This is a genomic window from Amycolatopsis sp. lyj-23 (assembly GCF_046549135.1).
GTDB lineage: Bacteria > Actinomycetota > Actinomycetes > Mycobacteriales > Pseudonocardiaceae > Amycolatopsis.
The window spans coordinates 389,430-617,555 of sequence record NZ_JAJPWN010000003.1 but is presented as its reverse complement, the minus strand read 5'-3'; the positions used below and the strand labels follow the sequence as shown (position 1 = coordinate 617,555).

The window sequence follows — 228,126 nt, the reverse complement described above, 5'->3', positions numbered from 1 at the left end:
CTCGGCGTGTCCAGCGTCGCCGCACTGGCGATGAGCATCTATTCGGTCGTCGTCTACGCGGGGCGGCGGCAGGGGCTGGTGTACGTCGGCGCCGTCGTCGCCGGGTCGGCCGTGCAGCTGGCGCTGGGCCCGGCGGACGAACTCGTCGTCTCGGCGCTGTTCCTGGCGTTCGGGATCGCCCTGTGCTGGACCCTCGGCGAGTTCGTCGGAGCCCGGCGCGCCTACGACGTGGAAGTGGAGGCCAGGTTGCACCTGCTCGAGACCGAACGGGACCAGGCCACCCGGATCGCGGTGGCCGAGGAGCGCGGGCGGATCGCGCGCGAGCTGCACGACGTCGTCGCGCACGCGGTGAGCGTCATGGTCGTGCAGGCCGACGGCGCGTCGTACGCGATCCAGAGCAACCCCGAGCTCGCTCAGCGGGCCCTGCAAACGATTTCCGAGACCGGCCGCGGCGCGCTCGGCGAGCTGCGGCGCCTGCTGGACGTGCTGCGCAGCGACGACGCCGACGGCGAGCCACGGGTGCCGCAGCCGGACGCGCACGCCGTCGCGGAGCTGGCCGACCGGATGCGCACCGCCGGGGTGCCGGTGGACCTGGAGCTCGGCGAGCTCGGCGACCTGCCCGCCGGCGTCTCGCTGGGCATCTACCGGATCGTGCAGGAGTCGCTGACCAACACGCTCAAGCACGCCGGGCGCGGCGCGACCGCGTCGGTGCGGGTGCACCGCACCGGCGACCTCGTGGAGGTGCTGGTGTCGGACGACGGCGCCGGCCGCGTCCCGCAGCTGGTCCCGGCCGGGCGCGAACCGCGGCTGCCGGGCGGCAACGGCCTGATCGGCATGCGCGAGCGCGCGCACGTGTACGGCGGAACGCTGGACGTCGGCCCGGCTCCGGGCGGTGGGTGGCAGGTCCGCGCGGCCCTGCCGGTTAGGTTGGACAAGTGATCCGGGTGGTGGTCGTCGACGACCAGGAACTGATGCGCGTCGGGTTCCGCATGGTGCTGGGCGCGCAGGCCGACATCGACGTCGTCGGCGAGGCGGGCGACGGCGCGCAGGCCATCGAGCTGGCGTCGCAACTGCGGCCGGACGTCGTGCTGATGGACGTCCGCATGCCGGTGCTGGACGGCGTCGAGGCGACGAAGCGGATCGTCGCCGCGGGCACCGCGCGGGTGCTGGTGATGACGACGTTCGACCTCGACGAGTACGTCTACGCGGCCCTGCAGGGCGGGGCGAGCGGGTTCCTGCTGAAGGACACCCAGCCCGACCACCTCGTGTCGGCGTTGCGCGCGGTGGCTTCGGGCGACGCGGTGGTGTCGCCGTCGGTGACGCGCCGCCTCCTGGACCGGTTCGTCGGCACCGGCGGCTCGCCGATGCGCGACACCGCCGAGCTGGACGTGCTCACCGACCGCGAGCGCGAGGTGCTCGTGCTGATCGCCAAGGGCATGTCGAACCTGGAGATCGCCGAGACGCTGTTCCTGTCCGAGGCGACGGTGAAGACGCACGTCGGGCGGATCCTGGCGAAGCTGGAGCTGCGGGACCGGGTGCAGGCGGTGGTGCTGGCCTACGAAACCGGTCTCGCCCGCCCCGGCCTCGCTTAGCGGTAGGCGTCCGGCGGGGTCGTCGCCGGGTCCTTGCCCGCGTTGCGGACTTCGGTGAGCCAGCGGCCGAAGTCCGGGCGGTCGCCGTCGATGTCCGTGTAGCCGTACTCCTTCATCAGCGTCCAGGACGCCAGCGTCCGGCCGGCGAAGCGGGCCACCTCGGGGTCCTGCGCCAGGGCCGCCACCCCGCGGGCCAGCAGGTACGGCGTCTCGGAGATCTTGAAGTCGACCGGGGCCAGCTTGCCGACCGCGTCGCGCCAGTTGGCTTCGGTGACCTCGAAGTGGTCGAGCATCGACTCCGAGCGCAGGAAGCCCGGCGTCACCGCGAGGCCGACGCAGTCGTTCTTCTGCAGCTCGACGCCGAGAGCGCGGCCGAGGGCGCGGATGCCGCACTTCGCCAGGTAGTAGGGGAGGCCCGCGCCGACGTAGTCGTCGTTGTCGCCGTCGGTCACCTCCAGCACCAGGCCGCGGCGGGCGACCACCAGCGGCAGCAGCCGGTGCAACGCGATCAGGTGCGTGTCGAGGGCGTTGTGCGTCAGGTTGAGCGCGTCTTCGAGGGGTGTCTCCCAGAACGGCGCGTCGAAGTGGAAGTACATGTCACCGCCCCAGACGTCGTCGACCAGGATGTCGATTCCGTCCACTTCGGACTCGATGCGCGCCCGCAGCGCGTCCACGTCGGACACCGACGTGAAGTCGCAGCGGACGGCGACGGCCTTGCCGCCCGCCGCCTCGACCAGTTCGCCCGTCTCCTCGATCGTCTCCGGGCGCTGCATCGGTGACACCGTTTCGCGCGTGGTGCGGCCGGTGACGTACACCGTCGCGCCCGCGCGGCCCAGCTCCACCGCGATCGCGCGCCCGCACCCGCGCGTCGCCCCCGTGACCACGGCGACCTTGCCCTGCAAACTCATGGATCCTCCCGTCCCCGCCACGCGGACAGCACCGCGTCGACGTCCTCCGCCAGCCGGTCGGCCAGCCGCCCGTGCGGCCGGATCGACCAGTCGATCGACACCCCGTTGATCACGCCGAGCACCGCGCGGGCCGCCCGCGGCGCGCTCGGTGCGTGCGGCAGCGACGAAGCCGCCGCCCGCACGAGCCGCCGCAGCTCTTCTTCCACCGCCGTGAAGTGCTCGCCCAGCAGCGACCGCAGCACCGGGTCGCCGATGTCCACGCCGAGCTGGCCCAGGTGGTTGGCCGCTTCTTCGGCGTCGCCGAGCACCGCGTAGACCGACACCGCCGCGGCGCGCAGGCCGTCGACCGGGTCGTCCGCCCGCTCGGCGCACGCTCGCATCTGCTCGACCGCCCGGTGCGTGGCCCGCCGGCTCATCGCCTGCAGCAGGCCGCTCTTGGAGCCGAACCGCTGCGCGACCGTGCCGACCGAGACACCGGCTTCGGCCGCCACCTGCGCGAGCGTGAACCCGGGGCCGCAGCGGCCGATCACCGTCTCGGCCGCACTCAGCAGCCGTTCGTCGGTGATGCTCCTCGGCCGGGCCACCGCATTATTGAACCACAGTTCATTAATTCGGTCGAATCAGGGTCGACTCAGGGTCATCACGGATCGCGCATCGGCCGAAGAGCCAGCAAGGTACTACTCAGGTAGGGGGACCGGTTCGGCCTCCAGGGTGACGCGCGAACCGCCTCCGACCCGCGACGATGAACGCGTCGTAAGCGAGGGGCGGAAGAGGAGCAGTCATGATCGAGGCAACCGGCCTCACCAAACGGTACGGAAAGACGCTGGCGGTGAACAACCTGTCGTTCTCCGTGGCCGCGGGCCAGGTCACCGGCTTCCTCGGCCCGAACGGCGCGGGCAAGTCCACCACCATGCGGATGATCCTGGGCCTGGACAACCCGACCGGCGGTCAGGTCACCATCGGGGGCAAGAAGTACCACGACCTGAAGGAGCCACTGCGCACCGTCGGGGCGCTGCTCGACGCGAAGTGGGTGCACCCGAACCGCTCGGCGCGGGCCCACCTGCTGTGGATGGCCAAGTCGAACCGCATCCCGGCCGGCCGCGTCGACGAGGTCCTCGAGACGGTCGGCCTGACCAGCGTCGCGGGCAAGCGCGCCGGCGGGTTCTCGCTCGGCATGTCGCAGCGGCTCGGCATCGCCGCCGCCCTGCTCGGCGACCCCGAGGTGCTGCTCTTCGACGAACCGGTGAACGGCCTCGACCCCGAGGGCATCCTGTGGATCCGGAAGTTCATGCACCGGCTGGCCGAGGAAGGCCGCACGGTCTTCGTGTCGAGCCACCTGCTTTCGGAGATGGCGCTGACCGCGAGCAACCTCGTGGTGATCGGCCGGGGGCAGCTGATTTCGCAGTCGTCGACCGAGGAATTCGTCTCCCGGGCCGCCGAGAACACGGTCAAGGTGCGCTCGCCGCAGCTGGCCGAGCTCCGCGACGCCCTGCAGCGCGCCAGCGCCGGGGTCACCGGCGACGAGAAGGCGCTCGTGGTGTCCGGGATGGACAGCGACAAGATCGGCGAACTCGCCGCCGCCAACCGGATCGTGCTGCACGAGCTGAGCCCGCAGACCGGCTCGCTCGAGCAGGCCTTCATGCAGATCACCGGCGACTCCGTCGAGTACCACACCGGCCTCGACGCCGAGGCGCAGCACGTGCTCGAGTCCGCCAAGTAACCGGGGAAACCAAGACCATGAACCTGCTCGCCGTGGAACGCATCAAGCTGTTCTCGACCCGCTCGCCGTGGTGGTGCGCGCTCATCACCCTGGCACTGGCCATCGGCTTCGCCGCCATCTTCTCCGGCGCGTCGCCCGCCGACGAACCGGTCACCGTGGGCGCCACCCAGTTCGGCGGCTCCCAGTTCGGCATCGCCGTCGTCATGGTGCTCGCCGCGCTCGCGGTGACCACCGAATACCGCTTCAACACCATCCGGACGACCTTCCAGGCGGTGCCGCACCGCTCGCCGGCGCTGGTCGCCAAGACGATCGTCGTCGCGCTCGTCGCACTGGTGATCGGGGAGATCGCCGCGTTCGGCGCCCTCGGCCTCAGCATGCTGATGCGGCCGAACGACGGCATCGGCCTGCACACCACGCAGGACTGGCTGAACGTCGCCGGGCTCGGGCCGGTGTTCGCGGTCGCCGCCGTGCTCGCCGTCGCGCTCGGGATCCTCGTCCGGCACAGCGCCGGCGCGATCGCCCTGCTGCTCATCTACTACTTGGCCGTCGAAGAGCTGGTGCAGCTCATCCCGAAGGTCGGGCACCACATCCACGAGTGGCTGCCGTTCAACGTGGCGAACAAGTTCCTGCGCGGCGCCGCCGGGGGCGACGGCCCGCCGCCGTCGGATTCGCCGCTCAGCCCGGGCTGGGCGCTGGCGTACTTCGCCGGCATCGCGCTCGTGTTCCTGCTCGTCGCGCTCGGGGTCGCGAAGAAGCGGGACGCCTAGGGGGTAACAGGGGAAAAGGGGAGAACACCGGATCCGGGTCGCGCTGTCGGGGGGGCGACCCGGATCCGGTGTTCCGCAGTAGGCTCGCCGGTGACGGACGGGGGAGCCCATGATCGAAGCGACGGCACTGACCAAGCGGTACGGCACCACCACCGCGGTGGACGCGCTGACCTTCACCGCCCGTTCGGGGCGCGTCACCGGTTTCCTCGGCCCGAACGGGGCCGGCAAGTCCACGACGATGCGGCTGATCCTCGGCCTCGACACCCCGGACGCGGGCCGGGTGCTCGTCGACGGCGTCCCGTACCGGGAGCTGAAAGATCCACTGAGGACGGTCGGCGCGATGCTGGACGCCACCTGGCGCCACCCCGGCCGCAGCGGGCGTGACCACCTGCGCTGGCTGGCCGCGACCAACGGCATCCCGGACAAGCGCGTCGAAGAGGTGCTCGGGCTGGTCGGGCTGACCAGCGTCGGCAAGACGCGCGTCCTGCAGTACTCCCTCGGCATGCAGCAGCGGCTCGGGATCGCCGCCGCCATGCTCGGCGACCCGCGCGTGCTGTTGTTCGACGAGCCGGTCAACGGCCTCGACCCCGAGGGCATGGCCTGGATCCGGCAGCTGCTGCACGCGCTGGCCGCCGAAGGCCGGACCGTGTTCGTGTCCAGCCACCTGCTGCCCGAGATGGCGCAGACCGCGCAGGACCTCGTGGTGATCGGCCGCGGTCGGCTGATCTACCAGGGCACCATGGACGAGTTCATCGCTCGGACGAGTGAACACGGCGTGCGCGTCCGCACCCCGCACGCCGACCGGCTGCGGACGGCGCTGACCGGGCAGGCCCAGTTCACCGAAGCCGACGGCGCCTTCGTGGTGTCCGGGTTGGACAGTGACCGGATCGGGCAGCTCGCCTTCGACGCCGGCGCGACGCTGCACGAGCTGAGCCCGGTCACCGGCTCGCTGGAGCAGGCGTACCTCGACCTCACCCGTGACGCCGTCGAGTTCGCGGTGTCGTCCCCGGAGGCCTCCCGATGATCACCAACCTCCTGCGCGCCGAGCGCATCAAGCTGTTCAGCACCCGGGCGCCCTGGTGGTGCCTGGCCATCGCGCTCGTCGCGCCGCTCGGCTTCACCGCGCTGTTCTTCGCGCTGGCCGGCCCGGAGATCCCGCCGACCGTCGGCAACACCCAGCTGGCCAGCGGCAACGGCCGCACGGTGCTGCTCGTCCTCGCGGTGCTCGCGACCGCGTCGGAGTTCAACTGGGGCACCATGCGGCTGACGTTCCAGGCGGTGCCGAGCCGGGTGCCCGCGCTGGTGGCGAAGGTCGCGGTCGTCGGCGTGCTCGGCGCGGTGCTCGGGCTGGTCGTCGGCTTCGGCTCCTGGGGACTGGCGTCGCTGGTGCAGCCGGACGCCGACCTCGCGCTGCATTCGGCCGCCGCCTGGCGGTCGGTGCTGGGCCAGAGCGTGGTCTTCCTGTTCACCGCGGTCGCCGGCGTCGGTGTCGCGCTCCTGCTGCGCAGCGTCGCCTTCGGGCTGACGGTCGTCCTCGTGTGGACGCAGGTGCTGGAAGGTGTCCTCGTCTTCGTCCCCGGCATCGGCAAGCACGTCTACCAGTGGATGCCGTTCCACGCCGCCGACGAGTTCGTCGGAGCGGCGGGCTTCGCCACGGGGCCGCTGCAGCTGCCCTCCGCGCCGCTCGGCCCGTGGGGGTACCTCGGTTACTTCGCCGCGATCGCCGTGGCCCTGTTCGTGGCCGGCGTACTCGTGACGGCACGGCGCGACGCCTGAGCGTGACCGCGGTCTCATTACCGCACAAATCCTTGTTAACAAAAGGTGAAACAGCTGTGGCTTCTCTCACAGCGGCCGGACATACTGCTACGACCAGGCAATATTCGAAGTGAGCACCGGAACCGTCTGAGCTCCCCTGGAGGTGAATCTTGACGGTGGACACCGGGCAAGAATTGGGCGGCACGATTCCCCGAGCCCGCGTCGAAGGCGACGCTACCCGGCTCGAACCCATGCTGGACCTCGAATGGTCGCGGGCGATCGAACTCCCGCAGGCCGCCATGACGGCGGCGACACCCGCCGAGCTCCGCCGGGCGTGGGTGCACCGCGCGCCCGAAGACAGCGTCCTGGCCCTGTTCCGCGCCTCCTCCGGGATGGCGGGGCCCATCCCCGCGCCGTGGTGGCTGCGCGCGGTCGCCGACGGCAAGCTCGATTCGCGGGAACAGGGTTTCCGCGTCGAGGACCGGATCGCGCAGTTGCTCGGCCCGCGCCCGGGCTGGGAATTCGTCCCGTGGGCCGCGGACGGCGAATCCGGCTACTGGGAGTTCATGCCGTCCGAACGCGGGAAATCGGGGCACGCGATTCCCACGACGGTGATGAACACCGACCGGCACACCGGCTGGATCGACGTCCTGCCCGCGCACACGGGCCGCACGCCGGACCCGATCCCGGTCGCCGGACTGGCCGGGCTGCGATCTCGTCTCGGGGTGTTCGAAGCCGTTCGTTAACCTCTCCCGTTGTGGAAAAGGAAGACGGACGTCGGCTGCGCAGCGTGGTCAGTTACGTCAAGCGCGGTGGCCGGATGACCGTCGGGCAGCAACGGGCGTGGGACGACCACTGGCCGCGGCTGGGCCGCACGGTGAGCGAGCTGCCGGACGGGCCGCTCGACTTCGCCGGGTGGTTCGGCCGCGAAGCGCCGGTGATGCTGGAGATCGGCTCGGGCATGGGCGAGACGACCTCGCAGCTGGCCGCCGCGGCACCGGAGCTGAACTACGTCGCCGTCGAGGTCTACGACCCGGGCCTCGGCCAGCTGATGCTGCGCGCCGAAAACCTGGGTGTGGAGAACCTCCGGCTGCTGCACGGTGACGCCGTCGTGCTGCTGACCGAGCACGTCGAGCCGGACTCGCTGCACGGCGTCCGGCTGTTCTTCCCGGACCCGTGGCCGAAGAAGAAGCACCACAAGCGGCGGATCGTGTCGCCGTCCTTCGCCGCGCTCGTCGCGTCGCGGCTCGCGCCCGGCGGCACCTTCCACATGGCGACCGACTGGGAGCACTACGCCGAGCAGATGCTCGAGGTCTGCTCCGCGGAGCCGGCGTTGAAGAACCGGTACGAAGGCTGGGCACCGCGGCCGGAGTGGCGGCCGGTGACCAAGTTCGAGCAGCGCGCCGAGGTCGAGGGCCGCGTCTCGCACGACCTGATCTTCGAGAAGCGCTGAAATCGCTGAAGGGGACTCTCTCCGGATCCCCTGCGGAGAAAGTCCCCTTCAGCTCACCACCCCCGGTGTCCGCCCCTCCCCCGACAGGAGGGCGAACGCCTATTCCTCGGCCAGCGGCTCCGCCTGGACCCGCTTGAGGGCGGGCGTGCAGACCGACGCGCCGAGCAGGGCCACCCCGACCCCGAGCACCACCGGCGCCAGCAGCCACGGGCTGAGCACGATGCCGCGCTCGTCGACCATGCTGTAGAGCCCAACGCCGACCAGTACCCCGACGATTCCCGCGCCGATGGTGGCGACCAGCGCGGGCAGCGCGGCCTCCATCCGCAACGCCCTCGCCAGCACCCGCACCGGGGTGCCCGCGGCCATCAGCGCCCCGAACGTGCGGCGGCGGTCCATCACCGAGCCCGCGGTCGCGACGGCGGCACTGCAGCCGGCCAGTACCCCGGCCGCGAGCAGCCCGATCACCGTCACCCGGCGCAGATCGCCGAGCTCGGTCTGCTGGTTGAACAGGTACTGGTCGCGGCTGCCGATCTCCACGCCCGCGGCCGGCGCGGCGAGCGCCGTCCGGACGACCTCCCGGTTCGCGTCGGTGGTCGGCGCGACGACCGTGACGTACTTCGGCGTGAAGCCGTCCGGCAGCGCGGCCGGGTCGACGATCGACGTGGTCGACAGGTCCGCGTCGGCGGGGTGGAAGACTTCCGCCCGCGTCCCCGATTTGACGGCCACCGCCGGGCCTTCCCAGTTGTCCGCGAGCCGGTACTGCGCCAGGTCGAGCGCCGAATCGCCGAAGACGGCCGGGCCGCCCGAGCAGTTCTCCGGCGTGAGGCCGAACCGGGTCAGCTTGACGGCGTCGGCGCAGGTCATCACCAGCGCGCGGTGGCCGTAGCGGTTGTTGCCCGTGCCCTTGACGAGGTAGACCTCGCCGACCGCGACCGCCTTCTCGCTCTGGCCGTACTTCTGCAGCGAGGCGTTGGCCTGGTCGACGATGGCGCCCGCGTGCCGGCTGTCGGTGTCGACGTAGAGGACCGAATCCTGGAACGACCGGCCGCCGCCTGCCATCGATTCGAACGTCGGCAGCAGCGTCAACGCCATCGACCCGGCGAACACCGCGAGCACGATCCCGGCGGACGAGCGGTAGGCGCCTTTCGGGTCGTCACGCAGGCGGCGGCCGGCGAGCAGCGCGGACGGCCGCCGCCAGACCCGGACGAACGTGCCGCCGACCGCCGACGTCACCCACGGCCCGACGATCGCGGCCGAGCCGACCAGGAAGAACAGGCCGGCCATGACGAACCCGATGCCGCCGTACTCCTTCGCCGTCGTGACCGCGACCAGGAAGAACGCCCCGGCCGCGGGCAGGGCCAGCAGCCGCCACCAGTGCAGCGGCTTCTTCGTGTGGCCGCCGGTGGCGAACAGCGGGTTCTTGAGGACGCGGCGCAGGCCGAGGACACCGGCCAGCACCACGAGCACCGGGATGGCCACGACGACGGCCACCGTCAAGCCCACCGGCAGCGCGAAGTCGGACGCGAGCCAGGTGCCGCCCGCCCACGGCACGAACGACGCGAGGCCGTGCAGCGCCGGGCTGATCAGCAGGCCGAGCAGCGCCCCGATGCCCGCCGACAACGTCGTCTCGGCGGCCACCATGTTCGTGACCTGCCCGGGGGTCGCGCCGGCCAGCCGGATCGCGGCGAGCCGCCGTTCCCGCCGGGCCGCGGTCAGCCGCGCCGACGACGCGACCAGCACCAGGCTCGGCACCAGCAGCACGATGATCCCGACCCAGGACAGCAGCATGAGCAGCGGGTCCGGGCTCGCCTTGCCGATGGGGAAAGCCGTCAGCGGGTAGGCGTTCTCCGGCATCGCGTCCGGCGTGTGCCCGACGAGCGCGACGAGCTGTTCCGGGAAGCGGAGGGCACCCTCGCCGAGGGCACCGACGGGCTTGCCGAACCGGTCCCCGAGCCGCGCGGCCGGGTTGGCCTGCAGGAGCCGGCCGAGCGCGGGGGACACGACGGTCTCGCCCGGCCCCGGCAGTTGCGGCACGCCCGGCGGCAGGGCGACCGACCCCGCACCGGCGACCGGCGCGATGTCGACGCGGACGATCTGCTGCCCGTCGAAATAGTCCGTGGCGGAGTTGAACAGCAGCTTCTGCGGGCCGTCGAGCTGGTAGCCGACGTGGTGTTCGCCCTGCCAGATGGCGCGCTGTTCGCGGTTCTGGGTGGCGAACGGCAGCGTCGCCAGCAGCAGCACCAGCCCGGTCGCGACGGCCACCCCGATCGCGGTGAGGATCGCCGACGTCCGGGTCCGCCGGTCCACCCGCAGCACCCGCAGGGCGATCTGGAGGGAGTTCACGCCGCCAGCCTCGTCGCGATCAGGCCGTCGCGGATGGCGACGGTCTTCGGCATCGACTCGGCCAGCTCGCGGTCGTGGGTCACCACGATCACCGCGGCGCCGGTTTCGTGGGCCGCGCCGAGGAGCGCGTCCATCGTCTCGCGGCCGGTGCGCGTGTCGAGCGCGCCGGTCGGCTCGTCGGCGAAGATCACCTTCGGCCGGTGGGTCAGCGCCCGCGCGATCGCGACGCGCTGGGCCTCGCCGCCGGAGAGCTCACCGGGACGGCGCTTTTCCTTGCCGGCCAAGCCGAGGCGCGAGAGCCAGACGCGGCCGGCGTCGATGGCCTCCTTGCGCCCGAGCCCGGCCAGCAGCGACGGCAGCGCCACGTTTTCTTCGGCCGACAGCTCCGCGACCAGCATCCCCGACTGGAAGACGAACCCGAACTCGGTGCGGCGCAGCTCGCTGCGCTTCTTCTCGCCGAGGTGGTCGATCCGCTGCCCGGCCAGGAAGATCTGCCCGTCGTCGGCCCGCAGGATGCCGGCCAGGACGTGCAGCAGCGACGTCTTGCCCGAGCCGGACGGCCCGACGATGGCGACGGCGTCCCGCGGCTGGATGTCGATGTCGATGCCGGCCAGGGCGAACTGGCTGCCGTAGCGCTTCACCAGCCCGCGGCCGGAAAGCACCGGGCCGTTCGTCGCGTGTGGAGTGTTCGGGTCCACGAGGTTCTCCCTCTCGGTTCGGATCTTGCTGCCGACGAGCTTCGCCGAGATCGGGGCCGGCCACTTCGGGCAGACGGCCAGTCACACGCCGGCCGGCCTCGGCCGATCGGCCGAGGGAGCGCGGGCCACTCGGCCAAGGTGCGGGTGCGGGGGAATCACGTAACGTCACATCGTGCCTGCCGCGCCCCTGCCGAAAACGCTCTACACCCGCACCAGTGCCCTGGTGCGGCGCATCGGCGTGCCCTCGGCCGTCCTGTTCGCCGCGCTGCTGTTCGACGTCGTCTTCACGACGCAGGCGGCGCTCGACGAGCACGGCCCGCGCTTCGTCGACTTCGGCCTGCTGCCCGGCATCTTCGCGATGACCGCCTGCGCGGTGTGGGCCCAGAAGCGGGCGGCGGTCGCCGGGGTAGCGGGCGGCGGGGTGCTGATCTTCTCCACCCTCTTCATCCACGCGTTCCACATCCCGCCGTACTCCAGCGTGCTGCCGAAGGTGACGATCACCGAGGTCGTGGCCGGGGTGCTGATGGTCTACTACGTGGCCCGCCGGGCGCGGGCGGGCGTGGCGTTCTGCGTGGTCGGGTTCCTGGTCATCGCCGGGCTCATCGCCGTCTTCGGCCGGTACGCGGGGGTCGGCGAAATCGACGGCGGCACCGGCACCCAGGCGCTGCTGTTCGGGCTCGTGCTGCTCGTCGGCCCGCTGCTGCCGGCCATCACGCTGCGGGACCGCCGCCCGCGGGCCGACCCGCGGACGCGGAAGCTGCAGCGGGTGAACGAGCTCGCCATGGGGCAGTGGCCGCTGGTCGGGCTGCTCGGGTTCGCGCTGCTGTTCGAGTTCGGCTACACGTACTCCAGCAACGCCCGCGGCTTCCCGATCCTGTTCTGCTCGATCGTCGCCGGCGTGATCGCGGTGCTCTCCCCGCGGCGGCCGGCCGACGCGCTCCTCGGCGTCGCCGGGATCATGCTGGTGTCCGCGGCCGTGACGCCGTTCCTGCAGCTGCGCTACGACTACCCGATGCCCGGTGGCATCCCGGCGGTGCAGGTCATCGCCGGGATGGGCGTGGTGGTGAACGTGACCCGGGCCCGCGGGCTGAGCCAGTCGTGGTCGCGGATCGGCGTCCTGTCGGCCGTCGTGGCGCTCGGCGCGATCGTCAACTCGAACAAGCCCACCGGCTTGACGACCGATCCGCAGATCCTCTCGATCCTGGCGTTCACCGCGGCGCTGCTGCTGGGCGTCTCGATCGCGATCGGCATGATGCTGCGGTCGCGCGATTCCGAGCGCACGACGGTCGTCCAGTCGGCGGTGGCCGACGCGCAGACCGCCGAGCGGATGGCGCTGGCCCGCGAGCTGCACGACGTCGTCGCCCACCACGTCACCGGGATCGTCGTGCAGGCGCAGGCCGCGCGGATGATGGCGGAGCAGAAGCCGGAGATCGCGGTCGAGGCGATGGCGCGGATCGAGAACGCCGGTGTCGAGGCGCTCGCGGCGATGCGGCGGCTGGTCCGCTCGATGCGCGGCGACGCACCGGCCGGGATGAGCGAGTTCAGCGAGCAGGCCACCACCGACCTCGGCGCCGACCTGCGGAAACTGGTCGAAATGGCCAACCACGGCGTGCCGACGTCGATGCACCTCGACCTGCCGCCGGACCTGCCGCACGAGGTCGGCCGCTCGGCCCTGCGGCTGGTCCAGGAGTCGCTGACGAACGTCGGCAAGCACGCCTCCGGCGCGACCGAGGCCTTCGTCGTCGCCGAGGTGGCGGGCGGCGAGCTGCACCTGCGGGTGACGGACAACGGACGCGACACGGCGCACCGGCCGGCCGGCGGCTCGGGCGGCTACGGTCTGGTCGGCATGCGCGAACGCGTCGCGCTGCTCAAGGGCCGGTTGTCGGCCGGGCGCGGCCCGGACGGCGGCTGGCGCGTCGAAGCTTGGCTGCCGCTGGCCGCCGGAGAAGGGGACGAGTGATCCGGGTACTGATCGCCGACGACCAGGAGATGGTGCGGATGGGCTTCCGCATGATCCTGGACGCCCAGGACGACATCGAGGTCGTCGCCGACGTCGCGGACGGCGTCTCGGCGGTCTCGAAGGCCCGCGAGCTGCGCCCGGACGTCTGCCTGCTCGACATCCGCATGCCCGGCCTCGACGGCCTGGAGGTCACCCGGCAGCTGGCCGGGCCGGACGTGACCGACCCGCTGAAGGTGGTCGTCGTCACGACGTTCGACCTCGACGAGTACGTCCACACGGCGCTGCGCAACGGCGCGTCCGGGTTCCTGCTGAAGGACGCCGGCCCGGCACTGCTGATCGAGGCGGTCCGCGCGGCCGACCGCGGCGACGCGCTGGTGTCGCCGCAGATCACCGTGCGGCTGCTCAAGCACTTCGACGGCTCGGGCGCACCGAAGGCGAAGGTCCCGCCGCCGTCCGAGCCGCTGACCGCCCGCGAGCTGGACGTCGTCAAGGCGGCCGCCCGCGGGCTGACGAACACCGAGATCGGCGCGGAGCTGTTCATGTCGCTGTCGACGGTGAAGACGCACCTGGCGTCGGTGCAGAGCAAGATCGGCGCGCGGAACCGGGTGGAGACCGCCGCGTGGGCGTGGCGGAGCGGAGTCGTTTCGTGATTCCGGGTGCGTAGTATCCAGAGATGCAACGCCGTTTCCACGCCCCTGTCGTTCTCCCCGCCGACCCGTCCTGTTCGCTTCTCCGTGACGCGGTCGTCGACGTCGACGCCGATGGGCGCATTTCGCACTGCGGACCGGCGGCCACCGCCCCCGAATCCGCCGCACCGGTCACCACCCTGACCGGCATCCTGCTCCCCGGCCTGGTCAACACGCACGCGCACAGCCCGATGACGCTGCTGCGCGGCATGGGCGGCGACCTGCCGCTGCTGCCGTGGCTGAACGAGATCATCTGGCCCGCCGAGGCGAAGCTGCGCCCGGAGGACATCCGCACCGGCATGCTGCTGGGCTCGGTCGAGATGCTCCGCCACGGCGTCACGACCAGCGCCGAGATGTACTTCGAAGGCGAGCAGCTGGTCGACGCGGTCCTCACGACGGGCGGCCGCGTGCTGGTCGCACCGCCGGTGATGGAGCTGCCGGGCCTGGACTGGCGGGCCCAGCTGGCGTCGATCGAGCGCTGGATCGACACGGACGGCCTCCGCTTCGGCCACGGCGACCGCATCGAGCTGGGCTACGGCCCGCACTCGGCGTACATGCTCTCGGCCGCCGGTCTGCGCGCCACGGCGGAGTCGGCGGCCGCGCGCGGTGCACTGGTGCAGATCCACGTGGCCGAGGCGGCCGCGGAAGACACTGCGGTGCGCGCTTCGCACGGTTCGGTGCCCGCGCTGCTTCACGAGCTGGGCATGCTGGACGGCCGCGTGCTGGCGGCGCACGCGATCCACCTGTCGGATGCGGACATCGCGCTGTTCGCGGCCCACGGCGTCGGCATGGCGCACTGCCCGGGCTCGAACGCGAAGCTGGCCTCGGGCATCGCGCGGATCGCGGACCTGCGCGCCGCGGGGGTCGCCGTCGGACTGGGCACCGACGGCCCGGCGTCCAACGACGACATCGACCTGTGGGAGGAACTCCAGCTGGCGGCGATGTTCGCCCGCCTGGCCACGGGCGACTCGACGGTGCTCAAGGCAGCGGACGTCTTCCTGCTGGCCACCCGGGGCGGCGCCGCCGCGCTCGGCCGGCCGGACATCGGAGCGCTGGAGCCGGGCCGGTGGGCCGACCTGGTGCACATCGACCTGGACGACCCGGCGTTCGCGTGCGGCCTGGACGTGCCGGACGTGCAGCTGCTGTCGAACCTGGTGTGGGCGGCCGGGTCCCGGCGGGTGCGGGACGTGTGGGTCGCCGGCGAGCAGGTGGTGGCGGACGGCGAGTCGACGAAGGTGGACCGAGCGAAGGTGCAGGCCGGCGTGGCCGAGACGGCGACCCGGCTGCGGGCTTGAGGTTCGGCTGCGGGCCTGGTTCCGGGACCTGCCAGCGGCCCCCGGAACCAGGGTTCCGTCACGCGGCGGTGACGGAAGGAACGCCCGCCGGGGTAACCGCGGGGACGCGGCCGAGCAGAACTCCGAAGAGGAGCACCGCGGACCCGGCGGCGAGTTCCACGGAGACGCCCTGCCTGACCATCACCGTCACGAAGGACATCAAGACCACGAGCGTGAGCACGTGCATCCCACTGATCGACCTGCACTGGCGACGCGGCTGCGTCATGAGGATCGAGGCGAGCGGGTAGGACATTCAAGACCTGCTTTCACGGGGAACTGATCGGACAAGCGCGAAGGAAGAGCGGCGGTCACGGCTTCAAACGATCCTGGTGAGCACCGCGCCCATCCTTCGCTTCACCACCATGTCGCAGGTATCACCGCTGGTCAAAGCGCTGTAGTTGCGCTCTTGCGGTAGCATCAATTCTTTGGTGCTGTGGTCGAATGTGCTTATTGCGGTTGAATGAGAACGGTCCTGCTGCTTGATTATCCCCCTTGCGCAGGAGCGGGAAGGGAACCCCCGCTACCCCCCGTACCCCCGCTACCCCCGTACGGCCTGTCTCTCCAGCACAAAGGTAGAAAACCTTGGATGATCCGCCGCTCCGGGCCGAAGCCATGAGACTCCTGACCGAGGCCGTGAAGGCGTCGAAGCGAAGCAGCAGCGTGATGTTTCCGCTCACGTTCGTCACCACGCACGACCTCCCCGCCGAGAAGCAGCCGCCCAGCACGCCGCTCGCCCGGTTGATCCAGGGAGGCCGAGGCGGGGCCGTCCGGCTGAAGCTCTACCTGTTGCTGACAATGGCGGCCACCAGCCATCCGTACGACATCCGGAATCCGAAGACACCGCACACGTACGCCCGGACACTGGGTGTCCGACCGGACCCCGCCGGAGTCCGACGAATCAGCGACAACCTGCGCTGGCTGGCCGAGCACCGGTTCATCGAACTCACCAAACGGCCCGGAGCGCCGTCAGCCATCCAGTTGCTCAACCCTCTGGGAACCGGGAAGAAGCTGCAGGATCCGCGTCCCGACGGCCGCTATCTGACGATGCCGCTGAACTTCTGGTCGAACGGCTGGCTCATCGACCTGTCGCCGACGGCGATCGCGGTCCTGTTCGCGCTTCGCGAGCGCCTCGGCAAGTCGCCGACGCCTCTGTACCTGGTCCGAGATCGCCGGGAGAGCTACACGCTGTCCCATGACACCTGGACACGCGGTACGGCGGAACTGAAGGACCACGGCTTGCTCGAAGTCAGCCGGGTTCCGCAGGGAAGCGACTATGACTACCACCGGCTCCGCAACACCTATTGGCTCGATCTCGACCGGATGCGTGGTCTGTCCACCGACGAGCCCGGTGCAACCGGGATGATCAACTTCACCTCAGCGGGGGCGGAGGATGATCTCCGTCGGGTGGGCGTCCGGGGTGGCTGACACCGCCGTCACCACCGCGGTGGCCACCGAGTCCGCCCTCAGCAGGTGCGAAGTGTCGTACTCGCGGCCCTCGCCCGCGAAGATCTCCTGCTGCATCTCCGTGTCCGTGCGGCCCGGGTAGACCGACGTCACGCGGATCTCCGGCTCCTCTTCGCGGAGGGCGTCGGCGAACGCGCGGACCGCGAACTTGCTCGCCGCGTACGGGGACCAGCCCGGGCGGGCGTTGCGGCCGGCTCCGGAGTTGATCACCACCACGTGGCCGCGGGCCGCGCGCAGGGCGGGGAGGAGCAGGCGGGTCAGCTCGACCACCGCCAGGGTGTTGACCTCGAAATTGTCGCGCCACGCCTCGGCCGAGACGTCTTCGATGCGGCCCAGGCGCGCCACTCCCGCCGAGTGGACCAGGACGTCCAGGGACGAGATGTCCGCGACCGCCGAAGCGAGCGACGCCGGGTTCGTCACGTCCACCGGCCACGGTTTCGCGCCCGGCAGCTCCTTCGCCAGCGCGGCCAACGCGTCGGCGTCGCGGCCGCCGAGGAGGAGGCGGTGCGTCGGGGCGAGCTGGTGGGCGATCGCCGCACCGATTCCGCGGGAGGCGCCGGTCACCAGGGCGAGGGGGAGATCCGTCATGGTCACACCGTAACTACGCGAAGCCCACGTCCACCGTGCGGTCTTCGCGCTTGCCGGGGCCGAGGGTGCGCGGGTCGGCGCAGCCGGACGCCGGGTCCGCGTCGGAGTCGCGGGTGTCTTCGCCGGCGTGCCGGGCCGTCGGGTGGTGGTCGTCCAGGGTGAAGCAGACCTGGTACGTGCCGTCCTCGAGGCCGTCGAAGAGGTACGACCCGTCGGGGCCCGTGACGACGCTCGCCACCTGCTTGCCGCCGGCGTCCTTCAGCACCGCCTTGACGCCGGCGAGGCCCGGTTCGCCCGCGTCCTGCAGGCCGTTGCCGTCGGTGTCGGCCCAGACGAAGTCGCCGATCCGGTTCGCCGGGGACAGCAGCCCGAGGTCCACCGCCAGATCCTCGTGGGACGGGCCGCCCACCGTGCGCGGCGCGGTGCAGCCGTCCGCGCCGGCGTCCGAGTCGCGGTCGTCGGTGTCGGCGTTCCGGCGGGTCGCGGTGAAGTCCGCCGGGACGGCGAAGCAGACCTGGTACGTGCCGTCCTTCAGCTTCTCGAAGCCGTACTTGCCCTTGTCGTCGGTCGTCGTGGTGCCGACCGTGCCGCCCGCGCCGTCCTTCAGCGTCACCTTGACGCCCGGGACGCCCGGCTCGTCCGGGTCCTGCAGGCCGTCGCGGTTGCGGTCCGCCCAGACGAAGTCGCCGATCTTCGCGATCGCGGGCGGCGGGTCGACGGTGATCGTCGCCGACGCCGTCTTGTCGCCCAGCGTGCCGCCCGGGTAGTGCACGCCGGTCACCTGCGCGGTGTTGACGTGCCCGCTGTCGGCCACCGTGAGGTCCGGGTGGTCGCACGTCAGCTGCCGGTTCGCGCCCGCGGCCAGCGCGAACGGCTCGAACGACCCGGCGCACCACGGGTCGGTCACCGTGATCCCGGTGAGGTCCTGCGTGCCTTCGTTGGTCACGGTGACGCGGTAGTGCGCGGTCTCGCCGGCGGTGACCGTCGCGAACGACGCCCACGCGCCGGTCGCCGGGTTCTGCACTTCCTTTTTCACCGAGTACGCCGCGAGCTGGAGGTCGACGCAGTCCCAGTGCAGCCGGTCGAGGGTGGTCGTGGCGAAGAACTTCACCGCGGCCGCCTTCGCCGGCGCCGTCGCCGCCGGGAAGTCTTGCTCGACGAGGGTGCCGTCGCCGGCGTAGTGGTCGGCGACGAGCTTCGTCTCCTGGATCTGCGTGCCGGTGACGTCGTAGAACCGCAGGCCGGTGGCCGGTTCGTAACGCGGCGCGCGCGACGCGGTCCAGACGCTGAGGGTGTAGACGCCGCCGGGGACGAACCGCTCGGTCTGGTAGGCGGTGCTGGTCTTGCCGTCCGGCGTCTGGATGACCGCCGCCCGCTGCCCGTCGACGGCGTACTCCTGCTCGGTCAGCAGCTTGGGCACCTTAGCGGCCGGTGTCCCGGGCGGGACCGGGGCGGCCGGGGCGAACAGGTACCCGTCCGGGGCGCCGTTGCGCGCGGTGAGCTCGACGCTCGGGTTCGCCGCCAGCCCACCGCAGACCGGCGCCGCGTGCGCGGCCGTGGACGCGGGCACCACGGCCGCGGCGATCACCGCCACCACCACCGCCGTCGCCCGCCGCGAGAAGGTCACCCTTCGACTATGGCGCGCGGCACGGGCCCGCACCGGCCGAAGACCGTCCACTTAAGAGTGAATCTCGGCTGGTATCGGCTGGTGCGGGCCGGTGCGTCAGCGTTCGCCGATGCGGCCGGGTCGTCCGAAGCGGCCCGTCTTCCACACCGAGACGATCGACGGCCGCGGCTGCGCGGTGCCGCCGTCCGGCCAGTGGGACGTCGGGTTCGCCGAGCTCGCCGCGTTCTCGCCCGGGTGCTGGACCGCGACGAGCACCAGGTCGTCGGTCACGACCGGGCCGCACGTCTCGGCGCCGACCGGCACCGAGAGGAACTGCTTGACGTGCCCCCGTTCCGGTCCGCTGACCGGCACCGAGAACAGGCCGTCGTTCGCGCCGAGCGCGTTGCCGTCGGTGGAAATCCACAGGTTGCCGTGCCGGTCGAAGGCCACGTTGTCCGGGCAGGAGATCGGGCTGACCTGGTCCTTCGGGAAGCCGCCGAAGTAGGTGTCCGCCGCCTTGGGGTCGCCGCAGACCAGCAGCAGCCGCCAGGAGAACCGGGTCGAGGCCGCGTCGCCGCGGTCCTCCTCCCACTCGAGGATGTGGCCGTTCTTGTTGCCCACCCGCGGGTTGACCTCGTCGGCACCCGCCTTGCCCGCGGCGCCGCGATCGCTGTTGTTGGTCAGTGCCGCGTAGATCCGGCCGTTGACCGGGTTCGGCTCGATGTCCTCCGGGCGGTCCATCTTCGTGGCAGCGACCTTGTCCGCGGCCTGGCGCGTGAAGACGTAGACCTCTTCGGCGGTGAATCCGTCCACAAAGGACTTTTCGCCGCTCGCCAGCGGGATCCACTCGCCGCGGCCGTCGAACTCGCCGTCGGCGGGCAGCTCGCCGGTGCCGTCGATCTCCGCGGCCGGGCTGTCGCCGGTGAAGCGGCCGACGTACAGCGTGCCCTCGTCGAGCAGCGCCGAGTTGTGGCGCCGGGCGTGCGCGCTGTGGCCGGGCTTGTACTTGCCCTTCGAGACGAACTTGTAGATGTACTCGAAGCGGCTGTCGTCACCGGAGTAGACGGCGACCCGGCCGTCGGCGGTGATCTTGACGTTCGCGGCCTCGTGCTTGAACCGGCCGAGCGCGGTGTGCTTGACCGGCGTCGAGTCCGGGTCGTGGGGGTCGATCTCGACGACCCAGCCGAACCGGTTCGGCTCGTTCGGCTCCTTGGCGACGTCCCAGCGCTTGTCGAACCGCTCCCACTTGCGGGTGCTCGGGCCGGCCCCGACGGAGTAGCGCTTCAGCCGCGCCGCCGCGACCGGGTCGGTGACCTTGTCGGAGTTCGCGAAGTACTGGTCGAAGTTCTCCTCGCCGGAGAGCACCGTGCCCCACGGCGTCACGCCGCCGGAGCAGTTGTTCTGCGTGCCGCGGACCTTGCGCCCGCTCGGGTCGGCCGACGTCTTGAGGAACTCCGAGCCGGCGGCCGGGCCGCGGACCTCGAAGACCGTGTCGAGGGTGATCCGGCGGCCGTACCGGCTCGGGACGACCTCGAGCCCGCCGCGGACCGGGTCGCGGCGCGCCTGCAGCACCGAGAGACCGTGGGCCGCCCAGGCGATCTTCGCCTGCTCTTCGGTCGGGTCGGCCGGGTCGTACTGGCCGGCCGGGAACATGTGGACCTCGGTCGTGTACTCGTGGTTGACCACGAGCAGGTTCGACCACCCCAGCGGGTCCTGCGGGATCAGGCCCACGAAGTCGTTGTTGTAGCCGAACTGCTTGGCCTGGGCGGCCGCGGTCTGCTCGGCGAAGTCGAACTCCGGCGCGCCCGCGACGACCGGGTCGCCCCAGCGGACGACGATCCGCTGGGCGTAGCCGTCCGGGATGCTGACGGCATCGAGCTTGCTCGGCGGGACCGGCGTGAAGTCGGTGCCCGGGACCGGGCGGGGGCGCGGCTTCCGCAGCGGCTCGGCGGCCGCGGTCCCGGACAGAGCGGCGAACCCGCCCGCGGCGGCAGCCAGCACGGCGCCCGCCTGGAAGACCCGGCGGCGGGAGATGTCCTTGACGACGTCGCCGAAGTACGCGTTGCCGGACTCGTTGGCCTCGGGGTGGGCGCACGCGTTGCCGCAGCGGTACTCGCACGTCACCGGGGAGCGGCCGCCCGGGTGGGCGGGGAACAGCGGGAGCAGACGGTCGGGCACGAAGCCTCCATGGTGGGAGTTCGGGAACGAACCGACCGTAAGCTCCCAAAACCAGACTTACCGGACATCCAGGTGAACGTCCGGTGTACTGGCGCCGGTCAGAACTCTTCGCCGACGAGGGCCGCTTCCTCCGGCACCGTGTGCGGGTCGGCCTTCTTCTCGCGCAGCGAGAGCAGCCCACCGGCGATCACGCACAGCACGGCCGAGGCCATGAACGGCGCCTGCGGCGAGCCGAACCACTCGGCGACGTGCCCGACCAGCGTCGCGGCGACGGCGCCACCGAGCCAGCGGCAGAAGTTGTACCCCGCGCTGGCGACCGGGCGCGGCGCGTCGCTGATCGACATCGCGGTACCGGTGAACAGCGTGTTCAGCAGGCCGGACACCAGCCCGGAGACGATGATCCCGGCGACCAGCACCGGCTTGCTCGGCACGGCGAGGACCAGCATCAGCACGGCGTACCCGAAGACGGCGGCCGCGGCGGCGTGCCGTTCACCGAGCTTGGCGGCCAGCCGCGGCGCGAGGGCGACCCCGGCGACGGCGACGCACAGGCCCCACCCGCAGAACACGAGCCCGACGGCGATGGCGCTCCAGCCGAGGACGAACGGCGACCAGGCGAGCACCGCGAAGAACGCGGCGGTGTACAGCGCCGAGGCGACGGACGTGCGCAGCAGGCCCTTGTGCTTGAGCGCGCGCAGCGGGTCGAGCAGCTTGATCGGCGCCCGCTGCTCGTGCTTGTCGCTCTTGAGGAACACCGCGCACAGCACGAGCGCGCCGGCCATCAGGATCGCCGTGCCGAGGAACGGGCCCCGCCACGAGATGCTGCCGAGCAGCGCGCCCAGCAGCGGGCCGACCGACAGGCCGACGCCGAGGGCGGCCTCGTAGAGCAGGATCGCGCCGGACTGCCCGCCGGTCGCGGCGCCGACGATGACCGAGAGCGCCGTCGCGATGAAGAACGCGTTGCCGAGGCCCCAGACCGCACGCAGCCCGACGAGCTGCTCGATCGACCCGGCCGCGGCGCAGAGGGCGGTGGCCGCGACGATCAGCGTCAGCCCGACCAGCACGGTGCGCTTCGCGCCGAAGCGGGCGCTCGCGGCGCCGGTGACGAGCATCGCGATGACCTGGACGCCGAGGTAGGACGAGAAGAGCAGGGTGACCTGGGACGGCGTCGCGTCGAGGCCCTTGGCGATGGACAGCAGGATGGGGTCGACCAGGCCGATCCCCATGAAGGCGATGACCGCGGCGAACGCGGTGATCCACACCTGCTTGGGCTGGCCCTTGACGGCGTCCAGCAGGCTCGAGTGGTGTTCAGCGCTCATCGCTGATCAGTTCCTCCTTCTTGGCATCCACGAGCAGTTTGGCGAGGGCGGGCAGGGCGGCTTCGATCGCGGCGCGGTCGGTTTCGTCCATGGCGATGAGCCGCTCGCGGAGGAACTCCTCGCGAGCCGTCACCAGTTCGGCGTAAAAACGCAGGCCCTCATCGGTGACTTCGACCAGCACGGCCCGGCCGTCGGCGGGATCCGGACGGCGCGTGGCGAGCCCGAGGCGTTCGAGCCGCCCGACGACGTCGGTCATCGACGGCAGCTTGACGCCTTCGAGCTCGGCCAGCGCGCTCATCCGCCGCGGACCGCCGTTGACCAGCTCACTCAGCACCGAACCCTGGGTGAGGGTCAGCGTCAGCTGCGGGGTCTGGCGGCGCACCTGGTGGTAGAGCCGGAAGACCAGCGGTCGCAGCCGGTGGGCGAGATCGGTGATCGCGGAAGTCACTTAGCTAGGCTAACAGAATTTAGTAAGGGTAGCTAAGTAAGTCCGCTCACAGGCTAGGCTCGGAGCATGGAAGCGGTGATCTTCGACCTCGACGGCGTACTGGTGGACTCCGAGCGCATCTGGGACGAAGTGCGGCGCGCGGTCGTCGCCGAGCACGGCGGCACGTGGCGCGAGGAGGCGACCCGGGCGCTGCAGGGGATGAGCACCCCGGAGTGGGCCCGCTACCTGGCGGAGGAGCTGGGGGCGCGGCTCTCGCCGCCGGAGATCGCGACGCTCGTGGTCAAGCGCATGGCGGCCCGGTACGCGGCGGAGCCGCCGCTGATCCCGGGCGCGGTGGAGGTCGTGCGGCAGGTGTCGGCGCGGTGGCCGGTCGCGATCGCGAGCTCGTCGCCGGTGATCCTGATCAAGGGCTTCTTGGACGTGACGGGCCTACCGGTGGGCGCGGCGGTGTCATCGGAGCAGGTCGGGGCGGGGAAACCGGCGCCGGACGTCTACCTGAGGGCGGCCGAGCTGCTGGGCGTGGCGCCGGCGGAGTGCGGAGCGGTCGAGGACACGACGAACGGGCTGCGGTCGGCTCTGGCGGCGGGGATGGCGGTGTATGCGGTGCCGAACCCGCACTTCCCGCCGGACGAAGCGGTGCTGAAGCAGGCGACGGCGGTGGTGGAGAAGATCACCGACCTGCCGGGAGCGTTGGGCCTCAGCTGATCTGGAACCGCACCGGCGGCGAGCCAGGTGTCACATCGGCCACGTAGACCAGGAAGTCCGAGAGCCTCCCCACCGGCCGAGCCTGGGTCAAGTCGCCGTTCGAGGCGAAGAGCCGCAGGGTCCGCAGGGTGGGATCCGTGAGGAAGACGGCTTTGTCCGGCGGCAGCGGCCCGAGTGGATCACCGATGTACGCGGCACGCACCCCATGGGGAGGCAGGTCCTCGGTGGGGATGCATCGCGGCCCATCACCGTAGAGCGGGATGCCGATGGCGAGCGGCCGGCCGGTCGGCACCGAAGCAACGCAAAGGAGCTCGGTGAGCCCGCCGCGCCCCTCGGTTCGGAAGGCGTAGGCGGTCCAGGTGTTCGTCTGACCGACGAAGTCGGTCAGACGAACACTGTCGTACTGCCCGAACAGGGAAGGCATGGGTTCGGGCGTGAACTTGCTGTAGACCAAGGGCGCGCCCGGCTGCGCCGGCGGGGCCGTGTGCAGCTGGGTCGCCAGCAGCACGCTCGTCAACACCACCAGGACCGCGGCCAGTGGCGCGACCCACACCGCGGCCCGGCGTCGGCTCGGCGGCCGCTGCTGCCTGCGCTGCTGTTCCGCCCAGGCCGCGTCGAGGTCGGGCGTGACCTCTTCCGCCTGCCCGCGCAGTGCTTCGGCCAGCTCGCGTTCGAAGTCGGTCATCGCTCACCTCCCAGGTCGTCCCCCAGGTGCTTGCGCAGGTTCTCCATCGCGTGGTGCGTCGTCGCCTTCACCGTGCCCGGCGAGATCCCCAGCGTTTCCGCGATGGCCGCCGTGCTCAGGTCGAGCCAGTACCGCAGCACCAGGACCTCGCGCTGGCGCCGGGACAGCCTCGCCAGCACCGCGCGCAGCCGCTGGTGCTCCCAGTTGGCCACCGCCTTGACCTCGGCCGACAGCTCGTCGGGCGGCCGGTCCTGCGGGGTCCGCCGGACCACGCGCAGGTGCCGCGTGCGCGACCGGGACATGTTCACCACGGTCGTGCGCAGGTAGCCGGCCACCCGGGTGCGGTCGGTCAGGGTGTCCCAGCGCTGGTGGAGCTTGACGAAGGCCTCCTGGGCGACGTTCTCCGCGTCGTCCGCGCCGAGCAGGTGGGCCAGCCGGGTCATCTGGCCGAAGTACTCGCGGAAGAGGTCGTGGAAGGTCGGCGCGCCCAGGTCCCCCGGCGCGCTTTCGCCGACACTCGCACTCACGCCCCACCAACGCCCACCCCGCGCCACCGGTTTAGTCGAGCACGCGAGAAAGGCCGCCACCAGGGGTGACGGCCTCCTCGAAAGGCTGGTTACCGCTCGACTTCGCCGCGGATGAACTTCTCGACGGCGTCACGGGCGGTCGCGTCGTCGTACTGCTCCGGCGGCGACTTCATGAAGTACGACGAGGCCGACAGGATCGGGCCGCCGATGCCGCGGTCCTTCGCGATCTTCGCGGCGCGCACGGCGTCGATGATGATGCCCGCCGAGTTCGGCGAGTCCCACACCTCGAGCTTGTACTCCAGGTTCAGCGGCACGTCGCCGAACGCGCGGCCCTCGAGCCGGACGTAGGCCCACTTGCGGTCGTCGAGCCACTGGACGTAGTCGGACGGCCCGATGTGGACGTTGCCCTTGCCGAGGTCGCGGTCGACCTGCGACGTCACCGACTGGGTCTTCGAGATCTTCTTCGACTCGAGCCGCTCGAGCTCCTTCATGTTCAGGAAGTCCATGTTCCCGCCCACGTTGAGCTGCATCGTCCGGTCGAGCTGGACGCCGCGGTCCTCGAACAGCTTCGCCAGCACGCGGTGCGTGATGGTGGCGCCGACCTGGGACTTGATGTCGTCACCGACGATCGGGACGCCCGCGTCTTCGAACTTCTTCGCCCACTCGGGGTCGGAGGCGATGAACACCGGCAGCGCGTTGACGAACGCCACGCCGGCGTCGATCGCGGCCTGGGCGTAGAACTTGTCGGCCACCTCGGAACCCACCGGCAGGTAGGACACGAGCACGTCGGCCTGCGCCTCGCGGAGCGCGGCGACGATGTCGACCGGGGTCTCGTCGGACTCCTCGATCGTCTCGCGGTAGAAGCGGCCGAGCCCGTCGTGGGTGTGGCCGCGCTGCACGGTGACGCCGAGCGGCGGCACGTCGGCGATCTTGATCGTGTTGTTCTCGGAGGCGAAGATCGCCTCGGACAGGTCGCGGCTGACCTTCTTGGCGTCCACGTCGAACGCGGCGACGAACTCGATGTCGCGGACGTGGTACCCGCCGAAGTCGACGTGCATCAGACCGGGGACGCGGGTGGCCGGGTCCGCGTCGCGGTAGTACTGGACACCCTGGACCAGCGACGCCGCACAGTTGCCGACGCCCACGATGGCCACCCGTACGCGGCGGTTCTCGCCCATGGGGGTTTCTCCTTCATCCGTGTCTGTTCAGTAGGTCTGGTGCCGCCACGCTGCGGCCCGGGCCGGCCGGCTCAGGTCTCCGGACCCTGCCGTTCGGCTTGTTCGTGCGCGATCAGCTCGTTGAGCCACCGCACCTCCCGCTCGCTGGTCTCCAGCCCCAGCCGGTGCAGCTCGCGGGTGTAGCGATCGATCTTCTCTTCGGCCCTGGCCAGTGCCGCCCGCATGCCCTCACGGCGTTCTTCGACGCGACGGCGGCGACCCTCGAGGATCCGCAGCCGCACGTCGGCCGGGGTCCGCGAGAAGAAGGCCAGGTGGACGCCGAAACCTTCGTCGTTCCAGGTCTGCGGCCCGGCGTCGCCGAGCAGCTCCCCGAAGCGCTCCTTGCCCTCCGCGGTGAGCTTGTAGACCCGCCGTCCGCGCCGGGACCACGCCCGGTCGTCGGCCTCGTCCAGCTCCTCGACCAGGTACCCGGCCCGCAGCAGCTTCCGCAGGGTCGGGTACAGCGAGCCGTACGAGAACGTCCGGAACGTGCCGAGCGTCTCGTGCAGCCGCTTGCGCAGCACGTACCCGTGCATGGGCGCTTCGTGCAGAAGACCGAGGATCGCGAACTCCAGCACACCGCACCCCCTTCCGGGAACAAACCGAGACGACCCGCGTTGCTCCGAACGAGCGCCTCGTCCAACCTACTCAGCCACTATATCGCCCCGATACATCGAAGTGGCGAAGCTAACCTCCACCGAATACCCACCGCGGGCGAAATTCACCGGAGAGTTATCGAACACCCGGCGTGTCCGCGCCGGTCCGGGACTTGTGGGCGCTAGGGGGCGTTGAAGCCACAGGAAGAGCCCGTACTCTGTCCTCGTGATTAACCAGCGGCAGGTCGTGGACTACGCCTTGCAGCGCCGTGCGCTGCTGGCCGAAGTCCGCTCCGGGCGCGTCGGCAGCTACGAAGCCTGCGACGCGAGCCCGTACCTGCTGCGGGCGGCGAAGTTCCACGGCCGGGACGGTGATCTGCCCTGCCCGATCTGCCGCCAGGAGCCGCTGACCCTGGTGTCCTGGGTCTACGGCGACGAACTCAAGCACGTCGCGGGCTCGGCGAGGACCCCCGAGGAACTGGCCAGGATGGCCGGCTCCTTCGCCGAGTTCACCGTGTACGACGTCGAAGTGTGCCGGGCGTGCCACTGGAACCACCTGGTCCGGTCATACGTCCTGGGCACAGGGGAACCGGCGGGTCCACGAAGGACCGCTGGCCGGTGAGCCACCGTACGACCATCGCAACACGCAGGTCAGCACCCCTGCGGGCGCCGACCCGGGAGGCCCATCCGTGACCGACGACAACCGCTCCTGGCCGAACCAGGAGCCAGACGCACCTCGCCGTGCCCAGTGGCCGGGTGAAGAGGCGGGCCCGGCGTGGCCCGGTGAGTCGCCCCGGCGCGCCAACCCGGCCCAGCAGGGCGGCCCGGCCTGGCCCAGCGGCGACGAAGGTGGCCGGCAATGGCCCGGTGACCAGCCACGACGCCCGCAGGGCAACGGCGCGGGCGCTCGTCGCCAGCCGCCGCCTCCCGGCCGCCGCCCCGGCGGACCGCCCGGTTCGCCGCCGCAGGGGTTCCGGCAGCCGCCGCCCGGCGGGCGCCGTCCGGAGCCGGAGCCCGCGCGTGAGCCTGATCTCATCACCCACCACGCGCACAACGGGACCGAGGACTCCTACGAGCCGTACGACGACGACCGCTTCGACGAGTTCGCCGACGACGTCGAGCCCCAGCCGGAGCTCGACGAGAAGGGCCGCAAGGTCCTCACGCCGGCGCAGCGGAAGAAGCGCCGCTGGAAGATCATCCGGCGGGTCGCGTACGCGTGCGTCGGCGTCTTCTTCATCGTCCCGGCGATCGCGTTCGTGATCACGTACTTCCTGGTCGACGTGCCGACGCCGGAGAGCGTCGCGGCCCTGCAGAGCCAGCCGGTCACGTACTACTACGCCGACGGCAAGACGGTGATGGGCCGGTCGCTCCCGAAGGGCGGCGACCGCCAGCTGCTCAAGCCGGGCGAGATCCCCGACGTCGTCAAGCACGCCGTGTACTCGGCCGAGGACGCGACCTTCGAGACGAACTCCGGCTTCGACGTCACCGGCATCCTGCGCGCGGTCTTCAACCAGGCCACCGGTGGCCAGGGCGGTGGTTCGACCATCTCCCAGCAGTACATCAAGAAGGCCACCGAAAACGACGCCCCGACGCTGACCCGCAAGTGGACCGAGCTGGCCAAGTCGTTCAAGATGAACAACCAGGAGTCCAAGGAAGAGATCATCACGGGCTACCTGAACATCGTCTACTTCGGCCGCAGCGCGAACGGCATCCAGGCGGCCGCGAAGGCCTACTTCAACAAGGACGCCAAGGACCTCAGCGCCTCCGAAGCCGCGCTGCTCGCCGGTTTGATCCAGGGGCCGAGCCGCTCGGAGAACCAGAAGTACGTCCAGCAGCGCTGGACGTACGTGATGGACCAGATGGTGGCCAACAAGTGGCTCCGGGCCGACGAACGCGCCACCGCGCAGTTCCCGACGCCGGTCCCGAAGGCGGCCAGGGACACCGGCCAGTCCATGCCGTACCACATCCAGCAGCGGATCGACGACGAGCTGGCGGCCGAGGGGTACGACAGCACCAAGCTGCACACCACCGGCGCCAAGGTCTACACCACGATCGACCCCAAGGCCCAGAAGGCGGCCGAGGACGCGGTCACGAACAAGCTGAAGGGCCAGAGCGACGACCGGCTGAAGGGCGCACTCGTCGCGATCAACCCGAAGACCGGCGGTGTCCTCGCCTACTACGGCGGCCCGGACACGGTGAAGGACGCCAACGGCAAGGACAAGACCGCCGAGGACTGGGCCAACATCCCGCAGAACCCGGGCTCGTCGTTCAAGGCGTTCGACCTCACCGCGTTCCTCAAGATGGGCAAGGGACTCGGCGAAGTCTTCGACGGGTCCAACAACCGGAAGATCGGCAACCCGCCGAAGACGATCCGCAACGCGGGTGAGAGTTCCAGCTGCGGCACCGAGTGCACCGTCGCCAAGGCGATGGAGATTTCGGCGAACACCGTGTTCTACGACATGGTCTACAACGTGACGAAGCCGGCGCGGGTGGCCGAGGCGGCCAACCAGGCGGGCGTTCCGACGTCGCCGAACATGAGCCAGGACATCAACATCGCGCTCGGCGGTGGCGCCACCGTGGCGACGCCGGAGTCCATGGCCGCGGGGTACGCCACCTTCGCCGGTGACGGCATGCAGCGTCAGGCCCACTTCGTCGCCAAGCTGACCAACGCCCAGGACGAGGTCGAGTTCGACGAGAGCAAGTACCAGGCCAAGCCCGCGTTCGACAGCGACGCGCAGAAGACCGCGCAGATCGCCGGCAACGTGACCACCGCGCTCGGCCCGGTCATCACCCACTCCAAGCTGGACTGCCCGCCCGGTCACCAGTGCGCCGGCAAGACCGGTACGCAGCAGTACGACCCGCGCGACGGCGACCCCGCCGCGTACAAGGACCGCAACGCCCAGACCTGGATGGTCGGCTACACCCCGTCGGTCTCGGCCGCGGCCTGGATCGGCGGCGACGGCAACATCCCGCTGCACGACAACTCGAACAAGCCGATCTTCGGTAGCACCTACCCCGGGCCGGTCTGGGAACAGTTCATGAAGGATTACCTGGACGGGACCGCGCCGGAGAAGTTCGACAAGGTCGACCCGATCGGCAAGGACGTCAACGAGGTCACCACGACGCCGCCGAAGCCTTCGGACACGCCGACGCCGTCGGAGCCCCCGAGCACGACGCCGCCGGAGACGACGACCTCGACGCCCACCGAAACGGAGTCGTCGCCGACCAAGACGAAGCCGTCCCGGCCGGGTCCGGGCGGGTCCACGCCGCCGCTGCCCGGCGGCGACGGGTTCGCCAGGCCACCCGGCTCGGAAGAAGGCTGACCGAAGGCCCCGCACTGTTCCCGGTGCGGGGCCTTCGCCGTTTTCGTGAACCACAGCCGTCCGTGGTCCGTGTGGAGTGTCGAGGGGTCTGCGCCCGCAGCCCACCGGCGTACCGGAGGACGGCCCGTGTACACCGACCGAAATCGCTCGAGGTCCGGCCGGCGGCCGGTGCCGCGTGGTCGCTACCAGCCACGCCGGCCCCTCCCGCGGCCGGCCGAACCGGACGGTCCCGCCACCGGTCCCGTCACGGCCACCGAGGTCGTCCCGGACTCCCGCGCCGAACTCCGCCGACGTCGCTGGAAGACGGTCCGCCGGGTGCTGTACGTGCTGTCCGGCCTGTTCTTCCTCGTCCCCGCGGTCGCCTTCGTGATCACGTACTTCGCCGTCGACGTGCCTTCGCCGGACAAGGTCGCGCAGTCGCAGGGCCAGGCGGTCACCTACCTCTACGCCGACGGCACCGAGATGGGCAAGGACGTGCCCGCCGGCGGGAACCGGCAGCTCCTCGGCCCGGCGCAGATCCCGGACGTGGTCAAGAAGGCCGTGATCGCCACCGAGGACGCGTCCTTCGAGACCAACTCCGGCTTCGACCTCTCCGGCATCGCGCGGGCCGCCTACAACCAGGTCACCGGCGGGTCCGGCGGCGGGTCGACCATTTCGCAGCAGTACGTCAAGGTCTCCTCCGGCGACGACGCGCCGACGTTGACCCGCAAATGGGTCGAGCTCGCGAAGTCGTTCAAGATGAACCAGACCTACGAGAAGGCGGACATCATCACCGCCTACCTCAACATCATCTACTTCGGCCGCGGCGCGTACGGCGTCCAGGCGGCGGCGCAGGCGTACTTCGGCAAGGACGCCGCCCAGCTGGACTACTCCGAGGCCGCGTTGCTGGCCGGGCTGATCCAGCAGCCGGGCCGGTCGGAGAACGCGGCGGTGGCCCGCGACCGGTGGAGCACGGCCCTGGACCGCATGCAGCGCAACGGTTACCTCACCGCCGCCGACCGGCGGGCGGCGAAGTTCCCGACGCCGGTCCCGCTCGTCGAATCGCGGCAGGCCACCAAGATCAACTCGTTCGTCAAGAAGCAGGTGAAGGCCGAGCTCGCCGCGGCGGGGATTCCCGAGGAGAAGTACTACTCGGGCGGGTTCCAGGTGTTCACGACGATCGATTCCAGAGCGCAGGAAGCCGCCGAGAAGGCCGAGGCCGAAGGCATGGCCGGGCAGACCGACGACCGCATCCTCGACGCGCTGGTCGCCGTCGACCCGAACTCCGGCGGGGTGCTCGCCTACTACGGCGGCGCACCGATCGTGAAGGGCCCGAAAGGCGAAGACCAGGCCGGGCGCGACTGGGCGGACGAACCGCACAACCCCGGGTCGTCGATGAAGCCCTTCGACCTCACCGCGTTCCTCAAGGGCGGCCGCGGGCTGAACGCGGTCTTCGACGGCCGTTCGCCGAGGACGTTCCCCGACGTGCCGCTGCCGGTGCGCAACGCCGGGGCCAGCAGCAGCTGCTCCGAGCAGTGCACGGTGGCCGAGGCGATGCAGCGGTCCACCAACACCGTCTTCTACGACATGGTGCTCAACGTGACCAAGCCGGGCGGAGTGGCCGAAGCCGCGCAGGAAGCGGGCATCCGCACGAAGGACAACGGCGGCCGCAGCGTGCTGTTCACCGGGGACAACAACATCTCGATCGGCGGCGGGCAGACCGCGGTGACACCGGCGGACATGGCCGCGGCGTACGCGACCTTCGCCGCCGGCGGCGTCCAGCACGGCCGCCACTTCGTGCAGAAGGTGACCAACTCACAGGGCGAAACCGCCTACGAGGCCGACACCCGCCCGACGGACGCGTTCGCCGACAACGACCGCGGCAAGAGCAGGCAGATCGCCGGGAACGTGACCGCCGCACTGGCGCCGGTGATCCCGTTCTCCCGGCTGACCTGCCCGCCGGGGCACGAGTGCGCCGGCAAGACCGGCACCCAGCAGCACACGCCCGGCGACGGCGAACCCGCGTCCGCGGCCAACACGAACTCGCAGACGTGGATGGTGGGCTACACGCGCTCGGTGTCCGCCGCGGTCTGGGTGGGCAGCGACGGCGATAAGGCGTTGCGCGGCCCGACCGGCGCGCCGCTGACCCCGTCGGTCGTGGCCGGTCCGGTGTGGCAGCGGTTCATGCAGCTCTACCTGGCCGGGAAACCGGCCGAGCGCTTCGACCGGGTGCAGGCGATCACTTCGCCGCAGGACGACCAGCTCCAGCTGCAGCTCCAGCAGGAACAGCAACAGCAGCAGTTCCAGCAGCAACAGCAGGATCAGCAGCAGCAAGAACAGCGCTTCACCATCGGCCGCGGCAACCAGAACCAGAACCAGCAACAGCAGCAACAGAACCGCGTGCGGCGCGACGGCCGGGGTCCCGGCCGCGGCAACGGGAACGGGAACGACACCGGCCAGGCGAACTTCGGGCCGTGACGGCGCCGGTCCGGCGGGAGGAGGTGGCCGTGACCTCGGAGCTGGGGGTCACCGAGGTCACGGCCGGTTCAGGGGGTCAGAGCTCGACCACGGTTCCTTCGACGCCGGAGCGGTGGGCGGCCTCGATCACGCGCAGGGCCTCGACCGAGGACGCCGGGTCGACCGGGAACTCGCCTTCGCCGCGCAGTGCGTCGCGCACCTGGGCGTAGAACTGCTCGTAGCGGCCGGCCTCGGTCGGCACGGTCTCGATTTCCGGGCCGACGCCGAGCTTGCCGGCGTCGGCGGCGGGCTCGGTGCCCCAGCCCGCGTCACCGGGCCGCAGCCCCGCCTTGATCTGCGGTTCCTGCACGTCGAGGCCGTACTTGGTGAACGTCGCCCGGTCGCCGAGGACGCGGAACCGGGGGTTGAGGGTGGCCGCCAGCGCGGTCGCCCACAGGTGCGAGCGGACGCCGTTCGCGTGGTGCAGGGCGACGAAGACGTCGTCGTCCACCTGGACGCCGGCCCGGCGGCGGTCCGTCTCCGCGTAGACGCGCGTGACCGGGCCGAACAGCTGCAGCGCCTGGTCGACGATGTGCGCGCCGAGGTCGTAGAGCAGACCACCGGCCTCGGCCGGGTCGCCGAATTCGCGCCAGTTGTCCTTGAGCTTCGGCACCCAGCGGTCGTAGCGGGACTCGAAGCGGAACACCTCGCCGAGCCGCCCGGACTCGAGGACCTTCCGCACGGTGAGGAAGTCGGAGTCGAGCCGCCGGTTCTGGAAGACCGTCAGGCCGACGCCCGCGGCTTTCGCCGCGTCGACGACCTGCTGGGCTTCGGCGGCGGTCGGCGCGAACGGCTTGTCGACGACCACCGGCAGGCCGGCTTCGATCGCCCGCAGCGCGAGCGGCACGTGCGTGCGGTTCGGCGTGCTGACCACGACGAGGTCGAGGTCGCCCGCCCGCTCGAAGAACGCGTCGGCGTCGGGCACGATCTCCGCGCCCGGGTGGTCGGTGCGCGCTTGCGCGGCGCTGCCCGACGTCGTGATCACCGCGGGGGTGAGCCCGGGCGTCGCCGCCACCAGTGGCGCGTGGAAGACGCGGCCCCCGATGCCGTACCCGAGGATGCCCACGCGCAAGTCGTCCGCCATACCGCTATTAAACAACAGCGTTGCCTAACTGGCCAGACGTGCGAAGATCCTTTCATGGCGGACACCGGGGTGAACCTGCGCGACGTGCGCGCGCACAACCGCGCCCTGCTGCTTTCGCACATCCTGCGCGCCGGCGGCCTCAGCCGGGTGGAGCTGGCCGAACGCACCGGGCTGACCCAGCAGGCCGTCTCGAAGATCGTGCCCGAACTCCTCGACACGGGCCTGCTCGACGAGCAGCGGCAGCCGTCGGCCGGCGTGGGCAAGCCCCGCACGTCGCTGCGCATCCGGGCGGGCGCCAAGCACGCGCTCGGCGCGCGCCTCGACCGCGACGAGTACCACGTGCTGCGCACCAACCTCCTCGGCGAGGTCGAGGAGACGGCGGGCGGACCGCTGCCGCGCGGCTTCACGCCCGAGCAGGCCGTCGCCGCGATCGGGGCGACCGCGCTCGAACTCGCCGACGGCTTCGACGTCCTGGGCCTCGGCCTCGGCGCGGTCGGCCCGCTGGACCACCGCGCCGGCCTGGTCCGCGACGCGACGAACATGCCCGGCTGGCACGACGTGCCCCTGCGCGACCTGCTGCAGGAGCGCACCGGGCTGCCGGTGACGCTCGACAAGAACACCAACGCCGCCGCGTTCGCCCGGCTCTGGCCGCACGGCGAGCCGACGGCGACCGCGGTGGTGCTGGTCGGGACCGGCATCGGCGTCGGCCTGGTCATCGACGGGCGCCTCTACCGCGGCCCGCGGACCAACGCCGGCGAGTTCGGGCACACGACGATCGCCTACGACGGGCCGCGCTGCGCCTGCGGGCGGCGCGGCTGCGTCGAGATCATGGCCAAGCAGGCGCCCGGCACGCGGGCCGCCGCCGGCTTCCTCGGCATCGGGCTGGCCGACCTCGTGCAGGTGCTCGACCTGGAGCGGATCGTGCTGGCCGGGCGGGCGGTGCAGGACGAGCCGGACGTCCACCGCGAAGCCGTCTCGGAACGGCTCGAAGACCTGCTCCCGCTGCCGCACTGGCAGCGCATCGAAGTCGTCGAAGACGCCTCCGGCGAGGAGCTCGTCACCCGCGGCGCGGCCGCGGAAGTACTGGCCGCGTACTACGCGAATCCGGCATGATCACCGGCTTCACCGCCACGGACGCCGATCACCGATACGATCCGCCTCGTGCCAGAGGAGACCACGCGGGAGGCGGAACCGGGCCCCGTGACGCTGACCCGGGCGGAACGGGTCGTCCCGAGCTGGAACGAGCCCCTCGCGGCGGCGGTCACCAGACCCCTCGGCGGCCCGCTCGGTGAACACGCGGCGGTCGGCAGGCACTGGTTCTGGTCGCCGCAGCGCGTCGGGCTGCTGCTGGCCACGCTGGCGCTGATGCTCTGCTGGTTCGGCAAGGGCTCGTGCATCCAGCAGTACCAGGACTCCAGCGGCGCCACCCAGCTCGACTGGCGGGCGGGCCGCCCGTTCGTCGCCATGTGCTACTCCGACATCGTGCCGCTCTACGGCGCCGAACGGCTCGACCGGCCGGGCACCTTCCCGTACTACACGTCGTGGCAGGAAAGCTCGCAGACCGCCGAGGACAACACCCGGTACATGGAGTACCCGGTGCTCACCGGCCTCTTCCAGTGGGTCAACGCCAAGCTGGCGGCGGGCTGGCTGAACGTCGCCGAGTCCGGCTGGCTGCCCGGCGCGCTGCCCGTGGCGGTCTACTTCGACATCACGGCGTTCTTCCTCTCGGCCGCGTGGCTGGTCACCGTGTGGGCGACCGGCCGGACGATCCGGCGCCGCCCGTGGGACATGGTCCTGGTGGCCGTCTCGCCGCTGGTGCTGGTGCACGCCTTCACCAACTTCGACGCGATCGCGACCGCGTTCACCGCCACCGGCCTGCTGGCCTGGGCGCGCAAACGCCCGGTGCTCGCCGGCGTCCTGCTCGGGCTGGGTGCGACGGCGAAGCTGTACCCGCTCTTCCTGCTCGGCGTGCTGTTCGTCCTGTGCCTGCGCGCGGGCAAGCTGACACCGTTCGGGAAGACCGCGGCCGCGACCGTCGTGACGTGGCTGGCGGTCAACGCGCCGTTCATGCTCACCGCGACCCGCGGGTGGTGGGAGTTCTTCCGGATGAGCGCTCTGCGGCCGATGGACCCGGACTCGCTGTACAACGTCTTCTCGTACACCACCGGCTGGGCCGGGTTCGACGGCGTGCTGCAGAAGAACCAGACGCCGACGTACCTGAACGTCACGGTGGCCGTGCTGTTCCTGGCCTGCTGCGCCGGCATCGCCTACATCGCGCTGGCCGCGCCGCGCCGGCCGCGCGTCGGCCAGCTCGCGTTCCTCGTCGTGGCCGCGTTCCTGCTGACGAACAAGGTGTGGAGCCCGCAGTACTCGCTGTGGCTGGTCCCGCTGGCGGTGCTGGCGATCCCGCGGTGGCGGCTGCTGCTCGGCTGGATGCTGATCGACGCCGTCGTCTGGGTGCCGCGGATGTTCTACTACCTCGGCGTCGACCACAAGGGCCTGCCCGAGGGCTGGTTCCTCGGCACGGTCGTGGTCCGCGACCTCGCCGTGGCCGGACTGTGCGTGCTGGTGGTCCGGGAGATCTACCGCCCCGCGGCCGACCTGGTGCGGGCGGACGGCGACGACGACCCCGCCGGCGGCTTCCTCGACGGCGCCCGTGACGTGATCATCCCGAACGCCACCCGGCGCCGCCGGAAGGCCGTCGCCGCCGACCCGGTCGGCTAACCCAGCTGTTCCCGCAGGTAGGCGATGTCGGCGGCCTGCCCGTCGGCCGGCGTCTCGACGACGACCGGGGCGCCCGCCTCGCGGGCGACGGCGACCAGCACCTCGGGGTCGATCGTCCCCTCGCCCTGCACGACGTTGGCGTGCCGGTCGCGCGTCGAGCCGAACTCGTCGCGGGAGTTGTTGAGGTGCACCAGGTCGATCCGGCCGGTGATGGCCTTGACCTTTTCGACGGCGGTCGCCAGGTCCCAGCCCGCGGCGAACGCGTGGCAGGTGTCCAGGCAGAACCCGGCGCCGAACTCGCCGACCTTGTCCCACAGCCGGGCGATCACCTCGAGGTCGCGGGTCATCGCGTTCTCGCCGCCGGCGGTGTTCTCGATCAGGACCGGGACCTTGAAGCCGCCCTTCTCCTGCTCGCGCTCGAAGAGCTTGCGCCAGTTGTCGAGGCCGGCCTCGACGTCGTCGTTGTCGCCGACGTGCCCGCCGTGCACGATCAGGCCCTTCGCGCCGATCGCGGCGGCGCCGTCCGCGTGCTGCGTGACGTTCTTCCGGGACGGGATCCGGATCCGGTTGTTCAGCGAAGCCACGTTGATCAGGTACGGCGAGTGGATGAACACCTCGACCGGGTCGGCCGCGATGGCGTCGCCGTGCGGGTGCGGCTTCGGGGCCTTCCAGCCCTGCGGGTCGGAGAGGAAGAACTGGACGACGTCGGCTTTGCGCTCGGCGACCGCGGTCAACGGGTCGTCGTCACGGACATGGGCGCCAATCAGCATGCCGAGCACGCTACTCCGGGTGCTTCTTTCCCCTTTGGGACCGGTTGGTGACGCTCGTGGAGTACCGTGAGCGCGTTCCGTGATCCAATTGGTCCGACTGCCGGAGGGCATCGATGGGGAAGCACGTCGCGCGGGGCACCGCACTGGCCTTCACCTTCGCGGCGTCGGCGGCGCTGGCCACGCCGGGGGTGGCGAGCGCCGGCACCAATCCCACGCTCGGCGGGAGCTGCCAGGCCACGCTGCAGCAGGGGAGCGCGTCCGGCCTGGTGCTCGACGCCGGCGCCCCGCTGAACGCCCCGAACCGGCTCACGGTGGGCCTCGACTCGGGTTCGCGGAACACGGACGGCTCGGCGCCCCTGCTCACGCTGCCCGTCGGCGACACGGTCAAGGCGCTCGGCCTCGGCCGCGTGCCGCTGGTTGGCGACGCGGCGGCCAAGGGCGTGTGCCCGGCCGCGCAGAACACGGTCAACGCGGTCGGCAACCTGACCCAGGGCGTGGCCGCCGGCCTGCCGCCACTGCCCCTGCCGCCCCTGCCGCCCCTGCCCGTGCCGCCGGGACCCAACCCGCCGCAGCCCACGCCGCCCGGGCCGACCCCGCCGAGCCCCGGTCCGGGTCCGGCGCCGGTGCCGAACCCGCCCGGCTCGAGCGTCGGCCCGATCGTCACCGGCCAGGGGAACGCCGGCCTGCCGGGCGACGCGATCTCGGGCATCTTCACCAACGCCGCCCTGCTGCCGGGCACCCTGGTGCAGGCGCCGGTCATCGCGCAGATCATCCCCGGCCAGCAGGTCCCGCCGCCGACCGTGGACGCCCAGCGGTCCGGCACCGCGGAGGCGCTGCCCGGCGTCACCCCGCCGGCGAAGCTGCCGATGCTGCTCGCCGTGCTCGCGCTGGCGATGGTCGCGGCCGCGCTCGTCCGGGCCTGGATCCGCCGCAACCCCGCCTGACCCACGGTGACGTCCGCTTCCACCCGAATGCCGGACATTTCTGAGCGGGCGGGCGTCACCCGGCTGCCTTAGCGTCGTTGTACTGGTAAGTAGGCGACGACAGCAGGGGTGGCGAGCATGCACGAACGGACACGGAGGGCTACAGCGGTCGGTGCGGCGGCGGTCGCTCTCGCGGGTTCGGCCGTGCTCGGCATGCCCGGCACCGCGTCGGCGGACACCATCACGGCCAAGTGCGGCGACACGATCAGCGCCAAGCCCGGCGACACGGTGAAGGCCACGACACCGCTGCTCGGCCTCCCGCTCAACCTGGGGATCGTCACCGAAGGCACCAAGGTGCTGACCGGGACGATCAACGCGGTCCTCGGCACGCTCTGCCAGGTCACGGTCAAGGTGGTGGACACCGTCGTCGCGCCGGTCCCGGTGGTCGGCGCGCCCGCCGCGAGCGCGATCAACCAGGGCGTCCAGGGCGTGACCGGCGGCACCCAGCAGGGCCTCCGCTCGCTCAGCGGCGGCGGCCAGCCCGCCCCGCAGCAGCCCGGCGGCACGGGCGGCAGCCCGCAGCAGCCACCGGCCCAGGGCGGGACCGGGGGCACGCCGCAGCAGGGCGGCACCCCGGCGGGCACCACGCCGATCCCGGACGCGAACAGCCCGCTCCTGCCCGGTTTCTCGAGCACGCCCGTGTTCGGCGGCTTCCCGTTCACCCTCGGCACGGGGTACGCCCCGATGCGCGACTACAGCGGCATCCCGTTCGCGACGGCCGGGCTCTTCACGCCCTCGCCGGCGATCCGCTACGGCAGCCAGATCCCGGGTTACGCCCCGCAGTACGGCCTCACCGGTCCGGCTGGCCCGGCGGACGGCAATCCCGGCATCCAGACCGCGGGCCAGGCCGAAGCGCTGCCCTCCGCGTCGGACGGCTTCACGAACGGGTCGAATCTGCCGCTGCTCATCGCGGTACTCGCACTCTCCGGAGTCAGCGCGGGGCTCGTCCGCACCTGGGTGCTCCGCCGGATGGCCGCTGCGAATTGATCCAACTGCCGAGTATCTTTCGCGTATCTCCGTCGTTCATCCTGGTGTTGCCTCGAACGACGCCCCGGTAATCCCTGGAGGACAGTGCTCGTGCGGAAGATCATGACCGTCACCGCCATTGCCGCGTTCATGGCCGGGGGCGCGTTCCTCTCCGCGGGCACCGCCTCCGCCACGACGACCCTGGTCAGCAACAGCTGCACGGGCTCGGTCAGCGGGCAGATGGGTGACCAGGTCGCAATCGACGGCGCCTCGGTGAAGACCCTCGTCACCAACGGCGCGAACAACGCCGGCACCCTCGCGGTCGGCGGCTGGGCGGGCGACTCCATCGACAAGATCCACTCGATCCCGGTCGGCCAGGTGCCGAACGCCGCGGGCGGGGAGGCGACCGGCGCCGCGATCGGCAAGGCGGTGCGGACCGCGCTGGCCAACTCCGGCACGTGGGGCCTCGGCCTCGACTGGAACAAGACGCTGAACAGCGTGGAGAGCACCGTCGCCAAGGGCTGCGGCCTGACCCTGCTCGCGAGCAACTACGTGGCGCCGAGCTCCCCGGGTCAGCCGGGCGCGGGCGGCACGGGCACCCAGCAGGGCGGCACCGGCACCGCACCCGGCGCGTCGGGCAACCTCTCGAACCTGAACCCGGGCACCGCGGGCGGCACGGGCGGCAGCGCCCCGATGCGCGACTACAGCGGCATCCCGACGGCGACCGCGGGCACCGCCGTCGCCCCGGGCGTGCGCTACCCGGCCAACGGCACCCTCCCCGGTGACGCCTCCGCCCCGCAGGCGGGTGCGGGCGACCAGAGCGGCCAGAGCGCGGACGTCCGCGACGCCGGCAACGCGCAGTCGCTGGCCTCGAGCAGCTCGTCGAGCGACGTGCAGCTGCCCATGCTCCTCGCGGTGATCGTGCTCGCCGGGGTGACCGCCGGGCTGGTCCGCACCTGGGTGCTGCGCCGGGCTGCCTGACCCCCGGGAAGAGACCCGCTGTCCGGTCTCCTCGGTACCCCCAGGTAGCCTTACCTGGACAAACCCTCCTGCCACGGACAGCCCGTGGCCGCGAGCCCATAGGAGGTGAGTGGTTGTGTCACGCCATTACGAGGTAATGGTCATCCTGGACCCCACGCTCGACGAGCGCACGGTCGCCCCCACGCTGGACAACTTCCTCAACGTGATCCGCACTTCGGGCGGTTCCGTGGAGAAGGTCGACGTCTGGGGCCGCCGCCGCCTTTCGTACGAGATCAAGAAGCACGCCGAGGGCATCTACGCGCTGCTCGACCTGAACTCCTCGGCCGACGCGGTCAAGGAGCTCGACCGGCAGCTGTCGCTGCAGGAGACCGTGCTCCGCACCAAGGTCATGCGTCGCGAGGTCAAGCGCGCCGCGGCCAAGCCCGCTGCCGCCAAGGCCTGAGCCCGAGGGGAACCCCGATGGCTGGAGACACCGTCATCACGGTGGTCGGCAACCTGACGTCCGACCCGGAACTGCGCTTCACCCCGTCCGGTGCGGCGGTCGCGAACTTCACCGTCGCGTCCACCCCGCGCACGCTCGACAAGCAGTCGGGCGAGTGGAAGGACGGCGAGGCGCTCTTCCTGCGCTGCAACATCTGGCGCCAGGCGGCGGAGAACGTCGCCGAGTCCCTAACCCGCGGCGCCCGCGTCGTCGTGCAGGGCCGCCTGAAGCAGCGGTCGTTCGAGACCAAGGAAGGCGAGAAGCGGACCGTCGTCGAGCTCGAGGTCGACGAGATCGGCCCCTCGCTGCGCTACGCCACGGCCAAGGTCAACAAGGTCAGCCGCGGTGGCGGCGGTGACTTCGGCGGCGGCGGTGGCGGCGGTGGGAACCGCGGCGGCGGCGGTGGCGGCATGCCGGCCGACGACCCGTGGGGTTCCGCCCCGGCCGCGAGCAGCGGTGGCGGCGGCTTCTCGGACGAGCCCCCGTTCTGATCTCGTACACATCCACAAGATTTGAAATTCCAGGAGTAGACCAGTGGCCAAGCCACCCATCCGCAAGCCCAAGAAGAAGGTCTGCGTGTTCTGCAAGGCCGAGAAGAAGGGCCGCCCGGAACTGATCGACTACAAGGACACCAACCTGCTGCGGAAGTACATCTCCGACCGCGGCAAGATCCGTGCCCGTCGCGTCACCGGCAACTGCAGCCAGCACCAGCGTGACATCGCCATCGCGGTCAAGAACTCCCGCGAGATGGCGCTGCTGCCCTACACCTCGACCGCGCGCTAAGGGAGGGCAGGAGACATGGCGAAGATCATCCTCACCACGGACGTGGCCAACCTCGGCGGCCCCGGCGACATCGTCGAGGTCAAGGACGGCTACGCGCGCAACTACCTGCTCCCGCGGGGCTACGCGATCGCGGCCTCCAAGGGCGCGGAGAAGAACGTGCGCACGATCCAGCGCGCGCAGGAGAGCCGTCGCATCCGCGACCTCGACCACGCCAAGGAGATCAAGGCGACGCTGGAGGGCCTCGGCGCCATCCAGCTCACCGGCAAGGCGGCCGAGGGCTCGAAGAAGCTCTTCGGCTCGATCACCGCGGCCGAGATCGTGGACGCGATCAAGGCGGCCGGTGGCCCGCTGCTCGACAAGCGCGTCATCGAGCTGCGCGACCACATCAAGACCGTGGGCAAGCACTCGGTCGGCGCCCGGCTGCACCCGGACGTCAAGGTCGACGTGCGGCTCGAGGTCAAGGCCGTCGCGCCGTAAGGCAGCAACACCTCAAGGCAGCAACACCGTGAGAAGGCGGGCCGTCCCTGGTGGGCGGCCCGCCTTCACGCTTTCCGGGGAACCCCGGACAGCGCGGCGGCGTCGGAGGAGAATGGGCGCCGGATGCGAAGGGGTGGATCAGGATGGGTAACGAGGTCAACATGTCCGCGCCGGCCGGCGGTGGCGGCTTCACCTTCGACGCCGACAAGATCGACGGCGTCATCAAGAAGTGGCAGGACCTGCAGGCCGACCTGAAGCGCGACTACGACGACGCCAACCTGATGGCGAACGTGAAGGCGCCCGGCAAGGAGTTCGCGAGCGGCGACTGGGAGAAGCTCGCGAACCCGTCCGGCAAGGCGTTCCTCGAGCAGAACCAGAAGATGCAGGACTACGTCAAGAACTACATCGACGCCCTCACCGCCGCGAAGCAGAAGATCACCACCAAGGAGTCGGAGGCCTACTCCGACCTTTCGAAGACGGGGAACCAGGCCACGTGAACCGACGCTTCATCGCCGTCCCCGCGCTGGCCTTCGCCGCGCTCGCGCTCGCCGGCTGCGCCGCCCAGACCCGCGGCACCGCGAACCCGGCGCCGTCCACGGCCGAATCGAGCAGCGCGGCCGCCGGTGGCGGCTCCGCGCCGAAGGTGCCGAGCCCCCTGAACACCGCGTCGATCACCTCGGACGCCTGCGCGACGCTGTCTTCGTCCGCGCGCTCCTCGCTCAGCCTCGGCGACGGCGCTTCGCGCAGCACGGGCAACGGCCCGAGCTGCACCTTCCAGGAAGCCGCCGACCCGGGCAACCAGATCGATGTGACGACGGTGACGGCGAACAAGAACGGCCTCAGCGACGTCTACGACACGAAGGCCAACGACGCGTACTGGGAAGAGACGCAGATCAGCGGCTACCCGGGCGTGTACGCGGCGGCGGTGGACGGGCGCAAGAACGGCAAGTGCGGCCTGTTCGTCGGGGTGACCGACGAGCTGGCGGTCAACATCCTCGTGCAGTACGACCACGGCGCCGGCGCGTCGGACCCCTGCCCGGTGGCGCAGAAGTTCGGCGAAGCGATGGTGCAGACGCTGAAGGAGGGCTGACGTGCTCGAACTGGTGCTCCTGGGCGGCTTCGCCGCCTACAACATGGCGACCACGCATTCCGACGACCACACGTCGGTGCAGGGCGACCGCAAGATCGACTGCTACGACATCTGGGAGAAGATCACCACCGGTCCCGGCGCCGGTTCGATCGAAAACGGGCAGGCGGCGGCGAGCCGGCTGAAGGGCGCCTACCAAGAACGCCTCGGCACGATCGACGAGCTGGCCAGGGAGATGGACGCGGCCTGGACGGGCGGCGGGGCCGACGCGGCGCAGAACGCCGGCGCCCACCCGCTGCGGGTGTGGATGGAGGACTCCGGCACCAAGCTCACCGACTCCGACAAGTACCTCGGCGAGCAGCACAACGCCTTCACCACGGTGCACGCGCAGGTCCAGCAGGTGCCGAAGGACCCCCCGAAGAACAACCTGCTCAACGCGGTGACGCCGTGGACGACCGACACCGACCGGGCGATCCGCGACTACAACGCCAAGGGCCAGGCCAACGTCGACGCGTTCAACACCTACTACAAGGCGAGCAACGACAACGGCCAGAAGATGCCGACGTACTCCGCGCTCAAGGGCCAGCAGGAGAACGTCAACGTCGACGGCGGCAAGGACGGCAAGAAGAAGTCGGGCGACCAGGACGGCTCGGGGAACGGCAACGGCAACGGCACGGGAACCGGCACCGGGACCGGCTCGGTGCCCGGGGTGAACCTGCCCGGGCCGGGCAGTGTGCCGTCCGTCCCCGGTCAGCCGCACATCCCCGGCGGGAGCTTCGACCCGGGCAAGGTGCCGGGCTTCGACCCGTCGAGGCCGCCGAACTTCGACCCTTCGAAGGTCCCCAGCGGCAGCTACGACCCGTCGAAGATCCCCGGCCCGGGCAGCTTCACCCCGCCGAACTTCGGCGACGGCACCCACTCGTCCGGGTTCACCCCGCCGAAGCTCCCCGGGGCCGGCGGCTTCGGTCCCGGCGGCTCGGGCGGCGTCGGCGACTTCTCGATCCCGGGCGGCGGCTTCGGGCCCGGCGGCTCGGGCGGGATCGGCGACCCGTCGGGGAGCTTCGGGCCGGGCGGCGTGGGCTTCGGGCCCGGCGGCTCGACCGGTACGGGCGTGCCCGGCGCCGGGGACGCGGCCGGAGCCGGCTCCGGTCGTGGCGGCGCGGGTGCCGGCGGAGCGATGGGCGGCGCGGCGGCGGGCCGCGGCGGCTCCACCGGGATGGGTGGCATGGGCGGCATGGGGCACGGCGCCAAGGGTCAGGGCGGCGGCGACGAGGAGCGCTCGTCGAAGTACCTGCTCGGTGACGACCCGAACGACATCTTCGGTACCGACGAGCTGACCGCGCCGCCGGTCATCGGCGAGTAGCGCACGCGGGACGGCCGGGCGCGTGCCAAGATGGGCGCGCCCGGCTCGTGCCGGGTTCACCCGAAATCCGAGCTTCGGTTTTCGATCTCCACGTTCGATCTTCACTGGGGGAAGAGCGGTGCTGGACAGGCAGGTCACCATCACGACCGGCACCCTGGTCAACCTGGTCCGGCGCCGGGGCGGCGAGCCGCACACGGTGTTGTCCGAGACGCCGACCTGGTACAGCGACGAGGCCCAGCGCGCCGAGGACGAGCGGACCAACGCCGAGCTCGCCAAGGCCGGGCTGTTCGGCCCGCGCGGCATGCACCCGGGGTTCGTCGCGACGATCGAGGCGATCGCCCGGCCGCAGCTGGAGTACTACGGCTGGATCGACGGCGGGTTCCAGGGCAAGCCGGTGAGCTACCGGCTGCTCGCCGGCAGTGCCGGTGGCGAGGCGTTCGTGCTGGCCAAGCACGAGGAGCTCGACGTCGTCGTGCTGGGGTCGTCGCGGCCCGGCGAGCTGCTCGACGACTTCCTCGGCCAGATCCCGAAGCTCGCGCCCGGGCGCGGGACACCGCTCGCGGTGCCGAAGAGCCAGCTGGAGGGGACCGCCCGCGGCGACGACGGCGGCGGGTTCGCGGTGCTCCGCAGCGATCGCCCGGCCGAAGGTTCGCAGGAGGTCGAAGAGCTCCGCCGGATCCTCGCGTTGCGCCGGATCGGGAGCGGCAGCCTCTACGTCGCGGCGCGCGGCCGCACCGGGGCGCGGCACCGGATCGAACGCCCGGTGAACTACATCGATACGGCGGAAGGCCGGTGGCTGACCGAGGAGGTTCCGGGGCGGGGCGAGAACCGGATCGCCTTCACCCCGGCCGACCAGCGCGTTCTCGCCGAGCGGTTACGCAGCGCACAGGGCCGGCTCACCGCGGCCTGATCCCGGACCGTTCAGCCCACCGGGTAACCGCGTCTACCCTCCGTGATATTCATCCACAGGCCACGCGGTCCAATGGGCTTCAGCTGGTCCACGACACGCCGAAGAACGGACTTCCCGCGACACGCCGCACGAGTTTTCCGCAAGTTCTCCACACCTTGTACACAGCCTTTGACCTGCGAATTCAGCAAACCCGATCCCGCTTGTCCCCAACTTGTCCACAGCTCTCGCGGCACCTGTGATTGGTTACCCCCGTTCATCCCCAGGTTGTCCACAGAAGGGTCCCCACCCTGAATTGCCATCGGCCTTCCGGGGGATCTAGCGTGCCCGCTCGGGCCTGTACTCACGGTGGCGCTCCGCGTGTCTGCGGCAGCCGATCGGCGTTGTCGCCGATCATCGGGGGACGAGGTCCGGGGGTGGCCGGGTGCACGAGCACCGGCCACGTGCTTCGAGAGCGAAGATCCGGCATAATCGAACGGGTGTTCGACACGATGAGGAGGTGGCCGGGGCGGTGGCGCTGACCGACGACCGCAGTCCGATGTACGCGGAGTCCGACCCGGGTCCGAGCGACCCCGGCCCTGGGGGCGGCGGCGGGTTCGACCGCCAGCCGCCGCAGGACATCGCGGCCGAGCAGTCCGTGCTCGGCGGCATGCTGCTGTCCAAGGACGCGGTCGCCGACGTCATCGAGGCGCTCGGCCCCGACGACTTCTACCGGCCCGCGCACCAGGCGATCTACGACTGCATCCTCGACCTCTACGGCCGCGGCGAGCCCGCCGACCCGATCACGGTCTCGGCCGAGCTCGAGCGGCGCGGGGAGCTCGGCCGCGTCGGCGGCGCCCCGTACCTGCACACGCTGATCGCGACGGTGCCGACGGCGGCGAACGCCGGCTACTACGCGGAGATCGTCTCGGAGAAGGCGGTGCTGCGCCGGCTCGTCGAGGCCGGCACCCGGATCGTCCAGTACGGCTACGGCGCGGCGGCCGGCGACGGCGCGAACATCGACGAGGTCGTCGACCGCGCGCAGGCCGCCATCTACGACGTCACCGAGCGGCGGACCAGCGAGGACTACGTCGCGCTGGAAGAACTGCTGCAGCCGACGATGGACGAGATCGACGCCATCGCCTCGCGCGGCGGCCAGTCCCAGGGCATCCCGACCGGGTTCGCCGACTTCGACGAGCTGACCAACGGGCTGCACCCCGGGCAGATGATCATCGTCGCGGCCCGCCCCGGTGTCGGCAAGTCGACGCTCGGCCTCGACTTCGCCCGCTCGGCGTCCATCCGGCACGGCATGACCAGCGTCATCTTCTCGCTGGAAATGAGCCGCACCGAGATCGTCATGCGCATGCTGTCGGCGGAGGCCAAGATCCGCCTCGCCGACATGCGCGGCGGCAAGATGTCCGACGACGACTGGACGCGCCTGGCCCGCCGGATGAGCGAGGTCTCCGAGGCGCCGCTGTTCGTCGACGACTCGCCGAACATGACGATGATGGAGATCCGCGCGAAGGCGAGGCGGCTGAAGCAGCGGCACGACCTCAAGCTCGTCGTCCTCGACTACCTCCAGCTGATGACGTCCGGCAAGCGCGTCGAGTCGCGGCAGCAGGAAGTCTCGGAGTTCTCGCGGCAGATGAAGCTGCTGGCGAAGGAGATCGAGGTCCCCGTGATCGCGATCAGCCAGCTGAACCGTGGCCCGGAACAGCGCACGGACAAGCGCCCGATGCTGTCCGACCTGCGTGAGTCCGGCTCCCTGGAGCAGGACGCCGACCTCGTCATCCTGGTCAACCGCCCGGACGCCTGGGAGCGGGACGACCCGCGCGCGGGCGAGGCCGACCTGATCATCGCGAAGCACCGCGCCGGGCCGACGGCGACCATCACCGTCGCCCACCAGCTGCACTACAGCCGCTTCGTCGACCTCTCGCACGACTAGCCGAGGGCGCTGTACCCGCGGACGAACGCCGTGAGGAGCCTGCCGAACGTCTCGCGGTCCTCCTCCGGCCAGTCCGCCATGACCTCCGCGAACACGCCGCGGCGGAAGGCGTGCAGCTCGTCGAGGTGCGCCTCGCCGGCCGGAGTCGGCACGAGCACCGCACGCCGTCCGTCGCGCTGATCGGCTTCGCGCCGCAGCAGCCCCTGCTCGACCGCGCGCGCCACGAGCCGGCTGGCGCGTGGCTGGTCGACGCCCAGCGCCGCGCTCAAGGCCGTCACCGTGCTGGGCTCGCCGCGCTCGGCGAGTTCCTCGACGACGTCGAGCAGCTCGAACACCGGGTCGTGCGCACCGCGGCCCCTCGCCTTGCCGATCCGGCTGAGGGCCCGCCGCTGCTGGCCGCGGCGGATTGCGATCATGGCGCGCTCGACGTCGGCCACGGCGTCGGTCATGGTTGCTCCACCTCCGAACTACATGTACTTTTACATGCAGTTGTCCACTGGCATGTCGGAGTACTCATGAAACCCCTGGGCTGGTGGCTTCGCCACCTCCACGAGCTCCTCGAATCCTCCATGGCCCGCGCCCTCGACGCGCAGTCGCTGACCCGCCGGCACTGGCAGGTACTCAACACGATCGCCCTCGGCGCCCACACGCCGGAGGAGGTCGACGCGGCGATGGCCCCGTTCGTCACCGGCGAGGGCTCGATGGCCCCGAAGGTGGCCGATCTGCGCGCCCGTGGCTGGGTCGCCGCGGACGGCACCCTGACCGCCGACGGCCGCGAAGCCCACACCCGCGTGGAAGCGCAGATCAAGCAGTTCCGCGCGAAGGCCGTTGAAGGCATCAGCGACGACGACTACCGCACGACGATCCGGACACTGGAACGCTGCGCCGCGAACCTCGAAGCCACCTGAGGAATATCCCGGAGCAAGCCGGCGTCACGTACTCTAGTTGTTGAACTTTCAATCACTGGAGCCGTCGATGACCCGCACCCCGGTCCTCTACCTCAGCCACGGAGCGCCGCCGCTCGCCGACGACACCACGTGGACCCGCCAGCTCGCCGCCTGGTCGGCCGACCTGCCGAAGCCCCGCGCGATCCTGGTCGTGTCGGCGCACTGGGAGGAAGCGCCGCTGACCATCGGGGCGACGACGACCGTGCCGCTCGTGTACGACTTCTGGGGCTTCCCCGAGCGCTACTACCAGGTGGAGTACGCGGCGCCCGGTGCTCCGGAGCTGGCGGCGAAGGTCCGGAAGCTGCTTCGCTCGACGCAGACGCCGGTGCACGACGCCCCGGAGCGCGGCCTCGACCACGGCGCCTACGTGCCGCTGGTCGAGATGTTCCCGGCGGCCGACATCCCGGTCCTGCAGGTTTCGATGCCGTCGCTCGACCCGCAGGAGCTGTTCGACCTCGGCCGCAAGCTCGCGCCGTTGCGCGACGAAGGCGTGCTGATCATCGGCAGCGGCTTCTTCACCCACAACCTGAGCGGCATGGCCCGCGCCACCGACGGGACACCGCCGTCGTGGTCGGCCGAGTTCGACCACTGGGGTGCCGAGGTCCTGCGCAGCGGCGACGTCGACACGCTGCTCGACTTCCGCCACAAGGCGCCGGCGGCGACGCTCGCCCACCCGCGCATCGAGCACTTCGCACCGCTGTTCGTGTCCCTGGGCGCCACCTCGGACGAGGGATCCGGCCGCACGGTGATCGACGGCTTCTGGCACGGCCTGGCGAAGCGTTCCCTCCAGTTCTCCTGACCCTGGACGCGAACGAGCCCCAGGAGCCGAGTGGCTCCTGGGGCTCGTCGTCTCCAGGGAAGGAGGCCTATCCGGTGTTGCGGGGAGTCCCGCAGCCGCGGTCACGCCGGTGGTGCGTTCCGTGCGAGGTCACCCTCGCGGCGCGGTGGAACGCGGCCGCCGTGACAGCGGGGTTCGTGGGCCGGCGGGTTCCGGGGAACCCGCCGGCTTCACCGCACTACTTGCGCTTGAGCAGGCCCACCAGCTTCCCGATGAAGCTGGTGGAGTCCAGGCCCGACAGCGCCGGCACCTGCGGGACGCCGTCCAGCATCGGCAGCTTGGCGTTCACCGGCAGACCCGCGGCCGGCACGTCCGCACGCTCGGTGCCGTGGCCGAGGGAGCCCAGCGAACCCAGCGTGCCGAGCGCCGACAGGGCGTTCACCGCGGGCAGCGCCGACGGCAGGGCCGGCAGGGCCGGCTTCGGCAGCGCCGGGACGCCACCCTGGGCCGGAACCGCGGCGGGCAGGCCGGCAGCCGGCACGTCCGCACGCTCGGTGCCCTGGCCCAGCGCGCCCAGCGAACCCAGCGCCGACAGGCCGTTCACCGCGGGCAGGCCCGACTTCGGCAGGGCCGGCAGCGCCGGGACGGCGACGGGCAGGCCGGCGGCCGGCACGTCCGCACGCTCGGTGCCCTGGCCGAGGGCGCCCAGCGCCGACAGGCCGCTCACCGCGGGCAGGTCTGCCTTCGGCAGCGCCGGCACGGCGACGGGCAGGCCGGCAGCCGGCACGTCCGCACGCTCGGTGCCGTGGCCCAGAGCGCCCAGCGAGCTGAGCACCGACAGGCCGTTCACGGCGGGCAGGCCGGCCGTCGGCGCGTCCGCACGCTGGGTCGCCAGCGTGGCCGCGACCGGCAGCACCGGCAGGACCTCGGTGGGCAGGTCAGCGGCAGGCAGGGTGCCGGCCACGCTGTCCACCGACGGCGTCCCGGTGTCCACCTGGGTGCCCTTCAGCGCGTTGGTCAGGCCGTCCAGCGACGGCAACCCGCCGAGCAGCCCGGCGATCGGCAGGTTGCCGGTCAGGCCGTCCAGCGACGGCACGCCGGCCCGGGCGGGCAGGGCGGCGCGGAGCGCGGCCAGGGACGGCACCTCGTCGGCCGCCAGCTCCGAACCCTCCTCCGGGAAGGCGATCGGGTCCAGGGCGTCGTCGTCGATCCTCGTCGCGTCGGTCGCGTAGGCGGAGGCCGCCCCGAGCAGCTCGAGGGGCACGCCGAAGATCTGCACCGGCAGCGCGAACGCGTGGTAGCCGTTGAGGCCCGACAGCGCGGACTGGTCGCCCTTGGTGAGGGCGTTGCCGCCGTTCTCCGTGGTCAGCGTGTTCTCGCCGACGGCGTGCGCCACGCCGCCCACGGTCACCCCGTCGCCGAACATCTGCGCGATCGCGGTCACCGGCAGGTCCAGGATGTTGCCCGAGATCGCGCCCTCGACACCGGAGGTGGTGTCGTTGCCCGAGTTCGTCACGTCGGTCGTGTTGATGCCGCCGCCCTTGGCGACACCCACCGCGCTGACGGCGTCGCCGAAGACCTGCGCCACCGGCAGCGCGTCCAGGCCGACGATGTTGCCGGCCACGCTGCCGCGGTCACCGCTGGTCGTGGCGTCGCCGCCCGCGACGGACTGGACGTCGTTGGTGCCGAGACCGCTGCCCAGCGCCGCCCCGGCGATCCCGTCGCCGAAGACCGAGCCGGCGCCCGCGATCGGGGCCTTCACGATGTTGCCGGTCACCGCACCGTCGCGGCCGTCGGTCACGGCGTTGCCGCCCGCCGTCGCGTCGGTGATGTTGTCGTTCTGACCGGTGCCGATGCCGGCGAGCGCGCCGCCGGCGCCCATCGCCTGCAGCGGCAGCGCGACCGGGGCCTCGACGATGTTGCCCGCGCCGGCTCCGCCGGGACCCTGGGCCTTGACGGGGCCGCCCGCGTTGGACGTCGTGTCGGTCGAGCCCTTGCCGTGGCCCTGGCCGACGAGCGCGCCACCGATGTTGGCCGCCTGCACCGGCACGGACGCCGGCACGGTGCCCAGGTTGGAGCTCAGGAAGCCGCCGTCGTCCACGGTGCTGCCACCGCCGCCGCCGGAGACGACCTTGGTCTCGTCGGCCGCGCCGGAGCCCTGGCCGATGAACGAGCCACCGATGCCGAAGATCTCGGCGGGCAGGCCGACCGGGACCTGGATCAGGTTGCCCGAGCCGGACGAGTCAGCGCCCTGGGTGCCGTCGTACGCCCCGGCGGTGACCGTCTTGTCCTCGGTCGCCTTGCCGGTGGCGTTGCCGATGTGGCTGCCGCCGATGCCGAAGACCTCCGGCGCGCCCGCGGCCTGGGTGTTGGCGATGTTGCCGCCGAGGAAGGCGTCGTTGCCCTTGGTGTAGCTGCCGTTGCCCGCGTTGGCGTCGGTCGTGTTGTCGTGGACCGCGTTGGCCTGGCCGAGGTAGGTGCCACCGATGCCGAAGGCCTCGACCGGCAGCGCGAGCGACGGGTTGAGCACGTTGCCCGACCCGCTCGAGTGGTCACCGGTCGTCTTGACGAAGCCACCCGAGTCGGCAGTGCTGGAGGAACTGCCGGCGAAGGGGATGCCCGCCGAGGCGTTGCCGATCCACGAGCCCGCGACACCCGCGACGTTCGCGATCGGGGACAGCGCGGCGGACCCGCCGTTGCCCGACAGGAACGAGTTGTCGCCGCTGGTCTCGAGGTAGGTCGGGATGCCGCCGAGGCTGCCGCGGCGGGTGTCCCCGGCCTTGGCGTCCGCAGCCGTGTGGCAGCCGTCGGAGTTCGACAGCGAGCCCCACACGGCACCGGAGTTGCAGTTGAACTTGACCGGCACGGCGATCGGCACGCCGATCACGTTGCCCGCCTCGGCGGCCTGGTCGCCGGAGCTCAGCAGCGAGCCGCCGGAGGTGGCGACGGTGTCGGCCGAGTAGCCGTGGCTCTGCCCGTTGCCGAGCAGGTAGGAAGCGGCGTTGCCGGTCACCTGCACCGGGGTGGCGAACTGGCCCGCCACCACGTTGCCGGAGAGCGGGGAGCCGTCACCGCTGGTGTCGACGTCGCCGGTCTCGGTGGTGCTCTGGCTGGCCGACCCACCGGTCACGCGGCCGGTGCCGCCGGCGACGCCGCCGCCGTTGCCGGCGATCTGGACCGGGAGCGCCCAGTCGAGGACGACGGCGTTGCCGGCGAGGCTGGAGTCCTTGCCGGTCGTCTTGATGTCCTGGTCGTGCGTCCAGTTCTGCGAGTGGTTGCCGCCGACGACGTGGGCGTCACCCGCGGCGCCGATCGCGTTGTCGACGATCTGGATCGGGATGACGACGTCGCCCGCGACCTTGTTGTGCTTGAGGTTGTCGTGGCTCGGGGTGAAGCCGCCCGCGCCGTCGGCCTTGTTGCCGCCGAGGGTGCTCTCGTTGACCGGGCTCGCGTTGTCGAACTGCTTGGCGGCTTCGTTCACGGCCTGGGTGGCCGGCTTGGTGCTCAGCTCCGTCTGCCCGGCGGGCAGGTCCAGCTGGCCGAAGGGGGTGCCGACCGCGTTGTTGGCTTCCTGGAACGGAACCGTGGCGTTCAGGTCGAGCGGTGAGGCAGGGGTGTCGGGGTTGACGTTTTCGTCAGCCGAGGCGATGCCGGTGCCCAGCATCAGCAACCCACCCGTGACAAATGCGGTCTGGAGTCCGCGCTTTGCCCACGTCTGCATGGGGTTTTTCTCCTTTATTTCGGGTTCCCTTGCGGGTTCATGGGGGTGCGCCCGTCGAAGAGGGGATGGGTCCGCGCGCACCGGGAAGGGGTGGACTTCTTGCGGGCGCGACAAAGCGCACCGCCGGGTCACGGGAGTTGAGCGGACGCGAAGCCGTCAGCGAACGACGGACGTGGACGCGTCAGCGACCCGTGACGGGAGGTGTTCAGTCAGGAGTGACGCCGGGCTGTTCGCCCGGGGTGCGCAGCGAGTGGCGCAGGCCGGCGCGGCTCATCGCCGCGACGGCGGTGTCGACGGCTTCGGTCGTCCAAAGCGGAACGCCGAAGTTGAACCCGTCGAGGTGCCCACCGGGGGCCGTGGTGCCGCCCGGGGCAGTGGGAACGGCCGGCGCGATCGGGAGCTGCGCCGGGGTCAGCGGCAACGGCAGGTCGCGGTGCCCGTCGCGGGAGTGACCCGCGGCACCGGTGCCGTCGTCGTGCCGACCGCCCGCCGTGGTCGCGAGCTCAGCCTGCGACGCGGCGGGGAGTTCGACGGCCGGACCGGCGGGCGTGCCCGCCGCTTGGCCGGCACCGGAGGTCACCGGCTCGGTTCCGGCCGGGGCGAGGCCCGGGAGGCCGGGGAGCGGGACCAGGTCGCCGTGCCCGGCCGGGTCGAGCAGCTGCCACACGTGGCGGCCGAAGTCCGCGTCCGGTGCGGGGGTCATGGTCTGCTCGATGACCTGGCGGGTGTCCTGCGGCTTGCGCGCGATGTGCTCGAACGCGCCGAGGGTGCGCTGGGCCGGGCTCAGCACCGCGTCGTCGGCGAGGCCCGTCACCGAGTCGCTGACGCGCTCGGAAACCTCTTGCCCGACGGTGCGGGTGTCGGTGTGGTCGCACGGCCGCGGGACCTGCGGCTCGCTCCACGTCGTCGCGTCCTGGTGGCAGACCGCGTCGACCGCTCCGCCGGCGACCGTGCCCGCGAAGTGGCCGGTGCCGTGGTTCACGTCGCCGATCCCCGCCGCCGTGGCGTCGGTGACCGGGGTGACGGAAGCGGTGCCCACCTGGACGGTGGGGGTGTCGGCGGACGCCGCGGACGCCGCGGCCCCGGAGACGAGCCACGCGGCGGCGGTACCCGCCACCGCGCCGCCGAGCACGAGCAGCGCACGCGACACGAGACGGCCGGCGCGCTTGACGCCCTGCCCCTCGTTCGCCGCGGTGTTCGCCACTCGTCGTCTCCTGGTTCATGATCCGGTCGTTGCGGAAGCGACCTAATCAAATCGACACATCGCCGCGCACCCTCGACACGACTTGATGCCCCCATCGTGTGAAAGACACCGCGTGCAGCCCGGTTTGACGGTCGGTGATCGTGGCTGGCCGCCACGCGTGTCGGACTCGACGGCCCCAAAACGGCCGAATCGGGTGTTCCAGCGCTACGGTGAGCCGGTGACCCACGCGCGACGCGAAGACCCGTTCCTGCCGGAGCACGAGGACGTCACCGGGCTGATCCCCCGGGGTCTGCGCATCAGCGCGGCGCTGGCGTGGCGGTTCATCGTGGTGGTCGCCGCGTTGTACGCGGTGGTCTGGGTGATCGGCTACCTCTCCGTGGTCGTCATCCCGCTGTCCATCGCCCTGCTGCTGTCCGCGCTGCTCGCGCCGGCGGTGCAGAAGCTGGTGGCGGTGAGGTTCCCGCGGGGGCTGGCGACGGCGCTGGTGCTGATCGCCGGGCTGGCCGTGCTGGGCGGGCTGCTGACGTTCGTCATCACGCAGTTCTCCTCCGGCCTGCCGCAGCTGCAGCAGCAGGTGAACGCGAGCCTCGACCAGATCAAGAACTGGCTGCTCAACGGCCCGCCGCACCTGCGCCAGGAGCAGATCCAGGACTTCATCAACCAGGCGATCGGGTTCATCCAGAACAACCAGGCGTCCCTGACGACGACCGCGCTGACCACGGCGAGCACCGTCGGCGAGATCCTCACCGGCTTCCTGCTGACGCTGTTCATCACGATCTTCTTCCTCAGCGGCGGCGACGGCATCTGGTCGTTCCTCGTGCGCGCGGTGCCGAAGCGGGTCCGCAACCGCGTCGACGTGGCCGGGCGCCGCGGCTTCGCGTCGCTGGTCAGCTACGTGCGGGCGACGGCCGCGGTCGCCGTGGTCGACGCCGTCGGCATCGGCGTCGGCCTCTGGATCATGGGCGTGCCGCTGGTGATCCCGCTGGCGACGCTCGTGTTCATCGGCGCGTTCATCCCGATCATCGGCGCGGTCATCACCGGCGGCGTCGCCGTGCTGATCGCGCTGGTGACGAACGGGTTCATCGGCGCGGTGATCGTGCTGGCCATCGTGATCGGCGTGATGCAGCTGGAAAGCCACATCCTGCAGCCGCTGCTGCTCGGGCGGGCGGTGAAGCTGCACCCCCTCGCCGTCGTCCTGGCCATCACCGCCGGCCTGGTCGCGGGCGGGATCGCCGGCGCGCTGCTGGCCGTGCCGCTGCTGGCCGTGCTGAACGCCGGGGTCCGGTCGCTGCTGCACGAGACCAACCCGGACCCGGCTGAGGTGGACGTCCTCAAGGACCAGGCCGCGCAGCCCAACGACGCCGAACCCGGCTCGCCGAAGGCCGAGATCGCGACGGTGGGTGAAGCCGAGGCCGACTCCTCCACCGCGGAGCCGCCGAAGCGCGCCGAAAAGCCGTGACCGTCCGGAGGACGCCGGACCCCGTCACGCCGATGTGGCGGGGCGTGCTGGCGTTCCGCGTCCTCACCTGGGCGTTCGCCTGCAGCACGGTGATCGTGCAGAGCGGGCAGTACCGGCGCGAGTGGCTGGCCTGGACGGTCCTCGGCGTGATGGCCGCGTGGTCGGTCGTGAGCAGCTTCCTCTACCTGCGCGAGCGGACGCGGCCGCCGTCGCTGGTCGTCTTCGACGTCGTGCTGAGCACCGGGCTGCTGCTGACCTCGCCCTGGGTGCTCAGCGACGCGCAGTTCGCGCTGGACGTCCCGCTGATCACCACCGTGTGGGCGGCCGTGGCGCCGGTCGCCGCGGGCGCGCGGTTCGGCGCGGTGGGCGGGGTGCTCGCCGGGCTGGTCGTCGGCGTGGCGACCGGGCTGGCGCGGGAGAAGTTCGACCTCGACGTCGCCCGCGACGGCGTCCTGCTCGCCGCCGCCGGCCTGCTCGTCGGCATGGCCTCGACGATGGCGCGGCGGTCCGTGGCGCGGCTGGAGCAGGCGCTGCGGAAGGAAGCGGCGACGGCCGAGCGGGAGCGGCTGGCGCGGTCGATCCACGACAGCGTGCTGCAGGTACTCGCGCGGGTCCGCAAGCGCGGCAACGAAGTCGGCGGCGAAGCGGCGGAGCTGGCCCGGCTGGCCGGCGAGCAGGAGATCGCGCTGCGGTCGCTGGTGACGACCGAGCCGGTACAGCCCTCCGACAGCGGCACGATGAGCCTGCGCGCCGCGTTGCAGGTCCTCGCGACGCCGTCGGTGCAGGTCTCGGCCCCGGCGGACGACGTCGAGCTGCCGGCGCACGTCACCGGCGAACTGGTCGCCGTGACCCGCGAAGCCCTGTCCAACGTCGAGAAGCACGCAGGCCCCGACGCGCGCGCGTGGGTGCTGCTGGAGGACCTCGGCGACGAGGTCGTGGTCAGCATCCGCGACGACGGACCGGGCATACCGGACGGCGTTCTCGAGCAAGCCGCCGCGGAAGGGCACCTCGGCGTGGTGGAATCCATCCGGGGGCGGGTCCGCGACCTCGGGGGGAGCGCGACCCTCGACACCGGGCCCGGCCGGGGCACGGAGTGGGAGGTCAGGGTGCCGAGCACGAGGGGTGCGAGATGAGCCGCGAGATGAGCGGGGAAGCGCGGATTTCGGTGATGGTGGTCGACGACCACCCGATCTGGCGCGACGGGGTGGCCCGCGACCTCACCGAACACGGCTTCGACGTGCGGGCGACGGCGCCGGACGCCGACGCGGCGGTGCGGATCGCCCGGACCGTGCTGCCGGACGTCGTCCTCATGGACCTCAACCTCGGCAGCACCTCGGGCGTCGACGCCACCCGCGAGATCACCACGGCGCTGCCGTCGACGAAGGTCCTGGTGCTGTCGGCGAGCGGAGAGCACAAGGACGTCCTCGAGGCGGTGAAGGCCGGCGCGTCCGGCTACCTGGTCAAGTCAGCGTCCGCGGTGGAGCTGGTCGACGCCGTCCACCGGACCGCCGCCGGCGACCCGGTGTTCACCGCCGGCCTGGCCGGGCTGGTGCTCGGCGAATACCGGCGGATGGCCGACGCGTCCGCTGGGGACGCCGCGGGCGCCGAGCCGCCGCGGCTGACCGAGCGCGAAACCGACGTGCTGCGCCTGGTCGCGAAGGGGCTGACCGCGCGGCAGATCGCCGAGCGGCTCGTGCTGTCGCACCGCACGGTGGAGAACCACGTGCAGTCGACGCTGCGGAAGCTGCAGCTGCACAACCGCGTCGAGCTGGCCCGGTACGCGATCGAGCACGGCCTCGACGGGGAGTGACGCTCAGGGCAGGACGGCGAAGCCCGACCAGTTGCCGCCGGGCAAGGCGGCCTGGCTCAGCCGCCACTGCGGTTCGCCGGGGTGCCAGGCGGCGAGGACGCGGTCGGCGAGCACCAGGTCCCCGGCCGTCGACCAGCCCAAGCCGCCACCGCGTTTGAGGTGCTCGGTGACGAACGGCATCCCCGGCGCGTGGTCCCAGGTCGGCCCGTCCGGGCGCAGCAGCCAGATGTCGCGCGTCTGCGTGGCGGTGTTGCGGTAGGCGGGGTTCGCGAAGTCGACGGCCCAGACGGCGCCGTCGGCCGAGGGCACCACGGTGGGCGCCGCGCCGATCGAGGGCCGGCTGAGCTTCTTGCTGCTGTTGTCCCGCAGGTCGACCAGGGTGAGGTCGGTCAGGCCGTCGAGCAGCACCCAGTCGCCGGCGGCGCCGAGGATGCGCGGCGCCTGCCGGATCGTGCGACCGGTCGCCGGTTCGATCAGGGCGTCTGTCGATTCGGCGGCGTCGGCGTTGATCGTGATCAGCAGGCCGTGCGCGGTCTCGGTCCGCACCTGGGTGCGGCAGCTGGCGGGCTGGCCGTGGCCGAGCTCGCCGGCGGCCAGCGAGACGTGCTGGAGCCGGCAGTCGTCCGGCCCGTCCTGCCGGATCAGCCAGACGCCTTCGCCGGCGGTGTCCGAACCCACGGACCAGGCGCGGCCGAGGGACCGCGGCGGGCTCGACGGCCCGGTGTACTCGAGGATTTCGAAGGGCTCGGCGTTCCGGGAGTCCGGCGGGACGACCGTCAGGACCACGTGCTTCCCGACCGGCACGACCGCCAGCTGGGCGTCACCGCCCGGGTAGCCGGGTGGGCTCGCCGCGGGGCCGTGGTCGGCGTCGAACAGGGTGGGGCCCGCGGTCGGCAGCAGCGCGGTGACGCCGATGCCCCCGGTCGCCTGGATGCCGGAGAGTTCCGTCAGCGGCCCCGGAGGTGGTGGGGCCGGTGGGGGTGGGGCGTTGGTGCACCCGGCGAGCAGGACGGCAGCCGCGACGGCGACGGCGGCGCGGGTTACGGGTCCGTTCAGGGTTTTCCCCCGATCTCCCTGGTCGGATCCAGTTCTACCATCATGGACATGGGCGAGGAAGAGACCGCGACGGCGGAACCGGTGACCGAAACCAAGCCGTTGAGCGAGCGCGATCTCCGGGTGTCGGACGACGAGCGCGAGCACGTCGTCGGCGTGCTGCAGAAGGCGATCGGCCGCGGGATGATCGATCTCGACGAGTTCACCGAGCGCACCGACCGCGCGCTCGCGTCGAGGACGCGCGGCGAGCTGAACGCGGTGCTGGCCGACCTCGCCGGCCTCTACCACCCGGCCGCGGCCTTGGCCGCCGCTCCGGCGTACGCGCCGCCGGCGGGCTACGGCGGCGGTTACCCGACCGGGCAGCGCTTCGAGCTCAACGCGAAGTACTCGTCGCTGCACCGCGGCGGGCCGTGGGTGGTGCCGTCCGAGCTGGTCGTGCGCAACAAGTACGGCTCGACGAAGCTGGACTTCACCGAGGCCCAGGTGCAGTCGCCGGTGGTGCACATCGAGCTGGACGCCAAGTGGGGTTCGGTCGAGATCATCATCCCGGAGCACGCCTCGGTGGACCTGAACGCGATCAGCGACGTCAAGTTCGGCGCGATGGAGGACAAGACGCGCAGCAACGGCCGGCTGGGCAACCCCCGGTACGTGCTGAGCGGCCGCGTGCACGGCGGGTCGCTGGTCATCCGGCACCCGCGGCGCGGGCTCTTCGGCTAGCCGGGGCCCCTCTGCCCCCGGCGTCAAGAAGGCCTCCCCACCCAGGCATCGGGTGGGGAGGCCTTCGCTCGTCAGGCCGTCGGCCGGATCGACCGCAGGTTCCGCCCGGCGAACCAGACCAGGACGGCGAACGCGACGGCGGCGAGCCCGGCGACGACGTGCAGCCCGGCGGGGAGGCCGGCGGAGCGCGCGACGGCGTTGCCCAGCGTGCCGACGGTGGCGAGGCCGAAGGAGTAGCCGAACTCGTTCACGGTCTGGGCCAGCGAAGCGGCGGCGCCCGCCTTGCGCACCGGCACCGAGCCGACGACGAGGTCGGTGCCCAGCGCAACCATCGGGCCGACCCCCGACGACGTCACGGCCAGCGCGATCGCCGGCCACACCGGCCCGGCCGCGGGATCGGCGAAGGCGAGGAGCGCCATGCCGGTCGCGGCGAGCACGACCCCACCGGTGATCAGCGCACCGGGCCGGAAGCGCCGGGCGAGCACGGGCGCGGCGAGGAAGCTGACGGTGGAGGTGGCCATCCCCGGCAGCAGCCCCAGCGCGGCCCCGACCGGGGTCAGGTGCTGCGCGAGCTGGAAGAACTGCGCGGTGAACAGCATGGTCGTGCCGCCGAGCATGCTGAACAGCAGCATCCCGCCGAGGGTGGTCCGCAGCGCCTTCACGGCGAACAGGCTGAGGTCGACGAGCGGATCGGCGAGCGTGCGCTGCCGCTTCACGAAGACGTAGCCGACGAGCAGGCCGGCCCCGGCGGCGAGCACCGGAACGGTCCGGAAGCCATCGCGGGCGAGTTCCTTGACGCCGTAGACGACGGGCAGGATCGCGCCGAGCGAGAGGGCGACGCTGGGCAGGTCGAGGCGTCCGGCGGTCTCGTCGCGGTACTCGGGCAGCAGCTTCGGGCCGATGATCAGCAGCAGGACCATGGCCGGGACGCCGAGCAGGAAGACCGAGCCCCACCAGAAGTGCTCGAGCATGAACCCGCCGACCATCGGCCCGACGATGGCGCCGACGGTGAAGCAGCCGGCCCAGATCCCGATCGCTTCGGCCCGCTGCCGCGGGTTCTCGAACATGGTGCCGATGAGCGAGAGCGTGGACGGACCGAGCGTGGCCCCGGCGATGCCGAGCGCGGCCCGCGCGGCGATGAGCATGCCGGCACTGGTGGAGAAGGCGGCGACCACGGAGGCACCCCCGAAGGCGGCGGCCCCGATGAGCAGCAGCTTCCGCCGTCCGATGCGGTCGCCGAGGGTGCCCATGGTGACCATGAACCCGGCGACCATGAAGCCGTAGATGTCCATGATCCAGAGCTGCTCGGTGCCGTCGGCGTGCAGGCTGACGGCGAGCTTCGGCAGGGCGAGCACGAGGACGAAGACGTCCAGCGAGACGAGCAGGGTGGGCAGCGCGAGCACGGCGAGCCCGATCCACGCCCGGCGCTCGGCGCGGACGCTCTCGGTCCCACCGGCTTGAACCCCACCGACTTGGGTGCCGCCGACTTGGGTCCCGCCGGCTTCGGTGCCACCGGGTTCGGCCGGGGCGGAGATGGTGGCGGTCATGGCGAGGTCCTCTCGACGGGGTGTTTCCGTTCTCACCTCTTCGTCGAGCGGCCGACGCCCGGATCGACAACGGCCCGGGAAGTTTCCCCGAACGCCGTGAAGGCCACCCCGGGATAACCGGGGACGGCCTTCACGGACGTGGGGCGGGTTGCCCACACCCCTCGATCAATGTGGACAACCACGCCGATTCAGGTTCGCACGGGGAAGAACTGTCGGTGATGACCGATAGACTGAAAGTGGGGGGGCGCCCCTGCGGCGGCGGAGATGATTCGCGCTGGGGCGAATCTTGTATCCCCATGTCCCGCGGCGTAACTCCCGCTATGGCAGACCAGAACGCCGGCGTCGGCCGGTTTGGCGACGCCGGCGTCCGGGGTCAGGGGCGGGCTGCCGCGCGGGCGGCCGTGGGGTCTGCCGTGGCCAGGGTGGCTTCCGCCAGGGCTTCGCACTCCGTCAGCGTGGCCGCCGCCAGGCTGGCGCCCACCGCGCGGATCGCCGGGGCGTTCATCGACAGGCTCGTCAGGCCCAGGCCGGCCAGGACCAGTGCCAGGCGCGGGTCCGCCGCTGCTTCGCCGCAGACCCCTGCCGGTTTGCCCGTGGCCTTCGCTGCGTCGCCGATCAGCTTCAGCAAGCGCAGGAGGCCCGGCTGCCACGGGTCATTGAGCTTCGCCACCGCGCCGAGCTGGCGGTCCGCCGCGAACGTGTACTGGGCCAGGTCGTTCGTGCCCACCGAGACGAAGTCGACGGCGTCGAGGATCTCGCGGGCGCTCAGCGCCGCCGCCGGGATCTCGATCATCACGCCCGCGCGGGCGATGCCCGCCGCGCGGACGCGGTCCGCGAACCAGGCGGCTTCCTCGACCGTGGCGACCATCGGAGCCATCACCGACACCTCGGCGCCCGAATCCTCCGCGGCGCCCGCGATGGCCTCGAGCTGGCGGTCCAGCACCTCCGGGCGGTCGAACGCCACGCGCAGCCCGCGCACGCCGAGCGCCGGGTTCGGCTCGGCCTCGGGGGACAGGAAGGCCAGGGGTTTGTCGGCGCCCGCGTCGAGCGTCCGGACGATCACCGGCTTGCCGCGGAAGGGCGCGAGCACCGCCGTGTACGCGGCGCGCTGGTCGGCCACCGACGGCTCGTCCGAGGCGTCCAGGTAGCAGAACTCCGTGCGGAACAGGCCGACCCCTTCGGCGCCCGCCTCGGCCGCGGCCTGCGCGTCGGCCGGGGAACCGACGTTGCCGTAGACCTTCACGCGGTGGCCGTCGGCCGTCGCGCCCGTGCCGTTCCACTCGGCGAGCTGGGCCACCGTTGCCGTGACCACCGGGGCGGCCGGGTCCGCGACCTCGACCGTGCCCGTGTCGCCGTCGACCGCAAGCGCTTGCGCGTCCAGGGCCAGCAGGCCGCGCACCGCGACGACGGCCGGGATGCCGAGCGCGCGCGCGAGGATCGCGGTGTGGCTGGTGGGCCCGCCCTCCTCGGTGACCAGGGCGAGGACCTTCGCCGGGTCGAGGCCCGCGGTGTCGGCGGGGGCGAGGTCGCGGGCGACGAGCACGCTCGGCGACGCCAGCTCAGGCACCCCCGGCGGCGCGATGCCGAGCAGCTCGGCGATCAGCCTGTCCCGCACGTCGCGGACGTCGCGGACGCGCTCGGCCATGTACCCGCCGGCCGCGGCCAGCGCTTCGGCGAAGCCTTCCGCGGCCTGGTAGACGGCCCGTGCGGCAGGCAGGCCCTTCGTCTTGACCAGCGCTTCGGCCTGCGACGCGAGCGCCGGGTCGGCCGCCATCGCCGCGGTCGTGATGAGGATCGTCGCCGCCTCGCCGGTGGCGGTCTCGGCCTGTTCCTCCAGCCGGCCGGCGACGGCCGCGGCCGCGGGCGCGATCCGGGCGGCTTCGGCGGCCGGATCGGCCGGAGCGGGGGTGGCGGCGGGCTCGCCGAGCGGCTCCGCGACACGGACGACGGGACCACTCGCGCGACCGGGGCTGACGGCGACCCCGGACAGGGACAACGCGCCGGCGGCATCAAACTCAGGCATGGTCTAGACCATAGCTCAGGTACGCCTGGATATCTCGTGGTGGCGGGCACAAACCGCGCTGCCGTACCTGTTCGAGCACCGGCCGGACCTTCTCGTGCCACCAGGAGCCGGCCAATTCGCCGCGGCTGCGGACGGGCCGTCCGGCCAGCATACGGCGGAAACCCCAGGCCTCGGCCGAATCGGCGAGCCGGAACCAGTCCGCTGGGTCGTCGAGCCACAGCCCGAGGCGCACGTCGTCCGGCAGCGGCACGCGCTCGAGGAACATCCGCTCGGCGGTCTTGGACGGCAGGTCGGCGAGCGTCAGGCACCGCAACGCGCAGGCGACCGTGCTGATCCAGCGGACCCGTGCGCGGATGGTCCGGTCGCCGCGGGCGCGGGCGATGCCGACGCGGTGGTGGCCGTCCTCGACGAAGAACATGTCGGACAGCCGCACGAGCCGCACCGGCGGCAGGTCCGCCGACGTCCGCGTCAGGTACTCCCAGCGCTCGCGCAGCGCGCGGTTGCGCGGCCGGAACTCGCGGTCGAAGTCCCCGGCGCGGGCCACCGTGCCGACGACGCCGTCCAGCGGCACGTCGTAGACGCCTTCGTCCAGCTCGGTCTGCTTGCCGAGCGCCTTGAGGGTCTCGTCGAGCGGCATGATCGCGAGCCGGTCGGGACGCCGGGCGTCCGCGATCGCCCGCAGCTGCGCCGCGTAGCCGCGCCACCAGGCCGAGCCGAACGAATCGCCCATGTGACCTGCAACACGGACGGCCAGATGATCATTCCCCCAGGTCGGCCGCGGTCGGGTAGGACGGCTGGGCGCCCGGCCGCGTCACGCTGAACGCCGCGACGCGCACCGCCCGCTCCGCCGCGGAGACCAGGTCGGCACCGTCGGCGAGCGACGCGGCGAGCGCACCCGCGAAGGCGTCACCGGCGCCGGTGGTGTCGACGGCCTCGACCTTCGGCGACTCGATCCGGCGCACCGAACCGGCTTCGACGACGACGGCCCCGGCCGCACCGAGGGTGACGACGGCCGCCCGCGGTCCGAGGTCGAGCAGCTTCCGGAAGTCCTCGCCGGGCCCGGTGAGCCACGCGGCCTCGTGCTCGTTGACCAGCAGGACGTCGAGCCGGCCCAGGGTGCCGGGCGAGAGCTCCGCCGCCGGCGACAGGTTCAGCAGCACCTTCACGCCCTTTTCCGCGGCCCGCGCGACGGCGTGCTCGACGGTCGGCAGCGGCACCTCCAGCGAGGCGACCATGACCTCGACCCCGTCGAAGACGGCGTCGACGTCGGCGGGCTCCAGGCTGGAGTTGGCGCCGGGGGAGACGAGGATCGAGTTCTCGCCGTCCGGGGTGACGGTGATGTAAGCGATGCCGGTCGGCCGGTCGCTGGTGCGCACGAGCCCGGTGTCGACACCGGCGGCGCGCAGCGAGTCGAGCAGCAGCCGGCCGTAGGGGTCGTCGCCGACCGCGCCGAGCAGCGCGACGTCGGCCCCGAGCCGCCCCGCCGCGACCGCGGTGTTGGCGCCCTTCCCGCCCGGCGAGAGCACGGTGTCGCCACCCAGCACCGTCTCCCCGCCGCCCGGGCGGCGGTCCACCGCGACGACGAGGTCGGCGTTGGCGGATCCCACGACGAGCACGTCAGAGTTCATGCCCGCACTTTGTCACGAATGCGGTCCGGAGCAGGTCAGCACCGGCAAGGAGAGGAAAGTGAAGGTTTTTGTAACTTATCCGGGGCGGGGTGCGACAATCATGCGAGCAGCGGAAGCCCGTCACTCGATCGGGGGATGTCCGTCCCCCGGCCGTCACTTCGTGGCCCCGGTCCCGCTCTCCTGGTGCGTCATCACGCTCGACGTGGTGGCGTTGCCCCAACCGGCGCGAGCCGGGCAGGGCATCGGGTCGCCGGCGTCGATCACGTAGCCCCCCGAGTGATCGGCGTCGGCGGCGCCCCTTTTCACCCGTGGCCGAGCGCCAGGGGCACTCCGGCCGGCAGGACGCTCCGGATGTGCGCTTCGAACTCCTTCGCCGCCGTCGGCGTCATCGCCCGCGGCATCCGGTACCAGCCGTCCGGTAGCCGCAGGTGGTCGAGGTCGGGCCGGTCGAGCGGGAAGTCCGCGCGGGCGGGCCGGAACTCGAGGACGCGCGACGGCGTCCTCAGCTCCGCGATCTCCGGCCAGGTGACCGCGTACTTCCGGTAGTAGGTGCGCCAGCGCAGACCGGCGGCCGAGAGCTCCAGCAGGACCCGCGTCTTCCGGGACCGGCTCTGCTGTTCGGCGACCGCCCACCAGGACATGCCCACGAAGACGGCGATGAACAGGACGAGGCACGTGGTGCGGAACCCGCCCCGCGGGCCGAACTCGATCACGACACCGAGGCCCGCCTCGATCAAGAGAGCGAAGAACCGCACCCAACGGAGCAGCACCCGGTTCCAGCCGTTGACGTGGATCGTGACGGAACCCGACGGCTCGACCGGCGGCGGCACCCACTCCGGCACCGCCGCCCGGCTCGGCGGCGGTGGCACCGGAACCGGCGGGGCGACGACCCGGCCGGGGGTGACTTCGACGTGCTTCGCCAGCAGCTCCCGCACGCGCGGAACTTCCGTCTCGTACAACTCGAGCCCGGCCACCAGGAAGCCGTCGCCGATGGCGACCAGACTCGGGCTCCGGCTCTCGTACCGTTCGTCAGCCGGAGTGAGGACGACCTGGTAACGCTCCGAAGCCCCCTCGACGACCGAAGCCGACCGGAGCTCGTCCCAGCGCAACGCCCAAGCGACGCCGCCGATCACCCGGGAGATCCCGGCGGGCTCGATGATGAGCTCGTTCCGGACCGGCTTCTTCAGCGAGCGGACGACCAGGATCAGCCCGAGCAGCGCGAAACTCCCGCCGAAGACGCAGGCGGGTGCCCGCGCGCCGTGCTGCGACGCCGACAAGCCCAGCCAGACGATCCCGCCGCCGATGGCGAGGAACACCCCGGCCTGGATCCAGTGCGGCCCGTCCGTCCGCGACACGACGAACCGGTCGTTCTCCGGCGCGGTCACTCGATCGAACCCGAAATCCGCTGCGAGCCCGGCTGTTCGAACACCGGTGGCCGGTCGGCCGGTTCGTCGTCGTCCCCGCCCGCCCGGTCGTCGATCCCTTCGGCCCGCTTCTTCCGGGACTCCTTGCGCCACTCCTTCTTGGCGTCGTCCCACAGTTCCTTGCCGAAGTCCTCCCCGAACTTCTCGCCGAACTCCGTCCGAGCGTCCTTCCGGATTTCCGCGCCGACATCCTTGAGGTTCTCGCCGAGCGACTTGTCCGACGAGACGGTGTCCCTCAGCTTCTTCCGCACCGGGCGTTCGTCGCGGACCTTCTCGAGGAACGTCCGCGTGTCGCGCGGTTCGTCCTTGATCAGTTTGCCGACCTTCTTCAGCGGGCCCGGCAGGCTTTCCGCGCCACGCTTCAGCGCGCCCTTGACCCGCCCGAAGATGTCACTGATGCGGTGGAACAGCTCCTGCGCCTTCTTGAACGCCCGGACCAGTTTCTTGATCCACTCCATGCACTTGCTGCCGGTCTTCACCGCCTCCGCGGTGCCCTCGGTGGCCATGCCCACCGGCAGCGCCGGACCCACGTAACGGCAGGCGATGCTGATCAGCTTGCCGACGCACTCGGAGATCAGGTCACGCACGATCGAGCGCACGACGCTCAGGATCGTCTTGCAGATGTCGACCAGCTTCGCGATCGCATTGGCGCCGGTCGCGACACCCGCATACGTGGCCGCGCGATCTTCGGCGAAGGCGCGGTAGGCGTCCGCGGACGCACCTTCCCAGGCGGCACTGTCCTTCTTGACGGTGTCCTGGAGGTCGGTGCTGATCTTCGCCAGTTCCTCGCCGACGTTCTCCCAGGTCCCGACCATGTTCTCCAGGGCTGTCTGGTCGCCCGTGAGCCAGTCGAGCGGCTCGCGGAGCCACGGGAAGAACTCCATCGCCCAGCCGACGGCGGCCGAAGCGAGGGTGCCGATCGGGTCCGCGACGAGTTCCGCGAGGCCGCCGGCGCCGAACGCGGCGTTCAGCAGGCCTTCGGTCCAGTTGCCGTCGGCGACGGCGGTGCCCGCGTCCCAGAAGTCCTGGAAGAGGCCGGCGCCTTCGAGCGTGCTGCGGTCGTCCGCCGCGTCCGTCTTGATCAACGGGTTTTCGGCCACGGCTCAGTCCTCCACCTTGAACAGGTCCGCGAACCCGGCCTCGTCGGCTTCCTTCAGCTGCTGCCAGAGCTGGATGCGGGCCGAGTGGTCGTACGACGACGTCGAGGCCGATTCGATCGCGATCTCCGCCACCTGCTGGGCGACGCCGCAGATCGCCGCGAGCGGGACGCCGAGCAGCCCGAACGCCTCGGGGTGTTCGGTCGCGCGGGCGGCTTCCTTGCACTTGTCGATCCGGTCGGTGAGCGCCTCGATGTGCTCGCGGTGCCGCTGCAGCTCCTGCGGGTCGACCGCGAAGCCCGGGCCGCCTGGTCCGGCCATGGTTCCCCTCCCTCGCCCGCGCTTCAGCGCAGGTAGTCGCCGTCGCTGAAGTAGTCGTCGTCGTGGCCGTCGTCGGACGACGGCCGCGGCGGGCGCGGCGGCTCCGGGGGTTTTGGTGCTGGGGGCGGCTGCCGCTCTTCTTCCGGGACGAACCGGTCACCCTCGTTGCGAGGTGCCGCCGGCGGGGCGAACCCCGCCGGTTCGGGCGCCGGAAACGCCTGCGCGAGCCGGCTGACCAGCTGGTTCATCACCTCGGGCCCGACCGGGTCGGTGACCCCGGCCCGCATCGCCCCGGCGAGCTTGCTCTGGGCGGACTTGACGGTGCGGAGGATCTCCTCGGCGAGGTCCGGCTTCTCCCGCACGTTCAGGCCGATCTCCAAGCCGACGAGGTTGCCGGCGTGGTCGACCCGCACGCCGATCTGGCCGTCCTTGCTGCGCTCGGTCACCGAAACCGCTTCGATCTCGCTGACCATCCGATCGGCTTTGCGCTGCGACTCGGCCATCCTGGCCTCGAAGCCCGCGATGAGCTGCTCGGGATTCGACACGCGAACCTCCCCTGTTCACGTCGGTAACCGTACGACGACCGAGTGTGGCACACCGGTCCGACAGTTTCGGGGGAGTTCCGGTTTTCCCACGTCAGGGGATTCGCGTTGCGGCAAGATCCGTCGTACCAAGCACTTAGACTGTTCGGATGAGCCACCCCACGCGAAGGGGTCGCGCGCGTGCGGCTACCGAACAGGACATCCGGCGGACCGCCCGGAGACTGCTCGTCGAGCAGGGGCCGGAGGCGGTCACGCTGCGGGCCATCGCGCGGGAGCTGGGGATCACCGCGCCCGCGCTGTACCGGTATTACGAGTCGCGGGACGACCTCGTCGAGAACCTGCGGCTGGACGTCTGCGCCGACCTGGCCGACGAGCTCGCCGAGGAGATCGCCGAGCTGCCCGAGGACGGCGTGCTGCAGCTGTTCGCCATCTGCAAGGGTTTCCGGCGGTGGGCGCTCACCCACACGAAGGAGTTCACGCTGGTCTTCGCGTCGCCGACCGGTGGCGTCGGGTCGACGTCGGGGAGCGCGCTGAGCCGGGTCGACGAGCCGTTCGGGCGGATCTTCCTGGCCGCGGCCGGGCGGGTGCTCGCGCGGCACGACATCGTGCTGCCGTCGGCCAGCGGCGTGCCCGACGAGCTGCGGGACGACCTGAAGACCTTCCAGGAGTCGCTGGTCGCCGTGCTCGTCGAGTCCGACCAGGGTGTCCCGGTGGAGAAGATCGACCTCGGCGTGACGTACCTGATGATCCAGTTCTGGGCCCGGCTCTACGGGCACGTCACGCTCGAGGTCTTCGGCAACTACCCGATCCCGATGTCCAAACCGGACGTCCTCTTCGAGGCGATGCTCCTCGACCTGGCCAGGGAGATCGGGCTCTACTCCGGCTAGGCCGCGTGGCCGCCGTCGACCGACAGCGTCGCCGCGGTGACGTACGCGCCGGCCGGGGAAGCCAGGTAGGACACCGCCGCCGCGACTTCGGACGGCTTGCCGTAGCGGTCGAACGCCGTCATGGCGGCCTGGTCGGCCGCGTACGGGCCGTCGGCCGGGTTCATGTCCGTGTCGGTCGGGCCGGGGTGGACGAGGTTGACCGTGATGCCGCGCGGGCCCAGTTCGCGCGCCAGCGCCTTGGTCAGGCCGACCATCGCCGCCTTGCTGGTCGCGTACAGCGCCATCCCCGGGCCGGGCACGCGATCGGTGATGCAGCTGCCGATCGTGATCACGCGGCCGCCGTCGGCCAGCACGCCGGCCGCGGCCTGGGTCGCCGCGAACACGCCGCGGACGTTCACCGCCAGCACGCGGTCGACGTCCTCGATCGCCGTCTCGGTGAACGCGCCGACGAACCCGACGCCCGCGTTGTTCACCAGGACGTCGAGCCGGCCGAACTCGCCGACCGCCGCCCGGACCGCCGCCGACACCGCGGAAGCGTCCGCCGAATCCGCCTGGATCGCCAGCGCGCGACGGCCGAGGCTCTTGATCTGCTCGACCACCTCGGCCGCCAGCACGGCGTTGTGCTGGTACGTCAGTGCGACGTCCGCGCCGTCCTCGGCGAGCCGCACTGCGGTGGCCGCGCCGATGCCGCGGCTGCCGCCCGTCACCAGCGCCACTTTGCCGTCGAGGTCATCCCGGGTTCTCCTTCGATCGAGCCGTTTTTGTTGACAGCTCAATCAAATCGAGAACCCGGGGAAACCACCGGCGGCTTTCGGCCGTGGCGTTAGAGGACGATGTTCACCAGCCGCCCGGGCACCACGATCACCTTGCGGGGCGAGCCGCCGCCGACCAGCGCCGCGACCTTCTCGTCCGCCAGCGCCGCCGCCTGCACCTCGTCCTGCGAAGCCGAAGCCGCGACCGTCACCCGGGACCGGACCTTGCCGTTGACCTGGATCGGGTACTCGACCGAGTCCTCCACCAGGTACTTCTCGTCCACCACCGGGAACGGGCCCTGCACCAGCGAATCCACGTGACCCAGCCGGTGCCACAGCTCCTCGGCCATGTGCGGGGCCAGCGGCGCCAGCATCAGCACCAGCGGCTCGGCCAGCTCACGCGGCGTCGACGCGGCCCCGCCGTACACCTTGGTGACGTGGTTGTTCAGCTCGATCAGCTTCGCGCCGGCCGTGTTGAACCGCATCTCCGCGTAGTCCTCGCGGACGCCCGCGACGGTCTTGTGCAGCACCTTGCGATCCGCCTCGGAAGCGTCCTCATTGGACACCCGCAGCTCACCGGTCGTCTCGTCGACGACCAGGCGCCACAGCCGCTGCAGGAACCGGTGCGCGCCCACGACGTCCTTCGTCGCCCAGGGGCGCGACATGGCCAGCGGGCCCATCGCCATCTCGTAGAACCGGAACGTGTCGGCGCCGTAGTTTTCGGCCATCTCGTCCGGCGTGACGACGTTCTTCAGGCTCTTGCCCATCTTGCCGTACTCCTGGGTGACCTCTTCGCCTTCGAAGAAGTACTTCCCCTCGCGCTCCTCGACCTGCTCGGCCGGGACGTAGACGCCGCGCGCGTCCGTGTACGCGTACGCCTCGATGTAGCCCTGGTTGAACAGCTTCCGGTACGGCTCCTTCGACGTCACGTGACCCAGGTCGAACAGCACCTTGTGCCAGAACCGCGAGTACAGCAGGTGCAGCACCGCGTGCTCGACGCCGCCGACGTACAGGTCGACGCCGCCGGTGTCGTCGGCGCCGTACTCGCCCGGGCGCGGGCCCATCCAGTACTGCTCGTTCTCCGGCGCGCAGAACGTCTCGGTGTTCGTCGGGTCCAGGTAGCGCAGCTGGTACCAGCACGACCCCGCCCAGTTCGGCATCGTGTTGATGTCGCGGCGGTACTTCTTGATGCCGTCGCCCAGGTCCAGCTCGACCTCGACCCAGTCGGTTGCGCGCGCCAGCGGCGACGACGGCATCGAGTCGCGGTCCTCCGGGTCGAACGTCACCGGCGAGTAGTCGGCGACCTCGGGCAGCTCGATCGGCAGCATCGACTCGGGGACGGCGTGGACTTCGCCGTTCTCGTCGTAGACCACCGGGAACGGCTCGCCCCAGTAGCGCTGCCGCGAGAACAGCCAGTCGCGCAGCTTGTACTGCACGGTCCCGGTGCCGGCACCCTTCTCCGACAGCCAGTCGATGATCGTCTTCTTGGCCTCGGCGACGTCCATGCCGTCCAGGAAGCCGCTGTTGATCGCCGGTCCGTCACCGGTGAACGCCTTGCCGTCGAAGCCCTCCGACGGCTGCACGGTCCGGATGATCTCCAGCCCGAACTTCTCGGCGAACTCCCAGTCGCGGACGTCCTGGCCGGGCACGGCCATGATCGCGCCGGTGCCGTAGCCCATCAGCACGTAGTCGGCGACGAAGACCGGGATCTGCTTGTCGTTGACCGGGTTCGTCGCGTACGCGCCGGTGAAGACGCCGGTCTTCTCCTTGTTCTCCTGCCGGTCCAGCTCGGACTTCCGCGACGCGGCGACGCGGTACTCCTTGATGGCGTCGGCGGGCGTCGCCGCACCACCCGTCCAGCGCTCGTCCACCTCCGAAGGCCACTCCGGCGTGACCAGCTTGTCGACCAGCGGGTGTTCCGGCGCCAGCACCATGTAGGTGGCGCCGAACAGCGTGTCCGGGCGGGTCGTGAAGACCTCGATGCCGTGGTCACCGGAGGCGAACGTGACGCGGGCGCCGTGCGAGCGGCCGATCCAGTTCCGCTGCATGGACTTGACCTTCTCCGGCCAGTCCAGCAGGTCCAGGTCGTCGACCAGGCGATCGGCGTACGCGGTGATCCGCATCATCCACTGGCGCAGGTTGCGGCGGAAGACCGGGAAGTTGCCGCGCTCGCTGCGGCCGTCGGCGGTGACCTCTTCGTTCGACAGGACCGTGCCCAGGCCCGGGCACCAGTTGACCGGCGCTTCGGAGATGTACACCAGCCGGTGGTCGTCGATGATCTGTTTGCGCTCGGACGCGCTCAGCGACGCCCAGTCACGGCCGTCCGGCGTCGGGCGGGAGCCGTCCGCGAACGCGGCCTCCAGATCGGCGATCGGGCGCGCCTTGCCCGCCTCCGTGTCATACCAGGAGTTGAAGATCTGCAGGAAGATCCACTGCGTCCAGCGGTAGTACTCCGGGTCGATCGTGGAGATGCGACGGCGTTCGTCGTGGCCCAGGCCCAGGCGCCGGATCTGGCGCAGGTAGGTCCGGATGTTCTCCTCGGTCGTCTTGCGCGGGTGCTGCCCGGTCTGGACCGCGTACTGCTCGGCCGGCAGGCCGAAGGCGTCGAAGCCCATCGTGTGCAGCACGTTGCGCCCGATCATCCGGTGGTAGCGGGCGAAGACGTCGGTGCTGATGAAGCCCAGCGGGTGCCCGACGTGCAGGCCGGAGCCCGACGGGTACGGGAACATGTCCTGGACGAACAGCTTGTCGCTGGGCACGGACTGCCCCTCGACGGCGAGCGGCCCGACGGGGTTGGGCGCGTGGAAGGTCCCCTGGTCGGCCCAGTGGTCCTGCCAGCGCTGCTCGATCTGACCCGCCAGCGCGGCCGTGTAGCGGTGCGCCGGGACGTCGGTCCCTGTCGCCTCAGTCATGACGTCTTCCTTCGTTTCAAGCTCGAGGCACTCTTTCCCGCCGAGAGCTCATCGATACAGCCGCTCCAGAAACAACTCGACCCCTCAGCCACCAGGGCATGAGGGGTCGCCGCGCCGGCCGGGCCGGGCCCGGTCAGCGCGGCAGGCCAAGGAGCAGCCGAGCCGTGTTCATGTGCACATCGTAACTTGCTGGTCAAAGCCGTTCGGAGGGGACCGCCAGTGCGACGAACTGCGTGACCTGGGTCGCGGAGAAGTTGTTGTCGCTTACCAAGATCAAACTGCGCTCACCGTCCGGCAGCCTCGGCCCCCAGGTCATGCCCTCGAGGTTGTCTACTGTGGACAGGCCGAGGTCGGCCGCGTCGAAGAGGAACCGCTTCTTCACCGGCTTGACGTGCTTGGCCTCGCTCAGGGACTTGACGTTCAGGACGTTCGTCGCGCCCTTCGTGTCGATCTCGTAGACGCGCACCTTGTTGCCGACGCCGGTGCTGAACGAGCGCTCCATCATGAGGAACTTCGTCGGGTCGGCCTGGTCGACGGCCAGCATCGAGGAGACGCCGGTGGTGGCGAACGCCGTCGGCGGCACCGGCGCGGCGAACAGCGGCTCCTGCGGGTAGGCGTACTGGGCCAGGACCGGCCCGAAGCGCGACTGCAGCGTGATCCGGGAGAGCGCACCGGAGGTCGTGGTCGCCTCGGGGCCGTCCTGCAGCAGCGGGCCCTCGACCTCGCTGGCCACCAGCGAGCCGAAGCCGGCGAACGTGATGCCCTCGAGCACCAGGTTCTGCCGCGGACCGGCCGTCGGCGTCATCTTCTCGTTCGCGGGGATCGGCAGGTCACGGACGTATTCGCCGGTGCGGCGCGCCTCGCGGATCGAGGGGTCGATCAACGTCGTCGCCATCCGCTCGCCCTCCTGCGACCAGTAGTAGCCGCCGGTCCACGGGTCGACGCGCAGCTCTTCGGGGTCGATCGTCTGCTCGTTCTGCGGCTTCGACGGGTCGTTCCGCGCGAGCGGCGGGTACGGCGTGCCGTCCGGGCGCAGGAGCGGCTTCGTGCCGGTGAAGGTGACGTCGCCGACGCGGTGGGCGGTGACCGGGAAGGTCGCCGTGTAGAACCGGGCGGGGTTGATCGCCGAGCGGTCGTCGCAGATCAGCGCGTACCCGCCGGTCCGGGGGTCGTAGTCGATGCTGGACAGGCCGCCGACCGTCGTGCCCTGGAACGGCAGGGAGTTCGGGACGATCTTTTCGCCGAGCAGCCGGATCGGCCGCTGGTGACTCTCGGTGGCGCTCGCCGGCGCGGCGGCGAGGATTCCCCCGATCAGGGCGGCGGTCAGGACGGTGGGCAGTACACGCGGTGACATGGCCTGTAGCACAGTCGATCAGGGTATCCGGCAGGTTGCCGGGACGTCACGCTTATCCTGGACCTCGTGTTCGCTATCGCGCTGGTTCCGGTCGTGCTGGGTCTGCTCGTCGGTTTTGGTGGGTTCCTCGGGTTCCGCGAGCGCTTGACGCGCGAGGGCGGCACCGGGGTGCGCACGGAAGCGGCGTTGCGCAGTGAAGAAGCCTTCAAGCTGGCCAACCGCGTCGCGGGCCTGCCGACCATGGCCGGGGGCGCGATCGCCGTGCTGACCGGGCTGGCCGGACTGGCCATGCCGACGACCGGTGGTCTCGTCTCCGCCGCGATCGCCGGTGTGCTCGCCATGCTCGTGCTGGTCATGGGCGGCGGCGTGCTCGGCAACCGGGCCGCGCTGACCGTGCCCGCCCCGGCTCCGGCGGCGCCGGCCGGCTGCAGCGGCTGCGCGTGCGGCGCCGGTGGCTGCGGCGTCTTCAAGAAGGACGAAGCCTAATTCCGCTGGAGGTCGCCCGGGTGGGTGGCCAGTAGCGCGAGCGGGATGCCCTGGCGGCGCAGGACCTGGCTCCACAGGTCGCCGTCCGGCGAGGCCAGGATGTCGCTCGGCAGCGCGGGCACGATGACCCAGTCGTCCCGCTCGATCTCGCCGGCCAGCTGCCCCGAGTCCCAGCCCGCGTACCCGGCGAACACGCGCACCCCGCGGACCTTCGGCACGAGCGCTTCGGGATCGGTGTCCAGGTCGACCAGCGCGACCGGCCCGCGGACCGCGATCACGCCCGGCACGCTCGCCGCCGTCTCGCCGGTGCGCAGCGCGGCCAGGCACAACGCGGTCTTCTTCTCGACCGGCCCGCCGACGAACACCGCCTGCGGCTCGGCGACGTGGCCACCCCAGTTGGGCAGCACGTCGTGCACGGCGACGTCACTCGGCCGGTTGAGGACCACGCCGAGCGTGCCCTCTTCCCGGTGATCGATGACGAACACCACGGTCCGGCGGAAGTTGGGGTCGACCATGGTGGGGGCGGCGACCAGGAGCGTTCCCGGTTCAACCTCGGCGTCCGCTGGCACGCGACCCATGATCCCACCCTTGACCCGGCGAATGACTTCGGCTCGGGAACAATCGCCCCAACAGCCTCGTTTGAAACATGTGGCCGGCGCACTCCGTGTCCCCCGGGCTCACTGAAGAACCGCCTTTGTGGAATACCGTCCGGCTGGAGCCACACTGCGCATAGCCGCCGAGAGGCGACCTCAGTGCGTCGGCCACCCTCTACTCGGTGGCTGCGCCACCTTCGCGCGCTCGCACTACGCTGACGTCGTGATCAGCTCCCAATCGACCGCGCGTAGAGGCCCTCGGGAGCTTCTCAAAGACCCGGACTTCCGGCGTCTCCTTTTCACGCGCTTCGCCGCCAGCTGGGGCGACGGCGTCTTCCGCGCCGGACTCGCCGGAGCGGTCCTCTTCAACCCCGAGCGCGCCGCCGATCCGCTGGCCATCGCCGGCGGGTTCGCCGCGCTCCTGCTGCCGTACTCCGTCGTCGGCCCCTTCGCGGGCGCCCTGCTGGACCGGTGGGACCGTCGTCGCGTCCTCATCTTCGCGAACCTCCTGCGCGGGCTGGCGATCCTCGCGGCGTCCGTCGCCGTCGGGCTCGGGTTCGGCGGGTTCGGCCTGTTTTCGCTGGCCCTGGCCGCCGAGGGCATCTCACGCTTCATCGGCTCCGGGCTCTCGGCGTCGCTGCCGCACGTCGTCGAGGAAGAGAGCGTCGTGACCGCGAACGCCTTCGCCACGACGCTCGGTTCGGTGGTCGCCGTCATCGGCGGTGGCTGCGCGATCGGGTTGCGCGCGCTGTTCGGCAGCAACGACGTCGGCTCGGCCGAGACCACGGCGTTCGCGGTGCTCGGCACCCTGGTCTCGGCCTTGATCGCGCGGGGCTTCGCCCGCGGCGTGCTCGGGCCGACGGTGGTCGACGAGCCGCCGAACCCGGTGCTGGCCGTCGCGCGCGGGCTGGCGGACGGCGCCCGCCACGCCTGGCGTGCGCCCAGCGTCACCGCCGGGTTCATCGCGCTGTTCGCGCACCGGGCGTCGTTCGGGGTGTCGCTGCTGGTCACCGTGCTGCTGATGCGCAACTACTTCACCGACCACGGCGTCTTCCGCGCCGGCCTACCCGGGCTGGGGCAGATGGCGGTGCTCGCGGGGGCCGGGCTGCTGCTGGCCGGGCTGCTGACCGCGCGGATCATCCGCAGGTTCGGGCGGCTGCGCGCGGTACTCGGGTCGCTGCTGCTGGCGGCGATCGCGCAGTCGGCGTTCGGCCTGCCGATGGTACTGCCGCTCGCGTTGCTCGCCTCGTTCGTCATCACCGGGGCGGGGCAGGTGCTGAAGCTGTGCGTCGATTCGTCGATCCAGCTGGACGTCGCCGACGAGGCCCGCGGCCGGGTGTTCGCGCTGTACGACACGCTGTTCAACATCACGCAGGTGGCGGCGGTTTCGCTGGGCGCGCTGGTCGTCCCGGACGACGGCCGGTCGCCGGGGCTGCTCATCGCGGCGACGGTCTGCTACCTCGTCGGCGGAGCGGGGTACGCGGTCGCCCGGCGCCGGGCGCTTCGCTGACGCAAACACTCGAACCGGTCACGGTGACTGCTCCATTGGCATTAGGGTGACCGGAAAGCATTAGTAGGTTCGAGGGACACCGGGGGCACCTGTGACCACCGCGGGCGACGACCGTGCACGGCTCGAAGCACGGAATGCCGCGATGAAGGACCAGATGGACACCCTCCTGGAGAACTTCGAGCGGCAGACGGCGCAGCTGCGCGACGCCCAGGCCGCGGCCGCTGAGACGACGGCCCAGGTCAGCTCGCCCGACGGGCTGGTGCGCGCGACCATCGACGCGGGCGGCAGCCTCGCGAAGCTCGAATTCGCCTCGAACACCTTCGAACGCACGACGCCGGCGCAGCTCGCGAACACCGTCCAGTCGCTGGTGCGCCAGGGATCGTTGCAGGTCAAGCAGCAGATCGCCGACCTGATGGCGCCGATCACCGAAGGCCTGCCCGACCTTGCCGACCTGGTCGAAGGCGCGCCTTCGCTGGCCGGGCTGGTGCCGCCGATCCCCACGTTCGACGAATCGGTCGAGGTGGCGCCGCGGCCCGAGTCGTTCGAAGAGAGCGGTTCCATCCTGCGCAACGAGCAGGCGCCGCTGCCCGCACCCAAGCCGACCCCCAAGCGCGTCCGCCCGCCGCGTGAGGAGGACGAAGAGCCGCCGTCGTCCTGGATGACGAGGGGCGACTGATGCCGGACGGGGGTTCCGGGTTCACCGCGGAGCCGGACGCGGTCCTGCGCGCGTCGAACGGCCTGGTGACGGCGGCCGACGCGCTCGACAACGCGGCGAAGGCCCTTTCGGCGGCCCTCGCCGCGCAGGGTGAGTGCTGGGGCGGCGACGACTCCGGCAAGGAGTTCGCCAAGGACTACGTCCCGGGCGCGCAGGGCGCGGTCGACGGCTTCACCAACCTCGTCGAGGGGTTGCGGGGGATGCAGCAGAACGTCGCCAAGTCGATGAAGGCGCTGACGGGCGCCGACGAAGACGTGACGTCCCAGCTCGGCAAGGGGCAATGACGCGTGGGTATGGAGATGCCCGACGCGGTCAAGTGGCTGCTCCCGATCGTGGTCGGCGAGAGCTGGCCCGAGGGCGACGAGACCAAGCTGCGCGCCCTGCGCGACGCGTGGCACACGGCGTCTTCGGCGATCGGACCGGTCTCGGAGACGGGCAACCAGGCGGCGTCCGGAATCCGCGACAACTGGACGGGTGACGGCGCCGACGCGTTCGCGGAGCAGTGGAAGAAGTTCGTCGAGGGCGAAGAGGCGTACTTCAAGCAGCTGGCCGACGCGGCTCAGGCACTGGGCGATTCGTGTGACCAGACGGCGTTGGACGTCGAGTACACGAAGTACATGATCATCATCTCGCTGATCATCCTGGCGGCCCAGATCGCGGCGATGATCGCGGCGGCAGCGGTGACGTTCGGCGGCTCGACGGCGGGGATCGCACCGGCCCAGATCGCGACCCGGATGACCGTGCAGATGCTGTTCCGGCAGCTGCTCGAGAAGCTGGCTCAGCAGGGGTTCAAGCAGGTCGCGAAGGAGCTGCTGGAGAGGCTGCTCAAGCAGGGCCTCAAGAAGATCGGCATGGAGGTCCTCAAGAACGAGGCGATCAACCTCGGCATGGACGCGGGCATCCAGGGCCTGCAGATGGCGAAGGGTGACCGCAAGGACTGGGACTGGTCGAAGACGTCGGACGCAGCGATCTCGGGCGCGGTCGGCGGCGTGGTGGGGGCGGCGTCGGGGTCGATCGGCCGAGGGGCAACCGAGGGACTTTCGCACAGCGCGGGCGGCCAGATCGCGGACGCGGCCATGCGAGCCGGGACGAGGGGGGCGGTCGAGGGGGTCGCGCAGACGGTCGGCCAGGCGGCGGTGACCGGGGATCTGGGGTCGTTGACGCCGGAGCAGCTGCTGATGGGGGCGTCCAGCGGGGCGGTCGGGGGTGCTGTCGGGGGCGCGAAGGAGCAGCTGTACTCGGTTCATGAGGTGAACGTTCCGCGGGCTGAGGGGGAGTCCGGTGGGGTGGGGGCGGCGCGGTCGGAGGCTGAGTCTTCGTCGGAGCGGGAGTCGCGGGTTGAGTCTTCGCCGGAGTCGGCGTCTCGGGCTGAGCCGGAGTCCCGGGGTGAGTCATCTTCGGAAACGGAGACTCGTCGAGAGTCGCCTTCGGAGCGGGGCGAGTCTTCGTCGGAGCCGGAGGCTCGTCGTGCGCCTTCGTCGGAATCCGAGGCTCGGACTGAGTCGCCTTCGGAATCGGAGTCTCGTCGAGAGTCGTCCTCGGAGGCGCGGGGCGAGTCTCCGTCGGAGGCCGAGGCTCGTCGTGCGCCTTCGTCGGAATCCGAGGCTCCGACTGAGTCGCCTTCGGAGCCGGAGTCTCGCCGCGAGTCCTCGCCGGGGCCCGAGGCTCGTCGCGAGTTCTCTTCGGAGTCGGCGTCGCGGGGTGAAGAGCCACGTCACGAGCCCGCGTCCGTACCCGAGTCACGCGGCGAAGCGTCTGTCGCGGGGGAACAGCCTGGTCATGAGGCCTCCTCGGCGCCCGAGCAGCGACGCGAAGCCTTGTCCGAGCCGGAGCCGCGTCGCGAGCCGGCGTCCGACTCACGCGGCGAAGCCTCCTCCGCACCGGAGGCTCGGCGGGAGCCCGCGACGCAGCAGCGTCCGCAGCCGGTCGCCGAGGCCCCACGGCTGGGCGCGGACCAGGTCCCGCAGCCGGCCGGCGCACCCCAGGGCGGCTACGGCATGGCCCCGCCCCCGGGATTCGCCCCGGAACCGGGCCGCCCGAGCGGCGGCGGACGCCCCCAGGACAACGTCGGAGCAGCGGGCTTCACGGGCGGTCCGAGCCAGGCGTTCGCGGCGGATGCGGGGTTCCAGAACGGACCGTCAACGCAGACGCCAGCCCCGGGTGGGTTCACACCCCCACCCCAGAGCGGCCTACCGACGGCCAGCCCAGGCCCACGCCCGGGTGGCCAGCCTCCGACGCCGGAGCAACCGCGACGAGCCCCCGCGCAGGACCCCCGCCGAATGCTGCAGGGCGGTCAGCCACCCCTGCCGCCGAGCGGCTATCGCCCGGGAGGCCACCCTCAGCACGATGCACCGCCGGGCGGCCAACCGCACGCCGGGAGGCCGGCTCAACCCGGTCGGCAACCACTGCACGGTGGACAGCCAGGCGCCCAGCCCACCGGACAGCTGCCCCACAACGGGCACCCGCCCCAAGCCAGCGGGCAACCTCTCCCAGGGGCGCCAGCCGCGCATCTGAGCGGCCACCCACCGCACGGCACCCAACCAGGACAGCCAGCCGGCCGGCAGTTCGGCGGCCAGCTGCCCCACAACGGTCACCCGCCCCAGACCGGCGGCCAAGCGCCATCCACGCAGCCAGGCGGCCAGCCACCGCATGGCGCCCGACCAGGTCAACCAGGCTTCTCACAGCTCGGCGGCCAGCCGCCGCAGGATGGTGGGAGGTCGCCTCAGTCCGGTCAGTCGCCGGTAGGGGGATCGCCGATTCAGCCTGGTGGGTTGCCTCTGCAGGGCGGGCATCCTGGCCAGGTCGGCGGGCCGCCTCCACACGGCGGGCAGCCAACGCAGGCTGGGTTGCCGCCGCAAGGCGGGCACCCTGGGCAAATCGGCGCGCCGCCTCCACACGGCGGTCTGGCCGGAGGACAGCCGACACAGAGCGGGTTACCGCCGCAGGGCGGCCATCCTGGCCAAATGAGCGGGCCGCCTCCACACGGCGGCCCGGCCGGAGGTCAGTCGACGCAGGGCGGGTTGCCGCCGCAGGGCGGGCATCCTGGCCAAGTGAGCGGGCCGCCTCCACACGGCGGTCCGGCCGGCGAGCGACCGGCACAGGGTGAGTTGTCACCGCAAGATTCGCGGCGGATGGCGCCTCATTCGGGGGTGCCTCCGCAGGGTCCGCCGCGGCCGCCGATGGCTGGTGGGCAGCGTCCGGCAGGGTATCCGAACCAGCCTCGTGGCCCGCAGGGTTCCGGCCCCGGTGGACGGCCGCCGATGCCGCCTCCGCCGGGTGGACGGCCGCCCGTGCCGCCGCACGATCCGCGGCTGGGACCGCCTCGGCCGGCCGGGCCGGCGCAGGTTCCGCCGCCGCGGTTCGGGCCGCCGCAGGAGCAGCTGCCGCCGCGGGGACTGTTCGAGCCGCCGCGGCCGGTGGAGCGTGCGCCGGAGCCGCCGCGGCCGTTCGAGCAGCCCACGCCGGCCGCCGAATCTCCGCGGCAGCCGCCGGTGGGCGAGCCCAGTGCAGAGCAATTGCCTACGTTCGGGGAGCAGGGTGCGCCTGGCGACCACCAGCGAACGCCCGCCGAAGAGCACTCACTCACGGCCGGGCGCGAGCCTGCCGGGGACCGCCCAGTCGAGCAGGCAACGCCCGCGGACGGCCGCCTGGCAGACGAAAACTCAGCTGAGCGCGCCCAAGAACGCCTAAGCGAGCCCAGCGACGACAACCGGGCCGCCGCCGAGGGCTCGACTGCTCAAGACCCTTCGGCTGAGCAGCCCACTCACGGACACGACCACCCGAGCGAGCAGCGGGCGGACGACCGCCGCGACGGCGACGCCGGCGCAGCGCAGGACTACGGGCAGCCCGGCCACGACGAGCCCTACCTCGCCGATCCGCACTTCCGCACCGAGGATCCTCTCGGCATCCGGCGGATCGAGGACACCTTCATGGACTCCGGGCACCACAGCCCGGTCGACGGCGAATGGCGCCACGAACAGGTCCGGCGGGAGGCGCTCGAGAAGCGGGACCAGGCGCACCCCGGCATGTCCGACGCCGGGGCGGTCGCCGTGCACGCCTACACCCGCTATGAGATGGTCGGGCCGCTCAACCACGCCCTTCGGCTCGGTGGCCCCGAACTCCCTCACCTCGCTCCGCAGGCCGCGGCGCTCGTCTCCGGGCTGAATGAGCTGCCGCCGCACGAGGGCGTTGTCTCGCGGCGGGTGGACTTCAAGGGGGATGGCGGGCGGCTGCAGGCCTTCCTCGCTCGGTTCCACGACGGTGCGCACATCACCGAACCGTCGTTCCTCAGCTCGTCCAAGGTGGACGCGCAGCACCCGCGCAGCAACTTCCCCGGCGAAGTCGAGATGCGGATCCGGTCCAAGACCGGGCGGGACGTCGAGGCGCTGGCCAGCATCGGGCACGAACGCGAGGTCCTCTTCAAGGCCGGGACGCAGTTCAAGATCACCGGTGTCGAGGAAGGGCCCGGGCATCCGAACGCCAACCCGCGCCGCCCCGGTGAGCCGCACTACGTCGTGCACGCCGAAGAGGTCGCTCCCGGGGAGCCGGGGTACCTCCGCGGGTCCGATGCCCGTGACGCCGTCGAGCAGCGCCGGGCCGGTGAGCGGGCCGATGAGGACCGGTTCCAGCGCGAAGCCGATGCAGAGCTCGAGCAGTTCTACGCCGAGCACCCGCAGTACAAGCCGTCCAACAACCTGGCGTCGCTGCTCAACGCCTTCGACGATCCCGACGCGCCACCCGCGCCCGCACAGCGGCCGCCTGCCACCGGGGAGCCGGCGGGTGGCTGGGCTCAGCTCGCCGAGCCGCTCACACCGGGCGGGCAGCCGGTGCTGCACGCCGGGTCCGTCGAGACGCCGCAGCAGCACGCACGTCTGGTGCGGGACGCGCTGCCCGAGCTCGGCGGGGTCAACACCCGCAACCACTACCGCCCGGACGCTCTCGAGACCGGCTACCGGACCAACGCCGCCGAGTCGATGGCCGCCTTCGAGCGGCGGATGAACGGTGAGGACGTCGTTGCCGGGCCGGCTCGGCAGGAGAGCGTCCGCGAGCAGCTCGGCGGGACGTGGAGCAGCCGGGACAGCTTCGACGGCGTCGCCCGTGACCTCGGCGAACGGCCCGTCGGCGCGCGGGCGGCCGTCGCCTTCGAGACGCCCGCCGGCGAGTCGCGGCTCGTCGCCGCCGTGCACACCGAACACGGGGTCCTGTTCGCCGATCCCGTCACCGGGCGGCTCGCCGAGCTGCCGCACGAGGCCACCGGCATCCACACCCTGCCGCTCGGCGGCGGGGACGCGCCGCACGTCGAACACCCGCCCATCAGCGATCGGCTCAACCCGCCGGTCGAGCACGTCGTGCACGACGAGGGTTACCTCTTCGACGGCGAGCACCGCGGCACCCCGGCCGACCACGAGAGCATCCGCCACGCGGTCGGGAACGAGGAGATCTACCAGCAGATCCACGACCGCGCGCTGGCTCGCCGGGACGCCGCCGGGCTGCCGATCAGTGACGAAGGCGCCGTCGCGCTGCACGGCTACACCCGCGGCGAGTACGCCTACGACGTCAACGAGGCCCTGCGCCGTGGCCCCGGCCACCCCGGGTTCGACCTCGCGGAGCACAACACCCGCGCGATCGTGGACGGCCTCAACCAGGTCCCGCGCCAGTCCGGCGAGACCATCCGCGCCTACGACGTCGGCGGCGACCCGCGGCTGGCCGAGCTGGTTGCCGGGCCGTACGAGCCGGGTGCGGTGGTCGTCGAGCCCGCCTTCTCCAGTGCGTCGATCAAGACCGGGGAGTTCTCGACGTCGAAGTTCGGCGACGACGTCGAGCTGCACGTCCGGTCGGACAACGTCCGCGACATCTCGAAGCTCGCCGAGAACCCGGGCGAGCGGGAATCCCTGTCACCGCCGGGCACCCAGCTCCTGGTGCACGAGAAGCGGCTGGAGCTCACGCCCGAAGGCCGCCGCAAGTGGGTCATCGAGGCCGAGGAGATCGGGCCCGGCCACCCGCGCCACCTCGAGCCCGGCGCCGCGCGGGAGAAGATGGCCGAGCGCCGCGCCGAAAACGAGCACAACGCGGCCGAGTTCGAACGGCGCAGGCAGGCCGCGATCACGGAACGGCTCGGCGGCCTCGGCGAGCCCGAGCACATCGCGCCGCAAGAGCCGTCGGTCCACGACGTGCGCGAGACCCCGGTGGAACCGCCGCCGGCGCCTGTTTCGGTGCACGACTACTCCCGGCTGGCCCGTGCGACGAACCCGCCCGCCGAACCGGCCATCCACGCCGGTGGGACGACGCCGTCCGAGCGCGCGGCCTACGTGCACGACCGGCACCCGCACCTGCGCGAGGTCAACCCGGGCTTCCACCAGCCGGGTGCGTTCGAAAACGGGTACGTGACGAACTGCACGCGCGGCCCCGAGGCGTACCTGGACCGGCTGCGCGGCGGTGACATGACGGCCGAGCCGATCCTGCCGCACGAGATGGGCAGCCGCGGCACGCTCGAACACCTCGAGGGCCGGTTCGGGGAGACGTTCTCCGCACGCGGCAGCTACGACGACGTCATCCGCGAGGTGCGGGAGCAGCCGCTCGACCACCACGCCGTGGTCGCGGTGAAGTACACCGGCCCGAACGGCGTCGAGTACGGGCACGTGGCGATGGTCGTGCACACCCGCGAGGGCGTCGCGTTCATCGACCCGCAGTCCGGCGACCTCATGCACCTGCCGCAGCCGCCGAAGAGCATCAAGCTGATGCACGTCGGCACGCCGGACGAGGTGCACATCGGCACCGGGCACGGCACCGGGGAGCACGGCGGCTACGGCACGGCGGCACCGCACGACGCCTTCCTGGCCAGGGACGACGTCGCCGCGGCGCTCGACGGGCACGCGGACGCCGGCTACATCCGCGCGCACCTCGGCGAACACCCCGGCTTGGTGCAAGTGCTGTCCGACCCGGGCAACGACTACCTGACGCGCTCGCTGCTGGACAACCCGAAGACGCTGGCGAGCCTGCTCAAGCACCCCGAGGCGATCCCGATCCTCGAGGACGCCGTCCACGAGGTGAACGAGCGCGGCTACCGCGTGATCGACGATGTGGAGCACCAGGGCGTCGAGCCGTTCGACCCGACTCCGGAGCAGGCGGAGATCTCCGCGGACGTGGCGGCAATCGTCAGGGAAATCGATGGCGACCTGCAGCTGCACGCGAGCTTTGACCTGAACCGGACCGGCGATCCGGAGTACTGCAAGCAATGGGTCGCCGAGGAACGCGAGCGCTGGCCCGAGACCCAAGGCACGTTGAACCGCATCACCGAGCGGATCGCCGGTGAGACGGACGGCCACCCGGGGTTCCGGCCGGAGCCGAAGGACGATGTCCGGGCGCTGGCGAAGATCGCCAAGTACGGCTGGGACGGTTCGCGGCTGACCGACCTGGTCGGTGCCAAGATTCAGTTCGAGCGGGTGGCGGATATGTACCGGGCGCTCGATGCGGTGCGCGGCGATCCCGAGCTCACGATCGTCAAGTTCTCGGATCGGCTCGCCGACCCGCAGGACAGCGGTTACCGGGACCTGCAAATGAACGTCCGGCTGCCGAACGGGCACGTGGCCGAACTGCGGCTGCACCTGACGCACATCGATGACGTCGCGTCTTACGAGCACGCGCTCTACGAAGTCCGCCGCGACTTCGAGACGTTGAGCAGGAAGGAAGGACGCGGGGGCTTCTTCTCGCCGGAGGAGGCTGCTCTCGTCGCCGCGTTGACCGAGCAGGTCCGAGGCCGGTTCGGCGAGGCGTTCCGGCGAGGACTGACATCCGAGGAGAGCGGCTGATGGCCTTTCAGACCCCCTTGTTCTACAAGTACTACGCCCAGACCTATCGGATCGACTCGACGCCCGACGGCGGGTTGAAAGGCACCATCCTCAATCTTCAAACGGGGTTCTTCGAACAGGACCAGGACGGCCGCAGCCACATCCTCGAGCTCGTCCGGTCGACCACCGAGTCGAACATCGACGGCCCGTTCAAAGAAGAAAAGTTCGTCCAGGAGACCGAGTTCGAGCGAAGCCACTACCTGAGCGGGGACGGCCCGATCTTCGCGCTCTACGACACCATCAAGGGCATCGACGCCCTCGTGAGGCGGGAAGAACGCCGCCGGACGCCGCAAGAGGTTGCGCTGATCCAAGCCCTCCGCAAGCGCACCTTCAAGATGTGGGAAGACGAAGCTGCCCGGATCGCCGCCGGTGAGCCGCCTTCGTTCACGGTGACGAGCCGGTTCAACGCGGGGCAATGATTCACGTGGAACATCGACTTTCGCCCGACGAGCAGCGCACTCTCCTGGTGCGGCTGGGAAAGCTCGTGCGCGAACACCGCGTCAACGCTCGAGTGCCCGCCGTCGCCGACTTCCGGCAGATCGGGAAGCACACCGAGACCGCGGGCCACAACACGGCCGTGCCGGACGAGGTGGCCGACCTGTTCTCCGAGCTGCGCGCCGGCATGTACGCCGAAGGCCGCGGCACCTGGCTGCAGGCCCGGTTCGCCCTGAACCCGGACGGCAGCTTCGACTTCGACTTCGCGCTCGACGACGATCCGCTGTGGACCGAAGCTCCCGAGCCGGCCGCCTACCCGGAAGAACTCGCCGCCTTCCCGCGGGCCGACGAGCACATCCCGGACTGGTGGCGGCTGCGCGCGCAGCTGCCGCTGGGCGTGGTGTTCCGGCACGCGGACGTCGGCGGCCCGGACGTCGAACGGCCGCCGCTGACCGACACCGAGGTGCCGCTCGTGCTGCAGTACCTCGAGCGGGAGGCCGTCGTACACGAAGACGGCGACGAGCGCTTCCACACCGACGGCACGTGGATCTGGTCCGACGCCGTTGCGCTGCTGCTCGCGAAGCACGGCGTGCCGCCGGAGCCGGACCTGGTCGCGCACATCCGCCGCCACCACTTCCAGCCGCCGTACGTCGAGCCGCTCGTCCGGCGGACCGCGGAGGCCGACCTGCTGGGCAAGCCGCGGCCGAAGCCGGGCCGCGCCGACGTCAAGAAGACGTCCGGGGACGTCGCCGCCGAGCTGGAGACCACGCCCGACCCGCGGCTCGGTGACGAAGAGCTGCTGATCGTGCTGGTGCAGCGGCTCGGCGAGCACGGGGTGTGGCCCGAGGCGTACCGGGTCGGCGACCGCGCGGACGGCGCCTGGTGCCTCAACTACACGCCCGACGGCTGGGAAGTCGCCGCGTACGCCGGCGGGAAGCCCCGCGCGCCGAAGCACTTCGCCCGGCTCGAGGACGCCGCGCAGCACCTGCTGGGCGCGTTGCTGCTGCACCCAGCCCGGATGACCGCCGGCCACGAAACACCGCGGGAAACCGCGAAGGAGCTCGACGACTGGCCGGTGCACCCGGCGGCGGGTGAGCCTCCCCTCACCCTGCTCCGCAACAAGCGCATCACCAGGCTGGTGGCGGGTACGGTCGTGCTGCGCTTCGGCGAGGAACCCGGCAACCTCGTTCACCACGGCGAGGTACGGTTCGCCACGACGTCGCTGCCGCTCGAACGGGAGCGGGTGCGGCGGAGCTACCGGCTCAGACGTCCCCTGCACGTGATCACCGGCATCACGGTTCCGTGGGCGAACCTGCCGGGTGGCGCGGTGGCCTTCGTGCTGCCGAAGACGATCGCCGAGCACGAGTCCGACGGAAGCCTGGAGAGGATCGAGTAGGTGGAAGCGGCGGAAGCGATTGCCAAGGTCGGCCAGTGGCTGCGCGCGGTGCACGGCCCGGACGTCTCGGGTCCCGCGGGCCTGCGGGTGGACACCGAGAAGGTGCTGCGCATCCCCGAGGGCTGGTCGGTGCCCTACAACACCATCGCGTTCCTCGACGAGGGCCGGCCGGAGAAGGAGATCTTCCCGCCGCCGTCGGTCGTCGTCCGCGAGCCGGACGGCGAGCTGCGGCAGGCGCACCCGCACCCCGGCGGCCTCTCGGTGCCGGTGGCGTTCCCCGGCCAGGAGAACTGGCGCGAGGTCGTCGACCCCGAGTACGTCAAGGCCGGGCTCGGTGAGCTCGGCGTGCCGCTGCAGGCGGTCGCGGGCTGGGTGAAGGTCGACGCCGAGGGCAACCAGACCGGCGAAGAGCGGGAGAACCCCGAGTACAAGGCCGGTCCGATCCGCCGCGGCTACCCGAAGCCGGAGAACACGCTGGAGACGCTGCTGTCGTTCGGCAGCGTCGGCTGGCTGACCCGGGAGCTGCTGCTCATCGGGCTGATCCGGTGCGAGGTGTACATCCCGCTCGACCTGGAGACCGGCAAGACCGACCGCTTCTACTTCGCCGAGGAGCGCAACGAGCTCAAGGTGTTCAGCTCGACCCGGCACCTGCCCGCGCGCGAGCACGGCTGGTGGAAGGTCGACGTCGCCACGCTCGCCGAGTTCGAGCACCCGCCGAACCTGGTCATCAACGGCGGCCCGACGACCATCGAGGACGTCTCCAGCGGGGAGCTCGCCGAGATCGTCCAGCGCTTCCCGCGGCACGAGCCGCGCATCGACGTGCACGGCCGCTGCCCGGAGGCGGAGGAGGACCTGATCCGGGTCGCCACCGAGACCGCGGCCCGGATGGGCCTGCCGGATCCGGTGAAGCCGCCGCTGCTGGCGGCCGAGAAGGCCCGGCGGCGCGGCTTCGAGCTGACGGCCGAGGAGTGCGCGAAAACCGTGCTCGGCGAGTCCTGGGTGAAGCGGCTGAGCATGCCGGAGCCGCCGCGCAGCAAGCCCAACGACCTGCGCGCGAACGGCCTCGCCCCGGCGTACGACAACGCCGGCCGCACGGTGCCGCGGCTCGATACGTTCGGCAAGTACTTCGAGCGGGACCTCGACGGCTTCCGCTACGGCTGGCAGCGCGTCACGGGCGCGTACGTCGGCTTCGCGCTCGGCGAGGCGCTCGGTGCCGCCGTCGACCGGATGATGCTGCACGACATCCACGCGAAGTTCGGCATCGAAGGCGTCACCGACCTCGTCCCGGCGTTCGACCAGCCCGGCCGGATCGGTTCGCTGACGCAGCGGCTGCTCTTCTACACCGAGGCCGTGATCCGCAGCCCGCACCGCGAGCAGCCGGAGTCGCGCGAAGCCGAGCAGCTCTTCCCCGACGTCGTCCGCGGAGCGCTGCAGCGCTGGCTGCGCACGCAGGGCGCGCCGATGGACGCCGTGGACGGCTGGCTCGTGCAGGTTCCGGACCTGCACGCCCGGCGCGACGCCGACGACGCCGAGCTCAACGCCTACCACCAGCTCGCGACCGGGGTCGCCGGTGCGCCGCCGATGTCCGGCCCGGCCGCGTTGATCCCCGCGTTGCCCGCCGCGCTCACCATGGCCGGGCCCGGCAGCGGGTTGAGCGGCGGGGCGCGGCAGGCGGTGCGCGAACTGGCCGGCGTGACGCACCCGGACGAGTCCGACCTGGCCGCCGCGACCTACCTGACCTGGCTGTTCGAGCACGCGCTGACCAAGGAGGCGTTCAGCTTCCCGGTCTGGAACACCAGCCGCGAGGTGCTCAACCCGGACAACCGGTTCCAGCAGGGCCCGGAGTGGACGGCGATCGCGGACGTGGTCGCCGAGTCGGTGCCGTTCTTCGGCGAGCACGGGCTGCCCGACCTGCGGATGCCCGAGCTGATCGGCGACGGCAAGACGACGCTGTCGGTGCTCGGACGCGCCTTCGCCGCGTTGTCGGGTTTCGAGAACTACCCGGAGCAGGCGCTGCTGCGCGCCGTCAACCACTCCGGCCGCAGCGCGCTCACCGGGGCGATCGCCGGCGCCCTGCTGGGCGCGCGCACCGGGATCCCCGGGCTGCCACAGAAGTGGGTCGACCAGCTGGAACTGCGGTACCTGGTCGAGCAGGTCGCTTCGGACGCGTACTGGCACTTCGACCGGCACTCGGCGCTGAGCGCGCTCGGCGACGTCTGGATCGAGCGGTACCCGCGGCATTAGCGCGAGGATGGGGAGAATGGACGAAGAGGAAGCCGTCGCCCGCGCGCGGGAGTGGTTGCGCACGCGGCCCGGCGGCGACCGGCTGCGGGTCCGGCCGGAGTTCGCCGCGCGCCGCCCGGACGGCTGGCGCTTCCCGGTCAACACCGCCGCCTACCTCGACGGCACCGACATCGGCGCCGGCCTGTTCCCGAGCCCGGTGGTCTTCGTGCCGGACGACGGCGAGATCGGGTACGACCAGGCCGCGATGGCGAGCCCGCCCGCCGAGGCCGAGTGGCGGCCGGACGTCGACCCCGAGTTCGACGAGAAGGCGTTCCCCGAGCTGGACCTCCCGGTGCGCGCGATCCGCGGCTGGAGCCGGGCGGACGGCGAGTACCGCGTCAACGAGCAGTACTCCGCCGGCCCGGTCTGGCGCGGCTTCCCGGTGCCGTCGACCGACGTCGAAAAGCTGCTGAACTACCTGGCCGCGAACTGGATCGGCCGCCCCGAGTTCGTCCGCGCCCTGCTGAACTGCGAAGTGCTGGTTCCGCTGCTCGACACGGGTCAGCCGCTGCTGCGGCCGCTGCCCGGCACGGGCGGGCGGGAAGTCATCGCCTACAGCGCGTCGGCGAAGGTGCCCGGGCGGTACCCGCGCCGGTGGCGCGTGCCGGTGCGGGAGCTGCCGCCGTCGGCGGGGCTGACGCTCGACCCCGGCACCGGGCTGGTCCGCAGCCTCACCGCGGCGGAGCTGGCCGCGGTCCGCGGCACCGAGACCACTCCGCGCGCCCCCGTCGAGGAGCCCGCGCCGGAAGCCGGTCCCGAAGTCGCCGCGGCGCTGCCCGCGCTGGTCGCGGAGTTCGGCATCGAGCCGCCCGACCTGCTGGAACGGCACCTGCGGTACGCCGTCGGCCAGGCCCGCGACCACCACTTCGAGCTGACGGCGGACGAGTGCGTCCGGTACCTGCGCGGGTTTGCCTGGCAGTACCGCAACGGTGTCCGCCGCCGGGTGGGCCAGGCGCCGGAATGGCCCGCCGACCTGGCCGCGAACGGCCTGATCGCGCACGTCGACGAGGACGCCCGGCCGCGGCCGGTGCCGTGGGCGTTCGGGAAGTTCTCCGTGACACCGGCCGACCGCTTCGCCTGGCAGCGGATCGTCGGTGCGTACGCCGGCTTCGCGATCGGTGACGCCGTGGGTGGCGGCGCGGATCCCGCGGGGCCGCTGCCGCTGGGCGGCCTGACGCGGCAGCTGCTCTTCCAGACCGGCACCGTGGTGCGCGGCCTGCCGCCGGTGCCCACGGGCGAAGTCCCGGCGACGCTGCCCGAGCCCGACCCGGCCGGCTGGCTCGCCGTCGCGACGCGGCACGCGGGCCCGGCGCCCGCCGAGTTCTCCGCGCTGCTGGCCACGGCACTGGCCGCCACACCCGCGAGCGCGGTGGCGCTGGCGGACGTCGACGGCGAGCAGTACGCCAAGGACATCGCCCGGGAGCTGACCGGCAGCGCGGCCGGCGCCGAGGTCACCGAGGGCGTCGAGCTGCTCGTTTCCCTGTTCCAGGCCCTGCTGACGCGGGAGCCGTTCGCGCTGCCGGTGCACGTCCGCCTGCACGAGATCGGTGGCGAGCTGGCGGCGTCGACGCTGGCGCTGCGCGCGGACCGCGACGCCGACGACGTCACGCAGCTGGAATCGATCGGCGACGGCCGGAGCGTCCGGTCGGTGCTCGGCCGCGCGTTGTTCGCCGCGGCCAAGCGGGGCTACGACCCGGCAGCGGCGATCCGGCTGGCCGCCCGGTCCGGTCCGGTGGCGGGCGCGATCGCCGGCGCGCTGGTCGGCGCCCGCGTCGGCCTCCCCGGCCTGCCCTGGGTCGTGTCGCTGCCCGACCTCGGCCTGGTCGAGGACGTCGCCGGTGACGTCTTCCGGTACTTCAACCGCAACGGTGTCCAGGTGGAGACCGCGGAACACGCCCGATGGGAGCGCCGGTACCCGAGTGGCCGGTTCGCCCCGCAACCGAAGGGACCCGACTTGCGATCGCGACTGCGCGGCAGCCTCCTGGCCGGGGCGATCGGCGACGCACTGGGCGCGAAGACGGAGTTCGACCCGATCGACCGGATCCGCGAGCTCGCCGGGCCGGACGGCATCACCGACTTCATCCCCGCGTACGGCGGCGTCGGCCGGATCACCGACGACACGCAGATGACGCTCTTCACGCTCGAAGCGCTGATCCGAGCGCACGCCCAGCAGCGCCGGACCGGCGCCGCGGACGTCGTCCACTCGCTGCAGATGGCCTACCAGCGCTGGCTGCACACCCAGGGCGTCAGGTGGGACCGGGCCCGTGGTCCGCAGTCGGCGGTCGAGGCGCCCGACGGCTGGCTGATCACCCATCCGGAGCTGTTCAGCCGCCGCGCACCGGGCCTGACGTGCTTCGGCGAGCTGGAGGCGTACGGCCGGTCGGGCGTCCGGGGGACCGTCGAGCGGCCGGTGAACAACTCCAAGGGCTGCGGCGGGGTCATGCGCGCGGCGCCGATCGCGCTGTGGTCTGACGACCTCGCCGAGGTGTTCCGGCTCGGGGCCGAAAGCGCGGCGCTGACCCACGGCCACCCGAGCGGGTACCTCTCGTCGGGCTGCTTCGCGGTGATCGTGCACGAGCTGCTGCACGGAAAGCCGCTGCCCGACGCGGTCGCGTCCGCGCGGGCCGAGCTCGTGCAGCACCCCGGGCACGAAGAGCAGAGCGCGGCCCTCGACGCGGCACTGGCGCTGGACGGCCCGCCGACGCCGGAGAAGCTGGAGTCGCTGGGCCAGGGCAACGTCGGCGAGACGGCGTTGTCGATGTCGGTGTACGTCGCGCTGACCACCACGGACGCCGACTCGGCGTTGCTCGCGGCGGTCAACCACAGCGGCGACAGCGACTCGACGGGCTCGGTCTGCGGCAACCTCGTCGGCGCGATGTACGGCGAGGAGGCCCTGCGGCGAAGCTGGCTGGAGCGGCTGGAGCTCCGCGACGTGATCGTCGGCCTCGCGGACGACGCGCTGACCGAGTTCGGCCCGGATGCGCCGGGCGACGACCGGTGGTTCGCTCGGTACCCGGTCGACTAGGTTTTCTCGGGGTACTGGGGACGGGGAGGACAAACGTGCGTTACCGGGTAGAGGTGGCCGAACGCCCGGACGGCCTGTACGCGTCATGGGGCGAGGGGACTTTCCGCGCGCAGCGGTCGACCACGGACGGCACGGTGCTGCTGTCCGTGCTGCCGGAGGAAGAGGCGCCGGAGGGGTTCGACAAGGAGTTCGAGGGGCGGCCGGCGCGCGTGGTGCCGGCGAGCGAGGTGCCGTCGACGTTCACGTTGCGCACCTTCGCCGAGTACGACGGCGAGGTCTTCGAGGTCGCGCCGGGCGACCGGCCGGAGCTGACCCTGCGCTGGGTCCGCGACGACGCCGCCCGCGCGGCGCAGCTCGGGCTGACCGACTTTTCGGTCACCGTGCCGGCCAAGCAGGTCACCGCGCTGTGGCAGACGCGGCTGGACTTCACCGAGACGCCGGAACCGCGGCCGCAGCCGGGCACCGGCGACCAGAACGCGCTGCTGCGCGCGATCGGCCGGACGCTGCTGCACACCGTGCCCGGCGGCTGGACCCGCGTCGGCGCGCAGTTCCGGCAGGTCGGGGACTACGCCGAGATCGAGGTCCGCGCGGTCGGCGACGAGGACGGCCCGGTCTCGGTGTCGCTGCCGGCCGTGCCCCGGCTCGGCGGGCTCTTCGCCCGGCTGCGGGCGGCGATGTACCAGGCCGAGGCCGGGACGTGGTTCCAGGGCACCTTCACCCTCGACGCCGAGTCGAAGTTCGACTTCGACTTCGACGCCGACCGGGAGCCGGACTGGCGGGTGCCACCGAACGAGGGCGGCCGCCCGTCGACCGCCGCTTACGAGCTGGAGCTGGCGAACTTCCCGCGCACGCCGAAGCACCTGCCGGCCTGGCTGACGGCGAAGACGGGACTGCCGCTGGACGTCGTGTTCCGGCAGGCCCGGGTCGTCGACTCGCACGTCGAGGGCGAGCGGCCGGTGGTCAACCGGCCGCCGGTGCCGCCGGAGCAGGTCCGCGGCCTGCTCGACTACCTGTTCCGGGCGCCGGTGGCGCTGCACCGGCCCGCGCCGCTGCCGGACATCTTCGGCGCGCCGGGGGCCAAGCCGGACGTGCCGAACGCGTTCCACACCGACGGCACCTGGCTCTGGCCCGCCGCCGTGCCGCACTACCTGCGCAAGTACGGGGTGCCGCCGGAGCCGGAGCTGGTCGAGCACATCCGGGCGGCCGGCTTCCGGCTGCCGTTCGTCGGCGAGCTGGTCCGCGCGACGGCGGAGGCGGAGGTCCTCGGGCAGCCGCGGCCGCCGCAGACGACCGCCGACCTGCCGGACGAGCGCGCGCTCACCCGGGTCGCCCGCGGCGAGCCGGTGCGGAACCTGCGCGGCGCGGAGACGCTGGAGCTGCTCCAGCAGCGGCTCGCCGAGCACGGCGTGCCCGCAGCGGCCTACCGGATCGGCGCCAACGAGATCCCGGCCGAGGGCGTGTGGACGCTGCGCCGCGCGGAGAACGGCTGGGAGGTCTCGCGGCCGCCGTCCGACGAGCCGGTCGCGTTCGGCTCGCTCGGCGACGCGGCGCGGTTCCTGCTCGGTGTGCTGCTGATGCTGCCGCCGCGGCCCGCGGAGGAGTCCGACCAGCCCGCCGACTGGCCGATCCTGCCGATGCGCGGCGAACCGCCGTTGAACTTCTACCGCGGCAAGCGCCTGGTCGTGCTGCCGCCGGGCACGACGGTCGTCCGGTTCGGCAACGAGACCGGCAACCTGGTGCACGCCGGCGGCTCCCGGTTCGTCGAGACGGCGCTGGCGTTCGAACGCGAACGCGAGAAGCGGCTCTACCGGGTGCAGCGCGCTGTGCGGGTGCTGACCGGCGTGACGGCGCCGTGGGGCGGCCTGCCGGGTGGTGCGGTCGCCTACCTGCTGCCCCGGCCGCTCGCCCAGCACCTCGAGACGGGCTCGCTCAGCAGGCAGTGATCAGGACGGCGGGCGACCACCAGTAGTCGGCGAGCGGCGTGACGTCGACCTCGGTGAAGCCCGCTGTCTTGAGCTGGTCCGCCCAGACCGCGGCCGGGTGCTCCCAGTTGGTCCGCTGCTGCCCGGAGACGATCCCGAGCAGCACCGGCAGCAGGAAACCCTGCGCGACCAGGGTGGCGTCTTCGCCGTACTCGGCCACCCCGCGCTCGTAGCGCTCGACGAGCGACCGGAGGTGCTCCGGCGAGCCTTCGTCGAACTCGGGGACGTCGAACTCGGCGAGCACCAGCGTCCCGGTGCGCGGCTGCAGCGTCCGCAGCACTTCGGCGCGCTGCTCCGGCTCGATGGACTGCAGCGCGAAGGTCGACTGGACGAAGTCCCAGCCGAGGTCGTCGCGGGCCAGGAAGTCCTGGGCCGTCGACTGCCAGCACTGGGCCGACGGCACCCGCTCGTGGACGCCCTCCAGGAGCGCGGCCGACGGCTCGACCAGGTCGATCCGCGGCGGCAGGTGGGACGCCTGCTCCAGCGCGGGCACGACGGCGAGGCCGTCACCGCAGCCGAGGTCGAGCAGGGATTCCGGCTTGGCGGAGTCGTAGCGGGCGGCCAGCTCGGCGCTCAGCGCCCGGTACAGCTCGACGTTGCCGCCGCCGCGGATGAACGCCGTGAACGCGCTCGGCTGGTCGTACACCGGCGCCGAGCCGTCGCCGGCCAGGTAGGCCCGCAGTTCGTCGGCCAGTGTGGAGCCGGCGCGCCCGGCTTGCGCGGCGAGTTCGGCGGCCTGGTCGCGGTCACCGGAGCGGTAGGCGGCGAGAGCGTCGGCGAGCAGCTCGATCGAGGTCATAGCACCGGGGATATCAGAACGGGACCCACAACGTCACCCGAGTCCCCCCACCGGCGAGCCCCGACTCGACCAGCGACGTCCCGCCCACCTCGGCCAGCCGGGCGGTGATGGACTCGCTGATGCCGAACCCGGCGGGCCGCTGCGCCTTGTCGAACCCGCTGCCGTGGTCGCGGGTGATCACCGCGATGCCGCCGTCGCGCTCCTCGACGCGGACCACGACCCGGTCGGTGCCGGAGTGCTTCATCGTGTTCCGCATCGCCTCCCGGACGGCGTCGCGGATGGCGATCTGGCGGACCTCCGACAGCGTGTCGTCGTCCAGCTCGGCCACCACGAGCTGGGCGCGCAGGCCGTCGCGGGCCATCTCCGCGGCGAGCGCGGCGAGCTTCTCGCCCAGCGGCCGCGCGCCGGCCTCGGCCCGCTCGGACGCCGCCGACTCGATCGTCTGCCGGATCTCCATCGCCTGCGCCCGCGCCAGCCGCTGGATCTCCACCAGCCGTTCCCCGGGGTCGCCGGGCCCGGACAGCGCGATCGCCTCCAGCGTCTGCAGCACGGTGTCGTGCAGCCTCCGGTGCTGCTGGGCGCGCTCGGCCAGCCGTCCGTTGCGGGTGCCGTAGGCCAGCGCCAGGCGCGTGCCGAGGCCGGTCAGCACCAGCGCGGCGGTGGCCAGGAACAGCTCCGCGAGCAGCACGGAGTACGTCGAGAACGCGGCCCCGACGCGGAACTCGCCTGTGTTCAGCCAGTTCGCCAGCATCCGGAGCGGGAAGCCGATCAGCCCGAACACCACGCCGCTCGGCAGGCCCAGCGCGAGCGTCAGCAGCCCGATCTCGCCGTAGAGGTGGACGCTGGTGACCGCGAGCGCGTCGAAGTACGCCGTAGTCGGCACGGTCAGCGCGATGAGCAGCGGCGAAAGCACCGTGAAGGCCAGGTCGACGGCCAGCAGCTTCCCGGCGTCCCGGCCGCGGAACGGCGCCGAGCGGAACATCCAGCGCAGGCCGATGACGTTCAGCGCGACCGACAGGAGCGCGAACACCCCGACCGGCAGCAGCCCGGTCGTGCCGTGCTGGAGGAGGTAGACGCCGAACTGGCCGGGGACCGCGAACAGCCGGTACGCCAGCGGGATGAGCACGACGTACCGGGTCGCGCGCAGCAGGAGGCTGTCGCGCTCGGTCGGGTCGATCGGGCCGGACATGCGCGAGATGCGCCGCAGCGCGTGCATCGGCGCCGGGTCGGCGATCTCGGCGGGCAGCTCACTCGTGGCGGTGGCGATCGCGGGGGCGCCGCGCCTCAGCAGCGCCACCAGGAAGCTGCCCCCGCCCGCCACGCCTCACACGTCCCCGACGCCGTTTTCCGCGGCCCACTTCTTCAGCTCGGCGACCGCTTCGTCGTGCTCCAGCGGCCCGCGGTCCAGGCGCAGCTCCTTGAGGAACTTCCACGCCTTCCCGACGTCCGGCCCCGGCTTGAGGCCGAGCAGCGCCATGATCTGCTCGCCGTTGAGGTCCGGCCGGACGCGGTCGAGGTCCTCCTTGGCCTTGAGCGCGGTGATCCGGGCTTCGAGGTCGTCGTAGGTGGCCTGCAGCGCGGCGGCCTTCCGGCGGTTGCGGGTGGTGCAGTCGGCGCGGACCAGCTTGTGCAGCCGGGCCAGCAGCGGGCCGGCGTCGGTGACGTACCGGCGGACCGCCGAGTCGGTCCACTCGCCCTTGCCGTAGCCGTGGAACCGCAGGTGGAGGAACACGAGCTGGGAGACGTCGTCGACGATCTCCTTCGAGAACTTCAGCGCCCGCAAACGTTTGCGGGCCATCCGCGCGCCGACCACCTCGTGGTGGTGGAAGCTCACCCCGCCGCCCGGCTGGAACTCCCGGGTCGCCGGCTTGCCGGCGTCGTGCAGCAGCGCCGCCAGCCGCAGGATCAGGTCCGGCTCCGACGTCGGCTCGTGCGTCTTCTCCAGGTCGATCGCCTGGGCCAGCACGGTGAGGGAGTGCTGGTAGACGTCCTTGTGCTGGTGGTGCTCGTCGATCGCCAGCCGCATGCCGGGCACCTCCGGCAGCACGCGGTCGGCCAGCCCGGTGTCGACCAGCAGTTCCAGGCCCGGCCGCGGGTCGTCCGCCAGCAGCAGCTTCGACAGCTCGGCCTGCACCCGCTCGGCGGTGATCCGGTCGATCTCCTCGGCCATCGACGTCATCGCGTCGACCACCCGCGGCGCGGCGGCGAAGCCCAGCTGCGCGGCGAACCGGGCGGCGCGCAGCATCCGCAGCGGGTCGTCGGCGAAGGACTCCTGCGGGGTCGCCGGCGTGTCCAGGACCTTCTCGCGCAGGGCGCCCAACCCGTCGTGCGGGTCGATGAACGTCTTCGACGCCAGCTCGACGGCCATCGCGTTGACCGTGAAGTCGCGGCGCAGCAGGTCGCCCTCGATGCTGTCGCCGAAGGTGACTTCGGGGTTGCGGCCGACGCGGTCGTAGCTGTCGGCGCGGAACGTCGTGATCTCGAGCTGCATGCCCTTCTTCGTCACGCCGACCGTGCCGAAGGCGATCCCGACGTCCCAGACCGCGTCGCCCCAGCCGCTGACGATCTTCAGCACCCGGTCGGGCCGGGCGTCGGTGGTGAAGTCGAGGTCACCGGAGCGGCGGCCGAGCAGCATGTCGCGGACACTGCCGCCCACGAGGTACAGGCGGTGCCCCGCCCTGGCGAACCGTTCCGCCAGCTCCTCCGCCAGTGGGGAGACCTGCATGAGCTCCACCACCTGCTTGTCGACCACGTCGTTCACGAAAATCCCACTACGTTCCAGGTGCGGTTGCTCCAGGCACCGCCGGACACGGACCCGGAGAGCCAGCCTACCGGGGCAACCGTTTGCTCTAGCATCGCAGCATGTCCGGATCAGCCGGCCGCCCCGGCGCCTCCAAGCCGCGCAGGCGGCGCAGGCGCCAGCGCGGCAGGCGCCTGACCACGGTCGACGAGACGTCGGCCGGTGGCCTCGTCGTGGACGCCGAGCGCGAACAGGCGGTGCTGATCGGCCGGCTCGACCGGCACGGCAGACTGCTGTGGTCGCTGCCCAAGGGCCACATCGAGGACGGTGAAACGGTGGAACAGACCGCCGTGCGCGAGGTGAAGGAGGAAACCGGCATCTCCGCGCGCGTCCTTCGGCCTCTGGGCACCATCGACTACTGGTTCGTGGCCGAGAAGCGGCGCATCCACAAGACCGTGCACCACTTCCTGCTCGAAGCGCTCGGCGGTGAGCTGTCCGACGAGGACGTCGAGGTCACCGAGGTGGCCTGGGTCCCGCTGGCCGAGCTGGAGACCAAACTCGCCTACTCCGACGAGCGCAAGCTCGTCCGGAAGGCCAGTCAGATGCTCAAGGAACTTTTCGCGCGCCCGGACGTCCACGGACGAGACGAGCACGCCCCTGAGGGAGCCCCCGAGTGAAGCGGTTCGCCGCAGCCTTCCTGTCCATCCTCTTCCTGGCCGTCCCCGCCCTGGCCGGCGCTTCGGTGGCGCAGGCGCAAGAAGGCGCGCGCCTGCGCATCGACCTGGCCGGGCTGAGCCCGCGGGTGATCACGACCTCGACGACGACGCTGACTGTCACCGGCACGGTGACCAACACCGGCGACCGCCGGATCACCAAGCCGCAAGTCCGGCTGCAGGTCGGAGAGCGGGCGACGACCGAGCGCGGGGTCGGCGACGTGCTGTCCGGCGCGGTCGTCAAGGACACCCCGCTGACCGAGTTCACGTCGATAGCCGACGTGCTCGAGCCGGGCCGCAGCGCTCCGCTGAACATCACCGTGCCGCTGACCGGGACGCGGGGCGACCGCTTCTTCGGCCGTCCCGGCGTCTACCCGCTGCTGGTCAACGTCAACGGCACGCCGGAGTTCGGCGGCCCCGCGCGGCTGGGCGCGGTCAGCATGCTGATGCCGGTGCTGGCCGCGCCGGGCAAGCCGGTCTCCAGCCGGGGCGGCGCGCCGAGCATGACCCTGCTCTGGCCGCTGACCGGCAACGTCCCGCACGTCTACGCGGCGCCGTACGGCAGCCCGGTGGTGCTGGCCGACGACCGGCTGGCCGCCGAGATCAGCGGGGACGGGCGGCTGAACGCGCTGGTCACGTCGGCGGCCTCGGCCGTGCGGGACAACCCGAACGTGGGGAAGTCGATGTGCTTCGCGCTCGACCCGGACCTGCTCGCCACGGTCGACGCGATGACCCGCGGCTACCTCGTGCACACCGACGCCGGGAACGCCGACGGCAAGGGCGTCGACGCCGCGAAGGCGTGGCTGACCGAGGTGCGCGCGCTGGTCGGCGGCCGCTGCGTGGTGACGCTGCCGTTCGCCGACGCCGACCTCGACGCGCTCACCCGGATCCGGCCGGGCGACACCAGCCTGCTCACCCGCGCGGCCGACGGCGCCGCGACCGTCCAGCAGCTGACCGACGTCCCCCCGCAGACCGGCGTCCTCTGGCCGGACGGCACGCCCAGCGCGGCGGTGCTCGCGGCGCTGTCCGACGCCGGCGTGCGGACCGTGCTCACCGACGCGGGCAAGCTCGCGCCCGCCGCGGCCGGCGGGGGCGTCACCGTGCAGGGCAGCTCGGTCCGCCTGCAGCCGACGGACTCGCTGATCGCCGCCGCGATGACCGGCGTCCCGACCGTGCCGGGCTCGGTCACCGTGCCCGCGACGACCGAGCGGGCGGTGGCGAGCCAGAACGGGCTCGGCGCGCTCGCCTTCCGCGCCGGGCTGGGCGCGACCGCGGGGCAGCAGCGGCCGGACCACCTGCTGGTCGCGCCGCCGCGGCGCTGGGACGCCCCGGCCGAGGAGTACCGCACCTACCTGCAGCAGGTCGGCGAGTTCCTGGGCGCGGGCGTGGTCACCGCGACCGGCCTCCCGGCGCTGCTCGCCGCCACGCCGGAGACCGCGGGCTCGGTCGGCGACGGCGGCCAGGACCCGGCCCGGAGCATCGACGCCGACGTCGTCTCGACGCTGGCCGGGCTCGACGTCACGGCCACCGGGCTGGCGTCCGCGATGCAGCTCGACCCCGCCAAACGGGTGAAACCGGACGACGTCGTCGCCCCGGTCCGGCTGGCCGAGCTGCGGGGTGCGTCCACGGCGTGGCGGGGGCTGCCCGCGGACGCGGCGACCGCGAACGCCCAGGCCGAGCTGGCGTCGATCAGCGGGCGGGTGACCGTCTCGCAGCCGAAGCAGACCATCGCGCTGGCGTCCGGCAATTCGCCGCTGCCGGTGTACGTCAGCAACGACCTGCCGGTCGGGATCAACGCCCGGTTCACCCTGAACAACAACACGGGCCTGCGCCCGGAGGACGCGACGGACCGGTACTTCCCGGCCAGCGGCGGCAAGAACTACTTCCTGCCGGTGGAGGCGCTGCGGGCCGGCCGGTTCAGCGTTGATGTGTCGTTGAGCACGCCGACCGGTACCCCGCTCGGGTCATCCGCGCGGTTCGAACTGACGTCGACGGAGTACGGCGCGATCACCATCATCGCGACCGTCGCCGCAGGTGTGGCGCTGCTTCTGCTCGCTTCCCGGCGGATCTACCGCCGGGTGAAGGACGCCCGCGCGGGCCGCGACGTCGTGGCCTGATCCCGCGGCCTTCGAGTGTTCCGGGCCGTTCGCTATTACCCTTGGTCCGCACGTGCGCGGCACCCGGCCGCGGCACCGGACGAGCACCGAGGATTGGGCACGCGTTGGAGAGAGAGCCGGGCTTACCACCCGAGCGTGCGGGTCGTCCTCGGCGCGAAGGCCCCCCGCCCCCGCAACGGGCGGACGGGCCCCCGAGGGCAGCACAGCCGGCGCAGCCGGGCCGCCAGCAGCCGCCGCCTCCGCCCCCGGAGCGCGGCCGCCGCCAGCCGCCCCGCAACGGTCACACGCGCCAGCTGCCACCCCCGGACGACGCAACGGTCCGCGACCGGCGCCCGGTCCGCGAGGACGGCCCGTCCCGCCCCCGCCGCGGCGACCAGGCCCCCCAGGACGGCCGCGCCCCCCGCCCGGCCCGCGACGACCACCCACCGGCCGACGACCGCCCGGCCCGCGACAAACGCGCCTCCCGCGCCGGCCGGCCCGCCCGCGCGGACCTCCCGCCCCACGCCGACCGCCCGGTCCGCGGTGGTTCCCGCGGCGAACGGCCTGGTCCGGACGACCACGCACCCCGCCCCCCGCGCGGCGACCGCCCGGCCGCGGAGGACTACCCGGCCCGCGATGGCGGCCCGCGTGGCGAACGGCCACGCGACGACCGCGCACCCGGCGACGACCGCCCGGCCCGCGACCAACGCACCCCACGCGGCGACCGCCCAGCCGCGGAGGACTACCCCGCCCACGGCGACCGAGCACCCGGCGACGACCGCCCCACCCGCGGTGCCCCCCGCAGCGAACGGCCTGGTCCGGACGACATCCCGCCACGGTCTCCGCGCGGCGACCGCCCGGCCGGGGAGGACTACCCGGCCCGCGAGAGCGGCCCGCGTGGCGAACGGCCGCGCGACGACTGGCCCCGGGACGACCGCGGCCCGCACGACGACCGCGCCCTGCGCGAAGACCAGCGCCGGGTTCCGCCGCCGCAGGGTGGCCGGGCGCGCAACGCCGGTCCGGCGCCGACCCGGGTCCAGCCCGTGCCAACGGGTGGTCCCCCGCCGCACGGCGGGGGGCAGCCGGTCGTGCCGCCGCCGGGCCTGCCGCTGAGCGGCGCTCAGCCGGTCATCTCGCCGGGCAACGCCCAGCCGGGTCCGCCGCCGCACACCGGGGCACAGCCGGGCAACGTGCCGCCGCAGAGCGGCGCCCAGCCCGTCGTGCCGCCAGGCAACCCGCAGCCGGCCGTGCCGCCGCCGGGGCTGCCTCTGAGCGGTGCACAGCCGGTCATCTCGCCAGGCAACCCGCAGCCAGGGCCGCCGCCTCAAGGCGGTGCGCAGCCGGGCAACCCGCAGCAGGCCGTGCCACCGCCCGGCCTACCGCTGAGCGGTGCACAGCCCGTCGTCTCGCCAGGCAACCCGCAGCCGGGCAACCCGCAGCCAGGCGGGCCGCCGCCGCAAGGCGGTGGCCAGCCGGGCGGGGCTCCGCTCCAGGGGCGGCTGCCGCAACCCGCCAGCCCGCCGCTGACGCCACCACCCGGCAGTCCGGCGCTCGGTCCCGGCACTCCGCCGCCGGGCACGCCCGTGCCGTCGCGCGGCCGCGCTGCTCGGCGTCCGGCGCCCGTCCGGCCGTGGCAGGAGGAGGCCACTCAGGTCCAGCGGCCGCCGGACCCGGAGGCGACGCGGTTCATCCCGCGCACCGCCGGCGTCCCGATGAACTCGCGCTGGCCGGTCGCCGACCCCGATGTCATGCGGCCGTACGACGCGCTGGCCACGCAGGTCATGCCGGCCTTCAAGGGGCCGCTGGTCAAGCCGCGGCCGGAGGGGGAAGCGCCGGAGGAGGCGCCGGCCAAGGCGCCGTCGCTGGCGAAGGCGTCCGGGCGGATGGCCATCGCGTCGCTGATCAGCCGGATCACCGGCTTCCTGTGGAAGCTGCTGCTGGTCGGTGCGATCGGCCAGGGCATCGCGAACGACTCGTTCAACGTCGCCAACACGATGCCTAACATCATCTTCGAGCTGCTGATGGGTGGCGTGCTCGCCAGCGTGGTGGTGCCGCTGCTGGTGCGCTCGCAGGACGAGCCCGACGGCGGCGCGGCCTACACGCAACGGCTCATCACGGTGGCGTTCACGCTGCTGCTGGTCGGCACGGTGGCCGCGGTCATCGCGGCACCGGCGTTCACGAGCCTCTACGTCGATTCGTCCGGCCGGGCCAGTCCCGCGCTGACCACGGCGTTCGCCTACCTGCTGCTCCCCGAGATCTTCTTCTACGGCGTGTTCGCGCTGCTCTCGGCCGTGCTCAACGCCAAGCAGATCTTCGGCCCGACGGCGTGGGCACCGGTGATCAACAACCTCGTCGTCATCTTCACGATCCTGGTCGTCTGGATCATGCCGGGCGACATCGACACCGGGCACGTCTCGATCACCGACCCCAAGGTGCTGACGCTGGGCATCGGCGTCACCGGCGGCATCGTCGCCCAGGCGCTGCTGCTGGTCCCGCCGCTGCTGCGCTCCGGCTTCCGGTTCAAGTGGCGCTGGGGCATCGACAAGCAGATGAAGGAGTTCGGCGGCCTCGCGCTGTGGATCCTCGGCTACGTCGCGGTCAGCCAGATCGGTTACACGATCAACACGCGCGTGCTGACCAGCGGTTCACCCGGCGGTGTGACGGCCTACAGCAACGCCTGGCTGCTCTTCCAGCTGCCGTACGGCGTCATCGGCGTCTCGCTGCTGACGGCGATCATGCCGCGGATGAGCCGCGCGGCCGCCGACGGCGACCACAAGAAGCTGATCGGCGACCTCTCCTACGCGTCCCGGATCTCCACCGTGATGCTCGTGCCGATCTCCGCGGTGATGACCGTGGTCGGCGGCTCGATCGGCATCGCGCTGTTCACCTTCGGCAAGGGCACGGTCGAAACGGCCGAACGGCTCGGGGACGCGCTCGCGATCTCGGCGTTCGCGCTGCTGCCGTACGCGCTGGTCATGCTGCAGATGCGGGTGTTCTACGCGATGAAGGACGCGCGCACGCCGACGCTGATCATGATCGTGATGACCCTGGTCAAGGTGCCGTTGCTGTACCTCTGCCCGGTCGTGCTGTCGCCGGACAACATCGTGCTCGGCGTGATGATGGTCAACGCGCTGACGTTCGTGGTCGGCGCGATCCTCGGCCAGGTCTGGCTGTGGGTGACGCTGGGCAACCTGCGCAGCAAGCGGGTGATCGGCGTGATCCTGTTCACGGTCGTCGCGAGTGTCTTGGGAGTCGCTGCCGCGTGGGTGGCGGGCAAGCTCGTGCCGGACTTCTTCGGGCCCCGGCTGGGTGCCTGGGCGAAACTTCTGTTGCAGAGCATCGTCGGCATCGTCGTCTCGTTCGGCGTGCTGATGGCGCTCAAGGTGGAGGAGCTGCAGCCGGCCAGGTCGAGGTTCACCCGGTTGATCAAGCGCGGGTAACGATTGCGGTACGGAAGGCGACGACTCCCGCGTCGTATTCTGGGTACCCTCGGTGCCGGGAGCTAGCGGGAGAGGGCGCGTGGACACGAGGCGGAGCGAACAGGCGGGGGGTGCGAACCACGTGGGCAAGGCCCAGGTCGGATCGCTGGCCCCCGGGCGTGTGGTCGGCGACGGCCGCTACCGCCTCCTCGCGCAGTTCGGCGTGGACGAGCGGGGCGACGCGCACCTTTGGCGTGCCCGTGACGGGCAGCTGAAGCGGGACGTCGCGCTGACCCTGCTCGTCGGCGACCCGGCGGATCCCGAAGCCGCCCGGCTGGCCCGGCGGACGCTCGAGCGCGCGACGCACGCGTCGAAATTCGGCCACGGCGGCGTCGCCCGCGTGCTGGACGTGCTCGCCCTCGGCAGCGGCATCACCTCGGGCGAAGGCCTGCTCGGCGTCGTCGTCGCGGAGTGGACCAAGGGCAGCGACCTGGTCGACCTCGTCGCGCAGCGGCCGGTGGCCCCCGCCGCGGCCGCGCGGATGGTCCAGGCGCTGGCCGAAGCCGTCGAGCAGGCGCACCAGAACGGGCTCGTCCTCGGCCTCGACCACCCCCAGCGCCTGCGGCTGACGCCGAACGGCGCGCTCAAGCTCGCGTTCCCCGGCCCGCTGCCGGAGGCGACGCTGCGCGACGACGTCAAGGCGCTCGGCGCGGTCCTGTACCTGCTGCTGACCGGCCGCTGGGCGCTGCCCGGCGGCCCGCCCGCGATCCCGGCGGCGCCGATGACGCCGCAGGGCCGGATCGTCCCGCCGCGCCAGCTGGTGCCGGCCGTCCCGGCGGACCTGTCTTCGCTGGCCGTGCGCACGATCGAGGACGGCGGCAACGGCGGCATCCGCACCAGCGCGGCCATCCTGCGCGTCCTCGACCAGGTGGCCGAGGAAGAGGAGCGCACCCAGCTGATCAAGGCCGTCGGCGGCGAGGTCGCCGAGCCCGACGGCACGATCTGGACGACGAAGAAGCCGGTCAAGGACGTCGCCCGGCGGCGCAAGCTCGCCCTCGGCGTCACGGTGCTGGTGGTCGCGACCGTCGTCATCCTCGCCTGGGGCGGCCTGATGCTGATCAACGTCTTCCAGGGCGACTCCAAGGCGAGCGGGCCGTCGATCAACGTCGCCGCGCCGCCGGCGTCGAGCCAGCCCGCGAGCCAGCCGCCCGCCTCGTCGTCGGCTCCGGCCCCGCCGCCGTCGCCCGCCGTGGGCGCGCCGGTGCAGCCGAAGGCGGTCTCGGTGTATAACCCCGAGGGCAAGGGCGACAACCCCGGCCGCGCGAGGAACGCGATCGACGGCGACCCCGGCACGGTGTGGAAGACCGAGCAGTACAAGCAGCAGTTCCCCACCATCAAGCCGGGTGTCGGGCTGGTCGCGAGCTTCGACGACCCGATCAACCTGAGCCAGGTCAAGGTCAGCGGCGGCACCGCGGGCACGAAGGTCGAGATCCGGTCGGCGACGGAGAAGGACCCCGACCTCGCGGACACGAAGGTCGTCGGCAACGGCGACCTCCAGGACGGCGACACGACGATCCAGCTGGCGCAGCCGACCCAGGGCCAGTACTTCATCGTCTGGATCACCCAGCTGGGCGGCGAAGACGGTGCCTACGTCACCCAGATCGGTGAACTGAGCTTCCTGCCTGCGGGGTGACGCACCCGAGGAGGTCAGTAGGCTCTGCCGCGTGACAGCTGCAGCTCCCACGGATGCGGATCTGATAGCGGCTCACGCCGCGGGGGACCCCCATGCGTTCAGCGAACTCGTCCAGCGACATCGCGACCGCATGTGGGCGGTGGCGCTGCGCACGGTTCGCGACCCGGAAGAGGCCGCCGACGCCCTGCAGGACGCGTTCATTTCGGCGTTCCGCGCGGCCGGGAACTTCCGGGCGGAGTCGCAGGTCACGACCTGGCTGCACCGGATCGTGGTGAACGCCTGCCTCGACCGGATCCGCCGCCGGCAAGCGCGCCCGACCGTGCCGCTGCCGGAGACCGGGTTCAACGAGCCCGCCACTCCCCGCGATTCGATGGCGGAGCGGGAGACCAGCCTGCTGGTGCGCGAAGCGCTCGACCAGCTGCCCGAAGAGCAGCGTGCCCCGATCGTGCTGGTCGACGTCGAGGGATACTCCGTCGCCGAGACGGCCAAGATGCTGGGCATCGCCGAGGGCACGGTCAAGAGCCGGTGCGCGCGGGGCCGCGGGAAACTCGCGAAGGTTCTCGGGCACCTGCGGAACCCCGATGCGATTGCGAACGTCCCAACTCACGAAAGCAAACGGGCCGGGCGTCAGCCGGGTAGCGGGGAGGGACGATGACGGACGAAAGCCGGGGGATCGGGGGGACCATCGGTCCGCCCTGGTCTGTCGACGTGCTCGCCGACCTCCACGCCGGTGTCCTGGACGACACGCGGGCGGCCGAGCTGTGGCCGCTGGTCAACGCCGACCCGGAAGCCCGGGAGATCCTGGCCGCCCTCGACGCCACGCAGGCCGACCTGGCCTCGCTCGCCCACGCACCGGCCCCGCGGATGCCCGCGGAGTTCGCCGCCCGGCTGGACGCGGCGCTGGCCGCCGAAGCAGCGGCCCGCTTTCCTGCACAAGCACAGCCTGAACGAGCACAGCCCGAACGAGCTCAGCCGGCACGACCAGGGCTTGCAGCCCCACAGCCGAGCGCACCGCAGGGCGCCCAGGTGGTGGACCTCGCGGCGGCGCGGCGGAAGCGGAACAAGCGGCTCGGCTGGGCCGCCGGCGTCCTGACCGCGGCCGCGGCGGCGGTCGTCGCCGTGACCCTCGTCGTCCCGGACACCTCGCAGCAGACCGGCACCCCGAACGTCGCCGCCCCCGCCCCGACGGGCCCCTCGGTCGGCAACGACGGCGCCGGCGCTCAAGCGCTGGTCGGGAAGGCGATCGGCGTCCGCGACTTCGGCCCGCTGCAGAACGAGGACCGCCTCGACGCGTGCATCGCGGCCTCCGGGCTCGACCCGAAGGTGCGCCCGGAAGGCATCCGCCCGGTGAACGTCGGCGGCAAGGCCGGGGTCATGATCATCCTGACCACCGGCAAGCTGGCCCAGTTCCGGCTGGTGGCCTTCGGCGCGGACTGCGGGCCGGGCCGTCCGGCGGTCCTGTTCGACAAGGTCGTGGGGGAGAAGTAGCGCCTGTCACCCCGGGAACACCGCCACCTACGATCGTGTTGAGCCTGGTACACGGGTCACTACGAGCGGAGGTCACGGGTGGCTGCCGAGGAAATCAGGAACCTGATCGTCGTCGGGTCGGGTCCTGCCGGATACACCGCTGCCGTTTACGCGGCGCGGGCCCAGCTCGAACCGCTGGTGTTCGAGGGCACGCAGTTCGGCGGCGCGCTGATGACGACGACCGAGGTCGAGAACTTCCCCGGGTTCCGCGACGGCATCATGGGTCCGGACCTGATGGAGGAGATGCGCAAACAGGCCGAGCGCTTCGGCGCCGAGCTGCGCGCGGAGGACGTCGAGTCGCTGGAGCTGACCGGCGACGTCAAGTACGTCGTCGCGAACGGCAAGCGCTACGCCGCTCGCGCGGTCATCCTCGCCATGGGTGCCGCGGCGCGGTACCTGAACGTGCCGGGCGAGCAGGAGCTGCTCGGCCGCGGTGTCTCGGCCTGTGCGACCTGTGACGGCTTCTTCTTCCGCGACCACGACATCGTGGTCGCCGGCGGCGGCGACTCGGCGATGGAGGAGGCGACCTTCCTGACGAAGTTCGCGAAGTCCGTCACGATCGTCCACCGGCGCGAGGAGTTCCGCGCGTCCAAGATCATGGTCGAGCGCGCCCGCGCCAACGACAAGATCAAGTGGAAGCTGAACTCGCAGATCACCGGCGTCCTGGGCACCGGCAAGGTCGAGGGCCTGCAGCTGAAGGACACCAGGGACGGCTCCGAGTCGACGCTGGACGTGTCGGGCTTCTTCGTCGCCATCGGCCACGACCCCCGCAGCCAGCTGGTGAAGGGGCAGGTCGACCTGGACGAGGACGGCTACGTCGTGACGAAGGGCAAGACGTCCTTCACCAACCTCGACGGCGTCTTCGCGGCCGGTGACCTGGTGGACCGCACCTACCGGCAGGCGATCACCGCGGCCGGTTCCGGGTGCAGTGCCGCGATCGACGCGGAACGATGGCTCGCGGAGCACGGCGACGCGGACGCGCACGAGGCGGCCGAGCTCGTCGGCGGCGGCTACGGCGCGGGCACCAACTGACTTTCCGGCTTCCAACCACCTGAAGGAGAAACCATGGCCAACACCGTCAAGGTGACCGACGCGACGTTCGTCGACGAGGTCCTGACCAGCGAAAAGCCCGTTCTGGTCGACTTCTGGGCCACCTGGTGCGGCCCGTGCAAGATGGTCGCCCCGGTGCTCGAGGAGATCGCGGCCGAGAAGGGCGACAAGCTGACGATCGCCAAGATCGACATCGACGAGAACCCGAACACGCCGCGTGACTACCAGGTGATGTCCATCCCGACGCTGATCCTGTTCCAGGGCGGCAAGCCGGTGAAGCAGATCGTGGGCGCGAAGCCGAAGGCCGCGCTGCTGTCGGACCTCGCCGACGTCCTCTGAATCGAACCACCTCGCCGAACCCGGGGCCTGCGGGAATCCGCCCGCGACCCCGGGTTCGTCCTCGTTCGGGCGAATCTGCCCGAACCGTCGAAATCGTGCGTGATCGCCAGCCCGCCGGGTACTCCACGAACGGGTTCTTGACTGACCTACCGGGCCTACGCTGTCACCCAGAGTTGGCAAGGCACAATAGAGGACCTGGGCTCGTCCCAGCGAAGGTTTTCTTGCCACGCACCGAGGTCCCCATCGGTGCCTTAGGAAGAGCGAGGAGTGCATGCGGGTACTCCGCCGCGGTGACGCCGGTCCGGACGTCGCCGAGATCAGGTCCATCCTGGCCGGGATGGACCTGCTCCCGCCGGTCACCGGTACCGACGAGGAGTACGGCACGTTCGACGTCGCCGTCGAGCACGCCGTTCGTGCCTTCCAGCAGCGTCGTGGGCTGATGACCGACGGCATCGTGGGTCCGGCGACGTTCCAGGCGCTCAAGGGCGCCAGCTACCACCTGGGCAGCCGCCCGCTGTCGTACATGATCGCCTCGCCGGTCCACGGCGACGACGTCTTCACGCTGCAGGAGCGGCTGACCGAGCTCGGCTTCGACGCCGGCCGCCCCGACGGCTACTTCGGCCCCCAGACCGAGCGCGCGCTCAAGACGTTCCAGCGCGACATGCGCCTGACGCCGGACGGCATGTGCGGCCCGGCGACCATCCGCGAGCTGCACCGCCTGTCCTCGCCGCGGGCCCGGGGCGGCCGCCCGGTCTTCCTGCGCGAGCAGGAGCAGGTGCGCCAGGCCGGTCCGCGCCTGCGCGGCAAGCGCATCGTGATCGACCCCGGCCACGGCGGCGACGACCTCGGCGTGGTCGCCGGCGGCCTGCGCGAAGCCGACATCGCCTGGGACCTCGCCCGCCGCCTCGAAGGCCGGATGAAGGCCACGGGTATGGAGGCGCTGATCTCGCGCGGCCCGAACCACAGCCCCACCGAGCTGGAGCGCGCCAAGTTCGCCAACGACGCGGGCGCGGACCTGTTCCTCTCGCTGCACAGCGACAAGAACCCCTCGCCGCGCGCGCAGGGCGTCGCGAGCTTCCACTTCGGCAACGGCAACGGCACCACGTCGACCGTGGGCGAGCTGCTGGCCGGCTTCATCCAACGCGAGGTCGCGGCCCGCACCGGCATGCTCGACTGCCGCACGCACTACAAGTCGTGGGACATCTTCACCCGCACCCGCTGCCCCGCGGTCCGGGTCGAGATCGGCTACCTGACGAACCCGGACGACGCCCGCAAGCTCGGTGACCCGGCGTTCCGCGACGTCGTCGCGGAGGGCATCCTGATCGCCGTCAAGCGCCTGTACCTGCTCGGCGAAGGCGACCAGCCGACGGGGACGTTCACGTTCGCCGACGTCCTGGCGCACGAGCTCGCCAAGGCCGAATAGGGCCGACCACAACCCCTAGCGGCTCTCCTCCACCTGCCCCACCACCCCTGGGGACGCGGACCGCGCGTCCCCAGGTTTCCGGGCAGTTCTCCACAGCTTGTCCACCGCTCCTAGCAGGGCTCTGTGGATAACTCGGCAGTTCTTCCACAGCTGTGCACATCCGTGGTCGAGGCGTGCCCGACCACGGGCGCAAACGTTTGCGGGGGGATCAGGCGCGGCCGAGGCTCGGCTCGGCGGTGGTGATGGTCACCTGGCCGAGCAGCCGTTCCAGCGCCGCCTCGACGTCTTCCTTCCAGGTGATCGCCGACCGCAGCTCGAGGCGCAGGCGGGGCCACTTCTGGTGCGGACGGACGGTCTTGAAGCCGACGCTCTGCAGGAAGGCGGCGGGCAGCACGCAGCTGTGCCCGCCGTCCGGGTCGGCCTCGTCCGGGCGGGCGTCGCCGAACGCTTCGATCGCGCGGACGCCGCGCTTGGTCAGGTCCTTGGCGACCGACTGGACGAGCATCCGGCCGAGGCCGCCGCCGCGGAACTCGGGGAGCACCTGGAACGCGGTCAGCAGGACGGCGTCCGCGCTCGGCGGCGACGTCGGGAAGGCCAGTGCGCGCGGGACGGCGTTCGGCGGGGCGTACAGCACGAACCCGACCGGCAGCGTGTCGCTGTAGACGATGCGGCCGCAGGACCCCCACTCGAGCAGCACGCTCGAGACCCAGGCTTCCTTCTCGACCTCGGTCGCGCCGAACTCCTCGGCCTGGTGCTTGAGGTGGGGGGCCAGCTCCCAGTACACGCACCGGCGGCAGCTCTTCGGCAGGTGCTCGAGGTTGTCCAGTGTGACGCCCACGACGCGACGCGACACCCGTGACCTCCCTGACCTGCGCTCCCGACGGGCCGCCCGGTCGTCGAGCCGCGCGAGAGCCACGGCACGAACACGGGAGCCAGGATCGAGGATAGGCCGATGTGACGAGCACCGGAAGGTCAGGGGGTCCGGATGGGTGCCCGGTTACACTCGATGGGATCTACCAGCTCCCGCGGGAGTGACCGTGTCCACCGAGCCCCGGGTGAATCGTCGATGACCGAGAACCGCCCCAGCAAGCCGCAGAGTGGCCGACCAACCAGCGGCCGCCAGAACCTCGACCCGCACCTCGAGCGGTACGCCGCGCGCACCGCGGGGATGACCGCCTCGGAGATCCGGGCGCTGTTCGCGGTGGCCAGCCGGCCCGAGGTGGTCTCCCTCGCCGGCGGCATGCCCAACCTGGCCGCGCTCCCGCTCGACACGCTGTCGGCCCAGGTGGCCGAGATCATCGCCGAAGACGGCCTCGTCGCGCTGCAGTACGGCTCGGCGCACGGCATCCCGGTGCTGCGCGAGCAGATCTGCGAGATCATGGCCCTGGAGGGCATCAAGGCGCACCCGGACGACGTCGTGGTGACCGTCGGCTCGCAGATGGGCCTGGACATGGTCACGCGGCTGTTCTGCGACCCGGGTGACGTCGTCATCGCCGAGGGTCCCTCGTACGTCGGTGCGCTGGGCTCGTTCGCCGCCTACCAGGCGCAGGTCGTGCACGTCGAGATGGACGACCGCGGCCTGGTGCCGGAGCTGCTGCGCGAAGCGCTGGACCGGACGGAGAAGGCCGGCCGCCGGGTCAAGTTCCTCTACACGATCCCGAACTTCCACAACCCCGCCGGCGTCACGCTGGCCGTCGAGCGCCGTGCCGAGATCCTGGAGATCTGCCGCGAGCACGGCGTCCTGGTCGTCGAAGACAACCCGTACGGGTTGCTCGGCTTCGACGGGCAGACGTACCCGGCGCTGCGGTCGACCGACCCCGACAACGTCGTGTACCTCGGATCGTTCTCCAAGACGTTCGCCTCCGGCCTGCGCGTCGGCTGGGTGCTCGCGCCGCACGCCGTGCGCGAGAAGCTCGTGCTGGCCGCGGAGTCGGCGACGCTGTGCCCGCCGACGTTCAACCAGATGATCGTGTCGCGGTACCTGGCCACGCACGACTGGAAGGGCCAGATCAAGAAGTTCCGCGAGAACTACCGCGAGCGGCGTGACGCGATCCTGTCCGCCCTCGACCAGTACCTGCCCCCGGGCTGCTCGTGGACCAAGCCCGACGGCGGCTTCTACGTCTGGGTGACGGTGCCGGAAGGCGTCGACACCAAGGCGATGCTGCCGCGCGCGGTGACCGCTCGCGTTGCGTACGCGTCCGGCACCGGCTTCTACGCCGACGGCTTCGGCAGCCGCCAGATGCGGCTGTCCTACTGCTACCCGACGCCGGAGCGGATCCGCGAGGGCGTGCGGCGGCTGGCGGCCGTGCTGGAGTCCGAAATGGACCTCGCGCGCACCTTCGGTAGCGTGACCTCGCGCCAGATCCAGGGACCGCAGAACCCGTCCCCGGACACGGTCTAATCCTGTTTCCAGCTAAGGAGTTCCCACGGTGGTCGACCGTACCGTTGCCGTGCTCGCCGGCGGGCTTTCGCACGAGCGCGACGTCTCCCTCAGGTCCGGGCGGCGGCTCTCCGCGGCGCTGAAGTCCGAGGGCTTCGGCATCGAAGAGTGGGACACCGACGCGGGCCTGCTGGAGCGGCTGCGCACGCAGCGCCCGGACGCGGTGGTCGTCGCGCTGCACGGCGGCGAGGGCGAGAACGGCTCGGTGCAGACGGTGCTGGAGATGCTCGGCGTGCCGTTCGTCGGCACCGGGTCGCAGGGCTGCCGCCGCGCGTGGGACAAGCCGACCGCGAAGGCGCTCATCGAGAACGCCGGGTTCGTGACGCCGGGCTGGGCCGTCCTGCCGCACAGCACGTTCCGCGAGCTCGGCGCCCAGGCGGTGCTCGACGCGATGGTGGAGCGCCTCGGGCTGCCGCTGATCCTCAAGCCGGACCAGGGCGGCTCCGCGCTCGGCACGCAGGTGGTGCGCGAGGCGGCGGAACTGCCGGCGGCGATGGTCGGCTGCTTCGCCTACGGGGACACGGTCCTCGCGGAGCGGTTCGTGGACGGCGTCGAGGTGGCCGTGACGGTCATCGAGGGCGAGGACGGACCCGAGGCCCTCCCCGCGGTCGAGATCGTCCCGGAGAGCGGCGTGTACGACTACACGGCCCGCTACACGGCCGGCCTGACCGACTTCTTCACCCCGGCCCGGCTCGACGACGCCGCGGCGAAGGCGGTGGCCGAGCTGGCCGTCGCCGCGCACCGCGTGCTCGGCCTCCGCGACATCTCCCGCACCGACGCGGTCGTCGCGGCCGACGGCACGGTGCACTTCCTCGAAGTGAACCCGTCGCCGGGGCTCACCGAGACGTCGACGGTCCCGATGGCGATCGAGGCGGCGGGCAAGTCGCTCGGCGCGGTGTTCGCCGAACTGATCGCGCGAGCCGTCACTCGCTGACTCCTACGCACGCGAAAGGCCGCCTCGGAACTCCCGTGGCGGCCTTTTTCGTGTGATCACTAACTGTGCTCGTCACGGCTCCGAGGAGCAATCATCACCGTGACGAAACACCCTGGGGTGATCCCTAATCGGTTTTCGGTGTCTGATTCGTCCCGTTCGGGTCGATGAGCGCGACGATCCGCTCGAGGTCGTCGACGGACCCGAACTCAAGCGTGATCCGGCCCTTGCGGCGGCCGAGGTCGACCTTCACCCGGGTGTCGAAGCGGTCCGAGAGCCGGTTCGCGAGTTCCTGCAACCCCGGCGCCTGGATCGGCTTGCGCGGTGCGGGCTTCGGCTTGGCCGGCTTCTCGCTCTTCTTGAGCGTCACGGCTTCCTCGGTCGCCCGGACCGACATGCCCTCTGCGACGATGCGCGCAGCGAGCTCCTCCTGGCTCTCGGCGTCCTCCAGCGACAGCAGCGCCCGCGCGTGGCCGGCGGACAGGACGCCCGCGGCCACCCGGCGCTGCACCGGCAGGGGGAGCTTGAGGAGCCGGATGGTGTTGGTGATGACCGGGCGGCTGCGGCCGATCCGGCTCGCCAGCTCCTCGTGCGTGACGGCGAATTCGTCGAGCAGCTGCTGGTACGCCGCCGCCTCTTCGAGCGGGTTCAGCTGGACGCGGTGGATGTTCTCCAGGAGCGCGTCGCGCAGCATCGACTCGTCGGCGGTCTGCCGGACGATCGCCGGGATCGCGTCGAGCTCGGCTTGCTGCGACGCACGCAGCCGCCGCTCGCCCATGACGAGCTCGTACTCGTCGTTGCCGAGCTCGCGGACGACGATGGGCTGCATGAGCCCGAACTCGCGGATCGAGTGCTCGAGTTCGGCGAGCGCGTCTTCGTCGAAGACCTGGCGCGGCTGCTTCGGGTTCGGCTTGATCGAGCCGACGGGGATCTCGCGGTAGACCGCGCCGGCCACCTCGCCGCCGTGCTGCTGCGCCTGCCCGTTCGCCGCGAACCAGCCCTTGTCCTCGGCCGCCTTCTTGTCCGCCGCCGCCCCCTCGGTGGGGGCGGGCAGCGGACCACCGCCGGTGGGTCCGGTCGGGATCAGGGCGGCGAGGCCGCGCCCCAGCCCTCCTCGACGCTCGGTCATGTCGAACTACCCTTCTCCATCTGCGCGCCGCGCTCGGCGATCTCCTTGGCCGCGTCGACGTAGCTCATCGCGCCGCGGGAACCGGGGTCGTAGGCGAGCACGGTCTGGCCGTACCCGGGCGCCTCGGAAACCTTCACGCTGCGGGGGATGACCGTCTTGAGGACGGTGTCGCCGAAGTGGTTGCGCACCTCGTTCGTCACCTGGTCGGCCAGCTTGGTGCGGCCGTCGTACATGGTGAGGAGGATCGTCGAGACGCGGAGCTCGCGGTTCAGGTGCTGCTGCACGAGTTCGATGTTGCTCAGCAGCTGCCCGAGACCTTCGAGCGCGTAGTACTCGCACTGGATCGGGATGAGCACCTCCTGCGCGGCGACCATCGCGTTGACCGTCAGCAGGCCCAGCGACGGCGGGCAGTCGATGAGGACGTAGTCGACGCCGATCTCGTCGAGGATCTCCGAGGAGATGGCCTCCTTGAGCCGGGACTCGCGGGACGCCATCGAGACGAGCTCGATTTCGGCGCCGGCGAGGTCGATCGTCGCGGGGACGCAGAAGAGGTTGGGGGACTGCTCGGTCGGCTGGGCCGCCTCGGCGAGCGTCACCTCGCCGATGAGCACCTCGTAGATGGAGGGCGTCCCGGACCGGTGGTCGACGTCGAGCGCGGTGCTCGCGTTGCCCTGGGGGTCGAGGTCGACGACGAGCGTCTTGAGCCCGTGGAGCGCGAGGGCGGCGGCGAGGTTGACCGTGCTGGTCGTCTTGCCGACGCCGCCCTTCTGGTTGGCGACGGTCATCACGCGACGGCGTCCAGGCCGGGGGAGTTCACCCTCCTTGGGGTGCAGCAGACGCGCGGCGCGGGCAGCTTCTTCGGCGATCGGCGTCCAGCCCACGTCGTGGCTGGTCTCCGTGGAGTCGGACGGCGGGGGATTCACCGGTCTCGACACCTCCTCCATCTAGACGTCTGGTCGGTGGTCGAGTCGCTACGTTTCACGTGGAACATGGCGGCCCGTTAACGCTTCCTGCTCCGCGCCTTCGGCTTGCCGGCCGTCGGTAGGCGACGGATCTTCACGACCGTGCTGGGCACCTCGAGGACCGCCGCACCGCACTCGACGATCAGCGGATCGGCCCCGCCGGCCTTGCGGATGGCAGCACCGTCCCGGTCGATCTCGTCCGCCGCGCTGGCGCCCTTGAGGGCGACCAGGAAGCCATCGGGACGGACCAGCGGCAGGCACCAGTCCGCGAGACGAGCGAGCGGGGCGACCGCGCGAGCGGTGACGATGTCGGCGCCACCGAGCTGCTCACGCACAGGCCGCTCCTCCGCGCGTCCACGGACGACGGTGATCGGGAGTTCCAGCTTGTCGGCCACCTCGGCCAGCCAGTCCACCCGGCGGGCCATCGGTTCGAGCAAGACGATATCGAGGTCCGGTCGCGCGATCGCCAGCGGTACACCCGGAAGCCCGGCGCCCGACCCGACGTCGACGACCCGGGCCCCTTCGGACATCTGCTCGCCGATCACCGCCGAGTTGAGCACGTGCCGCTCCCACAGCCGCTCGACTTCGCGGGGGCCGATCAGCCCGCGCTCCACGCCGTGGCGCTCCAGGAGTTCGACGTACCCTGCGGCTTGGTCGACGCGCGCACCGAACACCCGCTCCGCCGCGGCCCGCACCGTCTCCGCGGCTTGCTCCAAGCTCACTCCGTCTACTCCTCGTCCGCCGGTTTCACGTGAAACCGCGCTCGCTCGATTGTCCCCGATGAACCGGAGAAGACGAGCCGACAGTCCGAAGATGTGGACAACTCCACTCGCGCGGCGGCCGCCATGACCGGTTCCACGTGAAACATCAAGCGTGTAATTCGTTCCGCCGCGTTCCCCCGTCCCGCCTCACGCCAGACACAAAGAAGCGGCCCCACCCGAACCAGCCGGGTGGGGCCGCTCTCGAAGCAACCGGGTCTCAGGACTCCGGGAAGATCACCACGCGGCGCTTCGGGTCTTCGCCTTCGCTCTCGCTCGTGACACCCGAGACGGTCGCCACCGCGTCGTGGACCACCTTGCGCTCGAACGGGCTCATCGGCTGCAGCCGCACGCGCTCGCTGCTCTTGAGGACCGACTCCGCCGTCGAGCGGCCGAGCTCCTTGAGCTCCTCGCGGCGGTCCGCGCGCCAGCCCGCGATGTCCAGCATCAGGCGGCTGCGGGAGCCCGTCTCCTGCTGGACCGCCAGCCGGGTCAGCTCCTGCAGGGCCTCGAGCACCGTGCCGCGCGGACCCACGAGCTTCTCGAGGTCCTCGCCGCCGTCGATGCTCACGATCGCGCGGCCCGCTTCGACGTCCAGGTCGATGTCGCCGTCGTAGTCGAGCAGGTCGAGCAGACGCTCGAGGTAGTCGCCGGCGATGTCACCCTCCTGCACGAGGATGTCGTCGCCACCGCCCGCCTTCTGCTCGCCCGCCTCGGCGGCCGGCTCCGGGGTCACGTCGTCCTGATCGGCGTCGATCGTGTCGATCGTCTCCGACATCATTCGTCTCCTCTCCGAACCGGTCGCGCTCAGCGGCGCTTCCGGCCCGACTTCCTGGTCGAGTCTTTGAGAAGGCCCGGCACGCCGGTGCCGTTGTCCTTCGAACCGTTCTGGCCGTTCGTGTCGGCCGGGGTCTGGTCACCGTCAGCGGAAGCGGCGGACGCGGAAGCGGCGGCGGTAGCACCGGACGCGTTCGGGGTCGTCGTCTGGGCGAAGCCGTGGGCCGAGCCCGCCTTCGTCACCTTCTTCGCCGCGCCGGTCTGAGCGGGCTGGTTCTTCTTCTGCTGAACCGGCTTCTGGCCGACCTTCGGGGCGGTCGGCTTCTGCCCCGGCTTCGGGCCGAGCGTGGCGCGCTTCTCCGCGGCCTCCGCCTTGCGGGCCGCCTCTTCCTTGTCGATCTTCGTGTAGACGAGGCGCTGCTGCATCAGGGTCCAGCCGTTGTTCGCCAGCCAGTAGAAGAGGAGGCCGAGCGGGAACAGCGCACCGAAGACGAGGACACCGAGCGGGAAGATGTACATCGTCAGCTTGTTCATGATCGCGGTCTGCGGGGTGGCCGACGCGGCGTTCTGCCGGGCCACCGAGTGCCGCGCGGTCAGGTGCGTGGCGATCGACGCGACGATCATCAGGGGCAGCGCGACCGGGAGCACGCTCCAGTGGAAGCCGACGTTCGTGGCCCCGCCGCTGACGACACCGACACCGTTGTAGACGGCCTCGCCGAGGTTGACGCCGAACAGCTTCGCGTTGACGTAGGACTGGACGTCGTGCTGGGTGAAGAAGTAGTTCTCGGTCTTCGGGCCACCACCGGGCGGCGGCATGGTGAACGCGCGCAGGACGTGGTTCAGGCCGATGAAGACCGGGATCTGCAGCAGCATCGGCAGGCAGCTGCCGAGCGGGTTGACGCCGTGCTCCTTCTGGAGCTTCTGCATCTCCGCGGCCTGGCGCTGCCGGTCGTTCGCGTACTTCTTCTGGAGCTTCTTCATCTCCGGCGCGAAGTCCTGCATCTTCTTCATCGACCGGACCTGGTTCACGAACGGCTTGAACATGATGCCGCGGACGGTGAACGTCAGGAAGATGATGCCGAGGATCCAGGAGATCGCCGCGGATTCACCGAAGACGAGCCCGAAGACCTTGTGCCAACACCAGAGGATGAAGGACACGGGGTAGTAGATGAAATCGAGCACTGCTGCTACTCCTCGATCGGTGTTTCAGGTCGTCGGTGGCGCCACGAGAACTGCTCGGGCACGGGGTCGCGGCCGGGCGGTGTCCACGGGCCGCAGCGCAGCAGCCGGCGCAGCGCGAGGTAGGAGCCCCGGCCGGCACCGTGCCGGGTGAGGGCTTCGACTGCGTACGCGCTGCAGCTCGGGTAGAACCGGCAAGCCGGCGGGAGGAAAGGCGAGATCGCCTTGCGGTAGAGCTTGATGGGGAGCAGGAGGACCCAGGCGACGGGGCCGGGCCTCGGCGGCTCGGGCGCTACGTCGTGGTCGTGCTCGGGGGTGGCTCGCATGCCGGTCACACCGCTGATCCGTTGTCGGGGGCCGCGTCCGCGGGACGCGTCTGGCGGGGGACATCCCCGGCCGGACGGCGCGACGACAGAAGCCCCAGCCGACGCAACGCGGCGTCGAGATCGGACCCGAGCTCGGCGCTGGAAGCGGTCGACGACGGCGGCAATGCCCGTACGACCAACGCAGTGCCGGCGGGCAGTGTTCCGAGCCTGGCCGAAACGAGGTGACGCAACCGGCGGCTGACGCGGTGGCGGACCACCGAATTGCCGACGGCCTTGCTCACCACAAAACCCGCCCTGGCCGCCGACACGGTGGTGGACTGCACAGTGCTGGACTGCGCAGTGTCGGCGGCCTCGGACGGGTCCGTGGTCAGCGCGTGGACGACGAGGCGGCGCCTGCCTGCTCGGGACCCGCGACGGAGAACCACGCGGAAATCCTCACTCCGCCGCAGACGGGCGGCAGCCGGCAGCACGGCGCGCCTCGATCGGCGCGATCAGGCGGACAGCGCTTCGCGGCCCTTGCGACGGCGGGCCGCCAGGATGGCCCGGCCGGCGCGGGTCCGCATGCGCAGGCGGAACCCGTGGGTCTTCGCCCGGCGGCGGTTGTTCGGCTGGAAGGTGCGCTTACCCTTGCTCACTGCTTCTCCTGTGTGTCGCTGTGTCGTCTGCCCTTACCCGCCCGGGGAGGAAAGGTTCCCTCCGCCTGGCGTGTCGTGCGGGCGCACGGCAGTCTCTGGTGTCTCCTACCAACGTGTGGCCTCGTCACGACGAGCGACGACATACGTGGGCACGCGAAACGCACCCGTCGCATACGGGAGACCTTACGAGGGTACGCACCCCCGTCGGGCGGCCGGTAAGCACCCCCTCGGCCACGGTACGCGACCGGCCGGTGCTCCCGCGGAGTTCGACGCCGCGGCACCGAATGGCCACCCGCCGTGCACCGTGAAATGCTGGCGCCCAGGATGCCTTGTGGCCGCGAGCGGGGCTTGTTAGCGTGCCTCTCTCGGGTCACCGGTTCAGGTGCACGAGTATCCGGGTGGTGGAGTGCCCACCGGCGTACGACGAGCCCGCAGGTGGCGACCCCGCGGGCCGCCGTACATTAGTGCACAGCTGTGGACAACTATGTGGATATTCGCTGTGCCGGTGCGCGGACAGGTCTCCTGTGATCGCCGGGTGGAGTGACCGGGTGTTCCCGGGGCCGGCTCGGCCGTCCACGCCGACGAGGGGAGGGGAGCCAGACAGGTGTCGGATCACCAGCACAATCTGGGTGTCATCTGGGAACAGGTGGTACGCGAACTGTCCGACGGGACCCTCTCTCCACAGCAGCGCGCCTGGATGCGCGTGACCCGTCCGATCGGCCTGCTCGACGGCACGGCGCTGCTCGCCGCGCCCAGCGACTTCGCGAAGGAAGCCATCGAGCGCGGGCTTCGCGGCGCGATCACCGACGCGCTTTCCCGCCGGCTCGGCCGGGCCATCTCGCTCGCGGTGAAGGTCGACAGCGCCGAAGCCGTCGTCCCGGCGCCCGCGCCCCGCTACGTTCCGTCACCCGGCCGGGTGGAAAACGGCGCGAGCCCCGAACCCGCTCCGCCGATGCCGGCCAACGGCGCGCCGATGATGCCGCCCCCGCGGCCCGAACCCGCGCAGCCGATGCCGCCGATGCCGATGCCGTCGCACCAGGCCGCCGCCCCGAAGCCGGACGACGGCGACGACACCGACGAGGAAGTCGACGAAGAGGGCGAAGCGCTCGCCGCGGTCCACGAGATCTGGCCGACCTTCTCCGGCCAGCCGATCGCCGGCCAGCCGTACACCGCACCGGCGCAGCCGCAGACGTCGAAGACGAAGCTGAACGAGAAGTACACCTTCGACACGTTCGTCATCGGCGCGTCCAACCGCTTCGCGCACGCGGCCGCGGTCGCCGTCGCCGAAGCCCCCGCCCGCGCGTACAACCCGCTCTTCATCTGGGGTGAGTCCGGGCTCGGCAAGACGCACCTGCTGCACGCGGTCGGTCACTACGCGCAACGGCTCTTCCCGGGCATGCGCGTCCGGTACGTCTCGACCGAAGAGTTCACGAACGACTTCATCAACTCGCTGCGCGACGACCGCAAGGTCGCCTTCCAGCGGCGCTACCGCGACATCGACATCCTGCTCGTCGACGACATCCAGTTCCTGGAGGGCAAGGAAGGCACGCAGGAAGAGTTCTTCCACACCTTCAACACCCTCCACAACGCGAACAAGCAGATCGTCGTCAGCTCCGACCGCCCGCCGAAGCGCCTCGAAACGCTGGAGGACCGGCTGCGCACGCGGTTCGAGTGGGGCCTGATCACCGACATCCAGCCGCCCGAGCTCGAGACGCGCATCGCGATCCTCCGCAAGAAGGCGGCGCAGGACAGGCTGGCGGTGCCGGGCGAGGTCCTCGAGTTCATCGCTTCGCGCGTCGAAGCGAACATCCGGGAACTCGAAGGCGCACTGATCCGCGTCACGGCGTTCGCGTCGCTGAACCAGCAGCCGGTCGACAGCGCGCTCGCCGAGATCGTGCTGCGCGACCTGATCCCGGACTCGCACGCGCCGGAGATCACCGCGCCGACCATCATGGGCGTCACGTCCGAGTTCTTCGACGTCACGCTCGACGACCTGTGCGGCCCCGGCAAGACGAAGGCGCTCGCCACGGCCCGCCAGATCGCGATGTACCTCTGCCGCGAGCTGACCGACATGTCGCTGCCGAAGATCGGGCAGACGTTCGGCGGCCGCGACCACACGACCGTCATGCACGCGGACAAGAAGATCCGCAAGGAGATGGCCGAGCGCCGGCGCATCTACGACCAGGTGCAGGAGCTGACCTCGCGCATCAAGCAGCGCGCCCGCCAGTAGCACATCCCTTATCTCCCAACGACTTCGGGGCGTCCACTCAATGTGGACGCCCCTTCGTCGTCTTTGGACACCGCTTTGGACACCGCGAAGCACGCGTACGCCCGCGAAGCAGCGAAGGCGCGTACGCGTGCTTCGCCAAAGTCGCGAAAATTGTTTGTACACAAGGAAGTTTCCCCATGGTGTGGGCGGATTGCCCACAGTGCCAACGGATCTCCCACCAGCGACGACCCGGATTTGCTCCACACCCCGCCCACAGCCGGTCCACAGGGAACCACACCCTTGTCCACGCTGATTCCACAGGTTGCCCACATGCTGTGCACAGGGGCGGCCGGTCACTCGGAAGAGGGGTTCGGACCCCGTCCGGCACCCCCAGACCCTGGGTACAAATCGCCGCACACCTGGGGACAACCATGGGGACAACCGGGGCCGACTGTGGATGGATCCGGGGACGGCCGAAACCATCCACCGATCGCCCGATCCACCCACAGGTTCACCACCACGGTTACCCACACGCCCGCGAGCCGTCCGACCTGCGCGAACGAGCTCGATCCACACAATCCACAACACCTACTACTGCTACTGCCTTTAGATCTCTTCTAAGAGAGAAAAAGATAAAAACAGGCGGCGGACGAAGTTGGGGACAGCCGCGAGATCGAGTCGTCATGTCGACAAAGGCAAGGGGAGGCCGAGGTGACGGCAGCGCCCGCGACGGCCTAACGTGGACGCCTGCACCTGGTCCGCGCTCCGGCCGCTCACGCGGAGGGCGGACCGGCCGGAGGGGGCAGCCGGTCACTGCCCCGCGAGAACGAGGCCTGGCCCGAGCCCGCACGGGGCTCGATCGTCGAAAGGATGCGCGCATGAAGATCCGCGTCGAGCGTGACGGGCTCGCCGACGCCGTCGCGTGGGTGGCCAGAAGCCTCCCCTCCCGGCCCCCCGTGCCGGTGCTGGGCGGTGTCCTCCTCGACGCCGGTTCGGACGGCGAAACCGACGCGCTGACGGTCTCCGGCTTCGACTACGAGGTCTCCGCCACGGTCGGGGTCCCCGCGACGATCGCCGACGGCGGCCGCCTCCTCGTGTCCGGGCGCCTGCTCGCCGACATCACCAAGGCGCTGCCCGCGCAGCCGGTCGAGATCTCCGTCGACGGCGCGCGCGCCACCATCACGTGCGGCACCGCGCGGTTCTCCCTGCCGACCATGCCGGTCGAGGACTACCCGCAGCTGCCGTCCCAGCCCGCCTTCGCGGGCGAGCTCGCCGGCGACGCGTTCGGCCAGGCCGTCACCCAGGTCGTCGTCGCCGCGGGCAAGGACGACACGCTGCCGATGCTCACCGGCATGCGGCTCGAGATCTCCGGCAGCTCGCTGACCCTGGTCGCGACCGACCGGTTCCGGCTCGCCATGCGCGAGTTCACCTGGCAGCCGGCCGAGGGGCTGGCCGACGCGGCCGTGCTCGTCCCGGCGCGCACGCTCGCCGAAGCGGCCAAGACGCTCGGCGCGAGCGGCGCCACGATCCGCCTCGCCCTCGCCAGCGGCGAAGGCCTGCTCGGCCTGTCCGGCTCCGGGCGCTACACGACGACCCGCCTGCTCGACGCGGAATTCCCGCCGTACCGGCAGCTGCTGCCCGCGTCGCACACCTCGCGTGCGGTGATCGACGTGTCCGCGCTCACCGAGTCCATCAAGCGCGTTTCGCTGGTGGCCGAGCGGGGGACTCAGGTACGACTGGAATTCGGGGACAACACGCTGCGGTTGTCCGCGGGTGGCGACGACGAGGGCAGCGCCGAAGAGGAGCTGCAGGTCGAGTACGAAGGTGAGCCGGTGACGATCGCGTTCAACCCGGGTTACCTCGTCGACGGCCTGGGCGCTCTGCACAGCGACCGCGCGGAGCTCACGTTCACCACGCCGAACCGGCCCGCGCTCATCAAGCCCGCCGACGCCGAGGGCAACGTCGTCCCCGGCTACCTCTACCTCCTGATGCCGGTCCGCCTGCCGGGCTGAGTCTCAACTTCGTTAGCACGTAAGGGGATCTCGATGGTTCAGCTCGGTCTGATCGGCCTGGGCAAGATGGGCTTCAACATGCGTGAACGGCTGCGCGCGGCCGGTCACGAGGTGGTCGGCTACGACCGCAACCCGGACGTCAGCGACACGACGTCGCTCGAAGACCTGGTGTCCAAACTGGACGCGCCGCGGATCGTCTGGATCATGGTCCCGGCCGGCGAGCCGACCCGGCAGACCGTGACCGAGCTGAGCAACCTGCTCGCCGGCGGCGACATGGTGATCGACGGTGGCAACTCGAAGTACACCGACGACAAGCTGAACGCCGATCTGCTCGCGGCGAAGAGCATCGGCTACGTCGACTGCGGTGTGTCCGGTGGCGTGTGGGGCAAGGACAACGGCTACGGCCTGATGGTGGGCGGCGCGGCCGCCGACGTCGAGAAGGCGATGCCGATCTTCGACGCGCTGCGTCCGGAAGGCCCCCGCGAGGAAGGCTTCTCGCACGCGGGTGACGTCGGCGCCGGCCACTACGCGAAGATGATCCACAACGGCATCGAGTACGGCATGATGCAGGCCTTCGCCGAAGGCTTCGAGCTGCTCGAGGCGGCGAAGGTCGTCAAGGACGTCCCCGCGGTGATCAAGGGCTGGCAGCGCGGCACGGTCGTCCGCTCCTGGCTGCTCGACCTGCTGGTGCGCGCGCTCGACGAGGACCCGGAGCTGGACGACCTCGAGGGCTACGTCGAGGACTCCGGCGAAGGCCGCTGGACGCTGGAAGAGGCGATCAACAACGCGGTGCCGGCGCCGGTCATCTCGGCCGCGCTGTTCGCGCGGTTCGCCTCGCGGCAGGAGCACTCGGCCGCCATGCGCGCGGTCGCGGCGCTGCGCAACCAGTTCGGCGGGCACGCCGTGAAGAAGGTCGGCGGGTAAGGGCCGGCCCCCGAAAGTAGACACAGTGCATCTGCGACACCTGCAGGTCACCGACTTCCGCTCCTGGCCACAGGCCGATCTCGCCCTCGAACCGGGGCCGGCCGTGCTGGTCGGCCAGAACGGCCGCGGCAAGACCAACCTGCTGGAGGCGATCGGGTACGTCGCGACGCTGGGCTCGCACCGCGTCGCGACGGACGCGCCGCTGATCCGGCACGGTTGCGAGCGCGCGCTGGTGCGGGTCGCGGTGGTCAACGACGACCGCGAGCTGACCGTCGAGCTCGAGATCACCGCCGGCCGGGCGAACCGCGCCCGGGTCAACCGCGGTGCGGTCGGCCGGCCGCGTGACGTGCTCGGGATCCTGCGCACGGTGCTGTTCTCCCCGGAGGACCTCGCCCTCGTGCGGGGTGACCCGGGTGAGCGAAGACGGTTCCTCGACGAGCTCCTGGTGCTGCGCGCGCCGCGGTACGCGGGGGTCCGGGCCGACTACGAGAAGGTGCTGAAGCAACGGAACGCCCTGCTCAAGACGGCCGGGAAGCGGCGTACGGGCCGCGAAGACCCGTACGCGCTGTCGACGCTCGAGGTCTGGGACGACCACCTGGCGGTGACGGGTGCGGAGCTGCTGGCCGCGCGCTTGAACCTCGTCGCCGACCTCGCGCCGTACGCGGCTGCGGCGTACATGGGGGTCGCGCCCGACTCACGGCAGGCGAAGATCGCCTACCGGTCGTCGCTGGGTGCGGCCCTGCCGGAAACGTACGGCGTACCGGATGGTGAGCGGGCGCAACCGGACGTCCTCAAGGACGTCCTGCTGAAGGCGCTGGGTGAAGCCCGCAAGGCGGAGCTCGAGCGCGGGATCAGCCTCGTCGGCCCGCACCGGGACGAGCTGGAGCTGATCCTGGGCGAGGCGCCGGCCAAGGGGTACGCGAGCCACGGCGAGTCGTGGTCGTTCGCGCTGGCCCTCCGGCTCGGCAGCTACGAGCTGCTGCGCGGGGAGGCGGGCGAGCCGGTGCTGCTGCTCGACGACGTGTTCGCCGAGCTCGACCGCAAGCGCCGGGCCCGGCTGGCCGAGGTGGCCGCGAGCGCCGAACAGGTGCTGGTGACTGCCGCGGTGGAGGAAGACGTGCCCGAAGAGCTGGCCGGCCGCCGGTTCGTGGTGGCGGACGGTGAGATCACGCGTGGCTGAGCAGAGCGACCGGACACCCCGGGTGACGGGTGCCACAAACCGCACCCGATCTGGGGACAAACCTGTGGACAGTGTGGATAACACGGTGAATGAGTTATCGCTGCCCGTGACCCTGCGGCCGGATGGGTGGCACAAAGCGCCCAAAAACCGAGCCCAACCGTCGGCGGACACCGAACGTAATGGCGACGCTGGGCCGAACGAGGCTCCGCCGACCGGGCGCGACCTGGCGCACGCCGCCCTCGAGGCCGCCAAGGCCAAGGCGAAGGAGCGAGGCGTCCCGCCCGGACGACGTCGTCCCGCGGTCGGCGGGGGACAGAACCCCCGGCGTCGCCGCTGGTCGGGACCGGGAGCCGACGCGCGCGACCCGCAGCCGCTCGGGCAGCTCGTCTCCCGGCTGATGCGGGACCGCGGCTGGAACGAGAGCGTCACCAGCGCCCGCGTCTTCGCGCAGTGGGCGCGGCTGGTCGGCGAAGACGTCGCCGAACACGCGCAGCCGGTCGCGCTGAAGGACGGCGAGCTCACCGTGCGCGCCAGCTCGACGGCGTGGGCCACCCAGCTCCGGTTGCTGCAGGGAAAGCTGCTGGCCAAGATCGCGGCGGGGGTCGGCAACGGCGTCGTCAAGCGGATGCGGATCCAGGGCCCGACCGCCCCGAGCTGGCGGAAAGGCCCCCGCCACGTGCCCGGCCGCGGCCCGCGTGACACGTACGGCTGAACCGGGTTGCGCGATGCTCGGTTGAATGCGCCGAGAACGCACCCAGACCTCCCGAGCTACGTCAAGACTCGGCTCGAACCGATTTCGTGCGTCTGTGACGCATTCAGGGGTGTCCTTGCCGCATGTCAGCGGACGCGGCCAAGTACACTGGAGGGGAGCGAGCGTCCGCTCGGGCGAGACGAGGAGAAACAACGCCTGTGACCGAGAACCAGCACGAGTACAACGCGTCATCGATCACGGTGCTCGAAGGCCTCGAAGCGGTCCGCAAGCGCCCCGGCATGTACATCGGTTCCACCGGTGAACGCGGCCTGCACCACCTCGTCCAGGAGGTCGTCGACAACTCCGTCGACGAGGCGATGGCCGGGTACGCCACCAAGGTCGAGGTTACCCTCCTCGCCGACGGCGGGGTCCGGGTCGTCGACGACGGCCGCGGCATCCCCGTCGACATGCACCCCAAGGAGCAGAAGCCGACCCTCGAGGTCGTGCTCACCGTGCTCCACGCGGGCGGCAAGTTCGACAGCGACTCCTACGCGGTGTCCGGCGGCCTGCACGGCGTCGGCGTCTCCGTGGTGAACGCGCTGTCGAAGAAGCTGCTCGCCGAAGTCAAGTACGGCGGCCGCAGCTGGCGCCAGGAGTACACCGACCAGGTGCCGGGCCCGCTCGAGGACCTCGGCCCGGCGTCGGAGACCGGCACCACGATCACCTTCTGGGCCGACGGCGACATCTTCGAGACCACGACGTACAACTTCGAGACCATCTCGCGCCGGCTGCAGGAGATGGCGTTCCTCAACAAGGGACTGACGCTGTCCCTGCGTGACGAGCGCGTCGCCGACGAAGAGACCGAAGCGGACGCCGAGGGCAAGGTGGCGCGGGTCAAGGAGAAGACCTACTGCTACCCGGGCGGGCTCGAAGACTTCGTCAAGCACATCAACGGCAGCAAGGACCCGATCCACCCCAGCGTGATCTCCTTCGACGCCAAGGGCACCGGTCTCGAGGTCGAGGTCGCGATGCAGTGGAACACCGGGTTCACGCCGTCGGTGTACACCTTCGCCAACACGATCAACACGCACGAGGGCGGCACCCACGAAGAGGGCTTCCGGGCCGCGCTGACCCGGGTCGTCAACTCGTACGCGCGCGACAAGAAGCTGCTCAAGGAGAAGGACGCCAACCTGACCGGCGACGACGTGCGCGAGGGCCTCGCCGCGATCGTCTCGATCAAGCTGTCCGAGCCGCAGTTCGAGGGCCAGACCAAGACCAAGCTGGGCAACAGCGAGGCCAAGACGTTCGTGCAGCAGACGTCGAACGAGTGGCTGGCCGACTGGTTCGAGCGCAACCCGACCGAGGCGAAGACGATCATCAACAAGTCGATCTCCTCGGCCCAGGCCCGGATGGCCGCGCGCAAGGCGCGTGACCTGGTCCGCCGCAAGGGCGCGCTGGAGATCGGCGGTCTGCCCGGCAAGCTGAAGGACTGCCGCTCGACCAACCCGTCGGAGTGCGAGCTCTACATCGTCGAGGGTGACTCGGCGGGCGGCTCGGCCAAGGAGGGCCGGGACTCGATGTACCAGGCGATCCTGCCGATCCGCGGCAAGATCATCAACGTCGAGAAGGCCCGCATCGACCGCGTCCTCAAGAACACCGAGGTCCAGTCGCTGATCACCGCGCTGGGCACCGGCATCCACGACGAGTTCGACCTCTCGAAGCTGCGCTACCACAAGATCGTGCTGATGGCCGACGCCGACGTCGACGGCCAGCACATCACCACGCTGCTGCTCACCCTGCTGTTCCGGTTCATGACGCCGCTGATCGAGCACGGCCACGTCTTCCTGTCGCGGCCGCCGCTGTACAAGATCAAGTGGCCGCGGTCCGAGCCGGAGTACGCGTACTCCGACCGCGAGCGCGACGCCGTCATCCAGGCGGGGGTCGAGGCCGGCAAGAAGCTCCCGAAGGACGACGCGATCCAGCGCTACAAGGGTCTCGGCGAGATGAACGCCGAAGAGCTGTGGGAGACGACGATGGACCCGGCCAACCGGCTGCTGGGCCAGGTCACCCTCGACGACGCCGCCCAGGCCGACGAGCTGTTCTCGGTCCTGATGGGCGAGGACGTCGAGGCCCGCCGCTCGTTCATCACGCGCAACGCCAAGGACGTCCGCTTCCTCGACGTCTAGGCGTCTCCCTCGTTCTTCGCCCCCGCTAGGCCCCTGCACCCGAGAAGGACCTCATGACGGAAACCTTGCCGCCGGCTCCGGACCACGACCGGATCGAGCCGGTCGACATCCAGCAGGAGATGCAGCGCTCCTACATCGACTACGCGATGAGCGTCATCGTGTCGCGCGCGCTGCCGGACGTCCGGGACGGGCTCAAGCCGGTGCACCGGCGGGTCCTGTACTCGATGTTCGACTCCGGCTTCCGGCCGGACCGCGGGTACAACAAGTGCTCGCGCGTCGTCGGCGACGTCATGGGCAACTACCACCCGCACGGTGACTCGGCGATCTACGACGCGCTGGTGCGGCTGGCCCAGCCGTGGTCGATGCGGTACCCGCTGATCGACGGCCAGGGCAACTTCGGCTCGCCGGGCAACGACCCCGCGGCCGCCATGCGGTACACCGAGTCCCGGCTCGCGCCGCTGGCCATGCAGATGCTGGCCGACATCGAAGAAGACACCGTCGACTTCTCGGACAACTACGACGGCCGCACGCAGGAGCCCGACGTCCTGCCGTCGCGGTTTCCGAACCTGCTGGTCAACGGCGGTTCCGGGATCGCGGTCGGGATGGCGACGAACATCCCGCCGCACAACCTGCGCGAGGTCTCCGAGGGCGTCGTCTGGGCGCTGGAGAACCCGGAGGCCACCGACGACGAGTTGCTGGCCGCGCTGCTGGTGCGGATCAAGGGCCCGGACTTCCCGACCAAGGCGATGATCCTCGGCACGTCCGGCATCGAGGACGCCTACCGCACCGGCCGCGGCTCGGTCCGGATGCGCGCGGTCGTCGAGGTCGAGGAGGACGCGAAGGGCCGCACGATCCTGGTCGTGTCCGAGCTGCCGTACCAGGTCAACCCGGACAACCTGGTCGAGAACATTGCGAACCTGGTCCGTGACGGCAAGCTCACCGGCATCGCGGACATCGCGGACGAGTCCAACAGCCGCTCGGGCATGCGGATCGTCGTCACGATCAAGCGGGACGCGGTCGCGAAGGTCGTGCTGAACAACCTGTTCAAGCACACCCAGCTGCAGCAGAACTTCGGCGTCAACATGCTGGCGCTGGTCGACGGCGTGCCGCGCACGCTGCGGCTCGACCAAATCATCCGCCACTACGTGAAGCACCAGGTCGAGGTCATCGTCCGGCGGACCAAGTTCCGCCTGAAGAAAGCCGAAGAGCGGGCCCACATCCTGCGTGGGTACGTGAAGGCGCTCGACATGCTCGACGAGGTCATCGCCTTGATCCGGCGGTCGCCCTCGGCGGACGAAGCCCGGCCGGCCCTGATGGAGCTGCTGGACGTCGACGAGATCCAGGCCACCGCGATCCTCGACATGCAGCTGCGCCGGCTCGCCGCCCTGGAGCGTCAGCGGATCATCGACCAGCTGGCCGAGATCGAGCTCGAGATCGCCGACCTGAAGGACATCCTCGAGAAGCCGGAGCGGCAGCGCGCGCTGATCCGCGACGAGCTGATGGCGATCGTCGACAAGTACGGCGACGACCGGCGCACGAAGATCATCGGCTTCAGCGGCGACGTGACCGACGAGGAACTCATCGCGGTCGAGGACGTCGTCGTCACCATCACCCGCACGGGGTACGCCAAGCGGACGAAAACCGACCTGTACCGCTCGCAGAAGCGCGGTGGCAAGGGCGTGCAGGGCGCGACGCTGAAGCAGGACGACATCGTCCAGCACTTCTTCGTCTGCTCGACGCACGACTGGATCCTGTTCTTCACGAACAAGGGCCGCGTCTACCGGACCAAGGCGTACGAGCTGCCCGAGGCGAACCGCAACGCGCGCGGCCAGCACGTGGCGAACCTGATGGCGTTCCAGCCGGACGAGCAGATCGCCCAGGTCATCGAGATCAAGAACTACGAGGTCGCGCCGTACCTGGTGCTCGCCACCAAGCGCGGCCTGGTGAAGAAGACCAAGCTCACCGACTTCGACTCCAACCGCTCCGGCGGCCTGATCGCGATCAACCTGCGTGAAGGCGACGAGCTGGTCGGCGCGGTGCTGGCGGCGGCCGAGGACGACCTGCTCCTGGTGTCGGCGGAAGGCCAGTCGATCCGCTTCCACGCGACGGACGAGGCACTCCGGCCGATGGGCCGCCCGACGTCCGGCGTGATGGGCATGCGCTTCAACGACGGCGACGAGCTGCTCGGCATCAGCGTGGTCAAGGAGGGCAAGTTCCTGCTGGTGGCCACCGACGGCGGGTACGCCAAGCGCACGGCGATCGAGGACTACCCGGTCCAGGGCCGCGGCGGCAAGGGCGTGCTCACCATTCAGCACGACCGCAAACGTGGCAGGCTGGTGGGTGCACTCATCGTCGACGCCGAGGACGAGCTGTACGCGATCACCTCGAGCGGCGGCGTGATCCGCACACCGGCGGGCGACGTGCGCAAGGCAGGGCGGCAGACGAAGGGGGTCCGGCTGATGAATCTCGGCGAAGGCACCACTCTTCTCGCGGTCGCACGCAACGCGGACGAGCCCTCGGACGTCGCCAATGGTGACGCCCCGGACGTCGCCGACGGTGATGCTCCGGACGTCGCCCCCGGCGAGACTCCGGAAGCGCCGGAAGCGACCGACGACACGACGGCGCAGTGACCTCAGCAACTACGGACAGCGCCCCACGGCACGGGTAAGGACTGACTCTTCGTGACACCGACCGAGAACCCCGAGGCAGCGGGGTCGAACGGAACGCCGGCGAGCCCGCCCTGGCAGCGGGTCGACAAGGAAGGCGACACCGAAGCGACGGTCAAGCTGGCCACGGAGGAGGTGCAGCCCGCCGCCGCCGCCGAACGTCCGGTGGTGACGGGCAGCGCCGCCCCCCGCCTGTTCGGCGGAAGCGGCGACACCCCACCGAGCGGCGAGGCAGTGCCCCCGGCGTCGACGCAGCGCGCTCGCCCGAGCGCCCTGCGCCGCCCGGGCCGCGGCCCGCGCCGGGCATCGCTGCAGGTCAAGCGGTTCGACCCGTGGTCGGTCCTCAAGTTGTCCCTGGTCCTGGGCGTGGCGATGTTCTTCGTCTGGCTCGTGGCGGTCGGCGTCCTGTACACGGTCCTCGACGGCATGGGCGTCTGGGACAAGCTGAACGGAACGTACTCGTCCCTGGTCGGCGGCGAGGGCGCGAACGCGTCGTCCGAACCCCTGATCAGCGCGGGCCGCGTGTTCGGCATCGCGGCGATCCTGGGCGCGATCAACATCGTCCTGGTCTCGGCCCTGGCCACGGTGAGCGCGTTCATCTACAACGTCTCGGCCGACCTGGCCGGCGGCCTGGAGGTCACCCTGTCCGAACGAGAGTGACCCGGTTGCAGGGCCCCTTCGGGGGTCCTGTAAAGTTCTCCTCGTTCGAGGGCCTATAGCTCAGGCGGTTAGAGCGCTTCGCTGATAACGAAGAGGTCCCAGGTTCAAGTCCTGGTAGGCCCACGCAGGTCAAAGCCCGGTTCGCGTCTCGCGAGCCGGGCTTTTGCGTCACCTGAGTGACAAATCCAGTGACGTCACCGCATCAGCTTTTCCTGACTGGCCGCCCACGAAGCCAACAGGGCCAGGCCGTCCGCGGTTGGTGTGCCGGCGGGTGCCGTGTAGATGTTCAGCAGCAGGCCGGGTTCGGCGGGTAGCTCCAGTGACTCGACGTCCAGGTCGAGGCGGCCCACTACCGGGTGGTGCAGGCGCTTGCGGCCGGATCGGTGGAGCCGGACGTCCTGGGAGGCCCACCGCTGCCTGAACAGTTCGCTGCGGGTCGACAATTCGCCGACCAGGGCGATCAGTTCCTCGTCGTGCGGGTTGCGGACGGCTTCCATACGCAGTTTTGCGGCCACGTCGCCGGCTATTCGGGCGTAGTCCACGAAAAATGCTTCTGCCGCTTCTGCGTCCAGGTACACGAACCGGGCGGTGTTCGCCGGTCGGTGGGGGTCGGCCAGGACCGGTGCGTACAGCGCGCGGGCCAGCTGGTTCGTGGCCAGGACGTCGTAACGGCCGTTGCACAGCCAGGCCGGCGCATCGGTGATCGCGTCGAGCACCTGCTGGAGGGCCGGGCGCACCGTCGCGGCCGGGCGCCGGCGGTGTGGGCCGCTCGGCGCCCGGGACTGCCTCGCCAGCTGGAACAGGTGGTCGCGCTCGGCCTCGTCGAGTTGCAAGGCCGCGGCGAGCGCGTCGAGCACTCCGTCGGACGTGCCGGCGAGGCTGCCGCGCTCCATGCGCACGTAGTAGTCGACCGAGACGCCGGCCAGGAGCGCTACCTCTTCGCGGCGCAGGCCTTTGACCCGGCGGTTGCCGCCGTAGGCGGGCAGTCCGGCTCGTCCGGGTGTGATCCGTGCGCGACGGGAGCTCAGGAACTCCTTGATCTCGGTGCGCAGGTCGATCGTGGCCACCTCGTCACCGTAGGCCCGGTCCGCGCGCGGAGGGAGGTACTGCGACTACCCCCGGCGGCTAGGTACCCGTTGCCGTCGTGGCGATGCCGCCGTCGACCGGGATGATCGTGCCCGTGACGTAGGAAGCGGCCTGGCTGGCGAGGAACACGGCGACTCCCGCCATGTCGTCGTCGCGGCCGAGGCGGCGCAGCGGGGCCTTTGCCGCGATCGTGTCGCCGATGGTGTCGAGCGTGGACGCCATCATCTGCGACGGGAACGGCCCGGGCGCCACCGCGTTCACCGTGACGTGCTGGGGCCCCAGCTCCCTGGCCAGGACCCGGGTGAGCTGGTGGAGTCCGGCCTTACTGCTGGCGTACGAGTAGTTGGGCGACTCGGCGACGTGGATGGCGGCGATGCTGCCGACGTTGATGATCCGCGCGGGAGCATCGGCGGTCGCCGCCTTGCGAAGGGCGGGGAGCAGCGTCTGCACCAGCCAGAACGGCGCCTTGAGGTTGAGGTCGAGCACGGTGTCCCACGCCTCGTCCGGGAACGTCTCCAACGGCTCGCGCCACATCGCTCCCGCGTTGTTGATCAGGATGTCCAGGCGCTCGGAATGGGCCATGACGAGATCAGCGAGGCGCTGACACTCGTCCTGCCTGGACAGGTCGGCGGGAACGGCTCGGACGTCGCCGAATTCGGAAAGCAGCCGCTGTGCCTCCGCGCATTTTTCCGCATTGCGTGAGCTGATGACGACGCGCGCGCCTGCCTGCAGAAGGCCGCGCGCCATCATCATCCCGATTCCGCTGGTGCCGCCCGTGACGAGTGCGTGTTTCCCGCTCAGGTCGAAAAGGTCCGTGTGAGTTGTGAACTGGTTTTCCGCCATTTGTTCAGGCTGGCAGGCGTCCCGGACGTCGGGGAGATCCTGGTGGAACAGGTACTGTCAGAGCCTCCCTTCAACTGCCGTTTCGCGCGGCGGGCGGCGGAGCCACCGGGCAGACCCCGCCGGCGAGCCATTTCTCCCGCAGGTCCGAGGGAATGGTCAACGCGGTCGGCTGGCCGTTCGTCAGCGTTCGGACGCTGCCGCCCAGCAAGAGGCTGCCTGCCTTGTCGAGGACCGCGGTGGCCAGGCGGCTCCGGTCCTCCGAGCGCTCGAGCAGGCGCATCGCGCGAACGCCGGCGTCCACCGCGCGGGTCCAGCCGCGGGAACGCGGTACCTCCAGCCAGTCGGCGACCTGCGGGGTCACCACCTGGCGGACCATTGCCGCCACCACGCCGTCGAACGCCTTGCCCGGGACCAGGTCCTCGTACAGGCGCAGCAGGTTGCGGGTGAGCTCGATCCCCTCGGCGGACGGGCCGTAACTCGCCTCCACCAGCCGCGCGTTGAGCGCCTGGGCCTCGCCGAGCGTCTCGGGCATGGCCTCGGCCGGGATGCCGAGCAGGGCACCCGTCACTCGCCAGACGTAGTAGTAGTCCTCGGCTTCGCGGTCGGTCACCGAAATGCCGATCCGGCGCATTCCGTCGATCACCTGGACCGAAAAGATCAGCAACGCGCCCAGCATGTCCTGCTGGCACAACGGCACGCCGTCCGCGGCCTCGTCCCATTCGCCGGAGCGGGTGATGAAATACCGGACGGCCGCGTGGATCAGCCGGGTTTTCTGGATCGTGGGCACGAAACTGCCGCCGGAGCCGAACGGGTTGCGGCCCATCAAGTGCATCACGAACTGCGCCGTTTCCGACAGGCGGCGGTGGGGCTGGTTGAGCCGGTGCGTGAGCGAAAGCACTCGGGACGGCCGTGGCTGGGCGTAGCAGTTGACCATCGCGCCGAACGACAGGACTGAGGCCACGTGCACGCCGTCGTCCACGAAGAACTCGTACGCGTCGGCGATCCGGTCGAGGTCCGCCCAGGCCGGTGGGGCGTCGGTCTCGATGAGGTAGCGGCGCACGGGCTCGGGCAGGTCATCGGGAATGTCCTGGTCGTTTTCCCGGAACCGGGCCAGCACCTCGTTGACCGCGCGGGTCGTTCCGCTCGACACCAGATCGGCGATGACGGCGTCGGCGAGTGGGTCACCCTGGTACTTCAGCGCTTCGATCGCGGACTGCGTCTGCTGCATTTCTGACACACGCTCAGCCTCAGCCGGAGCGCGAACTCCGCGCTAGCGCTGTTCGTGCACGTCAGCGCCACTACGGGATGATCTCCTCGGGCACAGCGCGTGACGAACGCCCGATACAGGTCAGCCCTGCCGGGAAGAGAAGGCCGGCAGGGCTGAGCAGTTACGGTCGGCGCGCCGCACGGTCGCCTCTCGGCGAGGTGGCTCATCGCGGCTCCAGCCGAACGGTATTCCGCGAAGGCGGTGGTTGAGGCCCGGGGGACACGGTGGGCGAACCGACCACTCAGTACAACAGGACGACCCGGTGCGGTATTTCCCCGTGGCTGTGACGTGCGTTACCGGTGGTTCCACGTGGAACCACGAGCACCCGCCACCCGCGTCCCGGCGGTGCAGTAACATCGCGGAGTAAGGGAAGCAAGCTGAGAAGGGGGCTTCGGTGAAGAAGCTGCTGGCACTCGCCGTCATCGCGGGCGGCGTCCTGTTCGTCGTCAAGCGCAACAAGGCGGCCAAGGCCGAAGCCGACCTCTGGCGCGAGGCGACCGCGCCGGTGCCCTCCACCAACGGCACCACCCCGGCCAAGCCGGCGGGCGCTTCCCACAACTGATTTCCACGCGGGCGGCACCACCGCCCGCGTCCGGGGCTGTAGCTCAATTGGTAGAGCACCGCCTTTGCAAGGCGGGGGTCAGGGGTTCGATTCCCCTCAGCTCCACAACGCCGAACGGCCCGCACCCGCGCAGGGTGCGGGCCGTTTTTGCCGAGTCAGGTCCGTGTCAGACCGGTGTCAGGCCGTCCCTCGACAGTCGTTCCCATGACAGACCTGGCGATCACGGCCTCCGGGCTCCGGAAGGCCTACCAAGACAAGACCGTCCTCGACGGCGTCGACCTCGAAGTCCGCGCCGGCACCATCTTCGCCCTGCTCGGACCCAACGGCGCCGGCAAGACCACCACCGTCAACGTTCTCACCACGCTCACCAAGGCCGACGCCGGCAGCGTCCGCGTGGCCGGGCACGACGTCGGCACCGAAGCCAAGGCCGTGCGGGCCGCGATCGGGGTCACCGGGCAGTTCGCCGCCGTCGACGAGCTGCTCACCGGGCGGGAAAACCTGCAGCTGATGGTCGACCTCAACCGGCGTGCCGGGAAGCACGCCGTTGCCGAGCTGCTGGCGCGGTTCGAGCTCACGGACGCCGCGCACAAACCCGCCTCCACGTACTCCGGGGGCATGCGCCGGAAGCTCGACCTCGCCATGACGCTCGTCGGCCGCCCGCGCATCATCTTCCTCGACGAGCCGACGACCGGGCTGGACCCGCGCAGCCGCCGCACCATGTGGGCCATCATCCGCGACCTCGTCGCCGACGGCGTGACCATCTTCCTCACCACCCAGTACCTCGAAGAGGCCGACCAGCTCGCCGACCGCATCGCCGTGCTCGACCAGGGGCGCCTGGTCGCCGAGGGCACCGCCGATGAGCTCAAGCGCCGGATCCCCGGGACCCACGTACGGCTCCGGTTCACCACCGGTGCCGAGCTCGACGCCGCCGCGCGGGTGCTCCCCGACGCCACGCGGGACGACGAAGCCCTGGCCCTGCGGGTTCCCAGTGACGGCGGCACGCGGTCCCTGCGGTCCCTTTTGGACAGACTCGACGAATACGCGCTCGGCGCCGAAGAGCTCTCCGTCCACACCCCCGATCTCGACGACGTCTTCCTCGCCCTGACGGGCCACGCCACGGAGGTTCCCGCGAAATGAACGCCCACTCGATCGTGATGCTGCGCCGCAACTTCAAGCACATCGCGCGGAACCCGATGTCGGTGTTCAACGCGGTCCTGATGCCGGTCGTGGTCATGCTGATGTTCGTCTACATGTTCGGCGACGCCTTCAGCGTCGGCGTGAACTACGTCGACTACGCGACGCCGGGCCTGATGCTGCTGGCCGTCTGCTACGGGCTGGGAGCCACCGCGACCGCGGTGAACTCCGACATGACGAAGGGCATCATCAACCGCTTCAAGGTCATGGATGTCAGCCGCGGCGCGGTGCTGACCGGGCACGTCGTCGCGAGCGTGCTGACCAACCTGGTCGCCATCGCCGCCCTCCTCGGTGTGGCCTTCCTGCTGGGGTTCGACCCGGCGGCGAACTTCGGCCAGTGGCTCGGCGCGTTCGGCGTCGTCGTGCTGCTCGGGTTCGCGACCGGCTGGCTCACGATCGCGCTGGGCCTGGCGGCGAAAACGCCGGAAACCGCGGGCCTGGCTTCGGTTCCGCTGGTCATGCTCCCGTTCTTCAGCAGCGCGATCGTGCCGGCGGACAAGATGGGACCGGGTCTCAAGCAGTTCGCGGAGTACCAGCCCTTCACGCCGATCATCGAAACCCTGCGCGGGCTGCTCAACGGGACGCCGGCCACCGGCACCCTGCTCACCGCCCTCGCGTGGTGCACCGGGATCGCCGTCGTCGGCTACCTGTGGGCGTCGGCCACCTTCAAGAAGCGAGCGTGACGGCGGCCAGCTCGGGCCAGCTCGCCTCCGCACCGGCCCGCGTCGCCTCGGTGAACCCGTCGTCACCGAGGCGGCGTCGTGCGGTCTCCTCGATCCGGACCGCGTCCGGGTGCGCCCGGTCCGGCAGGCCCCGCAGCCCCGCGCCCGCCCCGAGCAGCCGCGCGGCCTGCTCGGGGTTTTCCTTGCGCAGCGCCAGATCCGCGAGTCCGATGAGGACCTGCGCGATCGTCAACGGGTGCCCAGCCTCGGTCGCCGCCTCGAACGCCGCCGCGCGGTGGCCGTGGGACTCCGCGAGGTCGTCGGTGAGGTAACCGAGCAGGTCGCGGACGACCGCTTGGACATTCGCGCGCCGGGCGTCGTCGCCCATCGTCGTCGTCACGACTTCGAGCTGGCGGCGCGCTTCGGCGGTGTCGCCGCTCCACCGCGCGAGTTCCGCCTTCGCCAGCGCCAGCTCGGCCAGCGCGTTCGGCCAGGCCACGCGCTCCGCGGCCCGCTGGGCTTCGGCCAAGGAGGCCGCGCTCGCCTTTTCGTCGGCCAGCAGCCAGTACAGCTGGGCCTGCCGCGACCGCATCCGGACGACGTCCTCGATGGCGCCGACCTCGGTCACGACTTCGATCGCCTGCTCGTAGGACTCGCACGCTTCGGCGAACCGGCCACGCACGGCGATGCGATCGGCCAGCTCGGTCAGGGCGAACGAAGTGCCCCACCGTTCGCCGAGCGCGCGGAACTCGGCGACGGCCGTCTCGAGGAGCGCGTCCGCGGCCTGGTCGCCGTGACCGGTCTGGACGCGCATCTTGCCCAGCTGCAGCCGGGCCACCGCCCGCACCCACGGGTCTTCGTCGGCGAGCAGCGGTTCGAACGCCGACAGCGCCGCGTCCGGTCCGTGCAGCAGGCGCTCCAGCGCGGCGGCGAACCGCAACGCCAGCCGCGGGTGTTCGACCCGCAGGCTGATCTCGTGCGCCTTGCGGATCCACTCCTCCGCCCGGTATTCGTCGCTCTGCTGGCCGGCCGCCACGAACTGGACGACGAAGGTGTAGACCACGCCACGGATCTCGTCCGGCACTTCGCCGGGCAGGGCCGTGGCCGCCATGACGAGCTCGTTGCCCTCCGCCCGGTGCCCGCCGAGCCACCAGTACCAGCCCGCGGTCGCCGCGAGCCGCATCGCCTCGGCCGCTTCGCCCGCCGCGAGGGCCCCGCGCATCGCCGCGGTGATGTTGTCGTGCTCCGCCTCGAGCGCAGCGAGCCACGTCAGCTGCTCGGCGCGGCGCAGGTGCGGCTCCGCGGTCTCGGCGAGCTCGGTGAAGTACGCGAGGTGGGCGCGCCGGGCGAGGTCCGTTTCGCCCGCTTCCGCGAGCCGCTGCCCGGCGTACTCCTTGATGGTCCCGAGCATGCGGTAGCGCTCACCGACGACGACCACCAGCGACTTCTCGGTCAACGCCGTCAGCAGGTCCAGCACGTCGTCACCGCCGCACACGTGCTCGGCCGCTTCGAGGCTCGCCCCGCCGGAGAACACGGAAAGCCGGCGCAGCACGACGCGCTCGGCGTCGGACAGCAGTTCCCAGCTCCAGTCGATCACCGCGCGCAGGGTCCGGTGCCGCGGGAGCGCGGTCCGGCTGCCGCCGGTCAGCAGGCGGAACCGGTCGTCGAGCCGGTGCGCGAGCTGGTCCAGCGACATCGTGCGCAGGCGCGCGGCGGCGAGCTCGATGGCCAGCGGCATCCCGTCCAGCGCCCGGCAGACGCGGGCCAGTTTGCGGGCGTCCGCCGCGAGGTCCGTGCGGACCGCACCGGCCCGGTCCCGCAGCAGCCGGACCGCCGGGGCAGCCTCGATTTCGGCGGGATCCGCGTCCTCGGCCGGCAGGACCAGGGGCGCGACCTGCCAGAGCGCCTCGCCGGTGATGCCGAGCGGTTCCCGGCTCGTCGCGAGGATCCGCAGCCGGCGGCATTCGCCGAGCACCCGGTGCGCGAAGGCCGCCGCGGCCTCGATGACGTGCTCGCAGTTGTCCAGCACCAGCAGCATCGACCGCTCGCGCAGAGCGGCGACGACCCGGTCCACCGGCTCGGCGTCCGGTGCCTCGCCGACGAGCGCGTCCCGCAGCTTGAGCGCACCCAGCGTCGCCTGGGCGACGTCGTCGCCGGTGCCGATCCCGGCCAGCTCGACCAGCCACGCGCCGTCCGGGAAGTCGCCGAGCAGCGTGCGCGCGGTTTCCGTGGCCTGCCGGGTCTTCCCCGAACCGCCCGGCCCGATCAGCGTGGTGAGCCGGTGGCCGGCGACGAGCTCCCGGACCGCGGCGACGTCGGCGTCCTTGCCGACGAAGCTGGTCAGCTCCTCCCGCAGGTTGGTCTTCCGCGTCTCTTCCCGCCGCCCCAGCTCGCCGCGCAGCAGCGCCACGTGCACTTCGGACAGCTCCGGTGACGGGTCGACGCCGAGGGTGTCGGCCAGGATTTCGCGCGTGCGTTCGTACGCGAGCAGCGCTTCGGTGTCGCGACCCGTGGCGACGAGGGCGCGCATCAACGCGGCGACCAGCCGTTCCCGCATCGGGTTGGCCGCGACGAGGTCGGTCAGCTCGGTGACCAGCTCCGCGCCGTGGCCGAGCCGGGCTTCCGCGTCGAACCGGTCCTCCAACGCGGCCAGGCGCAGTCCTTCGAGCCGGGTGACCGCGGCCGCGAACGCCGCGCTTTCCGGCAGCTCGACGTCCTGCATCGCCGAACCGCGCCAGAGGGCGAGCGCCTCGCGCAGCCGCCGCGGGTCCTCGTCCGTGCGGGCCTGCCCGACGAGGCGTTCGAACCGCACGGCGTCGACGTCGTCGGGCGCCACCACCAGCCGGTAGCCGGTCGGCCGTCCGTCGACCGATCCCTCGGGCAGCGCCTTGCGCAGCCGGGAAACCAGGCGCTGCAACGCGTTCGGCGCTTCGGCGGGCGGGTGCTCACCCCAGATCCAGTCGACGAGCGTGTTCTTCGGGACGACCTGGCCCGGCTCGAGCGCGAGGGCGACCAGCAGTCCCCGCAGGCGGGCGCCCGGCACATCAGCGAGCGCGCCGTCGTCCGTGCGCACTTCGAAGGGCCCCAGGATCCCGATCTGCACCCGGCCGATCTTGCCACGGCCGGCGGTGTCCGAGGCGTGTCAGGCCCGTGTCAGCCCGCCCGGCGATCGTCGTCGGTACCCACCACGAAAGGAAAGCCGATGACCCAGACGGCCGACGTCCCGCACGGACTCCCGATGGACCGCGACGCGGGCCCCTTCGACCCGCCGAGCGCGCTCACCCGGCTGCGCGACGCCCGCCCGGTCAGCCCGCTGGTGTTCCCCGACGGGCACGAGGGCTGGCTCGTCACCGGCTACGACGAGGTCCGGCAGCTGATGGCCGACACGCGGTTCAGCTCGCGCCTCGACCTCGACGTCATCCACGTGCCGTACGAGACCGGCATGCCCGCCGCCACAGAGCCGTCCCCGCAGCTGCCGGGCATGTTCATCGCGATGGACCCGCCGGACCACAGCCGGCTGCGCCGCAAGCTCACCGGCGCCTTCACCGTCAAGCGGATGAAGCAGCTGGAGGAGCACATCGCCGACGTCGTCGAGCGGCAGCTGGACCACCTCGCGCGGCTGGCCCCGCCGGTCGACCTGGTCAACGAGTTCGCGCTCCCGGTGCCGTCGCTGGTGATCTGCGAGCTGCTCGGCGTGCCGTACGCCGACCGCGAGAGCTTCCAGGCGAATTCGGCGCAGTTCATGGTCCGGGAGCAGACCATCGAGGAGAAGATGGGCGCGTACATCGCGCTCAACACCTTCCTGACCGAGCTGGTCACGAAGAAGCGCGCCGAGCCGGGCGAAGACATCCTCTCCGACCTCGCCCGCCACGACGACCTGACGATCGAAGAGCTGACCGGCGCGGCGTTCCTGCTGCTGCTCGCGGGCCACGAGACCACGGCGAACATGCTGTCGCTGGGCACGTTCGCGCTGCTGGCGCACCCCGGGCAGGCGGCCGAACTCCGCGCCGACGCGGAACTGCTGCCCGGCGCCGTGGAAGAGCTGCTGCGCTACCTGTCCGTGGCGGACATCTTCTTCCGCTACGCCACCGAAGACCTCGAGCTCGGCGGCGAAACGATCGCCAAGGGCTCGACGGTCGTCGTCTCCCTGCTGGCCGCCAACCACGACCCCCGGCGCTTCGAAAACCCGGACACGCTCGACATCCGCCGCAACGCCCGCGGCCTGCTGTCCTTCGGCCACGGCGTGCACCAGTGCCTCGGCCAGCAGCTGGCCCGCATCGAGATGCGCGCCGGGTTCGAAGGCCTGCTGCGCCGCTTCCCGGCCCTGGCGCTGGCGGTGCCGGCCGAGGAGGTCAAGCTGCGCACGGACATGAACATCTACGGCGTCCACGAGCTCCCGGTCACGTGGCCGACAGGAAGCTGAGCACCGCGTCCCGCCCCGCGTGGCCGCGCTCGCGGTTCTGGATCGAGTGCGACTCGCCCGGCACGACCACCAGCTTGCCGCGCGGCGCACGGGCCGCTTCCTCGCGGGCCCACTCCAACGGCGTCGACAGGTCCCGGTCGCCGTTGAGCAGCAGGACCGGGACCTCCGGCAGCGAACCGGCGGGGTTCGAAGCGGGGCGTTCCGCCGGCCACGGCAGGCAGCTCTGGATGAACCCCTGCTGCGTGGCCACGCCCGTCGTGTACGGCCACGTCGCGGACTCCGGCAGCGTGTGGGCCGTCAACGAGAGCAACGGCTGCCGGAGCGGGAGGGGCGTGGCCGCCGAACCCCACGGGAAACGCTGGTCCGCGCACAGCGCCGCCGCGTGCAGGCCGGCGCTGAACGACGCCGGGTCGTCGCCGCCGGACTTGTACGCCGCCAGCAGCGCGTCGAGCCGGGCCGGGGCGCCGGTGCGGGCTTCGTGGAGGGCGCCGATGACGTCGCCCGCTTCCGGGTTGCGGTACGTCGGGTCCGAGAATTCGTACGACACCACCGTGTCGAAGATCCGCACGCCGTCGTCCGTACCGCGGTGGCGGACCACCCACGCCAGGTCCTCGGCCGGGTCGTAGCCACAGGCCGGGGCCACCGCGCAGGCCGCGCGGAGCACGCGGGCTTCGGCCGTCATGCCCGTCAGGTACAGCGATGCCGACGCCGTCGCGTGGTGCGGGAGCACCGAATCGAGGATGACCTTGCTGACGTTGTGCGGGTGCGCGATCGCGTACCGGGCTGCCGTGAAGGAGCCGTACGACACGCCGTCGACGACCAGCTTGGGCACGCCCAGCGCCTGGCGGAGCTGGTCGAAGTCCGCCACCGTCTGGTCGGTCGAGTACAGCGGTGCCGTGTCGCCGAGGATGCGCGCGCACTCCCGCACCGCGGCGGCCGACGGCGTCGCGATGTCCGAACTGCCCATCTCCGCCTGCAGGCCGGGACACTGCAGCGCCCCCGACGGGCCGGTGCCGCGCTGGTCGAGCATGACGATCCGGTAGTCCTTCGCGACCTCCGGCAGCCGCTGCGTCGCGATCCGCGTGATCGTCCGGACGCCGCCTTGGCCGGGCCCGCCGGTCAGGAACAGCAGCACGCCCTTGGGCGCGGTCACGTTGTCCGCGGTCGCCACCGGCAGGGCGAGCGTGCCCGGCACGCGGCCGGTGTGGTCGAGCGGAACGGTCAGCGTCGAGCACGTGAACCCCGGCTGGCCGGGGCACGGGTGCGGGTCGGCCAGCTGCGGACGGCCGGGACGCGCGTCGGCCACGCCCCCGAGGGCGGCGGTCAGCGCCAGGACCAGCCCGGCGGTCAGGATCTTCGAGCGCATGCCTGCATCATGCGCACACGCGGGCCGGGCGCGCATACCCCCGAACGGCTCGTCACGGCCAGAGGCGCTCGCGGACCCAGCCTTCGCTCGACTTCCGGTACCGCAGCCGGACGTGCCGCCGGTCGTGGCTGGCCTGCCAGAACTCGGCTTCGTCCGGGTCGACGAGGTACCGCGTCCAGGTTTCCGGGGCCGCTTCGGGGTTCTCCGCGACCCAGCGCTCCGCCTGCGCGGCCGCCGCGTCGAGGTCGGCCGGGTCGTGCAGCACCTGCGACTGGTGCCCGATGAACGCTTCGACGCGCGACGCCGGCGGCCGGGCGAGGAAGTCCGCCGCGGACACCTCGGGCGCGGCGGGGGACACCGGGCCGCGCAGCCGGACCTGGCGGCCGCGGCCGGGCCAGAAGAACGTCAACGCGGCACGCGGGTCCTTGCGCAGCTGCATGCCCTTCGGGCTCTCCGAGCTGGTCGCGACGGCCCAGCCGGCCGGGCCGACGTCCTTGAGGATCACCACCCGCGCGTCCGGCGCCCCATCGGCGTCCACTGTGGACAGCGTGACGGCGTGCGGCGCCAGCACGTGCTCGCCGGCCTCGGTCAGCCACTCGATGAAGAGCGCCTGCGGGTCCGCCGGCGCCGATTCCGGCGTGAAGACGGGAAGTTCTTCGGGGAACGACGGCCAGCCGCGCAACTGCACCATGTCAGTAACCGTACGGGCCCTGGTGCGGCTGGTGCCCGGGCGGTGGGTACACCGGCGGCTGCGGGCCGCCCGGGCCGACGACCGGCGGCGGCGGGACCTGCGGCATCGGCGGGTGCTGCTGCGCCTGCTGCCACTGCACCTGCTGGTAGACCTCGGCGGGCTGCGGGAAGCAGTAGGTCAGCTTGGCGTTGATCGAACCGTGCATCGCGGCGCCCCAGAACTTGCCGCCGACGAACGCGTGCAGCTGCCCGGCGGAGAGGTCCACCGCGACCATCCGCGTCTCGCCGCCGAACTGGTTGCCCGACTTGGCCGACGCCGCCTGCGCGGCGTCCGGGTGCACGCGGCCGCCGACGAGCCCGGCGATGACCACGGACGTCGCCGTCAAGCCCATGGTGCCGACGAGGTTCGCCCGGGCGTGCTGCGTGGCGCGGCCGGTGAAGTCGTACAGCGCGGCCGCGCTGACCTCCGGCACGGCCGCCGCGACCACGCAGTAGTTCAGCGTCGAGAGCAGCACCGACTCGGTGAACAGCCCGACGACGGCCGTGGCGGGGCCGATCGGCACGGTGTTCAGCCGGCCGCCGGCCCGCTGGATGCGCTCGGCCATCGCGCCGAGGTACTGCTCGGGGGTGAGCACGCGGCCATCGTCTCACGCGGCCGTCAGCCAGCGGTTTCCACACATGCTTCGTGGTTGACTGTCCGCGCTATGCGACGACTCGTACTTCTCGCGCCCGCCGTGGCCCTGCTGGCCGGCTGCGGCGCCACCACCGTGACCGGCACCGCGACGCCCAGCCCGCCGTCCGCGTCCACCGCCGCGGGCACGGCGTCCGGTGGCCTGCCCCCGGACCCCCAGCCCGGCGCGACGGAGGATTGCCCGTACCTCGACAGCGAGTTCGTGGCCGACTCGAACGGCCAGCACGTGTCGAAGGTGCGCGTGTCGGCGGACCAGCCGCACCCTGCGTGCTTCTTCTATCGCCCGGACGGGAAGGTCCAGCTCACCGTCCGTGTGTACGTCGGGGACGCGAAGACGGCGACGGCGCTGGTCAACAAGGCGGCGCCGCTGGACTCGTCGAACCCCGCGAGCGACCCTTCCGGCTGGAAGGGGGGCTATTTGTCGGCCGACACCGGCGCCGTCTACGCGGTCGCGAAGGGCGGCACGGCGGTCATCGCGACCACGAACCAGAAGCAGAGCGTGAAAGCACGCACAGTGGTCAAGAAGACTATCTCCGCCCTGAAGCTCTAGGTAGCGACCTCCACACGGGTGAGTGATGTTGATCTTGTATTACCCTGTGCGTCACGCGCAGGCTTCGTGGACTCGCGCACCGCAGCCACCGGGGAACCCCCACCCCGGGGCGGGGCACCAACTCTGCAAGGACAAAGGACAAGATTCGTGGCTGACACCCTCAAGGAAATCCTGCTCGACTCCAGCCGTCGCCCGGCTGTCGTTTCCGACTTCGAGACCCTCGTGGACGCCGAGGTCTCGGACAAGGGCGGCGTTTCGGGTGCCGTTGTGAAGACCGGCTTCGCCGCGGTCAAGAAGATCAAGCCGGGCATCATCCCCTCGGCCGTCGACACCCTGCTGCCGGACTTCGCGTCCGCGCTCGAGCCGTTCTACGGCGACTACCGCGCCAAGGGCGGCAACGACTTCGGTGCCTACCTGTCCAGCCGCTCGGACGAGGCTTCCGACGCGCTGCTGAGCGTCACCGACACGCGCGCGGAGAAGAGCAGCCGCGACAGCATCAAGAAGGTCTACTCGAAGCTGCGCCCGAACGGCAAGAAGAACGTCGAAGAGGCGCTGCCGCGGCTCGGCCAGCTGATCGACAAGCACGCCGCTGCCGTCTGATCGGTTCCCAGGCACGACTGAAGAGGCCCCCGGCTGCACCCCCGGGGGCCTCTTCGCGTCGTGTTCAGTTCTTCTTTTCGGCGGGCGCCGGAGAAGGCGCCTTGCCGTTCGCCTGCGGGGTCGGCTTCGCCGCTTCGGCCGGCTTCGGCGCGGGCGGGGTGGCCTTCGGCGGCGCGGGCGCGACCGGCGGCTCCTGCTTCGAGCGGAGGGCGTAGGCAGCGCCGGCGCCGACCACGACCAGGCCCAGCAGCCACGGCCACTTGCGACGGCTGCGGGTGCCCTTGGCGGCCGACTTGGCCTCGGACAGCGCGGCGTAGAAGTCCTTCTTCGCCGCCTTGAAGTCCTTCTTGCCGCGGCGCTTCGAGTCGCCGGCCGCCTTCGCGGCCTTGATGGCGGCCTTCTTCGCCTTGCGACCCGGCTTGCGCAGCTCGGACAGGCGCGCGAGCGCCTCCTGGCGAGCGGCCTTCGAGCTCTTCTTGAGCTCCTTGCGGGTCAGTTCCGTCTTCTTCGCGAGCTGCTGCTGCGCGCGCCGCCCCTGCTTGACGCCCTCGGTGACGAGTTTGTCGGCGGTCTCGACGGCCTGGGCTGTCGCCCGGGACATGGGCTTCACCTCTTCATTCGTTTCGGCACTGCTCTGTTACCCGTAACCTATCGTGCCCCTTTTCCGCGCCGCCCGCCCGCAGATGGCACGATGAGGTCCGTGAAAGCTACGCTGCACACCAATCAGGGTGACATCCACCTGAACCTGTTCCCGGACCACGCGCCGAAGACGGTCGCGAACTTCGTCGGGCTCGCGGAGGGCACCAAGGAGTACACCCAGCCGAACGCGGCGGGCACGAACTCCGGCCCCTTCTACGACGGCTCGATCTTCCACCGGGTCATCGACGGCTTCATGCTGCAGGGCGGCGACCCGACCGGCACCGGTCGCGGCGGCCCCGGCTACAAGTTCGGCGACGAGTTCCACCCGGAGCTGCAGTTCAGCAAGCCGTACCTGCTGGCCATGGCGAACGCCGGGCCGGGCACGAACGGCTCGCAGTTCTTCATCACCGTCGCGCCGACGACCCACCTGAACTTCCGGCACACGATCTTCGGCGAGGTGGCCGACCAGGAGTCGCGCACCGTCGTCGACGCCATCGCGCGCACCTCGACCGGCCCGGCGGACCGTCCGCTGACCGACATCGTGATCGAAAAGGTCACCGTCGAGCACTGAGGCTTGCCGACGCGGGTTTCGGTAGGTTGGTGACATCGTGAACCAACCGCCGAACCCCGCCGCCGAGCAAGCCGCGCTGCCCGGGTGCTGGTGGCACCCGAACCGCCCGACCGGACTGAGCTGTTCCCGGTGCGGGCGTCCGGCGTGCCCGGATTGTCTCCGCGAAGCCCCCGTCGGCTTCCAGTGCACCGACTGCGTCCACGCCGGCGGCCAGGAGCAGCGCCGTCAGCACCGCGAGTACCAGGAAGCGGGCCTCGGCCAGCGGACCGTCTTCGGTGCGCGGCTCTCGCAGTCCGTGCTCGTCACCCAGGTCATCCTCGCGGTGAACGTCCTGGTCTACCTGTTCACGGTCTTCCAGGCGAAGAGCCTCAACGACAACGACGCGTCGAACGCCTTCCAGCGCGGCAGCCTCTACGTCACCGCGACCCTGGGCCACGACGAGTGGTGGCGGGTCCTGACCAGCGGGTTCCTGCACTACGGGCCGATCCACGTCGCGGTCAACATGTTCTCGCTGTGGATGATGGGCCGGGCGCTGGAGCAGGTCTGCGGCCGCGGCCGCTACCTCGCGCTCTACTTCGTCTCGATGCTCGGCGCGTCCGCCGCCGTGCTGATCTTCGACCAGGACAGCCCACCGACGGTCGGCGCGTCCGGCGCGCTGTTCGGCCTGATGGGCGCGTACGCGGTGCTCGTGCTGAAGCTGCGGCTGAACCCGACCGGGCTGATCATCACGCTCGCGCTGAACGCCTTCATCACGTTCGGCATCTCGGGCATCTCGATCTGGGCGCACGTCGGCGGCCTGGTGACCGGGGCGCTGGTCACCGTCGCCCTGCTCTACGCGCCGCAGGTCAACCAGGCGCGGTGGCAGGCCATCGGCCTCACGATCATCGCGCTCGCCCTCGTCGGCCTGCTCGCCTACCAGGCGAGCACGTTCGGGACGGCGAGCTGCGGCTTCGTCCCCTACCGGGGCGTCCCGACCTACTTCTGCGCCTAGCTGCGCGCCCGTAGCGTGCTGAGGACGTCCAGGACGTCCCGCGGGTCCTCGCCGAGGTCGAGCCAGCCGAAGACGTACAGCTGGTCGTCGTGCTCGACCTCGAGCGTGACGCCGTCGCGGCCGAGCCGCCTGGTGGTGCGCAGGCGGGTGCGGGTCTGCGCCCACGGCAGCCGGTGGGTGCCACCCAGCGTCCGCGCGGCCAGGCCTTCGGGGCCGGCCGCGAGCCGCGGCCGCACGACGGTGGCGTGGGCGGCGAACGCGCCGACGGCCACCGCGGCGAGGGCGAACAGCACCAGCCCGCCGCGGTCGCCGCTGAGGGCGTCAGCCACCACACCGGCAAGCAGCAACGCCGTGACCACCCAGGCCGATACCACAAGCGCCTGGCGAGGCGCCCACGAGGTGGGGTAGTTATCCACAGGGGTTATCCACACTGGGGATGAGTCACACCGCTGTAATTCGACGTCAAGCCGCCGAACGGAGTAAAGATCAGCGCCACCGCATCGTCATCAGCAGACCGGCGATCATCAGCGCGAACCCGCCGGCGAAGTTCCAGTTGCCCAGGTCGGCCATCCAGGAGATCTTGTCCCCGGCGATGTAGTTGACCAGCAGCCACACCAGGCCGAGCAGCATCAGCCCGAACATCGGGATCTTCCAGGCGAGGCCGGTCGGGCCTGCCGCCCGCACCTTCACCGGCGTGCGCCGGTCGGCGGGCGGGGTGTACGCCGTCTTCTTGCGGACCTTGGACTTGGGCATCGTGTGTTCCTCGCGGTGCTCTTCGGGCTCGTCTGGTGGCGATGTCCCGCTGAGGGTGCGCAACCAGCGCCACGTGCACACGTTAACGTAAACGACCGCAGGAAAGCAGCGGCCAGGAGTGGTCGGATTTCCCGGACCGTGACAACGGCGTCACCCAGGTGAACCTTATTCAGCCGTCGGCCGGCACGAGGGTCACCACAGGTGGCAACGTGCGGTCCGTGGCGCCGTCCTAACCAGAATAAGGTTCAGGGTTCGACGCGGCTTGAGAGGAGCTTGCGTGGCTACGCGCGAAGGACCGGATGACGACCGGCGCAGGAACCCCGGTCAACCCGTGCCGCACCGTCGTCCCGGCCCGCCCCCGCGCGGCCAGGTGCCGCCCCCGCGGCCCCAGGGCCAGCCGCCGCGGCGTCCGCCGGGCCCGCCGCCCCGCCGCTACACCAGCCCGCCCCCGCCACCCGGGGCGGCCGAGGAGACCGTCGTCTTCGCCCCGGTCGGCAAGGGCGGCACGGCGACCAAGGAGAAGCCCGCCCCGGCCCCGCTCGGGAAGGGCGGCGTCGCGATCCGGACGGCCGGCGAAATCCTCATCACGCTCGGCCTGGTCGTGCTGCTGTTCATGGTCTACGAGCTGTACGTGACCGACCTGTTCTCGGCGGGCAAGCAGTCCGAGGCGAGCGACCAGCTCGACGGCGAGTGGGCGCACGACCGCACGCTGCACCCCGAGCTGGTCGACGGCAAGGCGTTCGCCCGCATCCACATCCCCAGCTTCGGCGTGGACTACAACTTCACGATCCAGGAGGGCACCGACGACGCCGCCCTCGAGGTTGGCCCCGGCCACTACAAGGGCACGGCGCTGCCCGGCGAGCCCGGCAACTTCGCGGTGGCCGGCCACCGCGTCGGCAAGGGCGCCCCGTTCAACGACCTGGACAACCTCTCCTCCTGTGACCAGATCGTGATCGAGACCTCCACCGACTTCTACATCTACAAGGTCCTGCCCTACGACGACGAGATGAAGGACTGGGCCACCGGTAAGGGCGCCGACCCCAAGTGCAAGGGCGTCTCGACCCTGCGCGACGGAGGCGCCGAGGGCGGTGGCGCCTACAGCGAGACCTTCGGCCGCAAGGTCGTGCTGCCCAGCCAGGGCACCGCGGTGAACCCGGTTCCGTACAAGGGCGAGGACGTGCTGCCGAAGGCCCAGCAGGCCGCGCTGCTCACGCTCACCACGTGCCACCCGCAGTTCTCCGCCCGCGAGCGGCTCATCATCACGTCGGTGCTGACCCAGCAGGTGCCGAAGAACCAGGTCAAGAACTACGGCGACCTGCTCTCGAAGATCGGGGAGGCCTGATGTACGCCTGGATCTGGCGGAAGCTGCCCGGTCCGTTCGCGGCGAAGCTGACGATCGCGGTCGTCCTGGCGCTCGGCGTGATCGCGCTGCTGATGTTCGTGGTCTTCCCCTGGCTGGAACCGCGGCTGTGGTTCAACCAGGTCGCGGTCAACTGAGGTCCGGCGGCTACCCGGCCTCCGGCGCACCGGTGGCAGAGCCGGGCGCGCCGGAGGCGGGTGGCTAGCAGTCCCGCAGTTCCGGGCTCTGGTTGAGCAGCTGGCCCCGCGGCGAGACGAACGCCCGGTACCGCTCCCCGTCCGTTTCCGACTGCCGGAACACCGCGACCCGGTGGCAGTTCTGGAAAGCCAGCTTGACGCCGAAGTGGCGTTCGAGGCCGCCGCGGATGGCGTCCGAGGCCAGCGCGCGCAGCAGCTGGCCGCGGGCGGCCTCGCTCGGCGGCGGGGTCTCGTTGTCGGCGAACCCGTCCGGTGCGCCCTCGGCGTCGGCGATGACGCCGGTGATGACCGCCCAGGCGTACGGCAGGGATTCCTTGACGCAGGTGACGAACTCGGCGTCGGTGACCTCCCCGCGCTCGGCCTTCTCCAGCAACGCGGGTGACACGTCCAGGGACATCGAACCTCCAGTTTGAGCAGGGCCACCCTCTTGGCTACCGGCCGGGTGACCCCGCCACAAGAGAAAACGATGATCATCACCACTTTGGTGGAAGCCTCACTCCCAGCGGAACAACCGGGCCGCGAGGGCCGTGCCGAGGACCGCGAAGGCGGCGAGCGCGGCCAGCTGCAGCGGCTGGACGCCGCTGCCGACCCACGCGTCCTGCAGCGGCTGCGAGCCCGGCGGCACGTAGTCGCCGATCCGCTGCAGCACGGCCGGCAGCAGCGGGCGCGGCAGGTACACGCCGCCGAAGAACATGATCGGGACGAACGTGACCATCGCGAGCGCGCCCGCGCTCTTGGCCGTGCCGGCGATCGAGGCCGTGATCAGGCCCAGCGAGAACGTCGAGAGCACGCCCAGCAGCAGCGTCAAGGCGAACGTCAGCGGGTGCTTCGGCAGCGGGACGTCGTAGACGGCGTTGGCCAGGCCCAGCACGAGCGCGATGCCGGCCAGCGCGACCACGACGTGGATCACCAGCTGCGCCACCAGCAGGTTCGCCGGGTGCACCGGGGTCGTGGCCAGCCGCCGCAGCACGCCCTGTTCGCGGTAGGTCGCGACGGCGGCCGGGATCGACTGCAGGGCCAGCAGTGCCAGGCTGACGACGACCAGCGACGGCACCCAGGCGTCGATGAACCGGTAGCCGCCCGTCTTGTCGCTGGGCTCGGTCATGCCCGGGATCGCGCCGATCGCCAGCAGCAGGACCGACGGCAGCAGGACGCCGGCGAGGGCCATGAACGGCGACCGGAGGAAGACCTTCGCCTCGGTCGCGGTGATCTTGGTGAAGGTGCTCATCGGGTGCTCCTGGTCAGCGAGACGAACGCGTCGTCCAAAGTGGCGGCTCCGGCGGTGGCGCGGAGCTCGGCGGGGGTGCCGGTGGCGACCACGCGCCCGGCGTCGAAGATCGCGACGCGGTCGCAGAGCCGTTCGGCCTCGTCCATGAAGTGGGTGACGAGCAGGACGGTGACGCCGGTGGCGCGGACGCCTTCGACGAGCTGCCACGTTTCGCGGCGGGCGTGCGGGTCGAGCCCGGTGGTCAGCTCGTCGAGGATCGCCAGTTCCGGCTGACCTACCAGTGCCAGCGCGATCGAGACGCGCTGCTTCTGGCCGCCGGAAAGCTTGCCGAAGTAGCTGCGGGCGTGGTCGCGCAGGCCCAGCTGGTCGAGCAGGACGTCGACGTCGGCGGAGTCGGGGTAGAAGGACGCGAACAGCTCCAGGGCTTCGCGCACCCGCAGCTTCGCGGGCAGTCGGCTTTCCTGAAGCTGGACGCCGACGCGGCGGGTCAGCGCCACGTGGTCGGCCGCCGGGTCGAGGCCGAGGACGGAGATCGTGCCGCCGTCGGCCCGGCGCAGGCCCTGGAGGCATTCGACGGTCGTGGTCTTCCCGGCGCCGTTCGTGCCGAGGATGCCGAAGATTTCGCCGCGCTCGACGGTGAACGAAACGCCGTCGACCGCGACCCGGTTGCCGTAGCACTTGCGGAGGTCGGTGACTTCGATGAGTGGCATGGCGACAAAGCTACGAACCGGCGGCCGTTGTCGTAATGACGCTGAAACCCCAGCTCAGGTAGCGTTTTGCTGAAGCGGGGGTGGGGCTGGGCCCACCCCGTTCGTGGGGCTTCGGGCAGTGCGGTGGCGTGGCCGGTCCGGCGAAGATCCCGGGGAAGGAGGTGCCGGATGACGTACCTGCGTGCCATCGGCCGGGCGTTCGGGCTGGCTGCGATTTCGTTGCTCAGCTGGGTGGACGTCCTGCTCCAGCTGCTCACCTTCGCGTTGCTGTGCGTCGGGCTGGTCTTCTTCTTCGGCCCCACGCTCCTGTGGGCCCGTGGCCGCTCGGCGACCGTGCGCGCGCTGGCCGGGCGCTGGTGCGGCGTCGAGGTCGAAGCGCCGTACCGGCCCGAGCCGCCGGAGCCGGTGCGCGAACGCGACGGCTGGTACCGCGACGGCAACCAGCTCTACAAGCGGGCGTTCTGGATCAGCTGGCAGCACCGGCTCACCTGGGCGATGGAGGACCCGGCGACGGGCCGCGAATTCCTGTGGCAGCTGGTGAACCCGCTGGGCACGCTGCTGCTGCCCGTGGCCGCCCTCCTCGGCGGGCCGGTGGTCCTGCGCGGCTACGGCCGGTGGACGCGCTGGTGGATCGGACCGCGGCCCCCGGCCGAACCCACGCGCAAGAATTGGCTGCACCGGCACCTCGAAGCGCTGGGGTTCCAGGCGGGGCTGTTCGCGCTCGCCGTGGTGCAGCTGGTCTTCGCGATCCCGCAGCTGCTCCTGATGGTGGGGTTCATGCCGCTGGCGATCCCGGTCGTGCTGTGGTCCCGGACGGTCACCGACACCCTGCGCCGCGAAGCCGGGAACTGGACGGGGGTGCAGGTCCCGCGGCCGTACCTGCCACCGCCCGGGCTGCCGGTACCGCGCCCGGACGGGCTGTACCAGGTCGGCAAGCAGCTGCACGAAGAGCCGTTCTGGCCCGTCCAGCACGCCCGCATGCGGTGGATCCTGCGTGATCGGGCCACCTGGCGTGATCTCGCCGGCAGCGTGCTCTTCTCGCTGGGCTCGTTCGTCATGATCCTGCCGTCGATCGCGTTGGTCAGCCGGGGCTGCATCGGCCTCGGTGCGCTCTGGATCTGGCGGCCGTTCGTGTCGTCGCCCGTCAGGTGGTTCCCGGTACCCGAGGTGTCGACGCACCTCGGCGCGCTCGCGGCGACCCCCGTCATGGCGGCGATGATCGTCGCCGGGTTGGCGCCCGCGCCGTGGCTCCTCCACCGGCAAGCCCGGTTCGCCCGGCTGTGCTTCGGGCCGACCGAGGCGACGCGGCTCGCCCAGCGCGTCGAACGGCTGAAGCAGACCCGGTCCGATGTCACGGTCACGCAGGCCGCCGAGCTGCGCCGGATCGAACGCGACCTGCACGACGGCATCCAGTCCCGGCTCGTCGCGATGGGCATGAAGCTCGGCGCGGTCGAAGCCCTGGTCGACACCGATCCGGCCGCCGCGAAACGGCTCGCGGCGGAGCTGCGCGCGGCGTCGTCCGAGGCGCTCACCGAGCTGCGGGTGCTGATCCGCGGCATCCACCCGCCGGTGCTGTCCGAACGCGGGCTGCTGGACGCGATCCGGGCGCAGGCGCTGGACAGCCCGCTGAAGACGCAGGTCACCGGCTCGCTGCCGGGGCGGGTCGAGGAGCCGGTGGAGGCGTGCGTGTACTTCGCGGTGTCCGAACTGCTGGGCAACGCGGCGAAGCACGGCGCGAAGCGCGTGTCGATCGACGTGGAGTTCGACGACGGGTCGCTGACGGTGGTCGTCACCGACGACGGCCCGGGTGGTGCTAACCCGGCCCGCGGGTCGGGACTGCGGGGAATCGAGCGCCGGCTGGGCGGCTTCGACGGTAGGTTGACGCTGACCAGCCCGATCGGCGGCCCGACGAAGGCGACTCTGGAGATCCCGTGTCAGCTCGACCTCGAACCCTCGTCGCCGAGGACCAGTACCTCCTCCGAGACGGCTTGACGCACCTGCTGGCCGCGCACGGCTTCGACGTCGTCGCCGCGGTCGGCAGCGGTCCGGAACTGGTCGCGGCGTTGCGCGAGCACCGGCCCGAAGTGTCCATTGTGGACGTCAGGATGCCGCCGACCAACACCGACGAGGGCCTGCAGGCCGCGCTGGCCGCCCGCCGGGAGGTTCCCGGGCTGCCGATCCTCGTGCTCTCCCAGCACGTCGAGCAGCTGTACGCGCGCGAACTGCTCGCCGACGGCACGGGTGCGATCGGCTACCTGCTGAAGGACCGCGTGTTCAACGCCGAGCAGTTCATCGACGCGGTCCGCCGGGTCGCCGCCGGCGGCACGGTGATGGACCCCGAGGTCATCGCGAAACTGGTGGCGGGCAACGCCTCCGACCCGCTGGCCGCGTTGACCCCGCGCGAGCGCGAAGTCCTCGCGCTGATGGCGGAAGGCTGCTCCAACGCGGCCATCGCGTCCCGGCTGCACTTCAGCGAAGGAGCGGTCGGCAAGCACACGGCGAACATCTTCGCGAAGCTCGACATCACGGCTTCGGACGACACGAACCGCCGCGTGCTGGCCGTGCTGACCTACCTCGGCGCGGGAGCCTAGCCGCGCGAGATCCGGGTCATCTCCGCGCGCTCGACCACCTTGACCCGCTCGCGACCCGCCGCCGCGCCGAGCGACTTCTCGTGCGCGTCCAGGCGGCCCCAGCCGTCCCAGTTCGTGAACGGGATGCCCCGGGCCTCGAGGAAGTCCAGGATCGCGTCCGGGGACGCGTACTTCGGGGTGGCCAAGGTCGAAGCGTCCGCGAGGAGGCTCGCGACGGTCTCCGCCGCGTCGCCCTTCGTGTGGCCGATCAGGCCGATCGGGCCGCGCTTGATCCAGCCCGTCACGTACACGCCCGGCAGCTGGTTCTCGTCCAGGTCCAGCACGCGGCCCGCCTGGTTGGGCACGACGCCGGCCACGTGGTCGAACGGCAGTTCCGGCAGGTGCGACGACAGGTAGCCGACCGCGCGGTACACCGCCTGGACGTCCCAGTCGTGGAATTCGCCGGTACCGCGGACGGTCCCGTCGCCGGTCAGCTCGGTCCGCTCGGTGCGCAGGCCGGTGACGCGACCATCCTCACCGAGGACCTCGGCCGGCGAGTGGAAGAAGTGCAGGTGCAGCCGCCGCGGCCGGGTGCCCGGCTCCCGGATCGCCCACTCCTGCAGCGTCTTCACGACCATGTCGACCTGCTTCGACGCCCGCAGCGCGGCGATGCTGCCTTCGTCGAACTCGATGTCCTCGGGGTACACGATGACCTCGACGTTCGGCGAGTGGTCCAGCTCCCGCAGCTCCAGCGGCGTGAACTTGGCCTGCGCCGGCCCGCGGCGGCCGAACACGTGCACGTCTGTCACCGGGCTCGTGCGAAGACCCTGGTAGACGTTGTCCGGGATGTCGGTGGTCAGCAGCTCGTCCGCCGTCTTGGCCAGGATCCGCGCCACGTCGAGCGCGACGTTCCCGACGCCGAGGACCGCGACCGAAGTGGCGGTCAGCGGCCAGGTGCGGGGCACGTCGGGGTGGCCGTCGTACCAGGACACGAAGTCCGCGGCGCCGTAGCTGCCGTCGAGGTCGATGCCCGGGATGTCGAGCGCGCGGTCGGCGGACGCGCCGGTGGAGAAGATCACCGCGTCGTAGAATTCGCGCAGCTCGTCGAGCTTGATGTCGGTGCCGTAGTCGATGTTGCCCAGCAGCCGGATGTTCGGCTTCGAGAGCACCTTCTCCAGCGCCGTCACGATGCCCTTGATCCGCGGGTGGTCGGGCGCCACGCCGTAGCGGATCAGCCCGAACGGCGCGGGCATCCGCTCGAACAGGTCGATCGTCACGTCGGCGTCGGACTTGTCCAGGATGTCGGCGGCGTAGATCCCGGCGGGACCGGCGCCCACGACGGCTACACGAAGAGAACGGCTCACCCCCTCCACGGTAAGTTAGGGTGACCTTACTCGAAATGTGATTTGGCGTACGGTCCACGGACTGGGAGCCGGTAAGCTCGGCCCCATGCGCGTTCTCGTCGTCGACAACTACGACAGCTTCGTCTACAACCTGGTCCAGTACCTGGCCCAGCTCGGCGCCGACTGCACGGTCTGGCGCAACGACGTCGTGGACCTCGACCGCGTGCCCGAGTTCGACGCCGTGCTGGTCTCACCCGGCCCGGGCACCCCCGAACGCGCCGGTCAGAGCATGGACGTCATCCGCAAGTGCGCCGAGACGCGCACGCCGATGCTCGGCGTCTGCCTCGGCCACCAGGCCCTCGGCGTGGTCTACGGCGCCACCGTCGACCGCGCCCCCGAACTGCTCCACGGCAAGACGAGCCAGGTCCGCCACGAAGGCGCCGGCATCCTCGCCGACCTGCCCGGGGAGTTCACCGCCACCCGGTACCACTCCCTGACCGTGGTCCCCGACACGATTTCCGACGACGTCTTCGAGGTCACCGGGCGCACCGAGTCCGGCATCGTGATGGGCATGCGCCACCGCGAGCTGCCGCTGGAAGGCGTCCAGTTCCACCCGGAGTCCGTGCTCACCGAAGGCGGCCACCGGATGCTGGCGAACTGGCTGGCCGCGGCCGGCCACCCCGTGGACCCGGCCCGGGTCGACGAGCTCGAGCGCGCGACCAAGGCGCTCCAGAAGGCCGCTGTTGCGTGATCCGGCTGGCGGGGGTCGGCAAGCGGTACGGACGCGGTGACTTCGTCCTGCGCGACGTCGACCTGACCGTCGAGCCCGGGCGCGTCGTCGGCATCCTCGGCAGCAACGGCTCCGGCAAGTCGACGCTGCTGCGGATCATGGCCGGGGTCTCGCACGCGACCACCGGGACCCGCACCGGCACCCCGCGGATCGGCTACCTGCCGGACCGCTTCCCGGCCGGCCAGCGGATGGGTGCCCGCGCCTACCTGCGGCACATGGCCCGCATCCGCGGGCTCACCGACCTCTCGGGGATCGACCCGCTGCTCGACCGGCTCGCGCTCGTCGGCGGCCCGGCGGCGCCGCTGCGGACGCTGTCCAAGGGCAACGCGCAGAAGGTCGGGCTCGCGCAGGCCGTCATGGTCCGGCCCGACCTGTTGATCCTGGACGAGCCGTGGTCCGGGCTGGACGTCGGCACGCACGCGATCCTCGGCGAGCTCGTCGCCGAGACGCGGGCGCGCGGGGCGAGCGTCGTGTTCACCGACCACCGGCCGCAGGTGGTGCACGACCAGGCCGACGTCGTCCACCTGATGGCCGAGGGCCGGCTGACGGCGGAAAGCGCGGAGCCGACCACGCGGATCGTGCTGCGCGGCGGCGAACGCGGCTGGGCGGACGAGCCCGGCGTGCGGCACGCCGTCACCGAAGGACCGCAAGTGGTGCTCACGGTCGAGGTCGCGAGCGTCGACGCCGTGCTGCGGCGGGCGCTCGAAGACGGCTGGTCGGTGCGGGAGGTGGCGCCGTGCTCGCCCTGACGCGGTACTACCTGGCGCTGCTCGGCCATTCCCAGCGGTACCTGCCGGCGTTGCTGGCCTACCTCGCGCTGTGCGTGATCCTCTACGCCGACCCGCATTCGCCGCCGCTGCCGCTGTTCGGCGTGAGCGCCGGCGGGTTGCTGGTCGTGTCGTGCTGGCTGACGATCGCCCTGCTCGACATCGAGGACCCGGTGCAGCGCCTGGTGACGCTGAGCCACGCGGGCCAGTGGCGGCGGCTGGTCACCGCCGCGATCTTCACCGTGCTGGCCTGCTCGCTCGTGCTCACCGCGATCACCGAGGTGTGGTCGGCGATCAAGTCCTTCAAGGTCCAGCCCGCCGCGCTCGGCATCGGGCTGCTGGCGCACCTCGCGTGCGCGCTGCTGGGCATCGCGATCGCGCTGCCGTGCTCGCGGTTGCTGGTCCAGCGCATCGGCTGGACGGTCCTCGCCGCGGTGATCACGCTCGTCGTGGTGCTGCTGGCGAAGATCCCGCTGGTGCACCCGCTGCTGCACGCGCTGACCGACGACGAGCCCGTCGGCGGTCCGCTCGTCTTGGCGCTGGTCACGGCGGTGGCGGTGCTGGCCGTCAGCTTCTTCGCCGTTTCGGCACTGGTGCGCCGCCGGTCCTGACGGCAGATTGCCCAGTTCAGTTCCCCGACCGGGCTTCCAGCGGGGCCACGCGGCCGACTAAGGTTCGGGGCCTCTCCGGTTCCGGGTGAAGGGAGATCGGGTGACGGCTGGGATCGTCGCGATCACCGTCCCAAACTCCGGCGACGAGCTCCCGGAGCTCGCCGCCTGGCTGCGTGGCGAAGCCGAACTCCGCGGCCGCGTCCAGGTTTTCGACGCCGTCGTGGTCGGCGTTTCGAGCACCTCCGCCGGCGTCTTCTGCCGCTCGCTCTTCGCGTGGCTGACGCGGGGGCGGGAAGCCCGCGTGTCCCTGAAGGTCAAACGCTCGGGCGCCGCCGAAGAACTCGAGCTCGACTGCGGGGCCGCGAGTGACGCCGAGCAGGTTCTCGGTGCCGTACAAGGGTTTCTCGACAAAGCCTGAACAAACGAAAAGGCCCGCACGGTTTGCCGTGCGGGCCTTCTTCGTCAGGTCGGTCAGGGTACGCCCGGGGTCGACGGCGACGTCGGGAACGTGATTCCGCCGTTGCCCTCGGACACGGCCACCGTGATCGGCTGGTCCTTGTTGATCTGGGTCCCGGCCTTCACGCTCTGCTTGGTGACCGTGCCTTCCGGCTGACGGCTGCCGCGGTCGGACTGCTGCGTCAGCGTCTGGGTCCAGCCCATGCTCTGCAGCTTCTGCTGCGCTTCGTCGACCGGCATGCCCACCAGCTGCGGCATCTCGATCTGCGTCGAAGTCGGAGTGGTCGGACCCGTCGACACGGTCAGCGTGATCGTCTCGCCGACCGCCAGCTGACCACCGTTCGGGTTCTGGGTGATGACCGAGTCCTTCGCCACCGAGTCCGACGACTGGTCGACCCGCTTCGTCTTCCAGCCCGCGGCTTCCAGCGCCGCCTTGGCCTGCGAGTACGGCTTGCCGGTGAAGTCGGTGACCGTCTTGAGCTGCTTGGACTTGCCGACCGTGATCTTGACGCTGCTGCCCTGGGGGGCCTCGGTACCCGCGGCCGGGGTCTGGTTCTGCACCAAGCCGGCCTGGTTCGGGTCGTCGACCTCGGTCTCCTGGACGTTCGGGTCGAGGGTCAGCTTGGCGTCGGTGAGCGCCTGCTCGGCCTGCTCCTTCGTCTTGCCCTTGAGGTCCGGGACGCTGGACTTGCCCGGCGCGGCCCCGACGTACAGCGCGATCTTCGTGTTGGTCGCGACCGAGACGCCGGCCGACGGGTCGGTCTTGATGACCTTGTTGATGTCGTCCGGGCTGCACTCCGGGTTGCCGTCGGTCGGCTGCACACCGCAGGTCACGTTCTTCGTCTCGATCGTGCCGTCGAAGCCCCTGCTCTTCAACGTGTCCCGCGCCTGGGGCACCGTCTGGTGCGTGACGTCCGGGATCGCGACCGTGGCGTTGGTGTTGCTCTTGAACGAGCCGGCCAGCCACATGATGAGCAGGACGGCGCCCAGCACGAACACCGCCGCGATCGCGGCGAGGATCGTGCGGCGACGGCGCTTGGCCCGCGGGTCTTCGTCGTCCGGCTCGGTGTATTCGTCGTAGCGCTGCGGCTGCCGCCGGTCGGCGTTCATCACCTGCGTGCGCTCGTCCTCGGACATCACCATCGGCGCCACCGGGCGCTGGCCCGAAAGCGTGCGCACCAGGTCCGAGCGCATCTCCGCCGCCGACTGGTAGCGGTTCGCCGGGCCCTTGGCCAGCGCCTTCAGCACGACGGCGTCCAGCTCCGGCGCCACCGCCGGGTTCACCGACGACGGCGGGTTCGGGTCTTCGCGGACGTGCTGGTAGGCGACCGCCACCGGGGAGTCCCCGGTGAACGGCGGCTCGCCGGTGATCAGCTCGTACAGCACGCACCCGGCGGCGTAGACGTCGGACCGCGCGTCGACCGACTCGCCGCGGGCCTGCTCCGGCGAGAGGTACTGCGCCGTGCCGATGACCGCGGCGGTCTGGGTCATGGCGGACTGGCCGTCGTGCATCGCGCGCGCGATGCCGAAGTCCATCACCTTGACCGCGCCGTTCTTCGTGATCATCACGTTGGCCGGCTTGACGTCGCGGTGCACGATGCCGTGGCGGTGCGAGAAGTCCAGGGCCGCGCAGACGTCGGCCATGACCTCCATCGCCCGCTTCTGCGACATCGGGCCCTCGGTCTTGACGATGTCGCGCAGCGTCCGGCCTTCGACGTACTCCATGACGATGTACGGCAGCGGCCCGAACTCGGTGTTCGCCTCGCCGGTGTCGTAGACCGCGACGATCGCCGGGTGGTTCAGCGCGGCAGCGTTCTGCGCCTCGCGGCGGAAGCGCTCCTGGAACTGCGGGTCCCTGGCGAGGTCGGCACGGAGGATCTTGATCGCGACTTCCCGGCCGAGACGCACGTCGTGGCCGTGATGGACCTCGGACATGCCTCCGTAGCCGAGCGTTTCGCCCAGCTCGTACCGGTTGGAGAGCAGTCTGGGTGTGCTCATCTCTGGGTGCCGTTCCATTCCGTCCAAGGTGTGGTCATGATGCCGTGCCGGCCATCGTCGGTTGTGCCGGGAGGGCTCGCCGAGCCGGCGCCGGAAGCCGCCGGCTCTTCCGCGGGCGCCTGTCTGCCCGGGACCACCTGGCTCTGCGTCTGCCCGTTGTGCGGTGGCGAGCCGTTGCCGCCGCCCAGCATCTTCGCCACCAGCACGATGCCCGCTACGAGGACAACGAGCAGGATCGCCGCGAGGAGCGCCCACCAGCCCCACTGCGTCTTCTTGCGTGCGGCCGGCACCATGACCTGCCGCGGGGCGGGCCGGGACGGCGGGCCGATGGCGGCCATCGGGTTCATCGCCGGCGAGGGCGGGCCAACCGGCATCTGCTGCTGCGGCGGCGGGAGCTGCTGCGGGGGAATGGGTACCGGCATCGACGGCGGCGGCTGCTGCGGCACGTGCTGCGGCACCACCGGCTGCTGGCCCGTCGTGTAGGTGGCGTTGACCAGCCCGGACGGCGTCGGCAGCGGCTGCCCGGCGCGGACCGCGGCGACGGCGGCCGCGAACTCGCCGCCGTTGTTGTAGCGCTGCCGCGGATCCTTGACCAGCGTCGCCTCGATCACCGCGCGCGCCGCGGGTGGCACGTCCGGCGGCAGCGGCGGCGGGATGTCGCGGATGTGCATCATCGCGACCGTCACGGCGTTCTCGGACAGGAACGGCCGGTGCCCGGCGAGGCATTCGTAGCCGCACACCGCCAGCGAGTAGACGTCGGACGCCGGTTCGGCCGGGTGCCCGAGCGCCTGCTCCGGGGCGATGTAGTGCGCGGTGCCCATGACCATGCCGGACCGGGTGACCGGGGCCGCGTCGGCCGCCTTCGCCACGCCGAAGTCGGTGATCTTCACCTGGCCCGCCGACGTCACCAGGATGTTGCCCGGCTTGACGTCGCGGTGGACCAGGCCGTGGGAGTGCGCGGCCTGCAGCGCGTTGCCCGCCTGCTCGAGCATGTCGAGCGTGAACTCCGCCGACAGCCGCCCGTGCTTGGCCAGCAACCCGGCCAGCGGGTCGCCGTCGACGAGCTCCATCACGAGGTAGGCGATCGAGAGGTCGCCGTCGAAGATGGTCTCGCCGTAGTCGTGCACCGCGGCGATGCCGGGGTGGTTCAGCGACGCCGTCATCCGCGCTTCCGTGCGGAAGCGGTGGAGGAACTCGGCGTCCCCGGAGAGTTCGGCCTTGAGGATCTTGACGGCCACGGTCCGGTCGAGCCGGGTGTCGCTGGCCTGCCAGACCTCGCCCATCCCGCCGACGGCGATCCGGCTCGTCAGCTTGTAGCGGTCGGCCAGCAGCTGACCGGAGGACAGCATGCGCTATCCACCCCCGAGCTTCGCGTTGATGGCCGCGCGGCCGATTTCCGCCGCGACGGTGCCGCCGGTGGCCGCGAGGCCGCGGTTGCCGCCGTCCTCGACGATAACGGCGACCGCGATCTGCGGGTTGTCGACCGGGGCGAAGGCGGTGTACCAGGCGTGCGGTGCGGTGTTCTTGGAGTCCGTGCCGTGCTCGGCGGTGCCGGTCTTCGACGCGATCTTGACGTCGTCGCGCTTGCCACCGCCCTTGGTGAAGCCCTCGGATGCGACCATCATGTCCTTGAGGATCGCGGCGTTCGACGACGACAACGCCGGGGTGCCGGTGAGTTCGGTGGGGCTGTAGTCCTCGATCGTCGACAGGTCCGGTGCCAGCACCGACTGCACCAGCTGCGGTTTCATCGCCATCCCGCCGTTGGCCACGGTGGCCGCGAGCAGGCAGTCCTGCAGCGGCGTCAGCCGGACGTCGCGCTGGCCGATGCCGCTCTGGAAGAGCGCGCCCTGGGAGTCGAGCGGCCCGACGGTCGACGGGGCGACCTTCATCGGCACCGTCAGGTCGGTCTGCCCGATGCCGAAGTTCGCGGCCGTCTTCTTCATCTTGTCCGGGCCGAGCTGGCCGGCGAACTCGGCGAACGGCACGTTGCAGGAGTGCGCGAGCGCGTCCCGGAACGTGTTGCCCGGGCAGGCTTCGCCGGCGTAGTTCTCCAGCGTCACGTTGGTGCCGGGCAGCTTCGTGTTGGACGCCGTGCTGACCTGGGTGTCCGGGCCCTTGCCGTCCTCGAGCACGGCCGCCGCGGTGACCAGCTTGAACGTCGACCCCGGCGGGTAGGTCTCGGAGATCGCCCGGTTCAGCATGGGCTTCTTCTCGTCCTTGTTGAACGCGGTCCAGGCGTCGGTCTGCGCCTTCGACGTGTGCGAAGCGAGCTGGTTCGGGTCGTACGACGGGGTCGAGACCATCGCCAGGATCCGGCCGGTGCTCGGCTCCATCGCGACGACCGCGCCGGTGTAGCCCTTCTGCGTCATCAGGTCGTACGCGGCCTTCTGCACGGCCGGGTCGATGGTCAGCCGGACGTTGCCGCCGCTGGGGTCGCGGCCGGTGACCATGTCCGACAGCCGCCGCACGAACAGCCGCGGGTCGGAGCCGTTGAGGACGTCGTCCTCGGCGCGCTCCAAGCCGCCGGCGCCGTAGTTGATCGAGTAGTAGCCGGTGACCGGCGCGTACATCGGACCGTCGGCGTACGTCCGGATGTACTTGTACTTGTCGTTCGACGGGTTGATGCTGGCCAGCACCTCGCCGTTGGCCTGCGACACGATCTTGCCGCGCTGGCGGGCGAACTCGTCGTAGAGCACGCGCGCGTTGCGGGAGTCCGTGCGGTAGTCGTCGGCCTTCACGACCTGGATGTAGGTGGCGTTGGCCAGCAGGAGGACGACCATCACGAGCATCGCCATGCCGACCTTGCGGAGCGGGGTGTTCATGCCTGGGCGCCCCCGTCCGCCGGCGGGCGCTGCACGAGCACGGTGTGCGCTTCCGCGATCGGGGCCTGCGGCTGCTGCCGCGGCTTCGGGCGCGCGGCCGGCTTGCGGGCCGCGTCGGAGATGCGGAGCAGCAGCGCGACCAGGATGTAGTTCGCGAGCAGCGACGAACCACCCTTGGACAGGAACGGGGCGGTGATACCGGTCTCCGGGATGAGTTTCGTGACCCCGCCGACGACGACGAAGATCTGCATGACCATGGTGAACGCGAGCCCGCCGCCCAGCAGCTTGCCGAACGTGTCGCGCACGGCCAGCGCGCTGCGCATGCCGCGCATCGCGACCAGCAAGTACAGCATCAGCACCGCGGCGAGCCCGATGAAGCCGAGCTCTTCGCCGATGGACGCGGTGATGAAGTCGGTGTTGGCCTCGGGCACCATGTCCGGCCGCCCGGCGCCGAGCCCGGTGCCGCCGACGCCGCCGGTGCCGAGCCCGAACAGGCCCTGGGCGAGCTGGTAGCCGCCGCCCGCCTGGTCGTAGGTGGCCAGCGGGTCCAGCCAGTTCGCGACGCGCTGCTGGACGTGCCCGAAGAGTTTGTAGGCGATGACGCAGCCGACCGCGAAGAAGCTGAGCCCGAGGACGACCCAGATGGCCCGCTCGGTCGCGACGTACAGCATCACCAGGATGACGCTGAAGAACAGCAGCGACGTGCCGAGGTCCTTTTCGAACACCAGGATGCCGATGCAGGCGAACGCGGCGATCAGGATCGGGCCGAGGTCGCGGGCGCGCGGCAGCTCGACGCCGACGAGCTTCTTGCCCGCCACCATGAACAGGTCCCGCTTCGACACCAGGAACGACGCGAAGAAGATCATCAGCAGGATCTTCGCGAACTCGCCCGGCTGGATCGAGAAGAACGGCAGCTTCAGCCACACCTTGGCGCCGTTGACTTCGGACAGGCTCGACGGCAGCAGCGCGGGCAGCGCCAGCGCGCCGATCCCGACCAGGCCGGCGGTGTAGCCGTAGCGGGTCAGCGTGCGGTGGTCGCTGACCACGATCAGCACGACGACGAAGAACACCAGCGAGATGACCGTGAACAGCACCTGCGCGGTGACGGCGGCCGTGTAGTCCTTGCCCTGCTGCGTGGCGCGTTCGGCCAGGGCCAGGTCGATCCGGTGGATCATCACCAGCCCGATGCCGTTCAGCAGCGCGACGCAGGGGAGCAGTACCGGATCGGCGTACGGCGCCCACTTGCGCACGGCCAGGTGCGCCGCGGCGAAGATCGCGAGGTAGGCGAGGCCTAGCCAAATGATCGACCAGGTCAGCTCCTGCTCCTGGTTCGCCTCCACCAGCACCAGCGCGATGGTGACGATGGCCGCGGCGAACCCGAGCAGCACGAGTTCGGTGTTGCGGCGGGTCGGGACCTCGCGCGGTGGGTTCGTCTGGAACTGCGCGGCAAGCGGTTCGGCGGCGCGCGCGGCAGGCTGGCTCATCAGTTACCGCCTCCCGTCGTCGGTGCCGTCGAACTCGGCGTCGAGCAGTCCCTCCCCGCTGGCTGGTTCGCCGACGACGGAGCAGTGGAGCCGGCCGGAGCCGACGGGGTCGTCGTCGGCGTGACCGAGGGGCTCGGCGCCGGGGACGGCTGGCCGCCCGCCGGCGCGCAGTTGTTCAAGCGCTTGCGCAGCTGCAGGAAGTCGTCGATGTACTTCCGCGCTTCGTCGAGGCTGTCCTTCTTGACGCCGTTCTGCACCGCCAGCCGCGCGTCCTCCTGGAGCTGGGTGACGCGGAGCTTGTCCGTGCACACCTGGCTCGGCGGGCAGGACCCCTGCTCGTAGGCGTGCAGGTCGATGCCGAGAATGCTGCCGGGGACGCCGCGGTAGATCACGACCTCCCCGTCCGCTCCCTCGCCGACATAGTACTGACTCAGCACGAAGTAGCGGGTCGCGATGGCGGCCGCGGCGAGCACCACGAGGACCACCAGCGCGCCGGCGAGCCAGCGGAACCGCTTCCGGCGCCGGGCCCGCGGGTCTTCCTGCGGCTGCGGCAGTTCCGGGCGCGGCTGCGGCGGCGGCTGGGTCAGCGCCCTGGCCCGGGCCGCGGGCGAGTCGCCCTGGTGCCGTTCGTCGCTGCCGTCCCCGGCGGCGCCGCCCACGATGGGCGCGTCCTCGCCGAAGTCGACGTCGACGACGTCGGCGATGATCACCGTGACGTTGTCGGTGCCGCCGCCCTTGAGCGCCAGCTCGATCATCCGGTCCGCGCACTGCTGCGGGTCCGGGATCTGCACGGCCTCGGCCAGCGTCTCGTCGCTGACCATGCCGGACAGGCCGTCGGAGCAGATCAGGTACCGGTCACCGGAACGCGCTTCGCGCACGGTCAGGCTCGGCTCGACCTCGTGCCCGGTGAGCGCCTTCAGCAGCAGCGACCGCTGCGGGTGCACCGCCGCCTCTTCGGGCGTGATCCGGCCCTGCTCGAGCAGTTCGTTGACAAAGCTGTCGTCACGGGTGATCTGGGCGAACTGGCCGCCGCGCAGCAGGTACGCGCGCGAGTCGCCGACGTGCACCAGCCCCAGCCGGGTGCCGGCGAACAGGACGGCGGTGAGCGTGGTGCCCATGCCGTCCAGGTCCGGGTCCTGCGAGACCAGCTCGGCGATCGCGGCGTTGCCGTTCGCCACCGCCTCGCGCAGCTGGGCGAGCAGGTCGTCGCCCGGCTCGTCGTCGTCGAGCGGGGCGAGGGAGGCGATGACGACCTTGCTGGCGACTTCGCCCGCCGCGTGCCCACCCATGCCGTCGGCGAGCGCGAGCAGGCGAGGGCCGGCGTACACGGAGTCCTGGTTGCTCGAACGCACCAGGCCCCGGTCGCTGCGGGCTGCGTAGCGGAGGACGAGAGTCATGGGCGAAGCTCGATCACCGTCTTGCCGATCCGGATGGGGACTCCGAGCGGGACCCGGAGGGGTGCAGTGACCTTAGCCCGGTCCAGGTACGTCCCGTTCGTCGAGCCCAGATCTTCCACGTACCAGTCCTCGCCGCGCTGGGCGATCCGGGCGTGCCGGGTCGACGCGTAGTCGTCGTCGAGGACCAGCGTGGAGTCGTCGGCCCGGCCGATCAGGATCGGCCGGCCGTCCAGCGCGATGCGCGTCCCGGCGAGCGCGCCGTGGGTCACCAGCAGCTGCTGCGGCGACTTGCTGTTGCGCGGCTTCTTCTCCTTCTTGCGCCCGAAGGTCGGCACCTGGACGCGCATGCCCGACGCCGCGTAGAGGTCCGAGCGCACGACTCGGAGCGCGGCGAACACGAAGAGCCAGAGCAGCACGAGGAAGCCCACCCTGGTGAGTTGTACGACCAGCTCTGGCACTTGGTGTGTCCGCTCCCGACTCTTCCGCGCAGCCGCGACGCGGGTACGCCGCGGTCCCCCCGCACGTCAATTCTGCGGGAACAGTATTCCGTGTCCCCAGTCAGCCCTGTGTACGGAACACGAGGGACGAGTGGCCGACCCGGATGACGTCGCCGTCGGCGAGCTGCCAGGTCTGGACCGGGGTGCCGTTCACGGTCGTGCCGTTCGTCGACCCGATGTCGGCGAGCGTCGCGCTCTGGCCGTCCCAGGTGATCTCCAGGTGGCGGCGCGAGACGCCGGTGTCCGGGAGGCGGAAGTCCGCGTCCTGGCCGCGGCCGACGACGTTCCCGCCCTGCTTCAGCGAGTAGGTCCGGTTCGAGCCGTCGTCCAGCTGCAGGCTCGCCGCGAGCTGGCGGCCCGGCGCGGGCTGGCCGTAGCCGCCCTGCTGGCCGTACGGGTCCGCGGCCGGCTGGCCGTACGCCTGCTGCTGGCCGTACTGGTCGTACCCGGCCTGCTGCTGGCCGCCGTACTGGTCGTAGCCACCCTGCTGGTAGCCGCCCTGGTCGTACCCGCCGCCCTGCGGCTGGGCGTACCCGCCCTGGTCGTACCCGCCACCCTGGGGCTGCGCGTAGCCGGCCTGGTCGTAGCCACCACCCTGGGGCTGGCCGTAGCCCTGGTCGTAGCCGGCCTGGTGCTGCTGCTGCTGGCCGTACTGGTCGTAGCCGCCACCCTGCTGCGGCTGCCCGTACTGGTCGTAGCCACCACCCTGGTGCTGCTGGCCGTACTGGTCGTATCCACCCTGCTGGCCGTAACCCTGGTCGTACCCGGGCTGCTGGCCACCCTGCTGTCCGTAGCCGTACTGGCCCTGCTGGCCGTACGGGTCACCCTGGTCGTATTGGCCGTAGCCGGGGGGCTGGCTCATTGCTGGGTCTCCTGCGTTGCTGGGTCGTGCCGACCGCGGTGAACCGGCGCCTGAGGGGCGGGCGTCGGGATCGACGGACGAACGGGTCTTGAACTGTCCAGTATGCAGCGCCTCGTTGCGCTCGAGTGATACGACGACGTCACCATAGGTGTCCAGGCCTTCGGCGGCGAGGTGTTCCGCCACCGCCTTCGCGAGCACCTGGGTGACCCGTTGCTCGTCACCGGCCATGCGCTCGTGGTCAGCCGCCCCCAGCGACACGATGTAGTGATTGGGGGCGAGCTGCCGACCGCCTGCCAGCTCACGAACGTTCTCCTCACTCTCCCGCTCGAGGGCGATCGCCACTTCCTGCGTGACGACGTTGCCACCGAACATGCGCGCGAAAGTGTTCCCCACCAGGTTCTCTAGTCGCCTGTCGAATCGTTCGGCGCGGCCCACCGGGGAAAACCTCCTCACACGTGTGCTTCCGCATCGATCCTATCCGGGTGAGCGATCCTCTACACGGCCCCCGGTGAAACCCGTTCAAACGACCTGCTAGTCTTCTCCTCGCTGCCGCAAGGAAGCACTCGGGCGAGTGGCGGAATGGCAGACGCGCACGGTTCAGGTCCGTGTGTCCGAAAGGACGTGAGGGTTCAACTCCCTCCTCGCCCACGCTGTTCAGGGGCCCGATCGCTAGCGCGATCGGGCCCCTTCCCATTTGCCTTGTTTCTCCCGGGGGGCCGAGCCCCCCGGACCCCCCACGGTGCCTTCCCTCGCGTTCCAGCGTGGTCCGGAAGGCGTAGTGCGTGGGGGCGGGGGTGGGCTACGTCACCCTTGTTCGCCCTGGGCGAAGTTAGGCCGTGTGGGTGGTCAGCCAGTCCGCGATGATGTCTGCGCGGCTTGTTGTTTCGATTCCTGCGTGGGGGCAGTCGGGGCCTGTGGCTTCCAGGGCTACCAGCTCGGTGCCTGAGAAGTAGGGGGCGCCGGAGTCGTAGGTGCACGCGCTCGTCGTGATCTCCGGGGCCGCGCCGCGGACGCCCAGCGTTGTCGAGTCCACCTTTGCCACCGACACCGTGCCCTGCTGGAGGCGGGTGGCCGGCTTCGGGTCCGCGGCCGTCAGGCTGCCCCAGCCCGCCAGCGTCAGCTGCTGGCCCACCTTCGGGGCGGCTCGGCTCACCGTCAGGGGCGTCACCGTGGTCACGGGGGAGTCGAGGCGGACCAGGGCGACGTCGTTCTCCTTGGCCTGGAGCACCTCGGTCGCCCTCCGGGCGATGCCCGATTCCGTGGCTTCGTCGGTCAGGCCCAGCGTCACCGTCGTCGGGTACGGGATCTTGCCCGAGACGCGGTTGCGGCTCGCGTCGTGGAAGCAGTGGCCGGTCGTCACGACCCAGCCGGGCGCGACGAGCGCGCCCGTGCAGTAGCTGCTGTACGTCGAGCCGTCCGGGCGCGGGATCTTCGTCATCGCGAGCTTCGCGACGAATTCGTCCTGCCCCGGTGGGACGTCGGAACCGTGCGCGACGGCCCAGGCGGCGGGAGCGGTGGAGATGGTCAGAACGGCAGCGGCGAGCAGGGCGCGCAGGCGCATTTCTCCCCTTCGTCGAATCGGTGGTCGACGTTCGACGTTAGGGCCGCCGCCGCGGCCGGGGTATTCCCTGGCCGGGCGTCACCCGGTGGCCCATCGGGTGACGCCCGGCAGGGGTCAGCCGGTGTGCGACGCGATCCAGTCCGCGATGACGTCCACCCGCGAAGTGGTCTCGAGCTGGTTGTGCGGGCAGTCCGGACCGGTCGACTCGACCGACACGAGCTGGCCGCCGGAGCCGCCCGCGACGAAGTACGGCGCGCCCGAGTCGTAGACGCAGGCGCTCGTCGTGGACGTCGGGGCGACACCCTGGACGCCGAGCGTCGCGGCGGCGACCTGGCCGACCTTCACGGTGCCCTGCTGCAGCTTCGTGGACGGCGCCGGGTTGACGGCGGTGAGGCTGCCCCAGCCGGCGAGGGTCAGCAGCTGACCCACCGACGGCGTGACGCGGTTGACGGTGAGCGGCGTGATCGTCGTCACGTCGGCGTCGAGGGTCGCGATCGCGATGTCGTTGACGCTCGACTGGTAGACGGTGACGACGTTGCGCGTGACACCGGGCGTGCTCTGGTCGACCGTGCCGAGCAGCACGGACGTCGGGTACGGCACCGGGCCGGAGACGCGGTTGCGGTTCGCGTCGTGGAAGCAGTGGCCGGCCGTGATGATCCAGTTCCGGGCGATCAGCGAGCCGGAGCAGGCGCTGTTGTACCGGCTGCCGTCGGGCTTGGGGATGTTGGTCATCGTGAGCTTGGCGGCGAACCCGAACTGGCCCGCCGGGACGTCGGAACCGTTGGCCACGGCCGAAGCCGGGGCCGCGGTCGCGAGCCCGGCGGTCAAGACCAGGAAGGCAGCGGAAAGCACGGCGCGAACGCGCATCGGTGGATCCCCCCTTGTCGGCACCGGCCTGCGGCCGGTGATCACCTTCGAGCGTAGCCACGGTCGACGAGGACGAAATGCGCTGCATAGAGCAAAAAACCGGCCCCGGCGAGGTGCGCCGGGGCCGGTTTGGGAGGTTGTGCGCTAGTTCACGCCGACCAGGTCGACGACGAAGACGAGGGTCTCGCCCGGCTTGATGACGCCGCCGGCGCCGCGGTCGCCGTAGGCCAGGTGCGGCGGGATCACCAGCTTGCGGCGGCCGCCGATCTTCATCCCCGCGACACCCTGGTCCCAGCCGGCGATGACCTGGCCGGCCCCGAGGCCGAAGCGCAGCGGCTCGCCGCGGTCCCAGGACGCGTCGAACTGTTCGCCGGTCGCGTGGGAGACACCGACGTAGTGCACGGTGACCGTTTTGCCGTTCGTGGCCTCCGCGCCGTCACCGACAGTGAGATCGGTGATTTCCAGATCGGCCGGAGGGGGTCCGTCCGGGCGGTCGATGAGGGGCTTTTCCAAGGTCATGGGCCTCACCGTACCCACGGCCGGGTGGCTGCGCCGATCGGACTACGCCCAAGGAGGGGAAAAACGCGAAAAGTCTTCACACTTCCCCTACTGCTGGGTAGCGTGCGCTACGTCACTTTTCTGGACTGAGGGGAGCCCGGCATGCGACGTGGCATCCGCGCCCTGACCGTTACGGCACTGGGGGCCCTCGTGGCCGGGCTCGCCCAGGTCGCCGTCACCGCGCCGGCCGCGGAGGCGGCCCTGTCGCCCGACGACTACTGCGGCGGGCAGTGCAGCGACATCCTGCCACCCGGCGAACAGGGCAGCGCCACCCTCGCGGAAATCCTGGCGCACAAGCTGCTCGGCACCCGGCCGGCGCACTCGGCCGACCAGCTCGGCAAGTACGCCTCGCTGGCCGGCGGCTACAAGACGCTGACCACCGGCGCGATCAACCAGTACTTCAACGACTCCTCCTTCGGCGTCCCGGCCGACCAGGTGGCGAGCACCGCCAAGCCGCGGGCCGACGTCACGATCGTGCGGGACAAGGCCCTCGGCGTCCCGCACATCACCGGGACCACCCGTTCCGGCACCGAGTTCGGCGCCGGGTACGCGGCCGCGCAGGACCGGCTGTGGCTGATGGACGTGCTGCGGCACGCCGCCCGCGGCCAGGTCACCTCGTTCGCCGGTGGTGCCGAAGCCAACCGCGAGCTCGAGCAGCAGTTCTTCGCGAACGCGCCGTACACCGAAGCCGAGCTGCAGGCGCAGATCGACCGCACCGCGGCCAGCGGCCCGCGCGGCGCGCAGGGCCTCGCCGACGCGCAGGCCTACGTCGACGGCATCAACAAGTACATCAGCGACTCCTACAACGGCCGGTACTTCCCGGGCGAGTACGTGCTGACCGGGCACGTCGACTCGATCACCAACGCCGGCTCGATCGATCCGTTCAAGCTGACCGACCTGGTCGCGCTGGCGTCGCTGATCGGCGCCGAGTTCGGCGCGGGCGGCGGCGGTGAGGTCCAGAACGCCATCGCGAAGCTCGCGCTGCAGGAGAAGTACGGCGTCGCGCAGGGCGAGAAGGTGTGGCAGAGCCTGCGCGCGGAGGACGACCCCGAGGCGGTCAAGACGCTGCACGACGGCCAGACCTTCCCGTACGGCAAGACGCCGGCCAACGCGACCGGCCGGGCCCTGCCGGACAAGAACTCGGTGACGCCGCAGCAGCTGGTGTTCGACCGGACCGGTTCCGCCGCTTCGGCGACGCCGTCCACTGTGGACGTCGCCGCGCCCGCCGAGCTGGAGCCCGCCCGCGGGATGTTCGACAACGGCGTGCTGCCGGCCGACATGCTGAGCGAAAAGCACGGCATGTCCAACGCGCTGCTCGTCTCCGGCGCCAAGACCGCCAGCGGCCACCCGGTCGCCGTGTTCGGCCCGCAGACCGGTTACTTCGCGCCGCAGCTGCTGCTGTTGCAGGAGCTGCAGGGCCCGGGCATCAGCTCGCGCGGCGCGGCCTTCGCCGGGCTGAGCATGTACACGCTGCTGGGCCGCGGCCAGGACTACTCGTGGAGCGCGACGACGTCGGCGCAGGACATCATCGACACCTACGCGCTGCAGCTGTGCGACCCGAGCGGCGGCGCGCCGACGAAGGACTCGAACTACTACACCTACCAGGGCAAGTGCGTCCCGATGGAGACCGTGGAGGTCAAGAACGCCTGGAAGCCCACGGTCGCCGACGGCACCGCGGCCGGGTCCTACACCCTGCGCAGCTACCGGACCAAGTACGGGCCGGTGCAGAGCCGGGCGACGGTCGGCGGCAAGCCGGTGGCGTACGCGGCGCTGCGGTCGTCCTACTTCCACGAGGTCGACTCGCTGATCGGGTTCCAGGAGCTGAACGACCCGACCTTCGTCAAGTCCGCCGCGGACTTCCAGCGGGCCGCCGCCGACATCAACTTCACCTTCAACTGGTTCTACGCCGACTCGAAGGACATCGCCTACTTCAACTCCGGCGCCAACCCGGCCCGGCAGTCCGATGTGGACCCGAACATGCCGGTGTGGGGCGACCAGGGCCACGACTGGGTGGGCTGGAACCCGGCGGGCAACGTCGCGACCTACACGCCGTCGTCGCAGCACCCGCAGTCGGTCAACCAGGACTACTACGTCAGCTGGAACAACGCGCAGGCCAACGGGTACGCCGCGGCGGGTGCGGACAAGTCCGCCGTGCACCGCGTCGACCTGCTCGACTCGCGGGTGAAGCAGCTGATCTCCAGCGGCACCAAGGTCACCCGGGTCAACCTGACCCAGGCGATGGCGGACGCCGCGCTCGCCGACCTGCGGGCCGAGCGCGTCCTGCCGCTGCTGCTGCAGGTGCTCGACAAGACGCCGACCACGGGCGCGGCCGCGGACGCCGAGGCGAAGCTCAAGACGTGGCTCTCGAACGGCCACCTGCGCAAGGAGACTTCGCCCGGTAGCAAGACCTACGCCGACGCGGACGCGATCCGCATCTTCGACGCCTGGTGGCCGCTGCTGGTGCAGGCCGAATTCAAGCCGTCCCTCGGCGACGACGCCTACAACGCGATGACCGGCGTGCTCGGCATCAACGAAAGCCCGTCCGGCTGGCAGAACGGCGACGGCAGGCACACCGGCCAGCCGCACAAGGGCTCGTCGTTCCAGTTCGGCTGGTGGGGTTACGTCAGCAAGGACATCCGGCAGGTGCTCGGCCAGCCGGTCGCGGGCCCGCTCGCGCAGACGTTCTGCGGCGGCGGCGACGTCACCGCGTGCCGCCAGGCGCTCGTCGACTCGCTGACCACGGCCGCCGGCCAGTCCGCGAACACCGTCTACCCCGGTGACGCGAACTGCTCGGCCGGTGACCAGTGGTGCGCCGACTCGATCATCCAGAACCCGCTCGGCGGCATCACGCAGGACAAGATCAGCTGGCAGAACCGCCCGACGTTCCAGCAGGTCGTCGAGTACGCCGCGCACCACGGGGACAACATCGCGAACCTGGCGGCGGCGAAGACGGTCAGCGCCACCAGCGCCGAAACCGGCTTCTTCAACTCGCCGGCGTCGAACGCGATCGACGGGAACCCGGCCACCCGCTGGGCCAGCGACTGGAGCGACGACCAGGCGATCACCGTCGACCTCGGTTCGGTCCAGCAGGTCTCGCGGGTGCTGCTGAGCTGGGAGTCCGCGTACGGCAAGAGCTACCGGATCCAGCTCTCGCCGGACGCGGTGCACTGGACGGACGCGGCCGTGGTGACCGACGGCCACGGCGGCCAGGACAACCTGGCGTTCGCCGCGACCCCGGCCCGGTTCGTCAAGATGCAGGGCGTCCAGCGCGGCACCAAGTACGGCTACTCGCTGTACGAGTTCGAGGTGTACGCCCACTGAGGTCGCACTGAAGAGCCAGGCCGGTTCGCCCGTGGACGCGCGGGCGGGCCGGCCGTCTTCGTCACAGTGACCGCGGTGTGACCTGCGGTTACCGTGAACCGCATGGACGACTGGACGCCCCGCACCAAGGCCATCGCCGCCGGCCGGCCGCACGGCCCCGGCGAGCCGCTGAACACGCCGCTCGTCGCCACCAGCACCTACCGGGCCGGTGGCGACTTCGTGTACGCGCGCGGCGACGGGACGCCGACCTGGCACGCGCTCGAGGAAGCCGTCGGGGCGCTGGAAGGCGGCCACGCGACGGCGTTCGCGTCCGGGGTCGCCACCCTCTCCGCGGTGCTGGACCTGCTGCCGGTCGGGTCGCGGGTCGTCGTCCCGGCGTTCAGCTACGCCGTCACGCGCGGGGTGCTGGCCCACGCCCAGAAGCTGGGCAAGCTCGCCGTCACCGAGCTGGAGCCGACCGACACCGAAGCCTGGGTGGCCGAAGCGGCGACGGCCGATCTGGTCTGGCTGGAGTCGCCGACCAACCCGACCCTCGACGTGATGGCCATCGAGACGATCGCCGCCGCCGCGCGCGGCCGGGTCGTCGTCGACAACACCTTCGCGACGCCGTTGCAGCAGCGGCCACTGGAGCTGGGCGCGGACATCGTCGTGCACAGCGCGACCAAGGCCATCGGCGGGCACAGCGACCTGCTGCTGGGCATCACCGTGGCGAAGGACCCGGCCGTCGCGGCCGAACTGCGCGGCGCGCGGACGCGGGTCGGGTCGACGCCGGGTGCCCTCGAAGCCTGGCTCGCCCTCCGGGGGCTGCGGACCATGCCCGTCCGGCTGGCGGAGCAGTCCCGCACGGCCGCGCTGCTGGCTTCGCGCCTCGGCGAGCACCCCGCGGTCCGGCGGGTGCGCTACCCGGGCTTCGGGATGATGATCGCCTTCGAGCTGGCCGACGCCGAGACGGCGGACCGCTTCTGCGCGTCGACCCGGCTGATCGTCTCGGCGACCAGCCTCGGCGGCGTCGAAAGCCTGGTCGAGCGGCGGGCGTGGCTGCCGGGCGAAGAGCGCGTCCCGCCCGGGCTGATCCGGTTCAGCGTCGGCCTCGAAGACCCCGAGGACCTGTGGGACGACCTGACGTTCGCCCTCACGGCGTAACACGGGCGACCGAATCCCCGATAGTCGCGACATCGCAGGTCAGACTGTTGGGAGCACGCCGTGGGCAGAACGCTGAGCAGAGTCGCCGGGGTCGTTTTCGCGGGTGCGCTCGCCACCTTCGCCGCCGCGCCCACCGCGCTGGCACAGACCGAAACCAGTGTGTCACCCACGGAAACCACGTCGTCCACTTCGGAGACTCCGACCTCGAGCAGCCCGACGAGCACGACCACGCCTCCGTCCACTTCGGTCACTCCGGCGACCTCGCCGTTGGCGCGCACGGGCGGTGACGTCAAGACCACGGAGAAGCGGATCGCGCCCAAGACCCAGCCCGAGAAGCCCGCCCAGGATGCGCCGAAGGACGACTACCAGGACAACACCGGGCACGGCTTCGTCGGCCTCGGCGGCGAGGGCGTCCTGGTCATCGCCTGCGCGGCCGCCCGGCCGGGCGAGGTCGCCACCCAGTACCTGAGCGTCACCGGTGGCCCGGACCAGGACGAGGCCGACGGCCGCCTGTGGAACTACTCGGTGCGCGTCGTCGACGCCCCGGCGGGCACGACGACCGCGAAGTTCAGCTGGACCTGCGGTGGCGTCGAGGGCAGCGGCACCGTCGAGTTCGAGCAGGGGCAGCCGCAGATCACGACCGAAACCTCGACGGCGACCGCCACCTCGACGACGAGCGCGACGACGAGCACCACCACCGGCACGAGCTCGAGTGCCCCGGCGTCGAGCACCACGCCGGTCACCACCGGGACCAGCTCGGCGACGAGCTCCGCGCCCGCCGGCAACGCCGCTCCGAAGGCCCAGGTCAAGGTCGCGCCCAAGGGCGGGGTCGAGACCGGCTTCGGCGGCACGGCCTGGTGACGGTCCGCCGGGCCGGCGCCGCGCTCGCCCTGGTGCTGGCCCTGGCCGGGTGCGGCACCGCCGAGCCGCCGAAGGCCGCCCCGCCCGCTCCCGTCCCGGCTTCGGTGCCGGTGACCGTGCCGTTCAAGGGACTGCGCCCGACATCGGTGCGGATCCCGAAGATCGGCGCGGAATCCAGCCTGCTGGCCGTCGCCGTGAAACCGGACGGGTCGATTTCCGTCCCGTCGGTGCACACGCCGATGCAGGCGGCCTGGTACAAGCTTTCGCCGGTGCCCGGTGACGTCGGTCCGGCGATCGTGCTCGGGCACGTCGACGGCGACAAAAAACCGGGAATCTTCTTCAAGCTCAAGGAGCTCGCGCCCGGCGACGAGGTCGACGTCGACCGCAGTGACGGCAAGAAGGTGAAGTTCGTCGTCGACCGCGTCACCCAGGTGCCGAAGGAAACGTTCCCGCGCGATGCCGTCTACGGCAACAGCAACGAACCGGAACTGCGGCTGATCACCTGCGGTGGCGCGTTCGACCACGCCGAGCACAGCTACAAGGACAACATCGTCGTCTACGCGAAGCTGGCGGGCTGAAAGCGCCGCCGGTGCGAATGTCCGATGTGGATTTCGCCGGGCCGGAACGTTACCGGTTTCCGCCGTGGTCTTCTTCACGTCTTATTCGGTTCCGGTACATACCAGTAATGGGGCAGGATGTCCGAGTCGCCCGATCTTGTGCTTCTCGGCACCGGGCGGCTCGCGTAGTGGGGGTCATTGCGCGTTTCCTTCCCTGGGAGTCACCTTGAAGAAGACCCTGGGCCGTCTCGCGGGCGCCGTGCTCGCGGGGGCCCTGCTCACGCTCACCGTTTCGCCGGCCGCGTTCGCGCAGGAGGAGCCGGCCACCTCGACGACCGAGGCCGCGCCGAGCACCACCGAGGCGCCGGTGACGACCGAGGCGCCCACGAGCACCTCGGCGCCGACCTCGGAGACGGTCACCTCGGAGCAGCCGACGTCGCAGCCGACGTCGACCGGCACCGGCACGCCCACTGAGACGGCCACGTCGGGCAAGCCGACCAAGACCACCGAGCCGTCCACCGAGCCGACCGACCCGTTCCCGCACGGCGACGACTACGTCGACGACGTCGCGTACGCGTGGGAGTTCGACGGCGGCCGCGGCCTGCTGGCCATCGCTTGCGCGGCGGGCGAGCCGAAGAACGTCGTCTCCAACGACTTCTCCGTCGTCGAGGGCCCGTACCAGGACGGCGCGGACGGCCGCTACTGGGGCTTCGGGATCCAGCTGAACGAGGGCAAGCACCTGTCCGACGACACCACCGTCTCCTGGAGCTGCGAGGGCAAGCCGGTCACCAAGCCGGTCGCCCACGGCGGCGGCTCGGCCACCGTCGGCGGCCAGGTCAAGGTGACCCCGAAGACCGGCGGCGTCGAGACCGGCGGCGGCGCGACGGCCCGGTCCTGACCGCATGACCACGCAGTTCCGCCGCGGCGGCCGCGTGCTCGCGGCCGCACTGGCGCTGTCCTTCGCCCTCGCCGCCTGCGGGACCTCTACCCCGCAGGCGGCGGCGCCGTCGTCGTCCGTGCCGACCCCGCCGCCGGTGACCAAGCCGTTCGCCGGCCTGCGCCCGACGCAGCTGAACATCCCGAAGATCGGCGCGCAATCCTCGCTGGTCTCGGTGCTGCCCAAGGCCGACGGCGGGATCTCGGTCCCGTCGGTGCACACGCCGATGCAGGCGGCCTGGTACAAGATGTCGCCGGTGCCCGGCGAGACCGGGCCGTCGATCGTGCTCGGGCACGTCGACGGCGACAAGAAGCCCGGGATCTTCTACAAGCTGAAGGAGCTGGCCCCTGGTGACGAGGTCGACGTCGACCGCAGCGACGGCAAGAAGCTGAAGTTCGTCGTCGACCACGTGCAGCAGGTCCCGAAGGACACGTTCCCGCGCGATGCCGTCTACGGCAACAGCGACAAGCCGCAGCTGCGGCTGATCACCTGCGGTGGCGCGTTCGACCACGCCGAGCACAGCTACAAGGACAACATCATCGTGTTCGCGAACCTAGCCGACGCCTGAGCCGGGGTACGGGAACTCCGGCTTCAGCTCGGTCCCCGGGCACACCCAGCGGCGCATGCCCGCGTCGCAGACGGCGTACCCCCAGTTGATCAGGTTGTCCTGCACCTGCTCGGACATCCTGGTCAACCGGGTCTTCGTCTCGGCGAGCCGCCGGGTGTGCCCGACCGGCGCGGGCAGTGCGTCCGGCAGCTCGAAGTGCGAGATGTCGCTGTAGGTCGCCCAGTACGTGCCGGCGTACGTCTTCTCTTCGAAGCACTTCAGCAGCGAGCCGGTGCGCAGCTCGCGGACCTGGTTGTCCATCACGGTCAGCACGCGCAGCAGCTGCATCGGCCAGTTGTGCCGCGGCCGCTCTTCGTGCCGCATCTTCTTGCCGGCGTCGCTCACCAGGACGACGGCCCGCTGGTTCTCGATCGGGTCGAGGCCGAGGTTGTCGTACACGCCGGCGTCGCTGAGCACGATCTTGCGGCCGGGCTGGTGCGGGTCCGGGATGACGACCGGCGAAAGCATGGGCGGGAAGGCCGACGACGCGGCGACGGCGGTGGCGAGCGAGATCCGCCCGTGCGGGCCGGGCTGCCGGAAGAACCACCACAGCGAGCCGTCCTGCAGGCTCGTGGCGGTGAAGACGAAGTTCGGGCCGTCCGGGTCGAGGTCCGCGAGGCAGCAGTCGCCGAACAGGTGCTTCGCGTAGCGGCGCGCGAGTTCTTCGCCCGCGCTGCGCCACGGCATGCACAGCGACTTCAGCGTCACCGGGATGTCGAGGCTCGTGCGCGCCAGTTTCCGGATCGGCTGCACGACTTCCTTGGCGAAGTTCTCCGCGACGCCGTCTTCACCGAAGTACAGCTTGTGCCAGGCGTGCGCGAGCACGCCCGCGGCGATGGAACCGCCGGAAACGCTCGACACCGTGGTCAGCTTCGGCAGCCAGCCGAGCTCGTTGAGCCGCCAGAGCGCGCCGGCGTGGAAGAGCATCGCCCGGTAGCCGCCGCCCGAGAGCGCGAGCCCGACACCGTCCCGTTTCGCCGCGTCCACCCGGCCGAGTTTAGGCGTGCAGCAACGGTTCCAGCAGCGGGCGTTGCGCGGCGGGGACGTGTTCGGCGTAATTGTCGTACAGCGCCTGTTTGGCCAGGTGCGCCGCGGCCGGGCCGTCGGCCGCGCGGATCGCGTCGAGCACCTCCGCGTGGTGCGCCAGCCACGTCCGCATCAGCGATGTCCGGTTGCTCGCGTGCGCCAGCTTGTCTTCGACCAGCTCCAGCACGACCCCGCGGACGACCTCTTCGCTGACCACCAGCAGGGGGTTGCCGGAGGTGCGGGCGATCACCTCGTGGAAGGCAACGTCGGCGCGGCTGAATTCGGCGTAACCGCGGGAAACGCCTTCGCGCATCGATTCCAGGGCCGCGTCGAGGCCGGTCAGGTCGGCTTCGGTGCGCAAGGCCGCCGCGAGCAGGTGCGCGGAGCCGTCGAGGATCATCCGGAACTGCAGCAGCTCGGCCAGCCCGACGTGGTCGGCGCGAGCGAGCCGGTGCATCGAGCGGTGCAGCGCGGCGGGCGAGGCGGCCAGCACCTCCGGGCCGCGCGGGTCGCCGGGCCGCGACCGGATCAGCTCGGCCGCCTGCAGGACGCGCAGGGCTTCGCGGACCGTCGAACGGCCGACGCCGAACTGCGTCATCAGCTCGCGCTCGCCCGGCAGCCGTTCCCCCGGCTTGAGCGCGCCGCTGATCACGGCCTGCTCGATCTGCTCGACCACCCGCTCGTACGCGCGGACCGGCGCCACCGGTTCGAACCGCATCGCTTGACCTCGCCGTCCGCTCGGGGCAGGCTACTGGTCAGACCAGTGTACTAACCGGGAGGCCGAATGAAAGCCCGGATTTCCCTGGCGGCAGCGGTGCTGCTGCTTGCGGTGTCCGGCTGCTCGGCCGGCTCGTCGGCGAGTGTTTCCGCCGGTCCGGACATGCTTTCCGTCGGCTTCACGGCCGAGCCGGCGAACTTCGACTTCACGCGCACGGACGGCGCCGCCATCCCGCAGGCGTTGCTCTACAACGTCTACGAAGGCCTGGTGAAGCTCGACGCGCAGGGCCGGGTGGTGCCGCTGCTGGCGAAGTCGTGGACGATCAGCCCGGACCGTCGCACGTACGACTTCCAGCTCCAGCAGGGCGTCGAGTTCAGCAACGGCGCACCTTTCACCGCCGAAGACGTCAAGTTCTCCTTGCTGCGCGTGAAGACCGCCTGGACGATCTCGCTCAAGTCCACGATGGACGTCGTCGACCACGTCGACGTCGTCGCACCCGACCACGCGCGGGTCGTGCTCTCGAAGCCGTCCAACGGCTGGCTGTTCAGCCTGACCAGCCGCCTCGGCGCGATGTTCAGCCCGACCGGCGTCGGCGACCTGGCAAACCAGCCGGTCGGCACCGGGCCGTACGTCGTGGCGGCGCGCAAGCGCGGCGACTCCGTGGTGCTGAAGGCGAATCCCGCGTACTGGGGCCGGAAACCGGCGTACTCGACGGTCGTCCTCAAGTACATCAAGGACCCGACCGCGCTGAACAACGCGCTGTTCAGCAACGGCATCGACGTCATCTCGGCGATCACCGCACCGGACTCGGTCCCGCAGTTCCAGGCCGACGACCGGTTCCAGGTCGTCCAGGGCACGACGAACTCCGAAGTCACGCTGGCCATGAACAACGCGCGGCCGCCGCTGAACGACGTCCGCGTGCGCCAGGCCTTGACGTACGCGATCGACCGGAAGGCGTTGCTCGACACGGCGTGGGCGGGCCGCGGCACGCTGATCGGCAGCATGGTCCCGCCGACCGACCCCTGGTACGAAGACCTTTCGCACCTCTACCCGTTCGATCCGGCGCGAGCCAAGGCGCTGCTGTCGGAAGCGGGCGCGACGAACCTGAGCCTGCGGCTGCGGATCCCGAACCTGCCGTACGCGGTGTCGGCCGCGCAGGTCGTCCAGTCGCAGCTCGCCGACGTCGGCGTGCGGACCACGATCGAGCCGCTCGACTTCCCGGCGGTCTGGCTCAAGCAGGTGTTCACCGACCACGACTACGACCTGTCGATCATCCAGCACGTCGAGGCCAGGGACATCACGACGTTCGGGAAGCCGAAGTACTACTGGGGCTACGACAGCAAGCGCGTCCAGCAGCTGCTCGCCGAGGCCGACAGCGGGACGCCGGAGCAGCAGGTCGCGGACATGAAGCAGGTGGCCCGGCAGCTCAACACCGACGCGGCCGCGGACTGGCTCTTCCTGTTCCCCAACGTGATCGCCGCGAAGGCGAAGGTCGGCGGGTTCGTTCGCAACCAGGTCAGCGAATCCTTCGACCTCACCGGGCTGGCACCGCGATGACGGCCCGGGTGCTGCGCCGGGTGGCGATCTTCGTGGTCAGCGTGCTGGCCGCGTCGATCGTGGTGTTCCTGTTCATGGCCGTGCTGCCGGGCGATCCGGCGCAGGTCGCGCTGGGTGTCAACGCGACACCGGAGCTGCTGGCCAAGACGCGCGCGGAGTTCGGCATCGACCGCCCGCTCGTCACGCAGTACTTCGACTGGATCTCCGGCGTGCTCCACGGCGACTTCGGCCGGTCGTACGTGACGCGCGAAGCGATCGGCCCGCAGTTGCTCGACCGCCTCGGCGTGACGCTCTGGCTGGTCGGCGCGGGCATGCTGGTCGCGCTGGTGATCGCGGTGCCGGCCGGGACGTTCGCCGCGGTGAAGCACCGGAAGGCGGCCGGCGCGGGCGTCTCGGGCCTGTCGCAGATCGGTGTCGCGATCCCCGCGTTCCTCGCCGGGATCATCGTGGTGCAGATCTTCGCCGTGCAGCTGCGCTGGCTGCCGTCCGGCGGGTGGACGCCGCCGAACCAGGACTTCGGCGAGTTCTTCCGCGGGCTCGTGCTTCCCGCGTTGTCGCTGGGGCTGGTGCAGGGCGCGGTGCTCACGCGCTACGTCCGGTCGGCGGTGCTCGACACGCTCGGCCAGGACTACCTGCGCACCGCACGCTCGAAAGGCCTTCGTCCCGGGCAGGCGCTGGTGCGGCACGGGTTGCGCAACGCGTCCGTACCGGTGGTCACGGTCCTGGGCCTGCAACTGGCGACGCTGCTGATCGGCGCGGTCGTCGTCGAGCGCGTGTTCGTGCTGCCGGGTCTGGGTTCGATGCTGCTGGACGCCGTCTCCGCGCGTGACCTGCTGACCGTGCAGGGGATCGTGCTCGTGCTGGTGGCCGGCGTGCTGCTGGTCAACTTCGTCGTCGACGTCCTCTACACCGTGCTCGACCCGAGATTGCGGGGTTCGTGATGCGCAGTCTGGTCCTGGGCGGGGTCCTCGTCGGCCTGGTCGTGCTCGCCGCGCTGCTGTCGTTCGCGTGGACGCCGTTCGACCCGGTGAAGGTCGACGCGACCCACCGGCTGCTCGGCTTCACCGGCGCCCACTGGTTCGGCACCGACAAGTTCGGCCGCGACCTGCTGAGCCAGCTGATGGTCGGTGCGCGCACGACGCTGTACGTCGGGGTCGTCGCCGTCGGCATCGCCGCGGTCATCGGCACGCCGCTGGGCGTCCTCGCCGGGATGTCCCCGCGGTGGCTCGGCGAGTTCGTCATGCGGGTCAACGACCTCGTCCTGGCGTTCCCCGCGCTGCTGCTGGCGATCATGTTCGGCGCCGTGTTCGGGGCGGACACGCTGACCGCGATGGTCGCCATCGGCATCGCGACGATCCCGTCGTTCGCGCGGATCGCCCGCTCCGGGACGCTGCAGGTGATGAGCACCGAGTTCGTGCTCGCCGCGCGCGCCGGCGGGCGGTCGCGGTCGAACATCGCGCTGCGGCACGTGCTGCCGAACATCTCCGGCCTGTTGATCGTGCAAGCCTCGGTGTCGTTCGCGATCGCCGTGCTCGCCGAGGCGGCGTTGTCGTTCCTCGGCTTCGGCACGCGCCCGCCGACGCCGTCGTGGGGCCGGATGCTGCAGGAATCGCAAGAGCTCCTGACCGTGCAGCCGCGGCTGGCGCTGGTGCCGGGCATCGCGATCGCCGTCGCCGTCCTCGGGTTCAACCTCCTCGGCGACGGCCTCCGCGACCGCCTCGACCCCCGGTTGGCGGCCCGCGCATGACGCTTTCGGTCTCCGGGTTGCGGGTTCGTGAGCTGGTCAAGGGCGTCTCGTTCGAGATCGGCGCGGGCGAGCGCGTGGGCCTGATCGGCGAGTCCGGGTCCGGGAAGTCGCTGACGGCGTTGTCGATCATGGGCCTGCTGCCGGACGAGCTGCCCGCGTCGGGCTCGATCCGGCTGGGCGGCCGCGAGCTGCTGGGGATGTCCGAAAAGGACCTGTCCCGGCTGCGCGGCAACGAGCTGGCCATGGTGTTCCAGGAGCCGATGACGGCGTTGAACCCGGCCATGCGCGTCGGCCGCCAGGTCACCGAGCCCGGCCGCATCCACGGCCGCCGCCACCGCGCCGAAGACCTGCTCGCCGCGGTCGGCCTGCCGGGCACCGCCCGCGCGTACCCGCACCAGCTGTCCGGCGGCCAGCGCCAGCGGGTCGTCCTCGCGATGGCGCTGGCGAACGAGCCGTCGCTGCTGATCTGCGACGAGCCGACGACCGCACTCGACGTCACCATCCAAGCCCAGATCCTCACCCTGATCAACAGGGCACTTTCACGTGAAAGTGCCCTTCTGTTCATCACGCACGACCTCGCCGTGGTGGCGTCGGTGTGCGAGCGCGTGCTGGTGATGCTGGACGGCGAGATCGTCGAAGCGGGCTCGACGCGCGAAGTGCTGACGCAGCCGAAGCACGAGTACACGCGGAAGCTGCTGGACGCCTCGGACCTGGAGGCCCGCCGATGACGATCATCGAAGTCCGCGACCTCGAACGCCGGTACGCCCGCCGGGACGTCCACGCCCTGCGCGGTGTCAGCTTCGCCGTCGAGGCGGGACAGCGGTTCGGCATCGTCGGGGAGTCCGGCTCCGGCAAGTCCACGCTGGTCCGGCTGTTGGCGGCGCTCGACAAGCCGACGTCCGGCACGGTCTCCTTCCGGGGCAAGCGCATCGACGACCTGCCGGACCGGCGGCTCGGCTTCCTGCGGTCGGAACTGCAGATCGTCTTCCAGGACCCGATGGGCTCGCTCGACCCGCGGATGCGCGTGCGGGACATCATCGCCGAGCCCCTCGGCCGCCGAGCGCCCGATCGCGTCGCCGAGCTGCTCGCCGCCGTCGGCCTGCCCGCCGACGCCGGACGGCGCTACCCGCACCAGTTCTCCGGCGGCCAGCGGCAGCGGATCTCGATCGCCCGCGCGCTGGCCCCGAACCCGAGCGTGCTGATCGCCGACGAACCGGTCAGCGCGCTGGACGTCTCCGTGCGCGGCCAGATCCTCGACCTGCTCGGCTCGCTGGCCGCGCAGTTCGCGCTGACGCTCATCTTCGTGTCGCACGACCTCGGGGTCGTCCGGCACGTCTGCGACCGGGTCGCGGTGCTGCGCCGCGGCGAGATCGTCGAACTCGGTGACGTGGTGCAGGTCTACGACGCACCCCAGCACGAGTACACCCGGGAACTGCTGGCCGCCGCGCCGAACCTGCGCGCCGAGCTGGCCCGGCTGAGCAAGGAGCGCTGATGACCGAGCTGCCCGACCTCACCGCCGTCGAGCTCGTCGCGCAGTACCGCGCGAAGACGCTCTCGCCGGTCGAGGTGACCGAAGCCGTGGTCGCCCGCATCGAAGCGCGCGAGCCGGAGCTGCACGCGTTGTACGCGTACGACCCTTCGGCCGCGCTCGAAGACGCGAAAGCGTCCGAAGCGCGCTGGGCGTCCGGCGAACCGCTGGGCCCGATCGACGGCGTCCCGCTGACGCTCAAGGAGAACATCGCGACCCGCGGCACGCCGGTGCCACTGGGCACGGCGGCGACGGCGCTGGTGCCGGCCACCGAGGACGCCCCGGCGGCGGCCCGGGTCCGCGAGTCCGGCGGTGTCCTGCTGGCCAAGACCACCATGCCGGACTACGGGATGCTGACGTCCGGGCTGTCGAGCTTCCACACCACGGCCCGCAACCCGTGGCTGCTCTCGGCCACACCCGGCGGGTCCAGCGCGGGCGCGGGCGCCGCGGCCGCCGCGGGGTACGGCCCGCTGCACGTCGGCACGGACATCGGCGGCTCGATCCGGCTGCCCGCGGGCTGGTGCGGCCTGACCGGGCTGAAGCCGAGCTTCGGGCGGGTGCCGGTCGTCCCGCCGTTCCTCGGCCGCGTCGCCGGCCCGATGACCCGGACGGTCGCCGACACGGCGTTGCTGATGAGCGTGCTCTCGCGCCCGGACCCGCGTGACCACCTGTGCCTGCCGCCGGCCGAGCTCGGCTGGTCGTCGCTCGACCTCCCGATCGACGGCCTGCGGGTCGGCCTGCAGCTCGAGCCCGGCACCGGGCTCCCGGTGGACCCGGTGATCCGCGACGCCGTCACCGCGGCGGCCCGCGCGTTCGAAGCCGCGGGCGCGGTCGTCGAGCCGGTCGAGCCGTTCCTGACCCGCGCCATGCTCGAGGGCCTCGACACCTTCTGGCGCACGCGCGCCTGGTCGGACCTGACGGCGCTGCCGCCGGACCGGCGCGCGAAGGTCCTGCCCTACATCGCGGACTGGGCGGCCGGCGGCGCCGACGCGTCCGGTGTGGACGTCTACCGCGGCTTCGCGCAGATCGACGTCATGAGTGTGGCGGCCCTGCGCGCGATCTCGGCGTTCGACGTCGTCCTGTCCCCGGTCAGCCCGGTCGCGGCGCCGCCCGCGGAGTGGGCGTCCCCGACGAACGACCCGGCCCGGCCGTTCGAGCACATCGCGTTCACGGTGCCGTACAACATGTCCGGCCAGCCCGCGGTGGCGCTGAACTGCGGGTACACCGACGACGGCCGTCCGATCGGCCTGCAGATCGCCGGCCGCCGCTTCGACGACCTCGGCGTCCTGCGCGCCGCGGCGGCGTACGAACGGCTCCGGTCGCCGCAGCGGCCCTGGCCGATCGGGTAGGGAAGAAGTTCCGGTCCTTCGGCGAAGTGGTGGTGAAGCTGTCGCCGACGGGAAGGAACCCCATGACAGAGGCAGCCCCATGACGGCGGCCCCGGTGCTCGACGTCGAGCGGTTCACCCAGGTGCACGACCGCTACTTCCCGGACATCCACCGGTACGTCGCCGGCCGGCTCGGCGCCCAGGCCGCGGAGGACGTCGCCGCGGAGACGTTCCTCGTCGCCTTCGACCGGCGCAAGGCGTTCGACCCCACCCGCGGCGACCTGCGGGCGTGGCTGTTCGGCATCGCGACGAACCTGGTGTCCCGGCACCGCCGCAAGGAGGCCCGGCACTACCGCGCGCTCTCGCGGCTCGAGCCGCGCGAAGTCGCCGAAGGGCACGAAAGCCGCGTTGTCGACTCGGTCGTGGCCGCGCGGGTGGGGAAGGCGTTGTCGCGCCTGTCCGCCGGGGAACGCGATGTCCTCCTGCTCGTCGCGCTCGGCGACCTCGGGTACGCCGAAGTCGCCGAGGCGCTCGGCATCTCCACGGGCACCGTCGGCTCCCGGCTGACCCGCGCCCGCAAGAAGCTCAACCCCGTGCTTTCCCAGGAGGTTTCCGATGAATGACCTGCAGACCGTGCGGGCCGCGCTGTCGCCGGTCGAAGTGCCACCCGACGTCGTGGACCGCAGCCGGCACCGGCTGCAGAACCACGTGCTCGCGCCCCGCCGCCGCCGGGTGCGCCCGCTGGCGCTCGGTGCCGGGCTCGCCGCCGCCGGGGCCGCGGCCGCCGTCGTGGTGGCGACCCTGCCCGGCACGCCGGCGCCTGCGCCGCAGCCGCAGGCCGTGGCTCCGGTCGTCACCGGCACCCAGGTGTTGCTGGCGGCGGCCACGGTGGCCGAGCACGCCCCGGCGGGCACCGGCGAGTACTGGCACGTCAAGACCGCCACGGACCACCTGGTCTACGAGAACTGGTACACCGCCGACGGCCGCATGTGGTTCCGCGGCGAGAAGTCCGGCAACCACGTGAAGCCGCTGGGGGACTCCCCGTTGCGGCTGGCCGGCACCACCGTGACCTTCGAGCAGCTGCGGACCCTGCCCACCGACCCGGCGGCGCTGCGGAACTGGCTCGTCGACGCGATCGCCCACAGCGGCGCCCGGACGAGCGCGGGCCCGTACACCGCGGAGGACCGGGAGCAGGAGCTGCTGCTGTCGACAGTTTCGCTGGTGTCGACGTTGCCCGCGCCGCCGCCCGTGCGAGCGGCAGCCTTCCGCTCGATCGCGGCGTACCCCGGCGTCCGCGACCTCGGCCCGCTCCCGGGCGGCCGCGGTTTCCTGCTGCCGGGCGACTACCGCCTGGTCGTCGACCCCGCGACCGCCCGCATCAGCCACACCTCGATGTTCGTGACGGCGGACGGCGGTATCCACAAGGTCGCCGGCCCCCGGGGCGCGGAAGTCAGTGCCGAGTGGACGGACTCGCTGCCGCAGTGAACCGCACCGGTGGCCGGTCCCGCCCGGCCACCGGGTTCAGCCCTTGACCGCCTCGGCCAGGGCGAGCACCCGCCGCGCGTTGTCGACGTGCAGGTTCTCGATCATCCGGCCGTCCACGGTCACCACGCCGCGCCCTTCCTTCTGCGCCGCCTCGAAGGCCTCGATGATCCGCCGCGAGCGGTCGACCTCCGCTTCCGACGGGGCGAAGATCCGGTTGCACGGCTCGACCTGGGCGGGGTGGATCAGCGTCTTGCCGTCGAAGCCGTACTGCCGCCCCTGCTCGCACTCCGCTTCGAAGCCTTCGAGGTCCTTCACGTCGTTGTAGACGCCGTCGAGGATCACCTTGCCGGTCGCCCGGGCGGCCAGCAGGCACAGCGAAAGCCCGCCCAGCAACGGGCCGCGGCCCGGGACGAACTCCGCGTGCAGCTCCTTGGCCAGGTCGTTCGTGCCCATCACCAGCACGGTCAGCCGCTCGGACGCCGCCGCGATCTCCTCCGCGTGCAGCATCGCGACCGGTGTCTCGACCATCGCCCAGATCTTCGTGCGGTCCGGCGCCCCGCCGAGCTCCAGCGCGCGTTCGATGTTGTGCACCTCGGCCGCCGAGTTCACCTTCGGCACGACCACCGCGGCCGGCCCGGCCGAGGCCGCCGCCCGTAGGTCGGCGTCGTGCCACTCCGTGTCCAGGCCGTTGACCCGGATGGTCACTTCGCGAGCACCGTAGTCACCCGAAGAAGCCGCGGCGCACACCCGCTCGCGGGCGGCTTCCTTGGCGTCGGGGGAGACGGCGTCCTCGAGGTCGAGGATCAGCGCGTCCGCCGGGATCGTCTTGGCCTTCTCCAGCGCGCGCTCGTTGGCGCCCGGCATGTAGAGGACGGAACGCCTGGGCTTGAGCTCGGTCATCCGAGGACCTCCTTGGTGGCGGCGTCGTAGGCGGCCGCGAGCTCGGGGTCGTCCGCCGCGAGCGCGTCGGCCAGTTCGGCGACCACGCGGCACTGCTTCACCGACGCGTCGTCCTGCATCTTCCCGTCGATCATCACCGCGCCCGTGCCGTCACCCATTTCGGCGATCACCCGGCGCGCCCAGGCCACATCGGACGGCGAAGGCGAGAACACCTTCTTCGCGATGTCGATCTGCACCGGGTGCAGGCTCCACGCGCCGACGCAGCCGAGCAGGTAGGCGTTGCGGAACTGGTCCTCGCACCCGACGACGTCGCGGATGTCGCCGAACGGCCCGTAGTACGGCAGGATCCCGTGCATCGCGCACGCGTCCACCATCCGCGCCACCGTGTAGTGCCAGAGGTCCTGCTGGTAGGTCGTCCGGCCTTCGGTCAGGTCGTCGCCCGTAGGGTCCGTCCGGACCAGGTAGCCGGGGTGCCCGCCGCCCACCCGGGTCGTCTTCATGCGACGGCTCGCGGCCAGGTCGGCCGGGCCGAGCGAGATGCCCTGCATGCGCGGGCTCGCGCCGGCGATCTCCTCGACGTTGGCCACGCCGCTCGCCGTCTCGAGGATGGCGTGCACCAGCAACGGCTTCGTCAGGCCGGCGCGCGCTTCGAGCTGGGCCAGCAGCCGGTCGACGTAGTGGATGTCCTGCGCGCCCTCGACCTTGGGCACCATGATCACGTCGAGCTTGTCGCCGATCTCGGTGACCAGGGTGACCAGGTCGTCGAGCACCCACGGCGAGTCCAGGCTGTTGACGCGCGTCCACAGCTGCGTCTTCCCGAAGTCGTTCGCCTTGGCGATCGCGACCAGCCCGGCGCGCGCGGCCTCCTTGCGGTCCGCGCGGACGGCGTCCTCGAGGTTGCCGAGCAGGACGTCGACCTTCTTGGCGATGTCCGGCACCTTCGCCGCCATCTTCTCGTTGCCGGGGTCGAAGAAGTGGATCATCCGGGACGGCGTCACCGGGATCTCCCGCACGGGGGCGGGCGCGCCCAGGGCGAGCGGGGCGAAGAAGTCCTTCGGGGAGCGCATCGGTCCTCCACGGCGGCAGCTAAGTGACTGGTGGGTAACTTTAGTCCGGCCCGGGCGTGACCGCTGCGGCGCAAGTCACCGCCGTGTGGGTGACGGCGGACATCCGCAGCTCAGCGGCCCGCGTCCACTGTGGAACGGGCCCTGGTTGCGCCGAACGGGCCAGTGGGGGCGGGTTTGGTCAAACCTGCCCCGGGTAATCGTCCGTTGCCGGACCGTAATGCCACTCAACTCGCGATCACTCGGTTGGCCGCACCGTTCGACCGAAGTCCGATGACCGCCTACCGACCGGTCATCGACCGCTGGGCGCCGCCGATCGCAGCCACTCGCACTACCCGGCGACGCCGCGCCGTCGCGCTGTTAGACAAGTGAGGTGCCGGTTTCCCCCGGTCACGAAGCAGTGCAGGGCAGAAGGAGGCGGACTCGTGGCGGCTACACCTCAGAACACTGAGCGCTCGACGGTCGCCGGTGGCGCGAAGCGCAGCCGGTCGATGCCGAGCCGCGTGGTGCCGCCGATCGAGCTCCCCGCGAGCGTCGACGAGCTCGCCCGCGCCGCGGCTGCCCAGCTGGGCTGGAACGGCGTCGTCCTGCCCGAGATCACCATCCTCGGCCGCAAGGTCTGCGTGGTCGCCAAGCTGCGCACCGAAGTCCACGCCGAGCGCATCGCGATGGGTGCCGGCCCGGTGGCCGACCGTGCCACCGTCGACACCTGGACCTGGCCGGAGCTGGCCGGAACCGCCCCCGCCCCGGCCGCCGAGATCGTCGGCGTCCTGGCCGTCGCGCGCCACTGGCGCACCGCGATGGCCTCCGCGGTTCCGTTCGCCCGCTACGGCGAGGCCGCGATGGTCCTCCCGTCCCCGGCCGTGCTGACCGAGGACTACGTCGGCAACTGCCTGCCGCGCGCCCGCGCGTACGGCCTCGCCGTCGTGACCGCCGACCCGAACGCGGTCGTCGACCTCGACCTCGAGGGCCGCACCGAGCGCGTCGTGCTGGCCGAGGACCCGGTCTCCCGCCTGGTGAACGAGCTGGTCTACGACCACCTGCTCCGCACCGCCGAGGTTCCCGCGTCGCTCGACTGACGCTCATCTCCATTCAGTAATAGGGTCGGCTCATGCGAGTCGTCATTGCTGGTGGACACGGTCAGATCGCGCTGCGGCTCGAGCGGCTGCTCGCCGCGCGCGGTGACGAAGCGGTCGGCATCGTCCGGAACCCCGCCCACGTGGCGGACCTCGAAGCCGTCGGGGCCCAAGCCGTCGTGCTCGACCTCGAGAACTCCGATGTGGACACCGTCGCCGAGGTGCTGAAGGGCGCCGACGCCGCGGTGTTCTCCGCCGGTGCCGGGCCGGGCAGCGGCACCGCCCGCAAGGACACTGTGGACCGTGGCGCCGCCGCGCTGTTCGCCGAAGCGGCGGAGCGGGCCGGCGTCCGGCGGCACCTCCAGGTGGGCTCGATCGGGGCCGACAACCCGGAGAACCCCGACGTCACCGAAGAGTTCCGGCACTACCTGCGCGCCAAGCGCGCGGCGGAGGACGACCTCAGGGCCCGCGACCTCGACTGGACGATCCTCCGGCCCGGCTCGCTGACCGACGACCCCGGCACCGGCCTGGTCCTGCTGGCCGAGTCGACCGGCCGCGGCCCGATCCCGCGCGACGACGTCGCCGCGGTGATCATCGGCCTGCTCGAGACGCCGGCTTCGGTGCACCGAACCCTGACGTTGATCTCGGGTGAGGAAGCCATCGGCGAGGCGATCGCGGCGCTGTGATCACCCAGGCATCGAGAGAAATCGCCGTCTTCAGCGGCAGCGCGCACCCCGAGCTGGCCGAAGAGATCTGCCAGCAGCTCGGCGTGCCGCTGCGGCCGGTCGAAATCCAGCGGTTCGCCAACGACTGCCTCGAGGTGCAGCTGCAGGCGAACTGCCGCGAGCGGGACGTCTTCATCATCCAGCCGCTGGTCAAGCCGGTGCAGGAGCACCTCGTCGAGCTGCTGCTGATGCTCGACGCGGCGCGCGGCGCCTCAGCGTCCCGCATCACCGCGGTCATGCCGCACTACTCCTACGCGCGCTCGGACAAGAAGGACGCGCCGCGCATCTCGATCGGCGGCCGCCTGGTCGCCGACCTGCTGGTGACGGCCGGCGCGAGCCGCGTGCTCGCGATGACCCTGCACTCGCCGCAGGTCCACGGCTTCTTCAGCGTCCCGGTGGATCACCTGCACGCCCTGCAGGAGCTCGCCGAGCACTTCCGCCAGTACGACCTCTCGCGCGCCACCGTCGTCTCACCCGACCTGGGCAACGCGAAGGAGGCTTCGCACTTCGCGCGGCTCCTGGGTGTCCAGGTCGCGGCCGGGGCGAAGGAACGCTTCCCCGACGACCGCGTCCAGATCACGTCGGTGATCGGCGAGATCACCGACCGGGACGTCATCGTGCTCGACGACGAGATCGCCAAGGGCAGCACGGTGCTCGAGCTGCTGGACCGGCTGGCCGAGCTGCGTCCGCGGTCGATCCGGGTCGCCTGCACGCACGGGCTGTTCGCGGCGAAGGCCATCGAGCGCATCGGCAGCCGGCCGGAGGTGCTGGAGATCGTCTGCACCAACACGGTCCCGGTGCCCGAAGAGGAGCGCACCGAGAAGCTGAAGATCCTGTCGATCGCCCCGGCGATGGCCGAGGCGATCCGCCGGATCCACAACGGCGAATCGGTGTCGGCGCTCTTCAGGTGACGGGCCCGAGCACCCGGTCCAGGTAGGTGTTGGTGAAGACGCCGCTCGGGTCGGTTTCCTTGCGCACGCGCAGGAAGTCGTCGAAGTGCGGGTAGCGCGAGCGCAGGACGCCGGCGTCGAGGTCGTGCATCTTGCCCCAGTGCGGGCGGCCACCGACGGCGCCGGCGATCTTCTCGAACGCGCTGAAGTACTCGCGGTAGGGCATGCCGACGAACTGGTGGATGGCGATGTAGGCGGAGTCGCGGCCCTGCGCGGTCGACAGCCAGATGTCGTCGGCCGCGGCGACCCGCACCTCGACCGGGAACATCACCGGGTTCTGCAGCGTCGGCACCACAGCGCGTAGTTCGGCGAGCACGTCGAGCACTGATTCACGTGGAACAGCGTATTCCGTTTCGGTGAAGCGGACGTTCCGCGCGGTGACGAAGACGCGGTGGGAGAGGTCACTGTAGTCGCGCGCCGAGAGCATGTTGGACGCGAAGTTGTTCAGCGGCCGCACGAGCCGCGGCATCAGCCGGCCGGTGCGGCAGAGCCCGCCGAACGCGACGTTCTCCATGATCCGGTAGTCGACGAATTCGCGAACCTTGCTCAACGGCTCGGCGGTCTGGCACCGGTTGTTGCGCTTGACCAGTGCGTTCTTGCCGTAGGGGAACCAGTAGAACTCGAAGTGCTCGTTCTCGTCGGCGAAGTCGTGGAAGCCCTCGAGCACCTGCTCCAACGGCTCCGGCCGTTCCTGCGCGCGCAGGACGAACGACGGTTCGCACTTGAGCGTCACGGTGGTGATGACGCCGAGCGCGCCGAGCCCGACGCGGGCGGCGGCGAAGAGGTCGGGCTTTTCCTCGGCCGAGCAGGTGACGAGCGAGCCGTCGGCGAGGACGAGGTCCAGCGCGGCGATCTGGGTGGCGAGGCCGCCGAGCTTCGCGCCGGTGCCGTGGGTACCGGTGGAAATCGCGCCGGCGACGGTCTGCGCGTCGATGTCCCCGAGGTTGGTCATGGCCAGCCCGAGCGCGTCGAGGGCGGCGTTGAGTTCCCGGAGGGTCGTGCCCGAGCGGACGGTGACGTGCCCGGTCTCGAGGTCGGCCTGCTCGATGCCGGTCCAGTGCCGCAGGTCGAGCGCGTCGGAGTCGGCGGCGGCGATGGCGGTGAAGGAGTGCCCGCTGCCCCACGGGCGCACGGTCCGGTCCGCGGCAGCGATGCGCTCGACCGTCGTGGCGATTTCAGCCACGCTGCGCGGCTGGTGAACGTGCTGCGGAGAGGCGGACGCCGTGCCCGCCCAGTTGGTCCACCGGGTCATGCGCGCACCCTTCATCGTCGAGTGCCCGAAACAGTATGTGAACGGTATTCGCGTTTCAAGCCTTCGTGTCGTACTTTAGACCTCGTGACCAGTGCGACGGTGTACGACTTGGCGACCAAGGACCTCGATCCCCCCTTGGCCGTGGTCGACTTGGCGGCGTTCGACGCGAACGCGGCCGACCTCGCCCGCCGCGCGGCCGGCAAGCCGATCCGCGTCGTCAGCAAGTCGGTCCGCTGCCGCGCGCTGCTGGAGCGGGTGCTGGCGATGCCCGGTTTCGAGGGCCTGATGTGCTACTCGCTGGCGGAAGCGATCTGGCACGTGGAGCAGGGCACGACCGATGACATCGTCGTCGCCTACCCGACGGCCGACCACGAAGCCCTCCGTCGCCTGGCCACCTCCGAACCCGCCCGCTCGTCGATCACGATCATGGTCGACTCGCCCGCGCACCTCGACCTGGTGGACGCCGCCCTCGGCCACGGCCACCCGGAGATCCGGGTGTGCCTGGAGCTGGACGCGTCCTGGCGCCCCCTGCCGGGAATCCACGTCGGCACCCGCCGCTCACCGGTGTTCACCCCGAAGCAGGCGTCGACGTTCGCCCGCCACATCGTCGCCCGCGCGGGCTTCCGCCTGGTGGGCGTGATGGCGTACGAAGGCCAGATCGCCGGCCTCGGCGACGCGGCGGGCGGCGGCCTGAACCGCGCTCTGGTCGGCTGGATGCAACGCAGGTCGGCGGCCGAGCTGGCCCGCCGTCGCGGCGAGGTGGTCCGCGCCGTCCGCGAGGTGACGGACCTGGAGTTCGTCAACGGAGGCGGAACGGGCAGCCTGGAGTCCACGGGCGCGGACGCGGTGGTGACGGAGATAGCGGCGGGCTCGGGCTTGATCGGCCCGACGTTGTTCGACGGGTACACGCGCTTCAAGCCCCGCCCGGCAGCGCTGTTCGCCCTGCCGGTGGTCCGCCGCCCGACCCGCAAGATCGCCACGCTGTATTCGGGCGGCTACATCGCCTCGGGCCCGACGGGCCCCTCCCGCCAACCGCAGCCGTACTTGCCGGCGGGCTTGAAGTTCCTCGGTTTCGAAGGAGCGGGCGAGGTCCAGACCCCGGTGACGGGCCGCGCGGCGCGAACCCTGAACCTGGGCGACCGGGTGTGGCTGCGTCACGCGAAGGCGGGCGAACTGGCGGAGCGCTTCACGCACTACCACTTGATCCAGGGCGACCAGGTGGAGCGAACGGTCCCGACCTACCGCGGCGAGCACCAGAACTTCGGCTGACGGGCCTTCAGCCGTCGGACTTCTCCTTGCGGAGGTTCGCTGCGCCACATCGTCGGGATCGACAGTTCGGGTGCGCAATCCGGGACCGCCACGCGCGCGCCCGCCCTCCCTGGGGGAACCCCCACTTCCAGTCTACCGGCCCCCACCGACAACCCACCCCGAAAGCACCCACTTGTCCACAGCTGTGCATACCTGTGGACAACTTCTGTGGACAGCTACGACCGCTCCCCGAACCGAGCCGCCAGATACCCCTTCACCACGTACTTCGCCTCGGCGACGATCTTCTCGTCCCCGCTCGGCTCCCGCCGGAAAGCCAGCTTCAGCAGCGCGTCCGCCACCTCGTTGGCGATCGTGATCGCGAACCGCAGGTCTTCCACCGGCCGATCGACCTGCGTCGACACCAGGTCCGTCAGCGAATCCACGATCACCGCGTTGTTGTCGCGGGTCTCGTCCAGCAGCTGGCGGTCGATGATGTCGCCGAAGTGGACCTTGGAAAACCCCGGTACCGTCCGGTGCATCTCCAGGTAGATGTCGAGGATCGAGTCCACGACGTCCCACCAGTGCTCCGGGCCCAGCTGCTTCAGCCGTTCGTTCACCGCGCCCACGAAACGCTCGAGGTTGCGGGCCGTCAGGGCCTGGACCACCGCTCGCTTGTCCGGGAAGAACTGGTACAGCGAACCTACGGCGACCCCGGCGCGCTTCGCGATCAGCGTCGTCGTCAATGCGTCGTAGCCGAGCTCGTCGATCAGCGCCGCGCTCGCGTCGAGCATCTGCTCGACCCTCTTCGCGCTTCGCTGCTGGACCGGCTGACGGCGTAAGGGGGTGGCTTCTGCCGGCACCTTCGCGGCCTGGATGTCGGACACGGCGCTCCTCCTCGTCTGATCTGGGACTTTATCGTGCCGACGGGGTTCCCCACGGACGAGTGACGACCTAGTATATGAGAACTTTTCATGTTCACCCGTACGGGTGCCCTGACGAAGGGGTCAGCAGCCGGTGCAGAACCCGAACTTCCCGCCCGACTTCCTCTGGGGTGTTTCGACATCGGCGTTCCAGATCGAAGGCGCCACCAGCGAAGGTGGGCGCGGACCGTCCATCTGGGACACGTTCACCGCGACCGAGGGCAAGATCGCCCGTGGTGAACGAGCCAACGTAGCCGCCGACCACTACCACCGCTACCCCGAGGACATCGCGCTGATGGCGGAACTCGGCGTCGGGGCGTACCGGATGTCCATCGCCTGGCCCCGCATCCAGCCCGACGGCAAGGGTGCGCCCAACCCCGAGGGGCTCGGCTTCTACGACAAGCTCATCGACGCCGTTTGCGAGGCCGGCATCGCTCCGGCCGTGACGCTCTACCACTGGGACACGCCGCAAGCCGTCGAAGACGAGGGCGGTTGGCTCTCCCGGGCGACCGCTGAGCGCTTCGCCGAGTACGCCCACATCCTCGGAGAGCGCTTCGCCGATCGGGTGAAACTGTGGATTCCGCTCAACGAACCCATGGTCATGTCCATCTTCGGGTACGGCATCGGCGAGTACGCGCCCGGCAAGGTGCTCCTGCTCGACGCCATCCCGACCGCCCACCACCAGAACCTCGCGCACGGCCTCGCCGTCCAAGCGCTGCGCGCCGCGGGTGCGACGAACGTCGGCACCGCCAACAACCACTCACCCATCTGGCCCGCGGACGACGACTCGCACGATGCGGCGGAATACCTCGACGCCCTGCTCAACCGGCTCTACGCCGACCCGATGCTGCTCGGCACCTACCCGGAACAGCTCCACGAGCACCTGCCCGCCGGCTTCGCGGACGACCTGCCCACCATCGCGCAGCCGCTCGACTTCTACGGCGTCAACTACTACGAACCGCAAGGCGTCGCGAAGCCCGGCCCCGGCAACCCGCTGCCCTTCGAGCTGCGCGACATCGAGGGCTACCCGATGACGACGAACGATTCGCCGATCGTGCCCCACGCCCTGCGCGAACTGCTGCTGGACTTCCACCACCGCTACCGCGACCGCCTGCCGCCTATCCAGATCACCGAGAACGGCTGCAGCTTCGCCGACGAAGTCGCCGAAGACGGCGGGGTGCACGACCCCGAACGCATCGACTTCCTGCGCAGCCACCTCGTCGCGCTGCGCGAGGCGATGGACGCCGGCGTCGACGTCCGTGGCTACTTCTGCTGGTCCCTGATGGACAATTTCGAGTGGTCCAAGGGCTACGCGCCGCGCTTCGGCCTGGTGCACGTCGACTACGAGACCCTGCGGCGGACGCCGAAGGACTCGTTCCACTGGTACCGGAAGCTGGTGCGGCATGAGTGAGCTCGCGAACGAATCAGGTCGGCGCATGAGTGAACCGACCGAGGCGCTGCCGGCGGCGCTCGCCGAACCCGTCGTGCGGGTGCGGCCCGGCTGGATGAGCCTGCTGTTCTTCGCGAACATCGCGCTCTGGCTCGGCGTCTACGCGCCGATCCAGGTGCTGCTGCCGAAGCAGGCCGAGCTGCTCGACCAGGTGCACAAGGAAACCGTTCTCGGCCTGGTGATGGGCTTCGGCGCGGCGGTCGCGCTGGTGGCCAACCCCGCGATCGGGCTGCTGTCCGACCGGACCTGCTCGCGGTTCGGCCGCCGGCACCCGTGGACCGTCGGCGGTGCGCTCGTCGCCGCCGTGGGGCTGGTGGTGCTGGCGTTCGCACCGACGGTCGCCGTGATGATCGCCGGCTGGTGCCTGGTGCAGGGCGGCCTCAACGGCATGCTCGCCGCGCTCATGGCCGCCCTGCCCGATCGGGTGCCGGTGCAGCAGCTGGCCGTGGTCGGCGGTCTGGTCGGCATCGCGCAGATGCTCGGCACGGTCCTGGGCGCGGTCGTGGTGGTCGTCGTGCTCGGCATCGCCGGGCTGCCGCTCGCCTACTCGGTCTGCGCCGGGATCGTGGTGCTCGGTGCCGTGCTCTTCGTCCTCCGGACGCCCGACGCGCGGTTGCCGCAGGAGTTCCGCCCGCCGTGGGTGCTGCGCCGAGTGCTCCGCGACTTCTGGGTTTCGCCGCGGAAGCACCCCGACTTCGCGTGGGCGTGGAGCTGTCACTTCATGATCAACCTCGGCAACGCGTTCGGGACGCTGTACCTGTTGTTCTTCCTCCAGGACGCGGTGCACTACCCGGACCCGGAAGACGGCCTGCTGATCATGATGGGCCTGTACGGCGTGGCGCTCGTGGGCGGCGCCGTGCTCGCGGGGCACTTCTCCGACAAGTCCGGACGGCGTAAGCCGTACGTCCTCGCGGCGTCCGGCGTGATGGCGCTGGCCGCTTTGCTGCTGGTCCTGTGGCAGAGCTGGCCGGTCGCGCTCGCCGCGTCGCCGCTGCTCGGCGTCGGTTTCGGTGCGTACATGGCGGTCGCATTGGCGATGCTGACGCAAGTGTTGCCGGCGGCGCAGAACCGGGCCAAGGACTTCGGGATCATCAACATCGCGAACTCGCTGCCGCAGGTGGTGGCTCCGCTGCTGACACCGCTGCTGCTCGCCAACGTCGGCGGCTATCCCGGGTTGTTCGCGGCCTCCGCCATCGCGACGCTGTTGGCCGCGGTCCTCGTGCTGCGCGTGAAAGCCGTCCGCTGAGCCGAACACGATGAAGGCCGCACCCGGGAACCGGGTGCGGCCTTCATCGCTTGCGGGGTTGGAACCGCGGGCCGGTGCCGGTCGGGGGAGGGGAGTGCAACGGCACCGGCCCGCGGAATTCGGGGACCGCTCGATGGCGGGGTGGCAGCGGGACCAGACCAGTGGTCCAACGCTGTCTTCGATGATCAATCTAGCGGGGGATTACCCCCTGGGCTAGGGCTAACGTGTAATTTTTTCGATTAATCGCGGTGGGGACCGGGTGTTGGCCGAGGACTGGTTCGCGCTGCTCGGGGGTGCGGGCGAAACAGTCCTCGGCCGGGGCGAGTGCCGGCGCGGGTCCGATGGGGCGATCGGCCGGCCGCGGCTCGCCGGTCAGTGGGTCAGGCCGTGACCGCTCGGCGCGGGTTCACCAGCGCGTGGCGCCCGGTGGTCTCGGCCGCGGTGGGCGCCGGGACCGGGCTCTTGCGGCGGCCCTGGAAGCGGCTGCCCGCCGTCGCCTGCTGCGGCGCCAGGCCACCGGCCACGAGGTGTTCGTGCGCGACCTGCCAGACCGAGCACGGCGCCTTGCAGCGGTGCCACCGGGTCGAGCAGGTCGGGCAGTCACCGCGCTCGTCGGGCTCGTGCATCTTCAGCATCGCGCGCCACGCCTCGGTCAACCGGGGCAGTTCGGAGCGCGCGACCGAGACGAGCGACTGGGCGTCGGCGCGGTTCGCCAGGTCGGTCAGCATGTCGAGGCGCTCCCAGACCGCGTTGCGGAGGACCTGCCCGAGTACCTGATCCATGTCAGCTCACCGTTACCTTTCCGCCATCTTGGCGGCTTCGTTGAGCGCGGCGCGCAGCTGTCCGAGCTGGCCGGACGTCAACCGCGCGGTCTCGCCGGGAGGCGAGACCAGTACCACCTGGTTGTCTTCCACGAACACCGTCACCGCTCGCTCGCGGCTGATGAGGTCTCCGCACTGCACCCGCCACACGAGCTGACCGCCCTCGTAGTGGCGGACGCTCGCGGTGCGGGGGTCGACCGCAGCGGCGGGGGTGACGGGGCGAACGGCGGGGGCGGGGGCGGGGGAGACCATCGCCGGCCGCACGGCGCGGGTGGCCGTGCCGGCATGTCCCCCTGCGAACGAGTCCACGAACTCCACGCCCTTCTCCGCTCTGTCGAAAGTCTCCGAAGATGCCTTCTGCAACATCGCCTTGTCACAACGCTGCGGTTTTCGTAGCTCTCCGTGATCGCTACCGGTGTGCGGCCGGTGACGGAGATCTGACAACTACAGTGAGGTGAAACCGGGTGCGATAGAAGGTGGAATCGGCGTCACAGCGGTGACTGGGCTCGGTTCCACGGTAAGCGGTCAACGGACTTCGCCCCGACCGATCAGGGCGTCAGTCCGGTTGTTCACACGGTTCACCAGGTTTGCCTACGCTGTTTCACAGACGCCCGACCGGACAGTGGAGGGGGCGCGATGGACGCCAGTAACGGTGGCAGTGCCGAAGCCCGGCAGAGCCACGCAGTTCCCGCTGACGCGTGGGAGCAGCCGGAGATGAGAACGGCTCTCGCGTCGCGCGAGATCAGCGCCGTGTACCGGCTCCTGCGCAAGCACGGTGTCTCGCAGCGCCAGATCGCCGCGATGACCGGCCAGTCCCAGTCCGAGGTGTCGGAGATCCTCAAGGGTCGCCAGGTCATGGCCTACGACGTGCTCACGAGGATCGCCGACGGCCTGGGTGTCCCCCGTGGGTACATGGGCCTCGCCTACGACGAGGCCACGGCGATACGGGTCGTCGGCTCCGCCGACGGCCAGCAGGCTGAGGAGGACGAGTCCGTGAAGCGACGGAGGTTCCTCGCGCACGCTGCCCAGGTCACGATGGGTGCGGCGGTGTTCGGTCCGGAGTCGGGCACGTGGGCCGCCGGGCCGGCCAGGACGCCGGCGCCCGGGCGCATCGGCATGACCGACGTCCGGCAGGTCGAAGCGGCCACGCGGGCGCTGCGGGCGCTCGACTACCAGTACGGCGGCGGGTTCTGCCGCGACGCCGTCGTGGCCCAGCTGTCCTGGGGCCAGCAGATGCTCGAAGCGCACGGCACCGACCTGGTGAAGAACCGGCTGTACGTGGCGCTCGCCGACCTCCACTCGCTCGCCGGCTGGACCTCCTTCGACACCGGGCTGATGGACTCCGCCCGCGGCCACTTCGCGAACGCGCTCGACCTGGCCAAGCAGGGCGAAAACCACCCGCTGGTGGCCAACGTCCTCTACCGCATGGGTCGCGTCTACCTGCACCAGGACGCCCCGAACGACGCGCTGAAGCTGTTCCAGCTGGGCCAGATCGCCGCGCAGGAAAGCGGTTCCGAGCTGGCCGTCTCCGTGCTCTGCGCCAACGAGGCGTGGGCCTACGCGATGATGGGCAACGAAGAGCAGGCGGTGAAGCTGCTCGGCCGGAGCAAGGACGAGTTCGAGCGCGCCAACCTGGCCGAGGCCGAGTCGTGGGTCAAGTTCTTCACCGAGACCGACGTCTACGCCATGGTCGGGACCGTCCACACGGTCCTCGCCCAGAAGAACGCCGAGCACACCAAGTACGCCATCCCGGCGCTGACCAGGGCCGTCGAGTCCTACGACGACGAGATGGCCCGCTCCAAGACGTTCATGCTGAGCGCACTGGCCACCAACCACCTGCTGGACGGCGACCTCGACCACGGCGCCAAGGTCGGCGGCAAGGCCATCGACTGCGCCGAGGGCATCAAGTCCGAGCGGGTCAAGGACCGGATGCGGCCCCTGCAGGAGGAGGCCGAGCGCCGCCGCAACAACGCCGACGCCCGTGACCTCGCCGACCGCCTCCACGCTTTCTACGCCGCCTGACGCCGAAGGCGCCGGCGCGGTTTTGGACGGCCGGTTCACCCCCGGGAAGCTGCGCGGCGTGCTGGCCGAAACCTGCGCGCTGCTGGGCCTCGACCCGACGGGTGCGCGGTTGCTGCGGTTCACCAACAACGCGGTGTACGCGCTGGTCACGGCGCCGTTCGTGGTCCGGATCGTCGGCTCCACACAGCTGCGGCACCGCGTAGGCACCGTCGTGCGCGTGGCCCGGCACTTCGAACACCACGGCGTCCCCGCGATCCGGCTGCTCGCCGACGTCGAGCAGCCCCTGGAGGTCGGCGGGCACCTGGTCACCGTGTGGCACCGGGTGCCGAGCATCGGCCGGGCGGCGACGTCGGTCGACCTGGCCCGGCTGCTGCGCCAGGTGCACGCGCTGCCCCCGCCGCCCGGCCTCGCCGAGTGGGCGCCGTTCGCCGCGGTGCGGGCCAGGGTGTCCGACGCCGAAGAGCTGGGCGACGCCGACCGCGAGTTCCTGCTCGGCCGCTGCGCCGAGCTCGAAGCCGAGCTGGCCGAGCTGGAGTTTCCGCTGCCCAGGGGCCTGGTCCACGGCGATGCGTACCCCGGCAACGTCATCCCGGGCCCCGACGGCCCGGTCCTCTGCGACTTCGACTCCTCGTGCGTCGGCCCCCCGGAATGGGACCTGACGCCGCTGGCGGTCGGCCGCGAACGGTTCGGCGACCCGCCGGTGCGCTACCGGACGTTCGCCGCGGCGTACGGCTTCGACGTGACGTCCTGGCCCGGTTTCGCCGTCCTGCGGGGCATCCGCGAGCTGAAGCTGACGACGAGCGTGCTGCCGATCCTGCGCAGCCGCCCGCAGGTGCGGCCGGAGCTGTACCGGCGCCTGGACGACTTCCGGAACGCGCGGACCGATACGCGGTGGACGCGTTACCGCTGACCGTCATCTGTCACTTGATGTGATCGGCGCCACAGATTGCACGTGCATTCGCCGACTGCAAATGACCGTTCGTCGCATCCGAAATGCCGCCCGCTCAGGGTAGAAAGTTCGGTCCGACCGGTCGCCCCCAATGGTCTATCCGTCAGCCCAATGCGCAACTTGCAGCTACTCGCCGTGACCTCGGACCGGGTCCTACCTGCGAGGACGGCCTTCAGGAGGCGACGACCGGCGCCCGCGTCAGCACGACGGCGAACCCGAAGGCGAGGCCCATGACGGTCAGCTCGAGCGTCGCCCACGCGGCGAGCGCCGTCCGGTCGTGCCGGACGACCCGCGGCATCAGGCGCCAGCGGACGTTGGCGCCGAGCAGGGCGATGACGCCGGTGCACACGGTCTTCAAGATGAGCAGCTGCCCGTACGGCGTCGTGAAGATGGCCGTCCAGAAGCTGATGGTGGGGTTGAGCGAGAGCTCGACCAGGCCGTTGAACAGCCCGGTCGCCGCGGAGAGGACCAGGCAGAGCGTCGCGAGCTTCGAGAACCGCGGCAGCGCGTGCGCCAGCAGCGTCCGGTTCGCCACGAGGAGCACGGTCATCGCGCCGAGGCCGCCGGTCCAGGCGACGGCGCTCATGACGTGCAGCTCCATCGAGATCATCGTGTAGTCGTGGTAGTTCCAGTTCGACGCGTGGCCGGTGACCGGCAGCGGCAGCAGCGCGAACAGGCCGAGCCCGACGCGGACCTCCGCGGGCACCTTCTCGCCGAAGCGCAGCGCCAGCGCGCCGATCCCGGCGTGCACGAGCGCGAGCACGGCGACGATGACGAGCGCCTTGCCGGCGCCGACGTCGGCGATGTACCGGCCGATGTCGGACGCCGAGAGCGTCGACGAACCCGGCTTGTACTCCGCGGTCTGCAGGATCAGCGCGACGACGGCGGCCGTGGCCCAGACCAGCGCGGCCGCGACGCCCGCCGGGCGCGCCAGCCGCATCACCGGCTCGGTCAGCTTCGGCCGGTCGTAGCCGACGAGCACGGACAGGAGCGCGAGCCCGATCGTCGTGACCGCGGCGAGGTCGAGCAGGACCCGCACGACCGGGATGCCGGCCGAGACCACCGCGCTCGGCTCCACGACCCCGGGGACCGGGGTGGTGGACATGAGCGCGACGCCGAGGAGGGCGCCCAGCAGGCCCGCCGTCACAACGCACAACAACGTCGAATAGCGGGGTTTCGCGGTGGCCTCGGCCTGGGGCATCTGAACTACTGCTTCTTCTCTGCGGTGTTTTCCGGACCGACCTTGCCGCCCGAGCGCAGAGCCACGGTCAGCCCGATGGCCAGCAGCACGACGGCCCCGGCGATCCAGACCCAGATCGGCACCCCGGTCGACGACTGCGGCGCCGCCGACGAGGAACCGCCCGGCGACCGCGCGGCGTCGACGGTGGCCGGCGTGCCGGTACCGGCGGTCGTCAGGGTGAAGGTGAGCTCACCGGTCACCGGGTGACCGTCCGCGGACAGCACCCGGTAGCCGACGGTGTACTTCCCGGCCGGCCCGAGCGGCCGCAGGGGCGCGCTGATGACGTTGTTCACCACGCCGATCGGTCCCTCGGCCCACTGGCCGCCGCCGGGACCGGTCACCGCGATCTGGTTGACGTCCGCGCCCTGCACGTACTGGTCGAACGTCAGGCTGATCTTCGCCGGGCCGGTGGCGACGGACGAGCCGTTCGCCGGGTCCGACGAAACCAGCACGTTGTGCGCCAGCGCCGGGGTGGCCGTGCCGAACACGGCCACCACCGTCAACGCCAGCGCGACGAGCGCCTTACGCATTTAGCTGTTGCCTCCCGGCTTCGCCGTGGCCTTGCGGGCCCGGATGGTCGCGCCGGCCCCGACGCCGAGGCCGATGGCGCCGACGAGCAGGCCGGCCCCGCCGAGCCAGCGGGCCGTGTTGTCCGACGTCGCCGCCGTGGCTTCAGTGTGCTCCCCGGTGGTCGCGACCATGGCGGCGTGGTCGCCATCGCCGTCACCCGCGGCCTTGGCGGCCAGCTTGACGCTCGGCGTCGGGTGCTCCGGCTCCTCGCCGTTGGCCGGCGTCGGCTGGTTCCAGTCCACGACCTTGCCGTCGCTGTAGGTCTGGTGCGCCGGGAACTCGACCTCGTCCACAGTGGTCGGCAGGGGGCCGAAGCTGACCGAGAACTCCTGGTAGTCCGTGGCCTTGAGCTCGCTGCCCGGCTGCGCGGTCCAGGTCACCGACGTGACGGCTTCGGTGATCTGGGTGCCGTTGTCCTTGGTGATCGGGGTCGGCAGCTTGGACTTCGTCACCTGGGCGGTCCAGCCGGGGACCGGCTTGGTCCGCACCGAGCCGATGCCGTAGTCCGCCTTGAAGTCGACGGCGACCTTCGTGGTGGTGATCGGGTCCTTCTCCTCGCTCGGCACGCGGAACACGATCGCCGCGTAGCCGCCCTTCGTGGGCTGCGAGCCGTAGACGTTGGCGGTCACGTGCGCGGACGCGATGCCGGTGCCGAGGAGACCGGCGATGCCGACGGTGGCGGCGAGGAAACCGGCGCGCTTGAAGACGTGCTGGGACATGGGTTCACTCCTGATGAACTCAAAAAGGGGGGACAGCCGGTTCGGGGACCGGCCGTTTTCGGGGACGAGCTGGATCAGGAGTGCCGGGGCGGGCCGCGCCGCCCGCGGATCCGGCGCAGGTCGACGCCGACGAGGTGGTCCGGGCCGCCCACGCGGGCCGGGAGGGGTGCGGGTGCCGCGGACGGCACCGGCAGCGGGGTCAGCAGCCGCGGCAGGATCGCGCGCAGCACGGCCAGCACCGTGAGCAGCATCGTGTCCGCGCGGGCGAGCAGCAGTGCGGTGACCAGGGTCGCGATCGCGTGCGCGGCGGTCATGCCGAACCCGGTGGTGCCGGGCGCCGCGGCCATGTCGTGGTGGTCGGCGAGCGTGGTGAGCAGCAGGTGCATCACCAGCTGGGCGGCCCCCAGCAGGGTGATCGTGGCGAGCGGCCCGCGGGCCTTGCGGGCTAACGCGGTCGCCGTCCAGCCGGACAGCCCGGCGAGCAGCACGGTCATCGCCGGGTCCGGCAGGCCGCCGTCGGCGAGCCGGTGGGCGGTCACCGAAAGCGCTCCGGTGCTCACAGCGAGCAACACTCCGCGGGTAGCACCCAGCGCGGCGGGACGCCGGGCCGGATCGCTCATGAGGAGCAGCCTAAGGGACCTGCTTCCGCGTGAGCGTGTGATCCCGTGAAGTGAGCACACAGCGAGTTCACGTCCCACGCCACGCCGTGGTTCAGGTGATCTGTTGCCGATCCCGGTGACCTGGGCCACGGTGGGCCGAAGACGGGCGTTTCGACCGGTGGGGTCATGGGTACTGAGCCGTCGGTCAGCAACTAGCCCGTTCGGGTGAAGGCCGGCGCGAAGGGCGGGAGAGCGGACACGGATGAACCTCTTCGACTACATCTCCGACCGGGCGGGCAAGCTGTGGCTCGAGGCCTACCTGCACACCAGCATGGTGGTGCAGTGCACGATCATCGCCGCGGTCCTCGGCGTGCTGATCGGGGTCGCGGTCTACCGCAGCCCGATCGGCTCGGCGGTCGCCACCGCGCTCGCGAGCACGATCCTGACGGTCCCGTCGTTCGCCCTGCTGGGCCTGCTGATCCCGCTTTCGGGGCTCGGCCCGACGACGGCCGTGATCGCGCTCGTGCTCTACGGCCTGCTGCCGATCGTCCGCAACACCATCGTCGGGCTCGACGGCGTCGACCCGGCGGTCACCGACGCCGCCCGCGGCATCGGGATGAGCCGCTTCGGCGTGCTCACCCGCGTCGAGCTGCGGCTGGCGTGGCCGGCGATCCTCACCGGCATGCGGGTGGCCACGCAGATGCTGATGGGCATCGCGGTGATCGCCGCCTACGCGAAGGGTCCGGGCTTCGGCGCCGAGGTCTTCTCCGGGCTCACGAACGCGGGGAGCACGAACTCCCTGAACCAAGCCGTCACCGGCACGGTCGGGGTCGTCATCCTCGCGCTGCTGCTCGACGGCGTCTACGTCCTGATCAAGCGCTTCACCATCTCGAGGGGTGTCCGTGGCTGAGAACGAGGAAGTCTCCGGCGTCGAAATCCAGCTGGAGCACGTGACCAAGCGGTACCCCGGCACCCGCACCCCGGCGGTCGACGACTTCTCGATGGTCGTCCCGGCCGGCAAGATCGTCGTCTTCGTCGGCCCGTCCGGCTGCGGGAAGACGACCACCATGCGGATGATCAACCGGCTGATCGAGCCGACGTCCGGCCGGATCACCATCGGCGGCGAGGACGCGCTGAAGCTCGACGTCGACACCCTGCGCCGTCGCATCGGCTACGCGATCCAGCAGGCGGGGCTCTTCCCGCACTTCACCGTCGCGCAGAACATCGCGGTGGTGCCGGGCCTGCTCGGCTGGGACAAGAAGAAGGTCAACGACCGCGTCGAGGAGATGATGGACCTGGTCGGGCTCGACCCGGCCGACTTCCGCGACCGCTTCCCGCGCCAGCTCTCCGGCGGGCAGCAGCAGCGCGTCGGCGTGGCGCGGGCGCTCGCCGCGGACCCGCCGGTGCTGCTGATGGACGAGCCGTTCGGCGCGGTCGACCCGATCACCCGCGGCAACCTGCAGGACGAGCTGCTGCGGCTGCAGACCGAACTGAAGAAGACGATCGTGTTCGTGACGCACGACTTCGACGAAGCCGTGAAGCTCGGCGACAAGATCGCGGTGCTCGGCAACCAGTCGACGATCCTGCAGTACGACACCCCCGAAGCGATCCTGGCGAACCCGGCGGACGACACGGTCGCGGGCTTCGTGGGCGCGGGCGCGTCGCTGAAGCAGCTGACGCTGCTGCGTGTCCGCGACGTCGAGCTGCAGCAGGACGCGCTCACGGTGACCGCCGACGAGTCGCCCGCCTCGGTGCGGGAAAAGCTCCAGTCGTCGCGCAAGCACTTCGCGCTCGTGCTGGACGCGCGCCGCCGTCCGACGCGGTGGGTGCACGTCCGCGAGCTCACGTCGGCGTCTTCGCTGGCGAACCTGGGCAAGCCGCTGCGGGACGTCGTCAGCCTGCAGTCGACGCTGCAGGACGCGCTGGAGGCGATGCTCGCCGAAGGTGGCTCGGTGCCGGTCACGGGCGCGCGCGGCGAGTACGCGGGCACGATCCAGCTGGACACGGTGATCGCGACCATCCAGCAGCTGCGCGAGGAGCACACGAACGACGAAGAGGTGCCGGCGTGACGGCCGCCGTCGACACCGGCTTCAGCACCGAGTCCGGCTCGCGGCGGGCGGAACGCGTCCGGCTGCTCGCCCAGCCGGTCGCGGTGCTGGTGATCGTCGCGGTGACCCTCGTTTCGGTGTTCTCCGGCGACCTGACCGCGACGGAGAAGGAGACGCTCAACGCGTCTTCGCTGCTCACGGCGTTGTGGGACCACCTGCTGATGACGCTCGTGGTGACCGCGATCGTGGTGCTGGTGGCGGTGCCGCTGGGCATCCTGGTGACGCGGCCGTGGGCGCGGTTCCTGGCGCCGGTCTTCCTGGCCATCGCGAACATCGGCCAGGCCGCGCCCGCACTGGGCGTGCTGGTGCTGTGGTTCATCATCACCGGGTCGACCGGCGGGATCTGGGTGGCGGCGCTGCCGCTGGCGTTCTATTCGCTGCTCCCGGTGCTGCGGAACACGATGGTCGGCATCCAGCAGGTCGACCCGGCCCTGATCGACGCCGGCCGCGGCATCGGCATGTCGGCGGGCGCGGTGCTCTGGCGCGTCGAGCTCCCGCTGGCCGTCCCGCTGATCCTGGCCGGCCTGCGCACGTCGCTGGTGCTGGCGGTCGGCACGGCGACGTTCGGCATGTTCGTCAACGCGGGCGGGTTCGGGCTGCTCATCGACACCGGCTACAAGCTGAACCTGACCCCGGTCCTGGTGACCGGCTCGGTGCTGGCCGTGGCGCTGGCGCTGCTGGTGGACTGGCTGGGCGCGGTCGCCGAACAGTACTTCGGACCGAAGGGGCTGCGATGAAACTCCGGAGGCTGTCCCTCGTGGCGCTGCTGGGGGTGACGCTGTCGTCCTGCGGCCTGACGGTCAACCAGGCGGTGCCGTACGACATCAAGCCGGGCACGATCCAGCCGATCCCGTCCCTGCAGGGCGTGCAGGTGACGGTGGGGTCGAAGGACTTCACCGAGAACATCATCCTGGCGTACATGGCCGAGATGGCCCTGACGGCGGCGGGCGCCGACGTCGTGGATCTCTCGGACATCAAGGGGTCGAACTCGTCCCGCCAGGCCCTGCTGTCCGGGCAGACGGACGTGACGTGGGAGTACACGGGCACGGGCTGGATCAACTACCAGGGCAACGAGCTCCCGGTCCCGGGCGGCGAGCAGGCCCAGTACGAGGCGACGGCCAAGGCGGACGCGGAGAAGTACGGCGTCACGTGGCTCAAGTATTCGCCGCTTAACGACCAGTACGCGTTCGCGGTGACGGAGAAGTACGGCGCTGCCAACAATCTGAAGACGACGTCCGACTTGGCGGCGTTCATCAAGCAGAAGCCGGACCAGGCGGTGTTCTGCCTGGAGACGGAATTCACCAGCCGCCAGGACGGCTTCCCGGCCGCGGTGAAGGCGTACGGGTTCCAGAACCCGACGGTGAAGAACTTCGGCATCGGCACGATCTATTCGGCGGTGGCGAGCGGAACCTGCCCGGTGGGCGAGGTCTTCACCACTGACGGCCGCATTTCGGGCCTGAACCTGCGGGTCCTGGAGGACGACAAGAAGGCGTTCCCGCAGTACAACGCGGTGCCGACGCTGCGCACGGAGTGGCTGAACCAGCACCCCGAGGTCCGTGACCCCTTGGAGAAGGTGAGCGCGGCGATCGACAACGAGCAGATGGTCGAGCTCTGCAAACAGGTCGACGTCGACGGCCAGGACGCGGGGAAGGTCGCCCACGACTGGATGGTCAAGAAGGGCTTCGTGAAGTAAGGCAAACGGCCGGGCGGCTAACTTGCCGCCCGGCCGTTTGTCAAATCAGCCATCCACAGGCACGAAGTTATCCACAGATTTCCGCGGCACCTGTTTTTGGCCCCTACCGCCGATAGACTGGACCAGGGGACGCCCCCCGGGACAGGGTGGGGGCTGCCCTTGCTTCCCGCACCCGCATGGGCGCCGCAAAGCATTGATCAAACCCTCCACCCCGAAGCTTGATTGTGACTACGAACGGTGGTGCCGGGTCAAGGCGGGAAAGCGTGCCTTGACCCGGCACCACCGTCCGTGTTTCCGGCTTCGTATCGGGGTGGTGGGGGAGGTCCGGATGGGGCCGCCGGTCGCGCTTCCGCGCGCCGGGAAGTCATCTGAACAAAGGGCCCGGCAGCTGCTCCGGAACTCCCGGGCCGCCTTCCGCAAGCTGCGGTAGCCGTCGGCCACGCCCGCGACCCGAGCCTGACCTGGCTCGGTCAGCGAGCGCCGGAGCAGGAGCCGCTCGAACCTGCGCTCAGATCCCCAGCCGGTGCAGCAACTGCCCCTCCAGCCGCTCCAGTTCCCCGGCCACCGCGCGGTGCACCGACTTCCGCCGCGCCGTCGGCATCCGCTCCGCCGCTCGCACCGAAGCCGACAGCTGCTCCAGCGTCCCCAGTGCCCCCTTCGCGAACTCCCGGTCCGCGTCCGAAGCCTTCTCCGACTTCTGCAGGTCCCGGCAGCCGTCGGCCACCCCCGCGATCCGGGCGTGCAGGGCCGCGCCGCGGCCCGTGTACTCGCCCAGCCGGTCGACCGAGACGCCCAGCTTGCGGGCCTGGTAGCGGTCGTACGCCTCGCGGGCCGCGCCCGCCGCGCGGACCGCGAGCGGCGCCACCACCGGGATCACCGCCGGGCCGAGCACCTTGGCCACCGCGACCGCGTTCTTCGCCCTCTTAGGGGTGAACCTGGCTTCACCCTCGACCTTGGCCTTGCGCGCCATGGCACCTCCTGCGACGTGTCGAGGTCGAACTTACTGGTCGCCCGGGTGGCGGGCATGTCGGCTCGGCGGTGGGAATCTAGAGTGATCTCCATGGACACCGAGGTGGTACTCGACGCGGGCGCGGTCAGCCGCTGCCGTCGCCGCGTGCACCTCGAGCACGACCCCGCCATGCGCGAGGTACCGCTTTCCCCGCCCGACCCCACCGCGCAGCAGCGGATCGCCGACGCCACCGCCCACCGCGAGGACATCGTCACCCGGCTGATGGCCGCCAACGACGACCACTGGGTGAAGGTCGGCCGTGATCTGCCCGCCCACGAGCGCGTCGAGCAGACGCTGCAGGCATTCGCCGACGGTGCGCGCTACATCTGGGGTGCGCTGCTGCCGGTCGACGCGGCCGGGCACCGGCGGGGCGGCATCGACCTGCTCGTCCGCACCGGCCGCGGCTACGTCCCGGTGCTCGTCGTGCGGCACCGCATCACCGACCGCGGGGCCGGCGCGATCGTCACCGCGATGACCGATCTCGACCCGGCGCACCGCGCCGCCGACGACGGCCGCAAGGTCCGGTCGCAGCCGCGTGACCAGCTCCGGCTGGTGCACATCCGCCGCATGCTGCAGACGCTCGGGCAGGCCGACGAGGCCCTCATCCTCGGCGGCGTCATCGGCCTCGACGCCGATGTCGTCGTCTGGCACGACCTCACCGCCGGTACCTGGCCGGGCGGGCGCAACGCGCTCACCGAGTACCAGGCCCGGTTCGCCGACCGGCTCGCCATCGCCACCGCCGCCGCGAACGGCGAAGAGCCGCTCGCCGAGCCGTCTCGCGTGCTGGAGTGCCGGCGTTGCCCGTGGTGGCCGACGTGCGAGGTCGTGCTCACCGAGACCCGGGACGTCAGCCTCGTCGTCCGCGGTGAGGACGCCGTCGAGCTGCGCCGCGCCGGCGTGTCCACTGTGGACAAGCTGGCCGCGCTGGACCCGGCGGGCGAGCTGCCGGAGGTCAACTGGACCGGCGTCACGTTCCCGGACGCCGTGGTGCTCGCCCGGGCCTGGCTGGCCGACCTCACGCTGGTCCGCCGCGTCGACCGGGTCGAGGTGCCGCGCGCCGACGTCGAGGTCGACGTCGACATGGAGAGCTTCGGCGACGCCGGCGCGTACCTCTGGGGCTGCCTGCTGACCGGCGCCGACATCGGCGTCGAGCAGGGCTACCGCGCCTTCGCGACGTGGGACCCGCTGCCGACCGACGACGAAGCCCGGTCCTTCGCCGAGTTCTGGGCCTGGCTCACCGACGTCCGCGAGCGCACCGAAGCGGCGGGTCTGACCTTCCGCGCCTACTGCTACAACGCGCTCGCCGAAAACCGCTGGCTCTTCGGCTCGGTCGAGCGCTTCGGCGACCACCCCGGCGTCCCGTCGAAGAAGGACATCCAGTCCTTTGTGGATTCCGCGCAGTGGGTCGACCTCTTCCGCAGCGTCACCGATCAGTTCCTGTGCTCCCACGGCAAGGGCCTGAAGGTGATCGCGCCGGTTGCCGGGTTCTCGTGGCGCGATCCCGAGGCGGGCGGCGAGGCGTCGATGCGCTGGTACCGGGACGCCGTCGGCATGGACGGCGAGAAGCCGGACGACGACCAGCGTGAGCGGCTCCTGCGCTACAACGAGGACGACGTCCTCGCGACGCGGGCGCTGCGCGAGTGGATCGACGCGCGGGCGCAGGCCGAAGTGCCGTACATGTTCGACCTCTGAGGTGCTTTGTCGACTAAGACACTTGCCTGCTGACGCGTCTTCGGCAATACTCGTCTGCGAGTACTCGTAGACGAGGAGTCGGGATGAAGCGGCGGAAGGTCGGCAACCTGCTGGGCCTCGCCGTGCTGTCCGTGGTGCTGGAGCGGCCCATGCACCCGTACGAGATGGCGGCCGTGCTAAAGGAGCGCGGCAAGGACGCGGACATGCCGATCAAGTGGGGTTCGCTCTACACCGTGGTCGCCAACCTGGAGAAACACGGCTTCATCGAGGCCGTCGAAAGCGTCAAGGACGGCGGACGGCCCGAGCGGACCGTCTACCGGCTCACCCCAGCCGGGCGCGCCGAGTACGAGGACTGGGTCCGGGAGCTCGTCGGCACGGTGGACCCGGAGCCGCCGCGGTTCCGGTCGGGGCTGTCGATGATCGGCGTCCTGGGGCCGGACCAGGCGATCGGCCGGCTGCGGGAGCGGCTCGAGCAGCTCGACGAGCGGGCCGAGAAGCAGCAGGCCGTGCTCGACCAGCTGCGGCCGCTGATGCCGCGGATGTTCCTGGTCGAAGTCGAGTACGACATCGCGATGACGGAAGCCGAGGCGCGCTGGGTGCACGGCTTCCTCGACGAACTGACCAGCGGCCGCATGCCGGGCGTCGAAGCCTGGCGTCGCTGGTACGAGACCGGCGAGATCCCCGAGGAATTCGGGGGTCTCGCGCAGGAATAGCACGGACCCCGGGAGGTGCTGGCACACCGCCCGGGGTCCTCGACCCCGAACCGAGCACGCCCGGCCACGAGGTGGCACCGCAAGGATAAACCGGGTGCGCTCTTCGGTTCGGTTCAACCGAAGAGGAGAGATCCATGGAGACCACCCGCAAGCACAAAGTGCCCGAGATGGAGGGGTTCCAGGCCCGCTGGTACGCCAAGAACCGGGGGACCGAAGCCCAGCTCGCGCAGTACCGGCGTCAGGCGGCCGAGGTCACCGCCGGCTGGCCGGAGGGCGCCGAAGTCCTGGAGGTCGCGCCCGGGCCCGGCTTCTTCGCCGTGGAGCTGGCGAAGCGCGGCTACCGCGTCACCGGGCTCGACATCAGTCACACGATGGTGGAGATCGCCCGGCAAAACGGCCCGGACATCGACTTCCGCCAGGGCGACATCACCCACGCGCCGTTCGCGGACGAGTCGTTCGACTTCCTGGTCTGCCAGGCCGCGTTCAAGAACTTCCGGCAGCCGGTGAGCGCCTTGAACGAGATGCACCGGGTGCTGCGCCCGGGTGGGTACGCGGTGATCCACGACCTCAACCACGAGGCCACCGGCGCGGACATCGACCGCGAGGTGGCCGGCATGAACGTCGGCGTGGTCGCCGGGTTCACCGTCCGGCAGACGCTCGGCTGGCTGCGGCGCCGCGCGTTCACGGCCGCGCAGTTCGAGACGCTGGCCGCGGACAGCGCGTTCGGCGGCTGCTCGGTGACGACCGACGGCCTCGGTCTGGAAGTCCGCCTCACCCGCTGACCAGCAGAGAGCGGGCACTTTCACGTGAAAGTGCCCGCCCTCCCGGGGGGTCAGCGCGGGGCCATGCGGAGCGAGCCGTCCATGCGGACGACCTCGCCGTTCAGGTAGTCGTGGTCGATGAGCGACAGCGCGAGCTGCGCGTACTCGTCCGGCCGCGCGAGGCGCTTCGGGAACGGGACGCCGGCGGCGAGCGACGCGCGGAACTCGTCGCTGACCGTGGCGAGCATCGGCGTGTCGACGATGCCGGGCGCGATGGTCAGCACGCGGATGCCGTGCGAAGCCAGGTCGCGCGCGGCCGGCAGGGTCATGCCGACGACGCCGCCCTTGGACGACGAGTAGGCGACCTGCCCGATCTGGCCGTCGAACGCGGCGATCGACGCGGTGTTGATGATGACGCCGCGGGCCTCGTCCTCGAGCGGCTCGGTCTTGGCGATCGCTTCGGACGCGATGGTCAGGACGTTGAACGTGCCGACCAGGTTGATCTGGATGACCTTCGCGTACAGCGCGAGGTCGTGGCGGCCCTTCTTGGACAGGATCCGCGCGGACGGCCCGATGCCGGCGCAGTTCACCACGGTCCGCAGCGGCACGCCGGAGCCCGCGGCCGTCGCGACGGCCGCCTCGACCTGCTCGACGTCGGTGACGTCGGCCTCGACGTAGGTGATGCCGTCGATCTGCTCGGCCTTCTCGATGGACGAAGCCAGGTCCAGCGCGAACACCCGCGCGCCCTTGGCCGCGAGGGCCTTCGCCGTCGCCCCGCCGAGGCCGGACGCGCCCCCGGTGACGAGCGCCGCGGTGCCGTTGATCTGCATCTGTGCCGTTCCCTTCGTCTTCACGTTCGCGGAGACAGGTTAACGCTCGTTCGCATGGGGGTGGCTCGTGTCTTCGCTCACCGCTTCCGGGCGCGACCGGTTCCGTTAGCGCGGTGGTCAACTCCGGCTGTCACCTTCAGCAGCATGACGCCAGCTCGGATCGTGGTGGTAGGAACCGGATACGTCGGCTTGACCACGGGGGCCTGCCTGGCCAGTCTCGGGCATTTCGTCACCTGCGTGGACGTCGACCGCGCGAAGGTCTCGCGGCTGGCCGCGGGGCGCGTCGACATCCTCGAACCCGGGCTCGCCGACCTGGTGCACCGCGGGCTCGCGGCCGGGCGCCTGCAGTTCGTCGTCGGCGCGCGGGACGCGGTCCGCGACGCGCAGGCGGTGTTCCTCTGCGTGCCGACGCCGATGGGGGCCGGCGGGTCGGCCGACCTGCGCGCGGTGGAGGCGGTGACGGCCGAGATCGGCGACGTCCTGCCCCGCGGCTGTGCGCTGGTCACCAAGTCGACCGTGCCGGTCGGCACGTCGAAGCGGATCCGGGAGCTGGTCGGCCGCACCGACGTGCCGGTCGTGTCGAACCCCGAATTCCTCCGCGAAGGCACCGCGGTCGCGGACTTCCTGGGCCCGGACCGGATCGTCGTCGGCTCGGACGACCTCGCCGCCGCGCGCCGGGTCGGCGAGCTGTACGCCGAGCTGGACGCACCGGTCGTCGTCGCCGACGCGGCCAGCGCGGAACTCGTCAAGTACGCCGCGAACTGCTACCTCGCGCTCAAGCTGTCTTACGTCAACTCGATCGCCGAGCTCTGCGAACGGCTCGGTGCGGACATCGACCTCGTCACCGAAGGCATGGGCTACGACCGCCGCATCGGCCGGACGTTCCTCAAGCCCGGCCCCGGCTGGGGCGGCTCCTGCCTGCCCAAGGACACCAGCGCGCTGGTCAAGGTGGCCGAGTCGGTGAACTACGACTTCACCATGCTCACCTCGGCCATCGACGAGAACCTGGCCCAGCGCGACCGGATTGTCGCGAAGATCGCCGGCGCGGTCGGCGGTACGCTCGCGGGAGCCCGGATCGGCGTGCTCGGCCTGGCGTTCAAGGCGGGCACGAACGACCTGCGCGACTCGCCCGCGCTCGCCGTGTCGTCGGTGCTTTGCGCTCTGGGTGCCGAGCTGATCGCCTACGACCCGGCCGTCGACGGCGAGATCGACGGCATGACCGTCGTCGACGACGCCTACCAGGTCGCCAAGGACGCGGACGCCGTCGTCGTGCTGACCGAGTGGGCCGAGTTCAAGCACCTGGACTGGACGGCGATGGCCGAGCTCATGGAAGGCATCGACGTCGTCGACACGCGCAACCTGCTCGACCCGCGGGTGATCGTGGACGCCGGGCTGTCCTGGCAGGGCGTCGGACGGCCGCGGGCGGCGGCGAAAATCAAGGTGTCCTGATCGGGTAGCGCTGGCTACGATCCGGAATCGTGCCAGTATCCGCATCCGTCGAACTCAACCACCTGATCATTCCGTCCCGGAACAACCGGGAATCCGCCGAATTCCTCGCGACCCTGCTCGGCCTCGAAGTCGGGGAAGAGTGGGGTCCGTTCATCCCCGTCGAGACGCGCAACGGCGTCCGGCTGGACTTCGCGAGCGTCCCCGAAGCGGACCTCCGCCTGCAGCACTACTGCTTCCTGGTGCCCGAAGACGACTTCGACGCCGTCTTCGCGCGGCTCGTCGAAACGGGCGTGACCTATTTCGCCGACCCGCGGATGCAGCAAGCCGGCGAAATCAACCACAACCACGGCGGCCGTGGCGTCTACTTCCTCGATCCCGGCGGCAACGGGATGGAAATCATCACGCAGCCGTACGAGCTCCAGCGGCGTCGTCCGACGGCTTGGTAATTCGTTAGCGTTGCGTACTATCGGGGTATGTTCACGACGAGGCCGGAGCTGACCGGCACCTTCGGGATGGTGGCATCGACGCACTGGCTGGCCTCGGCCACCGGGATGGCGGTGCTGGAAGACGGCGGCAACGCGTTCGACGCGGCGGTCGCCGCCGGCTTCGTCCTGCAGGTCGCCGAGCCGCACCTGTGCGGCCCGGCCGGCCAGGTGCCCGGCCTCTTCGTGACGGCGGACGACCCGACCCCGCGGGCACTGGCCGGACAGGGCCCGTCGCCCGCGGGGGCCACCGCCGCGCACTTCGCGTCGCTGGAGCTGGACCTGATCCCGGGCAGCGGCCTGCTCCCGGCCACCGTCCCGGGTGCTTGGGACGCCTGGCTGCTGCTCCTTCGCGACTACGGCACGAAGCCGCTTCGCGAGGTGCTGAAGTACGCGATCGGCTACGCGCGAAACGGCGTCCCGCTGGTGTCGCGGGTCGGCGACACGATCCGCGCGGTGTCCCGCTTGTTCACCGAGCACTGGCCGACGTCGGCGGCGCTGTGGCTGCCGGACGGCAAGCCCGCGTCCGGCCTGCACCGGAATCCCGCCTTGGCGGACACGTGGGAGCGGCTGCTGCGGGAGGCGGAGTCCGTCTCGGGCCGCGAAGCGCAGCTCGACGCGGGCCGCCGGGCCTGGTCGCAGGGTTTCGTGGCCGAACAGATCGAGTCGTTCAGCCGGACCGCGTTCCGCGACGACTCCGGCCGCGACCACGCGGGCCTGCTGACGGCCGACGACCTGGCGTCGTGGTCGGCGTCGTACGAGGACCCGGCGTTCGTCGACGTCGACGACTGGCGCCTGGTGAAGATGGGCGGCTGGACGCAGGGTCCGGCACTGCTGCAGCAGGCGCTCCTGCTGCACGGCTTCCGCGACGAGCTGTCCTATGTGGACGGAATTCCGTCGGAGCGCACAGTGCACCTGGCGACCGAAGCGGCGAAGCTGGCCTTCGCGGACCGCGAAGCCTGGTACGGCGACACCGACGTACCCCTGGACGTGCTGCTTTCGCCGTCGTACACGGATGCCCGCCGCGCGCTGATCGGTGAGTCAGCATCGGCTGAGCTCCGCCCGGGCGACGCCCGCGGCCCGGCGCGCCTCCCGGCGATCCTGGACTCGCTCCAGGGCCTCGAGGCGGGTGACGGCGCCACGGGCGAGCCGACGGTCGGCCCCCGGGGCCAGACCCGCGGCGACACGGTCCACCTCGACGTCGTCGACGCGGCGGGCAACCTGGTGTCGCTGACGCCGTCGGGCGGCTGGCTGCAGTCCAGCCCGACGATCCCGTCGCTGGGTTTCTGCCTCGATTCTCGCGGCCAGATGTTCTGGCTGGAGCAGGGGCTGCCGAATTCACTGGCCCCGCGCAAGCGCCCCCGGATCACGTTGTCGCCGTCCCTGGCCCTGCGCGACGGCGTCCCGACTCTGGCGTTCGGCACCCCGGGCGGCGACCAGCAGGACCAGTGGCAGCTGTGCTTCTGGATGGCCCACACGTACGGCGGCCTGAACCTCCAGGAGTCGATCGACTCGCCGGCCTGGCACACGACGGCGTTCCCGAGCTCGTTCTACCCGCGGTCGTGGAGCCCGCGGGAGCTGGTGGTGGAGGCACGCCTCGGCTCGTCCACAGTGGACGCCCTCCGCGCCCGAGGCCACGAGGTGGTGAACGCGGGCGACTGGGCACTGGGCCGCCTCTCGGCGGTCTCCCGCGCGGACGGCGTCCTGCGCGCGGGAGCCAACGCCCGGGGGATGCAGGGCTACGCAGTCGGTCGCTAGAGCATCAGCGAGGCCCAGCCCCCGCCCTCGGCGAGCAAGGTGCGTACGGCAATGGCGTGTTCGGCAAAGCCGGCGAGGTCACCGTGCAGCAGCGCAAGCCGCTCCCCGTCGAGCGGCGTGGTATCACCGGACCACAGCTCCCGGATCCAGCTGGCGGCCAGGTGCATCGACCGGATCAGCCCGGCAACCTCCGCCTCGGCCGACCCGCCCGAGGCCAGGTAATCGGTGAGGATCCGATCGCAGGACCCGAGCAACTCGCCCAACCCCCGCACGGCTTCGTCCGGACTGCCATCCCACCCCGGCCGCGGCCAAGCCGACGAACCGAGCTCAAGCCACAACCGCCACCCGGCGGCCAGCTCATCCTGGTCACACGGCACCCATTGCCCGGCCATCCCTCGAGTGTGCGCCCATCCGGCCCCTCGAGCGGATGGGATTCCCCACTCACGCACGAGTTGTCCACAACGACTTCAGTTGTCCGGGTTGCCCCCTGAAGCCGGACACCTTGAGTCCAGACGGTGGTCTGGAGGGAGGATTTCCTGGTGTCTCGCCCGGGAGCTGGGGGTCAACCACGAAACCCTGCGGTCGTGGGTCAACGTGGCCAAGCAGGAGGCTGCGGCCGGGCCGCCGGCAGAAGACCCTGCGGTGACCGATGAGGTGCTGCGGTTGCGGAAGCAGGTCGCTGAGCTGGAGAAGAGAAGGAGATTCTGCGGGAAGCGGCCGCCTATTTTGCGCGCGAGATGGATCAATGATCTACCGCTACCGGTTCATCTCCGAACACCGCACCGAGTTCGGTGTGCAGCGGTTGTGCCAGGTCTCGGGGCTGCGCCGGCAGGGCTTCCTCGAGTGGATCGCCGCCGAGACGGCCCGGGCCGCGCGGGCGGAAGCCGAGGGTGTCCGCCTCACCGGGGCAACTCCAGTTGTCCACAACGACTTCAGTTGTCCACAGATTCCCGCGGCACCCGTTTTTGGCCCCTACCGCCGATAGACTGGGACTGGGGACGCCCCCCGGAGAGGGTGGGGGCCGCTCTTGGGGCGGGGCTTTGGTGCTGCGGTAGAGCGCTGAGTAATCCTCCACCCCGAAGCCTGATTGTGACTACGGACGGTGGCACCGGGTCAAGGCGGGAAAGCGTGCCTTGACCCGGCACCACCGTCCGTGTTTTTGGCTTCGTATCGGGGTGGCGGGGGAGGTCTGGGTGGAGTGCCGGTAACGCTTCAACGCGCCGGTCATGCACCACAACCCGGCCGTCGCCGCAACAGCGGTATGTCACCTAGAGCCGGCCACCCAAACGAATCACTCCCGGTCCGGCTTCTCCCACAGCCAGAACTCGATGCCCTGGTTGTCCGTGCAGTCCGCGGTGTTCCCGTACGGGTGGTTCTCGACTTCGCCCGTCTGGCCGCCCTGTTCGCGTACGCGGGCGAGAGCCGCCTCGAGGTCGTCCACCGCGTACATCAGCTTCCAGCCCACCTGCCGGTTGCCGGCCCACAAGCCGCCCTCGAGGCCTGGGCCGGTGAACCGCCATGCGTCCGCCGTTGAGCCCGGGGTGAACTGCCAACCCAGTACCGCGCCGTAAAACGCCTTCGCGGGTGACGACTCCGGGACCTGGAACGTGAAGTACATGGCTTCGCCGTGCCGGGCGGGCTTCGGGCCCGCGGCCGCCGAAGCCCCCTGGGCCAGCAGCCACTTCTGGCCGAACGGGTCCTTGATCGTGCCGGCGAGTCCGTAGCCGCGGTCCTCGACCGGGCGCAGCAGCTCGGCGCCCAGCTCCACCGCCCGCTGGGCCGTTGCGCGCGGGTCTGGTACCTCGATCCGCACCAGCGGGCCGCCTTCGGGCGCCACGACGTTGCCCAGCTCGGGGTACTCCTCGGCCAGCATCAGCACGCTGTCGCCGATCGCCACCTCGGCGTGGCCTACCCGGCCGTCGTCCATCACGATCGGGTCGGCGCGCCGGGTTGCGCCGAAGGCTTCGACGTAGAAGTCGAGCGCGGCGCGGGCGTCCGTCACCACCAGGTACGGGGTCAGGGAACGCAGCTCGGCCGCGGTGGCCGGTGCCTCTGCCGTGGTTGTCATCTCGGCTCCGTTCAAGATCAGGCGACGCAGGTCGTCGCGCAGTTCGGCGGCGAAGTCCGGGTCGGGGGCGACCCGCTCGGAGGGACGGCGAAGTGCGTCGAACGGCTCAAGCATCGCGACCCTCCTTCTCCTCGTAAGCGCGCCGGAACGCGGCGCGGGCCCGGACGAGCAACGCCTCCGTGGCGTGCACGCTGCGGCCCAGGTGGCCGGCCACCTCGGGGACGCCGAGGCCGTCGACGTACCGCAGGGTCAGCGCGGCCTGGTGGTGTGGGCCGAGCGACTCGAGCACCTGTCTCGCGCGCAGGGCGTCGAGCTGCTCGTCCCACGGGTCCTCGACTTCCGGCTCACTGTCGTGAACCAGCCGCAGACCGCGTTCCTCACGCTCTCTGCGCCGCCAGTGGTCGGCGAGCTTGTGCCGGGCGACGCCGATCAGCCAGCCGGTGCTCACGGCCGGCGCGTACTCCTTGCGACAGGCGGCGACCGCTCCGAGGAACGTCTCGGACGTCAGCTCCTCGGCGAGCGTGCGGTCGCCGCACCGGGACAGCAGGTACCCGTAGACCTCCGGCAGGGCCGTCTCGTACAGCCCGAGCAGCGCGAAGGCCGGGTCCGGTCGTACCCGAGGTTCCGTCACACCCTCATCGTCGTCCGGCGCGCGGGTTTTCCGACGGGTGAATCCCGGATTTCTACCGCCGCGGGTCCGGCAGGCGCCGCCCGGTGATCGCGACCACCGTCGCCAGCACCGCGACCACGCCGATGACCAGCGCGAACGCGTCCCGCGAGCCCAGCGAGCCCGAAAGCGCCGCGTACAGACTCCCCAACGTCGCCACGCCGAGCGCCAGCGACGTCTGCTGGTTCGTCGTCATGACCCCCGAGCCGACGCCGGCCAGATCCGTCGGCACGTGGGAGAGCACGATCCGGAACAACGTCGTCATCGCCAGCGCGTTGCCCACGCCGATCGCGACCATCGAGGGCGCCAGGTCGAGGATCGTCACGTGCGGCCACGTCGACAACGTCGTGCAGAGCAACCCCACCATGCCGATCGCCGTGACCGCGCCGCCCACCGGGACGACCTTCTGGCCGTAGCGGGCCACCAGGCGGCTGCTCAGCATCGACACCGTGAAGTACGCGACCGCCAGCGGCGTCAGCGCGCCACCCGCGCCGAGCGGGCCGAAGTGCAGGCCCTCCTGCAGCGTCATCGCGAAGACGAACATGAACGAGCCGAACGCGCCGAAGAACGGCACCGCCACCATCAGCCCGCGGCGCACGCTGGGCAGCCGCATCACCGACGGCGGCAGCAACGGCGTTCCGCCGAGCCGCTCCGCCCGCCGTTCGACGTGCACGAACGCCGCCGCGGCGAACGGCGACACGGCCAGCAGCGCCAGCGTCCACCACGGCCAGCCCAGCGCGCGGCCCTCCATCAGCGGGACCAGCAACGACAGCAGGGTCACGGCCAGCAGCAGCGTGCCGAGCCGGTCGACGCCCAGCGGGTTGTGCGCGCGGCTCTCCGGCAGGCGGCGGGCCAGCACCAGCACCACCAGGCCGATCGGGACGTTCACCAGGAAGATCGGCCGCCAGCCGGTGCCCCACAGGTCGGCCGCGACCAGGCCGCCGCCGAGGAGCTGGCCGACCACCGTCGAGATGCCGCCGGTGGCGCCGAACAGGCCGAGGGCGCGCGACCGCCGCTCGCCCGACGTCGTCGCCTGGATGATCGAGAGCACCTGCGGCAGCAGCAGCGCGGACGCCGCCCCCTGCGCGGCGCGGGCCACCACCAGCGTGCCGGCCGTCGGGGCGATTCCGCAGGCCAGGGACGTCAGTGTGAACAGCCAAAGGCCCGTGACGAACAGCCGCCGCCTGCCGAACGAGTCGCCGAGGCGGCCGCCAACGACGAGCAGCACCGCGTACGCGATGCCGTAGGCCGCGACCACCAGTTCCAAGGTGGCGGTGGACGCGTGCAGGTCGGCGTCGATCGTCGGCAGTGCGACGTTGACGATGAAGAAGTCGATGATCGGCAGTGCCGCCCCCAGCAGCACCGTGACCAGGCCGGCGGGGGTCAGTCCCGGCCGGGCGGAGGCGCCGGTGGTAGTCGGCGCAAGTTCGGTCGTGGTCATGAGTACTACGATCAACCCTCTTCGAACCTGGTACCAGTTGCTGGTTATCCAGGTATTGACCACTACCTGGTACCAGGTTCCGAAGCGTGCCATCCTGGCACCATGACCACCGCCGTCGAATCCGGACTTCGCCGCCAGGAGCTGGCGAGGTTCCTGCGCAGCCGTCGGGAGCGGATCACCCCCGAGCAGGTCGGCCTGCCGATCGCCGGCCGCCGCCGGACGCCGGGGCTGCGCCGGGAAGAGGTCGCGCAGCTCGCCGGCGTCGGGGTCACCTGGTACACGTGGCTCGAGCAGGGCCGCGACATCAACGCGTCCGAGCAGGTGCTGCAGGCGATCGCCCGCACCCTCCGGCTCGACCCGCACGAGCACGTCCACCTCTTCCGCCTGGCCGGAGCGCCCGAGCCGGAGCGCGAAAAGGACTGCCAGGTCATCACGCCGGCGATGGAGCTCATGCTGAAGAAGCTCGAGCCTTACCCGGTCGCCATCCGCAACGCCCGCTGCGACCTGCTCGGCTACAACCGCGGCTACACCTGGCTGATGGGGGACGTCGACGCGATCCCGTTCGGCGACCGCAACACCCTGGTCCAGTGCCTGCTCAACCCGGAGTGGCGCCGCCGGATGCTCGACTGGGACGCGAACATCCCGCGCGTGATCGCGTCCTTCCGCGCGGCGATGGCCGACCACGTCGCCGAGCCGGCGTGGAAGCAGCTGGTCAAGCGGCTGAAGGCCGAGTCGCCGCTGTTCGCCGAACTGTGGCCGCACCACGACGTCAACTCCGAGCCGATCCGCACCAAGCGGTACCTGCACCCGGACGTCGGGTTGCTGCAGTTCAACTTCACCTACCTGTACTACGGCCGCCGGTCCGAGATCACCATGTCGACCTACACCCCGGCCGACGAAGAAACGGCGGCGAAGCTGCCGCTCGTGTTCGACTGACGACGTACGCCGGCCGTGCGCCCGCGGACGGACGCGCCGCCCGGCCGCGACCGGTAGTTTTCGCGGCATGAGAAGGCCTCCGTGGGCAGGACGCGTGGCGCGCACCATCGCCGTCGGGGTCTTCGTGCTCGGGGCGACCAGTGCGTCGTCGCGGTGGCAGCCCGGTGCGTCGCCGCTGCATCCGATCGGGTTCGCGTGGCTCGCCGCGACCGTTCTCACGCTGCTGTTCGTCCACCGCTTCCCGCTGACCCTCTTCCTGGTCGCGTCCGCGTCCGCGTTCGGCTACTACGCCTCCGGCCTGCCGGGCGGGCCGGTCATCCTGGTACCGACCGTCGCGTTGTTCGTGCTGACCCGGCACCGCGGACCGCTCACCGCGGGCATCACCGGCGTCTCGGCGCTCGCCGCCGCCTACGTCGTGCACGTCATCACCACCAGGTCCTTCGCGTTGGCGGCCGGAGCCGCGTTCCTCGTCGTCTGGCTGGTCGCGGTGATCGGCGTCGGCACCGCCGTCCGCTACCAGCTGGACGCGCTCGCCGCCCGCCGCGAGCAGGCCGACGAGCACCGCCACCGGCTCGCCGAGCAGGAACGGCTGCGCATCGCCCGCGAGGTCCACGACGTCGTCGCGCACAGCCTCGCGATGATCAACGTCCAGGCCGGGGTCGCCGCGCACGTCGCCGACCGGCGGCCCGAACAGGCGAAAGAGGCGCTGCTCAACATCAAGGCGGCCAGCGCGTCCGCGCTCAACGACCTGCGCGCGACCCTGGCCGTGCTGCGGTCCGGGGAGGACAGGGCGCCCGCGCCGAGCCTCGCCCAGGCCGGCGAACTCCTCGACCACGCCCGTGACGCCGGGCTGACGGTCGAGGTCCACGGCGAACCCGGCGCCCTCCCGGCCCCGGTCGACGCCGCCGCCTACCGGATCCTGCAGGAGTCGCTGACCAACGTCGTCCGGCACGCCGACCGGCCGGACCGCGTCGACGTCCGGTGGGACCGACGGCCCGGGACGTTCACCATGGAGGTCCGCGACGACGGCCGGGGCAGCACCCGGCCGACGCCGGGCCACGGCCTGCGGGGCATGGCCGAACGCGCCGCCGCGCTCGGCGGCCGGTGCACCGCCGGACCGGTCGACGGCGGGTTCGAAGTCCGCGTCGAACTGCCCATCGAGGGGGAAGCATGATCCGCGTCCTGCTGGCCGACGACCAGGTCCTGGTCCGCGCCGGGTTCCGGGTGCTCCTGGAGACCGAAGACGGCTTCGACGTGGTCGGCGAGGCGGGCGACGGCGAACAGGCCGTCACGCTCGCCCGCGCCCACCACCCCGACATCGTCGTGATGGACGTCCGGATGCCGGGTGTCGACGGCCTCGAAGCCACCCGCCGGATCACCGCCGACCCGGACCTCGCCGGGACGAAGGTGCTGGTCCTGACCACGTTCGACGTCGACGAGTACGTCTACGAAGCGCTGCGCGCGGGCGCCAGCGGGTTCCTGCTGAAGGACACCGAGCCGGTCGAGCTGCTGCGCGCGCTGCGGGTCGTCGCGAACGGCGAAGCCCTGCTGGCCCCGACGGTCACCCGCCGGCTGATCCAGGAGTTCGTCGGCCGCCCGGAGAACCGGCGCATCGACACGAGCGCGGTCCGCGAGATCACCGACCGCGAGCGCGAGGTGCTCGCGCTGGTCGCCGGCGGTATGTCGAACGACGAAATCGCCGCCCACCTGGTGATCTCGACGGCGACGGCGCGCACCCACGTCAGCCGCATCATGACGAAGATCGGCGCCCGCGACCGCGCCCAGCTGGTGGTGCTGGCCTACGAGTCCGGGCTCGTCACACCGCGCCGCCCCGCTTGACGCGGCGCACGTGCACCGACACAGCTTCCGGGCTACTCCGCGACCTTCTGCAGCCAGATGTTGCCGCCGGAGTTGCCCGCCAGCTCGGGGATCCGGCCTTCCAGCAGGTCGCGGTGGTGGGCCCACATGAACTGCTGGTACCAGCGGACCTCGAACCGCCGGTTGTACATCAGGAACGCGCGGAGCAGGTAGTCCTCCTGCCACGCCCGGCCTTCCACCAGCCAGTCCATCGGGTACTCGAACGGGAAGAAGACGTCGTGGACGTGCACCCACACGCCGTCGTTCAGCCGCGGGAGGACCTCGAAGAACAGGTAGTTGACGTCGGAGCCCGCCTTGACCACGTGGGTCGAGTCGATGAACAGCACGTCACCGGCCTGCAGCTGCGCGAACGTCTCCAGCGGGACGTCCTGCACCGCCTGGCCGAGCACCCGGACGCGGTCCTCGTCCCCGGGCCGGAACAGGCTCTGCAGCAGCTCCGGGTACGGCTCGACGCACGTCAGCTCCAGCTCCGGGAGCCAGCGGTCGGCCGTGTCGAGCGTCATCGCCGTCGAGTAACCCGAACCGACCTCGATCATCCGCTTCGGGTGCAGGTGCCGCAGCATCGTGTGCAGGATGATCGCGTCCGACCACGAGTACGCGGTGTTCTCGTAGAAGTAGCGGTGCTCGTCGCTGCGCTCGGCGGTGAAGGGCAGGTCGCCGGCGAGGTCCGCGAGGGCGCCGAACAGCTCGACCTGCTCCGCTTCCCGCAGGTCGATCGCCTCGGGCCGGGCGTCGATGTCGAACATCGACGCCGCACGGGCGCCGATCTCCTCCTTGGACGCGAACGGCGAGTAGAAGTGCCCCGGCGGGACCCAGGTGCGGTACTGCTCCTCGAAGGCCTGCTTCTCCTGGAGGACCTCGGCGTGCCGCGCCTGCAGCTCGTCGTGGTGGTTCATCAGGCTCTCGTAGCGCGCGGAAAGCTGGTCGTAGCGCGACGACAGCTGGTCCGCCCGGATGGTCAGGTCGTCGTAGGACTTCCGCGCCACCGCGTACCGCTTGACGATCCGGCGGAGCCGCTTTTCCAGCGTCATGTCAGTTGTTCGTCCGCTCGGTGGGCGGCGACTTCTGGACCTGCGCGTTGAGCAGCGTCTTGAACGAGTCGAGCGCCTTGTCCTTGTCCGGGCCGTAGGCGTCGACGATGATCACGCGGCTGTACAGCACGTACACCGCGCGGTAGACGTACTGCTGGCCGCCGTCAGGCGTGGCGAACACCGGCACGCCGTGCAGCGACAGGTCCCGCGCGGCGGTCAGGCCGCCCTCCTGCTGCGCGTTCGCGTACTCCTGCGCGACCGGCGTGGCGGCCTGCGGGTTCGGCATTTCGAGCGCGTACAGGCCGAGCGTGACGTCGCCGTCGGTGGAGGTCTTGAGCAGGCCTTCCGTCATGCCGCCCGTCTTGAGCCGCTCGACGACGGTGGCCGGCAGGAACTTCGCCGTCTCCAGCTTGGCGATGTCGAACGTGCCCCCGCCCGCCCGGGTCTTGCCGAGCGGGGTGGCCAGCGCCGAGGAGTTGTCGCCCGGCTCGGCCTTGGCGGCGGGCGGTTCCGGCAGCGGCTTGCTGGTCGGCACCGGCGGCGGCTGCTGGCTGGTGCTCTGCTGGGCGACCGGGGAGTTGCCGTTGTCCTTGATGAACAGCGCCCAGACGCCGAACCCGAGACCCGCCAGCACGACCAGCCCGAGCGCGGCGAAGGCGATCTTCTTGCCCTTGCCGGACGACGGCTGGGTCTGGAACGTCTCCGGGCCCTGGCTGATCCATTCGGCGTTGTTCGACGGGTTCACCGGCGGGAAGTCCGAGCCGCCCCACGGCGGGGCGGCGTCCGGCTGGGCCGGGCCCCACGGGTTCTGCTGCGGGTGCTGCGGCGCGGGGAACCCGCCCGCCGGCGACTGCTGGCTGTAGGGCTGCTGGTACTGCGGCATCGGCTGCGGGAACCCGCCGGAAGGAGAGTTCTGCTGTTGCTGCTGCCACGGCTGCACGACCTGGGTGCGCTCGCCGCCCGCGTCGGCCGAGGAGACGATCTGCGTGGCCTCCGCCGAAGCGCTGGGGTCCGGCTGCTTCACCGGCGCGGACACCGGCGGGATGATCTGCGTCTCCGCGGCCGAGGAGGACGACGGCTGCGCAGGAGCCTGCTGGGGCCCGTCGGCGTTCGTGACGGCCATGCTCAGCACGCGATCGCGCCGGGTCCGGTACTCGTCCGCCGTCAGGCTGCCGGCCGCGAGCTCCTCGTCCAGCCTGCGCAGATCTTCCTGCCAGGTCACCCTGGTACCCCCTTCGGGTAGTCGTCCCCGAACATGCGAACGTGCTGGCGCGCGGCCGAAGACCCCGGGCCGCACGCAGACATTGTGCACGGGTGTGCTTACCCGTCGGCGGCCACCACCCCGTCGTTACCGATGCGAGCCGCGGGGTGGCCGTCGAGGTCAGCGCGGGTGCCGGGCCAGCGCCTTCGCCAGCTCGTCGATCGTCTGGTCCCGCAGCAGCGCCGACGAGCCGCCGGTGACGCTGCGTTCGACGAACTCGAACGTCACCACGTCCCGGTCGGCGAACAGCTCGGCGAGCTGGTCCACGTTGCTCTGCCCGACGGTGTCGCTGTGCACGATGGTGACGTCCTGGCAGGTCGCCGCCAGGAACGGGGTGGCGAACTGGGTGAAGGAGTCGGCCACGATCCCGATGTCCGGGCGGAGCGAACCGGCCGGGCTGGCCCCGTCCGGCTGCGTCAGGCGCAGCGGCGACCGGAAGTCGCTCGCGATGTAGCGCGCGCGGTCCTGGCCGCCGTCGGTGGACAGGCTGTAGGTGGGCAGGCTGCGCTGTTCGGTGCGGCCGAGCAGCCGGGCCAGGTCCGCGGGCCACGGCCGGACGCCGTTCGGTGCCGCGCGCCAGTTCACCGTGCTGCCGGGCGCGATCGCCTGGCCGAGCGCGTACGTCATGACCAGGCCGCCGTCGTACGACCAGTGCGTGTCGTTCGGGTCGTAGAGCGACCGGCCCAGCCGCTGCTCGGCGTCGGCGAGCGCGGGCCGCAGGTCGAGCGCGCCGGTCTCCCGCGGCACCCGGTTCCAGAACGCGGTGGTCCTGGCCTGGGCGCAGGCCTTGCCGACGTAGTCGTCGGGCAGGTGCGACGGCTCCTGGGTGTACTTGTCCGGCGCGAAGACCAGCACGAACTTCCGGCCCGAGCTCTCGACCGCCCCGCGCAGCCGCCGGAGCGCGGAGACGACGTGGTCGAGGTCCATCACCGGACGGCACTTCGCGTTGACGTCCTCGCCGAGGTAGAGCCAGCCGTCCTTGCCCGGGATGACCTGCGGGTAGACGTACCCGGGGACGTCACCGGTGCCGGACTGGCCCTGGTCGACGCCGACCGTGCCGTGGTTGGTGCCCTGGCCGGAGCCCGGCGGGTCGCCGAAGACGCCGGTGCTGATCCGGTCCGCGGCCTGGACGCCGGTCTGGCGCAGCGGGAGGTGGTCGGTGGCCCAGCCGGTGAGTTCCGGGAAGAAGTTCCAGCCGTCGCCGAGGCTTGGGAACGGCCGCAGCGGCCGGTTTTCGAACGCGGTCGGCTGCACCCCCGCGACCCACAGCAGCACCGGCGCGAGGAAGAAGACGATCGCGCAGGTCAGCGCGGTGCGCTGGCGGCTGCTGTGCCGGGGCCGGTAGAGGTTGTGCTCCTTCGGGAGCCAGGACTCCGGCGTCTGCGGCAGCTTCGCGTCGGCAGGCGACTGCGGACGGAGGCGGGAGGGCACGGCCGTATCCTAGCGCCGGGCGGGGCCGGACCGGCCGGATCCGGGGAAGCGGGAACGTGCGATGAGCGGTGGGCGAGGACCCGGCTACGAGCAGCGGCTGGCCAGGGAACGCGAGACCTTCGCCGGTCAGGTCGAGGTGCACGGCAACCTGCCGGAGTCGGCCCACCACTGGTCCGCGCGGCACATGCTGCCCAAGCTCCAGGCCCTCGGCGTCCCCGGCATCGGCGAGCTGATCACCGGCGAGATCGGCGCCCGCGCGCAGCGGCTCGACCGGGACGTCGTCGTGCTCTCGCTGGGCAGCGGCAACGGCGACCAGGAGCTCGGCTGGCTGCGGACACTGGCGGAATCGGGGCTGCACAACGTGCGGCTGCGGCTGCTGGAGCTGAACCCCGACATGCAGGCCCGCGCCGAGGCGTCCGCCCGCAAGCAGGGGGTCGCCGACCGGGTCGAGCTGATCACCGCGGACTTCAACACCTGGCGCGCGGACGCCGCACACGACGTCGTCGTCGGGTTCCAGGCCCTGCACCACGTCCTGGACCTGGAACACCTCTACGGGCAGATCCGCGACGGGCTCGACCCC

210 protein-coding genes and 3 tRNA genes (2 of these 213 running past the window's edge) are annotated in these 228,126 nt (G+C 71.1%); 123 read left to right on the top strand and 90 right to left on the bottom strand.

The window, feature by feature from the left end; genetic code table 11:
• A protein-coding gene (locus ACLJPY_RS09000) for a sensor histidine kinase (protein WP_410587632.1) crosses the window boundary here: on the top strand, positions 1-939 show its 3' portion. The gene continues 216 nt to the left of window position 1, outside the view; 939 of the gene's 1,155 nt are visible here — the last part of the coding sequence; its start codon lies off the left edge, out of view; its stop codon occupies positions 937-939.
• Positions 936-1,592: a response regulator gene (locus tag ACLJPY_RS08995; protein WP_410587540.1), complete on the top strand. Its 657-nt coding sequence runs from the start codon at positions 936-938 to the stop codon at positions 1,590-1,592. The genes ACLJPY_RS09000 and ACLJPY_RS08995 overlap by 4 nt, the downstream gene beginning before the upstream one ends.
• On the opposite strand, the gene ACLJPY_RS08990 is transcribed toward ACLJPY_RS08995, so the two are convergent.
• Complete coding sequence (locus ACLJPY_RS08990) at positions 1,589-2,500, bottom strand: SDR family NAD(P)-dependent oxidoreductase (RefSeq protein WP_410587539.1); 912 nt, start codon at positions 2,498-2,500, stop codon at positions 1,589-1,591. The genes ACLJPY_RS08995 and ACLJPY_RS08990 overlap by 4 nt on opposite strands.
• Positions 2,497-3,084 (bottom strand): TetR/AcrR family transcriptional regulator, encoded by a 588-nt coding sequence (locus ACLJPY_RS08985; protein WP_410587538.1) that lies wholly within the window; start codon positions 3,082-3,084, stop codon positions 2,497-2,499. The genes ACLJPY_RS08990 and ACLJPY_RS08985 overlap by 4 nt, the downstream gene beginning before the upstream one ends.
• A 197-nt stretch (positions 3,085-3,281) precedes the next feature.
• Here ACLJPY_RS08985 and ACLJPY_RS08980 point away from each other — a divergent pair, with 197 nt between their 5' ends.
• The 6 genes from ACLJPY_RS08980 to trmB all read left to right on the top strand — a co-directional run bounded on the left by ACLJPY_RS08980 (position 3,282) and on the right by trmB (position 8,195).
• On the top strand, positions 3,282-4,220 hold the full coding sequence (locus ACLJPY_RS08980) for an ABC transporter ATP-binding protein (RefSeq protein WP_410587537.1): 939 nt from the start codon (positions 3,282-3,284) through the stop codon (positions 4,218-4,220).
• 17 nt (positions 4,221-4,237) lie between these two features.
• On the top strand, positions 4,238-4,987 hold the full coding sequence (locus ACLJPY_RS08975) for an ABC transporter permease (protein ID WP_410587536.1): 750 nt from the start codon (positions 4,238-4,240) through the stop codon (positions 4,985-4,987).
• Between the two features lie 109 nt (positions 4,988-5,096).
• On the top strand, positions 5,097-6,011 hold the full coding sequence (locus tag ACLJPY_RS08970) for an ABC transporter ATP-binding protein (RefSeq protein WP_410587535.1): 915 nt from the start codon (positions 5,097-5,099) through the stop codon (positions 6,009-6,011).
• Positions 6,008-6,763 carry a hypothetical protein gene (locus ACLJPY_RS08965; RefSeq protein ID WP_410587534.1) on the top strand — a complete coding sequence of 252 codons (756 nt, stop codon included), beginning with the start codon at positions 6,008-6,010 and terminating at the stop codon, positions 6,761-6,763. The genes ACLJPY_RS08970 and ACLJPY_RS08965 overlap by 4 nt, the downstream gene beginning before the upstream one ends.
• A 173-nt stretch (positions 6,764-6,936) precedes the next feature.
• On the top strand, positions 6,937-7,488 hold the full coding sequence (locus tag ACLJPY_RS08960) for a hypothetical protein (protein ID WP_410587631.1): 552 nt from the start codon (positions 6,937-6,939) through the stop codon (positions 7,486-7,488).
• 74 nt (positions 7,489-7,562) lie between these two features.
• Positions 7,563-8,195, top strand: a complete 633-nt coding sequence (gene trmB / locus ACLJPY_RS08955) for a tRNA (guanosine(46)-N7)-methyltransferase TrmB (RefSeq protein ID WP_410587630.1) — start codon at positions 7,563-7,565, stop codon at positions 8,193-8,195.
• Between the two features lie 99 nt (positions 8,196-8,294).
• On the opposite strand, the gene ACLJPY_RS08950 is transcribed toward trmB, so the two are convergent.
• The gene (locus ACLJPY_RS08950) at positions 8,295-10,538 is read right to left on the bottom strand and encodes an FtsX-like permease family protein (protein ID WP_410587533.1); all 2,244 of its coding nucleotides are present in this window, start codon (positions 10,536-10,538) and stop codon (positions 8,295-8,297) included.
• Entirely contained in the window at positions 10,535-11,236 is a 702-nt protein-coding gene (locus tag ACLJPY_RS08945) for an ABC transporter ATP-binding protein (protein WP_410587532.1), read from the bottom strand. Before ACLJPY_RS08945 ends, ACLJPY_RS08950 begins: the two co-directional genes overlap by 4 nt.
• Before the next feature lie 172 nt (positions 11,237-11,408).
• Here ACLJPY_RS08945 and ACLJPY_RS08940 point away from each other — a divergent pair, with 172 nt between their 5' ends.
• Genes ACLJPY_RS08940 through ACLJPY_RS08930 form a run of 3 tightly spaced genes read left to right on the top strand, consistent with a single transcriptional unit; the run spans position 11,409 to position 15,177 of the window.
• Positions 11,409-13,196, top strand: coding sequence for a sensor histidine kinase (locus ACLJPY_RS08940; protein WP_410587531.1), 1,788 nt, complete (start codon positions 11,409-11,411; stop codon positions 13,194-13,196).
• Positions 13,193-13,846 carry a response regulator gene (locus ACLJPY_RS08935; RefSeq protein ID WP_410587530.1) on the top strand — a complete coding sequence of 218 codons (654 nt, stop codon included), beginning with the start codon at positions 13,193-13,195 and terminating at the stop codon, positions 13,844-13,846. The genes ACLJPY_RS08940 and ACLJPY_RS08935 overlap by 4 nt, the downstream gene beginning before the upstream one ends.
• 23 nt (positions 13,847-13,869) lie before the next feature.
• On the top strand, positions 13,870-15,177 hold the full coding sequence (locus ACLJPY_RS08930) for an amidohydrolase family protein (RefSeq protein ID WP_410587529.1): 1,308 nt from the start codon (positions 13,870-13,872) through the stop codon (positions 15,175-15,177).
• 58 nt (positions 15,178-15,235) lie between these two features.
• Here the strand turns inward: ACLJPY_RS08930 and ACLJPY_RS08925 are convergent, their stop codons facing one another.
• Positions 15,236-15,469 carry a hypothetical protein gene (locus tag ACLJPY_RS08925; protein WP_410587528.1) on the bottom strand — a complete coding sequence of 78 codons (234 nt, stop codon included), beginning with the start codon at positions 15,467-15,469 and terminating at the stop codon, positions 15,236-15,238.
• A 329-nt stretch (positions 15,470-15,798) separates the two neighbouring features.
• Here ACLJPY_RS08925 and ACLJPY_RS08920 point away from each other — a divergent pair, with 329 nt between their 5' ends.
• The gene (locus tag ACLJPY_RS08920) at positions 15,799-16,641 is read left to right on the top strand and encodes a hypothetical protein (RefSeq protein ID WP_410587527.1); all 843 of its coding nucleotides are present in this window, start codon (positions 15,799-15,801) and stop codon (positions 16,639-16,641) included.
• Here the strand turns inward: ACLJPY_RS08920 and ACLJPY_RS08915 are convergent.
• The 5 genes from ACLJPY_RS08915 to ACLJPY_RS08895 form a co-directional block, all read right to left on the bottom strand.
• Complete coding sequence (locus tag ACLJPY_RS08915; RefSeq protein WP_410587526.1) at positions 16,591-17,268, bottom strand: SDR family oxidoreductase; 678 nt, start codon at positions 17,266-17,268, stop codon at positions 16,591-16,593. The two genes, ACLJPY_RS08920 and ACLJPY_RS08915, sit on opposite strands and share 51 nt — an antisense overlap.
• A gap of 13 nt (positions 17,269-17,281) precedes the next feature.
• Positions 17,282-18,895 carry an SdrD B-like domain-containing protein gene (locus tag ACLJPY_RS08910; RefSeq protein ID WP_410587525.1) on the bottom strand — a complete coding sequence of 538 codons (1,614 nt, stop codon included), beginning with the start codon at positions 18,893-18,895 and terminating at the stop codon, positions 17,282-17,284.
• 96 nt (positions 18,896-18,991) lie between these two features.
• Positions 18,992-21,052 carry a PhoX family protein gene (locus ACLJPY_RS08905; protein WP_410587524.1) on the bottom strand — a complete coding sequence of 687 codons (2,061 nt, stop codon included), beginning with the start codon at positions 21,050-21,052 and terminating at the stop codon, positions 18,992-18,994.
• 98 nt (positions 21,053-21,150) lie between these two features.
• Complete coding sequence (locus ACLJPY_RS08900; RefSeq protein ID WP_410587523.1) at positions 21,151-22,368, bottom strand: MFS transporter; 1,218 nt, start codon at positions 22,366-22,368, stop codon at positions 21,151-21,153.
• Positions 22,358-22,816 carry a MarR family winged helix-turn-helix transcriptional regulator gene (locus ACLJPY_RS08895; RefSeq protein ID WP_410587522.1) on the bottom strand — a complete coding sequence of 153 codons (459 nt, stop codon included), beginning with the start codon at positions 22,814-22,816 and terminating at the stop codon, positions 22,358-22,360. Before ACLJPY_RS08895 ends, ACLJPY_RS08900 begins: the two co-directional genes overlap by 11 nt.
• 66 nt (positions 22,817-22,882) lie before the next feature.
• Here ACLJPY_RS08895 and ACLJPY_RS08890 point away from each other — a divergent pair, with 66 nt between their 5' ends.
• Entirely contained in the window at positions 22,883-23,521 is a 639-nt protein-coding gene (locus tag ACLJPY_RS08890; protein ID WP_410587521.1) for an HAD family hydrolase, read from the top strand.
• Here the strand turns inward: ACLJPY_RS08890 and ACLJPY_RS08885 are convergent.
• The 4 genes from ACLJPY_RS08885 to ACLJPY_RS08870 all read right to left on the bottom strand — a co-directional run bounded on the left by ACLJPY_RS08885 (position 23,514) and on the right by ACLJPY_RS08870 (position 26,528).
• Positions 23,514-24,206 carry a hypothetical protein gene (locus ACLJPY_RS08885; RefSeq protein WP_410587520.1) on the bottom strand — a complete coding sequence of 231 codons (693 nt, stop codon included), beginning with the start codon at positions 24,204-24,206 and terminating at the stop codon, positions 23,514-23,516. The two genes, ACLJPY_RS08890 and ACLJPY_RS08885, sit on opposite strands and share 8 nt — an antisense overlap.
• On the bottom strand, positions 24,203-24,733 hold the full coding sequence (locus tag ACLJPY_RS08880) for an RNA polymerase sigma factor (RefSeq protein ID WP_410587519.1): 531 nt from the start codon (positions 24,731-24,733) through the stop codon (positions 24,203-24,205). The genes ACLJPY_RS08885 and ACLJPY_RS08880 overlap by 4 nt, the downstream gene beginning before the upstream one ends.
• Before the next feature lie 89 nt (positions 24,734-24,822).
• Positions 24,823-25,911: an inositol-3-phosphate synthase gene (locus tag ACLJPY_RS08875; protein WP_410587518.1), complete on the bottom strand. Its 1,089-nt coding sequence runs from the start codon at positions 25,909-25,911 to the stop codon at positions 24,823-24,825.
• 71 nt (positions 25,912-25,982) lie between these two features.
• The gene (locus ACLJPY_RS08870) at positions 25,983-26,528 is read right to left on the bottom strand and encodes a PadR family transcriptional regulator (protein WP_410587517.1); all 546 of its coding nucleotides are present in this window, start codon (positions 26,526-26,528) and stop codon (positions 25,983-25,985) included.
• 244 nt (positions 26,529-26,772) lie between these two features.
• Between ACLJPY_RS08870 and ACLJPY_RS08865 the strand changes: the two genes are divergently transcribed.
• The 3 genes from ACLJPY_RS08865 to ACLJPY_RS08855 all read left to right on the top strand — a co-directional run bounded on the left by ACLJPY_RS08865 (position 26,773) and on the right by ACLJPY_RS08855 (position 32,326).
• The gene (locus ACLJPY_RS08865; RefSeq protein ID WP_410562970.1) at positions 26,773-27,168 is read left to right on the top strand and encodes a DUF5318 domain-containing protein; all 396 of its coding nucleotides are present in this window, start codon (positions 26,773-26,775) and stop codon (positions 27,166-27,168) included.
• A gap of 67 nt (positions 27,169-27,235) precedes the next feature.
• Positions 27,236-29,869 (top strand): transglycosylase domain-containing protein, encoded by a 2,634-nt coding sequence (locus tag ACLJPY_RS08860; RefSeq protein ID WP_410587516.1) that lies wholly within the window; start codon positions 27,236-27,238, stop codon positions 29,867-29,869.
• Positions 29,870-29,995: 126 nt separating this feature from the next.
• Positions 29,996-32,326: a transglycosylase domain-containing protein gene (locus ACLJPY_RS08855; protein WP_410587515.1), complete on the top strand. Its 2,331-nt coding sequence runs from the start codon at positions 29,996-29,998 to the stop codon at positions 32,324-32,326.
• 76 nt (positions 32,327-32,402) lie between these two features.
• Here the strand turns inward: ACLJPY_RS08855 and ACLJPY_RS08850 are convergent, their stop codons facing one another.
• Positions 32,403-33,449 carry a Gfo/Idh/MocA family oxidoreductase gene (locus ACLJPY_RS08850; RefSeq protein WP_410587514.1) on the bottom strand — a complete coding sequence of 349 codons (1,047 nt, stop codon included), beginning with the start codon at positions 33,447-33,449 and terminating at the stop codon, positions 32,403-32,405.
• Between the two features lie 54 nt (positions 33,450-33,503).
• Between ACLJPY_RS08850 and ACLJPY_RS08845 the strand changes: the two genes are divergently transcribed.
• Both ACLJPY_RS08845 and ACLJPY_RS08840 read left to right on the top strand, forming a co-directional pair.
• Positions 33,504-34,562, top strand: a complete 1,059-nt coding sequence (locus ACLJPY_RS08845) for an ROK family transcriptional regulator (protein ID WP_410587513.1) — start codon at positions 33,504-33,506, stop codon at positions 34,560-34,562.
• A gap of 48 nt (positions 34,563-34,610) precedes the next feature.
• A complete protein-coding gene (locus tag ACLJPY_RS08840; RefSeq protein ID WP_410587512.1) occupies positions 34,611-36,173 on the top strand; it encodes a glycosyltransferase family 87 protein in 1,563 nt (520 codons plus the stop codon).
• Here ACLJPY_RS08840 and ACLJPY_RS08835 read toward each other — a convergent pair.
• Positions 36,170-36,943: a deoxyribonuclease IV gene (locus tag ACLJPY_RS08835; protein WP_410587511.1), complete on the bottom strand. Its 774-nt coding sequence runs from the start codon at positions 36,941-36,943 to the stop codon at positions 36,170-36,172. The genes ACLJPY_RS08840 and ACLJPY_RS08835 overlap by 4 nt on opposite strands.
• Positions 36,944-37,056: 113 nt before the next feature.
• On the opposite strand from ACLJPY_RS08835, the gene ACLJPY_RS08830 reads away from it, so the two are divergent.
• The 12 genes from ACLJPY_RS08830 to dnaB all read left to right on the top strand — a co-directional run bounded on the left by ACLJPY_RS08830 (position 37,057) and on the right by dnaB (position 46,895).
• Positions 37,057-37,887 (top strand): hypothetical protein, encoded by an 831-nt coding sequence (locus ACLJPY_RS08830; protein ID WP_410587510.1) that lies wholly within the window; start codon positions 37,057-37,059, stop codon positions 37,885-37,887.
• Positions 37,888-38,004: 117 nt separating this feature from the next.
• Positions 38,005-38,913: a hypothetical protein gene (locus ACLJPY_RS08825; RefSeq protein WP_410587509.1), complete on the top strand. Its 909-nt coding sequence runs from the start codon at positions 38,005-38,007 to the stop codon at positions 38,911-38,913.
• Positions 38,914-39,015: 102 nt separating this feature from the next.
• Positions 39,016-39,873 (top strand): hypothetical protein, encoded by an 858-nt coding sequence (locus ACLJPY_RS08820; RefSeq protein ID WP_410587629.1) that lies wholly within the window; start codon positions 39,016-39,018, stop codon positions 39,871-39,873.
• Between the two features lie 115 nt (positions 39,874-39,988).
• Entirely contained in the window at positions 39,989-40,315 is a 327-nt protein-coding gene (gene rpsF, locus ACLJPY_RS08815; RefSeq protein WP_200876551.1) for a 30S ribosomal protein S6, read from the top strand.
• A gap of 17 nt (positions 40,316-40,332) precedes the next feature.
• Positions 40,333-40,845 (top strand): single-stranded DNA-binding protein, encoded by a 513-nt coding sequence (locus ACLJPY_RS08810; RefSeq protein WP_410587508.1) that lies wholly within the window; start codon positions 40,333-40,335, stop codon positions 40,843-40,845.
• Positions 40,846-40,888: 43 nt separating this feature from the next.
• A complete protein-coding gene (gene rpsR, locus ACLJPY_RS08805) occupies positions 40,889-41,137 on the top strand; it encodes a 30S ribosomal protein S18 (RefSeq protein WP_003098744.1) in 249 nt (82 codons plus the stop codon).
• A gap of 15 nt (positions 41,138-41,152) precedes the next feature.
• Positions 41,153-41,614, top strand: coding sequence for a 50S ribosomal protein L9 (gene rplI / locus ACLJPY_RS08800; protein WP_410587507.1), 462 nt, complete (start codon positions 41,153-41,155; stop codon positions 41,612-41,614).
• A 143-nt stretch (positions 41,615-41,757) separates the two neighbouring features.
• Positions 41,758-42,111, top strand: a complete 354-nt coding sequence (locus ACLJPY_RS08795) for a hypothetical protein (RefSeq protein ID WP_410587506.1) — start codon at positions 41,758-41,760, stop codon at positions 42,109-42,111.
• A complete protein-coding gene (locus ACLJPY_RS08790; RefSeq protein WP_410587505.1) occupies positions 42,108-42,704 on the top strand; it encodes a DUF3558 domain-containing protein in 597 nt (198 codons plus the stop codon). The genes ACLJPY_RS08795 and ACLJPY_RS08790 overlap by 4 nt, the downstream gene beginning before the upstream one ends.
• A 1-nt stretch (position 42,705) precedes the next feature.
• Entirely contained in the window at positions 42,706-44,064 is a 1,359-nt protein-coding gene (locus ACLJPY_RS08785; protein ID WP_410587504.1) for a hypothetical protein, read from the top strand.
• Positions 44,065-44,182: 118 nt separating this feature from the next.
• Positions 44,183-44,974 carry an ESX secretion-associated protein EspG gene (locus tag ACLJPY_RS08780; RefSeq protein ID WP_410587503.1) on the top strand — a complete coding sequence of 264 codons (792 nt, stop codon included), beginning with the start codon at positions 44,183-44,185 and terminating at the stop codon, positions 44,972-44,974.
• Positions 44,975-45,482: 508 nt separating this feature from the next.
• Positions 45,483-46,895, top strand: a complete 1,413-nt coding sequence (dnaB, locus tag ACLJPY_RS08775) for a replicative DNA helicase (RefSeq protein ID WP_410564694.1) — start codon at positions 45,483-45,485, stop codon at positions 46,893-46,895.
• Here dnaB and ACLJPY_RS08770 read toward each other — a convergent pair.
• Positions 46,892-47,344 (bottom strand): MarR family winged helix-turn-helix transcriptional regulator, encoded by a 453-nt coding sequence (locus tag ACLJPY_RS08770; RefSeq protein WP_410587502.1) that lies wholly within the window; start codon positions 47,342-47,344, stop codon positions 46,892-46,894. The two genes, dnaB and ACLJPY_RS08770, sit on opposite strands and share 4 nt — an antisense overlap.
• A 66-nt stretch (positions 47,345-47,410) precedes the next feature.
• Here ACLJPY_RS08770 and ACLJPY_RS08765 point away from each other — a divergent pair, with 66 nt between their 5' ends.
• The gene (locus ACLJPY_RS08765) at positions 47,411-47,803 is read left to right on the top strand and encodes a MarR family winged helix-turn-helix transcriptional regulator (RefSeq protein WP_410587501.1); all 393 of its coding nucleotides are present in this window, start codon (positions 47,411-47,413) and stop codon (positions 47,801-47,803) included.
• Positions 47,804-47,870: 67 nt separating this feature from the next.
• On the top strand, positions 47,871-48,641 hold the full coding sequence (locus tag ACLJPY_RS08760; protein ID WP_410587500.1) for a dioxygenase: 771 nt from the start codon (positions 47,871-47,873) through the stop codon (positions 48,639-48,641).
• A gap of 217 nt (positions 48,642-48,858) precedes the next feature.
• Here the strand turns inward: ACLJPY_RS08760 and ACLJPY_RS08755 are convergent, their stop codons facing one another.
• Complete coding sequence (locus ACLJPY_RS08755) at positions 48,859-52,341, bottom strand: beta strand repeat-containing protein (protein ID WP_410587499.1); 3,483 nt, start codon at positions 52,339-52,341, stop codon at positions 48,859-48,861.
• Between the two features lie 205 nt (positions 52,342-52,546).
• A complete protein-coding gene (locus ACLJPY_RS08750) occupies positions 52,547-53,545 on the bottom strand; it encodes a hypothetical protein (protein WP_410587498.1) in 999 nt (332 codons plus the stop codon).
• 217 nt (positions 53,546-53,762) lie between these two features.
• Between ACLJPY_RS08750 and ACLJPY_RS08745 the strand changes: the two genes are divergently transcribed.
• The 3 genes from ACLJPY_RS08745 to ACLJPY_RS08735 are packed head-to-tail and all read left to right on the top strand — an operon-like array spanning position 53,763 to position 56,814.
• On the top strand, positions 53,763-55,004 hold the full coding sequence (locus ACLJPY_RS08745) for an AI-2E family transporter (RefSeq protein WP_410587497.1): 1,242 nt from the start codon (positions 53,763-53,765) through the stop codon (positions 55,002-55,004).
• Positions 55,001-56,137, top strand: a complete 1,137-nt coding sequence (macS, locus tag ACLJPY_RS08740; protein ID WP_410587496.1) for a MacS family sensor histidine kinase — start codon at positions 55,001-55,003, stop codon at positions 56,135-56,137. The genes ACLJPY_RS08745 and macS overlap by 4 nt, the downstream gene beginning before the upstream one ends.
• Before the next feature lie 8 nt (positions 56,138-56,145).
• Positions 56,146-56,814, top strand: coding sequence for a response regulator (locus tag ACLJPY_RS08735; RefSeq protein ID WP_410587628.1), 669 nt, complete (start codon positions 56,146-56,148; stop codon positions 56,812-56,814).
• 3 nt (positions 56,815-56,817) lie between these two features.
• Here the strand turns inward: ACLJPY_RS08735 and ACLJPY_RS08730 are convergent, their stop codons facing one another.
• The gene (locus ACLJPY_RS08730) at positions 56,818-57,618 is read right to left on the bottom strand and encodes a hypothetical protein (RefSeq protein ID WP_410587495.1); all 801 of its coding nucleotides are present in this window, start codon (positions 57,616-57,618) and stop codon (positions 56,818-56,820) included.
• A gap of 300 nt (positions 57,619-57,918) precedes the next feature.
• Between ACLJPY_RS08730 and ACLJPY_RS08725 the strand changes: the two genes are divergently transcribed.
• Positions 57,919-58,584, top strand: a complete 666-nt coding sequence (locus ACLJPY_RS08725) for a DUF1707 domain-containing protein (RefSeq protein ID WP_410587494.1) — start codon at positions 57,919-57,921, stop codon at positions 58,582-58,584.
• Positions 58,585-58,655: 71 nt separating this feature from the next.
• Here ACLJPY_RS08725 and ACLJPY_RS08720 read toward each other — a convergent pair whose 3' ends face one another.
• The 4 genes from ACLJPY_RS08720 to ACLJPY_RS08705 form a co-directional block, all read right to left on the bottom strand.
• The gene (locus ACLJPY_RS08720) at positions 58,656-60,131 is read right to left on the bottom strand and encodes an MFS transporter (RefSeq protein ID WP_410587493.1); all 1,476 of its coding nucleotides are present in this window, start codon (positions 60,129-60,131) and stop codon (positions 58,656-58,658) included.
• Between the two features lie 373 nt (positions 60,132-60,504).
• Positions 60,505-62,154: a phosphoenolpyruvate--protein phosphotransferase gene (gene ptsP, locus ACLJPY_RS08715; RefSeq protein WP_410587492.1), complete on the bottom strand. Its 1,650-nt coding sequence runs from the start codon at positions 62,152-62,154 to the stop codon at positions 60,505-60,507.
• Positions 62,147-62,884 carry a hypothetical protein gene (locus tag ACLJPY_RS08710; RefSeq protein WP_410587491.1) on the bottom strand — a complete coding sequence of 246 codons (738 nt, stop codon included), beginning with the start codon at positions 62,882-62,884 and terminating at the stop codon, positions 62,147-62,149. The genes ptsP and ACLJPY_RS08710 overlap by 8 nt, the downstream gene beginning before the upstream one ends.
• Positions 62,885-62,912: 28 nt before the next feature.
• A complete protein-coding gene (locus ACLJPY_RS08705; RefSeq protein ID WP_410587490.1) occupies positions 62,913-63,782 on the bottom strand; it encodes a ribokinase in 870 nt (289 codons plus the stop codon).
• A gap of 100 nt (positions 63,783-63,882) precedes the next feature.
• Here ACLJPY_RS08705 and ACLJPY_RS08700 point away from each other — a divergent pair, with 100 nt between their 5' ends.
• A complete protein-coding gene (locus ACLJPY_RS08700) occupies positions 63,883-64,050 on the top strand; it encodes a hypothetical protein (RefSeq protein WP_410587489.1) in 168 nt (55 codons plus the stop codon).
• A 34-nt stretch (positions 64,051-64,084) separates the two neighbouring features.
• Here ACLJPY_RS08700 and ACLJPY_RS08695 read toward each other — a convergent pair whose 3' ends face one another.
• The 4 genes from ACLJPY_RS08695 to ACLJPY_RS08680 are packed head-to-tail and all read right to left on the bottom strand — an operon-like array spanning position 64,085 to position 67,169.
• A complete protein-coding gene (locus tag ACLJPY_RS08695) occupies positions 64,085-65,167 on the bottom strand; it encodes a hypothetical protein (RefSeq protein WP_410587488.1) in 1,083 nt (360 codons plus the stop codon).
• The gene (locus ACLJPY_RS08690; protein ID WP_410587487.1) at positions 65,164-66,306 is read right to left on the bottom strand and encodes a WXG100 family type VII secretion target; all 1,143 of its coding nucleotides are present in this window, start codon (positions 66,304-66,306) and stop codon (positions 65,164-65,166) included. The genes ACLJPY_RS08695 and ACLJPY_RS08690 overlap by 4 nt, the downstream gene beginning before the upstream one ends.
• 3 nt (positions 66,307-66,309) lie before the next feature.
• Positions 66,310-66,624 carry a hypothetical protein gene (locus ACLJPY_RS08685; protein WP_410587486.1) on the bottom strand — a complete coding sequence of 105 codons (315 nt, stop codon included), beginning with the start codon at positions 66,622-66,624 and terminating at the stop codon, positions 66,310-66,312.
• A 23-nt stretch (positions 66,625-66,647) separates the two neighbouring features.
• Positions 66,648-67,169, bottom strand: a complete 522-nt coding sequence (locus ACLJPY_RS08680) for a YbaB/EbfC family nucleoid-associated protein (protein WP_410587485.1) — start codon at positions 67,167-67,169, stop codon at positions 66,648-66,650.
• A gap of 146 nt (positions 67,170-67,315) precedes the next feature.
• Here ACLJPY_RS08680 and ACLJPY_RS08675 point away from each other — a divergent pair, with 146 nt between their 5' ends.
• Positions 67,316-68,053: a TetR/AcrR family transcriptional regulator gene (locus tag ACLJPY_RS08675; RefSeq protein WP_410587484.1), complete on the top strand. Its 738-nt coding sequence runs from the start codon at positions 67,316-67,318 to the stop codon at positions 68,051-68,053.
• On the opposite strand, the gene ACLJPY_RS08670 is transcribed toward ACLJPY_RS08675, so the two are convergent.
• The 3 genes from ACLJPY_RS08670 to ACLJPY_RS08660 all read right to left on the bottom strand — a co-directional run bounded on the left by ACLJPY_RS08670 (position 68,050) and on the right by ACLJPY_RS08660 (position 73,071).
• Positions 68,050-68,769: an SDR family oxidoreductase gene (locus ACLJPY_RS08670; protein ID WP_410587483.1), complete on the bottom strand. Its 720-nt coding sequence runs from the start codon at positions 68,767-68,769 to the stop codon at positions 68,050-68,052. The two genes, ACLJPY_RS08675 and ACLJPY_RS08670, sit on opposite strands and share 4 nt — an antisense overlap.
• A gap of 107 nt (positions 68,770-68,876) precedes the next feature.
• Positions 68,877-71,717 carry a leucine--tRNA ligase gene (leuS, locus tag ACLJPY_RS08665; RefSeq protein WP_410587482.1) on the bottom strand — a complete coding sequence of 947 codons (2,841 nt, stop codon included), beginning with the start codon at positions 71,715-71,717 and terminating at the stop codon, positions 68,877-68,879.
• A gap of 193 nt (positions 71,718-71,910) precedes the next feature.
• The gene (locus ACLJPY_RS08660; protein ID WP_410587481.1) at positions 71,911-73,071 is read right to left on the bottom strand and encodes an esterase-like activity of phytase family protein; all 1,161 of its coding nucleotides are present in this window, start codon (positions 73,069-73,071) and stop codon (positions 71,911-71,913) included.
• Between the two features lie 66 nt (positions 73,072-73,137).
• Between ACLJPY_RS08660 and ACLJPY_RS08655 the strand changes: the two genes are divergently transcribed.
• Entirely contained in the window at positions 73,138-73,557 is a 420-nt protein-coding gene (locus ACLJPY_RS08655; protein WP_410587480.1) for an SdpI family protein, read from the top strand.
• Here ACLJPY_RS08655 and ACLJPY_RS08650 read toward each other — a convergent pair.
• Positions 73,554-74,135: a YqgE/AlgH family protein gene (locus ACLJPY_RS08650; protein ID WP_176173866.1), complete on the bottom strand. Its 582-nt coding sequence runs from the start codon at positions 74,133-74,135 to the stop codon at positions 73,554-73,556. The two genes, ACLJPY_RS08655 and ACLJPY_RS08650, sit on opposite strands and share 4 nt — an antisense overlap.
• Before the next feature lie 238 nt (positions 74,136-74,373).
• On the opposite strand from ACLJPY_RS08650, the gene ACLJPY_RS08645 reads away from it, so the two are divergent.
• The 9 genes from ACLJPY_RS08645 (at position 74,374) to ACLJPY_RS08605 (ending at position 93,304) form a co-directional block, all read left to right on the top strand.
• Entirely contained in the window at positions 74,374-75,660 is a 1,287-nt protein-coding gene (locus tag ACLJPY_RS08645; RefSeq protein WP_410587479.1) for an MFS transporter, read from the top strand.
• Between the two features lie 142 nt (positions 75,661-75,802).
• Positions 75,803-76,336, top strand: a complete 534-nt coding sequence (locus tag ACLJPY_RS08640) for a YbaB/EbfC family nucleoid-associated protein (RefSeq protein ID WP_410587478.1) — start codon at positions 75,803-75,805, stop codon at positions 76,334-76,336.
• Positions 76,336-76,659 (top strand): WXG100 family type VII secretion target, encoded by a 324-nt coding sequence (locus ACLJPY_RS08635; protein ID WP_410587477.1) that lies wholly within the window; start codon positions 76,336-76,338, stop codon positions 76,657-76,659. Before ACLJPY_RS08640 ends, ACLJPY_RS08635 begins: the two co-directional genes overlap by 1 nt.
• Before the next feature lie 3,645 nt (positions 76,660-80,304).
• Positions 80,305-84,183, top strand: a complete 3,879-nt coding sequence (locus ACLJPY_RS08630) for a toxin glutamine deamidase domain-containing protein (RefSeq protein ID WP_410587476.1) — start codon at positions 80,305-80,307, stop codon at positions 84,181-84,183.
• Positions 84,183-84,641: a hypothetical protein gene (locus ACLJPY_RS08625; protein ID WP_410587475.1), complete on the top strand. Its 459-nt coding sequence runs from the start codon at positions 84,183-84,185 to the stop codon at positions 84,639-84,641. The genes ACLJPY_RS08630 and ACLJPY_RS08625 overlap by 1 nt, the downstream gene beginning before the upstream one ends.
• Complete coding sequence (locus tag ACLJPY_RS08620) at positions 84,638-86,053, top strand: TNT domain-containing protein (protein ID WP_410587474.1); 1,416 nt, start codon at positions 84,638-84,640, stop codon at positions 86,051-86,053. The genes ACLJPY_RS08625 and ACLJPY_RS08620 overlap by 4 nt, the downstream gene beginning before the upstream one ends.
• Positions 86,054-88,297 (top strand): ADP-ribosylglycohydrolase family protein, encoded by a 2,244-nt coding sequence (locus ACLJPY_RS08615; protein WP_410587473.1) that lies wholly within the window; start codon positions 86,054-86,056, stop codon positions 88,295-88,297. It abuts the gene before it with no gap.
• A 16-nt stretch (positions 88,298-88,313) separates the two neighbouring features.
• Positions 88,314-91,361, top strand: coding sequence for an ADP-ribosylglycohydrolase family protein (locus ACLJPY_RS08610; RefSeq protein ID WP_410587472.1), 3,048 nt, complete (start codon positions 88,314-88,316; stop codon positions 91,359-91,361).
• Between the two features lie 35 nt (positions 91,362-91,396).
• Entirely contained in the window at positions 91,397-93,304 is a 1,908-nt protein-coding gene (locus ACLJPY_RS08605) for a TNT domain-containing protein (RefSeq protein ID WP_410587471.1), read from the top strand.
• Here the strand turns inward: ACLJPY_RS08605 and ACLJPY_RS08600 are convergent.
• From ACLJPY_RS08600 to ACLJPY_RS08590, 3 genes are read right to left on the bottom strand one after another with little or no spacing between them, the layout of a single operon-like run.
• Entirely contained in the window at positions 93,291-94,142 is an 852-nt protein-coding gene (locus ACLJPY_RS08600; protein ID WP_410587470.1) for a class I SAM-dependent methyltransferase, read from the bottom strand. The two genes, ACLJPY_RS08605 and ACLJPY_RS08600, sit on opposite strands and share 14 nt — an antisense overlap.
• Positions 94,143-94,155: 13 nt before the next feature.
• Positions 94,156-95,463 (bottom strand): sensor histidine kinase, encoded by a 1,308-nt coding sequence (locus tag ACLJPY_RS08595; protein ID WP_410587469.1) that lies wholly within the window; start codon positions 95,461-95,463, stop codon positions 94,156-94,158.
• A gap of 3 nt (positions 95,464-95,466) precedes the next feature.
• Positions 95,467-96,903: a CCA tRNA nucleotidyltransferase gene (locus tag ACLJPY_RS08590; RefSeq protein WP_410587468.1), complete on the bottom strand. Its 1,437-nt coding sequence runs from the start codon at positions 96,901-96,903 to the stop codon at positions 95,467-95,469.
• A 101-nt stretch (positions 96,904-97,004) separates the two neighbouring features.
• Between ACLJPY_RS08590 and ACLJPY_RS08585 the strand changes: the two genes are divergently transcribed.
• Entirely contained in the window at positions 97,005-97,559 is a 555-nt protein-coding gene (locus ACLJPY_RS08585) for an NUDIX hydrolase (RefSeq protein WP_284743449.1), read from the top strand.
• Positions 97,556-99,712, top strand: coding sequence for a DUF6049 family protein (locus ACLJPY_RS08580; RefSeq protein ID WP_410587467.1), 2,157 nt, complete (start codon positions 97,556-97,558; stop codon positions 99,710-99,712). The genes ACLJPY_RS08585 and ACLJPY_RS08580 overlap by 4 nt, the downstream gene beginning before the upstream one ends.
• Before the next feature lie 122 nt (positions 99,713-99,834).
• Here ACLJPY_RS08580 and ACLJPY_RS08575 read toward each other — a convergent pair whose 3' ends face one another.
• Positions 99,835-100,761, bottom strand: coding sequence for a hypothetical protein (locus ACLJPY_RS08575; RefSeq protein ID WP_410587466.1), 927 nt, complete (start codon positions 100,759-100,761; stop codon positions 99,835-99,837).
• 642 nt (positions 100,762-101,403) lie between these two features.
• On the opposite strand from ACLJPY_RS08575, the gene murJ reads away from it, so the two are divergent.
• From murJ to ACLJPY_RS08540, 7 genes are all read left to right on the top strand, one after another.
• Positions 101,404-103,131: a murein biosynthesis integral membrane protein MurJ gene (gene murJ, locus ACLJPY_RS08570; RefSeq protein WP_410587627.1), complete on the top strand. Its 1,728-nt coding sequence runs from the start codon at positions 101,404-101,406 to the stop codon at positions 103,129-103,131.
• A 79-nt stretch (positions 103,132-103,210) separates the two neighbouring features.
• On the top strand, positions 103,211-104,803 hold the full coding sequence (locus tag ACLJPY_RS08565; protein WP_410587465.1) for a protein kinase family protein: 1,593 nt from the start codon (positions 103,211-103,213) through the stop codon (positions 104,801-104,803).
• Positions 104,804-104,834: 31 nt separating this feature from the next.
• Positions 104,835-105,458 (top strand): RNA polymerase sigma factor SigM, encoded by a 624-nt coding sequence (gene sigM, locus ACLJPY_RS08560; RefSeq protein WP_086841008.1) that lies wholly within the window; start codon positions 104,835-104,837, stop codon positions 105,456-105,458.
• Complete coding sequence (locus ACLJPY_RS08555; protein ID WP_410587464.1) at positions 105,455-106,291, top strand: hypothetical protein; 837 nt, start codon at positions 105,455-105,457, stop codon at positions 106,289-106,291. Before sigM ends, ACLJPY_RS08555 begins: the two co-directional genes overlap by 4 nt.
• A gap of 78 nt (positions 106,292-106,369) precedes the next feature.
• A complete protein-coding gene (trxB, locus tag ACLJPY_RS08550) occupies positions 106,370-107,362 on the top strand; it encodes a thioredoxin-disulfide reductase (RefSeq protein ID WP_410587463.1) in 993 nt (330 codons plus the stop codon).
• A gap of 33 nt (positions 107,363-107,395) precedes the next feature.
• Positions 107,396-107,719: a thioredoxin gene (trxA, locus tag ACLJPY_RS08545; RefSeq protein ID WP_072475336.1), complete on the top strand. Its 324-nt coding sequence runs from the start codon at positions 107,396-107,398 to the stop codon at positions 107,717-107,719.
• Positions 107,720-107,990: 271 nt separating this feature from the next.
• The gene (locus ACLJPY_RS08540; protein WP_410587462.1) at positions 107,991-109,142 is read left to right on the top strand and encodes an N-acetylmuramoyl-L-alanine amidase; all 1,152 of its coding nucleotides are present in this window, start codon (positions 107,991-107,993) and stop codon (positions 109,140-109,142) included.
• Positions 109,143-109,350: 208 nt separating this feature from the next.
• Here the strand turns inward: ACLJPY_RS08540 and ACLJPY_RS08535 are convergent, their stop codons facing one another.
• Entirely contained in the window at positions 109,351-109,995 is a 645-nt protein-coding gene (locus ACLJPY_RS08535) for a GNAT family N-acetyltransferase (protein WP_364578525.1), read from the bottom strand.
• Positions 109,996-110,208: 213 nt separating this feature from the next.
• On the opposite strand from ACLJPY_RS08535, the gene ACLJPY_RS08530 reads away from it, so the two are divergent.
• Positions 110,209-111,543 (top strand): PLP-dependent aminotransferase family protein, encoded by a 1,335-nt coding sequence (locus ACLJPY_RS08530; protein ID WP_410587461.1) that lies wholly within the window; start codon positions 110,209-110,211, stop codon positions 111,541-111,543.
• Positions 111,544-111,571: 28 nt separating this feature from the next.
• Complete coding sequence (locus tag ACLJPY_RS08525) at positions 111,572-112,516, top strand: D-alanine--D-alanine ligase (protein WP_410587460.1); 945 nt, start codon at positions 111,572-111,574, stop codon at positions 112,514-112,516.
• Between the two features lie 124 nt (positions 112,517-112,640).
• On the opposite strand, the gene ACLJPY_RS08520 is transcribed toward ACLJPY_RS08525, so the two are convergent.
• From ACLJPY_RS08520 to rpmH, 8 genes are all read right to left on the bottom strand, one after another.
• Complete coding sequence (locus ACLJPY_RS08520; protein ID WP_410587459.1) at positions 112,641-113,642, bottom strand: ParB/RepB/Spo0J family partition protein; 1,002 nt, start codon at positions 113,640-113,642, stop codon at positions 112,641-112,643.
• Positions 113,639-114,565, bottom strand: coding sequence for a ParA family protein (locus ACLJPY_RS08515; protein ID WP_410587458.1), 927 nt, complete (start codon positions 114,563-114,565; stop codon positions 113,639-113,641). The genes ACLJPY_RS08520 and ACLJPY_RS08515 overlap by 4 nt, the downstream gene beginning before the upstream one ends.
• Before the next feature lie 77 nt (positions 114,566-114,642).
• Positions 114,643-115,326 (bottom strand): 16S rRNA (guanine(527)-N(7))-methyltransferase RsmG, encoded by a 684-nt coding sequence (gene rsmG / locus ACLJPY_RS08510; protein WP_410587457.1) that lies wholly within the window; start codon positions 115,324-115,326, stop codon positions 114,643-114,645.
• Positions 115,327-115,582: 256 nt separating this feature from the next.
• Positions 115,583-116,140, bottom strand: a complete 558-nt coding sequence (locus tag ACLJPY_RS08505) for a protein jag (RefSeq protein ID WP_410587456.1) — start codon at positions 116,138-116,140, stop codon at positions 115,583-115,585.
• A 29-nt stretch (positions 116,141-116,169) separates the two neighbouring features.
• Entirely contained in the window at positions 116,170-117,321 is a 1,152-nt protein-coding gene (gene yidC / locus ACLJPY_RS08500) for a membrane protein insertase YidC (protein WP_410587455.1), read from the bottom strand.
• A gap of 5 nt (positions 117,322-117,326) precedes the next feature.
• Positions 117,327-117,644: a membrane protein insertion efficiency factor YidD gene (gene yidD, locus ACLJPY_RS08495; RefSeq protein ID WP_410587454.1), complete on the bottom strand. Its 318-nt coding sequence runs from the start codon at positions 117,642-117,644 to the stop codon at positions 117,327-117,329.
• Between the two features lie 5 nt (positions 117,645-117,649).
• A complete protein-coding gene (gene rnpA, locus ACLJPY_RS08490) occupies positions 117,650-118,114 on the bottom strand; it encodes a ribonuclease P protein component (protein WP_410587453.1) in 465 nt (154 codons plus the stop codon).
• A gap of 21 nt (positions 118,115-118,135) precedes the next feature.
• The gene (gene rpmH / locus ACLJPY_RS08485; RefSeq protein ID WP_091288857.1) at positions 118,136-118,279 is read right to left on the bottom strand and encodes a 50S ribosomal protein L34; all 144 of its coding nucleotides are present in this window, start codon (positions 118,277-118,279) and stop codon (positions 118,136-118,138) included.
• 604 nt (positions 118,280-118,883) lie between these two features.
• Between rpmH and dnaA the strand changes: the two genes are divergently transcribed.
• From dnaA to ACLJPY_RS08440, 9 genes are all read left to right on the top strand, one after another.
• Positions 118,884-120,509 (top strand): chromosomal replication initiator protein DnaA, encoded by a 1,626-nt coding sequence (gene dnaA, locus ACLJPY_RS08480; protein WP_410587452.1) that lies wholly within the window; start codon positions 118,884-118,886, stop codon positions 120,507-120,509.
• Positions 120,510-121,366: 857 nt separating this feature from the next.
• Positions 121,367-122,500 carry a DNA polymerase III subunit beta gene (dnaN, locus tag ACLJPY_RS08475; protein WP_410587451.1) on the top strand — a complete coding sequence of 378 codons (1,134 nt, stop codon included), beginning with the start codon at positions 121,367-121,369 and terminating at the stop codon, positions 122,498-122,500.
• A 33-nt stretch (positions 122,501-122,533) separates the two neighbouring features.
• A complete protein-coding gene (gene gnd, locus ACLJPY_RS08470) occupies positions 122,534-123,424 on the top strand; it encodes a phosphogluconate dehydrogenase (NAD(+)-dependent, decarboxylating) (RefSeq protein WP_410587450.1) in 891 nt (296 codons plus the stop codon).
• A gap of 25 nt (positions 123,425-123,449) precedes the next feature.
• Positions 123,450-124,604 (top strand): DNA replication/repair protein RecF, encoded by a 1,155-nt coding sequence (gene recF / locus ACLJPY_RS08465; protein WP_410587449.1) that lies wholly within the window; start codon positions 123,450-123,452, stop codon positions 124,602-124,604.
• 223 nt (positions 124,605-124,827) lie between these two features.
• The gene (locus ACLJPY_RS08460; protein WP_410587626.1) at positions 124,828-125,316 is read left to right on the top strand and encodes a DciA family protein; all 489 of its coding nucleotides are present in this window, start codon (positions 124,828-124,830) and stop codon (positions 125,314-125,316) included.
• Positions 125,317-125,513: 197 nt separating this feature from the next.
• The gene (gyrB, locus tag ACLJPY_RS08455; RefSeq protein WP_410587448.1) at positions 125,514-127,481 is read left to right on the top strand and encodes a DNA topoisomerase (ATP-hydrolyzing) subunit B; all 1,968 of its coding nucleotides are present in this window, start codon (positions 125,514-125,516) and stop codon (positions 127,479-127,481) included.
• A 53-nt stretch (positions 127,482-127,534) separates the two neighbouring features.
• A complete protein-coding gene (gene gyrA / locus ACLJPY_RS08450) occupies positions 127,535-130,111 on the top strand; it encodes a DNA gyrase subunit A (RefSeq protein ID WP_410587447.1) in 2,577 nt (858 codons plus the stop codon).
• 51 nt (positions 130,112-130,162) lie between these two features.
• The gene (locus ACLJPY_RS08445; RefSeq protein WP_410587446.1) at positions 130,163-130,807 is read left to right on the top strand and encodes a DUF3566 domain-containing protein; all 645 of its coding nucleotides are present in this window, start codon (positions 130,163-130,165) and stop codon (positions 130,805-130,807) included.
• Positions 130,808-130,856: 49 nt separating this feature from the next.
• A tRNA-Ile gene (locus tag ACLJPY_RS08440) sits at positions 130,857-130,930 on the top strand.
• 71 nt (positions 130,931-131,001) lie between these two features.
• Here ACLJPY_RS08440 and ACLJPY_RS08435 read toward each other — a convergent pair.
• From ACLJPY_RS08435 to ACLJPY_RS08425, 3 genes are all read right to left on the bottom strand, one after another.
• Positions 131,002-131,874, bottom strand: a complete 873-nt coding sequence (locus ACLJPY_RS08435; protein ID WP_410587445.1) for a helix-turn-helix domain-containing protein — start codon at positions 131,872-131,874, stop codon at positions 131,002-131,004.
• Between the two features lie 58 nt (positions 131,875-131,932).
• Positions 131,933-132,736: an SDR family oxidoreductase gene (locus tag ACLJPY_RS08430; protein ID WP_410587444.1), complete on the bottom strand. Its 804-nt coding sequence runs from the start codon at positions 132,734-132,736 to the stop codon at positions 131,933-131,935.
• Between the two features lie 70 nt (positions 132,737-132,806).
• A complete protein-coding gene (locus ACLJPY_RS08425) occupies positions 132,807-133,964 on the bottom strand; it encodes an oxygenase MpaB family protein (protein ID WP_410587443.1) in 1,158 nt (385 codons plus the stop codon).
• A gap of 433 nt (positions 133,965-134,397) precedes the next feature.
• Here ACLJPY_RS08425 and ACLJPY_RS08420 point away from each other — a divergent pair, with 433 nt between their 5' ends.
• The 4 genes from ACLJPY_RS08420 to ACLJPY_RS08405 all read left to right on the top strand — a co-directional run bounded on the left by ACLJPY_RS08420 (position 134,398) and on the right by ACLJPY_RS08405 (position 136,442).
• Entirely contained in the window at positions 134,398-134,565 is a 168-nt protein-coding gene (locus ACLJPY_RS08420; protein WP_003100602.1) for a DLW-39 family protein, read from the top strand.
• Between the two features lie 32 nt (positions 134,566-134,597).
• A tRNA-Ala gene (locus ACLJPY_RS08415) sits at positions 134,598-134,670 on the top strand.
• A gap of 99 nt (positions 134,671-134,769) precedes the next feature.
• Positions 134,770-135,702, top strand: coding sequence for an ATP-binding cassette domain-containing protein (locus ACLJPY_RS08410; RefSeq protein ID WP_410587442.1), 933 nt, complete (start codon positions 134,770-134,772; stop codon positions 135,700-135,702).
• Positions 135,699-136,442, top strand: a complete 744-nt coding sequence (locus ACLJPY_RS08405) for an ABC transporter permease (protein WP_410587441.1) — start codon at positions 135,699-135,701, stop codon at positions 136,440-136,442. The genes ACLJPY_RS08410 and ACLJPY_RS08405 overlap by 4 nt, the downstream gene beginning before the upstream one ends.
• Here ACLJPY_RS08405 and ACLJPY_RS08400 read toward each other — a convergent pair.
• Positions 136,426-139,524: a BTAD domain-containing putative transcriptional regulator gene (locus ACLJPY_RS08400; RefSeq protein WP_410587440.1), complete on the bottom strand. Its 3,099-nt coding sequence runs from the start codon at positions 139,522-139,524 to the stop codon at positions 136,426-136,428. The genes ACLJPY_RS08405 and ACLJPY_RS08400 overlap by 17 nt on opposite strands.
• 99 nt (positions 139,525-139,623) lie before the next feature.
• Here ACLJPY_RS08400 and ACLJPY_RS08395 point away from each other — a divergent pair, with 99 nt between their 5' ends.
• On the top strand, positions 139,624-140,844 hold the full coding sequence (locus ACLJPY_RS08395; protein ID WP_410587439.1) for a cytochrome P450: 1,221 nt from the start codon (positions 139,624-139,626) through the stop codon (positions 140,842-140,844).
• Here ACLJPY_RS08395 and ACLJPY_RS08390 read toward each other — a convergent pair.
• Genes ACLJPY_RS08390 through ACLJPY_RS08380 form a run of 3 tightly spaced genes read right to left on the bottom strand, consistent with a single transcriptional unit; the run spans position 140,822 to position 143,535 of the window.
• Complete coding sequence (locus ACLJPY_RS08390; RefSeq protein WP_410587438.1) at positions 140,822-142,210, bottom strand: alpha/beta fold hydrolase; 1,389 nt, start codon at positions 142,208-142,210, stop codon at positions 140,822-140,824. The two genes, ACLJPY_RS08395 and ACLJPY_RS08390, sit on opposite strands and share 23 nt — an antisense overlap.
• Positions 142,211-142,262: 52 nt before the next feature.
• A complete protein-coding gene (locus tag ACLJPY_RS08385; RefSeq protein WP_410587437.1) occupies positions 142,263-142,901 on the bottom strand; it encodes a pyridoxal 5'-phosphate synthase in 639 nt (212 codons plus the stop codon).
• Position 142,902: 1 nt separating this feature from the next.
• On the bottom strand, positions 142,903-143,535 hold the full coding sequence (locus tag ACLJPY_RS08380; protein WP_410587436.1) for a hypothetical protein: 633 nt from the start codon (positions 143,533-143,535) through the stop codon (positions 142,903-142,905).
• Between the two features lie 69 nt (positions 143,536-143,604).
• Here ACLJPY_RS08380 and ACLJPY_RS08375 point away from each other — a divergent pair, with 69 nt between their 5' ends.
• Together ACLJPY_RS08375 and ACLJPY_RS08370 are read left to right on the top strand one after the other, a co-directional pair.
• Positions 143,605-144,141, top strand: a complete 537-nt coding sequence (locus tag ACLJPY_RS08375) for a DUF2020 domain-containing protein (protein WP_410587435.1) — start codon at positions 143,605-143,607, stop codon at positions 144,139-144,141.
• 147 nt (positions 144,142-144,288) lie between these two features.
• On the top strand, positions 144,289-144,741 hold the full coding sequence (locus ACLJPY_RS08370) for a DUF6918 family protein (protein WP_410587434.1): 453 nt from the start codon (positions 144,289-144,291) through the stop codon (positions 144,739-144,741).
• A gap of 64 nt (positions 144,742-144,805) precedes the next feature.
• Here the strand turns inward: ACLJPY_RS08370 and ACLJPY_RS08365 are convergent, their stop codons facing one another.
• Complete coding sequence (locus tag ACLJPY_RS08365; protein ID WP_410587433.1) at positions 144,806-145,342, bottom strand: hypothetical protein; 537 nt, start codon at positions 145,340-145,342, stop codon at positions 144,806-144,808.
• 90 nt (positions 145,343-145,432) lie between these two features.
• Here ACLJPY_RS08365 and ACLJPY_RS08360 point away from each other — a divergent pair, with 90 nt between their 5' ends.
• Both ACLJPY_RS08360 and ACLJPY_RS08355 read left to right on the top strand, forming a co-directional pair.
• Positions 145,433-145,951: a peptidylprolyl isomerase gene (locus tag ACLJPY_RS08360; protein WP_410587432.1), complete on the top strand. Its 519-nt coding sequence runs from the start codon at positions 145,433-145,435 to the stop codon at positions 145,949-145,951.
• A 37-nt stretch (positions 145,952-145,988) separates the two neighbouring features.
• Positions 145,989-146,942 carry a rhomboid family intramembrane serine protease gene (locus ACLJPY_RS08355; RefSeq protein WP_410587431.1) on the top strand — a complete coding sequence of 318 codons (954 nt, stop codon included), beginning with the start codon at positions 145,989-145,991 and terminating at the stop codon, positions 146,940-146,942.
• Here ACLJPY_RS08355 and ACLJPY_RS08350 read toward each other — a convergent pair.
• The gene (locus ACLJPY_RS08350) at positions 146,939-147,271 is read right to left on the bottom strand and encodes a PH domain-containing protein (protein ID WP_410587430.1); all 333 of its coding nucleotides are present in this window, start codon (positions 147,269-147,271) and stop codon (positions 146,939-146,941) included. The genes ACLJPY_RS08355 and ACLJPY_RS08350 overlap by 4 nt on opposite strands.
• A gap of 157 nt (positions 147,272-147,428) precedes the next feature.
• Positions 147,429-147,695, bottom strand: a complete 267-nt coding sequence (gene crgA / locus ACLJPY_RS08345; RefSeq protein ID WP_043787021.1) for a cell division protein CrgA — start codon at positions 147,693-147,695, stop codon at positions 147,429-147,431.
• 277 nt (positions 147,696-147,972) lie between these two features.
• Between crgA and ACLJPY_RS08340 the strand changes: the two genes are divergently transcribed.
• Entirely contained in the window at positions 147,973-149,037 is a 1,065-nt protein-coding gene (locus ACLJPY_RS08340) for a class E sortase (protein WP_410587429.1), read from the top strand.
• Positions 149,037-149,192: a hypothetical protein gene (locus ACLJPY_RS08335; RefSeq protein WP_410587428.1), complete on the top strand. Its 156-nt coding sequence runs from the start codon at positions 149,037-149,039 to the stop codon at positions 149,190-149,192. Before ACLJPY_RS08340 ends, ACLJPY_RS08335 begins: the two co-directional genes overlap by 1 nt.
• Before the next feature lie 64 nt (positions 149,193-149,256).
• Here the strand turns inward: ACLJPY_RS08335 and ACLJPY_RS08330 are convergent, their stop codons facing one another.
• From ACLJPY_RS08330 to ACLJPY_RS08320, 3 genes are all read right to left on the bottom strand, one after another.
• Complete coding sequence (locus ACLJPY_RS08330; protein WP_410587427.1) at positions 149,257-149,649, bottom strand: SCO5389 family protein; 393 nt, start codon at positions 149,647-149,649, stop codon at positions 149,257-149,259.
• A 96-nt stretch (positions 149,650-149,745) separates the two neighbouring features.
• Positions 149,746-150,480 (bottom strand): ABC transporter permease, encoded by a 735-nt coding sequence (locus ACLJPY_RS08325; RefSeq protein ID WP_410587426.1) that lies wholly within the window; start codon positions 150,478-150,480, stop codon positions 149,746-149,748.
• Positions 150,477-151,190: an ABC transporter ATP-binding protein gene (locus ACLJPY_RS08320; RefSeq protein ID WP_410587425.1), complete on the bottom strand. Its 714-nt coding sequence runs from the start codon at positions 151,188-151,190 to the stop codon at positions 150,477-150,479. Before ACLJPY_RS08320 ends, ACLJPY_RS08325 begins: the two co-directional genes overlap by 4 nt.
• Before the next feature lie 168 nt (positions 151,191-151,358).
• On the opposite strand from ACLJPY_RS08320, the gene ACLJPY_RS08315 reads away from it, so the two are divergent.
• Positions 151,359-153,182 (top strand): histidine kinase, encoded by a 1,824-nt coding sequence (locus ACLJPY_RS08315; RefSeq protein WP_410587424.1) that lies wholly within the window; start codon positions 151,359-151,361, stop codon positions 153,180-153,182.
• Positions 153,122-153,781 (top strand): response regulator, encoded by a 660-nt coding sequence (locus ACLJPY_RS08310; RefSeq protein ID WP_410587423.1) that lies wholly within the window; start codon positions 153,122-153,124, stop codon positions 153,779-153,781. Before ACLJPY_RS08315 ends, ACLJPY_RS08310 begins: the two co-directional genes overlap by 61 nt.
• Here ACLJPY_RS08310 and ACLJPY_RS08305 read toward each other — a convergent pair.
• Positions 153,778-155,097, bottom strand: coding sequence for an FAD-dependent oxidoreductase (locus ACLJPY_RS08305; protein WP_410587625.1), 1,320 nt, complete (start codon positions 155,095-155,097; stop codon positions 153,778-153,780). The genes ACLJPY_RS08310 and ACLJPY_RS08305 overlap by 4 nt on opposite strands.
• Before the next feature lie 112 nt (positions 155,098-155,209).
• Here ACLJPY_RS08305 and ACLJPY_RS08300 point away from each other — a divergent pair, with 112 nt between their 5' ends.
• The 4 genes from ACLJPY_RS08300 to ACLJPY_RS08285 all read left to right on the top strand — a co-directional run bounded on the left by ACLJPY_RS08300 (position 155,210) and on the right by ACLJPY_RS08285 (position 157,689).
• Positions 155,210-155,854, top strand: a complete 645-nt coding sequence (locus tag ACLJPY_RS08300) for an aminodeoxychorismate/anthranilate synthase component II (RefSeq protein ID WP_410587422.1) — start codon at positions 155,210-155,212, stop codon at positions 155,852-155,854.
• Positions 155,851-156,642 (top strand): ATP-binding cassette domain-containing protein, encoded by a 792-nt coding sequence (locus ACLJPY_RS08295; RefSeq protein WP_410587421.1) that lies wholly within the window; start codon positions 155,851-155,853, stop codon positions 156,640-156,642. The genes ACLJPY_RS08300 and ACLJPY_RS08295 overlap by 4 nt, the downstream gene beginning before the upstream one ends.
• Positions 156,630-157,271: a hypothetical protein gene (locus tag ACLJPY_RS08290; RefSeq protein ID WP_410587420.1), complete on the top strand. Its 642-nt coding sequence runs from the start codon at positions 156,630-156,632 to the stop codon at positions 157,269-157,271. Before ACLJPY_RS08295 ends, ACLJPY_RS08290 begins: the two co-directional genes overlap by 13 nt.
• Positions 157,272-157,371: 100 nt before the next feature.
• Positions 157,372-157,689, top strand: a complete 318-nt coding sequence (locus ACLJPY_RS08285) for an effector-associated constant component EACC1 (protein WP_410587419.1) — start codon at positions 157,372-157,374, stop codon at positions 157,687-157,689.
• Positions 157,690-157,742: 53 nt separating this feature from the next.
• On the opposite strand, the gene pknB is transcribed toward ACLJPY_RS08285, so the two are convergent.
• The 7 genes from pknB to ACLJPY_RS08250 all read right to left on the bottom strand — a co-directional run bounded on the left by pknB (position 157,743) and on the right by ACLJPY_RS08250 (position 167,222).
• Complete coding sequence (pknB, locus tag ACLJPY_RS08280; RefSeq protein ID WP_410587418.1) at positions 157,743-159,725, bottom strand: Stk1 family PASTA domain-containing Ser/Thr kinase; 1,983 nt, start codon at positions 159,723-159,725, stop codon at positions 157,743-157,745.
• Positions 159,722-161,074, bottom strand: coding sequence for a serine/threonine-protein kinase (locus ACLJPY_RS08275; RefSeq protein ID WP_410587417.1), 1,353 nt, complete (start codon positions 161,072-161,074; stop codon positions 159,722-159,724). Before ACLJPY_RS08275 ends, pknB begins: the two co-directional genes overlap by 4 nt.
• A gap of 3 nt (positions 161,075-161,077) precedes the next feature.
• Positions 161,078-162,547 (bottom strand): peptidoglycan D,D-transpeptidase FtsI family protein, encoded by a 1,470-nt coding sequence (locus tag ACLJPY_RS08270; RefSeq protein WP_410587416.1) that lies wholly within the window; start codon positions 162,545-162,547, stop codon positions 161,078-161,080.
• Positions 162,544-164,031, bottom strand: coding sequence for an FtsW/RodA/SpoVE family cell cycle protein (locus ACLJPY_RS08265; protein WP_410587415.1), 1,488 nt, complete (start codon positions 164,029-164,031; stop codon positions 162,544-162,546). The genes ACLJPY_RS08270 and ACLJPY_RS08265 overlap by 4 nt, the downstream gene beginning before the upstream one ends.
• Entirely contained in the window at positions 164,031-165,428 is a 1,398-nt protein-coding gene (locus tag ACLJPY_RS08260) for a protein phosphatase 2C domain-containing protein (protein ID WP_410587414.1), read from the bottom strand. The genes ACLJPY_RS08265 and ACLJPY_RS08260 overlap by 1 nt, the downstream gene beginning before the upstream one ends.
• A complete protein-coding gene (locus ACLJPY_RS08255; protein ID WP_003079002.1) occupies positions 165,425-165,886 on the bottom strand; it encodes an FHA domain-containing protein FhaB in 462 nt (153 codons plus the stop codon). The genes ACLJPY_RS08260 and ACLJPY_RS08255 overlap by 4 nt, the downstream gene beginning before the upstream one ends.
• Positions 165,887-165,986: 100 nt before the next feature.
• Entirely contained in the window at positions 165,987-167,222 is a 1,236-nt protein-coding gene (locus ACLJPY_RS08250; protein WP_410587413.1) for a DUF3662 and FHA domain-containing protein, read from the bottom strand.
• Between the two features lie 130 nt (positions 167,223-167,352).
• On the opposite strand from ACLJPY_RS08250, the gene ACLJPY_RS08245 reads away from it, so the two are divergent.
• A tRNA-Leu gene (locus ACLJPY_RS08245) sits at positions 167,353-167,435 on the top strand.
• Between the two features lie 181 nt (positions 167,436-167,616).
• Here ACLJPY_RS08245 and ACLJPY_RS08240 read toward each other — a convergent pair.
• From ACLJPY_RS08240 to ACLJPY_RS08230, 3 genes are all read right to left on the bottom strand, one after another.
• Positions 167,617-168,348 (bottom strand): trypsin-like serine protease, encoded by a 732-nt coding sequence (locus ACLJPY_RS08240; protein ID WP_410587412.1) that lies wholly within the window; start codon positions 168,346-168,348, stop codon positions 167,617-167,619.
• 114 nt (positions 168,349-168,462) lie between these two features.
• A complete protein-coding gene (locus ACLJPY_RS08235) occupies positions 168,463-169,215 on the bottom strand; it encodes a S1 family peptidase (protein WP_410587411.1) in 753 nt (250 codons plus the stop codon).
• Between the two features lie 144 nt (positions 169,216-169,359).
• Positions 169,360-169,734, bottom strand: coding sequence for an FKBP-type peptidyl-prolyl cis-trans isomerase (locus ACLJPY_RS08230; RefSeq protein WP_410587410.1), 375 nt, complete (start codon positions 169,732-169,734; stop codon positions 169,360-169,362).
• A gap of 141 nt (positions 169,735-169,875) precedes the next feature.
• Between ACLJPY_RS08230 and ACLJPY_RS08225 the strand changes: the two genes are divergently transcribed.
• From ACLJPY_RS08225 to ACLJPY_RS08200, 6 genes are all read left to right on the top strand, one after another.
• A complete protein-coding gene (locus tag ACLJPY_RS08225) occupies positions 169,876-173,094 on the top strand; it encodes a penicillin acylase family protein (protein WP_410587409.1) in 3,219 nt (1,072 codons plus the stop codon).
• Between the two features lie 102 nt (positions 173,095-173,196).
• On the top strand, positions 173,197-174,237 hold the full coding sequence (locus tag ACLJPY_RS08220) for a trans-sulfuration enzyme family protein (protein ID WP_410587408.1): 1,041 nt from the start codon (positions 173,197-173,199) through the stop codon (positions 174,235-174,237).
• Positions 174,238-174,297: 60 nt separating this feature from the next.
• Entirely contained in the window at positions 174,298-175,098 is an 801-nt protein-coding gene (locus ACLJPY_RS08215; RefSeq protein WP_410587407.1) for a hypothetical protein, read from the top strand.
• Entirely contained in the window at positions 175,095-175,676 is a 582-nt protein-coding gene (locus tag ACLJPY_RS08210; protein ID WP_410587406.1) for a class F sortase, read from the top strand. The genes ACLJPY_RS08215 and ACLJPY_RS08210 overlap by 4 nt, the downstream gene beginning before the upstream one ends.
• A 205-nt stretch (positions 175,677-175,881) precedes the next feature.
• Entirely contained in the window at positions 175,882-176,553 is a 672-nt protein-coding gene (locus ACLJPY_RS08205; protein WP_410587405.1) for a hypothetical protein, read from the top strand.
• Between the two features lie 4 nt (positions 176,554-176,557).
• The gene (locus ACLJPY_RS08200; protein ID WP_410587404.1) at positions 176,558-177,160 is read left to right on the top strand and encodes a class F sortase; all 603 of its coding nucleotides are present in this window, start codon (positions 176,558-176,560) and stop codon (positions 177,158-177,160) included.
• On the opposite strand, the gene ACLJPY_RS08195 is transcribed toward ACLJPY_RS08200, so the two are convergent.
• Positions 177,146-178,186, bottom strand: a complete 1,041-nt coding sequence (locus ACLJPY_RS08195) for a patatin-like phospholipase family protein (protein WP_410587403.1) — start codon at positions 178,184-178,186, stop codon at positions 177,146-177,148. The two genes, ACLJPY_RS08200 and ACLJPY_RS08195, sit on opposite strands and share 15 nt — an antisense overlap.
• Before the next feature lie 10 nt (positions 178,187-178,196).
• Positions 178,197-178,943, bottom strand: a complete 747-nt coding sequence (locus ACLJPY_RS08190) for a FadR/GntR family transcriptional regulator (protein ID WP_410587402.1) — start codon at positions 178,941-178,943, stop codon at positions 178,197-178,199.
• A gap of 66 nt (positions 178,944-179,009) precedes the next feature.
• Here ACLJPY_RS08190 and ACLJPY_RS08185 point away from each other — a divergent pair, with 66 nt between their 5' ends.
• The 8 genes from ACLJPY_RS08185 to ACLJPY_RS08150 all read left to right on the top strand — a co-directional run bounded on the left by ACLJPY_RS08185 (position 179,010) and on the right by ACLJPY_RS08150 (position 186,587).
• Positions 179,010-180,500: an ABC transporter substrate-binding protein gene (locus tag ACLJPY_RS08185; protein WP_410587401.1), complete on the top strand. Its 1,491-nt coding sequence runs from the start codon at positions 179,010-179,012 to the stop codon at positions 180,498-180,500.
• Positions 180,497-181,441 carry an ABC transporter permease gene (locus ACLJPY_RS08180; protein WP_410587400.1) on the top strand — a complete coding sequence of 315 codons (945 nt, stop codon included), beginning with the start codon at positions 180,497-180,499 and terminating at the stop codon, positions 181,439-181,441. The genes ACLJPY_RS08185 and ACLJPY_RS08180 overlap by 4 nt, the downstream gene beginning before the upstream one ends.
• Positions 181,441-182,247: an ABC transporter permease gene (locus ACLJPY_RS08175; RefSeq protein ID WP_410587399.1), complete on the top strand. Its 807-nt coding sequence runs from the start codon at positions 181,441-181,443 to the stop codon at positions 182,245-182,247. The genes ACLJPY_RS08180 and ACLJPY_RS08175 overlap by 1 nt, the downstream gene beginning before the upstream one ends.
• Positions 182,244-182,975: an ATP-binding cassette domain-containing protein gene (locus ACLJPY_RS08170; RefSeq protein WP_410587398.1), complete on the top strand. Its 732-nt coding sequence runs from the start codon at positions 182,244-182,246 to the stop codon at positions 182,973-182,975. The genes ACLJPY_RS08175 and ACLJPY_RS08170 overlap by 4 nt, the downstream gene beginning before the upstream one ends.
• Positions 182,972-183,739, top strand: coding sequence for an ABC transporter ATP-binding protein (locus ACLJPY_RS08165; RefSeq protein WP_410587397.1), 768 nt, complete (start codon positions 182,972-182,974; stop codon positions 183,737-183,739). Before ACLJPY_RS08170 ends, ACLJPY_RS08165 begins: the two co-directional genes overlap by 4 nt.
• Positions 183,739-185,124 carry an amidase gene (locus ACLJPY_RS08160; protein ID WP_410587396.1) on the top strand — a complete coding sequence of 462 codons (1,386 nt, stop codon included), beginning with the start codon at positions 183,739-183,741 and terminating at the stop codon, positions 185,122-185,124. Before ACLJPY_RS08165 ends, ACLJPY_RS08160 begins: the two co-directional genes overlap by 1 nt.
• 79 nt (positions 185,125-185,203) lie before the next feature.
• Entirely contained in the window at positions 185,204-185,725 is a 522-nt protein-coding gene (locus tag ACLJPY_RS08155) for an RNA polymerase sigma factor (protein WP_410587395.1), read from the top strand.
• Positions 185,718-186,587 (top strand): CU044_5270 family protein, encoded by an 870-nt coding sequence (locus tag ACLJPY_RS08150; protein WP_410587394.1) that lies wholly within the window; start codon positions 185,718-185,720, stop codon positions 186,585-186,587. Before ACLJPY_RS08155 ends, ACLJPY_RS08150 begins: the two co-directional genes overlap by 8 nt.
• A 36-nt stretch (positions 186,588-186,623) precedes the next feature.
• Here ACLJPY_RS08150 and ACLJPY_RS08145 read toward each other — a convergent pair whose 3' ends face one another.
• Positions 186,624-187,487 carry an HpcH/HpaI aldolase/citrate lyase family protein gene (locus ACLJPY_RS08145; RefSeq protein WP_410587393.1) on the bottom strand — a complete coding sequence of 288 codons (864 nt, stop codon included), beginning with the start codon at positions 187,485-187,487 and terminating at the stop codon, positions 186,624-186,626.
• Positions 187,484-188,554: an HpcH/HpaI aldolase/citrate lyase family protein gene (locus ACLJPY_RS08140; RefSeq protein WP_410587392.1), complete on the bottom strand. Its 1,071-nt coding sequence runs from the start codon at positions 188,552-188,554 to the stop codon at positions 187,484-187,486. Before ACLJPY_RS08140 ends, ACLJPY_RS08145 begins: the two co-directional genes overlap by 4 nt.
• A gap of 422 nt (positions 188,555-188,976) precedes the next feature.
• Here ACLJPY_RS08140 and ACLJPY_RS08135 point away from each other — a divergent pair, with 422 nt between their 5' ends.
• The 3 genes from ACLJPY_RS08135 to ACLJPY_RS08125 are packed head-to-tail and all read left to right on the top strand — an operon-like array spanning position 188,977 to position 191,263.
• A complete protein-coding gene (locus ACLJPY_RS08135) occupies positions 188,977-189,630 on the top strand; it encodes a hypothetical protein (protein ID WP_410587391.1) in 654 nt (217 codons plus the stop codon).
• A 32-nt stretch (positions 189,631-189,662) separates the two neighbouring features.
• Positions 189,663-190,313: an SDR family oxidoreductase gene (locus ACLJPY_RS08130; RefSeq protein WP_410587390.1), complete on the top strand. Its 651-nt coding sequence runs from the start codon at positions 189,663-189,665 to the stop codon at positions 190,311-190,313.
• Complete coding sequence (locus ACLJPY_RS08125; RefSeq protein WP_410587389.1) at positions 190,310-191,263, top strand: ribose-phosphate diphosphokinase; 954 nt, start codon at positions 190,310-190,312, stop codon at positions 191,261-191,263. Before ACLJPY_RS08130 ends, ACLJPY_RS08125 begins: the two co-directional genes overlap by 4 nt.
• On the opposite strand, the gene ACLJPY_RS08120 is transcribed toward ACLJPY_RS08125, so the two are convergent.
• Positions 191,256-192,554, bottom strand: a complete 1,299-nt coding sequence (locus tag ACLJPY_RS08120; protein WP_410587388.1) for a D-arabinono-1,4-lactone oxidase — start codon at positions 192,552-192,554, stop codon at positions 191,256-191,258. The two genes, ACLJPY_RS08125 and ACLJPY_RS08120, sit on opposite strands and share 8 nt — an antisense overlap.
• A gap of 84 nt (positions 192,555-192,638) precedes the next feature.
• Between ACLJPY_RS08120 and ACLJPY_RS08115 the strand changes: the two genes are divergently transcribed.
• The gene (locus ACLJPY_RS08115) at positions 192,639-193,823 is read left to right on the top strand and encodes an amino acid deaminase/aldolase (protein WP_410587387.1); all 1,185 of its coding nucleotides are present in this window, start codon (positions 192,639-192,641) and stop codon (positions 193,821-193,823) included.
• 215 nt (positions 193,824-194,038) lie between these two features.
• Here the strand turns inward: ACLJPY_RS08115 and ACLJPY_RS08110 are convergent, their stop codons facing one another.
• The gene (locus ACLJPY_RS08110; protein WP_410587386.1) at positions 194,039-194,686 is read right to left on the bottom strand and encodes a TetR/AcrR family transcriptional regulator; all 648 of its coding nucleotides are present in this window, start codon (positions 194,684-194,686) and stop codon (positions 194,039-194,041) included.
• 130 nt (positions 194,687-194,816) lie between these two features.
• Between ACLJPY_RS08110 and ACLJPY_RS08105 the strand changes: the two genes are divergently transcribed.
• Together ACLJPY_RS08105 and ACLJPY_RS08100 are read left to right on the top strand one after the other, a co-directional pair.
• Positions 194,817-196,133: a GH1 family beta-glucosidase gene (locus ACLJPY_RS08105; protein ID WP_410587385.1), complete on the top strand. Its 1,317-nt coding sequence runs from the start codon at positions 194,817-194,819 to the stop codon at positions 196,131-196,133.
• Between the two features lie 25 nt (positions 196,134-196,158).
• Complete coding sequence (locus ACLJPY_RS08100; RefSeq protein WP_410587384.1) at positions 196,159-197,418, top strand: MFS transporter; 1,260 nt, start codon at positions 196,159-196,161, stop codon at positions 197,416-197,418.
• Positions 197,419-197,798: 380 nt separating this feature from the next.
• Here ACLJPY_RS08100 and ACLJPY_RS08095 read toward each other — a convergent pair whose 3' ends face one another.
• Together ACLJPY_RS08095 and ACLJPY_RS08090 are read right to left on the bottom strand one after the other, a co-directional pair.
• On the bottom strand, positions 197,799-198,200 hold the full coding sequence (locus tag ACLJPY_RS08095; protein WP_410587383.1) for a hypothetical protein: 402 nt from the start codon (positions 198,198-198,200) through the stop codon (positions 197,799-197,801).
• Between the two features lie 12 nt (positions 198,201-198,212).
• On the bottom strand, positions 198,213-198,557 hold the full coding sequence (locus ACLJPY_RS08090; RefSeq protein WP_410587382.1) for a hypothetical protein: 345 nt from the start codon (positions 198,555-198,557) through the stop codon (positions 198,213-198,215).
• Between the two features lie 318 nt (positions 198,558-198,875).
• Between ACLJPY_RS08090 and ACLJPY_RS08085 the strand changes: the two genes are divergently transcribed.
• Both ACLJPY_RS08085 and ACLJPY_RS08080 read left to right on the top strand, forming a co-directional pair.
• Positions 198,876-200,261, top strand: coding sequence for a tetratricopeptide repeat protein (locus tag ACLJPY_RS08085; protein WP_410562661.1), 1,386 nt, complete (start codon positions 198,876-198,878; stop codon positions 200,259-200,261).
• A gap of 22 nt (positions 200,262-200,283) precedes the next feature.
• Positions 200,284-201,171, top strand: coding sequence for a phosphotransferase enzyme family protein (locus ACLJPY_RS08080; protein ID WP_410587624.1), 888 nt, complete (start codon positions 200,284-200,286; stop codon positions 201,169-201,171).
• Positions 201,172-201,382: 211 nt separating this feature from the next.
• Here the strand turns inward: ACLJPY_RS08080 and ACLJPY_RS08075 are convergent, their stop codons facing one another.
• The 4 genes from ACLJPY_RS08075 to ACLJPY_RS08060 form a co-directional block, all read right to left on the bottom strand.
• A complete protein-coding gene (locus ACLJPY_RS08075) occupies positions 201,383-202,411 on the bottom strand; it encodes a copper resistance D family protein (protein ID WP_410587381.1) in 1,029 nt (342 codons plus the stop codon).
• A gap of 5 nt (positions 202,412-202,416) precedes the next feature.
• Positions 202,417-202,980 carry a copper resistance protein CopC gene (locus ACLJPY_RS08070; protein WP_410587380.1) on the bottom strand — a complete coding sequence of 188 codons (564 nt, stop codon included), beginning with the start codon at positions 202,978-202,980 and terminating at the stop codon, positions 202,417-202,419.
• Entirely contained in the window at positions 202,981-203,739 is a 759-nt protein-coding gene (locus tag ACLJPY_RS08065) for a YcnI family protein (RefSeq protein WP_410587379.1), read from the bottom strand.
• 74 nt (positions 203,740-203,813) lie between these two features.
• Positions 203,814-204,308, bottom strand: coding sequence for a hypothetical protein (locus ACLJPY_RS08060; RefSeq protein ID WP_410587623.1), 495 nt, complete (start codon positions 204,306-204,308; stop codon positions 203,814-203,816).
• Between the two features lie 292 nt (positions 204,309-204,600).
• Here ACLJPY_RS08060 and ACLJPY_RS08055 point away from each other — a divergent pair, with 292 nt between their 5' ends.
• The 4 genes from ACLJPY_RS08055 to ACLJPY_RS08040 are packed head-to-tail and all read left to right on the top strand — an operon-like array spanning position 204,601 to position 208,139.
• The gene (locus ACLJPY_RS08055; protein WP_410587378.1) at positions 204,601-205,248 is read left to right on the top strand and encodes an ABC transporter permease; all 648 of its coding nucleotides are present in this window, start codon (positions 204,601-204,603) and stop codon (positions 205,246-205,248) included.
• On the top strand, positions 205,241-206,407 hold the full coding sequence (locus ACLJPY_RS08050; protein ID WP_410587377.1) for an ATP-binding cassette domain-containing protein: 1,167 nt from the start codon (positions 205,241-205,243) through the stop codon (positions 206,405-206,407). The genes ACLJPY_RS08055 and ACLJPY_RS08050 overlap by 8 nt, the downstream gene beginning before the upstream one ends.
• Positions 206,404-207,183, top strand: a complete 780-nt coding sequence (locus ACLJPY_RS08045; protein ID WP_410587376.1) for an ABC transporter permease — start codon at positions 206,404-206,406, stop codon at positions 207,181-207,183. The genes ACLJPY_RS08050 and ACLJPY_RS08045 overlap by 4 nt, the downstream gene beginning before the upstream one ends.
• Positions 207,180-208,139 (top strand): glycine betaine ABC transporter substrate-binding protein, encoded by a 960-nt coding sequence (locus ACLJPY_RS08040; RefSeq protein ID WP_410587375.1) that lies wholly within the window; start codon positions 207,180-207,182, stop codon positions 208,137-208,139. Before ACLJPY_RS08045 ends, ACLJPY_RS08040 begins: the two co-directional genes overlap by 4 nt.
• A 508-nt stretch (positions 208,140-208,647) precedes the next feature.
• Here ACLJPY_RS08040 and ACLJPY_RS08035 read toward each other — a convergent pair.
• Complete coding sequence (locus ACLJPY_RS08035; RefSeq protein WP_410587374.1) at positions 208,648-209,109, bottom strand: DUF6474 family protein; 462 nt, start codon at positions 209,107-209,109, stop codon at positions 208,648-208,650.
• Positions 209,110-209,199: 90 nt separating this feature from the next.
• On the opposite strand from ACLJPY_RS08035, the gene ACLJPY_RS08030 reads away from it, so the two are divergent.
• The 3 genes from ACLJPY_RS08030 (at position 209,200) to ACLJPY_RS08020 (ending at position 212,335) form a co-directional block, all read left to right on the top strand.
• Positions 209,200-210,840 carry a TM0106 family RecB-like putative nuclease gene (locus ACLJPY_RS08030; RefSeq protein WP_410587373.1) on the top strand — a complete coding sequence of 547 codons (1,641 nt, stop codon included), beginning with the start codon at positions 209,200-209,202 and terminating at the stop codon, positions 210,838-210,840.
• 83 nt (positions 210,841-210,923) lie between these two features.
• Complete coding sequence (locus tag ACLJPY_RS08025) at positions 210,924-211,553, top strand: helix-turn-helix transcriptional regulator (RefSeq protein ID WP_410587372.1); 630 nt, start codon at positions 210,924-210,926, stop codon at positions 211,551-211,553.
• Between the two features lie 134 nt (positions 211,554-211,687).
• Positions 211,688-212,335, top strand: coding sequence for a class I SAM-dependent methyltransferase (locus tag ACLJPY_RS08020; protein ID WP_410587371.1), 648 nt, complete (start codon positions 211,688-211,690; stop codon positions 212,333-212,335).
• Positions 212,336-212,385: 50 nt separating this feature from the next.
• Here ACLJPY_RS08020 and ACLJPY_RS08015 read toward each other — a convergent pair whose 3' ends face one another.
• Complete coding sequence (locus ACLJPY_RS08015; protein ID WP_410587622.1) at positions 212,386-213,144, bottom strand: SDR family NAD(P)-dependent oxidoreductase; 759 nt, start codon at positions 213,142-213,144, stop codon at positions 212,386-212,388.
• Positions 213,145-213,288: 144 nt separating this feature from the next.
• Here ACLJPY_RS08015 and ACLJPY_RS08010 point away from each other — a divergent pair, with 144 nt between their 5' ends.
• The 3 genes from ACLJPY_RS08010 to ACLJPY_RS08000 are packed head-to-tail and all read left to right on the top strand — an operon-like array spanning position 213,289 to position 216,833.
• Positions 213,289-214,593 carry a UDP-glucose dehydrogenase family protein gene (locus ACLJPY_RS08010; protein WP_410587370.1) on the top strand — a complete coding sequence of 435 codons (1,305 nt, stop codon included), beginning with the start codon at positions 213,289-213,291 and terminating at the stop codon, positions 214,591-214,593.
• 29 nt (positions 214,594-214,622) lie between these two features.
• Positions 214,623-215,039, top strand: coding sequence for a VOC family protein (locus tag ACLJPY_RS08005; RefSeq protein WP_410587369.1), 417 nt, complete (start codon positions 214,623-214,625; stop codon positions 215,037-215,039).
• Between the two features lie 27 nt (positions 215,040-215,066).
• The gene (locus tag ACLJPY_RS08000; RefSeq protein WP_410587368.1) at positions 215,067-216,833 is read left to right on the top strand and encodes a gamma-glutamyltransferase family protein; all 1,767 of its coding nucleotides are present in this window, start codon (positions 215,067-215,069) and stop codon (positions 216,831-216,833) included.
• Here the strand turns inward: ACLJPY_RS08000 and ACLJPY_RS07995 are convergent.
• Complete coding sequence (locus ACLJPY_RS07995; protein WP_410587367.1) at positions 216,830-217,225, bottom strand: hypothetical protein; 396 nt, start codon at positions 217,223-217,225, stop codon at positions 216,830-216,832. The two genes, ACLJPY_RS08000 and ACLJPY_RS07995, sit on opposite strands and share 4 nt — an antisense overlap.
• A gap of 353 nt (positions 217,226-217,578) precedes the next feature.
• On the opposite strand from ACLJPY_RS07995, the gene ACLJPY_RS07990 reads away from it, so the two are divergent.
• A complete protein-coding gene (locus tag ACLJPY_RS07990; RefSeq protein ID WP_410587366.1) occupies positions 217,579-217,818 on the top strand; it encodes a hypothetical protein in 240 nt (79 codons plus the stop codon).
• A 306-nt stretch (positions 217,819-218,124) separates the two neighbouring features.
• Here ACLJPY_RS07990 and ACLJPY_RS07985 read toward each other — a convergent pair whose 3' ends face one another.
• The 3 genes from ACLJPY_RS07985 to ACLJPY_RS07975 are packed head-to-tail and all read right to left on the bottom strand — an operon-like array spanning position 218,125 to position 221,009.
• Positions 218,125-219,015 carry a VOC family protein gene (locus ACLJPY_RS07985; protein ID WP_410587365.1) on the bottom strand — a complete coding sequence of 297 codons (891 nt, stop codon included), beginning with the start codon at positions 219,013-219,015 and terminating at the stop codon, positions 218,125-218,127.
• Positions 219,008-219,532, bottom strand: a complete 525-nt coding sequence (locus ACLJPY_RS07980; RefSeq protein WP_410587364.1) for an RNA polymerase sigma factor — start codon at positions 219,530-219,532, stop codon at positions 219,008-219,010. Before ACLJPY_RS07980 ends, ACLJPY_RS07985 begins: the two co-directional genes overlap by 8 nt.
• 52 nt (positions 219,533-219,584) lie before the next feature.
• Positions 219,585-221,009, bottom strand: a complete 1,425-nt coding sequence (locus ACLJPY_RS07975; RefSeq protein ID WP_410587363.1) for an MFS transporter — start codon at positions 221,007-221,009, stop codon at positions 219,585-219,587.
• A gap of 102 nt (positions 221,010-221,111) precedes the next feature.
• Here ACLJPY_RS07975 and ACLJPY_RS07970 point away from each other — a divergent pair, with 102 nt between their 5' ends.
• The 3 genes from ACLJPY_RS07970 to ACLJPY_RS07960 all read left to right on the top strand — a co-directional run bounded on the left by ACLJPY_RS07970 (position 221,112) and on the right by ACLJPY_RS07960 (position 223,784).
• Positions 221,112-221,945 (top strand): helix-turn-helix transcriptional regulator, encoded by an 834-nt coding sequence (locus tag ACLJPY_RS07970; RefSeq protein WP_410587362.1) that lies wholly within the window; start codon positions 221,112-221,114, stop codon positions 221,943-221,945.
• A gap of 94 nt (positions 221,946-222,039) precedes the next feature.
• Positions 222,040-223,119, top strand: coding sequence for a sensor histidine kinase (locus ACLJPY_RS07965; protein ID WP_410587361.1), 1,080 nt, complete (start codon positions 222,040-222,042; stop codon positions 223,117-223,119).
• Complete coding sequence (locus tag ACLJPY_RS07960) at positions 223,116-223,784, top strand: response regulator (protein WP_410587360.1); 669 nt, start codon at positions 223,116-223,118, stop codon at positions 223,782-223,784. The genes ACLJPY_RS07965 and ACLJPY_RS07960 overlap by 4 nt, the downstream gene beginning before the upstream one ends.
• A 32-nt stretch (positions 223,785-223,816) precedes the next feature.
• On the opposite strand, the gene ACLJPY_RS07955 is transcribed toward ACLJPY_RS07960, so the two are convergent.
• From ACLJPY_RS07955 to ACLJPY_RS07945, 3 genes are all read right to left on the bottom strand, one after another.
• Positions 223,817-224,854, bottom strand: a complete 1,038-nt coding sequence (locus ACLJPY_RS07955) for a class I SAM-dependent methyltransferase (protein ID WP_410587359.1) — start codon at positions 224,852-224,854, stop codon at positions 223,817-223,819.
• A gap of 1 nt (position 224,855) precedes the next feature.
• Positions 224,856-226,076 (bottom strand): DUF1707 domain-containing protein, encoded by a 1,221-nt coding sequence (locus ACLJPY_RS07950; RefSeq protein ID WP_410587358.1) that lies wholly within the window; start codon positions 226,074-226,076, stop codon positions 224,856-224,858.
• Positions 226,077-226,235: 159 nt separating this feature from the next.
• On the bottom strand, positions 226,236-227,546 hold the full coding sequence (locus ACLJPY_RS07945) for an alginate O-acetyltransferase AlgX-related protein (protein WP_410587357.1): 1,311 nt from the start codon (positions 227,544-227,546) through the stop codon (positions 226,236-226,238).
• Between the two features lie 61 nt (positions 227,547-227,607).
• On the opposite strand from ACLJPY_RS07945, the gene ACLJPY_RS07940 reads away from it, so the two are divergent.
• Positions 227,608-228,126: the 5' end (the start) of an SAM-dependent methyltransferase gene (locus ACLJPY_RS07940; protein ID WP_410587356.1), read on the top strand. Its footprint extends 894 nt past the window's final position; only the first 519 of its 1,413 coding nucleotides appear in the window; it begins with the start codon at positions 227,608-227,610; its stop codon lies beyond the right edge, outside the window.

Coding starts and splice junctions, on each gene's coding strand:
- ACLJPY_RS08990 (WP_410587539.1), bottom strand. CDS start 2,500: ATGAGTTTGCAGGGCAAGGTCGCCGTGGTCACGGGGGCGACGCGCGGG.
- ACLJPY_RS08980 (WP_410587537.1), top strand. CDS start 3,282: ATGATCGAGGCAACCGGCCTCACCAAACGGTACGGAAAGACGCTGGCG.
- ACLJPY_RS08975 (WP_410587536.1), top strand. CDS start 4,238: ATGAACCTGCTCGCCGTGGAACGCATCAAGCTGTTCTCGACCCGCTCG.
- ACLJPY_RS08970 (WP_410587535.1), top strand. CDS start 5,097: ATGATCGAAGCGACGGCACTGACCAAGCGGTACGGCACCACCACCGCG.
- ACLJPY_RS08965 (WP_410587534.1), top strand. CDS start 6,008: ATGATCACCAACCTCCTGCGCGCCGAGCGCATCAAGCTGTTCAGCACC.
- trmB (WP_410587630.1), top strand. CDS start 7,563: ATGACCGTCGGGCAGCAACGGGCGTGGGACGACCACTGGCCGCGGCTG.
- ACLJPY_RS08930 (WP_410587529.1), top strand. CDS start 13,870: ATGCAACGCCGTTTCCACGCCCCTGTCGTTCTCCCCGCCGACCCGTCC.
- ACLJPY_RS08925 (WP_410587528.1), bottom strand. CDS start 15,469: ATGTCCTACCCGCTCGCCTCGATCCTCATGACGCAGCCGCGTCGCCAG.
- ACLJPY_RS08915 (WP_410587526.1), bottom strand. CDS start 17,268: ATGACGGATCTCCCCCTCGCCCTGGTGACCGGCGCCTCCCGCGGAATC.
- ACLJPY_RS08900 (WP_410587523.1), bottom strand. CDS start 22,368: ATGAGCGCTGAACACCACTCGAGCCTGCTGGACGCCGTCAAGGGCCAG.
- ACLJPY_RS08890 (WP_410587521.1), top strand. CDS start 22,883: ATGGAAGCGGTGATCTTCGACCTCGACGGCGTACTGGTGGACTCCGAG.
- ACLJPY_RS08885 (WP_410587520.1), bottom strand. CDS start 24,206: ATGACCGACTTCGAACGCGAGCTGGCCGAAGCACTGCGCGGGCAGGCG.
- ACLJPY_RS08875 (WP_410587518.1), bottom strand. CDS start 25,911: ATGGGCGAGAACCGCCGCGTACGGGTGGCCATCGTGGGCGTCGGCAAC.
- ACLJPY_RS08850 (WP_410587514.1), bottom strand. CDS start 33,449: ATGGCGGACGACTTGCGCGTGGGCATCCTCGGGTACGGCATCGGGGGC.
- ACLJPY_RS08845 (WP_410587513.1), top strand. CDS start 33,504: ATGGCGGACACCGGGGTGAACCTGCGCGACGTGCGCGCGCACAACCGC.
- ACLJPY_RS08835 (WP_410587511.1), bottom strand. CDS start 36,943: ATGCTGATTGGCGCCCATGTCCGTGACGACGACCCGTTGACCGCGGTC.
- ACLJPY_RS08830 (WP_410587510.1), top strand. CDS start 37,057: ATGGGGAAGCACGTCGCGCGGGGCACCGCACTGGCCTTCACCTTCGCG.
- ACLJPY_RS08825 (WP_410587509.1), top strand. CDS start 38,005: ATGCACGAACGGACACGGAGGGCTACAGCGGTCGGTGCGGCGGCGGTC.
- ACLJPY_RS08820 (WP_410587629.1), top strand. CDS start 39,016: ATGACCGTCACCGCCATTGCCGCGTTCATGGCCGGGGGCGCGTTCCTC.
- ACLJPY_RS08810 (WP_410587508.1), top strand. CDS start 40,333: ATGGCTGGAGACACCGTCATCACGGTGGTCGGCAACCTGACGTCCGAC.
- rplI (WP_410587507.1), top strand. CDS start 41,153: ATGGCGAAGATCATCCTCACCACGGACGTGGCCAACCTCGGCGGCCCC.
- ACLJPY_RS08795 (WP_410587506.1), top strand. CDS start 41,758: ATGGGTAACGAGGTCAACATGTCCGCGCCGGCCGGCGGTGGCGGCTTC.
- ACLJPY_RS08770 (WP_410587502.1), bottom strand. CDS start 47,344: ATGACCGACGCCGTGGCCGACGTCGAGCGCGCCATGATCGCAATCCGC.
- ACLJPY_RS08765 (WP_410587501.1), top strand. CDS start 47,411: ATGAAACCCCTGGGCTGGTGGCTTCGCCACCTCCACGAGCTCCTCGAA.
- ACLJPY_RS08760 (WP_410587500.1), top strand. CDS start 47,871: ATGACCCGCACCCCGGTCCTCTACCTCAGCCACGGAGCGCCGCCGCTC.
- ACLJPY_RS08755 (WP_410587499.1), bottom strand. CDS start 52,341: ATGCAGACGTGGGCAAAGCGCGGACTCCAGACCGCATTTGTCACGGGT.
- ACLJPY_RS08735 (WP_410587628.1), top strand. CDS start 56,146: ATGAGCGGGGAAGCGCGGATTTCGGTGATGGTGGTCGACGACCACCCG.
- ACLJPY_RS08725 (WP_410587494.1), top strand. CDS start 57,919: ATGGGCGAGGAAGAGACCGCGACGGCGGAACCGGTGACCGAAACCAAG.
- ACLJPY_RS08720 (WP_410587493.1), bottom strand. CDS start 60,131: ATGACCGCCACCATCTCCGCCCCGGCCGAACCCGGTGGCACCGAAGCC.
- ptsP (WP_410587492.1), bottom strand. CDS start 62,154: ATGCCTGAGTTTGATGCCGCCGGCGCGTTGTCCCTGTCCGGGGTCGCC.
- ACLJPY_RS08710 (WP_410587491.1), bottom strand. CDS start 62,884: ATGGGCGATTCGTTCGGCTCGGCCTGGTGGCGCGGCTACGCGGCGCAG.
- ACLJPY_RS08705 (WP_410587490.1), bottom strand. CDS start 63,782: ATGAACTCTGACGTGCTCGTCGTGGGATCCGCCAACGCCGACCTCGTC.
- ACLJPY_RS08700 (WP_410587489.1), top strand. CDS start 63,883: ATGCGAGCAGCGGAAGCCCGTCACTCGATCGGGGGATGTCCGTCCCCC.
- ACLJPY_RS08685 (WP_410587486.1), bottom strand. CDS start 66,624: ATGGCCGGACCAGGCGGCCCGGGCTTCGCGGTCGACCCGCAGGAGCTG.
- ACLJPY_RS08675 (WP_410587484.1), top strand. CDS start 67,316: ATGAGCCACCCCACGCGAAGGGGTCGCGCGCGTGCGGCTACCGAACAG.
- leuS (WP_410587482.1), bottom strand. CDS start 71,717: ATGACTGAGGCGACAGGGACCGACGTCCCGGCGCACCGCTACACGGCC.
- ACLJPY_RS08660 (WP_410587481.1), bottom strand. CDS start 73,071: ATGTCACCGCGTGTACTGCCCACCGTCCTGACCGCCGCCCTGATCGGG.
- ACLJPY_RS08650 (WP_176173866.1), bottom strand. CDS start 74,135: ATGGGTCGCGTGCCAGCGGACGCCGAGGTTGAACCGGGAACGCTCCTG.
- ACLJPY_RS08640 (WP_410587478.1), top strand. CDS start 75,803: ATGAAGGACCAGATGGACACCCTCCTGGAGAACTTCGAGCGGCAGACG.
- ACLJPY_RS08635 (WP_410587477.1), top strand. CDS start 76,336: ATGCCGGACGGGGGTTCCGGGTTCACCGCGGAGCCGGACGCGGTCCTG.
- ACLJPY_RS08630 (WP_410587476.1), top strand. CDS start 80,305: ATGGACTCCGGGCACCACAGCCCGGTCGACGGCGAATGGCGCCACGAA.
- ACLJPY_RS08625 (WP_410587475.1), top strand. CDS start 84,183: ATGGCCTTTCAGACCCCCTTGTTCTACAAGTACTACGCCCAGACCTAT.
- ACLJPY_RS08620 (WP_410587474.1), top strand. CDS start 84,638: ATGATTCACGTGGAACATCGACTTTCGCCCGACGAGCAGCGCACTCTC.
- ACLJPY_RS08610 (WP_410587472.1), top strand. CDS start 88,314: ATGGACGAAGAGGAAGCCGTCGCCCGCGCGCGGGAGTGGTTGCGCACG.
- ACLJPY_RS08600 (WP_410587470.1), bottom strand. CDS start 94,142: ATGACCTCGATCGAGCTGCTCGCCGACGCTCTCGCCGCCTACCGCTCC.
- ACLJPY_RS08585 (WP_284743449.1), top strand. CDS start 97,005: ATGTCCGGATCAGCCGGCCGCCCCGGCGCCTCCAAGCCGCGCAGGCGG.
- murJ (WP_410587627.1), top strand. CDS start 101,404: ATGAACTCGCGCTGGCCGGTCGCCGACCCCGATGTCATGCGGCCGTAC.
- ACLJPY_RS08555 (WP_410587464.1), top strand. CDS start 105,455: ATGACGGACGAAAGCCGGGGGATCGGGGGGACCATCGGTCCGCCCTGG.
- trxA (WP_072475336.1), top strand. CDS start 107,396: ATGGCCAACACCGTCAAGGTGACCGACGCGACGTTCGTCGACGAGGTC.
- ACLJPY_RS08540 (WP_410587462.1), top strand. CDS start 107,991: ATGCGGGTACTCCGCCGCGGTGACGCCGGTCCGGACGTCGCCGAGATC.
- ACLJPY_RS08530 (WP_410587461.1), top strand. CDS start 110,209: ATGACCGAGAACCGCCCCAGCAAGCCGCAGAGTGGCCGACCAACCAGC.
- ACLJPY_RS08520 (WP_410587459.1), bottom strand. CDS start 113,642: ATGACCGAGCGTCGAGGAGGGCTGGGGCGCGGCCTCGCCGCCCTGATC.
- ACLJPY_RS08505 (WP_410587456.1), bottom strand. CDS start 116,140: ATGTCGGAGACGATCGACACGATCGACGCCGATCAGGACGACGTGACC.
- yidD (WP_410587454.1), bottom strand. CDS start 117,644: ATGCGAGCCACCCCCGAGCACGACCACGACGTAGCGCCCGAGCCGCCG.
- dnaN (WP_410587451.1), top strand. CDS start 121,367: ATGAAGATCCGCGTCGAGCGTGACGGGCTCGCCGACGCCGTCGCGTGG.
- gnd (WP_410587450.1), top strand. CDS start 122,534: ATGGTTCAGCTCGGTCTGATCGGCCTGGGCAAGATGGGCTTCAACATG.
- gyrA (WP_410587447.1), top strand. CDS start 127,535: ATGACGGAAACCTTGCCGCCGGCTCCGGACCACGACCGGATCGAGCCG.
- ACLJPY_RS08430 (WP_410587444.1), bottom strand. CDS start 132,736: ATGGCGGAAAACCAGTTCACAACTCACACGGACCTTTTCGACCTGAGC.
- ACLJPY_RS08425 (WP_410587443.1), bottom strand. CDS start 133,964: ATGCAGCAGACGCAGTCCGCGATCGAAGCGCTGAAGTACCAGGGTGAC.
- ACLJPY_RS08410 (WP_410587442.1), top strand. CDS start 134,770: ATGACAGACCTGGCGATCACGGCCTCCGGGCTCCGGAAGGCCTACCAA.
- ACLJPY_RS08405 (WP_410587441.1), top strand. CDS start 135,699: ATGAACGCCCACTCGATCGTGATGCTGCGCCGCAACTTCAAGCACATC.
- ACLJPY_RS08395 (WP_410587439.1), top strand. CDS start 139,624: ATGACCCAGACGGCCGACGTCCCGCACGGACTCCCGATGGACCGCGAC.
- ACLJPY_RS08390 (WP_410587438.1), bottom strand. CDS start 142,210: ATGCGCTCGAAGATCCTGACCGCCGGGCTGGTCCTGGCGCTGACCGCC.
- ACLJPY_RS08385 (WP_410587437.1), bottom strand. CDS start 142,901: ATGGTGCAGTTGCGCGGCTGGCCGTCGTTCCCCGAAGAACTTCCCGTC.
- ACLJPY_RS08375 (WP_410587435.1), top strand. CDS start 143,605: ATGCGACGACTCGTACTTCTCGCGCCCGCCGTGGCCCTGCTGGCCGGC.
- ACLJPY_RS08365 (WP_410587433.1), bottom strand. CDS start 145,342: ATGTCCCGGGCGACAGCCCAGGCCGTCGAGACCGCCGACAAACTCGTC.
- ACLJPY_RS08360 (WP_410587432.1), top strand. CDS start 145,433: ATGAGGTCCGTGAAAGCTACGCTGCACACCAATCAGGGTGACATCCAC.
- crgA (WP_043787021.1), bottom strand. CDS start 147,695: ATGCCCAAGTCCAAGGTCCGCAAGAAGACGGCGTACACCCCGCCCGCC.
- ACLJPY_RS08335 (WP_410587428.1), top strand. CDS start 149,037: ATGTACGCCTGGATCTGGCGGAAGCTGCCCGGTCCGTTCGCGGCGAAG.
- ACLJPY_RS08330 (WP_410587427.1), bottom strand. CDS start 149,649: ATGTCCCTGGACGTGTCACCCGCGTTGCTGGAGAAGGCCGAGCGCGGG.
- ACLJPY_RS08325 (WP_410587426.1), bottom strand. CDS start 150,480: ATGAGCACCTTCACCAAGATCACCGCGACCGAGGCGAAGGTCTTCCTC.
- ACLJPY_RS08320 (WP_410587425.1), bottom strand. CDS start 151,190: ATGCCACTCATCGAAGTCACCGACCTCCGCAAGTGCTACGGCAACCGG.
- ACLJPY_RS08315 (WP_410587424.1), top strand. CDS start 151,359: ATGACGTACCTGCGTGCCATCGGCCGGGCGTTCGGGCTGGCTGCGATT.
- ACLJPY_RS08300 (WP_410587422.1), top strand. CDS start 155,210: ATGCGCGTTCTCGTCGTCGACAACTACGACAGCTTCGTCTACAACCTG.
- pknB (WP_410587418.1), bottom strand. CDS start 159,725: ATGAGCACACCCAGACTGCTCTCCAACCGGTACGAGCTGGGCGAAACG.
- ACLJPY_RS08275 (WP_410587417.1), bottom strand. CDS start 161,074: ATGCTGTCCTCCGGTCAGCTGCTGGCCGACCGCTACAAGCTGACGAGC.
- ACLJPY_RS08270 (WP_410587416.1), bottom strand. CDS start 162,547: ATGAACACCCCGCTCCGCAAGGTCGGCATGGCGATGCTCGTGATGGTC.
- ACLJPY_RS08265 (WP_410587415.1), bottom strand. CDS start 164,031: ATGAGCCAGCCTGCCGCGCGCGCCGCCGAACCGCTTGCCGCGCAGTTC.
- ACLJPY_RS08260 (WP_410587414.1), bottom strand. CDS start 165,428: ATGACTCTCGTCCTCCGCTACGCAGCCCGCAGCGACCGGGGCCTGGTG.
- ACLJPY_RS08240 (WP_410587412.1), bottom strand. CDS start 168,348: ATGCGCCTGCGCGCCCTGCTCGCCGCTGCCGTTCTGACCATCTCCACC.
- ACLJPY_RS08235 (WP_410587411.1), bottom strand. CDS start 169,215: ATGCGCGTTCGCGCCGTGCTTTCCGCTGCCTTCCTGGTCTTGACCGCC.
- ACLJPY_RS08230 (WP_410587410.1), bottom strand. CDS start 169,734: ATGACCTTGGAAAAGCCCCTCATCGACCGCCCGGACGGACCCCCTCCG.
- ACLJPY_RS08225 (WP_410587409.1), top strand. CDS start 169,876: ATGCGACGTGGCATCCGCGCCCTGACCGTTACGGCACTGGGGGCCCTC.
- ACLJPY_RS08220 (WP_410587408.1), top strand. CDS start 173,197: ATGGACGACTGGACGCCCCGCACCAAGGCCATCGCCGCCGGCCGGCCG.
- ACLJPY_RS08200 (WP_410587404.1), top strand. CDS start 176,558: ATGACCACGCAGTTCCGCCGCGGCGGCCGCGTGCTCGCGGCCGCACTG.
- ACLJPY_RS08190 (WP_410587402.1), bottom strand. CDS start 178,943: ATGCGGTTCGAACCGGTGGCGCCGGTCCGCGCGTACGAGCGGGTGGTC.
- ACLJPY_RS08185 (WP_410587401.1), top strand. CDS start 179,010: ATGAAAGCCCGGATTTCCCTGGCGGCAGCGGTGCTGCTGCTTGCGGTG.
- ACLJPY_RS08180 (WP_410587400.1), top strand. CDS start 180,497: ATGACGGCCCGGGTGCTGCGCCGGGTGGCGATCTTCGTGGTCAGCGTG.
- ACLJPY_RS08175 (WP_410587399.1), top strand. CDS start 181,441: ATGCGCAGTCTGGTCCTGGGCGGGGTCCTCGTCGGCCTGGTCGTGCTC.
- ACLJPY_RS08170 (WP_410587398.1), top strand. CDS start 182,244: ATGACGCTTTCGGTCTCCGGGTTGCGGGTTCGTGAGCTGGTCAAGGGC.
- ACLJPY_RS08165 (WP_410587397.1), top strand. CDS start 182,972: ATGACGATCATCGAAGTCCGCGACCTCGAACGCCGGTACGCCCGCCGG.
- ACLJPY_RS08160 (WP_410587396.1), top strand. CDS start 183,739: ATGACCGAGCTGCCCGACCTCACCGCCGTCGAGCTCGTCGCGCAGTAC.
- ACLJPY_RS08155 (WP_410587395.1), top strand. CDS start 185,204: ATGACGGCGGCCCCGGTGCTCGACGTCGAGCGGTTCACCCAGGTGCAC.
- ACLJPY_RS08150 (WP_410587394.1), top strand. CDS start 185,718: ATGAATGACCTGCAGACCGTGCGGGCCGCGCTGTCGCCGGTCGAAGTG.
- ACLJPY_RS08145 (WP_410587393.1), bottom strand. CDS start 187,487: ATGACCGAGCTCAAGCCCAGGCGTTCCGTCCTCTACATGCCGGGCGCC.
- ACLJPY_RS08140 (WP_410587392.1), bottom strand. CDS start 188,554: ATGCGCTCCCCGAAGGACTTCTTCGCCCCGCTCGCCCTGGGCGCGCCC.
- ACLJPY_RS08130 (WP_410587390.1), top strand. CDS start 189,663: ATGCGAGTCGTCATTGCTGGTGGACACGGTCAGATCGCGCTGCGGCTC.
- ACLJPY_RS08120 (WP_410587388.1), bottom strand. CDS start 192,554: ATGACCCGGTGGACCAACTGGGCGGGCACGGCGTCCGCCTCTCCGCAG.
- ACLJPY_RS08100 (WP_410587384.1), top strand. CDS start 196,159: ATGAGTGAACCGACCGAGGCGCTGCCGGCGGCGCTCGCCGAACCCGTC.
- ACLJPY_RS08095 (WP_410587383.1), bottom strand. CDS start 198,200: ATGGATCAGGTACTCGGGCAGGTCCTCCGCAACGCGGTCTGGGAGCGC.
- ACLJPY_RS08085 (WP_410562661.1), top strand. CDS start 198,876: ATGGACGCCAGTAACGGTGGCAGTGCCGAAGCCCGGCAGAGCCACGCA.
- ACLJPY_RS08075 (WP_410587381.1), bottom strand. CDS start 202,411: ATGCCCCAGGCCGAGGCCACCGCGAAACCCCGCTATTCGACGTTGTTG.
- ACLJPY_RS08070 (WP_410587380.1), bottom strand. CDS start 202,980: ATGCGTAAGGCGCTCGTCGCGCTGGCGTTGACGGTGGTGGCCGTGTTC.
- ACLJPY_RS08065 (WP_410587379.1), bottom strand. CDS start 203,739: ATGTCCCAGCACGTCTTCAAGCGCGCCGGTTTCCTCGCCGCCACCGTC.
- ACLJPY_RS08055 (WP_410587378.1), top strand. CDS start 204,601: ATGAACCTCTTCGACTACATCTCCGACCGGGCGGGCAAGCTGTGGCTC.
- ACLJPY_RS08040 (WP_410587375.1), top strand. CDS start 207,180: ATGAAACTCCGGAGGCTGTCCCTCGTGGCGCTGCTGGGGGTGACGCTG.
- ACLJPY_RS08035 (WP_410587374.1), bottom strand. CDS start 209,109: ATGGCGCGCAAGGCCAAGGTCGAGGGTGAAGCCAGGTTCACCCCTAAG.
- ACLJPY_RS08030 (WP_410587373.1), top strand. CDS start 209,200: ATGGACACCGAGGTGGTACTCGACGCGGGCGCGGTCAGCCGCTGCCGT.
- ACLJPY_RS08025 (WP_410587372.1), top strand. CDS start 210,924: ATGAAGCGGCGGAAGGTCGGCAACCTGCTGGGCCTCGCCGTGCTGTCC.
- ACLJPY_RS08020 (WP_410587371.1), top strand. CDS start 211,688: ATGGAGACCACCCGCAAGCACAAAGTGCCCGAGATGGAGGGGTTCCAG.
- ACLJPY_RS08015 (WP_410587622.1), bottom strand. CDS start 213,144: ATGCAGATCAACGGCACCGCGGCGCTCGTCACCGGGGGCGCGTCCGGC.
- ACLJPY_RS08010 (WP_410587370.1), top strand. CDS start 213,289: ATGACGCCAGCTCGGATCGTGGTGGTAGGAACCGGATACGTCGGCTTG.
- ACLJPY_RS08000 (WP_410587368.1), top strand. CDS start 215,067: ATGTTCACGACGAGGCCGGAGCTGACCGGCACCTTCGGGATGGTGGCA.
- ACLJPY_RS07995 (WP_410587367.1), bottom strand. CDS start 217,225: ATGGCCGGGCAATGGGTGCCGTGTGACCAGGATGAGCTGGCCGCCGGG.
- ACLJPY_RS07990 (WP_410587366.1), top strand. CDS start 217,579: ATGATCTACCGCTACCGGTTCATCTCCGAACACCGCACCGAGTTCGGT.
- ACLJPY_RS07985 (WP_410587365.1), bottom strand. CDS start 219,015: ATGCTTGAGCCGTTCGACGCACTTCGCCGTCCCTCCGAGCGGGTCGCC.
- ACLJPY_RS07975 (WP_410587363.1), bottom strand. CDS start 221,009: ATGACCACGACCGAACTTGCGCCGACTACCACCGGCGCCTCCGCCCGG.
- ACLJPY_RS07970 (WP_410587362.1), top strand. CDS start 221,112: ATGACCACCGCCGTCGAATCCGGACTTCGCCGCCAGGAGCTGGCGAGG.
- ACLJPY_RS07960 (WP_410587360.1), top strand. CDS start 223,116: ATGATCCGCGTCCTGCTGGCCGACGACCAGGTCCTGGTCCGCGCCGGG.
- ACLJPY_RS07955 (WP_410587359.1), bottom strand. CDS start 224,854: ATGACGCTGGAAAAGCGGCTCCGCCGGATCGTCAAGCGGTACGCGGTG.